We start from the raw sequence: 227,480 nt of genomic DNA, 5'->3' as shown, positions 1-227,480 counted from the left end.
CGGTGGAGCCCGCGATCACTATGAGGGCGGGCGCGGTGTTCGTCCGTACTCTCGGGAGCACGTAGTCCTGGAGCTGGGCCAGCAGGTCGGCGCGGGCCTGTCTGGCCTCGGCCGCGCCCGGCAGGTCCAGGCCGAACCGCAGGTCGGAGACGCTCTCGCGAAGCGCGTTGAGCGCCGCCGTCAGCGCGGCGACCATCTGGGGAGGCAGTGGCTCGACCCGCGGTGCGGGGGGCCTTCCACCGGCGGGCTTCCCCGTGCCGGTGGCCTCTGCGGCCTCACCGCGCGCGGCCTCCGCGGCCTGCGCGTCCAAGTCTCGTTCGGCCTGCGGGTCCGGGAAGTGCCAGGCAGACGGCTCCGGGGCGGCGGCCGCCGATCCCTCAGGTTCGGCCTCGGCAGACTCGTCGGTCTCCGCGGGCTCGACGCGCGCCTGCGGCTCATCGAGTGTCAGGAACCCGGCCGGTTGCTCAGGCTTGTCGGTCTTCGCGAGCTCTGCCCGCGCCTGCTGCTCCGCGAGCTTCGCCCGTGCCTCCGCCTCGTCGAGCTCCCTGAGCCAGGCCGGCTCCGCGGGCTCGTCGGGCTCCGCAGCCTCGGCCGACTCCGCGAGCTCGGCCGACTCAGCAGGCTCGGCCGGCTCAGCGGGCTCCTCGTCAGACGGAGCCTCAGGCTCCTCCAGCTCCGCCCGCACGTCAGGCTCCTCGTCAGCCGGCTCGTCCAACTTGGCCCATGTCTCCGGCTCTTCGGGGTCCGACGCGCCGGCATCGCCCGCATCGCCGACGTCAGACGACGCCTCAGGCCCGTCAGAGGACTCCTCGGACAGCACCTCAGGCTCCGCCGACTCCTCGGACGACACCTCAAGCCCCGCCGACTCACCGGACAACGTCCCAGGCACCGCCGACTCGTCGGACGACGCCTCAGGCTCCGTCGGCTCCTCGGGCGACGTCCCAGGCTCCGCCGACTCGTCGGACGACGCCTCAGGCTCCGCCGACTCACCGGGAGACTCTCCGGCCGAAGCCGGGGCCTCCTCCTCGCCTGCGGCGGCCGGTGGCGACGCCGCGGACTCGTCTTCGGTCGCGGCGGTAGGTGGTGGCGCCGCGGACTCGTCCGTGATGGCGCGGAAGCTCAACGTCTGCTCCCCAGGCGACTCCTGCCGCCCGTCATCCATGGCCGTGCTCACGGCAGACGCCCCGCTCGAACCATCTCGACCTCCTGGCCGACCCTTACGACGTCGCCGACGATGACAATCGCCGGCGGCCGTATACCAGCCGCGGACACGCGGTCGGCCACGGTGGAAAGTGGAGCCACAACCGCCCGCTGGGTCGGAAGAGTACCGTCCTGTACCACCATTACGGGAGTCTCCGGAGGGCGTCCATCTCTCAGGAGTGCCTCGGCCACCTTCGCCAGCCTCTCGACGGCCATCATCAGCACCAGCGTGCCCTGCGAGCGGGCCAGCCCCGGCCAGTCGACGGTCGACTGGGCGTCGTCCGGCGCGACGTGCACGGAGATCACGTGAAAGTCCTGGCTGACCCCCCGATGCGTCACCGGAACCCCGGCCGCGGCGGGCACCGCCACGGCGCTGGTGATGCCGGGAACCACGAGGACCGGGATGCCCGCGCGGGCACAGGCGATCATCTCTTCGCCGCCGCGCCCGAACACGAACGGGTCGCCGCCCTTGAGCCGGACCACGAACTTGCCCTGCCTAGCGCGGTCGATGAGCAACTCGTTGATGGTCTCCTGCGAGAGCGACCTGCCGTAGGGGACCTTGGCCGCGTCGATGAGCTCGACGTCGGGTGCGAGCTCGTCGAGGAGAGCGCGTGGCGCGAGCCGGTCGGCGACCACCACGTCGGCCTGCGCGAGGAGCTGCCGCCCGCGCACGGTGATCAGGCCGGGATCGCCGGGGCCGCCGCCGACCAGGGCCACGCCGACGGGTTTGGTGCGGCTGCGGCGGGCGTCGACCGTGCCGTCGCGCAGCGCGCCCACGACCGCGTCCCTGATGCCGGCCGCCCGGCGCGGGTCGCCGCCGGCGGTCACGGCAACGGTGATCTCGTCGACCCGCCCGGAGGCGGGGGTCCAGGCGGCGGAGGCGTCCTTGTCGTCGGCGCGCACGCACCAGATCCGCTTGGCCTCGGCCTCGGCGGCGACGGCGGTGTTGACGGACCTGTCGTCGGTGCAGGCCTGGACGAGCCAGGCTCCGTCGCAGTCGCCGACCTCGTAGGGCCGGGCGTGCCAGGTGATCCGGCCGGTGGCGATCAGGTCGTCGAGAGCCGGCGTGACGCTCGTGGACACCACGGTGACCTCGGCACCGGCCTCCAACAGTGCCGGAACCCTTCGCTGAGCGACACGCCCGCCGCCCACGACGAGGACCCGGCGCCCGGAAAGCCGCAGGCCAAGGAGGTAGGGGCCCATGCTGGGAAATCTCCCGTTCGCGAAGCTTGGTGTGTTAAGAGGTAAACCTACCGGGTCTTACCGAGAGATTTATCGGCCGTCAAGAAGCGGCTGGTGAGGATCCCAGCGAGGCCCGCCATTATCGTCCTTCCGGCGTCTGGCCATCGCTGACAGCGCCTCAAGAATAACCCGGTTCCCGAGGAACGCGGTGATGTCAGCATGATCGTACGGCGGAGCCACCTCGACCACCTCCATGCCGGCCACCGGAAGTTCGTAACAGATCCGCCGGACCGAGTCGAGGAGTTGCCTGGCCGACAGTCCGCCCGGCTCGGGCGTGCCTGTGCCGGGGGCGTGGCCGGGGTCGCAGACGTCGATGTCGACGGACAGGAAGATCTGGTCGCACTCGTCGAGCGCGATGCCGAACGCCTCGGTCAGGCATTCCTCGAGTCCCCGGGCGACGATCTCGGTCATCTCGTACGAGCGCATGTTCTGCTCGGCCATCCAGCCGAGCGTCTCAGGGCCCGGCCAGTAGCCGCGCAGGCCGATCTGCAGGAACCGGTCGCCGCGAATGGCCCCGGACTCGATGAGCCGGCGCATGGGCTGGCCGTGGCCGTACAGGTGGCCGAAGGCGATGTTGCCCGTGTCGGCGTGCGCGTCGAAGTGGATCATCGAGGTGCGGCCCGGCTCGTGCGCCCTGGCGGTGCCCCTGGCGTCGGGCAGCGCGACCGTGTGGTCGCCGCCCAGGACGAGTGGCATGGCCCCGGAGGCGGCGACGCGGTGGACCGCGTCCTCGATGGCGGCCAGTGAGGAGTCGACGTCGCCGGAGTAGCACTCGACGTCGCCCGCGTCGAGCACGCGCAGGTCCTTGAGCGCGTCCACGCGCAGCGCCAGGCTGGGCCTGGAGCCGTCGTGCGGCAGATAGCACGCCTGCCGCAGGGCCATCGGGCCGAACCTGGCTCCGGGCCGGTTGGAAGTGCCGCCGTCGAACGGAGCCCCGATGATCACTACATCGGCGCCCGCGTAGGTCGCCGGGTCGCCGACGTCGCACCGGTCGACGCCGAGGAAGGTGATATCGGGCCCGTACATGGGGCCGTATCTCGACATGGCCCCATCATCACACGGGTTTTTCCGTCACTCCCGCCGAGTCGAAGGTGGCAACCTCGTGCATGACGCGTACGGCGGCGCACACGATCGGGTAGGCCAGCAGCCCGCCGGTGCCCTCCCCGAGCCGCAGCTCCAGGTCCACCAGGGGGCGCAGGCCGAGGTGTTCGAGGGCGGCGGTGTGGCCGACCTCGGCCGAGCGGTGCCCGGCGACGCAGTGGTCCAGCGCGGCGGGGTCGAGCGCCGCCGCCACGAGGGCGGCCGACCCGGCGATGACCCCGTCGAGGATCAGCGGCACGCGGGCCGCGGCGCCGCCGAGTATGAAGCCCACCAGCGCGGCGTGCTCAAAGCCGCCCACGGCGGCCAGCGCCCGCAGGGCGTCGCTGGGCAGGGACATGACGGAGTTGACGCCGTTCACCCGGAGCGCCTCGCGGATCACTTCCACCTTGCGGGCGTGGGTCTCGTCATCGATCCCGGTGCCCCGGCCCGTGACCTCGACCGGGTCCCGGCCGGTGAAGGCGGAGATCAGCGCGGCGGAGGCGGTGGTGTTGGCGATGCCCATGTCGCCGGTGATCAGGCAGCGGGCGCCGCCCGCCACCAGCTCGCGGGCCACCGAGATGCCGGCTTCCAGAGCTTGTACGGCCTGATCCACGGTCATGGCCGGACCCACGGACAGATCGTCCGTACCGTAGCCGATCTTGCGCTTGACCAGGCCCGGCGCGTCGGGCAGGTCCGCCGCGACGCCGACGTCGACCACGGTCACCGTCGCGCCCACCTGCTTGGCGAAGGCGTTGGCCACCGCGCCGCCCGACAGGAAGTTGGCCACCATCTGGACCGTGACCTCCTGCGGCCACGGGGTGACGTTCTGGGCGTGGACGCCGTGGTCGGCGGCGAAGATGGCCAGGGCCGCCGGGCCCGGCATGGGCGGCGGGGTGGCGCCCGCGGCGCCCGCCAGACGTACCGCGACCTCTTCCAGCGCGCCGAGCGAGCCGCGCGGCTTGGTGAGACGGTCCTGGTAGGCCCGGGCATCGGCGATGGCGTGCGGGTCGGCGGGGCGAATCGCGGCGAGCGTCTCAGCGAGCACGGCTTACCTCCGGGTAGGGATCAGGGGACCAGTTGGAGCGCTTCCTCGTAGCGGTCGATGACGACATCGGCCAGGGTCTCGCAGTCGCCGATCACCTCGGCGCAGCGGATGTCGAGCTCGGGGTGGCCGGCGCCATAGGCCAGCGCCTGCGCCCACACGCGCTCCAGCATCCCGCCCGCGAACAGCAGGTACGGCACGACGATCACCCGCTTGGCACCCAGGCGGCGGCAGCGCTCGAGCCCGCCGGGGACCCCGGGCGGCGTGACCGAGACGAAGGCGGTCTCGACCGTCATGAAGTCGTAGGCGTGCGTCTCCCAGAACAGCCGGGAGACGCGGTGGATCTCGGCGTTGCCCGTCGGGTCGGTGGAACCCTCGCCGACCAGGACGACCGCGGTCTCTCCCGGCTCGATGTGGGCCGGCAGCTCGATGGCCGCCGAGTCGACGGCCCGCAGGCGCGGCCGGCCGCCGACCAGCTCCAGCGGGCGCAGTTTGGGCATCTCGGTGGCGGCGTCGTTGAGCCGCTCGGCCAGCAGCGCGAGCACGCGCGGGTCGGGCCCGAGCGGGCGGCCGTAGTCGCACATCAGCGTCGGGTGCCGTTCCTGCACCCGGGCCATCTCGGCGGGGAACTCCGCGCCCACCCTGTTGAGGCTCAGCGGCAGCGCCACCAGGCGGTGGTGTCCCCGGGCGACCAGGGAGGCGACGGACTCGCTCACCCGTGGCGTGGCGCGCTCGAGATAGCCGCCGAAGACGTCGGCGGCCCGCTGGTCCAGACGGCATCGGAGCCTGTGGACGAACCTGCCGAACTCGGCAGAGTCGGCGTCATCGTTCGAGCCCTGCCCGATGAGCAGGAGCGGGGGCTTCATTGAGGGATTCTCCGGTGCGTAGGCAAGACACGCGAGGATAACCGATGCGTGCCGGTTGGGACAGGTCACGCCACACGCGAGGGGGTCGCGTGCACGACGAAGACTGGGTCGGCCGCGGTCAGGCTATGCGATCCGTCCGGCTGAATGGTGAGCTTTGAGGCGATTATCTGCGTGCCCTCGGCACGATAGCCGTGCTCACGGAGCCGGTCGAGCACCGCGGAGACCCGTTCGACCGACTTGAGCGCGCAGACCAGCGTGCGGGGGCGGCGGGCGGCGCAGGCGACGATGACGTCGGCCCCGCCCCCGCCGACGAACACGGCGTCGGGATCGGGCAGCGGTTCGAGCGCGGGTGGCGCCTGGCCCCTGGCCAGCGCCACCTTGACGCCATGTTCGAGCACGGCGGCGCGCAGCCGGGCGCAGGCCGCGTCGTCACGCTCGACGGCCACGACGGCCGCGCCGAGCCTGGCGCACTCGACGGCGATCTCGCCGGAGCCGGCGCCCACGTCCCACACCAGGTCGCCGAGCCGGGGGCCGAGCTTGGCCAGGATGTACGCCCTGACCTCGGCCGGGATCGCGGTCGCGAACGGCAGCGCCCACTCGGCCGGCCCCGGCTGCGCACCCGCCACCCAGCCGGGCTCTCTGGCCTGGTGAAGGGGGTCGATGACGAGCACCACGTCGGGGTCCTTCCACGGCCGGGTGGTTGCCTCGCCCATGCGGCTGTGGGTGACGCGCTCGTCGGGCCCGCCGATGTCCTCGCAGACGATGAGCTCGCGCGGGGTGGTGGGAGCCAGCTCACGGGCGATGTCACCGGGCCCGACGCCGGGCGCCACCAGCAGGGCCACCTTGGGGTGCGCTCTGCAGGCGTTGACCACACGGTTGAGCTGGTGCGGGCCGGCCGGGGCGACGACGAGGGCGTCCTCCCAGTTGAGCCCGGCGCAGGCGAAGGCGCGGGTGATGAGGGAGGTGGCGGGGAGCACGTCGGGCTTGAGCCCGTGGGCACGCAGCCTGCGTACCACGCCGAAGAAGCCGGGATCGCCCTCGGCGACGACCACGGCGGCGCCCTCGCCCTGCTCGAAGTGGCTGTCGAGGGTCTGGAGCAGCGATCCGTCGGCCACGACCGGCGCGGTCAGCCTGAGCTGCCCGATGATGGCGTCGGGCCCCACCACGAGCGTCGCTCCGCGCAGCCGCTCGACCGCCTTGGCCGACAGCTCTGATCCGTCCCACCCGACCACTGTGATCATGCGCCTCACCGCCTCACCACTAAGGGTGACGGTTGCCGAGGTGTTTCACAAAGGGGTACGAAGGTCAGTCCGGTGTGCCTGTCCGCACGAACCACCCACTCATGGGCGACCTCCCTTAGATCAGATCAGTCGGGATGAGGCTGTAGACGACCAGGTCCTGACCGTGAAGCGCGTTGCGCACCACGCCCTCGCGGACGAAGCCCGCCTTCTCCGCGACGCGCTGCGAGGCCACGTTGGAGACCGCCGCACGCAGTTGCAGCCGCCCGAAACCCTGCGTGACGAACAACCAGCGGGCCACGGCCCGCACCGCCTCCCCCGCGTACCCCTTGCCGCGGGCCCAGGGCGCGGTCATGTAGCCGACCTCCACCGTCCTGTTGGCCCAGTCGGCGTCCCTGAGGTCGACGTTCGCCACGAAACGGCCGCCGGCCAGCTCCGCCACGGCGTAGGCGATCCCGTGTCCCCTGGTCCGCGCCCGCTCGGCGGCGCCGATGAACGCGCGGGCGTCCGCCTCGGTGTAGCCGCGCGGCAGCCCGGTCTCGGCCTGGGTGAGCGGGTCGGCGCCCGTGGCCGCCAGGTCCGCCACGTCCGCCTCGGCCAGCGGCCTGAGCATCAGCCGCTGGGTACGCAGCTCGGTCCGGGGCAGCGTTTCGAAAGGGACGCGGCTGTCGCCGCGCAGCAGGCCGAAGATCACCAGATCGTGCGGCCCGTCGTCCTCCATGGCGGCGTCACGGAGGACGCCTTCCCAGGTGAAGCCCGCTTTCTGCGCGACGCGCAGCGAGGCCAGGTTGTCGAGGTTGGCCGTCAGATCGATCCTGCGCAGCTCGGTGGTGGCGAACACCCAGTCGACCAGCCCGCGTACGGCTTCGGGGCCGAAGCCGCGGCCCCGGTAGAGGGGGTGCACGCCGTAGCCGACCTCGGTCGTGCCCGCGCCCCACGAGGTCTTGAACAGGCTGATGGCGCCGACGACGCGATCGTCGGCGTCGGCCATCGCCAGGTGCACGCCCTGCCCGGAGCGGTGCAGCTCGTGCACGCCGGTCTTGAGCCAGTGCGTGATGCCCGACACCTTGGCGGGCGTGCCGGGCGGCAGGAACTGGACACCGGACTGCACGATCGAACGGATCCGGTCGGCATCCCTGGTGCTGAAAGGCCGGAGCACGAGCCGCGCGGTGGTGATTCTCACGCCGGGATCGAACACCCTCGGCAGGGTACACACTCACGATGTTTGCCCATGAAAGCGGGGGTAGGGCGCAAGGGAGAGGGAGTGACCCCCATGAAACGTGGCAGCATCGCGGAGGCGCTCGGGCTCGGCGTGGCGAAGCGGAGGTGGTGAGCGGTGCGGCTCGACTTCATCCGGCCGCTCTTTGAGCGCCGCGGGCCGTATGCCTCGGTCTATCTGGCCGGGCTCACCCAACGCGACCGCGAGCGACACTGGCAGGGACTGCGCCAACGGCTCCGTGGCGAGGCGGACCCGGCGACGCTCGACGCCCTGGAGGCGGAGGCGGCCGGAGCGGCGGGCGGGCAGGCGATGTTCGCCACCCACGGGGACGTGGTGCTGGCGGAGACGTTCGCCGAGGAGCCGTCCGGGCTGGCCGCGTACTCACCGTTGCCGCTGGTCACGCCCATGCTGATGCTACGCGGGGAGAACGTGCCGCATCTGCGGGTCATCGCCGACCACGCGGGCGCCGAGCTGACCGTCTTCGGCGGCGGCTCGCCACGCCGGTCCACCGCCGAGGCCGCCACGTGGCCGCTGCAGAAGACCGCGCAGGGCGGTTGGTCGCGGAAGCGGTACCAGCCCGCCGTGGAAGAGGCGTGGGAGCAGAACGCGGTGGCCGCCGCGCACGAGATCGACGAGCAGGTCCGGCGGCTCGGCCTCGAACTGATCGTGCTGGCCGGCGAGCCGAAGTCACGCTCGCTGCTCTGCAACCACCTCGGTACGAAGTCCGCGGACCGCGTGATGATGGTCGAGCACGGCAGCCGGGCCGACCACGGGCAGTTCGAACGCGACGCCGAGACCGCGCTCGACGGCTACCTCGAGCGCCGGCGGGCGGAGCTGGTCGACCGGCACCGTGAGACCGGCGGCCCCACCGGACGGGCCGGCGTCGCGCTCGCCCTGCGGGAGGGCAGGGTGCACGCGGTGCTCATGCCGGGCGAGCTGCCGCAGCCCATGTGGATCGGCGGCGGCGGCACGCAACTGGCCCCCGACGCCGGGGAGCTACGCCGCTGGGGGGTCGACGAGCCGGTGCCGGAGCGCGCGGACTCCGCGCTGGCCAGGGCCGCGACCATGACGGACGCCGAACTGTGGTTCACGCCGGAGGTCGCGGACGTGGCGGCGGTCATCAGGTACTTATGATCACTTCCAGCGTCCTGGGGCCGTGCACGCCCTCCACCCGGTTGAGCTCGATGTCGCTGGTGGCCGACGGCCCGCTGATCCAGGTCAGCGGGCGGACCGGGTCGAGCCTGGCCACCGCTTCCGGGACACCGGCCACGATCTGGTCCGCGCGGACCACGCACAGGTGATAGTCGGGCACCAGGGTCTGAGCCCTGCGGCCCTGGCCGGGGCCCGCGTCGAGGACGATCGTGCCGGTCTCGGCGATCGCCACCGCGCAGCCGGTGACCACCCCGTCGGCGCCGTCCAGCTCGGCCACCGTGCCGCCCGCGACGCCGCCGGGCACCTGCCACTCCGGCGGCAGCCCGTCCGGCACGACCATCCGGCGGCCGGCCACCAGCTCGGCTATCTTGCCGGGCACCTCGGCCGAAGGCAGCACGTGCACGACCGCGCGGTAGTCGTCCACCCGTTCGGCGAACAGCCCCACCAGGTCCGCCACCCGCACTGTCGTGCGGTAGCCGCGCGGGATCGCCACCTCGGGCGCGCCTTCCACGGCTCGGCGGACCCTGGCCAGGATCTCGTCACGCGCGCTCATTACGCTCCCACCAGTCTCTGAACGATTCTTCCGGAATCTCCGGCAGGTCCCGGGTGTCGGTCCAGGCCGACAGCGGGCCCGGCAGGCGTTTCGGCACCACCTTGCGGAAGCGGCTGGCCAGGCGTTGCGCCTTCGACAGCCGTACCTCGTCGTTGAGTATCCAGCCCGCCACGCGCATGCCCGCGCGCTCGGCCGGCGCGTGGTGGACCTTGGCGCGCAGGTCCACGAGCACCTCGGGGATGTCGATCGCGACCGGGCACACCTCGTAGCAGGCGCCGCAGAGGCTGGAGGCGTACGGCAGCGAGGCGTCGAGCTCCGACGACATGCCCCTGAGCTGCGGGGTGAGGATCGCACCGATCGGGCCCGGGTAGACCGAGCCGTAGGCGTGGCCGCCCGCGCGTTCGTAGACCGGGCAGACGTTCAGGCAGGCCGAGCAGCGGATGCAGCGCAGCGCCTGGCGGCCCACCTCGTCGGCGAGCACGTTCGTGCGGCCGTTGTCGAGCAGCACCAGATGGAAGTCCTGGCCCTCGGTCGAGCCGGTCCACATGCTGGTGTAGGGGTTCATGCGCTCGCCGGTGGAGCTGCGCGGCAGTAGCTGCATGAAGACCTCCAGGTCGCGCCAGGAGGGCAGCAGCTTCTCGATGCCGACCACGCTGATCAGGGTCTCCGGCAGCGTGAGGCACATCCGGCCGTTGCCCTCGGACTCCAGCACCACCAGTGTGCCGGTCTCGGCGATCATGAAGTTGGCGCCCGAGACGGCGACCTTGCTCTTGAGGAAGCGTTCGCGCAGGTGCAGCCGGGCGGCCTCGGCCAGCGCGCGCGGCTCGTCGGTGAGGTCCGCCGGGACCGGGCGCATCTTGTCGAGGAAGATCTCGCGGATCTCGGCCCGGTTGCGGTGGATCGCGGGGACCAGGATGTGGCTCGGGAAGTCGTCGCCGAGCTGGACGATCAGCTCGGCCAGGTCGGTCTCGTAGGCGGTGATGCCCTGCGCGGCCAGCGCCTCGTTGAGGCCGATCTCCTGGGTGGCCATCGACTTGACCTTGACCACCTCGCTCTCGCCGGTGGCCTGGACGAGCCGGGTGACGATGCGGTTGGCCTCGTCGGCGTCGCGGGCCCAGTGGACGTGGCCGCCCGCCCTGGTCACGGCCTCCTCCATCTGGACGAGGTAGCGGTCGAGGTGGCGCAGGGTGTCGTCCTTGATCGCCTTACCGGCCGCACGGAGCTCCTGCCAGTCGGGGAGCTCGTTGACGACGTTCGCGCGCTTGCCCCGGATGGTGTGCGTGGCCTTGCGGAGGTTGTAGCGAAGCTGAGAGTTCTGTACGGCTTTCGCCGCATTTTGCGGGAAATTTCCTGGCATACCGATGAATGTCGCGCTCATTGGGCGTCGCCACCTTGGCTGGAAGCTTCAGTAGAGGCGAGGATCTCGGCGAGGTGCATGATCCGGACCCCGGTCCGCTGGCGGCTGAGTGTGCCGCCGATGTGCATCAGGCACGAGTTGTCGGCCGCGCACAGCACCTCGGCACCAGTGTCGAGCACGCTGCGTGCCTTGTCGGCGCCCATGGCGGCGGAGACGGCCGGGTTCTTGACGGAGAACGTGCCGCCGAAGCCGCAGCACTCGTCCGCCGCCGGGAGCGGGACCAGCTCCAGGCCCCGGACGTTCTGGAGGAGCCTGGTCGGGCGGTCGCCGAGGTGCAGCCCGCGCAGCGAGTGACACGTCGGGTGATAGGTCACCCGGTGCGGGAAATATGCGCCTACGTCGTCGACCTTCAGGACGTCCAGCAGGAACTCGGATAGCTCGTACACCTTGGGCGTGACCTCGGCGATCGCCGCCGCTCCCCTGCTGCCCGGCCGTACGAGCTTGGGGTACTGCTCGCGCACCATGGCGGCGCACGATCCGGACGGCGCGACGACCGCGTCGTATCCGGCGAACACCTCGGTGAAGCGGCGTGCCAGCCGGACGCCCTCCTGGCGGTAGCCCGTGTTGACGTGCATCTGGCCGCAGCACGTCTGGGCGGTGGGGAAGTCCACCTCGCAGCCGAGCCTGCGCAGGAGCGACACGACGGCCTTGCCGGTGCCGGGGAAGAGCGTGTCGTTCACGCACGTGATGAACAGGGCGACTCGCACAACTCTCCTTCCGATGTATGGTCTGACCACAATATGGTCAGACCATATCGAATCCACACCCAGGGGGACAGTGGTGACCGACTGGCGTCCCGTCCGGCGGACTCGCACCTTCGAGGATGTACTCGCACAGATCGAACGGCGCATCGCCGAGGACGGTCTCACGGCCGGCGACCGGCTGCCCGCCGAGCGCAGCCTGGCCGAGCAACTGGGGGTCAGCCGCTCGTCGGTGCGGGAGGCCATGCGCGTGCTGGAGACGCTCGGCGTGGTGTCCTCGCAGGTGGGGCGGGGGCCGGACGCCGGGGCGGTGCTCACGTCCCGCCCCGACACGGCGCTCACCGACCTGCTCCGGCTGCATCTGGGACTGGCCAGCCTGGAGCTGCGCGAGGTGATCGACACCCGGCTGATGATCGAACGCTGGGCGGCGACACGCGCGGCCACGGCCGGGGCCGACACCTCCGGCCTCGCCGCCGCCCTGGCGGGCATGGACGCGGCGCGGTCGGCGGAGGAGTTCGTCGAGCACGACACCGCCTTCCACTGCGCGCTGGCGGACGCGTCGGGGAACCGGCTGATCTCGGCCATCATGCGGTCGCTGCGCGACACGATGCGGCGCTACTCGGTGGAGGCGGTGACGCGGCTCGGCGACACGTCCGTGCTACGGGCCGACCACGAACGCATTCTCGCGGCCGTACAGGCGGGCGATGCCGAGGAGGCCGCGACCGCGGTCGCCGAGCACCTGGCCCACGCGTACCCGTCTCTTAGCTGAAAGCGGCCCGGTGGTCCTGGACCCAGGACTCGTAGGAGGCGGCCGGGCGGCCCAGCACCGACTTGACGTCGTCCGAGACGTGCGGCCAGCCCACCTCCTTGAGCATGGTCCAGCCGGTGGCCGCGACTTCGACCAGGGTGGGATCGGCGCCCGAGGCGAGCATCCGCTCCTTGGCCGTCTCGATGGGGATCTCGACGGTCTCCAGCGGCCGGCCGAGCACCTTGGCCAGGATCGCCACCTGGGCGGGGACGCTGAGCAGCTCCGGGCCCGTGAGCTCGTAGGTCCGCGAGTCGTGCGCGCTCGTGGTGAGAGCGGCCACCGCCACGGCCGCGATGTCGCGCGGGTCGACGATGGGCTGCGCGCCGTCGCCGGTGAAGTTGGGGAGCGGGCCGCCCGACTTGACGGTTTCCGCCCAGCCCAGCGAGTTGGAGGCGAAGCCGGCCGGGCGGAGCATGGTCCACGACATGCCGCTCGCCTTGATGGCCTCCTCGCCCGGCACGTGCCACGATCTGACGTCGGCGGGGTCGTCGGTGTCGCCCGTGCCGATGGCCGAGAGCTTCACCACCTTCTTGACGCCCGCCGCTCTGGCCGCCTCGATCATGGCCTGGTCGTGCTCCTTCAGCTTCTGGCCGAATCCGGTCAGCAGGAGGGCGGCCGACACGCCCTCGAACGCCTGCCGCAGCGATCGCGGGTCTTCGAAGTCGGCCTGGACGGCTTCGCCGCCGGGCGCGCGGGAGAGGTCCCGGGTCATGGAGCGGACGGCTGCACCGCGCTCGATGAGGAGGCGGACGGTCAGGCTGCCTATGGTGCCGGTGGCACCGGTGATCAGGATCATGCCTTTGAGGCTGGCAGCGCACCTCCCCTTGGTTATAGGAAGAATCGGCACATGAGCACCGCACTTCCGAGAGCCGGACGGATCCACGTCCGGGAGCCCGACACCGCGCCGATGGTGGCCTTCCGCACGGTGGACGGGGGCGGGCGCCTGTTCGTGATGGGGCCGCGTACGCGGGCGTCCTACCTGGCGCCCAAGGACGTGCCGCACTGCGTCACGGTACGGCTGCGCCCGGAGACCGCCCGGCCCCTGCTCGGAGCGCCGATGAGCGAGCTCGTGGACCAGATCATCCCCCTTCGGGACCTTTGGGGGGTACGAGCGGACCGGCTGGCAGACGAGCTGGCGGGCCTGGTGACGGGAGGTGACTGGGCGGAGCGGGTCATGGCGCGGCTGGAGGCGGCGTTCCTCGACCGGCTCGCCGCGCAGTCGCCCGCCGACCTGGACCGGGCCGGCCTGGTGGGCGCGGCGGCGGCGCTGCTGTCGGTCGGAGCGGAGCGACCCCCGGTGACCGAGGTGGCCAGGGAGCTGGGGGTGAGCGAGCGGCACTTGCGCAACCTGTTCACGGGCGGCGTGGGCGTCCCGCCCAAGCGGTTCGCCCGCATCAACCGGGTCCGTGGCGTGCTGGCCAGGGTGTGCCGCGAGGGGGCGGCGTCACTGGCCGCCGACGCGGGCTACTACGACCAGTCGCACATGACGGCGGAGTTCCGAGAGGTGATGGGGGTGCCTCCGAACGCCTACCGGGCGGGCCGGCTGCCCGTCCCCGGCACCTGCTCAGTCGGCTGAGTCGGCTTCCCGGCAATTGGCGCCCGAGCAGGCGTGCATCCTCGACAGCCGTTCCTGGAGCCCCAGCAGGAGCCCCGGATCCGCGAGCCGCGCGAGGTTGTGCAGCTCGTACGGATCTCGGTTGAGGTCGTAGAGCTGGATGTCGCCGGTCGCGTACCTCACATACGTGTACGCCTCTGTCCGCAATGCCTCATAGGAGGGCACCGGCGTCTGCGCCGCCGACGACACGTCGACGGGCCTGCTGAACTCGACCAGTATGTTCCGCCGCCACGGCGACGGCCGCTGCCCCTGCAACAGCGGCACCAGCGACCGCCCTTCGACGAACGGCGGCACCGGGGCCCCGCCGAGCGCGGCGAAGGTGGTGGCCAGGTCCACCGTCGCCGTCAGCTCCTTGATCGTCGAGCCCGGCGCGATGCCCGGCCCGCGCACCACCAGCGGGACGTGGATGGACTCCTCGAACGGAGTGGTCTTGCCCTGCGCGAGGCGATGAGTCCCGAGATGGAAGCCATTGTCGGAGGTGAAGAAGATGTAGGTGTTGTCGAGCTTGCCGGTGGCCCGGAGGGTGGTGATCAACGAGCTGACGAGATCGTCGACGCCGAGCATGGCCCGCAGCCTCCTGCGGTAGCGCTCGTCGATCTCGTTGACGCCCTTCTGCGAGATCGGCGGCCGCGATCGCAGCCACTCCGGCTCCTCCGACACGTCCGGCTGGTTGAACGACGGCGTGCGCGGCGCCTGCGCCCCGGCGAACGCGTCGACGTGCCGGATAGCGGGGTTGGCCGGGTTGTGCGGCGCGATGGGGGCGAGGTAGAGGAAGAACGGCTGCTGGGCGGCGGTGATGAAGTCACGGGCCTTGCCCGCCAGCACGTCCTCCAGGTAGTCCTCCTCGCCCCAGCCGTGGTCCACCAGGTGCCCGTTCTCGTTGAGGCGGTAGCCGTACTCCTGGTACAGGTTGCGTACGGGCACGTCCCACTCGTGCCAGCCGGGCGGCACGTACGTCTCGGCGGCGGTGTTGCCCGGATAGTGGTTGAGGAACTTGCCCATCAGCCCCGTGCGGTAGCCGGCCTGCTGCATCCAGGTCCCGATCGTGGAACGTTCCAACCCCAGGGTGTGGAAGCGGTCGAAGCCGCCTTCCGGCGCGGTGTTGGTCAGCACCCCATGGCTGTGGACGTACTGGGAACGCAGGATCGACGTGCGCGACGGGCAGCACCAGGAGTTCGTCACGAAGAACCGCTCGAACGAGGCGCCCTGCTGCACCAACTGCTGGGTTATCGCGGGAAAGTACGGGAGCGTCCCGTTCTCCAGGTCGTCCGCCACCACGAAGACGATGTTCGGCCGAGTAGCCCCGGAGGCCATCGCCGGCCGGATCATCGGCGCCGCTGCCGCCGATAGCAGCAGCAGAACGCAGGCGAGTCGACACAGCACGTTAACCACGAAGCTAATTTCCCCGAAAGATCATGCATTGACACCCGGCATCTCGACAGCCGTAATAGAACTTAATTCCGGAGGTGTCACATGAAGCTCGGCCTGCAGCTCGGCTACTGGCAGCGCAACGCGGACGACGCGACCGAAACGGTCCTGACGGCCGAACGGCTCGGCTATGACTCGATATGGACCGCCGAGGCGTACGGCAGCGACGTCTTCACCCCCCTGGCCTGGTACGGCGCGCGTACCTCGCGCATCAAGCTCGGCACGTCGATCGCCCAGATGTCGGCCCGGCCGCCGGTCACCACGGCGATGACCGCGATGACGCTCGACCACCTCACGGGCGGGCGGCTGCTGCTCGGCATCGGCGCCTCGGGGCCCCAGGTGGTCGAGGGCTGGTACGGCCAGCCGTTCGCCAAGCCGCTGACCAGGACCCGCGAGTACGTCGACATCATGCGCCAGGTGTGGCGCCGCGAGGAGCCGGTGACCAGCAACGGAGCGCACTATCCACTCCCCCTGCCGGACGGGCTCGGCAAGCCGCTCAAGCTCATCACCCACCCGCTGCGGCCCGACATCCCCCTCTATCTCGGCGCGGAGGGGCCCAAGAACGTGGCCCTGGCCGCCGAGCTCGGCCAGGGCTGGCTCCCGCTGTTCGCCTTCCCGTCCAAGATCGAGGAGATGTACGGCGAGGCGCTGTCGGGCGCCGCGCCCGGCTTCGATGTCGCGGCCATGGTCATGGTGGTGATCTCCGACGACGTACGGGCCGCGCTCGACGGCGTGAAGATGATGCTCACGCTCTACATCGGCGGCATGGGCGCCAAGCAGCGCAACTTCCACGCCGACATCATCGGCCGGATGGGCTTCGCCGAGGCGGCCGAGCGCATCCAGGCGCTCTACCTGGCCGGGAAGAAGGACGAGGCGTTCCAGGCGATCCCGGATGAGCTGGCCGACGGCATCTCGCTCGTCGGGCCGCCCGGGCGGATCAAGGAACGCCTCGAACTCTGGCGTCAGAGCCCGGTCACCAGCCTGCTCGTGATGGGCCCGCGCGACGAGCGTTCGCTGACGATCATCCGCGACCTCGTACTGAACTGACGCTAGTCGGGGCGCGGGGCCGGGTCGGTGGTGACCGATTGGAGCAACGGCCTGCTCAGCGCCCCCGCCGCGATCACCCCGGCGAACCCGAGCCCGACGCAGAGCACCAGCGTGAGCACCCCGGTCGCGTTCACCGCACCGATCATGAACGGCGCCGCGCAGAACGCGCCGACCAGGATCGCGCCGCCACCCATCACGGTGAGCGGGATGAGCGTCTCGGCCCGGCGCGCCTTGTCGAGCACCTCCAGCGGCGTGCCCGCCAGGCGCAGCAGCCCGTACGTCTGGCGGCGGTCGAGGATCGACGAGGCGGCCGTGATCCCGGCACTGGCGATGGCCACCAGGAACGACACCGACAGCACGACCACCGTGCCCGCGCGGACGTCGGCCAGGATCTGGACGCCGAAGTGCTGGTCGTCGGCCTCCGTGGTGGGCGTGTGCCCGGGAACGAGACCGGCGAGGGCCGTACGGGCCCGGTCGACGGTCGCCGCGTCGGCCGAGGTGCCGAGCGCGACGGCGACGAGCTTCTTCGCCGGCTTCACCGTGGCCGTGATCCCCGCCGCCTTCAGCCGGGTGCGCGCCTGCTCGGCCACGGTGGCCGTCTGACCCGCCGGGACGGCCACCTGGAGCTGCCCCGCATCGGCGAAGCCGCTGAGAGCGCCCGGGCTGAGCAGGCAGAGGAACCCGGCGACGAAGCCGGTCATGGCCACACCGCTCACCGTGCGCCACGCGGAACGCGGATCGTCCACCAGCCGCCGGCCCGCCAGCAGCCGCGCGGGCCGCCGCGCCCGCCCGGCCGTGACGCGCCCGATGACGCCGACCACCCACGGGCCGACCAGGTTGACGCAGAGGAACGCCAGGCCGATCACCACCGCGATGGGGCCCACGGCGTTGCCCCGGCTCAGCAACGGAACGACGGCGAGCACCGCGAGCAGGGCGACCACCCTGATGAAGCGCAGGCCGGGCGGCGTCTCCCGCTTGGCCACGCCGAGCGGGCTGACGACGACCCGCCGCAGCCCCACCACCGCCGACAGCCCCACCAGCAGCGGGACCCCGACCAGCAGCCCGCCCAGGACCAGCGGGCTCGGCCACAGGTCGGAGACGAACCACCCCCCGCCGCCGATCTGGATCCCGGCCAGCAGTGGCGCGGCCAGGGCGTAGGCGAGCGTGCCCGTGATCGCCCCCGCGAAGGCCACGATCACCGCCTCGGCCACGGTCATCCCGACCACCTGGCCGGGCGTCGCGCCGACCAGCCTGAGCGTGGCCAGGCGCTGGTCCCTCCTGGCCACGGTGAGCCGGGCCGCCGCGCCGCCGAACACGAGCAGCGGCACGACCATGAGCACGCCGGCGATGAGCGCCAGCACCTGGTAGGCCTCGGCGTCGTCCATCGGCTCACCCGCCAGGCTCGCCACCTTCACCGGGCTGTAGCCGACGATCCAGTCGTCGCTCCTTGGCCTGGTCAGCTCAGGCGCGTCCGGCTTGTGGCCGACGACCGCGACGAGCTCGCCCGGGTAGAGCAGCGCCTCCTCGCCGAGCACGCCCTTGGGGCTCGGGAAGCGGCCGGCGAGCTGGTCGGCGGGCAACTGCCCGGCCAGCTCCTTCAGCGCCGGAGAGAGCCAGACCTCGCCGGGCGCGGGGAAGCGGGCCATGCCGGGCGGCGCGGGCGCGTCCGCGCCGAGCGCCGCCAGGTCGATGACGGTGATCTCCTTATCGCGTACGTAGTCATGCCGGGCCGCCTCGATCGCCACGGCCGCGCCCTTGGTCTCTACCGGGTTGCGCCAGGCGCTCCGGTCGGCCCTGGCCTGGAAGGCGAAGTTGGCGGCCACCGCGAACAGCAGCAGCGCCGTGGACACGGCGACGGCGCCCAGGGTCAGCCACGTGCCCAGCAGGCCCTTGCGGCCACCGCCCCTGAGCAGCCGCCAGGTCAGGTCGAGGTTCACGCGCGCACCCCGCCGACGAGCAGGTGACCGTCGCGGACCTCGACCGTGCGGTCGCACCAGCCGGCCACGTTGGGGTCGTGGGTCACCACGATCAGGCAGGCGCCGTTGTGCTTGGTCGCCTCGACCAGCAGCCGCATCGTCTCCTGGCCGGTCGTCTGGTCGAGCGCGCCGGTCGGCTCGTCGGCGAAGACCACCGCGGGCTTGCTGACCAGTGCCCTGGCGATGGCGACGCGTTGCGCCTGGCCGCCGGACAGCTCGCCGGGCCGCCTGGTCTCCATGCCGTGCAGGCCGAGGGGGCCGAACCAGTCGCGGGCCTGCCGTACGGCCCGGTCCCTCGGCACGTCGCCGAGCATCAGCGGGAGGGCCACGTTCTCCTCGGCGGGCAGCTCGGGCAGGAGCTGGCCGAACTGGAAGACGAAGCCGAAGCGGGTGCGGCGCAGCGCGCTGCGGTCGCGCTCGCGCAGGTTGTCGATGCGCTGGCCGAGCAGGTGCACCTCGCCCGAGTCGGGCTTCATGATGCCGGCCAGGCAGTGCAGCAGGGTTGATTTGCCGGAGCCGCTCGGGCCCATGATCGCCACGGCCTCCCCGGCCCGGACCGCGAGGTCCACTCCGCCCAGGGCGACCGTCTGCCCGAACCGCTTGGCCAGGGCCCGTCCAACAAGCACATCGTTCATGGGGCCGAGCCTCTCGCCGGAGAGGGGTCCGGCGGATCGGCCGGACGTCCCGTCCCCCTCGGCCGAACGGCTGATCCTAGAGTTGTCGCCGTGACTATTCGCGTACTCATCGCCGACGATCAGCAACTTGTCCGTACCGGATTTCAGATGATTTTAGATGCGCAACCGGACATGGAGGTCGTGGCGGCGGTCGCCGACGGCGCGGAGGCGGTGTCCGAGGCCAGGCGGCTCCGGCCGGACGTCTGCCTGCTCGACATCCGCATGCCCAAGCTGGACGGCATCGAGGTGACCCGCGCCCTGGCCGGCCCCGGCGTCGAGAACCCCATGCGCGTCGTCATCGTCACCACCTTCGACCTGGACGAGTACGTCTACGGAGCGCTGCGCGCGGGGGCCCTCGGCTTCCTGCTCAAGGACAGCGGGCCCACGCTGCTGATCGAGGCGGTCAAGGCGGCGGCGGGCGGCGACTCGCTGGTGTCGCCCTCGGTGACGGTGCGGCTGCTGCAGCACCTGGCCCAGCCCAAGGTCCGCGTCGCCGCCCCGCTGAACGACCCGCTGACCGATCGCGAACTGGACGTCGTACGCCTGGTGGCGAGGGGCCGTACGAACCAGGAGGTGGCCGGCGAGCTGTTTGTATCACTCTCGACGGTAAAGACCCATTTGGGGAGCATTCAGGGCAAGCTCCGTGTCCGCAATCGAGTGGAAATCGCAGCTTGGGCGTGGGAATCCGGTGTGGTGAGCTGATTAACAAGTGCCCTGGCGGGATAGAAGTGAAGCAGAACCTCAGCGCATGGCCCGGGGGGAGAACAACGTGCGCTACGCCCAGGCACCGCCCACTAGGGCAGCTTCTGTCGTCTACGTGACACTTGCCGCACAGGTCCTCTCCCTGGGCGCTCTCGTGATCTTCGAACACAGCCGTGGCCGCCGCCTCGCCACCCAGCTCGCGGCGTTCGGCGGCCGTCCCCACGGCGCCGACGCCGACGCGGTGGTCGGGGCCGTGACGGTGTTCGCCGTGCTGATGATGCTGGTCGTGGGCACGACGGTGGCCGCCGCCGCGGCCTACGTCACCTGGCTCGTCCGCGCCAGGCAGGTCAACGACCGCTCGGCCCCGGCGGGCCCGGTGGCCGCCGCCTGGCTGATCCCCGGCGTCAACCTGATCGCGCCGCTCCTCCTGGTGGACGAGGTGTGGCGCGGCGCCGGCCGGCCGCACGACCGGCGCCCCCGCTGGCTCGCCCTCCTGGCCGCCTGGTGGCTGACCTGGCTCGCCACGCTCGCCCTGGTGACGACCCGCCTCCCGCTGGGCTCCTCGGACGGCCTGACCGGCATCGGCCTCCCGGAGCTCACCTGCGCGACGGTGTCCGCCCTGCTGTGCGCGGCCACGGTCCGCGACATCACCGGCATCCAGTGCTCCACTTCCCGGGTGCGGAGCCGCGCCCGCCTCCGCACGGCGGCCACGGTGACCCAGCTCCCCCCGCCGACCCCGGAGCCGACCCCGCTCGAGCAGACGGGCTGAGCGCCGAAACCAAGCCCTATGCCAAGCCACGACCCCGGAGACGGCTGAGAACGCGCCGTAACGGCGGCCGGCCACGTGCCGGTCAGCGGGCGTCTTCCTGGAGGCCCCTGGCCACGGTCGGCGGGTGGCGGTGGGGGCGGCTGTGCCGTAACAAAGAGAAAATCATGCCGCGCTTGGACCCGAGCTCCCCTGGCTGGCGTGCCAGAGGCGGCGAGTAGGGGGCGCGACCACCGGCCCGAGATCCGCGTACGGGGAGAGGCTGTAGCCGTTGGCGTATTCGATGCGCCGGCCGCCGACCCCCGCCGACTCCTCGGGAGTCTGCGCGAGAACCGCTCTGACTGCCTCGATCCCGCTCGATCGCCACAAAGCGTCGAGATCGACCAGGTTCCAGCAGTCCACCGCGCGCATCGAGACCGCCCGGCGCCCCGTGCGCCGGACCACCCCCCTCGCCACCATGAGCCACGACCCGAACACCGTCGCCGCGCACCGCCCCTGCACCGACTCGAAGAACGTCAGGTCGATCGGCCCCGTCGAGTCGTCCAGCGTGGTGAAGATGACGCGCTGCCCCGAGCGTACGGCCGGCGTCTGGGTGGCCACCTTGACCCCCGCGACCAGCACCTCGGCCCCGTTGCGCTGGGACAGCAGCTCCGCCGAGCGCACCACCCCGATCGCGTCGAGCAGCTCGTCGTGGAAGCTGATGACGTGGCGGCTGATGTCGATGCCCAGGATCTCCAGCTCGGCCTCCACCATCTCGGTCTCGGTCATCTCGGGCAGCTCGCCGGGCGCGATGTGCTCGGTGAAACCCAGCGGGAGCTGCACGGCCGCTTCCTCGGGCCGAGCCGCGGGCACAGCGTCCGGACGCGCCGGGGTGTAGCGCCTGGACTTCGTGGTGGCCGGTTTGACGCCCGAGGCGGAGGTCCGGTCGAGGACGCCGACCTGGGCGATCAGGTCGCGGCGGGTCAGCCGCCCCGGACGCCAGCGGGCCCCGCCCGGGTGCAGGTCGTGCAGGTCGTCGAGGCCGCCCACCTGGACGATCCGCTCGATGACGGGCCGCGACGGGCGGGCCCGGTCCCAGAAGTCCGCGAGCGACGTGTACGGCTGGCCCGCCACCATGCGCCCCACCTCCGCCTCGCTCGCCCCCTTGATCGCGGAGAACGGCACACGCAGCGCGTACCCCTTTCCGATCTCCCCTGCCCGAAAGTCCCCGGCCCGAAAGTCCCCGGCCCGGAAGTCGCCGGGCTCGATCCTGAGCCGCACCCGCGGGCCGAGCCGTTCCACGCGCCAGTCCTTGCCCGATCTGTTCACGTCGAGCGGCAGGATCTCCACCCCGCACTGCCGCGCCTCGTCGATGATCACGCGTTGCGGGTACATGCCGGGCTCGTGCGTGAGCACCCCGGCGAAGAACGCGGCCGCGTGGTGCCGCTTGAGCCAGGCCGACTGGTACGTGGGCAGCGCGAACGCCGCCGCGTGCGCCTTGCAGAACCCGAACGCGCCGAACGCGTCGAGCACCTTCCACGCCTTGTCCACGGCCGCGTCGCCGAACCCGTTCGACTTGGCCAGCGGCACGAAGTGCTTCCGCACCCGCTCGCGCCCCTCCGACGAGGCCAGCGTGCGGCGCAGCGTCTCGGCGTGCGACAGGTCGCGGCCCGTCATCACCTCGATGATCTTGAGTACCTGCTCGTGGAAGACCACGACGCCGTGCGTCTCCTTCAGCGCGCCGCGCAGCCGCTCGTGCGGATAGTACGGCTCGCGCCACCCGTGCCTGGCCTCCAGGTAGGGGGTGACCATGTCGGAGTTCACCGGACCCGGCCGGAACAGCGAGATGTCCACGATCAGGTCGTGCATCTTGCGCGGCTCCAGTTTGGCGACCAGTTCGCGCTGACCGGGCGACTCGATCTGGAAGCAGCCGAGCGTCCGGCTGGCGCAGATCATGTCGTAGGTGGCCTGGTCGTCGTGGGGCACGTACTCGACGCCGGGCTCCGATCCGTGCTGCTTGTCGAGCTCGACCACGACGTCGTCCACCCGCTCGATCTCGCTCAGCGTGTAGGCCATCGCCGACTGCATCCGCACGCCCAGCACGTCGAGCTTGAGCAGCCCGGACTCCTCCACGTCGTCCTTGTCGAACTGCGACATCGGGAACTCCAGCAGGCTCCGCTCCACCGGCGTCCTGTCGCGCAGCTCCGCGTTGCCGATGAGGACCCCGCACGGGTGCAGCGCGATGTGCCTGGGCAGCCCGTCGAGCTTCTCCGCCAGCCGGAACACCCGCTCCAGCCCGGCCTCGCCGAGCCGGCTGTCGCGCAGCTCGGGCAGGTCGTTCAGCGACGCGGTGATCTGCTTGGCCCTGATGTGCGGGAACGCCTTGGCGATCGCGTCGATCTCGTGCGGCGGCAGCCCCATCGCCCCCGCCACGTCCCGGATCGCGCTGCGTGCCCGGTAGGTCTCCATCATCGAGACGCAGGCCACCCGAGACTCGCCGTACCTGTCGAAGATGGCCTTGTAGCAGTCGAGCCGGCGCGCGGACTCCACGTCCACGTCGATGTCGGGCAGCCCGACGCGCCCGTCCGACAGGAAGCGCTCCATGAGCAGGCCGTGTTCGAGGGGGTTCACCTCGCCGATGCCGATGAGGTAGTTGACCAGGCTGCCCGCCCCCGAGCCGCGGATCGCGCAGCGGATGCCCATGCCGCGGATCATGTCGGTGATGCCAGCCACGGCTATGAAATATCCGGACAGGCGTTTCCGCTCGATGACGTCCATCTCGGCCCCCAGCCGGCCCCTGGCGTCGCCGGAGCGATCCAGCCCGCGCGAGATCAGCCCGTCCTCGACGCGGTGGCGCAGCAGCGGCACCGGGTCGCGGCCGATCTCGGGCAGGTGCAGGTTCGGTGGGTCGTGCTTCAGCGCGAGCAGCTCGACCGGGTCGATCGCGCACGCCTCGGCCAGCGTGCGGGTGGCGTGCAGGAGGCGGCCGACGCGGTCGGGGTCGGCCCCGCAGATCTTGGCCGCCACCTGCCGCATCTCCTTGGTGCCCTTGAGGTAGGCGTGCGAGGTGGTGCGCTCCAGGTGGCGCGGGTGCAGCGGGACGAGCTGCCGCGCCGCGTCGAGCACGTCGCCGACCTGGTGGTCGGCGGGATCCAGGTATCTGACGGCATTGGTGAGCACGGCCGGCACGCCCCGGGACTCGGCCAGGGCGAGCATCCGGACGGCGGTGGTGGCGTCGCGGAAGCCGTACTGGTCGACCAGCTCGATCACCACGCCGGGCACGGCGGCCAGCCACAGGTCGAGCAGCACCCGGGCATGCTCGTCACGCCGCTCGGCCATCGCGCGCCCCACATCGGAATGGGGCCCGAGCAGCACAGACAGCCCGCCCGCGTCCAGGGAGCCGATCAGCTCGCGCGTCACCTCGGGCGCGCCGCGCTCGCCCGCGTAGTGGGCGGCCGTGACCAGGCGCACCAACTGGGACCAGCCACCCGCCCTGGCCAGCACCGTGACCCGGTCCTGAGCCCCCGGCCCGGTCTTGGCCCGGCCCCGGGCGCCCGGCCCGCTCTGGTCCCGGGCTCCCGGCCCGGTCTTCGGGCGCGCCCCGGGACCCGCGAGCGCGAAGTTGACCCCGAACACCGAGGCGATCCGGGCCTCCGCGCACGCCTGGGCGTGCTTGATCGCGCCGTAGAGCCCGTCGCGGTCGGTCAGCGCGAGGATGTCCATCCCGTCCTCGGCCGCCCGGTGCACCAGCGCCCGCGGGAAGGCGGTGCCGTAGCGCATGGAGTAGGCGGAGCTCACGTTCAGGTGGGGGAACGGCGGGGCCATCAGTCCCACGCCCGCAGGAGCAGCCACCCGCCACTGGCGGTGTCGAACCGCAGCTCGTAGGAACCGACCTCGCGCCCGGGGCTGGCCTCCACCCGCCAGAACTGCCGCTCACCGGGATCGTTCTCGTCGGTCTTCCACCACTCGCGGGCCACCACCCAGTGGTCGAGGACCCGGCGGACGAGATAGAGGCGATCGCGCCAGACGAACTGGGTCGGCTGCCCGTCCCTGGTCCACACCTCTATCGGATCGCCATAGAGTCTGCTCAAGTCGCTTCTCCCCGCGGCTCTCGTGCCTATGCTGAGCCACCCGGGGGAAGGCGGGCGTCTTATGACTCGAACATATGTTCTCAGGCCCCGAAACGCAAGTCGCCCGCCTGCCGCACCAGAGGGTTGGCGTCGATCGAGTTGCGGATGCTGAAGACCACGCTGCCCGCCCGATAGCGGTCGTCCGACCACTCCACCGGCCTGCCCTCGTGCGTGGTGGTGATGCGGCGCTGGCGCAGCAGTGGGCTGCCGCGCCGTACCCCCAGGAGACGGGCGTCCTGGGCGCCCGCGGAGACGGCGTCGATGAGGTGCTCGCCGTAGGCGAAGACCAGCCCGATCGAGTCGTACAGCGCCTCGGTGACCGACTCGCAGCCGGGCGCGAGTTCTTCGACGGCGGCGGCCACCCACTCCGCGTACACCGTGCGCTCCAGCAGGACGGGCTCGCCCTCCAGTGTGCGCAGCCGGAGCACGTCGAGCACCTCGTCGGTGCCGAGTCTGGCGGCCTCGGCGGGGCTCGCCGCCCGGCGACCCTGGGTGATCATCTGGCCGCCGAAGCGGTAGCCGTTGGCGCGCGCCCACTGGGCGAAGCTGTGCAACTCGGCGAAGCTCTGGCTGCGCGCCTTGCCCAGCACGATGCGCCTGGCGCCCTGCCGGGAGCCGACCAACCCCTCGGCGACCAGCACCGCCACCGCCTGGCGTACCGTGCCGCGGGCGGCGAGATAGCGCGCGGCCAGCTCCGCCTCCGTGGGGAGCTGCGAGCCGACCGGATGTAAGCCGGCGAGGATGTCATCACGCAGCGCATCGGCGATCCGTTCATAACGCGCAACCATCCGCGACCCCTCGCATTCATGAAAGAGCAATGTTCATGCGTCCTACTTGTGCTGGCTTGTTTGTACAAGTTCCCTTAAGTTCTATCCACACCCTCGGAGACTGGAGGCGACGTGTTCACACCTCGCGCCCGTGTGGCAGGCGTCATCGCAGCCCTTACCGTAGCCACAGCGGCGTGTGGCGCCGCCCCAGGCACTCAGGAGACCAAGGCGTCAGAAGGCGGGGTGAACGCGAAGACCGCCACCTCCGCCGCAGATGTCGGCGGCCTGGACAAACTCGTCGAGGCGGCGAAGAAGGAGGGCAACCTCCACGTCATCGCGCTGCCGCCCGACTGGGCCAACTACGGCGAGATCATCAAGGGATTCACCGCCAAGTACGGGATCAAGGTCGAGAGCGAGGACCCCGACGCGGCCAGCGCCGACGAGATCACCGCGGTGAAGACCCGCAAGGGCCAGGACCGCGCGCCCGACGTGCTCGACCTCGGCCAGTCGTTCGCGATCAGCGGCGCCAAGGAGGGCCTGTTCGCGCCCTACAAGGTGCAGGCGTTCGACAAGGTTCCCGAGGGCCAGAAGGAGCCGACCGGGCTCTGGACGAACGACTACGGCGGCTACGTGTCGATCGGCTGCGACGCCAAGAAGATCGCCACCTGCCCGACGAGCTTCGCCGATCTGCTCAAGCCCGAGTACAAGGGCAAGGTCGCGATGAACGGCAACCCGACCAAGTCCGGCTCGGCCTTCGCCGGCGTCTACGCCGCGTCGATCGCCACCGGCGGCTCGTTCGACGACATCCAGCCGGGCATCGAGTTCTTCAAGAAGCTGAAGGCCGCGGGCAACTACAACCCGGTCGAGACCACGCCGGCGACGATCGAGAAGGGCGAGACCCAGATCAGCATCGACTGGGACTACAACAACGCCGCCTACGCGCCCGAGATGTCGGCCAAGGGCCTCGACTGGAAGGTGAACGTGCCCACCGACGGCAAGTACTTCCAGATGTACGCCCAGGCCGTCAACAAGGACGCGCCCCACCCGGCCGCCGCCCGCCTCTGGCAGGAGTACCTCTACAGCACCGAGGGCCAGAACCTCTACCTCAAGGGCTTCGCCAGGCCGGTGCTGCTGCCGGTCATGACCACCGACGGCTCGGTCGACAAGGCCGCCGCCGACGCGCTGCCCAAGGTCGAGGGCACGCCCACGTTCCCCACCCCCGAGCAGGTGGACGCGGCCAAGGCCAAGCTGGCCAGCGGCTGGGACGCCGCCATCTCGGGATGACCCGCGCCAAGGGGTGGCTCGGCGCGCTGCCCCTGCTGGTCTTCTTCGCGCTGGTCTTCGGCATCCCCGCCATCGCGCTGGTGGCGGGGGCGTTCACCGCGAACGGTGAGCCGAGCCTGGCCAACCTCGGGCAGAGCCTCCAGGGCGGCTATCTCAACGCGATGGCCGGCAGCGTCAAGCTCTCGGCCGTGGTGGCGCTGCTCGGGGCCGTGCTCGGCACGTTCGTCGCCCAGGCCGTGGTGACCTCCCGGTTCGCCCTGCTGCGCGAGGCGGTGCTGACGGCCTCCGGAGTGCTGGCCAACTTCGGCGGCGTGCCGCTGGCCTTCTTCTGGATCGCCACGCTCGGCAACTCCGGCGTGATCAGCGGCCTGCTCGGGCTGCCGTCCGGCGCGCTGTACACGTTCTGGGGGCTGGTGATCGTCTACCTGTACTTCTCGATCCCGCTGATGGTGCTGGTCATGGCGCCCGCGCTGGACGGGCTGCGGCCGCAGTGGCGGGAGGCGGCGGCCAACAACGGCGCGACGGCCTGGCAGTTCTGGCGCTTCGTCGGGGTGCCGGTGCTCACGCCCGCCATGCTCGGCGGGGTGGTGCTGCTGTTCGGCAGCGCGTTCGCGGCCTTCGCGACGGCCAACGCGATGGTCGGGACCGTGGTGCCGCTGGTGACCCTGAAGATCGCCAGCGCGCTCACGGGTGACGTGCTGATCGGCTACGAGAACATCGCGCTCGCGCTCAGCCTCGACATGATCGTGGTGGCCGGGCTGGTCATGGTGATCTACCTGCCGCTGCAGAAGAGGAGCACCCGATGGCTGCGCTGACCGGGCTGGAGCCGGTGACCGCTCCCGCGCCGGCGCCCACCCGGCCCCGGGTGTGGCGCGGGGTGGTGTTCCTGCTGGCCGCCGCGTACTTCCTGATCCCGCTCGGGGCCTCGCTCTGGTACACGATCTACACGCCCACGGCCGGGGTGTCCTTCGCGGCCTACGGCGAACTCCTGACGGCCGAGGGGTTCGGGTCGTCGTTGCTGCTGTCCATGTCGCTGGCCGTCGCGACGATCGTGCTGGTCCTGCTGCTCACGCTGCCGGCGATGCTGGCCGTACGGCTCAGCGCGCCGCGGCTGCGGCCGGTGATGGAGGTGCTCTGCACGCTGCCGCTGGTGGTGCCGCCGATCACGTTCGTGGCGGGGCTCACCACCTCGTTGCGCACCGGGACCGACGTGCTGGCCCCGACGCCGTTCTGGGCCACGCTGATCGCGGTGCAGAACCCGGCGTTCCCCCTCGTGCTCGTGCTCGCGTACGTGGTGCTGGTGTTGCCGTTCGTCTACCGCTCGCTCGACGCCGGGCTGCGCACCATGGACGTGCGCACGCTCGTCGAGGCGGCCCGCAACCTGGGCGCGTCGTGGCCGCACGTGCTGTTCAGGGTGATCATCCCCAATCTGCGCTCGGCTCTGGCCAGCGCGTCGTTCCTGACGCTCGCGCTGGTGCTGGGCGAGTTCACCGTGGCCAGGCTGCTGGGCTACCAGCCGTTCGCGGTGTGGATCGTGACGATCTCCGGGTCCGAGGGGCAGCTGTCGGTCGCGGTGTCGATCCTCAGCCTGCTGCTCATCTGGCTGCTGCTGCTCGCGGTGTCCACGGCCTTCTCGGGAAGGAAGAGGAAATGACGGCTCAGGTGGAGTTCCGGGGCCTGCGGCGGGTGTTCGGCAAGACGGTGGCGCTGGACGGCTTCGACCTGACGATCGCGCCGGGCGAGTTCGTCGCGCTGCTGGGGCCCTCCGGCTGCGGAAAGACGACGGCGCTGCGGTGCGTGGCCGGGTTCGAACGGCCGGACTCCGGCGCCGTGCTCATCGACGGCTCGGACATCACCGACATGCCCGCCAACAAGCGCGACGCGGGCATGGTCTTCCAGTCCTACTCCCTCTTCCCGAACCTGAACGCCCGCGACAACGTCGCCTTCGGCCTGCGCGTACGCAAGGTCCCCGTGGCCACCAGACGCACCAAGGCGGACGAACTCCTCGAACTCGTCGGCCTCCCCTCCCACGCCGACCGCTTCCCGCACCAGCTCTCCGGGGGCCAGCAGCAGCGCGTCGCCCTGGCCCGCGCGCTCGCGCTGGAGCCCCGCGTGCTGCTGCTCGACGAGCCGCTGTCGGCGCTCGACGCCAAGGTACGGGTGTCGCTGCGCGAGGAGATCCGCCGGCTCCAGCTCGACCTCGGCATCACCACCATCTTCGTCACCCACGACCAGGAGGAGGCGCTGTCGATCGCCGACCGGGTCGCCGTCCTGCGGAACGGCCGCCTGGAACAGTGCGGCCCGCCCGCCGAGGTCTACGACCGTCCGGCCACCCCTTTCGTGGCCGAGTTCGTCGGCACCATGAACCACCTGGCCGGGCACGTCTCGGGCGACCAGGTGACGGTGCTGGGCCAACTACTGCCCGTCGACGGCGAGGCCCCCGGCACCCTGGAGGTGGACGTGCTGATCCGCCCCGAGGCCGTGCAGGTGACCCCGGCTCCGGAGGGCCAGGCGGAAGTGATCGCGGCCTCCTTCCGCGGCGCCTCCGTCCGGCTCCGGGTCGCCCTGTCGGGGGGTGAGGTCATGGCCGACGTACCCGGTCACGAGGCGGTACGGCTGGTACCCGGCACCCGCGTGACGGTCCACCTGGTGGAGCGGCCCGTACTGGTGGCCGAACGGACGGTCACGGTCCCCTCCCCCGCCACGGAACCGGCCGATGCCGTCTGAGCCGTCTGAGCCGTCGTCGTCGGAGCCGTCGTCAGCGGGAACGGCAGTGTCGGGAGCGCCGATGGGGGAGGTGCCGCAGGCCGTCCTGTTCGACATGGACGGCACGCTGGTGGACACCGAGGGGTTCTGGTGGCAGGCCGCGACCTCGGTGGCGCGGACCCTCGGCGTCGAGCTGGGCCCCGCCGACACCCCGGACGTCCTCGGCCGCGCGGCCGAGGACGTGGCGGCCCACCTGCTGTCCGCCGCCAAGCCCCACGCCGCCACCCTCCCCGACACCGCCCGGCAGCTCATCGACGCCTTCGCCGCGCGCATCGCCGAGCAGCCCGGAGGCGTACCGCTGATCCCCGGCGCCCTGGACCTCCTCGGCGAACTGCACGCAGAAGGCATCCCGACCGCCCTGGTCAGCGCCTCACCGCGGAGCATCGTCCGCCTGGTGCTGCCCCTCCTCGACCACCGCTTCGCCCTGATCGTGACGGCCGATGACACCACCCGCGGCAAGCCGTACCCAGACCCGTACCTGAAGGCCACGAACCGCCTCGGCGTGGACCCGAGGCGCTGCGTCGCGATCGAGGACAGCCCCACCGGAATCGCCGCCGCTACCGCCGCCGGCTGCCGCGTCATGCCGATCGACACCGGACGGGGACTACCCAGCTGGCGCTCGCTGCGCGCTTTCAAGCCTTGATACGGGAAATACCTTCGTAACACGCCGGGGTCGAGCGCTTCGCGGGAATTCGCGACTTCTCCCGCTCCCTCCCCGTCGAGACCCGCGCCTTCAAGGTGATCGGGCTCGGCCGCGATCCGGGCCCGCTGGTCGCCTCCCGGGCCGGGAAGGAGCGGGCAGGGTGGTGCGGAAACGCGTGTTCGTTTGCCTCTCTCGGAGTACAATAAGATTGTTGTGTCTGGAGGGCGGATGGCATTTCGACTGGTGTTGACCACTCAGGTACGCGACTAGCTCCACGAGTTGCGTACTGGAGATCCGGTGACGCAGAGGCTGGTAGCCGAGACCATCGACCGGCTCTTGGATGAGGGCCCGGCGCTGGGACGCCCCTTGGTGGATCGGATCAGCGGCTCCGACCTGCACAACCTCAAAGAGTTGCGGCCCGGATCCAGCGGAACCAGCGAAGTACGGATCCTGTTCATCTTCGATCCCCTCCGCAACGCGGTCCTGCTGATCGCGGGAGACAAGTCCGGGCAATGGAACCAGTGGTACCGACAATCCATCCCGCTGGCCGAGCAGTGGTATGAGGCGTATCTGAAGGAGTTGCCATGAGCACCGAGTTTCACTCCTATACCCGTGAGGAGTTCATCGCCGAGTTCGTCCACCCCGACGACCGCCAGGCGGTGGAGGAGGCGCGGGAGCGCCGGGTGGCCCAGGTGCGCGGGGGGTTCCTGGCCGACATGCGTAACAAGGTAGGGCTGACCCAAGCCGAGGTGGCCCAGGCGATGGGGGTCTCCCAGCAACGCGTCTCAGCGATCGAGAACGGGGCCATCGCCGAACTGACCACCCTCAGCCTGTACATCCATGCCCTCGGCGGAGAACTGAAGGTCATCGCCGACTTCGGGGACACCTGGCAACGCGTCGCCTGACCAGATCTGTGAAGGTCTCGAACCGGTCCTGCCGCCACACGCATCGCGGTCATCGCCGAACACCTCTGAGACCTGGATCTGCCCGCCGAGCGCTTGGACGTAGCGGGCAATGGTCTCGATGGTGGACACCTCGCCCCGCTCGATCTGGGAGACGCGGCTCTTGGTCACGCCCATGCGTTCGGCCACGTCGGACTGGGTCAGGCCCTCTGCCTTGCGGTGCTTGGCCAATCGGTAGCCGTCGATGTAGGCCTGATTGTGGCGTCGTGCTTCAGTCACGGCTTCCTCGCCGCCGGAGTTGGCGACGATGTCGGTGCGGAAGTCGTTCCACTTGGGAAAATTCGCCATCGGTCCTTCTCCTCTGACTCGCGTTCTACCAGGTACTTCGCGCAAACGCGAACAAGATCCGGATCTCTCGACCAGGCGCTGATAGCGATGTTCAGCCGAAGGCTGCGGGTCCGCAGCCGATCAGGCTCAAGCGCCGAGGTCATCCGCCAGTCAGGCAGATATAGGTAAGCTTGCCCGCCGTGAGCGGTGAATCCTCCCAGATCGGGCGCTACAGGTTGCTGAGCGTGCTGGGCCGAGGCGGGATGGGGACGGTCCATCTTGCCGAGGATCCCTCTGGGCAGCGGGTCGCCATCAAGGTGATCAACGCCGAGCTCAGCCAGCACGAGCAGTTTCGCATGCGCTTCCGCCGGGAGGCCGACGCCGCTCAGCGGGTACGCAGGTTCTGTACGGCGGCGGTGCTCGAAGCGGCGCTCGAGGGCGATCAGCTCTATGTCGTCACCGAGTACGTGCCGGGGCCCAACCTGGAGGAGGCCGTCCGGCAGTCGGGGCCGCTCAGGGGGTCGAGTCTCGATGCGCTGGCGGTCAGCGTGGCCACCGCGCTCACCGCGATCCATGGGGCGGGGGTCGTGCACCGTGATCTCAAGCCGTCGAACGTGCTGCTGTCCCCCGTCGGGCCGAGGGTGATCGACTTCGGCATCGCTCGGGCGCTCGACACGCTGGGCGGGGTCACCGGGACGGGTGAGCTCATCGGCACGCCCCGGTACATGGCGCCCGAGGTGCTGCGGGGCGATCCGGTCTCGCCCGCGTGCGACGTGTTCTCGTGGGGCTCGCTGATCGTGTACGCCGCGAGCGGGAAGCCCGCGTTCGGCGGCGACACGCTGCCCGCGACCGTCTACCAGGTGCTCAACACCGAACCAGCGCTTGACGCGGTCGAGCCGGGGCTGCGGGAGCTGGTCAGGGCGGCGCTGCGCAAGGATCCGGCCACGCGGCCGACCGCGCAGCAGTTGCTCGACCATCTCGTGGGCCGCTCGGCCGCGCCGGAGCAGGCTCCCCAGGCCGTACACCCGGAGCAGGCCGCCCAGACCGCGCAGGTGGCCTGGCAGCACGCGACCGCGGCGTTCCCTGAGTCGCGACCCCGCAAAAAGGGCCGGATCGTCGCGGGCATCGCCGTGGCGGTGGCGGTGCTGGTCACCGGGAGCATCACGGCCTGGGCGACGCTCAGGGACAGCGGGCCACCCGAGCTCCCGGTCCTGTACCAGGAGGACTTCACGCAGACCAGCGGCGGCTGGAGCGGCACCTACGACCCGACGGACGCGGTCAGCTACGGCTACCGGACCGACGGCACGTACGGGCTCGACGTGGAGGCGGACTACGTGGAGCGCTTGGAGAAGGCCCCGGCGCCGTTCCTCGTCGCCACGCCGACGGCCACGCCCGTCCCGTCGTCGACGCCCACGCCGATGCTGCCCCAGACGGTGGTGGTCGGCGTGACCGCCCAGGTGAAGCGGGCCGTGGGCACCGGCGAGTACGGCGTCTACTGCCACAACACCGACAACGGCACCTATTACGAGTTCGCGCTGGACACCACCGGCATGGCACGCATCCGGCGCATCTTCAACGGCTCGGGCGGCACGCTGGCCCAGCCGGTCCAGGTGGACGGGTTGGGGAGCAAGACCGTCAGGATCGAGGCCTCCTGCGAGCAGGAGGGCAGCACCGTACGGCTGACCATGTGGGTGAACGGTGAGCGGGTCCACCAGGTCGACGACCCGAACGGCATCGGCAACGGCTACGTCGGCCTGTTCGCGCGCACGTCCAAGGCCGAGCGGTCGGTGCTCAAGACCACTTTCGACGACTTCGAGCTACGTGGGAGAAAGGAACCCTGACCACACATGCTGATCGAGATCTCTGACGGAGCTCCGTACGGCATCGCCACCGGCCCCGACGGCGCGCTCTGGTTCACTCTGGTGCACCAGGGGCGGGTCGGCAGGCTGGTGCCCGGTGCGGAGCCCGTGATCCACCAGCTCGACCCGGCGGACGGCGGGCCGACGGTGATCGCGCCCGGGGCTGACGGGGCCATGTGGTTCACCGAGTTCCAGGGTGGCCGGGTGGGGCGGATCACCGAGGCGGGTCAGGTGACCGCGTTCGAGGCGGAGAGCCCGTACGGAATCACCGCCGGGCCGGACGGGGCCATGTGGTTCACGCGGACGCGGGCCGACAAGATCGGGCGCATCGCGGCGGACGGGGCGCGGACGGAGTTCGAGATCCCGGTGATGGGCGGCATGCCCTCGGGCATCACGGCAGGGCCTGACGACGCCCTGTGGTTCACGCTCAACCAGGGCAACGCCATCGGCCGCATCGCGCTGTCGGGCGCGGTGACGATCCATGAGCTGCCGACGGAGGGGGCCGCGCCGGTGGGCATCACCGCGGGCCCGGATGGGGCGCTGTGGTTCGTGGAGATCGGCGCGGGCCAGATCGGCCGTGTGGACGTTTCCGGAAAAATCATTGAATATCCGTTGCCGGATCGGGCCTCCCGGCCGCACGCCATCGTCGCCGGGGCCGACGGCGCCCTCTGGTTCACCGAGTGGGGCGCCAACCGCGTGGGCCGCATCACGACCGAGGGCGCCATCGAGGAGTACGACCTGCCGTCGCTCGGCGTCCCGGCCGAGCCGCACGGCCTCACGGTGGGCCCCGACGGCGCGATCTGGGTCGCCCTGGAGGCCGGCGCGCTCGCCAGGCTCGACCGATGATTGGCCGAAGGTGGAATCGGCGGGTCTCAAAGGGGAGTTGACTAGGGGTATGCGTGCCATAGTCATCACCGCCCATGGCGGCCCAGAGGTCCTCGAGTACACCGAGCATCCCGACCCGGAGCCGGGTGACGGACAAGTCGTGGTCGACGTCGCCGCCAGCGGCGTCAACTTCATCGACATCTACCAGCGCTCGGGGGCGTATCCGCTCGCTCTGCCCAGCCCGCTCGGCTCGGAAGGGGCCGGTGTCGTCTCCGCCGTGGGCCCCGATGTGACCGACGTGTCCGTCGGCGACACCGTGGCGTGGGCCAACGTGCTCGGCAGCTACGCCGAGAAGGTCGCGGTCCCGGCCGCGCGGGTGGTTCCGGTGCCCGCCTCCGTCTCCGCCGAGCTGGCCGCCGCGACGATGCTGCAGGGCATGACCGCCCACTACCTCACGCACTCCACGTACGAGGTGAAGCCGGGCGACAGCGTCCTCGTGCACGCGGGCGCCGGTGGCATGGGCCAGCTGCTGATCCAGCTCGCCAAGCTCAGGGGCGCGACCGTGCACACCACCGTCTCCAGCGAGGAGAAGGAGAAGGTGGCCCGCGCGGCCGGAGCCGACGAGGTGCTGCGCTACGACGACTTCGCCGACGTGCTCCGCGGGCAGGTGGACGTGGTCTACGACGGCGTGGGGGCGGCCACGTTCGACGGCGGGCTGGAGGCGCTGCGGCCGCGCGGGCTCATGGCGCTGTACGGGGCGGCCAGCGGCCCCGTGCCGCCGCTCGATCCGCAGCGACTGAACAAGTCGGGCTCGCTCTTCCTGACCAGGCCGACCCTGGTCCACTACATCGCCGATCGGGAGGAACTGCTGTGGCGGGCCTCCGACCTGTTCGGCTGGATCGCCGCCGGCGAGCTGAAGATCAACGTCTCGCACCGGTATCCGATGGCCGAGGCGGGCCGTGCGCACGAGGACCTCGCCGCTCGCCGTACGACGGGCAAGCTGATCCTGGTTCCCTAGGCCTCCTGCTGGGAGGCGGCGGTGCACGCACGGCCGCCTCCCGCCGCACGAACAGCGTGAACTACGCTCCCGAACATGGACATAGCCCCCTCCATCTGGTCGTTCGCCGCGGTGGTCGCCCTCCTGACCATCACGCCGGGCCTCGACACGGCGCTCATCCTGCGTACGTCCCTGCTGTCCGGCAGGCGGCCGGCCTGGGGCGTCGTCCTGGGCATCCAGCTCGGCACGCTCACCTGGGGCCTGTTGACCGCGGTGGGTCTGTCCACGCTCCTGGCCGCCTCCCATCTGGCCTACGACATCCTGCGCTGGGCCGGCGCCGCTTACCTGGTCTGGATGGGCATCCGCATGCTCGTGACCAGGACGAAGGCGCAGGAGGGCACGGCGGAGACCGGCTTCGGCAGCGGCTTCCGGCGCGGCCTGATCACCAACCTGCTGAACCCCAAGGTAGGCGCCTTCTACGTGGCGATGCTGCCGCAGTTCATCCCGGCGGACGCCCCGCACGCGGCCATGGGCCTGCTCCTGGCGGGGGTCCACGTGGGCGAGGGTCTGCTGTGGAGCGCCGTGCTGGTCGGCTGTGCGGCCCTGATGAGCGGCGCCCTGCGTACCCCGGCCGTCAGGCGGCTGCTGGACCGCGTGACGGGCATCGTGATCGTCGCTTTCGGCATCCGGTTGGCCTTGGACAACTAGGTTCCCGGTAACGTGCTCCTGTGCAGACGGCGTTCGTGCTCGGTGGTGGCGGCGTGCTAGGCGCGCACGAAGTGGGCATGCTCCAGGCGCTCGACGAGGAGGGCATCGTGCCCGACCTCGTGGTGGGCACGTCCATCGGCGCACTGAACGGGGTGCTGCTGGCCGCCGACCCCTCCCGCGCGGTGGAGCAGCTGTCGTCACTGTGGCGTTCCGATGTGGTCCGTACGGCGTTCGCCGGTTCCTGGGTCACCCGGCTGTCCACCTTGGCGAGGACCGGCACCCATCTGCACCCGATCGGGCCGCTTCGAGCGTTGTTGAGCGAGATGCTGCCGGTTTCAGAGATCGAGGAGCTGGCCGTGCCGTTCCAGTGCGTGGCGGCCTCGGTGGAGCGGGCCACCGCCCACTGGTTCGACCAGGGGCCGCTGATCGACGCCGTGCTCGCCTCGTGCGCGGTGCCCGGGCTGCTGCCGCCCGTCTCCATCGGCGGCGAGCACTTCTTCGACGGCGGCCTGGTGCACAGCATCCCCGTCGGCCGGGCCGTGCAACTGGGCGCCAAGCGCGTCTACGTCCTGCACGTCGGGCGGATCGAGCGCCCGCTCAGCGTGCCGCGGCGGCCCTGGGAGGTGGGCATGGTGGCGTTCGAGATCGCGCGCAGGCACCGGTTCGCCGAGGAGATGGCCACGCTGCCGCCCGACGTCGAGGTGCACGTGCTGCCCGCCGGGGCGACGCAGCCGATGTCGAACCTCCGCTATCGCGACCTGTCACAGATCTCCCATTACATCGAACGGGCCTACCACGCATCTTCCAGATATCTCCGGACAAGAGGACGATGAAGATCTGACCACCTGGAGGCCGACGTTGCTGCCACCACGCATTCTGCGGCGCCTCATCCTCGCTCCACTCGTCATCGTCGTGACCGTGTTCGCGCTCGTCACGCTGCCAGTGTGGGTCGTGGTGACGTTCGCCGCGTCGCTGCGGCTCGCGCCGCCACAGCGACGCGGGCTGCGGTTCGCCTGGTTCGGGGTGGCATGGTTGACGCTGGAGTCGGCGGTGCTCGTCGCCTGCCTCGTGCTCTGGGTGGCCGGCGCGTTCGGCCGCGACCGGCAGCAGGAGCGGCACTACGCGCTGATCAAATGGTTCCTGACCAAGGTGTACGCCGCCGCCGTACGGATCTTCCGCCTCACCGTCGACATCCACGAACCGCCGCTCACCGAAGAGGAACAGGCCGCCCGCCTCACCCACCCGGTGATCGTCCTGGCCCGCCACGCGGGTCCCGGCGACTCCTTCCTGCTGATCTATCACCTGCTCTCCCTGTACGACCGGCGGCCCCGGATCGTGATGAAGGCGGCGCTGCAGTTCGACCCGTCGCTGGACGTGATGGTCAACCGGCTGCCGAACGCCTTCGTGCCCCGCCGTACCGCCGAGAGCGGCATCATCGACGAGATCAAGCGGCTGTCCTCGACCATGGACGAGGACGACGCGCTGGTGATCTTCCCGGAGGGCGGCAACTTCACCCCGCGGCGCCGCCGGCTGGCGATCAGGCGGCTGGAGGAGAAGGGGCTGGACGAGGAGGCGTCACGGGCCCGCGGCATGGATCACCTGCTGCCGCCGCGCCCCGGTGGCGCCATCGCGGCCATCGAGTCCTGCCCGTCGGCCGACGTCGTCTTCGTCGCGCACACCGGCCTGGACGACCTCATCACGGTGGGCGACGTGTGGCGCAAACTACCGGTCAGCGCGCACATCACCGCGAAGTGGTGGCGGGTGCCCGCCGCACGCATCCCCAAGGACCGCGAGGCGCGGATCCGCTGGCTGTACGACCAGTGGGAGCTCATCGACGACTGGATCAGCGCCCAGCGGCTCACCCTGCGCTAGCCCCCGGCGGGAGGAGCGGGACGGCGGGCGGGCCGTGCTCGATCAGGTCGAGCAGGGCGTCCGTGTCGAGGTGGTGTTCGACCAGGTCGCCGAGCGCGTCCAGGCGGTTCTCGCGCAGCAGGGCGAAGTCCGTGTCCGGCGCCGGGACGAAGGCACGCCCGGCCCGCTCGGCCACATCGGTGAGGAAGGCGCGGCGGAAGCCGTCGTTCTCCAGCGCGCCGTGCCAGGTGGTGCCCCACACGTCGCCCGCGCGGCAGCCGTCGAGGAACGGCTCGCCACCTTCGACGGTCGCGACGCCGTGGTGGATCTCGTACGCGCTGACCGAATGCCCGTACGCGTGACCGGCCGGGCGGCCGAGCGTCTTGCCCGCCGCGAACCGGACCCGGACCGGAAGCAGGCCCAAACCGTCGACCCGGCCGGCGCCCGACTCGACGTCGTCGTGGATCTCGCGGGCGAGCATCTGGTAGCCGCCGCAGATGCCGAGGACGGGTCCGGTACGCCGCCGGACGGCGGCGGCCAGGCCGGTGTCGCGGAGCCAGGCCAGGTCGCTGACCGTCGCGCGGGAGCCGGGCAGCACCACCAGGTCGGCGTCGTCGAGCTCCGCCGGATCGGTCACGAAGCGGACGAGCACTCCCGGCTCGGCGGCCAGGGCGTCGAGGTCGGTGAAGTTGGAGATCCTCGGCAGCTTGACCACCGCCACGCGGAGCGTCTGGTCGCCGTGGGGCCGCTGCGGGGCGATCGAGCGGCTGCCGAGGGCGAGAGAGTCCTCGACGTCCAGCCAGAGCCCGTCCAGCCAGGGCAGCACACCGTACACGCGGCGGCCGGTGAGGTCCCGGAGCATGTCCAGGCCGGGTTCGAGCAGCTCGGCCGCGCCGCGGAACTTGTTCACCACAAATCCGGAAATAAGCGCTTGATCGGCGGCGTCCAGCAGGCCGACCGTGCCGTAGAACGCGGCGAAGACGCCGCCGCGGTCGATGTCGCCCACCACGATCACCGGCAGGTTCGCCGCCCTGGCCAGGCCCATGTTGGCGATGTCGCCCCGGCGCAGGTTGATCTCCGCGGGGCTGCCGGCGCCCTCGCAGATGACGACGTCGTACGAGCTTCGCAGCCGGTCGAGCGAGGCCAGCGCGCTCTCGCGGAGCAGGTCCTTGAGCCGGCCGTACTCCATCGCGTCGACGTCGGCCACCGGCTGTCCCATCAGGACCACCTGGCTGCGGCGGTCGCTGCCCGGCTTGAGCAGGATCGGGTTCATGTCGGCGACGGGTTCGAGGCCCGCGGCCCGCGCCTGCACGGCTTGGGCACGGCCGATCTCGGCGCCGTCGGCGGTGACGTACGAGTTCAGTGACATGTTCTGGGCCTTGAACGGCGCGACGCGGACCCCCTTGCGGGCCAGCCAGCGGCAGATCCCGGCGGTGACGACGCTCTTGCCCGCGTCTGATGTGGTGCCGGCGACCAGCAGCGCTCCGTTCATGGCTTACATCGTAAGCCGGTGCTCCTTCTCGCCGTGCCACTCGACGCTCAGCACCGTGGCGTCGTCCTGGAGGCGGCCGTGCTGGTGTTCGAGGATGGACTGGATCAGCCGGCGCAGCGTCTCCGGCGCCGACATCCCGTCGGCTTCGCGGCGTACGACGAAGTCGATGAACCGCTCGAGCCCGAACTCCTCCCCTTCCGGGCTCTGCGCCTCGATGATGCCGTCGGTGTAGAAGAGCAGGCGATCACCGCGTTCGAGCTGGTAGTGCTCCAGACCGGCGGACAGGCCCAGGCCGAAGCCCATCGGCGGCGACGGCACGGTCTCCAGGGTGGCGACGCGGCGGCCCCGCCGGATCACCAGCGGCGGGTGGTGCCCGCGGTTGACCCAGGTCAGCTCGCCGGTCTTGAGGTTCAGGTCGGCGAGGATGCCGGTGGCGAACCGGGTGGCGCCGAACTGTTCGGCGATCGCCTCGTCGATGGCCTCGCTGGCCGCCAGCAGGCCGGTGCCCCGTAGCCGGTTGTTGCGGCAGGCGCCGACGGCGATCGTCGCGGTCAGCCCCGCGGAGGTGTCGTGCCCCATGGCGTCGAAGATCGACAGGTGTAGCGTGTCGCCGGCGAGGGCGAAGTCGTACACGTCGCCGCCCACGTCGTAAGCGGGCTCCAGCGCGGCGCCGACCACGACCTTGTCGTTGGCGAAGCTGCCGCTCGGCATCAGGTTCCACAGCACCTCGGCCGACAGGGTCATCGACTCCGTACGCACCAGCGAGGCGTAGGTGTCGCTGAAGTCGCGCTTGCTGATCACCAGCAGCGAGACCAGGCTCGCCAACTGCTTCACCCGCCAGTCGATGTCGTCATCAGCCGCGGGAACGGTCACCGCCAGCATGCCGACCCGTTCGGTGCCGTCGAGCAGCGGCACCCACAGCCGCCGCCGTCCCTCCTCGGCCGGCGGCTCCGGCTCTCCCTCTGCCCCCGCCTCCGCCTCCGCCTCCGTCTCGATGACGTGCCTGGCCTGGACGACCTCCACATTGCGGTAGGCCCGCCCGGCGAGCGTGGAGTCGATGCGGATCGACCGCAGCGGCTCGCCCACCGCGTCGTGCTGGCCGGGCAGCGGGACGAGGTACTGCTGCTGCAGGTCGACCACGTAGATCATGATCTGGTGGAACCCGGCCGGCTTGGCATGCTCGGCGACCAAGTCCGGCAGGTCCTCGATGGAGGCCAGATGGCTCGCGCCCAGCAGGCCGCCCAGCATGCGCTCACCCTCGCTTCGCATGCGCGCGCCTCCTACGTCTCCCAGAGGGTCATACCCCGATAGCAGCCTCTAGACCTGCGGGTTCATCGTTCATGCGGGTGCGTTCCGCCCGGTCTGCCAAGCCGTTGACCACGTCGCGTACTACGCTGCCAGCCATGCCCAGCGACGCCCTCATGGCCTGGCTCACCACGCGCACTCCCGAGCAACTGGCGCTCCTGGCCGATCGCGGCGCGCTACGCGTTCGGGGTCGCGAGCCGTCGCTGGAGGACTACGCCCACCTGCTCAGACAGGACCAGGTGCTCGCCCGGTTGATGGGCTTCTGCACCCTGCCGGAGCTCCAGGCGCTGGGCGCGATCGCCTGGCTGTCCGCCCAGCGGTACGGCCCCATCCCCGACGACTACTGGCGCGTTCCCGACCCGGACGAACGCGCGGTCTCCCGAGCCGAGGTGCTGACCCTCCTCGCCGGTCAGGACCAGGACCTGCGGGCGGAAGCGCAGGCGGCCCTGGCCCGGCTGGCCGACCAGGCCCTGCTCCAGCCACCCCACGGCGAGCAGTGCGTGGTGGCCCCCTATATCCACCGGAACCTGGCGGACGGCATGGGCCTGGGCCGCCCCGCCGCCTACCTCATCGCCCGGTATTTCAACGCGCCGGAGGTCCATCGGCTGGCCGCCGCGCTGGAGCTGGACAAGGCGCCGGGCCGGGAAGCCGCCGAGCGGAGCGTCGTGGCGTTCCTGACGGATCCGGACCGGCTGCACGCCCTGCTCGCGAAGGCGCCCGCCTCGGCCACGGAACTGCTGGGCCGGCTCGCGCACGAAGGGCCCCTGATCGAGATCCTCTGTTTCCACCCGGCGGGCCCGTACGGCAGCAACAAGTACGTCTTCTTCGCCGGCGGCTCGGGGCATCCCGGCGCGGACTGGCTGGCGGCGCGCGGGCTGCTGCTCCCGTCAGGCGTTCCCCAGGTGGCCGAGCTGCCGGTAGAGGTGGCGATCGCGGTCCGCGGCGAGCTACGGGCGACGTTCACCCCGCACCCTCCCCAGCCCCGCGACCTGCCGCGGGCCGAGGACATCGAGCCCGCCGCCGAGGCCGCGGCCGGCACGCTCGCCTGGCAACTCGAACGGCTGCTCGCCGGCTGCGCCGAACAGCCGCTCACCGTCCGCAAATCCGGCGGGGTCGCGATCCGCGACACCAAACGCCTGGCCAAGGGCATCGCCGAGCCGGAGACCGTCCGCTTCCTGCTGGAGCTGTGCTTCCGCGCCGGCCTGCTGGGCCTCCTGGCCGAACCGGCCGAGCCCCCCGCCAACCGCCGCGCCAAGGTGCCGCCGCCCTCCCACATCGTCCTGCCCACCCGGGCCTATGACCGCTGGCTGTCGTACGCGCCCGCCCAGCGGCTGGTCCCGATCCTCGCCGCCTGGGCCGTCTGCCGCGACATCCCGCTGTGGTGGCCCGACCCCGACCAGACGCCCGTCGCCCTGACCGGCCTCGACGACTCCGATGCGGTCAGCCTGCGCTACGCGCTGCTGGAGGCCCTGGCCGCCGCCCCCGCACAACGCGCGGCCGACGCGGCTCCCTACCTGGTGGCCGCCGCGACCTGGCACCGCCCCGCCCGGATACCGCGGGGCCCGGCCGGCGCCCAGCGCATCGAGTCCACCGTGCGCGAGGCCGCGCTCCTCGGCGTCATCGGCCAGGGCGCCCTGACCCGGCTCGGCCACACCGTGCTCGACCTGCTCCGCACCGGCCAGGCATGGAAGACCCCGAACACCGCGCTCTCCCCCGTCCTGACCGGCATGCTCCCCGCGCCCCGCACCACGGCCCGCTTCCAGACCGACCTGACCGCCGTGGTGGCCGGCGCCCCGGAAGCGAAACTGGCCGCCCTCCTGAACACGGTCGGCGTCCGCGAATCGGAAGGGCACGCGGTGGTGTGGCGCATCAGCCACGCCTCGGTACGGCACGCCCTCGACGCCGGCCACGAAACGGCCACCCTGATCACCCGCCTCCGGGCCGTGGCGGAAGGCGACCTCCCGCAGCCACTGGAGTACCTGATCAAGGACGTGGGGCGGACGCATGGCCGGATGCGGGTGGTGCGATCCGGCTGCTGCATCCGCTCCGACGACGAGGCGCTACTGGCCGAACTCGTCCACGCCAAGCCGCTCCGCGCACTCGGCCTGCGCCTGATCGCACCGACTGTGCTGATCAGCGCCAGCCCGGAGCGGGAGACGATGGCCTCGCTGCGCGCCGCGGGCTACGCCCCGGCCCTGGAGGCGGAGACAGGTGCCACGCTGGTGGAACAGCCCTCTTCTAGACGGGCCCCCTGAGAGGCATGGACCTCGCTTGTAGGGGCGCCGTGTTCTGTGGGCGCGGGCGCGTCCTCCCCTTTCGGTAAAGGGGAGGACGCGTTGGTGGGTTATGGGTATTCGGTGAGGTTTGCGACGTTTGTGGAGGAGTTGCTTGGGCCTCCCGTGGAATTGATGACGTGGGCGATGGTTCCGGTGCCGCCCAGGGAGACCGTCACCATGTGGTGGAAGCGGACCCCCGACGTGTTCGGCGCCTCGAAGGCCCGCTCGGCCACCACCGCGGGGTTGGCGCTGAAGTAGCAGTAGCTGCCCAGCCCCCAGGCCTCATGCGAGGTGACCGAACTGGCGACCTTGTAGGCGGCCCAGCCCCGGGTGGAGCCGTTCATCCAGGACGCTTGGTTGGGCGGATCGTAGGGCATCTCGTTCTGGAAGAAGTAGGTCCGCCCGCCGTTGCCGTTCCAGATGACCTGGTACTGGTGGTAGTGCTCGACGAACAGCCCGTAGAACGTCACGTTGTCGCCGTTGACGATGAGCCCGTTGACGGTCGTGTTGGTGTTCCACCCGACGCCGCTGCCGTGGTCGGCCCGCCAGATCCAGGTGTGATCACCGATCACGTCGTCGCTGTTGATCACCAGGCTCTGTGACGCCTTGCCCACCCCGGCGCCGCCGACGCGGAAGAAGACGTCGTGCAGTGAGGTGGGGTTGGCCGCGTGTGAGGCCGTCGAGCCCGCCGGGCCGACCTGCATGAGCGTCGCCGAGTTCACGGTCCCGGCGTCGATCAGCAGCCCGGCGATCTTGACGCCGTCCACGTCGGCGACGGTCATCGCCGTGACGCCGTTGTCGGGTACGAACGTCGCCAACCCAAGACCGAGCACCACGGTGTCGGCCCTGGTGACCCTGATCGTGTCGTTCAGGTGGTAGACGCCCGGCGTGACCAGCAGGTCCTTGCCCGCGGCCAGTGCCGCGTTGATGTCACCAGCGGTGTTGCCCGGCTTGACGACGAAGAACTGACTGATCGGCAGCGACGTGCCCGCGCCCGGCCACGACACCCCGGCGGAGTTCGACTTCAGCGCGGGCACGAACACCTGGTAGGCCCCCGCCGCGTCGATGTAGAGGAACGGCTTCTCCCGTACCACCGGCGTCTGCCCCACCGTCGTGTACGGCGGGCTGGGGAAGGTGTTGCCCGGCGCGCCGGACACCCCGACGAAGACCATGTTCCAGTTCGACCCGCTCCAGGACCCGAAGGCCGAGTTGCGGGAGATCCACTGCTGTTGCGACCCGGACCTGACCTGACCGTCGATCCGCGAGTCGGAGATCCACCCGCCGCTCGACCAGCCGCCGTCGTCCAACTGCAGGTTTCCGCGCACATGCATGCGCCGGTACGGCGCCGCCTGCGAGACCGCCCACCGGTCCGTGCCGCCCGCCGGGGTGACCGAGAGGTTCTCGGCGGAGCGCCAGAAGTTCTGCGTGGCGTTGCCGCCGAACCAGTCGGCCTCGGCGTGCACGGCCCCGTTGATCGTCACCGCGTCCGGCGTCTGTCCCAGGCCAAGGACCTGGGTGTAGAAGCCGACGTTGACGTCCACGCTGTAGGTGCCCGGCTTGAACAGCAGCGCGTACCGGTTGGACCCGAACTGGTTGGACTGCTGCTGGCTGAACACCGAGTTGAGCTGCGACTGGATTGTGGACGCGGGCATCGACGGGTCGAAGACGCGCACGTTCGGCCCCAGGTCGGGATCGGGGCCACCACCGCCGCCGCCCGACAGGGTGAACGACTGCGCCGCCGAGCTGTTGCAGGTGTACTGCTGCAGTTGCACGCTGTCGGCCGTGGAGGCGCCCGACACGTCGAGGCACTTGCCGCTGTTCCTGTTGATCAGGTGGTACGTGCCTCCGGATTCCTCCACCGGCAGCCACTGCTGGTTGTTGCCGCCGCCGTAGGCCCACAGCTGGACCAGCGCGCTGTCGGCGGTCGAGACACCGGTCACGTCCCAGGCCTGCGCGGCGTTGAGCGAGCTGTTGACCCGGTAGTAGCCGCCGCTGGTGGCCTGGAACTGCCAGAGCTGCGCGCCACTGCCGTTGCACGCGTACTGCTGGACGGCGGTGCCGTTGGCGGTGGCGGCGGCGCGGGCGTCGACGCACTTGCCGCTGTGCTTGGCGACCACGGTGGTCAGGCCGGTGGGGACGGCTGCCTGCGCGACCGGCATGAGGACGAACCCGGCCGCGATCAGCACGAGAACGATCAGGGCACGCATCAGAACCCCGCCGTCAGTCGAGTGAAGTCCCAGGCGTTCTGGGAGACGCCGCTGCAGGTTTCGGACAGCCCTCCGGAGCAGGGGCGGTCGCGGTTGACCGACCAGAAGGCGAGCCTGGTCAGGCCATGGGAGTTGGCGTAGTCGCGAATCTGGGTCCAGGTGGCGACCGAGGTGACCTCCGACTGGTCGGACAGGCCGTTCATGCCGGAGATGCCCATGTGCGCGTACGCCGTGGCGTCCGACCAGCCGAACGCCGACTTCAGCGCGTTCTTCAGCCCTTCGGCCGCGTTGACCGTGCTCTGGTACATGTTGGAGCCGCCGCCGAAGTCGAACGGCATGATCGTGTAGTTGTCGATCGGGACGCCGAGCTCCCTCGACCGGTTGATCAGCCGGGTGCCCGCGCCGGCCGGGCCGCTGGTGGAGGTGCCGAAGGTGACGACCACCTTGACGTTCGGGTTGTTCGCCTTGACGATCTTGAGTCCGTTGAGTATGCGGTCCTGGACGGTGTAGTTCTCGTACTCGTCGGTGTTCTCGATGTCGAAGTCGACGGCCGCGGGTCCCAGGGCGTTGATGACCTGCTGCACGGCGCCCGCGTACGCCTCAGGCGTACCGCAGTTGGGGCCGAGCTTGTTGCCCGACCAGCCGCCGAAGGAGATCTGGACGCTGCCGCCCTTGGACTTGATCGTGTTGATCGCCTGCTGGTCGGCGCCGCCCGTCAGCGCACGCGAGCCGTCCCAGCGTGGCACGCAGCCGCCGCCGGACAGGATGAAGGCCATCGTGAAGGACTTCACGCCGGTCGCGTCCATGACCGTGCCCGGGTTGGGCGGGCTCCCCCACCCCATGTAGAGGTAGGGAGCGCCGGGCAGCTTGCCGGGACTGGGAGTGCCGCCGCCGGAGGGCAGCGTCCACTTCTGGTTGGCGCCGGTGCCGCAGCTCCAGATCTGCAGGGGCGTGCCGTCGGCCGAGCTGACGTTGGTGGCGTCCAGGCACTTGCCGAGCGCCCGCAGGGTGCCGTCGGAGGCGGCCGTCCACTGCTGCGCGGCGGTGCCGTTGCAGTCGTAGATCTGCACCTTGGCGCCGTCGGCGCTGCTCGCGCCCGCCACGTCCAGGCACTTGCCGAGTGCGCGGATCGTGCCGTCGGACTGCGTGGTCCACGACTGGGCAGTGGTGCTGTTGCAGGTCCAGAGCTGGACCTGGGTGCCGTTGGCGCTGCTGGCGCCGGCGACGTCGACGCACTTGCCGCCGTAGCCGGTGATCTGGCCGGTGGCGGCCCAGGCCGGGAAAGCGAGGCCCGCCACGGCTAACGCCGTCACGGAGGCAAGGATGATTCCTCGTCTTTTCATGGGGGGTGTCACCTTCTGTGGGGGGTGTACGCCAGTGGCTAGCCGCCGGCGTGGGTGAGCGCCATGGCTAAGAGAAATCCACGGTCGTGACCTTATGGTGACCTTACGGTGACCTTACAAGAGCGTCAATACTTGAATTAAGTGTTGACGGCACCTTCGTACGATCCTTAAATCAGATAGGAAAATAAGCCACGACGCGGGCCCTCAGCCGCCCAGGAACTGATCCACCACCAGGATGGCGGCGCCGAGCTTGACGCCCTCCGCGCGGCCGTAGGAACAGCGCAGCGCGGAGCGCTCCGTGGCCGTCAAGATCGCCGGCAGGTGGTCGCGGGCAACCATGCCGGGGACGCCGACGCCGCTGCGCGCGGCACCGGCACGTCGTTAGTCCGGGCGCTGACCGGGCTGCTGCGGCGGTGGCTCCGGGGGCTGCGGGCTTGGCGACTGCCGGCCCTGCGGGTCGCCTCCGCCGTAGCGGCGCTGCACCTCGTCCACGCCCTTCTCGATGTGCTGGTCGTACTTGTGGCCGGTCCGCTCCTTGGCGAACCGCTCGGCGCGATCCAGCACCTTGTCAGCCTGCTTGGAGTGCCCTCTCGCCAGGTCCTCGGCCTTCTTCAACCATTCAGCGATGCGGCTCATGAGCGTGCCCCCTTCTCGTGCCTTACAGTTGCCCCCTACCCGGAGTCGGCGCGAGGTCACACCTCGCGGCGATCGCCGGCACGACCGCGACCGCCACTGCCGCGCAACCGTCCGCGACGAGCGTGTTCGACTCCCGGCGAACGGAACCGCATCAGGGAGCGCCTCAACCACCTGGCTCTCAGCGCCGCAGTGCGACCAGTTCGCCCTTGCCCACGTTGATCGTGGTGACGGTCAGGCGCGGCTCCCGCTGGAGAAGGTCGTGCAGCGGGGCGATCTCCTCGGGGTGGGACAGGGCGTTGTCTGCCACGAGCACGCCACCCTGCGGCGGGCGTGCGCCTGGGCCTCGGCGTCGGTGTCGAGGCTGAGGACGTGCCCGCCGACCGCCCGCGCGGCGTCGGCCAGCCACAACGTGGACACGCCCCGCGAGGTGCCGATCTCCACGATGATCCGGGCTCCGGCGCTCTGGGCCAGGAACCACAGGAACTCCCCGGCATCGGGCTCCAGCACCCGCCACCGGTCCAGCCGGTCCTCCTGGCCGGCGTCGTGCTGGGCGGCGGCCGCGTTCAGCTCCGCGATGATCTTCCGTAACGTGGCATCCATAGCCGGATTCTGCCCTGCCCGTAACGTGGTCACCGGCCGGTAGTAGTCGGCTTCGCGTCTGGTGCCAAGGTGGAGGGCCTTTACCATACGGCCCATGACCACGCACGGATTCACGCTCACCGCCGAGGGCCCGTTCGACTTCGGCGCCTCGCTGCGCTTCGTCGAGGACTGGCCGGCCACCAGCGCGCTGCCCTCCGACGGGCGGGCGCTGCGCTTCGCCTACTGCGCCGAGTCCGACTGGCGGCCGATCGGCGTGACCGTGACGGCCGCGCCGGGCGGGGTCGCCGTCGCCACGACGCGGGCCGCGGGGCCGGGGATCCGAGGCGAGGTGGCGCGCATCCTCTCCCTCGACGTGGACGGCGCCGGTTTCACCGAGCTCGGCGAGGCCGACCCGGTGCTCGGCGACCTGCAGCGGCTCCGTCCCGGCCTGCGGCCGGTGTGCTTCTGGAGTACGTGGGAGGCGGCGTGCTGGGCGGTGATCGTACAGCGTTCGTCGATGCTCATCGCCTCGCGTATCAAGCAGCGCATCGCGGAGCGGTACGGCGCCGAGGTCACCGTGGACGGGCAGGTGTACGCGGCCTTCCCGCCGCCCGTGACGCTGCTGGAGGCCGGCGGCCTCGGGCTGCCCGCGCAGAAGGAGGAGTGGCTGCGCGGACTGGCCGGTGCGGCGCTGGACGGCGTTCTCACCGCCGAGCACCTGCGCGCGCTCGGCCCGGAGGAGGCCCTGGCCGAGCTGCGCGCGCTGCCCGGCGTGGGGCCGTTCTCCGCCGGGCTGATCCTGATCCGCGGCGCGGGCGCGCCGGACGCGTTCCCGGGTGACGAGCCGCGACTGTTCGGGATCCTGCGTGAGGCGTACGGCCTGCCGGAGGACGCGCCGCCCGCCGGGTACCGGAAGCTGGCCGAGACGTGGCGGCCCTACCGCTCCTGGGCCTCTTTCTTGTTCCGGGCGTCCACCTATGGCGTCATGGACGATCCGGTGAAGGTCTAGAGCGCGAAATCCGGGGCAGTTCGAGGGTCTTTGACGGACACTCGGGAGAATCGCATGAGCGAAGCTGAGGCCGTAGCACGCCGGGCGGCAGATAGCCCGGCCATGGACAAGCTTGCGCGGGTTGGGCTTGTTTGTCGCGGTGTGCTTTATGGGCTGATCGGAGCGCTGGCCGTCCAGATCGCGTTCGGCGACGGCGGGCAGCAGGCCGACAAGAACGGGGCCATCAGTACGGTCGCGGCGCTGCCGTTCGGTGCCGTGATCTTATGGGTCATGGTCGTGGGGTTCGCCGCGCTGGCGCTGTGGCAGGCGTCCGAAGCGATCTTCGGGGCGCACAAGCTCAAGGACCGGATCGAGCCGGGCAGCCGGGTCGTGGTCTACGTGCTGATCTGCGCCGCGCTGCTGACCATGGTGCTGACCGGCAAGACCGGATCCGATGACAAGAGGTCCCAGGACCTGACGGGCAAGCTGCTCGAGCTGCCCGCCGGACAGATCATCGTGGGGCTGATCGGGCTCGGCATCCTCGGGCTCGGCATCTACTGGGTGCGGTACGGGATCAAGAAGGAGTTCCGCAAACAGCTCAGGCCGATGCCGCCGCGGGCCGGCGCGGTGATGAACCGGCTCGGGCTCGCCGGCTACCTCGCGCGCGGAGTGATCGCCGGTCTGGCCGGGGTCTTCGTGATCCAGGCGGCCATCACCTTCGACCCCGACAAGGCCGGGGGCATCGACGCGACCCTCAGGGCGTTCGCCGACACCCCGGCGGGGCCGTGGCTGCTGGCGGTGGTGGCGCTCGGGCTGCTGCTGTTCGCCCTGTACTGCCTGGGGGAGGCTCGCTGGCGGCGGACCTGAGGCTCGGCCGGGTGGCGCGCTGAGCGCGAGCCGATCCTGTGATTGGCTGATCGGCATGGAAGCACCTTCGGTAGTCGCGTCGTCCAGTTCGTCGCATCGCGTCACTCGGCTGCTGCGCGAGCACCCGCTGATCGACGGGCACAATGACCTGCCCTGGGCGGCACGCAAGCTCGCCGGATACGACTTCGACCGGCTCGACATCAGTGGCGACACGTCCGATCGCACCCATACCGATCTGCCCCGGCTGGCGGCCGGGATGGTCGGCGGGCAGTTCTGGTCGGTCTTCGTGCCTTGCCGGCCCGCTGGGGACGCGGTCACCGCGACCCTGGAGCAGATCGACTGCGTGCTGGCCATGGTCCGGCGCTACCCCGACCGGCTGGCCCTGGCGACCACGGCCGACGAGGTGGAGCGCGTCTTCGCCGGGGGCCGGATCGCCTCGTTGATGGGGGCCGAGGGCGGGCATTCGATCGACTGCTCCCTGGGGGCGCTGCGGATGCTGTACGCCCTCGGGGTTCGCTACATGACGCTCACCCACAACGACAACACCCCCTGGGCCGACTCCGCGACCGACGAGCCGGTGAACCACGGGCTGTCCGCGTTCGGGGAGGAGGTCGTGCGCGAGATGAACAGGCTGGGCATGCTGGTCGACCTGTCCCACGTGTCGGCCGACACGATGCGCGACGCCCTCCGGGTGACGCGGGCGCCGGTGATCTTCTCGCATTCGTCGGCGCGGGCGGTCTGTTCCGCGCCGCGCAACGTACCCGATGACGTGCTGAAGACGCTGGCGGCCAACGGCGGGGTCTGCATGGCCACGTTCGTGCCCGACTTCGTGTCGCAGGACGCCCGGGAATGGCGGCTGGCCGCGACCGACTTCGCCCGCTCGGCCGGTGTCGACACCCATGACTACGAGGCGTTCCACGCGTTCCTGAACACCTGGGAGAAGTCGCACCCGAGGCCCGCCGTCACGATCGACCACGTGGTGGCGCACCTGGAGCACATACGCGACGTGTCAGGCATCGACCACCTCGGTATCGGCGGCGACTACGACGGGTGCGACGGGCTGCCCCGTGGGCTGGAGGACGTGACCGGCTATCCCCGGCTGTTCGCGGCCCTGGCCGACCGGGGCTGGTCCGACGCCGACCTGGCGAAGGTGGCCGGCCGCAACGTGCTGCGGGTGCTGCGCGCGGCCGAGGCCACCGCCGATGACCTGCGGCGTCGCGAGGAGCCGAGCACGGTACGGTTCACCGCGGCCGAAAGCGGCTGACCGGTTACCGGTCGTCCGCCGGCAGGCAGATCGTGAGGGCGCCCGGGACGGCCTCGGCCGTGAGCCGGGTGGTGGCCTCGCGTTCTCCGCCGTCGAGCTCGTACGTCAGCGGCGTGGCGAACCGGGCGGACACCTTCCTGGCGCGGGTCATCCGGACGAACGGGGAGTCGTCGGAGCGCCCCGTGGCCATCCGGCCGATCACCCGGGCCCACTGGACCGGCCCCTTGGCGGTGGAGACCCCGACCTCCAGCCAGCCGTCGTCCGGCCGGGCGTCGTCGAACGCCTCGATGCCGCCGGCGATCATGCTCACGTTGCCCAGCAGCAGACAGCTCGCGTCGCCTTCGAACCAGGTCGTCCCATCGACCTTGATCTTCATCGGCACCAGCGGCCCGCCTACGTGCCGGACGGCCGCCTTGACGTAGCTCAGCTTGCCGAGCTGCTTCTTGGCCTGCCCGTCGGCGTCGGCGATCATCTCGGCCTCGAACCCGGCGCCGGCCATCACCGCGAAATGCTCGCCGTTCAGCAGGCCCAGGTCCAGCTTCTCCCGTCGTCCGTGGAAGCCGATCTCCACCGCCTCTTCCAGGTCGATGGGGATGCCGAGGTTGGTGGCGAACAGGTTCCCGGTCCCGGCCGGCAGGACGGCCATCGGCACGCCGGAGCCGGCCATCACGTCGGCGCACCGTTGCACCATGCCGTCGCCGCCCCAGACGAACACCAGCTCGGCACCCTGTTTGAGCGCCTCGCGGACCTTCTTGCGCGCCTTCTTGCTCTTGGGCACCTCGTACCAGAGGAGCTCGCCGACGTCCTGCTCGGTGATGAGCACGCGCAGCCTGTCCAGGCCTGCGCCGAGAGTCTTCTTACGGTGCGCGACAACCGCCACGGTGGGGGACATGCCCTCCGGACTACCCTCGCCGCCGGCTTTCAGGCAGGAATCAATTCCCTCTGCCTGGGTAGCCGAGCGCGAACGCTCATCGAGGAAGGACCGGAATTGTGAGGCGTCAATGGCTCAAGGCACGCGTCGATCGTGACCGCAGTCTGGGACTGCGGCTGACGGTCGCGAGCCTCGCGGTGGCGCTCATCATGATCCCGTTCAGCCTGCTGCTGGTCGTGGCCAAGATGCCCGCCAACGGGCTGGACGCGAGCGTCGCCGAAGATCTGCACGAGTACGCGCTCGCCCATCCCGCCGTGACCAGAGTGCTCATCGTATGGACGGATCTGTTCGGGCCGTGGCCGTGGCGTATCGCGGTCATCGCGTACGCCGGCTGGCTGCTGTACAAGGGCGCGCCGAGGCTGGCCATCTGGGCGGTCACCACCGTGACGGTGGGCGGGCTGCTCGGCCTCGCACTCAAGATCATCACAGCCCGGGCCAGGCCGCATCTGCCCGATCCCGTCGCGCTCGCGCCGGGCGACTCCTTCCCGTCGGGCCACGCGGTCAACGTGACGCTCGGCGCCGGAGTGATCGTTCTTCTCATCCTGCCCAGGTTGCCCCGGTGGGGGCGGCGGGTGGCGTGGGCCGTGGCCTGGTTCCTGGTGCTGTCGGTCGGCTACACCAGGATCGCGCTCGGCGTGCACTGGGTGAGTGACGTGGTCGCCGGGATCGTCCTGGGCACGGCCGTGGTCGCCGCCACCGCGGCGGGATTCGAGACGTGGCGGCGGGAGCAGGGCCGAAGGCCCGCCTCGCCGCTGACCGAAGGAGTGGACCCCGAGTCAGTGAAGGTGACCCATGACCAAAGCTGAGCACGTGAAGTACTACGCGCTGACGATCTTAGTGCCGATGCTCCTGATGGCCGCGGTGACGTTCGGCGTCGGCAAGCTGATCCTCGCCTGGCCCACCGGCGAGGCGGACGTGAGCCGGGCCCTGGCCGCCGATCGCACCCCACTGTGGAACACACTCACCGACTACGGCACCAGCCTGTCGGACACCCCCTACATCGTGGCGCTCACCGTGATCGTCGCGATCGTCTTCAGGCTCGTGTACAAGCGCTGGCGCGAATCGATCTTCCTTGTCGCGGCCGTCTGGAGCCAGTCGCTCATCTTCCTGGCCACCACCACGCCTGTCGGCCGGCAGCGGCCGCCCGTGCAGCACATCGACCCGGCCCCGCCCACCTCCAGCTTCCCGTCGGGACACGTCAGCGCCGCTGTCGGGTTCTACTGCGCGGTCGCGCTCGTCCTGACCATGCACGTCCGCAACAGGGCGCTCCAGGTGGTGATCTGGGTGCTCGGCGTCGCCGCTCCGCTCATCGTCGGCTTCTCCCGCCTGTACCGAGGCATGCACTTCCTCACCGACGTCACCTGGGGCCTGCTGCTGGGCGTCGGCTGCGTCGTGATGGCCGCGCGGGCGATCTTGTACCGGCGCGAGAGGCAGCAGCGTCGGCGGCCGCTCTCCGAACTCGTCCGACCTGCGTGAACAAGCCGATCAGGAATCGAGAAGCGTCCGCCTTCGAGCCGCACCTAGCCTGACCGCCATGGACATCACCATTCACTGGACCTTCCTCCCGCACGACAATCCGGACGCTTCTCTGGCCTTCTACCGCGACGTCCTCGGCTTCGAGGTCCGCGCTGACGTCCGGCACGACGGGCGGCGCTGGATCACGGTCGGCCCCGCCGACCAGCCCGGCACGTCCATCGTCCTGGAGCCGCCGGCCACCGGCCTCGGCATCACCGATGACGAGCGCCGCACCATCGTCGAGATGATGGCCAAGGGCACCTACGCCCGCATCACCCTGGCCACCGCCGACCTCGACGGCACCTTCGCGCGCCTCCAGGCCGGCGGCGCCGACATCGTCCAGGACCCGACCGAGCAGCCGTACGGCGTTCGCGACTGCGCCTTCCGCGACCCCGCGGGCAACCTGATCCGCATCAACGAGCTGCACTGATCCGTCGTACGGCGGTCGCGACCTGAGTCCTTGACGGCCGGAGGTTTGTCAGCCGGTCATAGGGTATCGGGTGAATTTTATGAGCGACCTGGATAGCGGCACCATCACCACCAAGGTGCCCGCGAGACTGGACCGGCTGCCGTGGTCACGCTGGCACTGGATGATCGTCATCGGTCTCGGCACCGTCTGGATCCTGGACGGGCTCGAAGTGACCATCGTGGGCAACCTCTCGGCCCAGCTCGCCAAACCCGGTAGTGGCATCGACATCACGCAGGCGCAGGTCGCCGGCCTCGCCGCCGCGCTGTACGTCGCGGGCGCCTGTACGGGGGCACTGTTCTTCGGCTGGCTGACCGACCGGTTCGGCCGGAAGAAGCTGTTCCTGATCACGCTGGTCGTCTACCTGGTGGCGACGCTGATGACCGCGTTCTCCTTCGACGCGTGGTGGTTCTTCCTGTTCAGGTTCATGACGGGATTCGGCATCGGCGGGGAGTACGCGGCGATCAACTCGGCCATCGACGAGCTGATCCCGAGCGCCCACCGGGGGCGGATCGACATCATCATCAACGGCAGCTACTGGCTCGGGGCGGCGGGCGGCGCGCTGCTGACCGTGCCGCTGCTGAACGACCTGCCGGTCAACATCGGCTGGCGCGTCGCCTTCGGGATGGGCGTGGTGCTCGGCCTGGCCATCCTGCTCGTACGGCGACACGTGCCCGAGAGCCCGCGCTGGCTGTTCATCCACGGCCGTGGCCAGGAGGCCGAGAACATCGTCGACGACATCGAGCGCCAGATCGGCGGCGACCTGCCGGAGCCGGCGCGGTCGATGACGATCCATCAGCGCAAGTCGATTGGATTCGTCCGGATCGCGCACACCATGGTGGCGCTCTATCCCAAGCGGACGGTGCTCGGCCTGTCGCTCTTCATCGGCCAGGCGTTCCTGTACAACGCGATCACCTTCGGGTACGCGCAGATCCTGTCCACGTTCTTCAAGATCGACACGCATACCGGCTACTACTTCGCGGTCATCGCGGTCGGCAACTTCCTGGGCCCGCTGCTGCTCGGGCCGCTCTTCGACACGGTCGGGCGGGTGCCGATGATCTCGGCCACGTACATCGGGTCGGGGCTGTTGCTGCTGGGCACGGCCTGGCTGTTCAACCAGGGAGTGCTCACGGCGGTGACACTGACGGCCTGCTGGTCGGTGGTGCTGTTCGTGGCCTCGGCGGGGGCCAGTTCGGCCTATCTGACGGTCAGCGAGATCTTCCCGATGGAGACCAGGGCGATGGCCATCGCGTTCTTCTTCGCCATCGGCACGGCGGCGGGTGGCATCGCGGGCCCGCTCGTCTTCTCCCATCTGGTCGAGACCGGTGCCCCTGGTGACACGGCGCTGGCCTTCTCGATCGGCGCCATCATCATGATCTTGGGGGGTCTGGTGGAGCTCTTCCTCGGGGTCAAGGCCGAGCGCAAGGGCTTGGAGGAGATCGCCGCTCCGCTGACGGCGGCCAAGGTGGACAAGGCGGCATGACGCTACAGCGGCGCGTGCCGGAGGCTCTCGCGGGTGCGGGACAGCAGGCCGAGTAGGCGCTGTTCGCTCGCGGGGCCTCCGGGGAGCAGGCGGTTGCAGTGCATGTGCACGAAACTGGACATCAGCTGCTTTCTGGGCACCCAGAGCGCACCGCGCGCGTCCAGGTCGTCGAGCCGACGAGTGACCGCCCGGATGCCGGCCGCGCGGTCGCGGAGAAGCTGTTCGAGCTCTGGTCCGGCAGGCTGAGCGGGCAACCAGGCGGGATCGCCCAGCACTGAGCGGAGCTCGGCCTGCCGTCTCCGGTATTCCGTGCCGGTGGCGGGACTGGCGGGGGCTCGGTCGCGGTACCAGGTCGCGCGCCCGGCCTCGTCCAGGCCCATGGCGGCGAGCAGGTCGTCGACCGTACGGGCGGCGGTGAGCGTGCGGTCGAGCCCGGGACCGCGGTGGGCGAGGTCCAGCAGGTCCGCCACGGCCCGGCTGTCCACCGCGAACAGCGTTTCGGCCACGGCGAGCCCGTCCGGCCCGCCGTACCGTTCGATCTCCCGGTCGTAGGTGTCGACGCAGAAGCGGCTGCAGCGTCCGGCGTCGATGAGCGAGGTCGCCCAGCGGAACAGCAGCGGCGTCAGGACGGTGGCCAGCGCGTCGGGATCGCCGCGCAACCGCAGGCGCAGGTGCGGCTCCGGATCGGCGTAGCGCAGGAAGAACCAGTCGTCGGCGAGGCCGTCGGCGCGTACGGTGGCGCCGAACTCCCGCACGCGGCCGGCGATCAGCTCGTCCGCCGATTCCAGCGCGTGGTACAGCTTGACGTAGAGCCAGTCACTGCCGGGCGGACGGAGGCGATCGGTGGCCTGGACCGACCGGGTGACCGGCGCGGCCCGGCGTACGGTGCTGGGCGGCGGCGGTTCCTCATGGTCGAGCACCACGGGGACCAGTAGCTCACTGATGTAGTGGCCGTCGGCTCCGGGAAGCCAGGCGTCCTCGGGCCCGGGCAGCGCCTCCTGGAGGATCAGCGTCCCGTCCCTGGGCAGGCGGTCCAGCTCGTGGTGCACCTCGTCGAGCTGCGCGGGATCGGCGAGGTCGAGCAGGAGCCGGTTATCGCCGAAGGCCAGGTAGACGTATCTCGGCAGCCGCCACCGCTCCCGCCAGGCGGCGAACGAGCCCGGCCGCATGCCCGGCACCCGCCAGGTCGCCGGGGTCAATATCACCCTCCCCACCCGGACCCTGGGCAGGAAGGGGAACTGTGCCGCCGGGCCCCAGCCGAACCCGCCGAGCCGCGGCTGACCGGCGCAGGCGACCTCGTCGAGGAAGCGGACGACCGCGGGCGCCTGCCGGCCGTTGAGCATGTGTCCCGCGCAGCCCATCACGTCCAGATCGAGCGCCGGCCACCGCACCACGAAGCGGCCGTCGCGGACGCCGACGAACAGCTCGTCCACCGGTACGGCCCGGCCGGGCGCCGCGGGAACGGCATCGAGCACGATCGCGTGGTCGCGGACGAGCGGCCGGATCGTGACGTTGCCGCTGCGCGCCCTGCGCGGCTGGTAGTCGACCTCGGCCCAGAGCCGGCCGGGGCGGGCGGCGGCCTCGGCCCGCGCGGCGCGGGCCAGGGCGGCCACGGCGTCGTGGCCGATCAGGTGGGCGAAGCGGCCCAAGGTACGCCCGGCGGCGCCGCCGCCCTGGTTGGGGCCGATGACCAGCGAGAAGTCACCGTCGTCGACGGCGCTCGGGGAGGCCGCCAGCACGAATACCGAAATGTCGAGCGAAGTCGGCGCGGCCGAGGGCGACGGTTCCCAGGTCTCCAGGGCGGTGAGGGCCGCCTCGTCCAGGTCGACGACGCGCCGGCCGTCCCTGATCGCCTCCAGGGCCAGGTCCAGCAGTATCTGGTGCCGGTTCGTGGCGGCCGTTCGTGAGCCGTAGGAGTGCACTGGCGGGCCGAGACCGATCTCGGGGTCGAGCAGTTCCAGAAGGGGAACCTCGGTCCCCGGGCCGTAGCGCGCCTCGAACGCGCGCCGGTAGGAGTCCAGGACCGCCGAACCTCGCGGCATCGGGGACAACCGCAGCATCAGCTCGGCGGCCCTGGCCACCTCGACGGCGACCCTTCGATGAACCGTCCGGCCGCCCAGCGGGAGCGCCATGTCGCTCTGCAGCCGGGCCCGGCCGGGTGCGGCGGGGTGCACGGACTCGGCCTGTTCGACGAGGTCGGCGAAGCGGTCGGCGCCCGCCTCGGGAGGCAGTCGATCCCACCTGCTCATCGCCTCCAGCAAGTGGTCGAGCGACTTGGCCTCCGTGTGGGTCGCGGGGAGCTCCGCGAGCCGCCGGGCCACCTGCCGGGCCGGGTCGCCGCCGGTCAGCGGCGGCCGGAGGTCGGTCAGCAGCACACCGTGCGCCCACAACTGGTCAAGCAGCCGGGCGACCTTGTCCGCGGTCGCCGCCGAGCCGCCGGTGAGCTCGTCGAACAGCCGGTGGTAGGGAATCGGTTCGCGGGCGACCTCCAGCGCGCGCAGGACCGGCGCGGTGGCGCGCAGCGAGACCGCGCCGGTAGCTCCATCACCGGCCGTCGCGCGCTCGCCGAGCCGGACGCGGCCGGCTCGGATGAAGGCCGCCGGGTTGGCGAACCAGCGCAGCCCCGTACGCACCTCCGCGCGGCGTTCCAGCTCGGTGACCATGGACAGCAGCCATTCCATGTCCGGACGGGTGTGAATCCGGGGCTGGTCGGCCGTCAGGGTGAGACCGGTCCGTTCGCCCCAGGCGCCGAGGCCGACCCCGGCGAACAGGCCGTACGGGGTCGGCCGGGTCGACATCCTGGTCAGGTATCGCCGGAGCTTGCGGGCCGATTTACGCCTTGCCCGGTCGTCCTTGAACGACCGGGCAAGGGCACGCGGGAGGTCACCGCCGCCGACCAGCAGCGCACGGCGGACCCGCGCGTCCGCGGGCAACGCGGTCCCGCGGACGCACTCAGGGGGCCCTTCGCCCAGGGCCAGGTAATCCTCGACAGGCAGCAGCGGGGTGCGTACCACGAACCAGTCCAGCGGACGGTAGAGGCTCATGACAGCAGGAACAGCCGGTCCCACGCCGGTGGGACGTCGGTGGCGGCGGCGAACAGGGCGAGCACGACCCCCGGAGCGCCGTCGAGCAGCCCCGGCTGGTCCACGCGGTTGCCGCCGGGCTCCAGGTCGCTGAAGCCGAGTGGAAGATCCGGCTGGTAGAGCCGGAGAATCTGCTCGGTGAGATCGGCGGCGGCCTGGACGAACATCGGGTCCCCGGTGTCGTTGGCGAAGCGCGAGGTGATCTGCAGCAGCCCGGCGACGCCGTGGCAGAAGGTCGGCGAGTCGATGAACCGCCGGTTGCGGGGACGGCGGTAGGTGGCGGTCATCGCCTCGACCGCCAGCGCGCACAACTGGGGCGCCTCCAGCGCCGAACCGGCCAGCCACAACGCCCGCGCCACCCCTGGACTGCCGTAACACCAGGCACTGCGGCCGGGTCTCGGCTGCGCCGCGGGCGAGTCCGGGGAGGGAAGGGCGACGGCGGAGGGCCAGTTGGCGCCCCACTCATCGTCCGCGCGGTGCTCGACCAGCCAGTCAGCCACCCGCTGAACCGCTTCCCGCTGCCCTGGAACGGTGATCCCGGCCCGCATCGCCAGCGACATCAGGGCCAGCGGACCAGGGATGCCATGCGCCAGGCCACAGTTGAGATTGCCGTGCGGGAACTGGCGGGCCATGGGCTCGTCGGCGCCCATGGCACCGATGGGCGTATGCCAGTTGGGCAGACCTCCACGGTCCCCGCACAACGCCACCAACCCGGCGAGCACCGCCTCCAACGCCCGCGCCGCACCCGCGTCCTGCCGGCGGCACAGTAGATAGGCGCCGATCCCGGCCAGTCCCGCGATCACGTCGAACGCCCCGACCGAAACACCGGCCCCGGCCTGCTCCAGCCAGCGAGCCCGCTGGGCCGCCTGCGGAGCCAGCCATCGGTCGAGCTCTCCGAGCAGGCGTCGGTAGCGGCTGCCGTCACGCGACAGCGAGTGCGCGGCGAACGCGACACCGGCGATGCCGCCGAAAAGGCTCGGCCGTACATGCGTCATGTCCTGTGCGTCGCGCGCCGCCAGGCTCAGGCAGTCGTGCGCGCACACGTCCCAGCCGTCGCCCGGCAGGCATGCGTCCAGGTAGCCGAACAGCAGCGCCAGGCCCGCGTCTCCCTGCGCGACATCGGACGGACGCCACCGCCGGTAAGCGGCGAAATCGCTCTGTCGGCTCGCGTTCTCCGCGTAGACCCGAACTTGCCGAGGGTCACGCATGCGACCCGCCACCTCTTGCGCGACGGAGACGGCTCTCGCGCCCATCGCGCTCGGCAACACCGCGGCCCAGACGCTCTTAGTCGTGGCAGACATGACGCGATCCGCAGTCGATGCAGGTGTCGCAGGTGTGGCAGGCGGTATCTCCGCAGGTCGGCCCCCGCACGGTGTGGCAGGCCGGGCAGGTGTCCTGGGTCGGGCAACCATGGCACGTGGCGCAGTTCGTGTGGCAGGTCTCACAGGTGTTCTCGCCGCAGGTGTGGCAGGTGTTCTGGTCGCAATTGGTCTGATGCGTGCACAGTGCGGGGCAGGTGTTGCAGGTGACGCAGGTCTGGCAGCCCGTGATGCACGTGCTCGTCACGTCGGTGTCCAGCGCGTTCGGACCGGGAACCCCGGGGGTGCCGAGCCGGATGTCCAGATCGAAGTCATCATCCGACGGGCACATGACCTGACCACCTTCCTCACAGTGACGATGCGACTCCATAGTGTCACGGCCTGGCAAGGTCAGGACCAGAAATCGGCAACGAGCGCCCGCGCCGCCGTTGCCGTGAGCAGGGCGGAAGACCGCCGTCTCACAGACGGCGTGGAGCGCGGAGTCCGAGGGTGCGCCGGCCGGCCCCGGTGAGGTGCTTGCGCAGCGTGTCGTCATCGAGGCGGACCAGTGCCGGGCCGGCCGCGGCGGCGATGCCCGCCATCACCATGGCGGCGTTGACGCGCCCGGCCGGGCCGGGGGTGACGTCGGCGAGCAGGTTCAGCTGGCGGTTGATCAGGTCGCTGGTCTCGGGCTGGGCGCGCAGCATCTCGATCGCGCCGGCGTCGTTGGCGAAGACGGCGACCACGGCTCGATGCTCCACCGACAGGTCGACATATCCGGTGAGCAGGTGCTCCGCTCGCGCGTGGGGAGTGCGTTTCGTTTCGGCGGTTTCGATGATGGCCCGCAGCCGGCGCAGCACCGGCTCCACCACCGCGGTGAGCAGCTCCTCCCGGGTGCGGAAGTGGTGGTAGACGGCCGCCTTGGTGATCCCCATCTCGTCGGCGATCATCTGGAGCGACGTGCCCGCGAAGCTGCGCTGGGTGAACAGGCGGACCGCGACGTCGATGAGCCGCTCCCGCGTATGGGGCTCACCGGACGCCTTCTGGGCGGCTTTGACGGCCACGGCTGCTCCTCACCGCAGCGTCCCCGCCGCGTTCGACCTCCCGAATTCCTCGATCGTAGCTTGCCGATCGGCAAGCAGCCAACTTGCCGATCGGCAAGTGACTTACCTCACAATGCCTGGCTTATTTGCTTGCCGATCGGCTAGGAATGGGCTAGCCGATCGGCTAGGCGGTTACCTGCCGTTCCGGCCCGAGATCGAAGTGAGGGAGACCCATGACCGACGCATTGACCAGCACCGGCGGATCCGTTCCCGGCTATCCGATGACCCGGGACGCCGGGTGCCCGTTCCACCCGCCGGCCACCGTACGGCGGCTGACCGCCGAAGCGCCCGTCTCGAAGGTGCGGATCTGGGACGGCAGCCTGCCCTGGCTCATCACCCGCCACGCTGACCAGCGGACACTGCTCACCGATCCGCGGATCAGCATCGACGAGAACCTGCCCGGGTTTCCCCACATGACCCGGGGCCGGGCAGAGGTCGCGAAGGTCACCCCGCCACTGATCACCAACACCGACGCGCCCGAGCACACCCGGCTCCGCCGGATGGTCAACGTCCCGTTCACCGTCAAGAAGGTCGAGGCTCTGCGGCCCGCCATTCAGCAGATCACCGACGAGCTGATCGACGCCATGCTGGCCGGGCCGAAGCCGGCCGATCTCGTCACCGCGCTGGGTCTACCGGTGCCGACGCTGGTGATCAGCGAGCTCATGGGCGTGCCGTACGAGGACAACGAGTTCTTCCACCACAACAGCTCTGTCGCGTTGAGCCACGGCTCGTCGGCGCGGCAGGCGCAGGAGGCGAGCACCGCGCTGGTCGGATACCTCGATGGCCTGATCGAGCGGAAGATGAGCGCCCCCGCCGACGACATGCTGTCGGAGCTGGCCGCCCGGATCAAGGCCGGCGAGATGACCCGCGCCGAGGCCGCCACCATGGGGGTGGCCGTGCTGATCGCCGGGCACGAGACCAGCGCGAGCATGATCCCGCTCGGCACGCTCGCCCTGCTGCGGCACCCCGATCAGCTCGCGGTGCTGCGTGACACCGATGATCCGAAGGTCGTCGCCGCCGCGGTCGAGGAGCTCCTGCGCTACCTGACGATCGTGCACACCGGGGTCCGCCGGATCGCCCGGGAGGACATCGAGATCGGTGGGCAGGTCATCCGCGCCGGGGACGGGATCATCTTCGACCTGTCCGCCGCGAACTGGGACGCCGAGATGTTCCCCGAGCCCGAACGGCTCGATCTGGGCCGGTCCGCCCGGCTGCACCAGGCGTTCGGGTACGGCCCCCACCAGTGCCTCGGCCAGTCGCTGGCCCGTGTAGAGCTCCAGGTCGTGTACAGCACGCTCTACCGCCGCGTTCCGACACTCCGCCTGGCCACCTCGGTCGACGAGATCGAGTTCGCGTTCGAAGGAATCGCCTACAGCCTCCGCTCCCTGCCCGTCACCTGGTGACCGGCTCCCAGCAACAGAAGGAAGAAGTCCCATGCGTGTAGAACTTGACGAACCCAAGTGCGTGGCGTCGGGCCAGTGCGTCCTGGCCGCTCCCGAGGTGTTCGACCAGCGAGCGGACGACGGTGTCGCGATCCTGCTGGACGAGACGCCCGCCGCCGAACTCCACGACGGAGTGCGGGAGGCCGCGGCGATCTGCCCAGCGGCGGCCATCCGGCTGGTGGCGACATGAAGAGGATCGTGGTGGTAGGCGCCTCGGCCGCCGGACTCGCGGCGGCCGAGACACTGCGCCGGGAGGGCTTCACGGGGCCACTCACCCTCATCGGCGACGAACCACACCTTCCGTACGACCGGCCGCCGCTGTCCAAGCAACTCCTGGCCGCGCGGTGGGAGCCCGACCGGCTGACCCTGCGCTCGCCGGAGGACCTGGGCGCCCTTGATCTCGACCTTCGCCTGGGCGTCAGCGCGACGGGTCTCGATCGTGACGCTCGTACGGTGCGGCTGTCGGACGGCGGGCACGTGCGCTATGACGGGCTGATCGTGGCCACCGGAGTGCGTCCGCGTCGCCTGCCCGGCCACGGCGCGCATGTGCTGCGCACCCTGGACGACGCCTTGGCGCTGCGCGGCCGGCTGGGCCGCGGGCGGCGGCTGGTCGTGGTCGGCGCCGGTTTCCTCGGCGCCGAGGCCGCGGCCGTGGCCCGGGGCCTCGGCTGCGAGGTCGTCCTGCTCGAACCCGCGCCGGTGCCGCTGGCCCACGCGGTCGGCGCGGCGGTGGGGCGGGTGCTGTCGCGGGCCCACCTTGAGCACGGCGTCGATCTGCGCACCGGGATCACCGTGACCGAGGCGACCGGGAGCGGGGTGCGCCTCGCGGGCGGCGACCTGGTCGAGGCAGACGAGGTCCTGGTCGCCGTCGGCTCGGTGCCGAACACCGAGTGGCTGGCGGGCAGCGGCCTGACGGTGGACGACGGTCTGGTGTGCGACGAGTACAGTGCCGCCGCGCCGGATGTGTACGGCGCCGGAGACGTCGCCCGCTGGCACAACCCGCTGTTCGGGGTGCGGATGCGCATCGAGCACCGCACCAACGCCGCCGAGCAGGGGATGGCCGCCGCTCGCAACCTCCTGCGCCCTGGGGCGCGCAGGGCGTTCGCTCCAGTGCCCTACTTCTGGTCCGATCAGTACGACATGAAGATCCAGGCCCACGGCTACCTGCGCGGCCACGACGCCATCGCGGTGGTGGAGGGGGATCTGGACGAGCGCCGGTTCGTGGCCGCCTACCGTACCGGCGACCGGCTGGCCGGAGCGCTTTCGGTTGGCATGCCACCCAAAGCCCTTCGCCCCTGGCGGCAGGCCATCGCGGCCGGCGCCAAGTGGCACGAGGTCGTCGGCGAAACGACGTTGGCGGCATGAGCCCGCCCGCCCACAGGAAGAGAGTCACCACCATGAGATCTGTACAGACCAGCACATCGGGCACGGTCGAGGTCGTGGACCTCGAACGCCCCGTTCCCGGACCAAATGACGTGCTGCTCCGGGTACGTGCCTGCGGCATCTGCGGCACCGACACGACCTTCATCCACATGGGAGGCATGCCCCAGGGCCCGGAAGGACGGACGAGGCCGGTGGCGCTGGGGCACGAGCCCACCGGCGAGATCGTCGAGGTCGGGTCCGCGGTCACCGGCCTGACGGTCGGCGATCGCGTGGTGGTCAACCCGCAGGCCGCGCCCTCCGGCATCATCGGCTGCGGCGGTGCGCTGGGCGGCATGCGGGACTACCTGATCATCGAGGACGCGGCCGTCGGCAAGAGCGTGGCGGTCATCCCCGACTCCCTCCCCTTCGACGTCGCCGCGCTCAACGAGCCCATGGCGGTCGCCCGGCACTGTGTCAATCGCTCCGAAGCCCGGCCGGAGGACAAGGTCGTGGTGTTCGGAGCCGGGCCGATCGGGCTCGGCGCCGCGATCTGGCTGAAACTCCGCGGTGTCCGGCACGTGGTCGTGGTCGACGTCATCGCCGAACGCCTGAAGACCGCGCTGGCGGTCGGGGCCGACGCCGTCATCGACTCCTCTCATCAGGATGTGACGGCCCGCCTGCTGGAACTCCATGGCGAAGGCGCCAACGCGCTCGGGGCGACCCGCCCGGACACCGACATCTACATCGACGCGGCCGGTGCCGCCGCCGTCATCAACACCGCGACGGCGTCGGCGAAGTGGGGTGCGAAGCTCGTCATGGTCGCCGTGCAGAAGAAGTCGGCCGCCATCGACCTCGGCGCGATGCTCAGGAGCGAGATGACGCTCATCGCGTCCCAGGGCTACCCCACGGAGATCTTCGAGGTCACGGCGGAGATCGCCGAGCACCAGGAGCGCTTCGCCCGGCTGATCAGTCACCGCGTGCCGTTCGCCGAGGCCGAGCGGGCCTTCCAGCTCGCCCTGACGCCGGGCGCGGCGGAAAAGGTGGTCGTGACCTTCGACGATCATCAGTAGTGCTAACCGAGCAGGCTGTCGACGACATCGCGGAGCGGGCCGATCAGATCGTCGGAGGTCGCGTCACCCAAGGGCTGCAGGCCGACGGTGGATCGTACGACGGCGATGCCGACGCCCAGCGCGACCAGGAGTTCCGCCCTCAGCAGGCGTTCGTCGTCGTCCCGTCCCGCGCCCGAGGCTTCGAGCACTCGCCGGCTGAAGTCCTGCAGGGCCTGCCTGCGCAGGCTGTCCACCCGCTCGTCGCCGGAGACGCGCAGCAACAGCAGCACCGGGTGCTCACCGAACTCCGGCCAGGCGCCGGCCGACAACTGGTGGCTGAGGGCCTCGGCGAGGGCGGCGCGGTCTTGCGGGAACTCGCCCCCCAGGAATCGGGGCGTACCGGCCAGCGCCGCCTTGAACAGGCCCTCCTTCGAGTCGAAGTACCGCTTGATCAGGGCGAGGTTGACCCCCGCGTCCGCGGCGACGTCCCGCAGCGTCGTGCGGTCGTACCCCAGACGCATGAACCGGTCGCGCGCGGCCTGGAGGAGCGCCTCACGGGTCGCGGCCGCGTCCCGCCGCCGGCGACCCCCGGCGGGCTGTCCGGCGGCGGCGTCGTCCGGAGACCCGTCGGTCTTTCTCGTCGCCACCGGCGACCTCCTTCGCAACGTCATCAATTCCGACACGTCACCGCAGCATAGCTCTGCGACGTCGCCAAGTAATCACTCGTTGACATGGTTCCGGCACCTGGCTACGCTGCCAAGTAATCAGCTGATGACTTGCCTCCGCGGCATGGAAGGACAACAGTGGCCAAGCAGGCTCTCCTCGTCATGGATGTCCAACGCGTCGTCGTCGACCGTTACCCCGACCCCGCCTACCTGCCGCGTCTACGCGAGGCGATCGGCGCCGCCCGCGCGGGCGGCGTTCCGGTGATCTATGTGGTCGTCGGGTTCCGTCCCGGGTACCCGGAGATCAGCGTCCGCAACAAGATGTTCGGTCGGCTCGCGGGCACCACGCCACTGGTCGGCGGCGACCAGGCCAGCCAGATCCATCCGGACGTGGCACCCGAACCCGGCGACGTCCTGGTCACCAAGCGACGCGTCAGCGCCTTCGCCGGCAGTGACCTCGACATGGTGCTGCGGGCCGGCGACGTCGATCACCTCGTCCTCACCGGCATCGCCACGAGCGGCGTCGTGCTGTCCACCGTGCGCCAAGCGGCCGACCTGGACTTCGGCCTCACCGTCCTGGCCGACGGATGCCTCGACGCCGACCCGGAGGTGCATCGCGTACTGACAGAGAAGGTGTTTCCCCACCAGGCGGATGTCACCACCGTGGCCGGCTGGGCAGCGACGCGCTGACGAAGGCGTTAGATGCGGTGCGTGGTCCAGAACGACGACAGGTCGACCGTCGTGGCGGCCTGGGCGGCGGCCTTGAAGTCGGCCACCGTGGAGATGCCGTACCAGTGGGAGGCGGCGTAGTCGTGCAGGAGCGTCTGCATGGCCGACGTGCCGATCAGGCGGCGCAGGTCGTGCAGGGCGCACTTGCCGTAGGTGTAGACGACGGTGCCGTACCTGCTGGAGTGGGCGTCCCAGTAGGCCATCGAGTTGCTGATCCTCTCGGCCGATGACGCCCAGACGACGCTGTTCCAGCAGTTGGTGCCGGTGATGCCCCGGTACAGGTCGGTGGCGTAGTCGGCGAAGGACTCGTCCAGCCACGGGGTGTTGTACTCGTCGTCGCCGACGATGCCGTACCACCACTGGTGGGCCAGCTCGTGGGCGAGCGCGGTGGAGCTGACCAGGTCGAGTACGAACCCCGGATACTCCATGCCGCCGAACCAGAAGTTGTTGTCCAGGACGATGTCGACCTCGCCATAGGGGTAGGCGCCGAAGCGGCCGGCGTGGGCGACCAGCGAGCCCGTGGCGGTCGTCATCATCGAGGCGGCGCTGGCGGCGCTGATGCCGCTGACGCGGTAGACATTCACGGTGACGCCCGTGCTGGTCGTGCCGGTGGTCTTGGTGAACGCGCCGGCCCCCCAGGCGAACTCACGGACGTGCGTGGCGGTCGCGGTCGTGATCGTCCGGCCGGCGCTGCCGGGCGTGTCCACGGAGGTGCCGGTCGCGGGCACGAGCAGCGAGCTGGGGTGGTCCAGGGTGACGCGGTAGTCGCTGGCGAGCTGGTAGAAGGACTCGCCGTTGTTGGTGTAGGGGTCCAGGTGCCAGCCGGCGCCGTCTCGTACGGCCAGCACGGGCAGGGCGTTGCCGATGAAGTTGTACGCGCCGTCGTGACCGAACCGGTCGGCGCCGCTGGGTACGACGATGCTCAGGTCGAAGCCGACCGAGCCGTTCTGCCCCTGGGCGAGCGGCGCCGGGAGCGTGATCTTCAGCGCCGTGCAGGCGACGCTCAGCGCGCTCGCCGTGCCGCCGCTGACGTTCGTGACCGTGATCGGGGTGGACGGGCAGCTTCCGTGGTAGTTGTCCCACAGGCGCAGGTAGACCTCGTTGAGGGGGTCCGCGGATAAGTTCGTGAAACTGACGCTCTCGTGGCCGGTCCACGTGGTGCCCGAGGCGTTGCTGGTCAGAGTCACGGTGTAGGTGGGCGACCCTGGTGTACGGGTGGCGTCGGCCGCCCGGGCGGCGGTGGGGAGTCCGATGAGTAACGCGGCGATCGCGCAGAACGTCAGCGTTTTTCGGATCATGGGTTGGCTCCTTTGTGACGCTAGGGCCCCCGATCTGCCGACGAAACGTAACTTCCTTCGCCATACCCGTCAATATCCGTGACAGGAAGCGTTATCCGGTGGCATGACCGTAACTGCATGATCCACTAGGGTGCACTCTCATGCGCATTCTCGCCGCCGCCCTGGTCACCTTCTTATCGCTGACCGGCACGGCCCACGCGGCCCCCACCCCCGACCCCTTCACGAAGAACCCGCTCTACAAGACAGGCAAGCTCCCTGCCCAGACGTGCGAAGAGCCTGACGTCAACCAGGATCACGACGCGATCCGCCTGTACGTGGAAGCCATTACCGCATGCCAGGAAAAGGCCTGGTCGACGCAGGTGACGAAGGCCGGCTTCCGGTACCAGAAGGCCAAGGTCGTCGTGAAGTACGGCGATCGGATCAAGACCGCCTGCGGCGTCTACCACCCGGATGACGTCTACAGCCTCTACTGCATCCCCAACAAGACCATCTACCTGATGCTCACCGACTACGGCCTGCGCGACGAGCTCGACAGCCCGGGAATTCTGGAAAGCCTCTCCATCGGCTACGGCTATCACGCGCAGAACATGGTCGGCATCGTCGACCAGGAATATCGAGCCGTCAAGAAACTGCCCAAGGCCAAAGCCCTCGCGCTCACCACCAAGGGCTCGCTCCAGAGCATCTGCTTGGCGGGCGCGTTCATCGGCAGCGTCTGGGATTCGCTGGGGCATTCCCGCGCGCACGGCTCCGAGTTCTTCATCAGCCGGCACGCGGTGGAAGGAAGCTACAAGGGGTTCGGAACGGCGAAGAACCGCGTCTACTGGCAGCGACGCGGCTTCGACGCGGCCTCACCGTCGGCGTGCAACACCTACACCGCTCCCGCCTCCAAGGTCACCTGACCGAGCGGCTCCATCGACGCCCACGCTCCGTGAACGGCGGGTGAATTCTCCGGCGTGGCTCTGGCCGCCGTTCTCTGAGCCGCTACGCCTTCGCCTTCCCCTCCAGCGTCCCGATACAGCGCCTCGGCCGGTAACGCGGCGGGCGGACCGCGAGCGGAGCGCGCACGAGGAGCTGCTGGCCCAGCTCGCCCTCCTCGACGCGCAGCTACGCAAGGTCGCCGACGCCATTCACCGCGGGGACGAGCAGGCGCTGCGTGACCAGGGCCGCTTCCTGCGGGACCGGTTCGGCGGCTCGGACCTGGACCTGGACTAGCGTCAGGCGGTGTGACGGTAGGCGGTGGGCGCCGCCCCCGGGAACAGCCCGTCGAAGACCGCGACCCGGTCGAAGGCCATCGCGCGGGTGCGGGCGCGAAGCTCCAGGTCCTGCCGATCGGCGGCGGACATGTCCAGGACCACCCGGTCCACCGCCTCGGCCAGAGCGGTGATGTCCCCGGGCTCGACGATGACAGCGGTGTCGCCGACCGCCTCCAGGGTCCCGCCCGTGTCGGTGGTGATGATCGGTCCACCGCCGGCCAGCATCTTCTCGGCCAGGGCGATGCCGAACGTCTCGACGAAGTCGGGCTCGGGCTTGGTGGGCAGGGCGTAGGCCGCGCAGCCGCGCATGAGCAGCGACTTCTCGTGGTCGTCGACATCGGTGAGGAAGACCACCCGGTCGTCCTCCTTGGCCATCGCCCGCACCTCCTCCAGCGCGGGCCCGGTGCCGGCGACGACCAGTTTCACGCGCGACCGGCAGCGCATCCGCTCGAAGGCGATCAACAGGTCGTGGATCCCCTTGGCCCGGGTCACCCGGGACAGGAACAGGACGTAGCCGTCACGCTCCAGACCGCGTCGCGCGAGCGCGGCGTCCACTCGCGCCGGATCCCGGTCGAGGAAGGCGGCGGAGTCGATCGGCGGGTAGCTGACGGTTACTCGGCGCCGGCATTGTTCGGCGAACCTGGTGCCGCAGTAGGCGTCCACCTGCTCGGCCGAGGCGACGATCTCGTCTCGGGTGTACTCGGAGACCGCGACGACCTCGTCGTTGGCCAGGAACGTGGTGAACAGCACGGTCGCCGCGCCGAACCGGCCTTCCCGCAAGCACGACCGGATCACGTTGGTCACGTCGGAGCCGACCGCTTTCGCCACGGTGTGCACGTCGGGCGCGAACCCGGCCGCGCGCGCCGCCGCGACCGCGTCTATGACCACCGCGGTGTGCGGAACGAGGTACATGGACAGGCAGGTCGTGGGTACCGGTTCGGCGAGCAGCTCGACGAGGCGGCCGGTGAGGCCGGCCAGGTGACGTCCGTCCGGCACCCGGTAGTCCCCCACCGGATCCGGCCGCTCCACGGTGATCCCGTCGCTGTACGGCAGCAGCCGGTCCAGCGGCTTGAGCGGCAGCCCGGCCGCCCGCAGTGCCGCGATCGGCCAGGTCAACAGCCGTACCTCGTCGAACCCGCGGGTCAGCGCCACCTCGGCGAGGTTACGGGCTTCGCCGGAGTGACCACAGATGACCGGGTCAGCCCGGACCACGATGACGAGACGGCGACGGGAGTGGATCATCGTGCTTCCTCAGGTGTCGCGGGTGGATCTGGCGGGCGGATGTGACAGGGACGGCGGCCGGATCCCCTGCCCCCACGACGACGGCTCCGGGCCCAGCCGCAGGTGCAACCGGCCGCCGCCGTGCACGGTGGCGGCGCTCAGGTGGGTGGCGTGCAGGGGCTTGCCGTTGAGGGTCGCCGACTGGACGTACTGCGCCGGTGGGTCACGATCGAGGCCGTCGACGCCGATCGGCGTCTCGCGGTGCCCACTGGTCTCGATGACGAACTCGTTGCCGCCGGCCCGGAGCACGGCCCGGGGGAAGGCGGGCGCGTTGACCAGGAACAGGTTCTGGCCGGCGATCGGGAACAGCCCCAGCGACGCCCAGACGTACCACGAGCTCAGGCCGCCGGAGTCGTCGTTACCGGGCAGCCCGCCAGGTCCGGTGCCGAACTGCCAGGTCAGCGCCGCGTGCACCACCTGGGCGGTACGGTCGGGACGGCCCGCGTAGTGGTACGCCCACGGCGTCTCCATGTCGGGCTCGTTGTTCAACCCTTCAAACCGGTTCAGGGCGTATCCGGCCCTTATCTCCGCCGCCTGCGGGCGCCGGCCGGGCTGCGTCACCGGCGCGGCCCCGAAACCGAAGAACCTGTCCAGCGTGTCGATGAAGGCCTGGTCGCCACCGGCCAGGGCGATCCTCGCGGCCATGTCGTGCAGCAACCGGAAGGAGTAGTTCCACTTGCCGCCCTCGTAGAACTCCGAGTCGCGCAGCAGTCCCGTGCTCGGGTCGAAGGCGTTGGACCACTGGCGGCTGCGCTCCTCGAGATCGTCGGCCAGGCCCCGGTCGTTCAGCGCCCGGGCGACCTGTGCCGTGCAGTGGTGGGCGTAGGCGAGGTCGAGGGTGTGCGTGATCGGGTGCACCACTCCGTGCTCGAAGAAGTCTTCGCCGTACAGACGGTGCAGGTCGCCGACCATGTGCACGAGCGCCCAGTTCCAGTCCAGGTCGGTCCGGCCGAGAGCGTGGGCGTCCGCCAGCGCGGTGTGGACGAGCGCGCTGGCCTGGCGGAAGAACCGGTCGGCGCCGCGAGCCATCCGGTAGCCGATGGGGAAGTTGCCCTCCTCCTCGCAGACCCGGATCAGCGACTCCAGCAGGTCCGCGGCCCGGTCGGGGGCGATGGCCGCGAGCAGCGGGAGCTGGGTCTTGTAGATGTCCCACATGGTGCACACGTCGAACGCGAACGGTCCGGGGGTCGGCCAGAACGGGCTTTCGTCGTCGGCGAAGCACGGCTTGATCAGCGCATGGTAGAGCGCCGTGGCGAGCACGGTGCGGCGGGCCGGCGTGCCGCCCTCGACCTGGACATGGTCGAGGTGCTCGCGCCAGCGGGATCGGGTCCGGGAACGTACCGCGTCGAACGCCGGCTGGGCGTGGCCGCACTCGCGCTCGAGGTTCTGGCGCGCCTGGTCGCACCCGCGCAGCGAGAACCCGAGCCGTACCTCGATGGTCTGCCCCGGTGCGGCCGGGCCCATGAAGAGCAGGCCGAAGGGCCGCAGCGTGGTGTGCCGGATGCTGTCGAAGTCCAGGCGGGTGCCGCCGTCGATGAGCCGCCGGTCGTACCAGAGCATCTGCCGCCAGCCTGGGCTGTCGACCTCCACGTACACCGACAGCGGGACGCCCTCCATCACCACCGTGCCCTGGGCCCGGCCGTGGCCCATGCTCTCCACCTGTGCCCGCAACGGCACGGTGCGGCCGAGCTCGATGGCCAAGCCACCGCAGGACAGGTCGACCACCACCCGGGCGCTGCTGTGCTGCGGGAACGTGTAGCGATGCACCGCGACCTTGGTGCCCACGGTGAGCTCACAGCGGACCCCGGTGTCCAGGGTGGCCGCGTAGTAGCCCGCCTCCGCCACCTCGTCACGCAGCGGCCACGCCTCCCCCAGCATGTCCAGTGGCTGCACCATCGGGGTGACGCGGACGTAGTTGTAGTACTTGCGGATCGCGCCGGTGCCGGACTGCTGGAAGTGGGTGAACCCGGATGCCTGCAGGTGCTCGAACATCTCCTCAGGCACCCCCTCGGTGTTCTTCGTGTAGCGCCCGTAGCCGGTGGGGTAGGCGCCGGAGTAAGCACAGGCCGACACCATGCCCAGCGGCGACGTAGCACCCGGGTGGGTGTTTCCTACCTGGGGTTTCGGCCACCACCAAGTGGCGGCCAGACCGCGTGCTCTGGGCAGGTCGGTCGCCGCGATGCCGATGAAGGGGTCAACGTTGTCAAGGATGGCGGGACTCTACCTAGCTCGAGCCCGCCTTAGGTTTCGACGAGATGAACTGCTTGGTTCAACGGTATTAAGCCGACGAGTATTGATCGTTTTCGCCTAGAGTGAGGCTCGTGTGGTACGCGCTCATCCTCGTGGCGGTGCTCGTCGCCGTCCTTGCCGCGGCGGTGGTCGTCGCCCGGCGTAGGTTCGTCGTCGTCCAGGTGAGTGGCATGAGCATGTGGCCGACGTACCGGCCGGGTGACCGGGTGCTGGTCCGTCGTGCCGCCGCGCGCCAGGTGCGGCGCGGTGAAGTGGTGGTGTTCGAGTCGGCGGGACGCTCGGGATGGGGCACCGGGCCGCTGCCCGCGCCTCAGGCCGCGACCTGGGTCATCAAGCGGGTGGCCGCGCTGGCGGGCGACCCGGTGCCGGCCGAGGTGGCGGCGGCTGCGAGGGCGGAGCCGGGTGCGGCCGTTCCCGAGGGCGCGCTCGTCGTCGTGGGAGACGGCACGTCGAGTGCCGACTCCCGGATGTGGGGCTACCTGCCGGCCGACCGGGTGCTGGGCGTGGCCGTGCGAAGACTGTCCTCGGGCCCGCCCTCCTCTGACCCGCCGTCCTCGAGCCCGTCATTCCCTGGTCCGGAGATGCCGGCGTCCCCGGGCTCGTAGCCGCTGGCCTGCAGGGTGAACAGGCGGGCGTACTCGCCGCCCGCCGCCATGAGCTCGGCGTGCGTGCCGCGTTCGGCGATCCGCCCGTCGCTGAGCACCACGATGAGATCGGCGTCCCGTACGGTGCCGAGCCGGTGCGAGATGAGCACGCTCGTCCGGTCGCCGCGGTAGCGCCGCAGGCTGCTGTGCACCTCGTGCTCCGCCTCGGCGTCCAGACCCGAGCTGGGCTCGTCCAGGATGAGCAGGTCCTGGCGCCACCGCATGAAGGCGCGGGCCAGGGCCAGACGCTGCCACTGCCCGCCGGACAGGGCGACCCCGGCCTGGTCGTCGCGGTCGCCGAAGATGCGGCTGAGCATGGTGTCGTACCCGCGCGGCAGTGCGGTGATCGCCTCGTGGACGCCCGCCTGGCGGGCCGATTCCTGGACGCGGTCCTGGTCGGCGGCGGCGGTCAGGTCGCCCAGCATGATGTTCTCGGCGGCGGTGAGGTCGTAGTCCATGTAGTCCTGGAACACCGCGCCGATCCGCCCGCGCAGCTCGTCCGGGCTCGCGTCGCGCAGGTCCACCCCGTCCCAGCGAATCTCCCCCCGGACCGGGTCGTACAGCCGGCACAGCAGCTTGACCAGCGTGCTCTTGCCCGCGCCGTTCACCCCGACGAGGGCGACCGTACGCCCGGACGGGATGAACAGGTCCACCCCGCGCAGGATCCAGGGGTGCTCCTCGCTGTAGCGGAACCACACGTCGCGTAGTTCGATCCCGTCGCGCAGGTCGGGCAGCGGGGTGGGATCGGACGGGACGGGCAGGTCGGGCTCGGCCTCGGCCACGGCCGTGTAGTGGCCGAACATCAGCAGGGCGTTGTGGGCGTCCGCCCACTGGCTGACGATCGCCGTCAGCGCCATCTGCACCCCGGCCACGGCCGCGACGAACACCGTCACGTCGCCCACGCTGATGCCTCCGGAGGCGGCGCTGAGGATGGCCCACAGCAACCCTCCGGCCGCCACGACGCTGCCGAGCAGCGCCATCATGCCCTGGCTGCGCAGCGTGCGGCGATCGACGTCCCGTTCGGCGTGGTTGATGCCGCTCACCTCGTCGAGCATCCGCGTGCGCAGGTAGTCGCCCAGGCCGAACAGCCGCACCTCCTTGGCCGCCTCCGGCCTGGTGAGAAGGTCGCCGAAGAACACCTGGCGGCGCATGGCGGGGGTCATCTTCCACATCACCTCGGCCCGCTCCCGGCTGAGCATGAGCTGGATGCGTACCGAGGGCAGCGCGGCGACCACGATGACGGCCACCATGAGCGGGCTGACGGCGAACAGCGTGACGACGAAACCCGACAAGGTGATGAGTGCCTGGCCGATCGCCAGCGCGCCGACGACCAGCCGGTCCGGTGCGTTGTGACTCGACTCGTACGCCAGCCGGAGGGTGTCGTGGAAGGCCGGGTTCTCGAAGCGGCTGAGCCCCGGATGGCGGTTGACGGCCCGGAACAGCCGGTCGTAGATGAGCAGCCGCAGTGATCTACGCAGCTGTGCCTGTACGTACGCCGACACGTGCGGCAGCACGATGACCGCCAGGCCCGCCAGGGCGAGTCCGCCGCCCAGCGGCACCAGGGCGGCGGCACCGTCGCCCGTGGCCAGCGCGTCGAGCACCAGTTTCGTCAGCCAGGCGGTCGCGACCGGCGCCGCGCCGGCGAAGACGCCGAGGACTACCGCGGCGACGGTCGCCGCCGGATGGGCCGTCCAGGCGAGGGCCGCGGCGACCCGGACCCGCCTGAGCGTGGAGTCCGCCATGCCGCTCAGACCTTCACGGGGTCGGGAGCTTCGGTCCGCCGCCCACGACGGCGGCCACCAGGTAGGGCATCGGCGTCCCTTACGGTTCAGCGGAGCGGGGGTGTGTGCGCGCGGGTGGCGCGGGATCCCGCGGGAGAATGTGAGGAGCACGGCGCCGGCCAAGGACCAGTCCGGCCGGCGCCGTGCTCATCTGTCATCAGCGATGCTCAGGGCTCGCTCACCATCACAGGTGGCAGTACTTGACGCCGGCGTAGAGGCAGCACGTCATGCGGAGGACGGAGTCCCACCAGCAGGCTTCGGCCCGGGCGGTGGTGGAGGGCAGGAGCCTGTCGAGCAGACGATCACTCATCCTGTTGAGAGCACGGAACATGGGGATCCTCCTATTGGTGCGGACCGGCGAGGTCAATAGCGTCTGACGATCAACGGGCGTAAGCAGGCATACCGCGGGTCCTCTTCGGTAGGTTCCTGCCGACGTACTCCGGCTTAGATGCCGCAGTACGTCTTGCCGGCGATGATGCAGCACCTGAAGCCGGAGGGGTGCCAGAAGCACACATCGGCTTCGGCGGTTGCTGCGGGCAGGAACCTGCCGAGCAGACGGTCACTCATCCTGTTGAGGGCACGGAACATGGGGATCCTCCTCTTGGGGCGAACCGGCGGCTGGGGTTGCCGGTGACAGCCGACATAGGCGATATGGGTGATCATCTCTGCCGACAGCAGGACAATAACGACTAACGATCAACGGGCGTAAGCATGCGGGACTGGCATCAAACTGCACGGCCGAACAGCTTGATGCCAATCCGCAGGCATACCGCGTCGGCCCCTGTTGCACTGTTCGGAGCCCACATGAGCCTCAGTAGTCTCGGATTGACCACTCTCGACGAGACCGTTTACCGCGCCCTCTTACGCGGCGGCGAAGCGACGGCGGGCGACCCGGACCTGGTCGGCGCGGCGCTGGAGCGGCTGGTGGCGCTGGAACTCGTGCGGCTGGATCCGGACGGCCGGCCCGTGGCCGTCGATCCGGAGATCGGGATCAGCCGCCTGATCAGGCGGCGCCTGCTGGAGACGAGCGCGGAGCAACGCCGCATCGCGGAGGCCTGGAAGACGCTGATCCTGCTGAGCGCGCAACGCGGCGGGCCGGACCGTACGGTCACGATCGAGAGGATCGACGGCATCGACCAGATCAGCGAGCGCATCTGGTCCCTGTCGCTCGACGCGCGAGAGGTGCTGGCCGTGCAGTCCGATCGGTGGCGTCCCCGCCTGGACATGCTGCCCGCCTACCTTCAACGGCTCGGCGAGGGCGTCCGGTGGCGCACCATCATCTCCCGGAAGTGCCTGGTCGACCCGGCACTGATGGAGTACAGCCTCACGCTGCACCGCGCCGGCGACCACCACCGGCTCGTCGACGACGCCGGACAGCCGATGGTGATCGTGGACCGTTCGGTGGCCTTCGTCCCCACCACGCCGGACTGCAGCGCCGAGAGCGCCCTGATGATCTCCCAGACGGGGGCCGTCGCGACGATGGTGGACCTGTTCGAGGGGGTGTGGACGCACGCGGCGGACCTCGAACCCCACCCCGCCCCCAGCCTCACCCCCAGGGAACGGCAGGTGCTGTACCTGCTGTCCAGCGTCGACAAGGATGAGATCGCGGCCAGGGAGATGGGCGTGAGCCTGCGGACGTACCGGCGGCACGTGGCCGAACTGTTCGACCGGCTCGGCGCCGCGAACCGCTTCCAGGCCGCTCTGCTCGCCAAACAGCAGGGCTGGATCTGATCGACGCGGGAGACGCGAGGAAGGGCCGCGAACAGATCTCACTGATCCGCCAAGAAATCACGCTCCCCACTTGTCAAGAGCCGCACCGCGGACGATCATGAACGTCCATGACGAAGAAGATCCTTTCCAGTGTCGCGGGCATCGTTCTCGGCGCCGCCGCCCTCGTCGGCAGCACCGCCTCCCCCGCCGCCGCGGTGGGCGGCTGTTCCAAGACCGCGAGCAGCGACCACTCCGTGAGCGTCAAGTGCACCAGCGGGCTTGAGACCTACTTCCGGGTCTACGGCTACTTCTGCTCCACCTCGTCCTGTTCCTACCTACCGGGCAGCCTGGTCGGCCTGGGCGGCACGAGCAAGGTCACCAACGCCGGCGCCTACTACAGCGGCTCGTGGAAGGTGAAGGGCTGCTACGTGACCGACGGCTGCTGAGTCGCCGGGCCTGGACCTCTTCCCGACGTCCAGGCCCCTTGGACGCCGCGGTCGATCCGCTCCCCTTAGCATTTCGCACGTGACCACCTACGACGATCCTGACGCGTTCGAGTACCTGGACTTCTCGGCCCTGCCGCAGCGCCAGCAGCGGATCCTGGCCACGATCCGAGACTGGGTGGTCAGGTACGGGTATCCTCCGAGCACTCGCGAGATCGGCCGCGCGGTCGGGCTGCGGTCGTCCTCGTCGGTGTCGAAACACCTGAAGAGCCTGGAGGACAAGGGGTTCCTCCGCCGGGGCACGACGATGACCCGGCCGATCGACGTGCGGCTGTTCCTGCGGGCCGCGGCACCGGAACCGGCCGGCGACGTGGTGAGCGTGCCGGTGGTCGGAGACATCGCCGCGGGCAGTCCCATCCCGGCCGACGAGTACGTGGACGGCACGCTGACCCTGCCCCGCGATCTCACCGGCCGGGGCAATCTGTTCGGCCTCCGCGTACGGGGCGATTCGATGATCGACGCCGCGATCTGCGACGGCGACATCGTCGTGGTACGGCAGCAGCCCGAGGCGCACTCGGGCCAGATCGTCGCCGCGATGATCGACGGTGAGGCGACCGTCAAGGTGTACCGCCGACGCGACGGGCACGTCTATCTCGAACCGCGCAATCCCATCTACGACATCATCGACGGCGACGGCGCCGCGGTGCTGGGCATCGTCGTCTCGGTCCTTCGCAGCCTCTGAACACCGCGCCGGCGATGGCACCGCGCCGCGCCGCGCTGCCCCAGAAGCGAGATCAACGCGGCGCGTTCCTACCTCACCCCAGACGCCGCCCTATCGCGACACGTCCTCGCAGCGGACCGTGACCACCGCGAACCACACGTGCGAACGCGCGTCCTGGGAAGCCACCGACTCGAACACGGAGCAGTCGGTGAACCCATTGTTGAGCGCGTTCTGCCTGGCGGCGGCCTCGGCGTTGGCGAGCGCGGTGTCCTCTTCGATGCCCTTGCCGAACCCGTCGAACAGCGCGCCGATCTGGGCGTTGGCGAAGGCGGGCAGCGCGGTGACGGCGGCGCCGGCGACGACGCCGGAACCGGCCAGCGTCGCGGCAGCCAGCCCGACCAGCAGCTTTTTCGTCAGGTGCTTCATGGGATCTCCCCGGTGGTTCGATGGATGGGCCTACATCCGATAGGCGTGCCATCCCGTTCCATCTGTCACCGGACGTCCTCGCGGGCAGCGGCCCGGAGCCGACGATCGTTGATCAGCCCCTAGTGCATGGGGGCGTGGATGACGGTGTCGACGGCGATGGTCAGCAGGAGCCGGACCTGGTCCCTGCCGCCGTACCAGGGGTAGGGGCGGCCGAGGTACTTCTGGGCGAGGCGTTCGATGTTCTCGGCGGCGCCCTCGGTCGTGGCGCGGGTGACCCGTCCCTTTACGGAGAAATAGCGGGAGGTGTCGTCCGGGTCGGCGATGCTGACGGCCACCCGCGGGTCACGCTCGATGTTCTTGGCTTTGCGGTAGCCCTCGACGGTGTTGATGAGGATGTGCTCGCCGTCGGTGTCGACCCAGGTCTGGGTGAGCTGGGGCGAGCCGTCCGGCATGGTGGTGGCGATGAAGCAGAGGCTGGGCCGGTCCAGCAGTTTGAGGAGTTCGTCGGGCAGGGGCGTCATGCGGTGTCGCCTTTCCTGGGTGAGGGGGCACCGGTGCACCGTACCGGAGCGGGCAGGCCGCTCAGCGCATGGGTGGAAGGGATACCCGGGATCGCCCGTTCCGCCCGCGCGACGGCATCATCCTGGTGACGCCCTCATGGGTCGTAGCCACCGTTTCCGAAGGGAGTGCCGGGCTCGACGGCTCCCCCCCAGCGGCTCCTCGCTCTCCCGGACGATCCTGTCGACATAGTGCTCCGCATGCACGAGCAGTAGTTCGTCCCGGGTGACCGGCACCACGGGCAGTCGTTCAAGACGAGCGCCCAAGCCTGACACCTCGATGAGGCCGGCCAGCCGCGTCTTCGGCGGTGAGTCGGAGAAGTCGCACGTCTTCCCGCTCGCACTATGTGAGCGCCAGGCGTCCTTGTCCTCGGCGGTTTGAGCGACTCGCTCCCCCCAAGAGCTCAGGACTTGACCAGCACGTACGCTCGCGCCGGATCGATCCCCACGGTCACGTTGGTGCCCTCGGCCAGCAGGCGCTGGGGGTCGGGTCCCGGTACGGTCACCGCCAGCGTGCCCGCGCCGGTCTCGACCTCGTAGTCCACGCTGTGCCCGTGGAACGTGGCCCGCAGCACGGAGCCGATCCCGCCCTCCGGAGCCGCGGTGAGTGAGAGGGTCTCCGGCCGGACCATGAGGTAGGTGGCGGCGTTCGCCCGCACCTCGGGGTGGGCCGCGACCGTCATGTCCCGCCCCAGCGCGTTGACCGCCGCGCTGCCCGCCTCGACCCGCGCCGGGACGATCTCGATGAAGTTGGCCCGGCCGATGAAGTCCGCCACGAACACGGTCGCCGGCCGGAAATAGATGTCGGCCGGGCTGGCGGCCTGCTCGATCCGGCCCTTGTTCATGACCACGACCCGGTCGGACATGGTCATCGCCTCGTCCTGGTCGTGGGTGACGTACAGGCTGGTGATGCCCAGCCGGCGCTGGATGCGGCGGATCTCGGCGCGCATGGCGCCGCGCAGCTTCGCGTCCAGGTTCGACAGCGGCTCGTCGAACAGCAGCACCTCGGGCTGGACGACGAGCGCGCGGGCGAGCGCCACGCGCTGCTGCTGCCCGCCGGACAGCTCGTGCGGGCTGCGGTGTTCCAGGCCGACGAGGTTCATGCTGGTGAGCGCGATGCGGAGCGCGGAGTCCATCTCGTCCTTGCCGCGGCGCCGGGTCCGCAGGCCGTAGGCGATGTTCTCGCTCACGGTCAGGTGCGGGAAGAGGGCATAGCTCTGGAACACCATGGCCATCGGGCGGCGCTGCGGCGGCAGGTGGTCGATGGCGTCGCCGTCGAGCCGTACGTGTCCGCTCGACGCCTCCTCCAGGCCGGCCACGATCCGCAACGTCGTGGTCTTGCCGCAGCCGGAGGGCCCGAGCAGCGTGATGAACTCGCCGGGCGCAACATCGAGCGAGACCGAGTCGACGGCGACGACCGGCTCCCGCCCTTGGGTGGTGAACGCCTTGGTCAGCCGGTCGAGGCAGAGCCGGCCGCGCCGGGTGTCGTCCGTCATCGTGCGTACCTTCCTGAGACGCGGTGAAGGGTGGTGGTGCGGCCGACGAGCAGCCGGATGATCCCGAAACCGGCCAGGACGAGCGCCGTCAGCACCGTGCAGTAGGCGAAGGCGACGCCGTAGCGGCCGGTGTTCGCGGCGCTGAGGATCTGGGACGTGATGATGTGCGTGCCGGGGGTGACGAGCAGGATGATGGTCGAGAGGGAGGTCATGCAGCGCGCGAAGCCGTAACCGAGCCCGGTCAGCAGGGCCGGCCGGATCAGCGGCAGCGTGATCGTGCGGAACGTCCGCAACGGCCCGGCGCCGAGGCCCTTCGACGCCTCCTCCAGGCTCGGGTGCAGCTGCGACAGCGCCGCCGTGCCCGTACGCAGCCCGGCCGGCACGGAACGGACGACGTACGCGAGCACGATCGCGACCGCTCCGCCGGCCACCGCGCTCCCGCCCACGAGGCCGGGCAGCACCTCCAGGTCCCCGACGTAGCGGCTGGGCCGGTAGGCCAGCAGGTAGCCGATGCCGAGCACGGTCCCCGGCACCGCGACGCCCAGCGTGCCGGCGAAGTCCAGCCAGCCACCGGACCGCGGCAGGTGCCGGACCGCGAGCCAGGCGATGAGCAGGCCGAAGACGCCCGCGATCGGAGTGGCGATCGCGGCCAGCAGGGTCGTGTCCTTCAGCGCCTCCTGACCCACACCGAGCAGCACCTCGCGCAGGTGGGTGAAGGTGAGCGTGTGGTCCACGCCGAACACGCGCGTGACACCGCCCACGATCACCGTCCCATAGAGGGCCACGATGACCAGGGAGACGAGCACGGCCAGCGCCAGCACGGGCCAGCGGGCCCAGCTCGTGATCAGGTGCACGGTGCCGGACGGCCGGCCGGTGACCGTGGTGCGGACCTTGCGGCCCAGCCAGTACCGCTGTGCGACGAACACCCCGATGGAGGGCACCAGCAGGATCAGGCTGTAGACGGCGGCGCTGGTGGTGTCGTACTCGCCGGTGACGGCCAGGTAGGCGCGGCTGGCCAGCACCGTGTAGTCACCGCTCACCACGAGCGGGTTGGCCAGGTCGGCGATGGCCTCCACGAACAGCAGCAGGAACGGGCCCGCGAGCCCCGGCGCCAGCAGCGGCAGCATCACCGTGCGGAAGACCCGCCACCGCGAGGCGCCGAGGGTCATGGCGGCTTCCTCCATGGCCGGATCCAGGCTGTGCATCATGCCGAGCAGGCCCAGGTACGCGACGGGGAACAGCGACAGCGACAGGACGAACACCAGCCCGTCGAGCCCGTAGATGTCGTACTCAAGGCCGAACAGCTCGTGCGTCACCAGCCCGCGCCGCCCGAACAGCACGATGGTGGCCGTGGCCACCGCGAAGGGCGGGCTCACCACCGGCATGAGCGCGATGAGGTGCAGCACCTTCTTGCCCGGCACGTCCAGCCGGGCCTGTACGAAGGCGAACAGGAAGCCGATCGCGGTGCCGGCCAGGCCGACCAGCACGCCCAGGGCCAGCGTGTTCCACAGGATCCGCAGGTCGACCGAGGAGGTGAAGAACTCCACGTAGCGCGGCCAGGCCTGCGGCGACAGCGCGGTCCCCAGCACCGCGCCGATCGGGAAGACGCTGCCGACCAGGACCAGCGCGACGCAGGCGATGATCGCGACCAGCACGCTCGTCTCGCGGCGGCGCCGTCGCGGCGCCCGTGGCGGGTCCTCGGAGGGAGACTGTGTGCGGACGGCCCCTGTGCGTCCGCGCGAACCGGGCATCACGACTTCGGCGCCTTCGCGATCTCGGCGTCGAACCGCCGGGTGAGCTCCAGCTTGCGCTCCCCCGCGGCGGTGCTGTCGTAGTCGATCAGCTTCAGCGCCGCCAGGTCGGCGCTCTTGTCCGACCGCCTGGCTTTCGGGTTGGTCGGCGCCTGGTACGACCGCACACTGGGCCCGATCTCCTGGGCCGCCGGGGTGAGCGCCCAGTCGATGTACTTCTTCGCGCTGACGGGATCGTGCGCCCCCTTGATCAGCGCGACCCCGCCCACCTCATAGCCCGTGCCTTCGGAGGGGAAGGTGACCCGCAGGTCGGGGAATCCCTGCTCCTTGGTCGCCACGCAGTCATGGGAGAAGACGACGCCCACGCCGACTTCGCCCCTGGCGACCTGCTGCGCGGGGGCGGCGCCGGACTTGCTGTACTGCAGGACGTTCGGGTGCAGCCGTTTCATGTACGCCAGCGCCTGGTCGACGTTCCCGCCGTGCAGCGTGACCTGCGTCCACAGCGCCGTGTACGCGGTGCCCGACGTGGCCGGATGCGCGATGCCGACGTCCTGCTTGAGCGCCGGATCCAGCAGGCTCTGCCACGACTCGGGAGCCCTCAACCGCTTCTCCGCGAGCACCTCGGTGTTGGCGCAGAAGCCCAGGACGCCGACGTACACGCCGGTCCAGGCGCCGTCGCCGGCCTTGTACCTGCCGGGGATGGCGGCCGCGTTCGGCGAGAGGTAGCTCTCCAGGAGGCCGTGCCCGGCCGCGGCGGCGTACCCGTCGGCGGGGCCGCCGTGCCAGACGTCGAACTCGGGATCGGACTTGCCGGCCTGGATCCTGGCCAGCGCCTCACCGCTGGACAGGCGGACGAATTCGGACTTGATGCCGGTGGTGGCGGTGAACGCGCTCGTCATCGCCGCGCACCACTCCTCCGTGGCGCCGCAGGCGACCACGACCTTGCCGGCGTCGGCGGTCGCCGTACCGGCCGCGCGGGCACACCCTGACAGCACGAGCGCGCCGGCGATGAGCAGGGAGGGGGAAAGGTACCGAGGAACCATGGTCGACCACCTCTTGTGGGCGGAGGGCTACCGTGCACCGAACGTAAGCCGCGCGGCGGGAGGCCCCGGTAACGCGCCCGTGAGCGTTGGTGACACCGTCGTCACCTACAGATCGGGCATCAGATAACCGGCGTTGCGCACGGTCTGTACGTAATGCGCGGCGTCGAGCGTGGCCAGCCGGGACCGCAATCGGTACACCCCGGTCTTGACCACGTCGCGGCCGCCCCACACGTCGGAGGCGCCCCACACCGTACGGAGGAGCGCCTGCCACGGTTGCGGGGTGCCCCGATGCTCCGCGAGATGGGCGAGCAGCCTGAACTCGGTGAACGGCAGCTCCAGCCGCCGCCCGGAGATCGTGACAGTGTGCCGGTCCAGGTTGACGACCATGTCGCCGACCCGCAGCACCGTCTCTTCGCCGCCCCGACGGCGGCGGACCAGCGCCTTCGCCCGCAACGCGAGCTCACGGGGGTGGAACGGCTTGGTCACGTAGTCGTCCGCGCCCCGCTCCAGCCCGGCGATGATGTCCTCCTGCTGACCGAGCGCGCTGAGCAGCATGATCGGAACATCGGACCTGGCGCGGATCCGCTCACAGAGCGTGAGCCCGTCGAGTGCGGGCATGAGCACGTCGAGCACCACCAGGTCGACCTCGCACGTACGCAGGATGTTCAGGGCGGTCGCGCCGTCGTGCGCGGTGTGGACCGTGAAGCCCTGGGTGGTCAGGGCGAATTCCACGATGATGGTCATCTGCAGTTCGTCGTCCACGACGAGCGCTGTGCTCAACGCGGCTCCTTCCGCGCCGGCAGGGTGAACAGGAACGTGGTGCCGAGCATCGAGGTGGTGTCCACCATGATGGACCCGCCGTGCAGCTCGACGATCGCCTTGGTGATGACCAGCCCCAGCCCGGTCCCGTCGGCCAGCGGCCGGCCCGTGACGAACCGGTGGAACAGCCGCTGCCGCTGGTCCTTGGTCATTCCCGCGCCGTCGTCGGTGACGTACACCGCGATCCCCGTGTCGATGGCCATCACTCGTACGTCGATGCTGCCACCCATGCTGGTGAACCGGCTGGCGTTCGACAGCAAATTGGTCAGCGCCTGAGCGGTCAGCGTCGGATCGGCGGGGATGGGCGGCGTGACCTGAGGAGTGTCCAGGCTGATGCGCTGCCGCCGCTCCGCGCACAGCGGCCGCATGGCGGTGACCACGTCGCGGGCGACCACCGAGACGTCCACCTGCTCCAGGCGCGGGGTGAAGAGGCCCGCCTCGATCTTGGCCTGGGTGAGCAGGCTCTCGCACAGGTTGATGACCTGCGCGCACTGCCGGTCCACGATCGCGATGAACCGCTTCTGCGCCGGCGTGAGCGGCCCCGGGCTCTCCTCGCCGAGCAGGTCCACCGCGCCCTTGATCATGCTGAGCGGGGTACGCAGCTCATGGCTGAGCGCCGTCACCTGCTCGGCCCGCCGCTCGACCAGCTCACCGAGCCGGTCCAGCTCGGCCTGCTGCGTCGCCGCCACACGGCGCAGGCCGGCCACGGCCAGCCCCACACCACCGACCAGCCCGGCCACCGCCGCCACCGCCGTCCAGGCCCCGGCCATCACCGCGCCGACCGCGCCCGAGACACCGAGCAGCCCGCACAGCAAGGGCAGCCGCGGCGACCGCACCACCACCCGGTGCGCCCAACCGGTACGCCCCATCGGGAACCACCCCCAGTCGGCATCAGGATGACCTTCCGACACGCCTGGCGAAAGGGACCTTGTGTGATCGGGTCCGCGCCGGGCTTCGGCCCCCTGCTCTGGCAGGGTGCATGAGCTGCGGTTGTAACCCTTTTGGTCGCTTCTCGCCAAGCAGGGGTGCGAATCGACGAAGGGAGCAGCCGAAGTGTTCGTGGCGGTGCTCGACTCGGCCCACACCTACCGGGCCGAGCTGGGCACCGAGATCGCGTGGCTCTACGGCGTGGCCCGCAAGACGATCTCGGCCGAGCGGCGGCGGAGCAGTTGCTGATGGATCTGCGGAACGAGAATCGTGTACCGCGCCGGACGGCGCCGCCGCATCACCCGCCGACTGTACGTCGGCGGCGCGGTGGCCGTCCTGTCCGCCGCTGAAGGCGGCGGGCGTCAGAGCGGATATCACCTACATGGAGCGCGGCAAGCAATGTGAGCGGAAACGGGGAATGAGCTACGCCTTGGCGGACGGAGCCATCCACATGCGGCAGGGCGGGCTGGACATCGATCCCCGGCTCATCGACAAGAACCAGACGCTGGTGCTGGAGTTCGCCGGGAGCGAGGAGGAGGTCCCCGGAGCGGAGCAGCCGAAGGTGCAGTGGATACTCTCGTCGATGACGATGGTGGTGGTGTGGCTGGATCCGCGCGCCATGCGTCCGGTCAGCGGCGATGGCCCAGCTCGCACCGTGGTCGGCTGGGAGGCGCTGCGGGCGGTGCTCGCAGCAGAAGGTCGACTGCGGCAGTCGTCCTCGTCGCTTCAGTCGTCCTCGTCGTCCCAGTCGTCATCGTCGTCGTCCCACAGGTCGCTGGGCGGCAGCGGGTGCTCGTCGTCGATGAGGGAGTCGTCCACCGAGCGCCGCCAGGCGCTGCTCTCGTCCGGGTCGGCCCACTGTTCCTCGGTGATCCTCGGGATGGGGACGGTGGCCCGCCGGTGGTCGACCATCCAGGAGTTGCGGAAGAAGTCGAACTTGAGGTGGTAGCAGCCGGCGGACTCGGTGTAGATGATGGGTGGGACGAGGAACTGCGCCACGCCGACCTTGGCCGCGACGATCACGTAGTCCTCGGGGATGGATTCGTCGTTCCAGCAGGCGGCGAAGTTCACCGGCGTGAGGGCGTCCTTGCCGAGCACGTGGATGAGGTTGTCCTGGACGACGAACTGGTCCGGGTCGAGGGCCACGTCCTCGCCGAGCATGAGGATCGGCGCGGGCAGGATGTGCGCTTGGGCGAAGGACTGCGCCTCGCTGTACAGCCCGATGATCTCGTCGTGGCGCGTGGGGTCGTAGCCTCTGGAGGAGTGGAACGGGCAGCAGATCTGGCCGTTGGGCCGCTCCGGCTCGGGGAAGAACGCAGACTTGTCCACCCGCGTCATGGCGGACCCGCTGCGCCGGGCCCGCAGGAACTCCGGGATCCAGCGGGCGTTGTCGGCCTCGATCGCCTCTGTCCGGCAGAGCGCCCGGAACGCGGTGTCGCCGAGCTTGCAGTTGAAGTAGTCGAGAAGGGTGAGCGCGGCGCACTCCGCCAGCGACAACGTGTCGGTCTTGGCGAACCAGAAGTCGTAGCCGTTGGCCACGAAGTGCACCCCGCGAAACTCCTTGTGCACGAAGGTCTCGCGGGTGGGGCCCTCCCCCATGCCGTCCCAGTGGGCGGCCGCCACCTGGTTGTAGTACGCGTCGGCGTGCCGGGCCAGCTCCGGCGCGAACACACTCTCACCGGTCAGGTAGCACGCCTTGCTGAACAGCTCACCGATCTCCGGCGCCTCGGTGACCTCGTCGGCGGTGAAGATGAGTTCGGTACGCAGGAACACCTTGCGACCGTCGCGGTAGGGTGCGCCCTCGTGCTCGTACCGCTGATCGAAGATCACACACGTGAAGTCGCCGATCTCGCTGAGCGCGGCACCGCCGACCAGGTCCAGCGCCGGCGACCCCGTACCGCCGGTCAGGTAGAGCAGCACCGTGTACCGGGAGATGTGCCGCCGGGCCGCGTCGAAGTACGGCGTGTCCCGATGCCGGTGGAAGTTCGCGTCACCGGGCTCGAACCGGTTGCACCTGAACACCGGGTTCACATGCGAGAACCCCTCCACCGTCGCCGGGGGCAACGCGTCGGCCACCACCGCGGTCAACGCCTCGGCCAGCAGCGCCGAGTGGAAGATGAACCGTTCACCACCCCGGGACGCGGCGTTCAGCGGTGGTACGTACAGGTTCAACTCGTCCAGTTGTGCCAGCCGGGCCTGGGCCTGCGCCGGCCACCGCAGCGAGAACGAGAACACCCCCTCCGCGTGCTCCACCCGCCCGGCCGGCTCCGCCTCCAGCGGCACGTCCTCGAACAGGCGGTCCAGCGGGACGATGTTCTCGAACGTGCGAAACGACAACTCGTGCGGATCCACGAACACCGCCGCCAGGTACGGCACGTCCGCGCTTGGCCGGGCGAACAGATCCCGCACCCGCTCGTCGATTCGCTCGGCATCGATGAACCGCACCGCCTTGAACCGCGCCGACGGATGCCATGAAATGTCCAATCCGTCCACCGTCGCGGCCGGCTCGGCATCGGTCGCGTCCACCTCCGCCCGATACCGGGCGGCCTCCTCGGTGGGCACATCCCTGGTCGACAGGTCGAAGAACCGATCCCGAAGCTCGATGCTCACATGCACCTCCACAAACTGCGCAGCTCCGACGGAAGATTCGCGGCACGCGCCAGTTTCCGCACACCGTCCTGGCCCACATCGGAGTCGTACAGCCACAGCCGCGCGAGGGATCCGACGAACGGGGCGGCGAGGAGGGCCTCCGCGCCCGCCTCGCCGATGTCGTTGTACCGCAGGTCGAGCTCGGTCAGCTCCGGGAACCGATGCAGGGAGCGCACGCCCTCGGCGGTCACCCTGTTGCGCTGCAGGTGCAGGCGGCGCAGTCCGCCCAGGTAGGGGGACGCCGCGAGGGCCGCCAGACCGGCGTCGCCGATACGGCAGTATCGCAGTTCCAGCGCCCGCAACCGGTCCGTGCGGAGCGAGGCGGCGAGGATCTCGGCGCCGTCGGGGCCGAGATCCAGATAGGAGAGGTCAAGCTCGACGAGTCGCCCGACATCCAGTCCGTCGAGAAACTGCATGTCCAGGCGCCCAGAACCCGCCTCGGCCCCCGGGCCGTCTTCCCACTCGTCGTCGTCCTCGTCCCAGTCGTCATCCTCGTCGGTCGCCGCGTTCGGCGCGATTCTCAGCGTGGTGACGAACCGGCCGCGCAGCACCTGCTCCACGACCTCGCGGACATCGTCCGACCACTGGACGGCCACCTCCGCGGCGAAGCCGTACCGGCGCGCCAGCACCCGCGCCGTCGCCGGCAACCCGTCGCCCCATCCGTCCTCGTGCTCCGCGACGAGGTCGGCGATCTCACGCTCCACGGCTGCGCGATCGGCGGGGCGGGTACGCGCCAGGCGCTGCTCAAGGCGGATCAGCGTGCCTCTGGCGTCGCCCTGCTCCAGCAGCCAGTCGCTGTAGGCACGCCACGAGGCGAGGTCATCGGGATGAGCGCGTAACGCGTCTTCGACGGCGGTCACTTGCATTTGTACGAATGTACGGAGATCGGCAAATGTGTCAAGGCGCCGCACATCATCAGCGAACGGACCCCGAGTGACCTCGCGGGCAGGTATCGTGCTCCGCCAAGTACATGATCGCTGACGTGGACAGCCCCCACGCGGCACGGTGTACATTGCGGCGTCCTCGGGCGGAGTCAAGGGGCCCGCCTCAGTTGGAGGTCTCCACCGTGAATCCACCGGGTCCAGCCCGTTCGACGGCCGACGAGCGGGAGGCGCCGCGCACGCCCCGGGCCGAGCGCGGCCGGGACGACACCCTCGACGAGAGGCGGGCGTGGGAGTCCGCCGCCCGCGCCTGCTACCAGGAGATCGGGGTCCCGTTCCCGGAACGGGTCGTGTGGGTGTCCTCACCCCTCGTCGGCGCGTTCGCCGCACCGATCGCCGCCTGCCTGAGCACCGGCCACCGCAACAACCGCGTCCTGGACTCCGTCTACCGGGTGGTGGGCGAGACCGCCGGCGAGACCGTCGGCCACGTAGTGCGCGCCGCGGTCCAGGCCGCGGCCGACGGCGCGGTGAGCGATCCGGTGCACGGCGCGGCGGCCACCGCCCTGCACACCGAGATCGCCTCGGCGATGGGTTCCGCGATGGCCTCGGCGGTGCGGGACACGGCGCACGTCACGCCCGCCCGCGAGGAGAGCCGACAGGTGTCCACCGGCGCATTGGCCATGGTCGCCAGGGCATCGGACGCGGCCGTGCGGGCGGCGGTGGACGCGGCGGTGGGCGGCCCGCGGCAGGACACGATCCGCGGCGAGGTACGTCGGCTGTGGCGGGCCCATCTGGCGTGCCAGCGGTCCGACACCTGGCTGACCCTGGTCGGCCGCTTCAGGCAGGACACGGTCCAGCCGCTGGACGAGGACCGGTCGTGGCGGACCCTCGCGGAGCAAGCCGCGGCGCAAACCGCGCCCGCCGGCTGGTGGTGGTGGCCCTTCCTCGACTTTGTCATGCTCTGTCCGCGCCCGGCCGAGCTGCACCTCGAGCAAGTCGGCGAGGGCGTCCAGGCCACGCACCGGCCACACCGCGCCGACGGCCCCGCGGTCGGCTGGACCGACGGGTTCGGGCTGTACTTCTGGCATGGCACCCACGTCACCCAAGCAGTCATCGACGACACCCTCACCGCCGACGAGATCCTCCGCGAAACCAACGCCGAGATCCGCCGCTGCGCCATCGAACGCCGCGGCTGGGACCGCTTCATCGCCGAGGCCCGCCTTGCCCAGGTCGGTCCCGCCGTACCCGACCCCGGCAACCCCGGCCAGACCCTCACCCTGCACGACGTCCCCGCGGACATCTACACCACACACGTGCGGGTCCTGCTGTGCACCAACGGCACCGTCGAACGGGACGGCACCCGCCGCCGCTTCGGCCTCACCGTCCCCGCCGAGTGCACCGACCCTCTCGAGGCCGCCGCCTGGACCTACGGCCTCACCTCGGCGCAGTACGCCACGGCACAACGACGATCATGATCACGCCCACCGGCAAGGGAGCCCGAGAAGATGCCCACCATCGAACAGGCCATCGCCACCTTCGGCGTCACCATCGACGACCACCTGGACCGGCAGGCCGAGATCCCCATCCTGTCCGGCCTGCAGTTCCAGGGCGATGTCGCCGTCGTACCGGCCAACCGGGAACCGGCCCGCACCCCCGTCCCCGAGAGCGGCGTTCCGATCGTCCGTGGCCAGGCCGAGGCCAACACCCACCTCCTGCTCGCCACCGGCAAGGCGTTCTTCGCCCCGGAGCGCTCCGGCGGCGGAATGGTACTCGGCGTGCTGACCGTCGCAGAGGGGGCCACCGCCTACCTCGCCCACCCCGAGCACGCCTTCACCGGCATCGCACCGGGCACCTACGAGCTGCGGCGCCAGCGCGAGCAGGCCGACCAAGCCCGGCTCGTCGCCGATTGACGGAGCGTCACAGCGGCCGGGGAAGGCCGGACGCCGGGAACGGGATCCCGTCCGGTCGCACTGCTCATGCGCTGGGGCAGAGGACGAAGAGCGGGAAGGCGCGTCGGCTGGGCTGGTCGCCGATTTCCTTGAGCGCCGTGCGGATCTCGCGCAGGTGGCCGGTGGTCATCTGCAGTGGGGGCTCGTCAGGCTGGTAGACGGTGCGGACCGGATAGTCCACGCCTGGTCGCCGGGTCATCTCGATGTGGCAGCCGAGCACGTGGCTGACCGTCCGGTGGTCGCAGAACTCGATCAGGCGGTCGATCGTGCGGGCGAAGGCCTGCCAGTCCTGGATGTAGAGCCGACCGGGGTAGACCGTGTCGCCGGTGAGCAGGAATCCGGTCCACGGGTCGTAGAACGTGACCGCCGCCTCGTGGTGGCCCGGGGTGGCCAGACACTCCAGAACCCGGCCTCCCAGGTCGACCTGCGCCACAGCATCAGGGTTCTCGCCGAATCCGAAGTACGTCCAGGCGGAGGCCAGGTCCGCACCGACCACCGTCGTGTCGGTGCGGTCGGTGAACTGGCCGTCGCCCGCGATGTGGTCTCCGTGCGGGTGAGTGTGCAGCACCAGCAGGTGGTAGCCCTCCCGAGGGTGATGAGCGAGCCAGCTCGCAATGAGCTCGTCGACCACCTGGCGCAGAGGAAGGAACTCCGCGGATGCGGTGGCGCCTGTGTCGATCAGCACCACCCGAGCGTTTCCGAACAAGAGGAACAGGAACGGCGCCTCATAGTCGATCGCCATGTTCTGCCGCAAAATAAACGTGTGCTCGTCGTACGCGTGGACCTGGATGTCCGGGTCGGTGTTGTGCTTGGCCGACCGCGAGCCATGGATCCACCGAACATCCAACCCATGAGGCTGGGGAACCTGGCCGGCGAAATCAATGAGGGACGTACCTGCGCCCATGGCGTCTCCTGGAATGCGTCGTCTTAGCAGACCGGGTACGGCGCACATCTCGTCCGGGGCAGGCACCCACGAGCCGCCGCCGCGACGTTACCACAGTACCGAGCGGCTGAGCTGTGCCCTGTCGGGTCGGTCGCAGCTGTGAAGCGGCCCATGCCTTCCAGCAGCCGCCGCTCGGCCAGCCGGTATTCATCGATCGACGGCAGACGCCGCTCGCTCTGCTCCCGGAGGGCGGCGAACCCTTCGACGACTCCTGGCATGACTCCAGTGAGACCGATGGCGGTGCACTGGATACCCACGCAAGCGGCCGCCGGAGCCTACAGCAAGGTGCGCACCTGTTGCTCGAAGCCCTCTACGTGGTTCCGGGCGTGCGATGCCGCGCCGTCGGCGTCGCCGGCGACGATGGCGCGCAGCAGGGGTCCGTGCTCCTGGATATGCGAAGCGATCTCTGGGATCTGGTCGAGCAGCAGGCACCAGATGCGGGTGGCGAGATTGTCGTACCGGAGCAGGGTGTCCCGCAGGTGGGGGTTGTGGGTCGAGTCGTAGACCGCGCGGTGGATCCTCAGGTCCGCACGTATGAGCTCCCTGGACGGGATCGCGGCTGTATCCAGCTCGGCCACACCGTTCGCCAGGGCGGTCAGGATCTCGCGCTCGGCCGGGCGGGCTCGTCTCGCGGCGTGAGCCGCGGCGGCCGGCTCCAGGAGAAGCCGGACCTCCGAGAGATGGGCGAGGTCGGTGATGTGCACCTCGGTGGCGAAGGTCCCCCGACGCGGGAACGCGACCACCAGCTTGTCGGTCTCGAGCCGCTTCAGCGCCTCGCGAACCGGCGTTCGGCCAAGGCCGAGCTCGAGGGCGAGGTGCTGCTCATTGATCGGTGCGCCTGGCCGGATGTCCAGCATCACCAGTCGGTCGCGGATCTCCTGGTATGCCTGGTCGGACATCGACGATGAGCTCGCCGGACCCCCTCCCGGGCCGGGAGTCCGTGCCTCGTGGTTGACAGTGAACGACATGGTGTCTAGCGTAACAGACGCTTGATATATCAGATGTATGTCACGGAGGCTGTCCATGAATGTCCACCTCGGTGCCGAACACGTCCTCAGCTCACCGATCGCCGATGTGGACCCTGAGATCGCGAAGGCCATTGACGACGAACTGGTTCGACAGCAGTCGACGCTGGAGATGATCGCCTCGGAGAACTTCGCTCCGGCCGCCGTGATGCAAGCGCAGGGCTCGGTCCTGACCAACAAGTACGCTGAGGGCTATCCGGGCCGGCGCTACTACGGAGGCTGCGAGCACGTAGACGTGATCGAGCAACTCGCGATCGACCGGGTCAAGGCGTTGTTCGGGGCGGAGGCGGCCAACGTGCAGCCTCATTCGGGGGCGCAGGCCAACGCGGCCGCGATGGTCGCTCTGCTCGAGCCCGGCGACACCATCCTCGGCCTCGACCTGGCGCACGGTGGCCACCTCACCCACGGAATGCGGCTCAACTTCTCCGGCAAGCTGTACAACGTCGTGCCCTACCACGTGCGCGAATCCGACCACCAGGTCGACATGGCGGAGGTGGAGCGGTTGGCCGTGGAGCATCGACCGCGCATGATCGTCGCCGGCTGGTCGGCGTACCCCCGCCAGTTGGACTTCGCCGAGTTCCGGCGGATCGCCGACCTCGTGGGCGCCTACCTGATGGTCGACATGGCGCACTTCGCCGGGCTGGTCGCCGCGGGTCTCCACCCGAGCCCTGTGCCGTACGCGGACGTCGTCACGACCACGACCCACAAGACTCTCGGCGGGCCGCGCGGCGGGGTGATCCTCAGCAAGGCCGAGCTGGCCAAGAAGATCAACAGCGCCGTCTTCCCCGGTCAGCAGGGCGGACCGCTCGAGCACGTCATCGCCGCCAAGGCGGTGGCCTTCGGGATCGCCGCGTCCGCCGAGTTCCGTGAGCGGCAGGAGCGTACCCTGGCCGGCGCCCGGATCCTCGCCGAACGGCTGCTCGGCGAGGACGTCGCCGCGGCCGGCGCCACCGTGCTCACCGGTGGCACGGACGTCCACCTCGTGCTCGTCGACCTGCGCCACTCCTCCCTGGACGGCCGGCAGGGTGAGGACCGCCTCCACCGGGTCGGCATCACCGTCAACCGCAACGCCGTCCCCTTCGACCCGCGTCCGCCGATGGTCTCTTCGGGCCTGCGGATCGGCACGCCCGCGCTGGCCACCCGCGGCTTCGACGAGACCGCGTTCGCCGAGGTGGCCGACGTCATCGCCGCGGCGCTGGCCCCCGAGCTGCCGGATGCCGAGGTCGCGGCGCTCCGTGGCCGGGTGGAGAAGCTGGCGGCGGCGTACCCGCTCTACCCGAACCTGGCCCCCCTGGCCGGATCGGCGGCCTGAGATGGCCGACCTGCTCCCGGAGCACCCGGACTTCCTCTGGCGCAACCCCGACCCGAAGCCGTCCTACGACGCCGTCGTGGTCGGTGGCGGCGGGCACGGGCTCGCCACGGCGTACTACCTGGCCAAGAACCACGGCCTCACCAACGTCGCCGTGCTCGAGAAGGGGTGGCTGGCCGGCGGCAACATGGCCCGCAACACCACGATCATCCGCTCCAACTACCTCTGGGACGAGAGCGCGGCGATCTACGAGCGCGCGCTCAAGCTCTGGGAGGGGCTGCCGGAGGAGCTCGACTACGACTTCCTCTTCAGTCAGCGCGGTGTGCTCAACCTCGCCCACACCCTCTCCGACGTCCGCGAGAGCGTGCGCCGGGTCGAGGCCAACAAGCTCAACGGCGTCGACGCGGAGTGGCTCTCCCCCGAGGAAGTCGCCAAGGTCTGCCCGATCGTCAACGTGTTCCCGAACGTGCGCTACCCGGTGCTCGGCGCCACCTACCAGCCGCGCGCCGGCATCGCCAAGCACGACCACGTCGCCTGGGCCTTCGCCCGCGCCTGTGACCGCATGGGCGTCGACCTGATCCAGAACTGCCAGGTCACCGGCTTCGCCAAGGACGGTGACCGCGTGGTCGGCGTCGAGACCACCCGTGGCCGGATCGCCACCGGAACCGTTGGCCTGGCCGCCGCCGGCCACAGCAGCGTGCTCGCCGAACTCGCCGGCTTCCGCCTGCCGATCCAGTCCCACCCGCTGCAGGCGCTGGTCTCCGAACTCTACGAGCCGGTCCATCCCACCGTGGTCATGTCCAACCACGTGCACGTCTACGTCTCGCAGGCGCACAAGGGCGAGCTGGTGATGGGCGCCGGCGTCGACTCCTACAACGGCTATGGCCAGCGCGGCTCGTTCCACGTGATCGAGCACCAGATGGCCGCCGCGGTGGAGCTCTTCCCGATCTTCGCCCGCGCCCACGTGCTCCGCACCTGGGGCGGCATCGTCGATGTCACCATGGACGCCTCGCCCATCATCGGCCGCACCCCGGTCGAGGGCCTCTACGTCAACTGCGGCTGGGGAACCGGCGGCTTCAAGGCCACGCCCGCCGCCGGCTGGGCCCTCGCCCACACCATGGCCACCGGCGAGCCGCACGAGCTCAACCGTCCGTTCGCGCTGGACCGTTTCGTCACCGGCGCCCTCATCGACGAGCACGGCGCCGCCGCCGTCGCCCACTGACCCCTAGCCGCGCAGACCAGGAATCGCCATGCTGCTGATCACGTGCCCGTGGTGCGGGCCCCGCGACGAGACCGAGTTCCAGTACGGCGGACAAGCCCACGTCGCCTACCCCGAGGACCCGTCGGCGCTGTCGGACGAGGAGTGGGCGTCGTACCTCTTCTACCGCGACAATCCCGACGGCCGCTTCCGTGAGCGGTGGGTGCACAGCGTCGGCTGCCGCAAGTGGTTCAACGCCGTCCGCGACACCCGCAGCTACGAGATCATCGAGACCTACACGGGAGCATCCCGATGAGCCGGCCCAACCGCCTCGCCTCCGGCGGCCGGATCGACCGCAGCCAGGTGCTCACCTTCACCGTCGACGGGCAGGACTACACCGGCCACCCCGGCGACACCGTCGCGTCGGCGCTCCTCGCGGCCGGCCGGATCAGGGTCGGCGACTCCATCTACCGAGGCCGCCCACGGGGCATCTTCTCGGCCGGGGTGGAGGAGCCGAACGCGCTGCTGCAGGTCGGCGCCGAAATCTCCGAGCCGATGGTGCCCGCCACCGTCCGGCCGCTCGTCGACGGGCTCTCGGCCCGCACCCTCTCCGGGCTCGGCGTGCTCGACCCGACGCCCGACACCGCGGGCTACGACAAGCGCTTCACCCACACCGACGTGCTCGTCGTCGGCGCCGGCCCGGCGGGCCTGTGCGCCGCGCTGGCCGCCGGCCGCTCCGGGGCCCGGGTGGTGCTCATCGACGACCAGCCCGAGCCGGGCGGCTCGCTGCTCTCCACGAGCGGCGAGACCGTCGACGGGCGACCCGCGCTCGCATGGGTGGCCGAGGTCGCCCAGGAGCTGGCCTCTCTGCCAGAAGTCAGCGTGCTCACGCGCACCAGCGCCTTCGGCTCCTACGACGACAACTACCTGCTCGCCGTCGAGCAGCGCACCGACCACCTCGGGGGTACGGCTCCCGAAGGGGTGTCGCGGCAGCGGCTGCACCACGTACGGGCCCGGCAGGTCGTACTCGCCACCGGCGCTCATGAGCGTCCGATCGTCTTCGCCGGCAACGACCGCCCCGGCGTGATGCTGGCCGGCGCGGTGCGCACCTATCTCAACCGGTACGCCGTCCGCCCGGGGTCGCGCGTCGTGGTGGCGACCACCAACGACTCCACCGCGCCGCTCGTCGAAGACCTCCGCTCCGCCGGGGTCGAGGTCGCCGCCGTGCTCGATGCCCGTACCGGCCCGTTCCTCAGCCACACCGTCGGCGAGGAGCGGCTCACCGCCGTCATCACCGACGCCGGCGAGACCATCGAGTGCGACGTGCTCGCCGTCTCCGGCGGCTGGTCCCCGGTCGTCCACCTCCACAGCCAGCGCCAGGGCACAACACGATGGGACGACACCCTCGCGGCCTTCGTGCCCGCCGCTCTCGTCAAGAATCAGCAGGTCGCCGGTGCGGCCAACGGCACATTCGAGCTGGCCGGAGCCCTGCGCGAGGGCGGCGAGGCCGGTGCGCGCGCGGCCGTCGCTGCCGGTTTCACCGCCTCGCCGGTCACGCCCGCGGGCGTCGAAGGAGCGGCCTACGGCGAGGTGAGGCAGGTCTGGCTGGTGCCCGGCCCCACCGAGTCCTGGGAGGAGCACTTCGTCGACCTGCAGCGCGACCAGACCGTCGCGGACATCATGCGGGCGACCGGAGCCGGGCTGCGCAGCGTCGAGCACATCAAGCGCTACACCTCCGTCGGCACCGCCGCGGACCAGGGCAAGACCTCGGGCGTGAACACTCTCGGCGTCATCGCCGCGGCCCTGGGCGGCCCCGACGGCTCGGGCCCGGGCATCGGCGAGATCGGCACGACCACCTACCGCGCGCCGTACGCTCCCGTCTCCTTCGCCGCCCTCGCCGGGCGCGAGCGGGGCGACCTCTTCGACCCGAAGCGCACCACGCCTGTGCATTCCTGGCATGTCGCCCACGGCGCGGAGTTCGAGATCGTGGGGCAGTGGCTGCGCCCGTGGTACTACCCGCGGGCAGGCGAGAGCATGGACGACGCCGTCGCCCGCGAATGCCGCGCCGCGCGCACCGGCGTCGCCATGATGGACGCCTCCACCCTCGGCAAGATCGAGGTGCGGGGCACGGACGCCGGCGAGTTCCTCAACCGGGTCTACACCAACGCCTTCAAGAAGCTCCCCGTCGGCTCGGCCCGCTACGGGGTCATGTGCAAGCCCGACGGGATGATCTTCGACGACGGCGTCACCGTACGGCTGGCCGACGAGCGCTACTTCATGACCACCACCACCGGCAACGCCGCGGCGGTGCTGGACCACCTGGAGGACTTCCTCCAGACCGAATGGCCTGACCTCGATGTCACCGTGACCTCGGTCACCGAGCAGTGGACCACCGTCGCCGTCGTCGGGCCGAGGTCCCGCGAGGTCATCGGCCGGGTCGCACCTGACCTCGACGCCGCCAACGAGGCGTTCCCGTTCATGACCTTCCGCGAGACCGTGCTGGCCTCGGGTGTCCCGGCCCGCATCTGCCGGATCTCGTTCTCCGGCGAGCTCGCCTTCGAGGTCAACGTGTCCGGATGGTACGGCCAGGCAGTCTGGGAGGAGATCCACGCCGCCGGCGCGGACCTGGGCATCACCCCGTACGGCACCGAGACCATGCACGTGCTCCGCGCCGAGAAGGGCTATCCGATCATCGGCCAGGACACCGACGGCACGGTCACACCGCAGGATGCCGGCATGGAGTGGGTCGTGTCGAAGGTCAAGGACTTCATCGGCAAGCGGTCCTTCCTCCGGGCCGACACGGCCCGAACCGACCGCAAGCACCTGGTGGGCGTGCTGCCCGTCGACCGCGAGACGCGACTGCCCGAGGGCACCCAGTTGGTCGCCCTCGGCACCCCGCTCGAGGACGTGCCCGTGCCGATGCTCGGCCACGTCACCTCGAGCTACCACAGCGAGGCGCTCGGCCGGAGCTTCGGGCTGGCGCTGATCGCCGACGGCCGCAACCGGATCGGCGAGGTGCTCCTCGCTCCGGTCGGTGACCGGACCGTTGAGGTCGAGGTAACCGCTTCCGTTCTTTACGACCCCGAAGGGAGCCGGCGCGATGGTTGACCCCACCCCCCAGCTCGAGGCACTGCGCCGCAGCCCGCTCGCCCATCTGACCGACGCCCTCGCCGCCGGCTCGGGCGACGCGGTGGCGCTGGCCGAGGAGCCGTTCCTCACCATGGTCTCCGTACGGGTCGGGCCCGGATCGGCCGCGGCCGGCCGGATCGGCCGGATCCTGGACCTCGAGCTGCCGCGGCGCTGCGGCGAGGTCGCGGCCATGGGCCGCCACGCCGCGCTGTGGCTGGGCCCCGACGAGTGGCTCGTCGTCTCCACCGCGACCCCCGTGGCACTCGCCGACCAGCTCGAGACGGCGCTCGGCGCCGACCGGGGCCAGGTGGTCGACGTCTCGGCGAACCGCACCACCCTCGCGCTGACGGGCGAGCGGGCCCGGGAGGTGCTGGAGAAGGCCTGCCCTGCCGACCTGCACCCGCGGGCCTTCGGCCCCGGCTCGGCCGTGACGACGACCCTGGCCAGGATCCCGGTGCTGCTGTGGCAGACCGGCCCGGCGGCGTACCGGATACTCCCGCGCTCCTCCTTCGCCGACTACGTCGCACGCTGGCTCCTCGACGCGATGCGTGAGTACGCCGGCGCACAGGCCCGCTGACAGCGGTGACGACAGCCGTCCCTGCCCGGCTTCAAGGGGGGCAGGCCCTACCACCAGGCGCACTGTCATTCCGCGCTGAGTGGCCGGCCGTCGGCAGCGTGGCCGCGCAAGGCGTTCAACACCTGGGAGACGTGGCTTTCTCCCGGAGCTGATGGCGGGTTCCCGGTGCAAGGTCGACGACAGGGTGGCGACAGCGATCGTTGCGATGATTCTCGGTGTGTCGGCGGTCGGCCGAAGAATGAGCCGGCTACAAAGCACTCCGACACGGACGTACAGATGCGCCGGTTGCCCGAACGGGTCAGCCACCTGCGGTGAAGCGGTCACGAACGCGACCTGAAGCCGCCGGCTTGTCGAGTGGCCCACTATCGGCCATCCGGACATGGCGCTCAGCAGGTACACGTGAAAGAGAGGATCACCACAATGGTGCGCGTAGAGTCACGTAATCTCCTGGCCCGGCTGGGGGCGATCCTGGCCGTGGCCGCGGTTGCGGTCTCGCTCGGCCCGGCCAAGGTCGATGCGGCGGTCGCGCAGACGGGGGAAGACCGTTACTGCGCCGTTCTCATCGGTAAGGCGACCGAGGGAAAGCCCTCGCCGGTGCTTGCTCGCGCTTGCGATGACACCTCAGCCGCCAACGCGCGGGAGAAGATGCTCCAAGAGACGTCGGAAGACAGCCCGAAGTCGACGGTGCGGCCGCTCGCCGCCGACCTGTTGATGACCTGGTATTCGGACACCGACTACCACGGGGCGTCGACGAACATCTTCGGCGACGACGGTCCGTGTGACCGCGCGGGTTACCGCCTGGACGTGAACAGCGCCACGTTCGGCATCTGGAGCCGCATCCTCAGCTCGGCCCGAGGGGCAGGTCCTTGCAACACCGCGAGGTTCGCCAACAGAGCGGGCACGTCCTCACAAGAGTTCGGGTTGCCGGTGCCCTACCTCGGGTCACTCCTGAACGACAACGTCGGGACCATCTGGGTCTACAACCGCTGAGCAGTACCCCTGGTGGCCCGGGGCTGAGATGCCCTGGGCCACCGGCTGTTCCGATCGTCAGGTGGGGAGGGTGCCGGTGGTGCGGAGCGCGTCCCCGGTGTTCAGGCCGAGACGGGCCGCCCAGGTCAGGGCCTCGTCGAGGGGGGCGTCATTGTCGACCACCCGCCGCGTGGCCTGCTCGACCATGTCCTGCTCCCGTCCTGTCGGCTTCATCGGTGATCGTGGCAGAAGGCGATGACAGAACCGAACAGACCACACCTTTGCCCCCATGGGAATCGTCAGCTACACCACGATGCGGTGTTGCATGTCGCCCGGATGTTGAACATCCGCCCTGGTCAGGCCAGTGAGGGCCGGTTTGTCACGTCCCGTCACGGGCACTTGCGAAGGGCAAGGAGGAGGTGCGTGTGACGGCTGTCGATGTCAGGGGCCGCGAGGGCGTACGGGAGACGACCGCGGACCGGGGGCTTTGATGAGGCTTCCCGCACCGCGCGGGCCCATCACCGCGACGCTCTTCGAACGCCTGGTCCAGCCGCTGGACGGACGGCCACTGCCACTGGACGTCGCCGGTGCCGAGTTGGCGGACGCCGACTTCCAGCTGGCCTTGTTCGCCTGCTACGAGTTGCACTATCAGAGCTTCGACGACGTGGATGACCGCTGGGAGTGGGAGCCGTCGCTGCTGGCCGCACGCGCGGTCCTGGAGCGGCGTTTCGAGGAGGCGCTGGCGCTGGCCGTGCCCCGGCCGTCCCTCGACGGGCCGAAGAAAGTGCGGCAGGCACTCAACGAGTTGGTCGCCACCGACGATGGTGCCTCCGTGTCCGGCTTCTTGGCACATCGAGCCGACCGCGACCAGTTCCGCGAGTTCGTCGTCCATCGGTCGATCTACCATCTCAAGGAGGCCGATCCGCACACGTGGGCGATCCCCCGGCTGCGGGGCGCACCGAAGGCCGCGTTGGTGGAGATCCAGGCGGACGAGTATGGCGGTGGCCGCTGGGAGCGGATGCACTCCGAGCTGTTCCGGGCCACCATGCGCGGACTCGGCCTGGACGACTCCTACGGCGCCTACCTCGGACGAGTGCCGGGTGTCACGCTGGCGATCTCGAACGTCATGTCGCTGTTCGGCCTGCACCGGCGGCTGCGCGGCGCTCTGATCGGACACCTTGCGGCCCTCGAGATGACCTCCTCCCTGCCCAACCGCCGCTACGCCCAAGGTTTGCGCCGACTCGGCGGTGACGTGGACGCCGTCCGCTTCTACGACGAGCACGTACAAGCCGATGCCGTGCACGAGCAGATCGCCGCGCATGATCTGTGCGGCGGCTTCGCCGCCCGTCACCCGATGCTGGCGGGAGACGTCCTTTACGGCGCCGCCTGCGCCCTGGAGCTGGAGCGCCTGTGGGCCGGGTACGTCCTCGGCCGCTGGGAACAAGGCGCCACGTCACTGGCCGAACCGTTGCTGGAACATCCGCTGGAGCGGAGTGTGCGACCAGCCGATCAGGCGATGGGAACGCGGTAGACCGTGACGTGTGCGCGGCTGTCGTCCCCGAACGGCGTCCGGTTCCAGTCGGACCACCGGAACTCGCGCTCCATCCCCGCCAGGCGGGCCATCAGATCGAGCTCGGCGGGCCAGGCATAGCGGTGGTTGGCGGGTAGCAGGCGCACTCCTTCGGACGTCAGCCGCACCTTGGTGGTCCTCATGAACTGCTCGGCAGGCGATATCCAGGCCGCCTCGGCCAGAACGACATCCTCGGTCAGAGAGAGCAGCCGCAGAGCGGCCTCACGATGGAAGGTCGCCGGGTCAGGAACCCAGGCCTCCACCACGAACCGGCCCCCAGGACGCAGATGCGCCGCGGCGTTGCGGAAGCAGTCGACCTGCGCGTCCTGCGACGGCAGCGCGAAGATCGTGTTCGTGGTGAGCGCCACCAGGCTGAAGAGGCCCTCGACCTTGGTGGTGGCGAAGTCCCCCACGGCCACAGAAATGTGCTCGCCACCCGGCTTGGAGCGCAGGATCTCCACCATGTCGCCGGAGCCGTCGATGCCGGCCACCGTCAGACCCTTCGCGGCCAGAGGCAGCGCCAAGCGCCCCGTGCCGATGCCGAACTCCAGCACAGGCCCATCGTCCGCCAGCACATGCAGCTGTTCCACAGTCGCCTCGGTGGGCAGCTCCTCGACCGTCGCGTCGTAGATGTCGGCGATGCTCCGCCCATAGGCCGACGGATCGAACCCCCCTTCTCCTTCAGCGGAACGGGACGAAGACGATGATCGGCGCACTGTGACTCCTCGTGTTGAGGGCAGGGGCACGGATCACGACATTTCTGCCGTTGTCATCTGTTACCCGGCGCGTGTGGAGTCAATCGGGGCGCATCCTGACTGCTGAGCGGTCATGAGCGTTTCCCCTGTTTCCGCAGGGTAAGAAGGGTGAGATGTCACATGCACGCGATGATGACGTGGTCACGGTGACACCGTGCGAGGACGGCCCTCTGCTGATACGAGGTCCGTTCGAGCTGGTGACTCAGGACGGTGTGCCGATTCACGCCGGCCGGGCGACTGTGGCACTGTGCCGTTGCGGCTTGTCGTCGGCGAAGCCGTTCTGCGACGGCTCGCACAAGGCGGCCGGGTTCAGGGCGACGAGCGAGCCCGACCCCGCACTCTGACGCAGCCACCGGACGGAGTGAGCCGCTCGGCGAAGCCTGCGCCCGGCATACGGTACGCCGCCGCGAAGAGCGGCCCCCAGCGCAAGCCAACTGCACGTCGCCCGCTCCAGAATCCAAACCGGGGCGAACAGCGCTGCCGTGCCGGGAAAGACCCGTCTGCCTCCCGCCCGCCGCCGCCCGATCTCCGCCACCCCAACGGCCAAGCCGACACCGGCCACCACCAAGCCGTACCGGCGGCGCAGCACGCAGGCCGTCAGCGCGGGGAGCACGGACAGGAACAGCGCCATGCGAGCCGGCTGCGCCAGATCGTCGTACGCCTGCCGAATGCGCTGGTTCCAGAAGCGGGCGGCGTCGGGCGGCAGGCGTCGCACGTAGAGGTCGAGAGGCCGGACCTCCCTGCCGCCGTGCGCCCTGACGGTGCGGATGAGCTCGAGATTCTCGAACAGCACGTCGCCGTCGTAGCCGCCCATCGCGGTGAAGAACGAGCGGCTCACGCCGAACGTACCAGGGTAATCAGCGCCGAAACTGCGGTTGAGCAGGGACCGGGCAGTGTCCCAGCGAGCGTGCCAGGGCAACTCCGAGAAGTGGTTCTGGGGCCGGACCAGATCAGCGTCGGCGAGGAGCAGCTCCATCCTGGCGAGGGCACGCTCATCGTAGCGAACGTCGTCATCGGCGATGATCACGTGCTCGCCACGCGCCATACGCAGGCCGGTGATCACACCGTTGACCTTGCCGTTGGCGAATCGGAGGTCCTTCGCGGGACGGACGTGCACCGCCAAGCCGCGCCAGGAGACGGCGTGGGACTCGAACAACGGCGCAGGAGAACCGTCGACGACGATGACCCGTACGTGGCGGGTCACGGCGCGCAAGTAGGCGGTCAACTCCTCCAGGCCGGCATCGTCCTCCCAGCGCAACGGGAGCACGTAGTCCATCATGCGACCGCGCGTTCCTGGACGAAGGATCTCGTGCCGCACGGCCTTTCCTGTTGCCCGACCAACCCGGGTCGCCGGAACACCTTGCGCCACCTGGCATTCACCGGCATCCTCGTGCCGGGCCTCGACCGCCTGAAGACTCGCTGGTCGGCGCACCGCCTGATGCACAGGCGCGGGAAACTAGCACCGTTCATCCCCCTGTCCTGCTCTCACAGCTGCGCCTTCCCGGGGAGTACCCACCCAAACGGTTGGAGGAAGGCGACCGGCCAGACGTTCCATGCCACACCTCTTGGCGATCATGTGCCTGCGTCGGAGGTTGTAGCAGCCGACGATCCACTCGACCCAACTTCCTGGGCGGCATCGGCCATCTGCAGGGCAGCGCCGACGCCCTCTCCCTCACCGAGCGCGGCCTACGGTCGGTCCACGACGACTCGGACGAGATCCTGATGATCCGCCGCAGTGACCACGGCAATTTGGGCTGTCCCCGGTGGAGCCATCGATCTGGGCAAGTCCATCCCGCAGGCCGCCATCCGCGAGACCCTCGAAGAGACCGGGATCGTCAGTGAGATCACCGGCCCGAGAGAGCGTCACGCTCGCGCCTGCCGGCCGAAGCGTGTATCGCGTCAAAGCAGCAACGATGGCTCTGACCTGCGCCTTGACGGGGTTCGTCCCTGCACAAAAGATCATCTCTTGTGCTTGTCCGCCTGCTCTGTCTGATCTCGAATTTTCGAGCGGCACAGCGGGTGGCCGAGATGGCGTTCATGACCGTCCCGATGGTGGCTCTCGCCCCGCTGGCCGTACGGCTGGCGTGGTGGGGAAGGAGCGCGGCGCGGGGGCTCGCGGAGCGGTTGTGAGGATCTCACGGTCCGATCGGTGAGCTCATAACTGGTTGCCGTCCGCCGAAACTCCCAGACTGGACCTTGATCGCAATCCCCGCGCCGAGGAGATGTCATGGTCAGGAGTCCCTAGAGCTCAGTGGCTCGGGCTCCAGGCTGAGCGGACCCAAGGCACTGCGGGTCGGTGAGGCGCATGCCCAGGTGGTCGGCCATGGCCTGGTTGAACAGGGTCCATGCCGCGTAGTGATGCCTGCTTTCGGCAGCGACCTGCTCCAGTTGCTCCGGTTTGTCTTGAACGCAACATCAACTCCGAAAGGAGGAAATCCCGTGACCACCCTCACGACCGCCCCGAAATCCCGCTGGGCCATCCTCGCCGTCATCCTCATCGCCGACGTCCTCGACCTGCTGGACGCCACGATCACCAACATCGCGGCGCCGACCATCGCCAGGGACCTGAACGGCGGTGAGGCACTCATCCAGTGGCTCGGCGCCGGTTACGCCCTCGCCCTCGGCGTTCTACTCGTGGTCGGCGGCAGGCTGGGCGACAAGTACGGCCGCCGCCGCCTGTTCCTCATCGGGCTCACCGGCTTCACCATGGCCTCGGTCGCCTGCGGCCTGGCCGTCAACCCCGAGTCGATCATCGTCGCCCGGTTGCTCCAGGGATCCTTCGGCGCCCTGTTGATCCCCCAAGGCTTCGGCATCCTCGGCTCGGTCTTCCCTCGTGAGGAGATCGGCAAGGCCTTCAGCGCCTTCGCCCCCACGCTCGGGCTGTCCGCCGTCGCAGGGCCCATCCTCGCCGGGTTCCTCATCGACGCCGACCTGTTCGGCCTCGGCTGGCGCCCCATGTTCCTGATCAACATCCTGCTCGGCGGCGGCGCCATCATCGCCGCGCTGCGACTGCTGCCCCGCGACGACGGCGACTCGACCGTCTCAGTCGACGGCGTCGGCTCGGGCCTGCTGGGCGCCGCCATGCTCGGCCTGCTGTACGGTCTGACCGACGGCTCGGCCCACGGCTGGACCGCCGTATCCTTCCTGTGCATGGCCGCCGGGCTTGTGTTCTTCGCCCTGTTCTGCCGCCGCCAAGTCACTGCGGCCAGCCCGCTGATCCAGCCGTCGCTGCTGAAGAACCGCGGTTTCACCTCGGGACTCATCCTGGGGCTTGTGTTCTTCGCCGCCGTCTCAGGGCTGCTGTACGTGCTGTCGCTGTTCATGCAGAACGTTCTGGGTTACACGCCCATGCAGGCGGCCCTGGGCCTGGCGCCGATCGCGGTGGGCATCGTCATCGCCTCCATCGCGGGCTACCAGCTCATCGCCAAGCTCGGCCGCAATCTCATCTTCATCGGCCTGCTCCTCACCCTCGCGGGGGCCGGCTGGCTGCTCACTCTCGATCCCACGACCGGCGGCTGGGTGCTCGCGCTGCCCGTGCTGGTCATCGGCCTGGGCATGGGCGCCTGCTTCGGCACCATCTACGACGTCACCATCGGCGACATCGAGCCCACCGAGGCCGGAAGCGCCAGCGGCTCCCTGGCCGCGGTCCAGCAATTGGCCAACGGCATCGGCGCCGCCGCCGTCACCACCGTCTACTTCCACACTGCCCCCGCGATGACCTCCAGTCTCCTGGTCGTCGTCGCCGTAGTCCTCGTCAGCTGCGCGCTCGTCTGGCTGCTGCCGCGCAATGCCCAGCCCCAGCATCACTAAGGAGTTTCCGAATGACCATCCTCGTCACCGGTGCCCGTGGCGCCGTCGCCCGCGCCCTTGTCCCCCTCCTGCGCGAGCAGGGCCTCCAGGTCCGCACCGGCTCCCAGAAGCCGGACGAGGCAGCGGGCGCCGTCCTGCTCAACCTGAAGGACCCGGCCACCTTCGCCGCCGCGCTGGAGGGTGTCACGTCGGTCTTCCTCTACGCTGAGTCGTCGCACATTGACGCCTTCATCGCCGAGGCGACCAACGCCGGTGTCCGGCACATCGTGCTGCTGTCCTCCAGCTCCACCTTGTCGCCGGACGCCGCCGACAGTCCCCTCGCCAAGGACCACCTGGACGCGGAGAATGCGCTGATCGCCTCGCCCATCACCGCCACGATCCTGCGCCCCGGCACCTTCGCGGGCAACGCGGTCTCGTGGTCCTGGCCCATCAAGTCCGGTGGCCCGGTGAACCTGGTCTACCCCAACTCCCATGTCGACCCGATCCACGAGGCCGACGTCGCCGAGTCCGCGTTCGCGGTCCTGACCAACCCCGAGCTGGCCGGCAAAGCGTACCTGCTGACCGGCCCGCGCTCGGTCACCTTTGCCGAGGAGCTCGACCTCATCGCCGAGGCGATCGGCAAGCCCATCGTGGTCAACACCGTCAGCCGCGACGAGTGGAAGGCCGAGATGTCCGAGTACATGCCGGGCCACTTCGCCGAAGCCCTGCTCGACTGGTGGCAGACCAACGACGATGTCCCCGCCGAGATCACCCATACCGTCGAGGAGCTCACCGGGCACCCGGCCCGCGATTTCGCGATCTGGATCCAGGACCACGCGGCCGAATTCAAGAACTGATCTTGGGATACGGCGAGCCTTCCGGTGTCATGGGAGGCTCGCCGCCGGTTTGCGCAGCGGCACCTCGGCCGAGAGCTCGAACGTCTCACCGGAGAACTCGACGCCGAGACGGCCGCCGACGTCGTGGAGCCGGTCGCCGAGATTGCCCAGCCCGGCGCCCGTGCCTTCGCCGGAGGGTCCCGTCGCCCCGTCGTTGGTGACGCGCAGCCGTACGAGATCGGGCTCTGTGTCCGCCTCGATGCTGCACAGGCTCGGTTTGCTGTGGCGCAGGACGTTGGTGACGGCCTCCCGCACGACCATCGCCAGGGCGTGGTCCAGCTCGGGTGGCAGCCCGGCGGGGGCGGCGGTCACCCGGGACACGACCCCGGCCGAGGTGAGCAGCGTCCGGGCCGAGCTCAGTTCCTCGGTGAGTGAGACCCGGGAGTCGGTCACGCTTAGCGCTTCGACCTCGCGGGCGGTGCGCCTGGCGAGGTCCGCCACCTCGCGCAGTTCTCGTTCGGCTCCCGTCCGGTCGTCGCCGAGCAGTTCCACGGCGAGCTGCGCCTTGATCAGCACGGCCGACAGGCTGGAGCCGATCACGTCGTGCATGTCCCTGGACAGCCGGAGCCGTACCCTGACCTGGGCCATGCGGGCCACCTCGGCGCGGGCATCCCGCAGCTCGACGGCGATGCGGGCGAACCGCGCGTGCCCGTAGACCCCCAGGCCGAACAGGAGTGAGGCAGCCGGGTAGTACGTGAACACCCCGAGACTGGTGTCGCTGGTCATGGCGCCCACCAGCAGCACATCGCCGGCAATGATGACCGCCAAGGACGCCCAGGACCAGGGCGATGGCACCAGGAACAGCATGGAGGCGCCGAGAAACGGCACGATCCCGATCCAGGCGACTCCCTGGATGTAAAGCGCAGCGCAGACGAGCACTCCTTGCAGCGCAAGCGTCCATTTCCAGGCCCTGGGCGGGCCGCCTGTCCCGGTGGGCAGGGAGTGGCGCAGTTGCAGCACGAGGGAGGCGGCGGCGACCGCGAACGCGATCACGATGTTGGCCACCCCCGCCCGGTGGGTGATGGCGTAGTCCACGTCATACCCGATCGTCAGGCAGAGCACGGCCGTGATGATCGCCCTGGCGAGTCGCGGCTCAGCGTCGCCCCGGTCGGCGGCCGTCACCTGGCCGACGGAAGGGGTGCTCCGATAGCGGGCGGCCGCCTCGCGCGCGTTGGCCAGGGTCCTGCCCGCGCCCACGATGATCATGGTTGCCTCGCTTCGCGCCCGGCCCAGGTGCGAGGCGACCAGCGTGGCCGCGTTCTCGCTGCGCCGCACGATCTCCGCCAGCTGCGCGGTCATCCGCTCGTGCAGGTCCTCGATCATCATCAGGCGTTCGCGGGCGACGGCCATCCGTACCAGGTCCCGCCGGGCGCGATGCAAGCGGACGATCGCGTCGGCGAGCCGGGACATGCCGAACACCAGCAGGCCGCCGGTCGTGATCATGAACACGGCGTGCACGGTGATATGCCCGTCGAGGTGCATGCGGGTGATGGCCGCCACCGTTCCCGCGACCGTCAGGCCGTAAGCGAGCCACGACCACGGGGCTCGGAGCAACAGCAGGGTGGAGCCCGCCAGGAAGTCGGGCAGCACGGCTGCCGTGTCGCTGATCAGGAAAGCGGGGGCGAAGGTGAGCAGCGCCTGGACGGACAGGGTCCAGAAGCGGTAACGGGCGGTGAACCGGGCGAACCTGGGCAGCGAGTGGATCACTTGGATCATCAGCAGGACCGGCCGGATCAGGAGGTATTCCACGGAGGAGAGGAAGTAGCTCCACGAAGGGAGCGTCCAGAACATGTCCCGCACGTAGACCAGACCCAGCACGACAAGGAGCAGCAGGAGCGCCCGGCGTTCGGCGCGGTCACCCTCGGCGTCCTGCGTCACCCGGTTACAGCCAGCCGGACTCGGTGGCTATACGGACGGCGTCGATCTGGTTGCGGGCGTTGAGCTTGGACACGATCGCGCTCAGGTAGTTGCGCACCGTACCCGTGGAGAGGAAGAGTTGCCCGGCGATCTGGCTGGCCGAGGTCCCGGCGGCGGCCAGGCGCAGCACGTCGGTCTCGCGGGGGGTCAGCGGGTTACCAGGCAGGTCGAGCGCGGCCACGGCCAACTGCGGATCGATCACCCGTTCACCTCTGGACACCTTGCGGATCGCCTCGCCGAGTGCGGCGGGAGGAGCGTCCTTGCTGATGAATCCGGTCGCACGGGCGGCGAGGGCGCGCCGGAGGTTCCCCGGGCGGCCGAAGGCGGTCACGATCAGCGTCTGACACTCGGGGAGGCGTTCGCGCAGTTCTGCGGCGGCGGTCAGGCCGTCCATGCCGGGCAGTTCGATGTCGATGAGCGCCACATCGGGGCGGTGCTCCAGCGCGGCGGGGACGATCCGGTCGCCGGAGTGGACCTCGGCGACCACCTCGATGTCGGGCTGCCGTTCCAGTAGTGCGACCAGCGCGGCCCTGATCATGTGCATGTCCTCGGCCAGAAGTACCCGGATCACGCTGCCTCCTGCCTGAGATCTCACCCGTGAATATCTCATGGCTGGAGCCGTTATGTCGTACCAGTCCAAATGGTGTTTCATTGCCTAAGACCTGTCGTTTTCACCATGGCGATCAGCAGGAATGACTCGCCCAATGTTGTGATGTCGAGGCGGCCACCGACGGCTTCGAGGCGTTCGGTGAGGTTGCCGAGTCCGGTGCCCTCTCGGCGCGGCGCTGTTACCCCGTCGTTGGTGATGCTCAGCCGTACAAGATCGGGACTGGAGACCATCTTGATCCGGCAGTGCTTGGCTTTGCTGTGGCGAAGGACGTTGGTGACGGCCTCCCTGACGACCATCGCCAGGGCGTGGTCCAGGTCAGGTGGCAGGTAGGCGGCTGTGTCGGTGTCGGTGTCGGTGTCGATGTCGGTGTCGGTCTCGATGCCCGTCGAGGTCAGGATCGCTCCGGCCGAGACCAGTTCTTCGGCTAGGGAGGTCCGAGAGTCGGCGTCGCTCAGCGTCGCAACCTCGCGGGCCGCGCGCCTGGCCAGACCTGCCACCTCGCGCAGTTCCCGCTCGGCCCCCGCCCGGTCGTCGTCGAGCAGTTCCACGGCGAGCTGCGCCTTGATCAGCACAGCCGACAGGCTGGAGCCGATCACGTCGTGCATGTCCCTGGACAGCCGCAGCCGCTCCCCGACCTGGGCCATGCGGGCCACCTCAGCGCGGGCGGCCCGCAGCTCGACGGCCGTGCGGGCGAACCGGGCGGTGCCGTACATGGCCAGGCCGAATCCGGCGATGGTCTGCGGGTAGTAGACGATGTCGATGAGGGAGGAATGGCCGAGAGCGATCTCGACCGCCACAATGCTCGCCGTAACGGCCGCGAAGAGTGCCCAGGACCAAGGGGGCGGCACCAGCAGGAGCAGGGAGGCGCAGAAGAAGGGCACCATCCCGAGCCAGCCGATATCGTCGACGAGGAACGTCGCGTACGTGAGCACGCCCTGAAGGCAGAGCGTCCACACCCAGCCCCTCGGCCGTCCGCCCCCGCTGACAGGCAGAGAGTGGCGGAGCTGGAGCGCGAAGAACGCGACGGCGCCCGCGAGCGCCGTGGCGACGGGAGCGGGGCCTGGGCGGTTGACGAGGATCCAGCTCATGTCGTACGTGATCGAGAGGGCGAGCAGGACCATGATGATCAACATGGCGAACCGCGGTTCCACGTCGCGGGAGTCGCCCGTAGGCGGCGGATCGAGGGAGGGTGACCGGCGGTAGCGGCTCGCCAGCTCGCGCGCGTCGGCCAGCGCGATCCTGGCGTCGGCGATGATCGCCGACGCTGCCGGCCTCGCGCGGCCCAGGTGGGAGGCGGCTAGCGCCGCCGCGGCCTCGCTGCGCCTGGCGAGCTCGGCGAGCCTGGCCGCCGTCCGCCCATGGAGATCGCTGATCATCGTCAGGCGCTCGCGGGCGATGGCCAGTTCCACCAGGGCACGCCGTAGGCGGTGCAGACCGACGATCACGTCGGTGAGGCGCGAGATGCCGAAGACCCACAGGCCGCCGCTCGCGGCGAAGATCACATAGAACGACAGGGGCAGCCCGCCGACGTCGGAGTGGATGCCGATCACGCCGACCCCCGCGACGGCCAGGCCGTACCCGATCCACGACCAGGGAGCCCGGAGCAGCAGGAGGCAGGAGCCTGCCAGGAAGCTCGGCAGATGGCCGGTGTAGGAGCCGAGGAAGAACGGCGGCAGGAACGTGAGAACGGCCTGGACGGGCAGGGTCTTGAAGCGGTGGCGGGCGCTGAAGGCGGCGAGACGCGGCAGTGAGTGGGTGAGTTGGAGCGCCAGCAGGACCGGTCTGACCAGAAGGAGATCCACGGCGAGGGCCGGGCTCCACGAGCCGTAGGACTCGATCTGGCCCGTCATGTCCCTCAGGTAGGCGAGGCCCAGCACGACGAGGAGCAGCAAGACCGCCTCGCGTTCGGCGCGGTCACCCTCGGCGTCACCGGTCAAGCCGCCTCCAGCAGTCACCCGTGAATATCTCACGACTGAAGTCGTTATGTGGCAACTGTCCGAGTGGTGGCTCGTCGCCTCACACTGATCGCGATCGCATTCCCAAGGAGTCGCGATGACCCCAACCATCGCACGCATCGAGGAGACAGACGTGACCGGAGTCAGGACAGCACTTGTCGTCGGGGGCGGCATCGCCGGACCCGTGGCGGCCGTGGCGCTGCGCAAGGCGGGCATCGAGGCGACGGTCTATGAGGCTCATTCGGCCGCCGCCGACGGGGTGGGCGCCGCGCTCATGGTGGCGCCCAACGGGTTGAATGCACTGGAGATCATCGGGGCCGCCCAGGTCGTGCGCGCCGTCGGCCAGCCGGTGCCCGGCATGGTCATGGGCGACGCCCGCGGCAACCGTTTCGTCGAGTCCCCGGGCCTGGACGGCCTGCCCGCCGGCCAGGCCATGGCCCGCTCGGACCTCTTCCGCGTGCTGCATGACCACGCGGTGGCCCAGGGCATTCGGATCGAACACGGCAAGCAGCTCGTGGCCGCGGAGGAGACCTCTGACGGCGTCACCGCGCACTTCGCCGACGGCACCACTGCCACCGCGGACGTCCTGATCGGCGCCGACGGCATCAGGTCCACGGTCCGCACGCTGATCGACCAGGACGCGCCAGGACCCGAATACTGCGGCGTGCTGAGCTTCGGCGGCTACGCCACCGGCAGCGCGGTGCGGCTCGAACCCGGCGTCATGTACTTCACCTTCGGCACCGCCTTCCTCGGTTGCTGGGGCGCGCCCGACGGCCGCATCGTGTGGTTCGGCAGCCTGCCGAGCCGGGAGCCGATGACGACGGACGAGGCCCGCCAGGTGCCGGCCGCCGACTGGCTGAAGCGACTGCGCGACCTCTACGCCGCCGACGCGCCGGCGGAGGCCCTTCTCCAGCACAGCGACCCCGAGACGATGTTCATCACCGGGCCGATGGAGATGATGCCGCCGGTACCGCACTGGTACCGCGGCCGCATGGTGCTGGTCGGCGACTCGGCCCACGCGCCCTCGTCCAGCTCGGGCCAGGGCGCGTCGCTGGCCATCGAGAGTGCGATCGAGCTGGCCCGCTGCCTGCGCGACCTGCCCGACGCGCCGAGCGCCTTCGCCGCCTACGAGAACCTGCGCCGTCCCAGGGTGGAGGCCATCGCCGCCGCCGCGGCCAGGACCAACAAGCAGAAGGCGGGCGAGCAGGAGGCCGCCCCGCCGCCCGCGGCCTTCCCCACGGCGGAGCAGATGTTCGGCGCAGTGCAGCGCCACCTCATCGACTGGGACCAGACCGTCACCCCCTGACAAGCGGCGCGACATCGCCGGGGGAAGGCGACACGATGATGCTCTTCACAGGTGTGATGGGGAAGTCACCAGAGGAACAGCTACCGCCGAAATCTCGGCATGCTCAGGGATCGGCGCTTCGTGCTACTGATCACCGCCAGGACGTTCTGGGAAGCGCGTTCGCGCCTGTGGCACTCGCCTTCGGCGTCCTCAGAGGGCGTGTGGTCTCGTCCGTTGTGCGCTTGGTCAGGTTATTGATCGAAGCGCTGTGGATCATGGCTTGGAAACCGGTCGACAGGGTCTCATAACCGCGAGTTAAACGGCGCGATATAATATGGGCCAGCCTGGGCTTCGTTCGACGGCCAATCGGCGTTTGACGACTTGGAATCCGCGAGTCTCGGCTTTTCTGGAGACGACTTCGACGTCGATGCCCAATGTGGCGCTGTGCTCGATTACGACGTTCTTGAAGCCGGTGTCGACCCAGGTTTTGGATATCGCTGGGTAGGCGTTTTTGGTTTGGTCGAGTAGCCCTTTGCCGATAGCGTTGTCGCACAGGCCCCGCGGCGGCGACGGCCACCGCAAGGATGATGCCGAGCGTGTCGGTGACAATGCCTCGTTCGCAGCCGACGATCTTCTTGGCTGGGTCGGTGCCTTGGCTGGTGAGGGGCACTCTCTGGGTGTCCATCGCGCACGCAGCCGGTTCGGCCTTGCGGGCTTCCTTGACGCGGGCCAGGCCGGTCAGCTCGTCATTGAGCTGTGCGAAGATCCCCTCATGGCGCCAGGCCGCATAGTAGGCATAAACGGTGTTGTACGACGGGAAATCGTGCGGGAGGCATTTCCAGACGATTCCCGTGCGGTTGCCATACAGGATCGCGTTGAAACGTCTCGTAGCTCGACCGAGGCCGGCCGGCCGGTGGGTCTGCGGTCGAGTCGGGCCTGCCGCCAGGCGGTCAAGGTGGGCTCGATTAAGGCCCAGCGGGCATCAGATATGTCACTCGGATACGGCTTCCGCTCATTCACGGCAGAATTTAGACCCTGCGGGTGCCGAATATTCATCCGTGCAAGTCATGGAGGTGATGTGCTCTCATATACTCCCTCCGCGTGCCAGCACGGCATGATGGCGGATCGTGTTGCGGCGCTTGGTCAACCTGACGATGACGACCACCTTCTCGTTCCTAGGACTGCTCCCCAGGGCTCATCGCGACAAGGAGATCGAAATCCTGGTGTTGCGGCACCAGCTGATGGTGCTGCAACGGCAGGCTGCCGCACCCGCGTTCACACGTGCTGATCGGCTCCTCCTCGCCGGGCTGCTTCACCACCTGCCGATGGAGAGACTCCAGCACCTTGTGTTGCTGGTCCGCCCGGACACCATTCTGCGCTGGCACCGCGATCTACTACGGCGCCCTAACGCCGCAGCCAGCACGCCTCGCGGACGTGGACGTGGACGTCCACGTACCGGCCGATCCATCCGCTTGCTGGTGTTACGACTGGCACGGGAGAACGCTTCATGGGGCTACCGGCGCATTCACGGTGAACTGGCCACGCTCGGCGTCAAGATCGCCACCTCCACGGTGTGGGAGATCCTCAAAGCACACGGCATCGACCCGTCTCCCGAGCGGACCGCCACAACCTGGGCCACGTTCCTGCGCAGCCAGGCAGGCGCCCTGCTGGCGTGCGACCTCTTCGAGGTCCTAACCTCACCGGCGCGCGCCTGTACGTTCTGGCAGTCATTGAACACGCCACCAGCCGTATTCGCGTCCTCGGCGTCACTGCCCACCCCACCGGCCAGTGGGTCACCCAACTCGGCCGCAACCTCGCCATGGACCTGCAGGATGTGGATAGCACGGTCAGGTTCCTCATCCGCGACCGAGACGCCAAATTCTCCGCGGCCTTCCCGATCCCAACACCGGCCCCACTGGAACCGCACCGCTCGACATCCACCGACATGATCGACTCGGTGGTGTGCTGAGGATTACCGGCATGCCGCCTGACCTGGCTGGATGATTATTCGGCACCCGCAACGCACGGAGCACACAAACGCCAGAGAAAAATTCTGGAACACATCCGATCCCGCATTGCCGCAGGTCAGGACGTGATCGAAGCGCGCCCTGCAGGATTCGAACCTGCGACCGTCGGATTAGAAGCCCAACCCGGCGACGCTGCATCACGTAATCACATGGTGACCCGTTAAGGATCTTGACCGAACGCTGGATCTCTGGCTTGATCATGACGTTCCCTTCTGCCCTTGTTCCTGCTTGGAGCGGAGTACACGTGCGCTTATCACCCTCGAAACGGCCGAACGTCAGCCGGCCGGCCCGCCGATTAATCACCCTCATGGGTTCCATGACCTTGACGGCCGGGCTCGTCGTCGCCGCGACGCCCACGGCCTCGGCCGCCGACTCGGTGACCGACCTCGGCGTTCGCCTCAGCATCGCCGACCACAGCGAGGTCTCCGCGGGAGGAGACAAGGTCTTCGTGTCCGCCGGCGACCGCGTCCTGGTCACTGACACCGAAGGCGTGCTGCTCGGCGCGGTCACCGGTCTCCCAGGTGTGGAAGAGCTCGTGGCGACACCGGACGGCGCCCACGCCTACGCGGCGCTGTCCGACTCACACGAGGTCGTGGAGATCGACGCCGCCGCCCTGACGGTCACCCGGCGGATCGACTTCACGGCGTACTCGTGCCTGACCGACCTGGCGCTGTCCGGACAGACGCTGTGGACGGCCCATGGGTGCGACCTGTACACCGGTGGTGTCGTCACACGTCTCGACGTGTCGGCCCCGGCCCCGCAACCGGTAACGGTTCTGACCGGACAAGGCAGCGCGCCCAGGATCGCCGTCGCGGGAAACACCCTGCTGCTCAGCCCTCCCGACACCGCTTCCGCCGATGTCGTGGTGTACGACGTGAGCGCCGGTTCCGCCACGTTGCGCGGTGAGATCGACGGGGGTGACCTGGCCACGACCTCCCGGCCTGGTTTCACCATCACCCCGGACGGCTCCACAGCCGTCCTGGCATTCTCGGGCGGGTTCGAGTCCTGGGACCTTGCGAGCCTGACGAAGCTCCGCGACTACGGCCAGAACCCGGCGGTCCGGGGCCAGGCGATCGATTTTGCCGTCAGCCCGGATGGCGATCACCTCGCCGGCGGCTGGTGGCAGGGCGATCGTGGCGTCGAACTGTACGACCTGGCCACGGGAGCCACCACGTACACGCAGAAGATCCCCAGCGGATGGCCGACCCCCAGAATCCTCACCATGACCATCGCTGGCAACGACGTCTTCAGCGTCCTGTACACCTCCGGCACCACTAACCTGCGCCTGTGGCGGCTGGAGGACGCCACCCTCCTGCCCTCGTCCGTGACCCTGTCGGCCCCGACGGAAGGGGCGACAGCGCTGGAACCCGTCAAACTGACTGGCCGGCTCACCCTGCCCGAGGGCATGACCCCGGGCCTGCGGTCACTGCAGGTGACCCGCCGCCTCCCGGAGGGGACCAGCACGCAACTCCGCCACGCCAAGACGAAGCTGGACGGCACCTTCTCCATCACCGACACCCCACCGACGGCCGGAACGGTCAGCTACGACGCGAGCTGGCCCGGCTCCACCACCGTCCGCGGCAGCACAGCGTCAGCGTCCGTCGACGTCGCCCGCCAGTCAGCGTCGCTCACCCTGCACGGCAACACAGACCTGGTCCTCGGGAACCGGCTCTACTTCTGGGGAACCTTGAAGTTCGGCGACCAGGCGCCCACCACCAGCCCGTCGCTGACGGTGATCCGCGCGAACCCCGACGGCACCAGCACGGAACTCGGCACGACGCAGGTCGCCGCGAGCGGGGGCTTCAAGATCGGTGATACTCCCGATCAAGAGGGCGAATACCTCTACAGCGTGGTGTTCCTCGGCGACGACACCGCCGAAGGCACGATTGAGGCCCATTCCGTCACTGTGCGAGCCGGACGCGTCTAGCCGGGTCGAACGAGCACCACATCGTCCCCCGTGGATATGCGCGGACGCTGATCCTGGCAGGTCGTGTGAGGTCAGCCCTGCCAGGCCTCCTCAGCACAAAGCATCTGGGCAACCTCGTCGGGTTCGGCGTCACGGACGGCACAACACCCGTCACCCGTGGCGAGCATCGTCACAATGCGCGAGGCGGGAATTCGGCCGCCGTCGGAGTCACGGAGGGGCAACATCCCAGCTGGTCACCGTGATTCGCCGACCGACGACCTGCGCGAAGGGCTCCGATTCGTCGCCTACGACAACGGTTACCACCGCCGTCCTGGCGGCGCTCGCCCGCCTGACCGACCTGAAACAGAAGCGCGCCCCACCCGCCCCACTGGCCGAGGGGCAAGGCCAACGCCAACGGCAGCCCGCTCCCCGAGCCGATGCGGCAGGTCGTGGCCGTCCTCAACGCAACGTTCGGCACTTACATGGACCTGCAGTTGCGGATGCGCGCCGAAACGCGGCTGCTGTTGGTCCGTGAGCGTGCGTTCATCACGATGATCGTCGGCGCGCCATGCTAAGGGGTACCTAGTACTCCAGCCGCACTTATCGATCTTTGAGTTGTTGCCGCTGGTAGTGGCTTTGTCGGGCGCGGGTTTGGTGGCGGCGTCGCCAGTGTGACCAGTGCAGGATGTGGTTCTCGTCGATGGGTGGCCGGGTCAGCAGGGCGAAGAGGCGGCGAATCTCGTTGGCGGAGATCACGATGAGCTGGCCGGCGCCAGTTCTGACCGACGGGGCGAGTTCGGGGCTGGGGGCGGCACGGGTGACGGCGAGGAAGGCCAGGGCGAGCATGGCCAGGGTGATGTAGCGGTACCAGGCGGGATAGAGCCGGACCTGGTAGTGGTCGAAAGCGGCTTCGTTCTTGCCGGTCTGGAAGCATTCTTCGATCGTCCAGCGAACTCCGGCCACCTCGACCAGGCGCTGTAACGGCACGGGCCGGGGCATGTGGCAGACGTAGAAAGCAAGGTCGGATGGGTTGCTGAGGGAGCGGCGGATCAGCAGGCGGTGCACGGAGCTGTCGGTGGCGATCAAGGCCCAGTCGTAGCGCCGTTCGCCCTTTGCTCCTGGGCCGCAGGACAGGCGCTGCCATCCGGTTCTGGGGACCTTACCGGTCATGGCGTCGGCGCGGGCCTTGCCGGCACCGGTGGTGATCTGGTGGGTGCGAGAGACCGCGAGCACGTAGCCGAGCTGCTCGGTTTCCAGGAAGCGACGTAGCGGTCCGTGTCGCCGTAGGCCTCGTCGGCGGTCACCCAGCCGAACGGCACGCCCGCGGCGATCGCCCGTTCGATCATGGCCTGCAGGAGCTGGGGTTTGGTGGCCAAGCCGGCCTGCCCGGGGATCTGTGCGGCGGTGCAGCGCTCGGGCCGGGCAATCCAGGAGTCCCTGGGCAGGTAGAACTCCCTGTCCAGGACGGCCTGGCCACGGCCAGAGGCGTATGCGAGGAACACCCCGATCTGGCAGTTGGCGATCTTCCCGAGGGTGCCGGTGTACTGCCGTTGCACTCCGGCCGAGCAGGTCCCCTGCTTGGCGAAGCCGGTGTCATCGCCGACCAGTACCCCGTCGGCCTCGCCCAGGTGCTCCATCAGATAGCCGCGAATGTCGTCGCGCACGCCGTCGACGTCCCATTTGGCGGCGTTGAACAGGCGCTGCATGCCATCTGGGGTGGTCTCGCCAGCATACTCGGCCAGCGACCAGCCGTTCTTGCGCTCCAGCCCGGACAACATCGCCTCGATGCAGGCACGGGCCCGCCGCCGGACTTCGGAACGTTTAAATCGCCCTGCCACCAACGCAAACGCGGTATCCAAGCCCGCCCGCAGACGAGCGGCGCTGAGATGTTCTACTCTGGCCAACGCGGCCACCGCACGATCTTCAGATCCATCACACCTTAATGATCACAGCGGTGGCCGTCTCTTCTTCAACCGGGCACAACCCAAGTAATCCCAGGCGGTCCGGGGGTAGTCCCGGGACGTCCTACCGCACCTGGAGTACTAGCCCGTCCCGATCGGTTCAACCAGGACCAGCTGGTTATCGTGGTCCACGCAGGATGGCTATGTACTGGAGTTGCCCCGGTTTGGTGGACACGTCAGGGCTTGCGGCTACGCGGCAGCATAGTCGCCTTCTTGGGTGTTCTTGAGCGCCTGTCGGCGTTCGTATTCGGCGGGGCTGAGTTGGCCGTTGGCGGAGTGACGGCGGCGTGGGTTGTAGAACCCCTCGATGTAGCCAAACACCGCCCGTTCAGCCTCTGACCTGGTCCGGAGCGTGCGCCGGTCGATCAGTTCGCACTCCAGGGACGCGAAGAAGCTCTCGGTGATGGCGTTGTCGAAGCATGTCCCGGTTCTGCCCGTGGAGGGGCGGATGCCGGCTTGTTCGCAGCGCCGGCCGAAGGCGATGGAGGTGTACTGGCTGCCCTTGTCACTGTGATGAATCACTCCGGTGCTGGGGCGGCGCTGATGGATGGCCATCGCCAATGCGTCGGTCACCAGCTCGGTGCGCATGTGGTCGGCCATCGCCCAGCCGACGATGCGGCGGGAGAAGACGTCCAAGACGACCGCGAGGTAGACGAAGCCCTGCCAGGTCGGCACGTAGGTGATGTCGGCGGTCCAGATCCGATTCGGCTCGACCGCGCTGAACTTCCGCTTGACCAGGTCGGACGCGGCCACAGCCTGCCTGTCTGCGATCGTCGTCCGGTTGCCCTTACGCCTGCTCACCCCGGCCAGCCCGGCTCGGCGCATGAGCCGGGCCACACGTTTGCGGCCGACGCGAATGCCGTCGATCTCCCGCAGGTCGGCGTGGATCCGCGGCGCCCCGTAGATCTCCTCGGAGGCCCGATGATGGTCGCGGATCTTGCCGGTCAGCTCGGCGTCGCGACGGGCTCGAGCCGACGGGCCGCGCTCCTGGCGGGCCGCCCAGGCGTAGTAGCCCTGGCGCGACACACCCAGCACCCGGGCCAGCAGGGAGACATCGTGGTGGTCCTTCTCCGCATGAATCAGCCGGAACTTCATCTCGGCAGATCCGTCTCCCGCGCGAAGAAAGCCGCGGCCTTGCGCAAGATCTCCTTCTCCTCGCGGAGAATCTTGTTCTCACGCCGCAACCGGGTCAGCTCCTCCTTCTCGGCACTGGTCAGGCCGTCCTGGCGGCGGCCGTCATCCAGATCGGCCTGGTGCACCCAGGTACGGATCGACTGCGCGGAGGGTTGGAACTCCTTGGCCAGCTCCTCCGGCGTCCGTCCCGCGCGCACCAGCTCCACCATCTGCCGGCGAAACTCCGGCGGATAGTTGTTCGGCACAGTGAACTCCTTCTTCTGGGAACCAGGGTTCCTCAGAGATCAGGTGTCCACCAAACCGGGTCAACTCCAGTACGGCCCTGGATTGCAACTAGGACTGCAACTAGAACGAGGTGCCAGGACCCAGTGATTCGAGGCTGATAAACGAAGCTTGAACCGTCGATCACCTGACACGGTGCACCATCGGATACCCACAGGCATCGTGACTCAGAACGGTACTAATGACGCCCTGCTTAAAAAAGGCCTGATCGCAGCAGGGATGCACACACTCACCTCAGCCATCCACTTGTCTCCATGGAATCGCCTCGCGCAAGTCACCTTCCGGATTTGACCACATCCGGCGTAGATAGCAGGCATGCTAGGCGCCATGGAGTGGTGGAAATTAAGTCTCAACTTTGTAACGAGCATCGCGTGGCCGTTGGTAGTGGCGCTAGCGGTGGTTCTCCTACGCAGATCCCTCTCGAAGCTTCTAGAGGAGGGTGTCGAACTGGATATCCTCGGCGCCAAGATGAAGAGCCTCGGACGAGCAGAGAAAGATGCAGGAGAGGCGCTGGCTGATGCCGAGCAGGCGGTGTCGATGTCACAGGAGAACCAACCTCTGGATCTCAAAAATCCGGAGGATCGACCAGTCGCGACCGACGGGGGTGATCAACTGCATGATCGTGTCGCGATGCTGGAAAGCAAGCTACTTGAAGTGGGCCGACAAGAAGAGAAGCGTCGCGGTGCGCTTGAACGAGTGTTGGAAGAGGGGGCGCGCCTAGGTTGGGAATGGGCGCGTTCAGGGGAGGATGAGCCTCCAACCTTGCAGGTAGACTGGTCGCCGGATGGATCCCCTCGGGTCTCCACCTTCCGCGAACCAAGGCAGCCCTCACGGTTCCGCCAGACTTCCAGCAGCTTCAATGGAGCTGCATACGTCAAACGCTTATCACGCGCTCTTCAGTCGATAATCGATGATAGCGGCACGCGAATAGAAGAGAATGCGCTACTGGCGGATCTTGGCAAAGAGGCGGACGTCGCTATTAATTTGCCTAACGGAAAACGGGTAATCCTCGAAGCGAAGTACTATCGAAACAGCCTCGGGCCTGAAGCGGTGGCTCAGCTTGGAAGGTTGATCTTCTCTCCGGAGGTCGCTGGCGCGATAATTGTCTCCACGACCGCACTTACCCCATCGGCGCTCCGGGCCTTGCGGCTGATGGAGGAGGAGGCGAACATGCCGATAGTGCATGTCCAGTGGAAAGGCCCAGAGGACAACGACAAATTGAGCGTGTCCGTATTCCATGTAATGCGCCTAATTGGCAACGGCGACGGCAGCTGAATGTCTGCATTTGAAAGGATCAATCGACCTGTCAGTGTGGTCAAGAGCTCTTGCGCTTGACTGGTCTGAGGCATCTTCTCTGGTGGAGCCGAGGTCCTGATATGCAACTGCAGGTGTCCAGAGACGGTAGCCAGGAGTCGATGGCGCTCGCCTGCGATGCGGCACCGATACACTCCCCGCCGTATTGGCCGGGCTATCTCGACGAGCAGGCTCCCCTGATCGAGTCCAAGGGCTGGTTCGCAGATGTCCCGATCGAGTGGCACGGGCAGTGCTACCGACCAGTGTGTTCTACGATCCAGTCCGGCTCGGGCAGGAAGTCGCCGACGGACTGCCACATGGCGCTCGATTCTTCAGAGAGCCCAACCTCGTCGTCGTTGACCGAGTCACACACGACTGCATGGAAGCTGCCGCCACAGCGATCATCGACGATGACTTCAACTTGCTCCCGGAACGGGGGCAGTCCGGAGCCACGGGTTAAAAGTGGAAGATCCTTTTAGGGTGCGCCAAGCTCTCGGCGTGGAGATTGCGGCCCGATCCTGGCCACTCCGTCATCCGTAATCTGCGGATGTTCCGGATCTTGTCCTCGTTCGATAGACCTGGGAGATCGTCTGTCCGGCCGTCACCCACATGCCCGATGGGCCAGGGCTGAGGAACGAAGCCCTGACCCATCGATCGCCCCCAGCCGCAAACAACGTCAGCCACAGCCAGGCGATCGTGAGGGCTGTGCCAAATCGCGATGGCTCGGTTGCCTATGCAAAGACTATCCTGATCAGGTATCGGCTCTATTGTTACGTTCATATGCATTCGCCCCAGTTTGCGGTGTTCGAGCCGCGCTGTATTGCGGCTGTAGGGGGCAGAGCGCAAACGGTATGAAGTTGCCGCGTGCGGCAGGTTAGACTTTCGCACGAACGTTCGGCGCCACTGAGAGCGCCGATCTGTCTGTAGGCGGCTTGGGAGAATCTCGGGTCGCCGATTCGATACGGATGCACTTCCAAGCGCAAGTGATCAAGCGAGATGGAGTGGAACGGTGATCGAACCGCCGCAGCTACACGAGGTTCCAGCGGTCCGGAACCTGAGAGTTCCTGCAAGCAGCGCACGTCACACGTTTCTGCTGAACAGTATGGACATGATCTCCTACTACTCCTTGCACCAGATACTCGCTAAGTCAAACCTTCCAGGCGTCAAAAACCATATCTACATACTGAATAAATCCGTTTACGTTCTCGTCGCATCTCTCTGGGAGGCGTACTGCGAGGATGTAGTCGCGGAGTCCGTAGCTCATTTGGTGAAGCACGCACCTCAGTGGGATGCGCTGCCTCGTGCTCTCACCAAAGTGGTCGCCAAGGAGCTCCGGAGTGGGGATACCGAGCTAGCTCCATGGACCCTTGCTGGCGACGGCTGGCGTACCTACATTGAGGACCGTCTCGAGATGCTGGCGAGACGCCGCGAGTTTTATTTCGCGAGCCCGAAAAGCGCCAATGTGGAAAAGCTTTTCAAGGAGGCCCTCGGAATTGAGGACATTACGAGAAAGTGGCGCACTGGTCCAAGGTTTTCGACGATCTGCGAGGCGCTTGACACTCATATAGATAGGCGCAACGTCCTGGTTCATCGGATCAAACCAGGGCCCACGCTCAACAAGCGGGACGTGAAGGACTTTTTCAAGATCGTGCGCTGGCTCGTTCGTAGGACCGATCGCATCGTAGATGAGATTCTCACGTCGTCCACCGGGGAATCACGTTGGAGCGTTCTCGTGCCAGACAATCCTACGGAGCTATTCGAGGACATTGACGGCAAACATTTGCTGAAGGCGGATGCTAGTGACTAGGTCCAGGCACGCGTTCAAACTACGCGGCCCGAGTGGCGGGCGCGCGCGAGAACGGCCCTCAGGCCGCACGCGCAGCGTGCGGCCCGCAAGCTCGGGCCGCGCGGCGGCGCGCCGCGGCGCCGCCTTGATCCTCACAAGAACGATTCAGCACGTATCGCATACGCCTGCCATTGAGCAGAGAACTGGTTTGGGTAGACGTTGGCCAGGGCCGATCGAGCTCCCGTTCATCAGTTCAAAGCCCCCACAGACTGCTTTGTGAGTACGAGGACCGAACGGCACACCGGAGCGACACTGATGCACCCCAAGGCGGGAGGTGAGGACATCGTCGGTCATGAGAGACGGCCCAGCGACGCGTCGCCGAGGTTCTCAAGGACGGCCCTGGCCGAAATCGTGCATGGGGTAGTGGGCAAACATTGGGCGTGTACGCCCGCAAACGATCAGTGAGAACCGTAGACAGCCGGACAAGCGAAGAGAGCCTCTGACCCGCGTTACCGCAGGTCAGAGGCTCTCTTCTGCTGCTTGGGGTGAGCGCGCCCTGCAGGATTCGAACCTGCGACCGTCGGATTAGAAGTCCGATGCTCTATCCAGCTGAGCTAAGGGCGCTCGAATTCGGCGTCTGGCCAGCACGTCCGCCGACCAGGTGAGACGGTAGCATAATCATACACCGATCGAACAGTATCGGATTTGGAGAGGCCCATGGCGCGATCCCGAAGACAGCTGCCCCCGTCGCCTCCCCTGCTCGACATGGTCCCCTCCTGGGAATTGTCCCTTCAGGCGGCTGACAAGTCACCCGGAACGATCCGCAGTTACCTCGACAGCGTACGCGTCCTGGCCCGGTTTCTCTCCGAGCGCGGGCTGCCCGTGGAGGTGGAGGCGGTCGACGCCGCGAACGTGCGTGCGTTTCTCGATGCCAGTACGGCCACGACCAGTCCGGGGAACGCGCACAAGCATTTTCGGAACCTGCGGGTGTTCTTCAACTGGCTGATCGCGGAGGAGGAGCGGACCGCGGGGACGCCCATGGCCGGGATCGATCCGCCCAAGGTGGCCACTCGTACGGCCGAGTTGCTGGCTGATCGGGAGCTTGAGGCGTTGCTGGAGGTGTGTTCCGGGGGGTCTTGGGTGGATCGTCGGGATACCGCGATCGTGCGGGTGCTCATGGACAACGGGATGCGGCTGTCGTGGCTGGCTGGGCTTCGGCACAGTCCCAACGTCAACAACAAGGACGCCGGGGATGTGTGGTTGGATCGGCGGCTGCTGCGGATCGTCCGTAAGGGGGAAGACGCGCATCTGGTGCCGATCGGGCCGAAGACCGCCGCGGCGATCGATCGGTATCTGCGGGCCCGCGCACGGCATCCGCACGCGGCCTCGCCCTGGCTCTGGCTTCCGGTACGCGGCATCACGGCCGAAGGTGGGGAGCGGCGGCTGACCGCCACGGGGATCCAGCAGATGCTGGAACGGCGGGGACGGCAGGCGGGGATCCCGGGGCGGCTGCATCCGCACCGGTTCCGGCAGACGATGGCCGACGACTACCTGGAAAAGGGCGGCGATCCGCTCGACCTGATGCGGATCACCGGGTGGAAGAGCGTGGAGATAGTGCGCCGCTACCTTGAAGCAGGGGCAGACGTACGGGCGCGAACCGACGAGCGGGCCGACGTACGGGCGCGGGCTGAGCATGCCCGTATCGCCCTCGGCGACCGCCTCTAGCCAGACCAGAACCGCCGCGAGCCAAGCGTCAGTCCATCAGCGCGATCACCACCCACATGAACGCCGCCCCCGCCACCGTGGCCAGCAGCGTCGGACCAGCGGCACGGCTCGTGGTGTGGGCCTCAGGCAGGATGTCGGACGTCGCCAGATACAACAGGAACCCGGCGAACATCCCCAGGTACGCCCCCAGTATCCCGGCCGGGATCGCGATCACTGACGTCAAAGTCGCCCCCGTCACCGGTGCGAGCGCGTCCAGACCCAACAGCAGCACGGCCCGGCGGCGCGCGTTCCCGTACAGGGAAGTGATCGTGTACGTGTTGAACCCGTCCGTGAAGTCGTGCGCGATGACGCCGATCGCGACGGCGACGGCGAGCGTGGTGTCGGTCTGGAATGCGGCGCCGATCGCGGCGCCGTCGAGGAAGCTGTGGACGACGAGCCCGGTGCCGGCGACGAGGCCGACGCCCGCGTGCGAGTGGCGGTGTGAGGCGTAGTCGCCTTCGTGGGCGTCGTGCATGCCCATCGAGCGTTCGACGGCGTGGATGCCGAGGAACGCCAGCGCGAACATGAGCATCGGCACCGGCACCCCGCCGAGCTCGGCCGGTTCGCGCGAGAGCGCCTCAGGCAGCAGGTCGAACGCCACCACGCCGAGCATGACGCCGGCGGCGGCGCCGAGGACGAGGTGACGGCGTTCCTTGACCCGATGCGCGACCAGCCCGCCGAGCAGCGTCATCAAGAATGCCGCGAACGACAGCAGGATCGGCATGACGCTCCAGGCTAGGGGGCACGTGTGCGCCGTAGAGTCGCGACACGCTAAAACGCCAGGCGGGAGGGGTATAAAAGGGTCTAAGCTCTCTTGGCATGGTCGCGACGCTCCTGCACGAGATCCCCTTGCAGGGCGGGGATGTGACAGACGGGGTGGTCCGGGTCGGTGACACCGTGCGCAGGCCGGTGAGCCCGTCGACGCCCGCCGTGCACGCCCTGCTCCGCCACCTGGAAGCCGCCGGGTTCGAGGGCGCGCCGCGCGTGGTGGGCATGGACGGGCTCGGGCGGGAGATCCTCACCTATGTTCCGGGTACGACCGGGCTCGGCCTGGTGACGGTCACCGATGAGGCTCTGGTACGCCTGGCCGAGCTGCTGCGCGACTTCCACGACGCGACGCAGGGCTTCCCGCTGACCCGCGGCGGCTGGGAGGGCGGTTCGAACGACGACGCCGCCCCGGAGGTCATAGGTCACTGCGATTTGACCCTCGAAAACGTGATATTTCGTGACGGAAGGCCCCGGGCGTTGATTGACTTCGATCTGGCCCGGCCGACGACCCGGCTGTTCGACGTCGTCACGACGCTCAGGCACTGGGCGCCCATCGCCGACCCCGTCGACCTGGCTCCGCTCCAGCGTGGGCTGGACGTGGGGGCGCGGCTCCGCCTGTTCTGCGACGCGTACGGGGTGCCGCCCCGTGATCGCCGGCGGCTGCTGGAGCTGGCCAGACTCCGGTTCCAGCGCTCGTACACGGTCATGCGTGGCCGGGCGGCGGCGGGCGGGAGCTGGGCCAGGATGTGGGCGGGCGGCGCGGGCGAGCGCATCCGCCGGGCGGCCGTCTGGCTGGACAAGCACGAAGATAAGCTCCATGCGCATTTGGTCAGCTAAGTCCCACCCAACCAGGCCGCTGGGCATCGCGTTGGGGGTCATGCTCGACACCGTCGCTGGCGATCCGCGTACGGCCCATCCCGTCGCGCTGTTCGGCCGCGCCGCCACCAGGCTGGAGCGGTCCCTGTACGGCGACGCCAGGCCGAACGGCGTCGCCCACGTCGTCCTCTGCGCGGGCACGGCCGCCGGCCTCGGCGTGCTGGCCGAGCGCGTGGCGAACCCGGTCGTCCGTACGGCGTTGACGGCCGTCGCCACCTGGGCGGTGCTCGGCGGCACCACGCTGGCCCGCGAGGGCGCCTACCTGGCCGAGGCGCTGGAGGACGACGACCTGACCAGGGCACGCGCCCGGCTGCCCCACCTGTGCGGCCGCGACCCCGCCCGGCTGGAGGCGCCCGAGATCGCCAGGGCCACCGTCGAGTCGCTGGCCGAGAACGCCTCCGACGCCGTCGTGGCCCCTCTCTTCTGGGGGGCCGTGGCGGGCGTCCCCGGGCTGCTGGCCTACCGGGCGATCAACACGCTCGACGCGATGATCGGCCACCACTCGCCGCGCTATGAGCGTTTCGGGTGGGCGGCGGCCAGGCTCGACGACGTGGCCAACTACCTGCCGGCCCGGCTGACGGGTCTGATCACCGTGCTCGTCGCCCCGGACCGGGCGCGGGCGCTGGCCGTACTGCGAAGAGACGGACACCGCCATCCCAGCCCGAACGCCGGCCGGTGCGAGGCCGCGTTCGCCGGGGCGCTCGACCTCACGCTGGGCGGCACGAACGTCTACGGCGGCCGGACCGAGCACCGCCCGACCATGGGCGACGGCCCCAAGCCCGAGGCCGGGGACATCCGGCGCGCGGTACGCCTCACCCGCACGGTGAGCCTGACCGCCGCCGGCATCGCGGTGCTGGCCGCCTGGGGCCTGCGCCGCCGGGGTTGAGGTCCTACGTCAGGTTCTGCAGGTTCGTCACGAACCAGAACGCGATCACCACGATCACGCCCAGCCCGAGCATCACCCTGACCGAGCTGCCCGTGGACTGCCGCCTGATCGGTACGGCCCGCATGGAGTGCCGCCAGGCCTGCCGGGCCGAGACCATCGACTGGAAACGGCGTCCCGCGACGAACAGGGCGAGCGCGACGATGATGAATAAGACGACAATGCGGCTGTCGGACGTGTCCATAGAGCCGCTCCTCCGTAAGTCAAGGAGTTGTGCCCCCGCACAAGCTGAAAATCCCAGAATACTCAGCTGCGCCACTTTGTGAAGTTGTTAATTCCGGGGGGCAGGAGCAGGAGGAAGGCGGGCAGCCCGGCCAGAGCGGCCATGAGGACGGCGGTCAGCGTCAGGTTCCCGCCGGCCAGGAGCGGGGCGACGGCCGCGGCGCCGAGGGGCGGCGTGGCCTGCATGAGCGTACGGAGCACGCTGAACGCGCGGCCGCGCAGGGCGGGCGGGATGAGCTCCATGCGCAGCGACTGGGCCCAGACGGTCATCACCACCCCCGCCGCCCCGATCAGCAGGAAGCCCGCCGCCAGCACCCACCGGTCGGGTACGGCCAGCACCGCCAGGAATCCCGACGCCGCGAGGAGCTGCGCCAGCCCGATGGCCCGCAGCCGGCCGGTGTTCGGCTTCCACGACCCGGCCAGGAAGCCGCCCGCCAGCTCGCCCACCGACAGGGCGCTCAGCAGCAGCGCCAGCGTGGCCGGCCCGCCGGGCAGCCGGTCCTTGGCCAGCCACGGCCCGGCGACCAGCACCAGGGCGCCCTCGGCGATGTTGAACGCCATGAACGCCAGCGTCGTGCGTACCAGCGCCCGATCCCGCAGCAGGTGGGCCAGTCGCGGCCGGCCCGTCTCCGCCGTCACGTGCGGCCGCAGCGGCGTGCGGACCAGCAGCGCGGCCACCGCGAAGCACAGATAGCTGGCCGCGTCGAGCGCGAGCACGTTCACCGCGCCGATGGCGTCGATCAACGTTCCGGCCAGGGCGTAGCCCACGATTCCGGACACGGCGTACGCCAGGGACTCCAGCGCGTTGGCCTTGTCGAGCTCGTCCGGCTCGACGAGGTCCGGGATGGCCGCGGGCACACCGGCCATGGGCACCATCTTGAGCAGGCCGTGCAGGGCCGCCACCACGAACGGCAGCCAGCCCGGCATCCCGCCCAGCACGGCCGTCAGCGGCACGGTGGCCACCGCGACACCCCTGACCAGGCTGTCGGCGGCCAGCACGTGCCGCTTGTCGAAGCGGTCGAGCAGCGGACCCACGGCCAGCCCGCCGGCCAGCACCGGGGCGGTGTAGCAGGCGGCCAGCAGGCTCAGCGCGCCGACGCCGCCGGGGCCGTTGAGCACCAGCCAGGACAGGGCCACCAGCGTCATACCGTCGCCGACCAGCGAGATGGACGAGCCGATCCACAGCCGGCGGAAGTCCCGCGCGGCCAGAACGGTGAGCGTCATGCCGCGGCCCACAGGTGGTGCAGGGCGTAGGAGCGCCAGGGACGCCAGCTCGCGGGCGCCTGCCGTACCTGCCGGGTGGGCAGGAAGACGTCGGGGTCGGCGAGCGCGCGCATGCGGATGTAGGCGGCGGTCCGCTCGTCCACGCCGGGCACGGTACGCAGCTGCCGCTCGGCCGTGTCCCGGTCGGCGCCCGGATCGAGCGTGAGCCGCCCGGTGGCCAGCGCCTCCGCGATCGGGGCGACCTCGGCCAGCGCCGCCACCGGCGGGAACAGCCGGGTGACGCCCCCCGCCGGGCTGCCGAGCGGCTCACCGAACCGCTCGACCAGCTCCACCAGCTCGTCCCCCGGCCCGCACACCGCGCGCACGGCCAGCTCGGCGGGGTCCACGTGGCCGGGCGCGCGCAGCCCCGGACGGGCCGCGACCAGCGGGGCGAGCACCGGGTCCGCGCCGAGCACCTCCTCGATCTCGCGCGGGTCGGCGTCGAGGTCGAGCAGCACCCGGCACCGCCGCACGGCGACCGCCAGATCCCTGACGTCCGCCAGCAGCAGCTCGCACCGCATGTGATCGCCGCCGTCCGTTACATCCACCACGCCTGTCCCGTACGGCAGGCGCAGCGACCTGCGGTAGAACCCGGCCCCACCCTCCTCGACCCCGGGCACGGCCCGCGCGGCCAGGTAGCCGAACAGCGCGTCCACGTCCAACGGCGGCCGATAGGCCAGCCGCACCTGGACCCGCACACCCCGCGAGCTCGGCACGCCCACCGACCCCAGCGCGGCCTTCTCGGCTTTCCCGGCTTTCCCGGCGACGCGGGACCGCAGCTCAGTGGGGGTCAGCCCGTACAGCTGCCTGATCGTCTGGTTGAACTGCCTGATGCTCGCGAACCCAGCCGCGAACGCCACCTCCCCCACCCCCAGCCCCGTCGACTCCAGCAGGATCCGCGCGGTCTGCGCCCGCTGCGCCCTGGCCAGCGTCTGCGGTCCGGCGCCGAGCTCGGCCAGCAGGAGCCGGTGCAACTGCCGTTCGCTGTAGCCGAGCCGGGCGGCCAGCCCCGAGACGCCCTCCCGGTCCACCAGCCCGTCGGCGATCAGCCGCATCGCCCGCCCGGCCACGTCGGCCCGCAGGTTCCACTCGGGCGAGCCGGGCGCCGCGTCGGGACGGCAGCGCTTGCAGGCCCGATGTCCCGCCTGCTGGGCGGCCGCCGCCGAGGGGTAGAGCCGCAGGTTCTCCGGCTTGGGCATGGCCGCCGGGCAGCTCGGCCGGCAGTAGACGCCCGTGGTGGCGACCCCGACGAAGAACCGCCCGTCGAAGCGCCGGTCGCGGCTCCTGAGCACCGCGTACAGGTTGTCAGCATCCATCACCCGACCCACTGTGACGTGCGCCGGGGCGCGGCGGCTAGCCACGATCGGACGCCAACGGCAACGCCCTACAGGAGCCCGGTACGGCGGGCCAGGGACGCCGCCTCGACCCGCGAGCCCACGCCGAGCTTGGCCATGATGTTGGACACGTGGACACCCGAGGTCCTGGCCGAGATGAACAGCCGCTCGGCGATCTGCTTGTTGCTCAGCCCCTCGGCCACCAGCTCCAGCACCTCCAGCTCCCGCGCCGACAGCCCGGGATCGGCCGTCAGACTCACCCTGCCACTGGCCGCCGCGGCCTCGACTTCGCGCCGCAGCGGCTCCGAACCCAGCCGCCCGGCGATGGCGGCGGCCTCACGCAGCAGCTCGCGCGCCGCCTCGGGGCCCTGTTCGGCCGCCCTGACCAGGGCCTGCCCCAGCGTGTACGGCTGACCGACCGCCCGCCACGCGGCCACGGCGGCCGCCCACGAGCCCCCGCACTCGGCCTCGAACATCGCCCGGTACGCCTCCTGGACCCGCCCCATCGTCTCCATCCCCGGAGGCGCCTGCCGTACCCGGCCCGTACGCGCGGCGATCACCAGCAGCGGCCAGGCGTAGCGACGGCTGAGCGTCAGATCGTGCGCGGACAGCACGTGATCGGCCAGCCGCCCGGCCCGCTCCACGTCACCGGCGGCGACGGCCAGCCTGCCTTCGAGCAGGTCAGGCTCCAGACACGAGTCGTACCCGCGCGAACGCCCGCGCATCAGCGGCCTGGCCCGATCCAGAACGGCGGCCGCCTCCTCCAGCGAACCCTCCCAGACCGCCACCGTGCCGAGCACCATCAGCAACCAGGCTCGGTGGATCGGCGGCGGGTCGAGCGCCAAGGCCGCGTCAATGACCTCGCGCGCCTCCTTCCAGCGGCCGAGGGAGGCCAGGGGCTCGGCCAGGTTCGCGGCGATGTGGGCGCCGCGCGAGCGGGCCATGCCCACCCGCCTGGCCTGCGCCATGCCCCGGCGCGCGACCGCCTCCGCCCTGACGTGCTCCCCCGCCGCCTCCAGTACGTCGGCCTCGCCAGCGTACGCGACCAGCACCGTGTCGTCGTCGGGAGCGGCGGCCCGCGCCTCGGCGTGCAGCCTCGACGCGGTCGCCAGGTCGCCGTCGAGCGCGGTGAGCGCGGCCAGGGTGACGAGAGACCTGGCGTCGCCGAGCGCCAGCGCGTCCTCGGCGTGGGCACGGGCCTCGGCGTCCTGGCCGTTCCAGGCGAGGGTGTTGGCGAGGGCGCCGATCAGTCGGGCCTCACGCGGCGCCAGCCGTACCGCTTCACGCAGATCCGCCAGGCCATCCTCGCCGAGCAGGTCACGGATCGCCACCCGCAGCTCCAGCAGATGGGCCGCCCGCAGCGAATCACCGCTCACCTCGTCAAGCGCCAGACTCGCAAGCTCCTCGGCCCGCTCGGCATCGCCCACATGCAGCGCATCCTTGGCCGCCAACTCCAGCACCGCGGCATGATCCATACCGCCGACCAGATCCGCGCCGCCGGCACGGCCTCCGCCACCAACCGAGCCCTCGCCGCCCTGGTGTCCTCCGTCGTCGGAGTAGTCCCACAGTTCCAGTACGCGGTCCCAGCGGCGTGCCTGCCAGGCCGCCTGGAAGGCGCGGCGTCTGTCGCCCGCCGCGTACCAGTGGTCGGCGGCCAGTTCCGGCCGCGCCTCGGCGCAGCGGATGTGCAGGCGGATGCGCTCGCCCGGCAGCAGGTCGTCGTAGACCGCGTCCCGGATCAGCGTGTGCCTGAACACGTAGCCGTCACCATCCACCAGCAGCAACCGAGCCCGGACGACCGGCCGCAGCGCCTCGTCCAGTGCCAGGTCGTCCAGTCCGGCCACGGACCGCAGCACCTCGTGCGGCGTCCTACTCCCCTCGTACAGCGCCGAACGCGACACAGAAGACGACACGGCGGCGATCCGCAGCACGTCCAGGCTGACCTGACCGAGCCGCTCCGCACCGGTGAGCAACAACTCGCGCAGCGAGGCAGGCGTAGTGGGCGTGGTGGGCGTAGTGGGCGTGGTGGCGCCCGCATCGGCCAGCGCCTCAGCGAACAACGGGTTGCCCTCACTACGCGCCACAATCCGATCGATGTCGGTACGGGCAAGCCCAGGCGCCACGCCCAACATGCGCGCCACCTCGTCGCGACCCAGCGGCGGGACCTTGAGAACCTCGGCCACAGGCAGGCGCACCGGCTCACGCGAGGTCGCGATCACCAGCACGCCGGGCCGCGTCAAGTTACGCAACAGGAACACCAGCAGGTCCCGCGTGGCCTGATCGGCCCAGTGCAGATCCTCCAGTACGAGCACGACGGGCCGCCGCTCCGCCACCCGCTCGACCAGCAGCAGCACCTCTTCGAACAGCCTGGCCCGTCCCAGCTCCGGATGTTCCTCCAGTTCGCCGAGCTCGGGCAGCAGCCGCGCCAACCCCATCCGGCCCCCGCCGGGGATGAGCTCGGCGCCGTACTCCCGGACCAGTCGGCGCAACACCGGCACGAACGGCGCATACGGCATCACACCCTGACCGGCCATCGGCTGAAGGGCCGTTCCCGGGTCGGCGCCGCCCTCGGCCACCAGCGCGTCGACGCCGCGCGTGAACTCGCGTACCAGGGACGATTTGCCGATACCCGCCTCACCGACGACGAGCACCGCCCCCGGCGTACGCTCCAGGGCGGCCGCCAGCGCGGCGAGCTGCTTCTCACGTCCGACGAACACATCACCACACTATGAAGAGGGGGCTACGCATCATGCCCGATGTGCCTAAGGCGGTCATCCGGCACAGTCGGCATCATGCTGACTCGCCCGATACCGGCGCCCTCTGGCTCGCTGCTCACCCGCCCGCTGCTCCTGGCCATGGCCGCCGCGGCCAGTGGGCTGCTGGGGTTCTATCTGCTGTTCGCGACCATGCCGCTGTACGCCGCGTCGGGTGGCGCGGGCGAGTCCGGGGTGGGTCTGACGACCGGCGCCATGATGCTGTCCACGGTTCTGCTGGAGCTGGCCGTGCCGTGGCTGCTGTCGAGGTACGGCTACCGTGCCGTGCTGGCGCTCGGGCTGGTGCTGCTCGGTCTGCCCGCCTTGTTGCTGCCCTTGTCCGCGGGGTTGCCGCTGGTCATCACGGTGGCGCTGCTGCGCGGTGGCGGGCTCGGCATCCTGGTCGTCGCGGGCACCGCGCTGGCCGCCGAGCTGGTGCCGGCCGAACGGCGCGGCGAGGGAATGGGGCTGTACGGGGTGGCGGTGGGCGTTCCGTCGGTCATCGGGCTGCCGCTGGGCCTGTGGGCGGCCGGAGTGCTCGGCTTCACCCCGGTGCTCGTCGTGGGCGCCCTGATCCCGCTGGCCGGACTGGTCACGGTGCTCGCGCTGCCCGCCATCAACCCCGCCACAGCACCCGGCACCCACCCCACCACAGAATCCGACACCGAGCCTGACACCGGACCCACCGCCGGGAATGCCGGGAGCACCGGGAAGGGGAACGCTGGGACGTTCGATCTGCGCGTCCAGGTGCGGCCCACGCTGATCTTCGCCGCCGTCACGCTGGCCGTCGGCGTGCTGGTGACGTTCCTGCCGTTGGCCGGGTCGCCGGAGCTGGCCTCGGCGGCGCTGCTCGCCCAGTCGCTCGGCACGCCGCTGGCCCGCTGGTGGGCGGGCAGGATCGGGGACGGGCACGGCTCGGAGCGGCTGCTGGCGCCCGGCATACTCGTCACCGCCGCCGGGGTCGCGCTCCAGGTCTGGGCCGGCGAGCCGGTCGCGGTGGTGGTGGGGATGGCGATGTTCGGGGTCGGGTTCGGGGTGCTGCAGAACGCCACGCTGGCGCTGATGCTCGAACGCGGTCCCTCGGGCCCGGTCAGCGCCCTGTGGAACCTCGCCTACGACGCGGGGATGGGCGTCGGCGCGATGGGGTTCGGCCTGTTCATCGGCCACACCGGCTACCCCGTGGGCTTCGCCGTGACCGCCGCCCTGGTCACCGCCACCCTGCCACTGGCCCGAAAGCGCGCCCTCTCCGCAGGCCCTGCTCGCCGCCACGGCGATGGCGCACCACTCGACGCCCGCTGAACACGGATCAGCCAGCCCGCTCGACGCCCACCGTGATCTCGTTGCCCAGCTTGTAGGCGCCCACGAGGTCGAGAGAGTCGCCGCTCCAGAACCTGCCCGGGTCGTACCAGTTGGGCCGGCGCCCGCCGGGCAGCAGCCCCATCTCCTCGTACGTGACCGCGACGATCTCGGCGCAGTAGGCGCTCTCCAGCGTGCGCTCCCCCATCCGGCGCCGAAGCTGCGGGACCCGTCCCTTGGCCCAGCGGGCCGCCATCCTCGCGGTGGAGGGGAACGGCGTGCCGTCGAGCCGCGCCACCGCGCGCAGGGCGGCGTCCTCCATCTCGGGCGTCGCCTCGGGTTCGAGCTGGCGGAGCCAGGCCCGCTGGCCGTACCTGTTGGCCCAGACGGTGACCGCGTCGCGCAGGTCGTGGAGTTGCACTCCGCGCTGGTGGCTGCCCGACCACAGGTCGGGCAGCGACCTGCCGAGCTCGGCGTGCCACATCATGGGCGGCAGGTCCTCGACCACGATCGCCATACCGACGTGGTTGATCGGGCTGTTGGTCATCGTCTGGATGGCGCGGTCCGGCACCGAGCGCCCGCGGAAGACCCACACATCGCCGGTCCTGGTCAGGCTCACGGCCTCGTCGAGAGTCAGCACACCGCTAGCGTAGGCACATGCGCTGGTGGAAGATACTCGGATTGGCTGGGGTCGCGGGAGTCGCGGCCACCGGGGTGGCGATCGCGCGGGCCGAACGGCGCCGCCGCGCCTACACCCCGCAGGAGATCAAGGAACGGCTGCGCGACCGCGTCGAGGGCAACCGCGAAGTGACGCCATGAAGAAGTGACGCCATGAACACCATCAGCCGGCGGGGCGCAGGTCGTAGACGAAGACCACGTCGGGATAGGCCGGGTTGTCGTCATAGCCCTGGATGCCGCCGAGATAGGCGCGCTGGTAGTTGACCACCCAGGGCAGCGCACCGGCCACCCGCTGGTCCAGCACCCGGCTCGTGGCCTGGGCGAAGCCGCGCTGGGCGGCGGCCTTGTCGGTCACCGTGAGCTTGGGCAGCGTGTCGAGCAGGGCGTCGGTCCGCTTGTCCTTCAGGTAGGCCAGGTTGAAGATCGGCGGCTCGGCGCTGTGGAAGACGTTGCCGAACCACGAGTAGCCGTCGGCGTAGTCGGGCCACCAGTACATGACGAAGATGTCCTGGCCGCGCTTCTTGCCCAGCTCCCATTGGGCGTTCCACGGCATCGCCCGCGCGTCCAGCGTGACGTTGAGCGTCTTGAGCGTGGCCTGCAGCCTGGTGACCAGCAGCCGCTCGTCGTTGTCGCCCTCGGCGTAGGTGAGCCGTAGCCGCAGGGGCTTGCCGCCGGGGCCGTAGCCCGCAAGCTGGAGCTGCCGCGCGGCCTCCACGAGGTCCTGCTTCGGTACGCGCCCAGGGGTGTGGCCGGGCAGCCCCTCCGGCACGATGCCGCTGGCCGGTGAGGCCGCGCCCTTGAGCGCCCGGATGATGCCCTGGTAGTCGACGGCCTTCTGCACCGCGCGCCGCACCCGCACGTCGGCCATCGGGCGCGCGGCCGTGTTGAACAGCAGCATCGCCGTCTGGAACGACGCCCGCGCGGACGTGCGCAGGCCCGGCGTGACCGACGCCCTGGCGAACAGCCGCGGGTTGAGCCGGTCCACGAAGCTCACGTCGCCGTGGAGCAGCATCTTCCAGGCCCGGTCGGTGTCGGGCACGACGCGGTACTCGACCGTGCGGTAGTGAGGCTGGCTCCAGCCGCGCCAGTAGCCGTCGTACGACTTGAGCGTGAGCTCCTTCTCCTTGCCCTTGCGCCAGCTCGCGATCGTGTACGGTCCCGAGCCCGCGTCCCGGCCCGCCTGGAACCACTTGCCGAGGTCGGGAGCGGCCTGGGTGTCGTAGATGTAGGCCGCGTAGCCGGAGGAGGCGACCAGATCCAGCGGGACCGGGTACTTGAGGGTGAACGTCACGGTCTCCAGGTCGTCGGCCCGGATGGCGGACACCGCGTCCCAGATGTACGACGCGCCGGTCCCGGTCTTGATCGTCCGCTCGATCGACGCCTTCACCGCCGCGGCGTCCAGGGCCCTGCCCGTGTGGAAGGTAACGCCGGACCGGAGGGTGAACGTCCACGTCTTGCCGTCGGCCGACGAGCGCCAGGAGGTGGCCAGCCGGGGGCTGGACTTCTTGGTCACCGGGTTCCAGACGGTCAGCGTCTCGTAGATGTTCTGCAGGGCGATGATCTCGTTGGAGTACGAGCGACTGGGATCCCAGTCGGAGATCACGTCCAAATTCTGAACGTAGACGAACGACGACTCGCCGGCCGGTGCCTGCCGTACCACCTCTGACGGGGTCGAACACGCGGCGATGGAGAACACCAGCGCGGCGACCGCTGTGAGACGACGGCGCAACGCATCTCCCTCTGTGACGGATGTACGCCGAAACCTACTGCACGATGCCGGTCAAAAGTCCAAAAGTCCCGAAAAATTAGCCATTCCAGAGATCGAATTGCTATCCTCTGGGCTTGTCCCGTCCGGGGTTGCCAGCAGGGGACCGACCGGAATGAGGTGCCATGGGTCGTAGCCGCACGATCCGCATGAAGATCATCGGTCTACTGCTGGTTCCGCTCGCTTCGATGGTGGTGCTCTGGGGAGTCATCACCGCCGTCACCGCGAGCGAGAGCCTGGAGCTGCGCCAGTACAAGACGCTCTGGACCAACCTGCGACTGCCCGCGTACAAGCTCATCAACCAGATCCAACTCGAGCGCCTCGCCTCGGTGAAGCTGCTGCGTACGGAGAGCCCGGCCGACAGGTCGGCCACCGCCGCGGAGCGCACCAGGACGGACGCGGCCGACGCGGACTTCAAGAAGCTCTCCAGCACGTCCATGAACGCGTCGGAGACGATCCGGACACAGGTGGACGCGGTGCTCACGCAGATGGACCGGCTGGACGCGGTCAGGGCCGAGATCGACGCGGGCCTGTCCGACCGCCTGCGCGCGGTCGAGTCCTACAACGCGATGACCGACGCCCTGTTCGGCCTGCACAGGCGGGTGGCGTTCATTGACGACATCCCGATTTATGAGCAGTCGCGCATCGTCATCGACATGGGCTACGCCAAGGAGCTGCTCACCAGGGAGCAGGCCATCGCGGTCGGGCCGACCACGGACGCCGAGCGCAGGCTGTTCACCCAGTGGGTCGGCAACCGGCGCTTCATCATCGACCAGGCGCTCGGCGAGCTCGACCCGCGCCTGCGCGACACGCAGGTGTCGCTGATCACCTCGCCCGCCTACCAGCGGATGCGGCTCATGGAAGACCAGATCATCGCGGGCGCCGCCCCGAAGTCCTGGCTGACCACGGCCGACACGCTGGCCAAGTCGTTCCAGGAAGCCCAGATGCAGGCGAGCACGATGCTCTCCGAGCGGGCGGAGCCGGTGGCGGACTCGGTGCTCTACCGGGCGTTCCTGCTGGCCGGAACGTGTTTCATCCTGGTGATCGTGTCGATCGCGTTCTCGCTGCGGATGGGCACGCGGCTGTCCAAGGAGCTGGGCGCGCTCCGGCTGGCCGCGCTCGAAGTGGCCCGGGAGCGGCTGCCGCAGGTCGTGGCCAAGCTGCGCAAGGGCGAGGCGGTCGAGGTGCCCGAGCTGTCGGTGGCGAGCACGACCGCCGAGATCGCCGACGTCGGCCAGGCGTTCTCCATCGTCCAGCAGACGGCCGTGGAGGCCGCGGTCGGGCAGTCGCAGCTCCGCGACGGCGTCGGCTACGTCTTCCGCAACCTGGCCAGGCGCAGCCAGACGCTGCTGCACCGCCAGCGGATCCAGCTTGAGGGCATGCAGCACCGTGCGACCGACCCGGACGCCCTCGACGACCTGTTCCGCCTCGACCACCTGACCACGCGCATGCGCCGCCACGCCGAGGGCCTGATCATCCTGTCGGGCGCCACCCCCGGCCGCGGCTGGAGCAAGCCCGTGCCGCTGCTGGACGTGGCGCGCGGCGCGGCGGCCGAGGTCGAGGACTACCAGCGGGTCACCGTCGAGCCGATGCCCGGGCAGCGCCTGGCCGGGCCGGTCGTCGGCGACGTGATCCACCTGATCGCCGAGCTCATCGAGAACGCCACCGTCAATTCCCCGCCGCACACCACGGTCATCGTGCGCGGCGAGGCGGCGGCCCGCGGCTTCGTCTTCGAGGTGGAGGACCGCGGTCTCGGGATGGGTGAAGAGGAGCTGGCCGACTTCAACGAGCGGCTGGCCAGCCCTCCGGAGTTCGACCTGGCCGACAGTGACCGGCTCGGCCTGTTCGTCGTCTCCCGCCTGGCCGCCAGGCATGACATCCGCGTGACATTACGCGGTTCACCATATGGAGGGACCACCGCGATCGTGTTGATCCCGGCAGAACACGTGAGCGACCCGCCGGCCGAGCCGGAGGAGCGCGCCCAGGAGCCCGCCCCACGCCCCATGCGGGTGGTGCCCAGTGAATGACGAGCGGTGGCTGGATGAGGACGCGGGTCCCATCGTCCCCGCCTACTTGCTGACCCGGGGCCGTACCGTCCCCGCGAGCGAGGCCATCGACCTCATCGCGGTGATCATCACGGCCGGTGGCCTGGCGCCGCCCGCCGGGCTCGGCCCCGAGCATCTGATCATCATGCAGAAGTGCACGAAGCCGACCCGGCTCGTGGACGTGGCCGCCGAGCTGAACCTGCCCATCGGCGTGGTCAGGGTCCTCTGCGGCGACCTGCACGCGCAGCAGCTCATCCAGGTCGAGCCGCCGCGCGCCGCGCCGGACGCCACGGTGCTGCTGGAGGTGATCAACGGCCTGAAGGCGCTCTGAGCGCCGCCTTACGGCGTCGCGATGGCGACGCGCCGGTTGAGCAGGCCGAACACGGCCGCGAACACCGCGGCCACCCCGCCCGCCACGGCGGCGACACCGAAGACCCACTGGTAGCCGAGTACGCCCGGCTGGGCGGCCAGGAGCGCGGCGATGACCGCGCCCGCGGTGCTGCCGCCCACGATGCGCACCAGTGCGTTGACCCCGGCGGCCAGCGCCGTCTTGTCCGGGCTGACGTGCTCGACCGCCATGGTGCCGAGAGCCGCGTACCCCACGCCGAGCCCGATGCCCAGCAGTGACGTCGCCACGTAGATGTCGCCGCCGGTCCGGTGGGCGAAGACCAGCCAGAGTGCCGCGAGCCCGACGACCCCGCCACCGGCCGCCACCATCGACGAGGCCGAGAACCGGCGCATGAACCGCCCGGCGAACAACGAGATCACCAGCATGAACAGCGTGCTGGGCAGCAGGTAGAACCCCACCTGCAAGGTCGAGGCCCGCAGTCCTGAGGCCGGTGCCTGGGTGAACCCCGACACACCCGTCATGACGGTGAAGAAGGCGAACCCGAGCAGCATCGAGGCCACGGTCGCGCCGATCGTGCCCCGCTGCACCAGCATCGACATCTGCACCAGCGGCTCGGCCACCCGCCGCTCGACGGCCACCCAGGCCAGCGCGCCCACCACCGTGACCGCGAACAGCCCGAGCACCCCCGGCGAGCCCCAGCCCCACGAGCCGCCCTCACTGATGGCCAGCAGCAGCGCGACGAGCCACACGGTCAGCAGGAACGCCCCGGCCAGGTCGGGACGCCCGCCACCGCCCGGCGCCTGGTCGCGTACCAGGAAGGCGACGATCACCGTGGCGACCACCGTGATCGCGCCGGTGATCCAGAACACCGCGTGGTAGTCACCCGAGGCGAGCCCCGCGAGGATCATCCCGCCACCGCTGCCGAAGCCCATCGTGGCACTGATCACCCCGATGCCCGTGGCCAGCTGCTGCCTGGGCAGCAGGTCGCGGACCACACCGATCGCCAGTGGCACCAACGCCGCCACGGACCCCTGCAGCACCCGGGCCACCAGCAACATCGGCAGGGAGGTGGCGAGCCCGGCCATGACGGAGCCGATCACCAGGAGGCCCAGCGCGCCAAGGATGATCGCCCGTCTGCCGTACATGTCGCCGAACCTCGACAGCAGCGGCGTGGCCACCGCGCCGACCAGCAGGCTGAGCGTGAGCGTCCAGCTCACCGCCGAGAGCGAGGTATGCAGCTCGCGCTGGAGCACGGGAAGCAGGGGAACCACCGCGGTGTTCTGCAATGCGGCGATGGAGGCCGCGAACGCGAGCGCGACCACGGCGGGCCACGGGCTCTTGTTCGAGGTCCCAGGTTTCGGGGAAGCGACCACTGTCGCCATGACAGCTCCTTTAGATAACTTGGGTAAGTAACCGAGAGACGATAATACATACGTAAGTTAGGTAAGCGAAGCGATGGGCGAAGATCTCAACAAGACCGTGGCGGCCTTCAGGCGGTTGGTGACCACCCTCAACCGCGCCAAGACGCACGAGCGGCTTACCGAGGCGGCCGGTGTCCGGCTCGACCGGCCCGACGTGCAGGTCCTCGTCTATCTGCTCGACGCCGGCGAGCCGCGCAGGGTGGGCGCGATCGCCGAGGGCCTGCAGGTGGAGAGCCCGCACGTGACCCGGCACGTCTCGTCGCTGGAGCAGCGCGGGCTGCTTTCCCGGGTCAAGGACCCCGACGACGGCCGGGCCTGGCGGATCGCGCTCACCGATGAGGGCGCCGCGGCGGCCGCCAGTTGCCGCCGCGTCACCACGGAGTGGTTCGACGGCGCGATCTCCGACTGGCCCGATGACGAGCGGGCCGAGTTGGAGCGGCTGCTGTCCAAACTCTCCGACGACCTGTGCACGCACCTCCAGGACCGCTTCGCGGACACCGCCGCCAAGTGACCGGCCCGTCAGGACACCAGCACGTCCTCGGCGCGGTGGCAGGCCACCTGCCGGCCGTCGACGTCCCTGAGCGCGGGCGCCTCCTCGCACTCCGGCACCGCCAGCGGGCAGCGCAGCCGGAACGGGCAGCCCGTCCCGGCGGGCCGCGCCTCGGTCCTGCCCGTGGTCACGGGCGGCGCGCCCCCGAGCTTCGGTACGGCGTCACGCAGCGCCAGCGTGTACGGGTGCGCGGGCCTGGCCAGAATGTCGGCCGTCGGGCCCGACTCCACGACGCGGCCCGCGAACAGCACGTGCGAGGTGCGACAGAGCCGGCCGACCACGGCCAGGTTGTGGGTGATGAGCAGGCGTTCGGTGTCGAGGCCGGTCAGCAGGTCGAGGATCCTGGCCTGGACGGTCACGTCGAGCGCGCTGGTGGGCTCGTCGAGGATGAGCAGCCGCGGGCCGACCGCGAGCGCCCTGGCGATGACCACGCGCTGCCGCTGACCTCCCGAGAGCTGGTGCGGGCGCCTGGTGGCCAGCTCCGGGGAGAGGCCGACCTGTTCCAGGAGTTCGGGGACGCGGTGTCTGGCGTTCCTCGGCAGGGCTTCGGCTATGGAGCCGCCGATGCGCATCCTGGGGTCGAGGGCTTCGGCTTGGAAGACCGGTTGGACGTCCCTGCGAAACGCCCTCATGTCCGCATTTTTCAGGGTCTGCTTGCCGTACCAGATATTTCCGGACGTGGGGGTGAGCAGGCCGAGGAAGGCCCGCGCCAGCGTGGTCTTGCCCGAGCCGCTCTCGCCGATCAGGCCGACGCCGCCGTCGACGAGGTCGAGTGTGACGTCGTGCACGACGGGCGTCCGGCCGTACCCGAGCGTCACCCCCTCCGCCCTGAGCATCGTCACGGCAGCGCCTCCAGCAGCTCGCGGGTGTACGGATGGGACGGCGCGGCGAGCACCTCGGCGGCCGGGCCGCTCTCCACGACCGCGCCGTCCTTCATGACCAGCACCCGGTCGGCGATCGTGGAGACCAGGGCCAGGTCGTGGGAGACGAGCAGCAGGGCCAGGCCGCGTTCCTCGCGCAGCCGCCGCAGCACGCCGACCACCTCGGCCTGCACGGTCACGTCGAGCGCGCTGGTGGGCTCGTCTGCCAGGATCACCTCGGCGCCGAGCGCGATGGCCAGCGCGATCGCGAACCGCTGCGCCTGGCCGCCCGAGATCTCGTGCGGATAACGGCGCAGGATGCCCGGGTCGAGCATGACCGCCTCGACGGCCTCCACCATGACCCGGTCGGCGCCCAGGCCGTGCAGCTTCAGCGCGCGGCGCATCAGGGTGCCCAGGCGGGTCGTGGGGCTGAGCGCGGCCTGGGGCGACTGCATCACGAGCGCCACCCGGGCGCCCCGGATCTCGCGGAGCCGCCGTTCCGGCGCCTGGAGCACATCGACCCCACAGACCCGGATATTTCCAGACACGTGGGCGCCTTCGGTGAGGCCCAGCAGCGAGAGCAGCGTGGTCGACTTGCCCGACCCGCTCTCTCCCACGATCGCCACGCACTCTCCTTCACGCACGTCCAGCTCGGGCACGGCGGCGACCAGCCGCTCGCCGTAGCGCACCTGAAGATCCCTGACCTCGATCACTTCACGACCCTTCGCGGGTCCAGGGCGTTGCGCAGCCCCTCCCCCAACACGTTGAAGGCGAAGGCCGTCACCAGGATCGCCAGCCCGGGGAACGTCACGACCCACCAGTTCGTGGTGAACAGCGTCTGCCCCTGCTCCACCATCAGCCCCCACTCCGCCGTCGGCTCCTGCGCGCCGAGGCCCAGGTACGACAGCGCGGCGGCGGTGAGGATCACCCCGCCCGCGTCGAGGGAGATCTGGACCAGGACGGGGGTGAGCGAGTTCGGCAGGACGTGCCTCAGGATGATCATGGGCGCGGGCACGCCCAGGCAGCGGGCCGCGTCCACGTAACTCCGGGTGGAGATGGAGGCCGCCACGGAGGCGGCCAGCCGGGCGTACCAGGGCCACCAGGTCACCGCGATGGCCACGATCGCGGTCGTCACGCTGGGCTCCAGCACCACGGCCAGTGCCAGCGACAGCAGCAGCGCGGGGAAGGCCAGGAAGACGTCGGTGACGCGCATGATGACGTCCCGCAGCCAGCCGCCCGCGTAGCCGGCCACCACGCCCAGCGTGACGCCCACGGCCGCCGACATCGCCAGCACGGCCACGGCGATGGTCAGGGAGGTCCGGCCGCCGTACAGGACCTGGGTGAGCACGTCGCGCCCGACCTTGTCGGTCCCGAACCAGTGCGCGCCGCTCGGCGGGAGCAGCGTGTGGACGAGATCGAGCCGGTCCACGGGGTACGGCGCGAGCCACGGCGCCAGGATCGTGGCCAGCAGGATGACCACGATGAGCACCGCCCCGGCGGCGGCGAACCGGTCGGTGACCTTCGGCAGCGTACGGCGCAGCCGCACCGGCTCCTCGGCCACCCGCGTCTCCGTCATCGGGCCCTCGCTCTCGGGTCGACCACGCCCTGGAGGAGGTCCACGACCAGGTTGGCCAGCACATAGACCACGGCGACCAGCAGCGTGACGCCCGCGATGGCCGGAGTGTCGCGGTTGGAGATCGACTGGACGGCGTACCGGCCCAGCCCCGGCCAGTTGAACACCGCCTCGACCAGGAACCCGTTCACGATCGCGTACGCGAAGACCAGGGCGATCAGGGACAGCACCGGGTTCAGCGCGGGCCGCAGCGCGAACCTGGTCAGGATCGACGTCTCCCCGAAGCCGAGCGCCCGCTCCAGCCGGGCGTGGTCCTGACCGGACTCCTCGATGAGCGCCGCCCTGGTCATCTGCGCGATCACGCCCGTCGGGTAGGCCGCCACGACCACGGCGGGCAGCACCAGGTGTTCGAGCGTGCTGGTGAAGATCGGCCAGTTGCCGGTGATGAGCGCGTCGACGATGGTGATGTTGGTCCAGAGCGTCAGCGGGCTGGTGGTGTCGAGCGCGGAGTCGTACTCGCCGGCGATCGGGAACCAGCCGAGATTGCTGGCGAACACCGTCTGCAGGGCCAGGGCCAGCCAGAACACCGGCACCGAGACGGCCAGCATGCTGGTGATCCGCACCCCAAAGTCCGGAAATTTCGTCTTATAGCGGGCGGCGAGCACGCCGACCGGAATGCCCACCGCGATCGCGAGGAGCAGCGCCGTACCGACCAGTTCCAGCGAGGCGGGGAAGGCGAGCAGCAGATCGTCGCGGACCGGCTGCCGGGTACGCAGGCTGGTGCCCCAGTCGCCCGTCACCAGGTCTCTGATGTAGTTCCAGAGCTGCACCGGGATCGCGTCGTCCAGCCCGAACCGCAGCCGGGCCGCGGCGAGCTCCTCGGGAGTCGCCTTCGGCCCGGCGAACGCGACCGCCGGATCGCCGGGCACCAGCCGCATGATGGCGAACGTGAGCACGATCACGCCGGCCACGACCAGGACGGCCTGGCCGAGGCGGCGGACCAGATAGCGCGGCATGGGTCAGCTTGCGGGCTTGAGATCGTAGAAGAAGACCACGTTGGGATAGGCCGGGTTGTCGACGTACCCCTGCACGTCCGCCGTCAGCGCGCGCTGGTAGGTCTGCACGTACGGCACCGCCACCGCGGCCTGGTCCTGGATGATCTGCTTCTGCAGGGTCGCGTACGACTGCTCGGCGGCGAACCTGTCGGTGGCCGTGAGCTGCGGCAGCGCGTCGATCTCCTTGTCGATCTCGGCGTTCTTCAGATAGGAGAGGTTGAACTGCGGCTTGTCCGCGCTCCTGAACACGTTGAGGAACCACGAGTACGCGTCGGCGTAGTCGGGATACCAGTACATGACGAAGATGTCCTGGCCCTGCTTCTTGCCCTGGTCCCACTGCGCGTTCCAGGCCATCGGCTTGGCCTCCAGGCTCACGTTGAGCTCCTTCAGCGCCGAGCTGAGCAGCGTGACCAGGAGCTTCTGGTCCTCGTCGCCCTGGGCGTAGGTCATCTTCAGCTTCAGCTCGGGCAGGTCGCGGCCGTAGCCCGCCTCGGCCAGCAGCTCCTGCGCCTTGGCCAGGTCCTGCTTGGGCTCCAGGTTGGCGGTGTAGCCGATGAGGCCCTGCGGCACCAGGCCGGTGCTCTTCCTGCCCGCGCCCTTCAGCGCCGCGATGAGGCCGTCGTAGTCGAGCGCGAGCTGGAGCGCCTGCCGAATCTTGACGTCCTTCATCGGACCCGTGGCGGTGTTGAACAGCAGGAGGAGGTTCTGGAAGGACGGCGTCTGCGAGGTCTGCACGCTCTGGGTCGCGCCGGCCTGCTCGAAGAGCTGTGGGTTGAGGCGCTCGACGAAGTTCACCTCACCCTTCTGCAGCAACTGCCAGGCGGTGGTGATCTCGGGGGTGACCCGGAAGGCGATCTTCTTGTACTGCTCGGGCTTCCAGCCGCCCCAGTAGTCCTCGTACGCCTTCAGCGTGAGCTCGGTCTCCTTGCCCTTCTGCCAGGTGTCGATGGTGTACGGGCCGGTGCCGGCGTCGGTCTTGCCGTCCTTGAGCTTGTCGGCGGCGGCCGTGTCATAGATGTAGGCGGCGTAGCCGGAGGAGGCGATCAGGTCGAGCGGGGCCGCGTACTTGAGGGTGAACTTCAGCGTCGCCGGGTCGGGCGTCTCGATCGTCTTGACCGAGCCCCAGATGTAGGCGGCGCCCGCGTTCATCTTGATCGTGCGCTCGATGGCCTTCTTGGCCGCCTCGGCGTCCACGCTGGCGCCGGTGTGGAACTTCACGCCCTGGCGCAGCTTGAACGTCCACTGCTTGCCGCCCTCGGCCGACGTCCACTCGGTGGCCAGGCGCGGCTCGGGCTTCTGCGACTGGGTGTTGTACCTGGTTAATCCCTCATAGATGTTGGACATCGCGATGATCTCGTTGGAGTACGAGGTCGCCGGGTCCCAGTCCGTCACCACGTCGAGGTTGGGCGCGTAGACGAAGGTGGCGTCGTTGGCCTTGGTGGCGGCGACGGTGGAGTCGCTCGTCGTGGCGCTCGGTTTCGGGGTCCGGTCCGCACCGCGCACCTGGCCGCCCGCGCACGCGGATGCGGTCATGGCCACGGCACCGGCGACCCCGGCGACGAGCAGACGCTTGTGCCAGCGCATGGGTGGGGAGTCCTTTCGATCTGTCACCGGGAGAGAGGTCCGGCGGCTTTGACGTGTACCCGCACCGCGGGCTCGGAGAGGTAGCTCAGCGGCACCTCGAGCAGGTCGACGATCTCCACCCCGGCCGGATCCGCGCCCGCGGCCACGGCACGAGCCGCCGCTTCCTCCTTGGCTCTTTCGATCGCCTTTGACCGGCTTTCGCCCGCCGGCAAGATCGTATCCACTCTGCCGCTCGCCAGGGCGATCGCGGCGCCAACAGCGTTGGCCACCTCGGCGTGCTCTGGGCGGATGACGCGACTCACGCCGGGGATCTCGGCGGGTAGCAGGAACGCGCCGCCACCCACCGCCACCAGCGGGCGGTCGGCCCGGCCGAGCGCCATCCGGTCCACGGCGTCGATCACCATCGCGTCGGCGACGGCCAGCGCCCTTTGCAGAGTGTCTCGGAAAGTTTCCGACATGTCGCCCTTGCCGCGCCAGCCGGCCGCGTCCGCCGGGACGCGGTCGCCCGCCACGGCGGCGTCGGTGAGCGTCATCGTGGAGCCGCCGAACACCAGCGCCTCCTCCGCGATCCGGTACCCCACCGAGTCCGGCCCCACCCGCACGCCCATCGCACCGGCGGCTCTGAGCACGGTGCCGCCGCCCAGCGCGATGGCCAGGATGTCCGGCATCCGGAAGTTCGTCAGCACCCCGCCGATCTCCACCGCCGCCGCCGACTCCCTCGGGAACCCGCCGACGAGCACACCCAGGTCCGTGGAGGTACCGCCCACGTCGGCCACGATCGCGTCGCGCGCCCCCGACAGGAACGCCGCCCCGCGCAGCGAGTTCGCCGGTCCGGAGCCGATCGTGGACACCGGCAGCCGCGCGGCGTGCGCCACCGTCATCAGCGTGCCGTCGTTCTGGGCGAGGTACGGCTGCGCGCCCAGCCCCCGTTCGGCCAGCGCCGTCACCAGGGCGTCGGTCACGTGCGCCGCCACGCCATACAGGGCGGCGTTGAGCACGGTCGCGTTCTCCCGCTCCAGCAGCCCGAGGGAGCCGATCTCGTGGCTCACCGAGACAGGCAGCCCGTACTCGTTCCCGACCAGCTCCTCGACGACCCGCTCCTGGTCGGCGCTGGCCGGGCTGAACACGCCGGTCACCGCCACGGCATCGGCCCGCACGCCGTCCATGAACCGGCGGATCGCGCCGAGGTCGAGCGGGCTGATCTCGCGGCCGTCGACGTAGTGGCCGCCCGGCACGATGGCCTCGCCGGCGGACACGGCCTTACGCAGGTCGTCCGGCCAGTCGGAGAGCGGCGGCACCGAGGTGGTCGCGGGCGCGCCGAGCCGGAGCACGGCCACCCGGCCGAGGTTCCTGCGCTCCAGGATCGCGTTGGTCGCGTGCGTGGTGCCCAGCATGACCCGGGTGATCCGCTCCCACGCGGCCACTTCGGCGAGCACCGCGTCCAGCGCCGCCCGCAGCCCCGCGGTCACGTCCGGCGTCGTCGGCCGCTTGGCCTTCGCGATCACTCGGTCGGACGCGTCCAGCACGACGGCGTCCGTGTTCGTGCCGCCGACGTCGATCCCGATCCGCAACGCGCCCTCAGCCACGCGGCTCCCCCTTCACCAGCTCCTCGATGGGCACGTACTCCAGGTCGTAGCCGAACGCGCGCGGCCCCGCCGTCTCCAGCCCCTTGGGCGTGCGCCAGAGCGGGTCGCACGGCCAGGCGAGCACCGTGACGCGCTGGCCGTACCGCAGGCCCTCGGTCTGGACGGCGGCGGCCGTCTCGGTGTCGACCACGGTGATCAGGTCCGGCACCATGGCTCGGGGCCGGCCGTTCTCGAGGGCGACGAGGTTCTCGTTCTGGAGCTCCAGTGTGAGCGTGCGGCCCCGGTCGTCGCCGGTGCCGTCGATCGTGGCCGTGCCCCTGACGAACCCGCCGGTCGTACGCCGTTCGACGTCCGTCAGCTTGCCGGTGATCAGCCGGGCCGCGCCGAGCCGTTCCTCCAGCGCGCGCAGCGGCTCCGCCGTGCCCTCGGTGGCGCGGCCGATAGCCAGCGCGCGGGTGACCGTACCCTCGATGACCGCGCCGCGCGCCTGTGCGGCGGTGAGCACGTAGTCGGCCATCAGGGCGGTCGAGCCCGCCGCCACGCAGACGGCGCGCGCCAGCCGCTCCGACCAGAGGCCGTCGATGGGGCGGATCGTCACGATGTTCCCCACCACGTCGGACATGACGACGAGGTCGGCGGGCAGCCCCGCCACGTACATCGACACCATCTGCACTTCGGGGAACGCCCGGCCCATGGCGTCGGCGTCCAGCAGCGGCAGGCCGAGCTGGGCGGCCCAGGCGACGGGCGCGACACCGTTCGACCCGCCGATCTCCGACGACATGACCGCGGCCGGCGGGCGGCCGAAGATCCGCTCGATCTCCTCCGCGATCCGCTTGGCCTCGTCCTCGCTGTGGATCATCTCGTGACTGACAGTCGGCGCGCCGATGCCGGACAGCGGTACGACCAGCGCGTCGCCGGGCAGCTCCGCCAGCTCGACCAGCGGCACCGGCCCGTACGTCTGGATCGCCCGGATCGCCGCCAGCGACCCGGTCCGCACGTCTCCTCCGCCTCCGGTGCCCAGCACGGCACATCCCCGGGCGAGGGCGGGAATGTCACTGATGTCGATACTCATATGGCGACACAACCAAGCACATAGCCACCCGTTGCGCCAGTCAGAGCTGTCAGGTCGGCGAACCGATTGCGCCACCCGGTCCGCGCGGCGAGGCTCATGTGGGGGCAAGCTTCGGTGTACCGGCAGATGCGGAAAGGTGAGCGTGAGCATGCGGATTTCGGTGGCGACCGACAGTCTGGACGGCGTGGCCGAGCGCGTCGTACGACTCCTGCGCACGCGCGGCCACGAGGTGGTCACGCACGGCGCGCTCAACGCCGAGGAGCGCGCCGACTGGGCGTGGGCGTCCGAACTCGCCGCGCGCGACGTGAGCGAGGGACGCGCCGACCAGGCCGTCGTGTGCTGCTGGACCGGCACCGGCGCCTCGATCGCGGCGAACAAGGTGCCGGGTGTACGGGCGGCGCTCTGCGTCGACGCCTACACGGCCGGCGGGGCGCGCAAATGGAACGACGCCAACGTCCTGGCACTGAGCCTGCGGCTGACCTCCGAGGTCGTGCTCGACGAGATCCTCGACGCCTGGCTGGCCGGCGCGCCGAGCACGGACGCCGTCGACCAGGCGAACGTCTCCCACCTCGACGCGATCTGACGAATGACCTTCGATGGAAGCTCGGAAACGTCGGTGCCGCCGTTTAGGGTGCTGGGCATGACCGACGTGCTCCTCCGCGGCGGGCAGCTGTGGGGTCTCAAGATGCCTACCGACATCCTCGTCCGGGACGGCCGGATCGAGCGGGTCGCGGCCACGATCGACGCGCCCGCGGCGCGCTCGTTCGACATCACCGGTCAGCTCGTGCTGCCCGGCCTCGTCGAGGCGCACTGCCACCTCGACAAGACCCTCTACGGCGGGCCATGGGTCCCTCACTCCGCCGACGACACGCTGGCCGGTCGCATCGGCAACGACCTGGGCCGCCGCGCCGAGCTCGGCGTGCCCAGCGTCGAACGCGTCACCGCGCTGCTGGCGCGGATGAGCGCCTACGGCACCACTCACGTCCGCACCCACACCGACATCGACCCGCTGGTCGGCCTGCGCGGCGTGGAGGCCGTCCGGGAGGCGGCGGCGGGCTCCCCCATCGACGTGCGCCAGGTCGCCTTCCCCCAGCACGGCGTGCTTACCAACCCCGGGACGGCCGAGCTGCTCGAAGCGGCGCTCAAGAGCGGTGTCGAGGGGGTCGGCGGGCTCGATCCGGCGGGCATCGACCGCGATCCGGTGCGCCACCTCGACCTCATCTTCGGGCTGGCGGAGCGCTACGGCACCCATCTCGACATCCACCTCCACGACGGCGGCTCGCTCGGCGCCTGGGAGCTGGAGCTCATCACCGAGCGCACCAAGGTGCTCGGCCTGGCGGGCAGGGTGGCGGTCAGCCACGCCTACGCGCTCGGCCAGCTCGACGACGCCCACCAGGACCGCATGGTCCAGGGCTTCGCCGAGGCCGGTGTGGCGCTGGTGACGGCCGCCGTCTACAGCTTTCCCGTGCCGCCGATCAAGAAGCTGCGGGCCGCGGGCGTCACGGTCGCGTGCGGCCACGACGGCATCCGCGACCTGTGGGGCCCCTACGGCAGCGGCGACATGCTCGAACGCGCCATGCACGTGGCCTACCGCAGCACATTCCGCAGAGACGAGGACATCGAGCTCGCGCTGGAGGCGGCGACCGTCGGCGGTGCCCGCATGCTCGGCCTCGACGACTACGGCCTGGCTCCGGGCGACCGGGCCGACCTCGTCGTCGTCCCCGCGAGCGGTCCGGCTGAGGCCGTGGTCGTTCACCCAGCGCGCACTCTGGTCATGAAAGACGGCGCAGTCCTGCACAATTGACCGGCGGGACCATCGAAAGGCAGATAAGTGCTCTCTATTCACCAGCGGATCGCGGAAGAGCTCGGCGTACGCGACGGGCAGGTGCTGTCGGCGGTCGAGCTGCTCGACGGCGGCGCGACGGTGCCGTTCATCGCCCGCTACCGCAAGGAGGTCACCGGCGCCCTCGACGACGCCCAGCTACGCACGCTCGAAGAGCGGCTGCGCTACCTGCGCGAGCTGGAGGAGCGCAGGGCGGCGATCCTGGAGTCGATCGAGTCCCAGGGCAAGCTCGACGACGAGCTGCGCGCCCAGATCATGGCGGCCGACACCAAGGCCCGCCTGGAGGACATCTACCTCCCCTTCAAGCCCAAGCGGCGCACCAAGGCGCAGATCGCCCGCGAGCTGGGCCTGGAGCCGCTGGCCGACCAGCTCCTCGCCGATCCCTCGCACAACCCCGCCGCGCTGGCCGAGACGTTCCTCACCGAGGGCGTCGCCGACGCCGCGGCCGCACTGGAGGGCGCGCGGGCGATCCTCATCGAGCGCTTCGCCGAGGACGCCGACCTCATCGGCGGGCTGCGCGAGCAGCTCTGGGGCCGTGGCCGGCTGCTCTCCAAGGTCCGCGAGGGCAAGGAGGAGGCGGGGGCGAAGTTCTCCGACTACTTCGAGTTCGGGGAGCCGTTCACCAAGCTGCCCTCGCACCGGATCCTGGCCATGTTCAGGGGCGAGAAGGAGGAGATCCTCTCCGTCACGCTGGAGCCCGACGACAGCCCCGAGTACGAGATGCGCATCGCCTCCCGCTTCGGCGTCTCCGACCAGGGCCGCCCGGCCGACCGCTGGCTCAACGAGACCGTGCGCTGGGCCTGGCGCACCCGCATCCTCGTGCACCTGGGCATCGACATCCGCATGCGGCTCTGGCAGGCGGCCGAGGACGAGGCCGTGCGGGTGTTCGCCACCAACCTGCGCGACCTGCTGCTGGCCGCGCCCGCCGGCACCCGCACGACCATGGGCCTCGACCCCGGGCTGCGCACCGGCGTAAAGGTGGCCGTGGTCGACGCCACCGGCAAGGTCGTCGACACCGCCACCATCTACCCGCACGAGCCCAAGCGGCAGTGGGACCAGTCGCTGGCCGTCCTGGGCGCGCTCGCGCAGAAGCACGGCGTCGAGCTGATCGCGATCGGCAACGGCACCGCCTCCCGCGAGACCGACAAACTGGCCGGCGAGCTGGTCCAGCACATGCCGTCGGTGACCAAGATCGTGGTGTCGGAGGCAGGCGCGTCCGTCTACTCCGCCTCGGCCTACGCCTCCGCGGAGCTGCCCGACCTCGACGTGTCGATCCGCGGCGCCGTCTCCATCGCCCGCCGCCTCCAGGACCCGCTGGCCGAGCTGGTCAAGATCGACCCCAAGTCGATCGGCGTCGGCCAATATCAGCACGACCTCGCCGAGACCAAGCTGTCCCGCTCTCTCGACGCGGTGGTCGAAGACTGCGTCAACGCCGTGGGCGTCGACGTCAACACCGCCTCCCCGCCGCTGCTCACGCGCGTGTCGGGCATCGGCGCCACGCTGGCCGAGAGCATCGTGCGCCACCGCGACACCAACGGCCCCTTCAAGTCCCGCTCGGCCCTGAAGGACGTGGCCCGCCTCGGGCCCAAGGCGTTCGAACAGTGCGCGGGCTTCCTGCGCATCGCGGGCGGCGACGACCCACTCGACGCCTCCAGCGTGCACCCCGAGGCCTACCCGGTGGTCCGGCGCATCCTCGGCTCGGTCCAGACCGACCTCAAGACGCTGATCGGCAACACGGCGACGCTGCGGGCGATCAAGCCGCAGGAGTTCACGGACGACAAGTTCGGCCTGCCGACGGTCACCGACATCCTGCGCGAACTCGAGAAGCCCGGCCGTGACCCACGGCCCGCGTTCAAGACCGCGACCTTCAAGGAGGGCGTGGAGAAGCTCTCCGACCTGCTGCCCGGCATGATCCTTGAGGGCGTGGTGACGAACGTGGCGGCGTTCGGCGCGTTCGTGGACGTCGGCGTACACCAGGACGGCCTGGTCCACGTCTCCGCCATGTCCCGAAATTACGTGACAAATCCCCGCGACGTCGCCAAGCCCGGCGACATCGTCCGCGTCAAGGTCCTAGAGGTCGACATCCCCCGCAAGCGCATCTCCCTGACCTTGCGCCTGGACGACGAGACCACCCCCGAAGGCCGCGCGTCCCGCGGCGCTGGCGGCACCGGCCGTGGCCCGGCCGACGGCAACCGCGGCCCTGGCGGCGGTCGCGGCCCGGCTGGAGACAGCAACCGCGGACCCAGTGGCGCAGGCCGTGGTCCGGCCGGAGACGGCAACCGCAGCACAGCCGGTGCTGGCGACGGTGGCCGTGGAGCGACCGGTGCTGGAGACGGCGGTCGCGGATCCGGCGGACGCGCCGACGCGAGCCGCGGCGCCCCCGGAAGCGGCGCCTCTGGCGGCGGCACACGTGGTGACGGTCGCGGCGCCGGTGGACGTGGAGACGGCGGTCGTGGAGACGGCGGTCGTGGAGACGGCGGTCGTGGAGACGGCGGTCGTGGCGGTTCCGGCGGCCGCGGAGACGCCGCACGGGGTGGCGGCGGTCGCGGTGATGGCGGTCGCGGTGACAGCGGCCAGCGCGGTAGGGGCGACGGCGCTCAGCGCGGCGACAGTGGTCAGCGGGGTCGCGGTGAAGGCGGCCAGCGCGGCGGCAGCGCCCGCCGCCCAGCCCCCTCGGGCGCCATGGCAGAAGCCCTCCGCAAGGCCGGCCTGACCGGAGACGACCAATAACTCCCGACAGTCGGCCGGTGCGTTGACCAACCAACGCACCGGCCGACAGGCGGCATCACCAGTCGACGCCATGGGCAGCCAACGCACCGGCCGACAATCACCGAGCACCCACGCACCCCCGCCGTCGGGTGGTCCGCTGCAGGCGGAATCCCGGCGAGTCAGCCGTGCCCGCAGGGGCGATACGGTCGGAGAGTGAGCACAACTGCGTTTACCACGGCGATCACCCAGGCCCGCGACCTGCTCAGGTGGCGCTCACCACTGCGCACAGAGCTCTGGGCGGCCCGGCTCACGGCGACACTGCGCCCAACGGAGGTCCGCCCGCTCGTACGACAACTGACCGAAGCCGGCAGCCCAGAGGCACGCCTCACACTCGCCGCCCTGGCCGTCGTGGAAACCGCAGCCCTGGACGACGACGAGGCACACTACGACGACACCAGCGCCGAAGCAGCGGCCACGCCCCCTACCGAGGCGGCAGCCGGCGACCACACTCCGGCAACGGGCGACACCGTAGCCAGCGGCCCCGGCCCGTACTCGGGCACGGATCCGCGAACCGGACACCCGACCTCGCAGGAGCAAGGAAACAAGAGCCTTCAGGAGGTCCTGCGGGAAGCCGGGCAGGAGGCCGTGCGGGGGCTGCCCGAGTGGGTCGGGCGGATGGGGCAGGTGGTGTGTGAGCAGGCGTGGTACGGCAAGGCCGACCGCTACGGCGAGCAGGCCCTGGCCGCTCTGCGGTTCCGCTACCCCGACGGCAAGGAGCCGCATGTCCTGATCGTAGGCATCGACCAGGTCAACGGCGGCCTGGCGGTCGATGCGACGGTCGAGGAGCCGAAGTTCCTCGACGACCTGGACCTGCGGCCGGCGGATCCGGCGGTGGTCGCGGGGCGGGTGCTGGACGCGTTCGAGATGACGGACCTCGTCATGGGGGCGCCGATCGCCGAGAGCCTGCCCGCCGTCCGCCCGCTGGCCCTCGCCCGCGCGCGGACCGTCCCCGATCCGGTACGCCAGGCGCCCGACGACACCGTGTCCCGGTTCCTGGATCTGCCGGATCTACCCGGAGCGCAGGAGGCGTTCGGGAAGCTTGTCGAGTTCGTGGGTGATCGGCCCCTGTGGTGGAGTCCGGCCCGGGTCTCGCGGTTCCTCACCTCATGGTTGCCGCGCGAGGCGATCCTGACCGAGGTGGCCATCTCGGCCATGCCCGACGTGGTCCGCGCCTGGAGCCGCTTCCACGGCGGCGATTCTGAGGTGCTCCGGCAGATCGAGGCCGATGCGCCGCGCCTGCCTGCGCTGATGGCGGACGAGTCGCTCGCGGGCCTCCACAAGCGCATGACCCAGAACGGTCACTGACGCCAGGCCGATGACTCGCCCGCCTGCCGTTCCGCCGCCTGGCGAGCACGCTGACGTGCCGCACGGCACTGTTCAGACCCACCTGGGTCAACGGCCCGAGGTGTCAGTGCGATATCGCGAGACGCAAGCCGTGGCCATCGTGAGACCAGCCTCAGGGCGAGGTGAGCGGTTCGGCCTGGTAGGCCCGGTGAAGCAGCTCCAAGAAGGACTGGGCCTCAGGCAAGGGCGCAGAGCCGATCCGACGTACCGCCACACCCGGCGTCCATGAGTTCATGACCACACCTCCTGCCAGCGCGGGCAGGTCGGCGAGCGTGATCTCCTGGACACGCTGGGGGACGCCAAGGCGGTCCAGTTGGCGGCGGACAATGCCCATCGTGGTTCCACCCAGCATCTCGGCCGCGGGCCACACCACCGCGGCGCCGTCCCAAAAGGCCAGATTCCAGATCGACCCCTCGCTGAGCCGACCCCGGCGGTCAATGAAGGCTGCGTCGTCGAAGCCTTGCCCAACAGCCTGACGGAGGAAATACGTCTTGGCCACCTCGCCGACATGCTTCACGCCCGGCAGAACCCGCTCGTACTCGACCGTCGCCAGCGTCAGCGGGCCCTCCGGACCAGACGCGGCCGGTCCGGTACGGACCAGCACCTCGGGCTCCACATCAGTCCCGGCCACGGTGAACTCGCCCGCCGGCGAGTACACCGTGGCAACCAGCGAGAGGTCAGCCGGACCGGCCTCCAGAGCCGCCCGCAGATAGGACCGCACCCGATTCTCGGGCAACGCTCGACCGAACAACTCCACCGAGGCAGACCGCAGCCGCTCCAGATGGAGATCGAGTCCCCGGACCTGGCCCCCACGCACCTGCATGGCCGTGAAGTGGGCATAACCGGCGAAGGCGAGCGGTGCCAACTCCTCGACGATCGCCGCCCGGCCATTACGTTGAACAACAAAAGATCGCAAGTCTCTCCCCAGATCGTGGTGATGCGCCCCGCCGGCATCTCTGTCGAGGGGCGCGGGACGAGCCTGCCCTGGCGAAGCGCGGTCTTCCAGAGCCCTGTTCTGCTGACGACCAGTGGTCCTACTACTGCCAGGGTCAGTCTCGTCCGCGGTCGATGCGTACGACCAGCGATAATGGGCGACATGGGAGATCGGCACGGTATGGAGGAGGCGGCAGATCCGGGCGGCGAGCGGCCGTTCGATCCGCGCGCTGAGCTCGGCAAGTTCCTGCGCAGCCGCCGGGCCCGGCTGAGGCCGGAGGATGTCGGGTTGCCGGCCTTTGGACGGTACCGGCGAGTGCCGGGACTGCGCCGCGAGGAGCTGGCTCAACTCGCCGGCGTGTCGGTCGCCTACCTCACCCGGCTCGAGCAGGGCAGAGGCTCCAACGTGTCGGCCGAGGTGCTCGACGCGATCGCGCGTGCCCTGCGACTGACGGACGCCGAGCACGAACACCTCACGCATCTGGTCAAGTGCCAGCACCGGAAGAAGCACTCGCCGCCGCGCCAGGAGCAGGTGCGCGCCACACTCCGGGAGATGCTGGCCTCCTTGGAGGGGGTGCCCGCGTACGTGTCGGGACCGCGCTCGGACATCCTGGCCTGGAACCCGATGGCGGCGGCCCTCTTCGGCGACTGGGATCGATTGCCCAACCTGGAGCGCAACTGGGCTCGGCTGGTGTTCCTGCGGCCCGACTATCGCCGGCTGTTCGTGGACTGGGAGTCGAAGGCAGCCGACATCGTCGGCGCCCTGCGCCTGTACGCGGGCTGCTATCCGGACGACCCTCAGCTGTCGGCGCTCGTGGGCGAGCTGTCGGTGAAGAGCGAGGCGTTCCGCCGCCTGTGGGGCAGGCATGACGTAAAGGAGAACAACCACGGCGCCCAGCGCCTGCGTCATCCGCTGGTGGGCGACCTCACCCTCTCCTTCGAGTCGTTCCGGCTGCCCGACGATCCCGAGCAGTCCCTGACCGTCTACAACGCCTCACCGGGCTCCACCGCGGCGGAGAGCCTGCGGCTGCTGGCCGGCTGGGGCGCGGATGCGATCGTCACGCGGTAGGCCGCCGAAGGCCAACGATCAACCGAGTGGCGGGCCCGCGAGCTACCGAAGACGACCGAAGCCGGTCGAAAGCGGCCGACGGAGGAGGGATGAAGTGGGACGGAGTCGTGGGTGCGGGCGGCTATGCTGCGCAATGAACGTTTTACCGCCGCCCCCGCACGGGCGTCTCAAGGGAGATCTGCGTCATGTACAAGGAGTTCGCCGCCGAGGCCGTGGTCTGGCTAGTCCCGGTTGTGGTCCTCATCGGCCTCGCCCTGATGGTCACCTCCTGACGGCCAGGGGCCGGACCGGGCGCGGCCCCTGGCGCCCTGGTCAGCGGTAATACTCGTAGTGGACGACCGTGCTGACGTCACGGTCGAAGCGGATCTCGCCGTCGAGCCACCGGTTCCACATGTTCGAGAGCGTACGGGTCCTGACGGTGCATCCTCCCCAGCGGGAGTGCTTGGCCCGGATGGTGCCGACATAGTCGTAGCACGAGCCGACCTTCTTGCCGTTGACCTTGAGCCGGGCGTTCAGGCTGACGGCATAGAGGGTCGTGCGGGAGATGTTGGTGACCCGCACCTTGACCCGGCAGGTGTCCTTGCACCGGCCCCAGTAGATCTTGTACTTGATCAGATGCGGCTTCGCGGTGCTGGAAAGAGTGGCTGGCGTGTTCGCGGCCACCACCGCGAGAGCGGGAGACGGAGCCGCGGCGTTCGCGGCGGACGGCACCGCGACCACGGCCACCGCCGTGGCGACGGATAAGAGCGTGCCGACGAGACCCTTGACCATGTTGCCCCCATAAGCAACGACGTGCTGCCGCTTCCCCCTGTTGAAAGCGACGTCAGGCTCCCGATTAACCGTCAGGGAAACGGCGGAGTCAATTGGTTGTCCGACCACATCCCTATTACCCAGTTATGCGGTATTAGGAAGCCCAGGAGAGCAAACGACTCCCCTGTCGTAGGCGTTTCAACGCCTGTTTCTCCAGTTGCCTGATGCGCTCTCTGGTGAGCCCGAGGCGCTCCGCGATTTCGGTATAGGTCCACGTTTCCTGGTCGGCCAGGCCGTACCGGAGTCTGAGGATGAAAGCCTCTCGCGGCGGGAGTGAGGTGAGCACCTGGTGCAGATCGGCGTTGAGCGCGCGGCGCTCCATGACCTCCTGTGCCTGGAGACCGTCCTCGTCGGCGATCATGTCACCGATGTTGCCCTCGCCGTTCTCGCCGACGGGCACGTCCAGGCTGACCGTCTCCTGGGCGAGTTGCCGCAGCGCGGCGACGTGGCCGAGCGAGCGTTCCGCGGCCTTGGCGAGTTCGCCGTCACGTGGTTCGCGTCCCAGGTCGACGGCGAGTTGCCGGGCGATCCTGGTCAGCCGCGACAGCTCTTCGGCGACGTGCGTGGGCAGCCGTACGGTGCGGCTCTTGTCGTGGATGCCGCGTTCGATGGCCTGGCGGATCCACCACATCCCGTACGTGGAGAACTTGTAGCCGCGTTTGTAGTCGAACTTCTCCACGGCCCTGATCAACCCGAGATTGCCCTCCTGGATGACGTCGAGGAGCGGAAGCCCACGGAAGGCGTAGCGTCTGGCGGCGGCCACCACCAGCCGGAGATTGGACCTGATGAGCAGGTCCTTGGCGCGCTGCCCCTCGCGGCGGACGCATTCGAGCTCCGGAGTGCCCTGGCCACGGCCGATCAGGTAGCCCGAATAGAGCCCCGCTTCGATCCGTCGTGCCAGGTCCACTTCGTCCGCGGCGGAGAGCAAAGGTGTCTTTCCGATCTGCTCCAGATACATGCCGAGCAGATCGGGCTCTTCGGCCGACATACCACGGCGACTACCCGGTAAACGGCGGCGAACTCCCCGGTTCGTTGAGTTCTGCTATGGCGAGCTCGGCGGTGGTGCGGATATCGAAGAACTTGTCGAGCGCGGTGATGGCGAACAGATGCTTACACCTGCCGTTCAGCCCGGAAAGGAGTAACCGGCCGCCGGACGCGGTCACCGCCTTGTGCAGATAAACGAGCACGGAAAGGCCCGAAGAATCGCAGACGCTGACCGCCTGCATGTCGATGACGAGTAGTGGTGGCTGGGTCAGGTCCAGCGCCTTGGTGACGCGATCACGCACCTCGGCCGCGGAGCCGAAGTCGAAATCCCCCGTTAGCCTGGCGATGACGCACGGTCCCTGGAGCCCGAGGCTGATCGACAAGGCCTGCTCCGAAGCCACCCAGTTCCACCTACCCGCATTGCTTGTCCGATGTCACCACTTTACGAGAAGTAGCGTCTCGGGTTGGACACCAGCATCTGCTCGATCTGATCGCCGGTCACACCCGAGTCCAGGAGTGCGGCCAAGACCTCGTCGTGGATGTGATCGTAGCGCCAGTTGGGCGCCATCGTGCTCAGCGCCTCATCCCAAGCCGCCCCAAAGTAGTCATAAAAGCACCCGGCGTCGTGGCTGAGGACCATGCGATCAGCGTATCCCCGCTGGCAGAGGGCGGCGATGGTGGCCACTCGCTCGGAGGTCGGATTGTAGACATCCAGCCCGAATCTATCCATGCCCAGCGTGGCGCCCGTGTCGGCCAGACGCATCAGGTAGTCGAGATCGTTGCTGTCGCCCGCGTGCCCGACGACGACCTTCGTCAGGTCCACGCCCTCCTTGGCGAAGAAGTCGAGCGCTATCGGCCCGCTCTGCGTGAAGGAGTTCGTGTGGACGGTGATCGGCGCACCGGTGCGTACGTGAGCCTGCGCGACGGCCCGGCAGATGCGCTCGACCCCGGGTGTCAGGCCCTTCTGCTCGACCACGCACTTGAGGAACGCCGCCTTGACCCCGGTGTCGGCGATGCCCTCGGTGATGTCCCGCACGAAGTCGTCGATCATCGGATCGGGCATGTCCAGGAGCAGGCCGGGGCCGCGGTGCTCGTACTGGTGCGGCAGCTCTTCGAAGCTGTACATGCCGGTCGCGGCGATGATGTGCAGGTCCGGCACTTCGGCGGCGATGCGCTGGATGCGGGGGATGTACCGTCCGATCCCCCAGACCGTCGGGTCGACGATCGTCCGCACGCCCTTCGCCGCCGCCGCGTTGAGCTTCGTGATCGCGTCCGCGACCCGGAACTCCTCGTCCCACCAGGCACCTTTGCCGTAGTTGTCCAGGTACTCGGTGGAGAGAACGAAGATGTGTTCGTGCATCAGGGTCTGACCGAGCTCATCGACGTCGACGGGGCCGCGAACGGTGTTGACGGTGGGCATGCGCGCCTCCATACCGGCTGGTCGGTGCCGCCAACCTAGGCCGCCGCATACCCCCCGTCAACCGGCCAGCCGCGGGAACAACGGCTCGGGCCCGGCCAGCCGTTCCCCGCTCACCGCCGCCGCCACGCGCGCCGCTCCCGTGGGCAGAAACGGCGCCAGTTGTCCGGCCAGCGCCCGGCACGCGTACACGAGCGTCGCCAGCGAGGTCTCCCTGTCGCCGGGCTCCTGCCGCCACGGCTTGACCCGTTCGACGTACTTGTTCGCCTCCTCCACAATCGTCCAGACCGCGGCGGCGGCGCGGCGGAAGTCGAAGTCCTCCAGCGCCTCGTGCACCCGTCCCGGCGCGCTCTCACAGGCCTCGACGAGGGTACGTCCGGCGTCCGCGTCAAGGGCGACCACGGGGACCTCGCCGTCCCGGAACCGGTGCACCATGGTGACGACCCGGTTGACCAGGTTGCCGACGCCGTTGGCCAGATCCTCGTCGGCCCTGGCGACCAGCCGTTCCACGGTGAAGTCGGCGTCGCCGACCCGCGGCACCTCACGCAGCAGCCACCACCGCACCGCGTCGGCGCCATAGGCCCGCGCTATCGCCTCGGCGTCCGCGGACGTTCCTGACGACTTGCTGATCTTTCGCCCGCCGACGGTCAGGTAGTCGTGGACGAAGATCTCGGCAGGCAGCGGCAAGCCCGCCGCGAGCAGCATCGCGGGCCAGTAGACCGCGTGGAAGCGGATCACGCCCTTGCCCATCAGGTGGACCTTGCGCGGCTCCGCCACCCACCAGCGGTCGTAGTCGCCGCCGTCCAACGCGGTGACGTAGTTGGCCAGGGCGTCCCACCACACGTACACCACCTGGGAAGGGTCTCCCGGCACCGGTATGCCCCAGCCGCGGGCCCGGTCCGCGGAGCGTGAGACGCTGATGTCGGCCAGCCCGGCCTCGATGAACGCCAGCACCTCGTTCCGCCGCGCGGCCGGCTCGATCCTGAGCCGCGCGCCGCGGATGAGGTCCAGTAACGCGTCCTGGTAACGCGACAGGCGGAAGAACCAGTTCTTCTCCGAGACCCGCTGCAACGGCGCCTCGTGCTCGGGACAGGTCCCCTCGCTGAAGAACTGCTCACAGCCGACGCAGTAAAGCCCCTCGTAGTGCCGCTGGTAGAGGTCGCCGTCGATCGCCCGCCAGATCCGCTCGACTCCCGGGAGATGCCCCGGATGATGACTCGTCCGGATGAACGAGTCGAAGGACAGGTCGTACGACTCGCGCAGCGCTTCGAAGGCGGCCGCGTTCCGATCGACGAGCTCCCGCACCGGGACGCCCGCCGCCTCGGCGGCCAGGACGTTCTTCAGCGAGTTGTCGTCGGTGCCGGTCTGGAAGCGTACGGGCTCGCCGCGCCGCCGGTAGTGCCGGGCCAGCACGTCACCCTGCACGATCTCCAGGGCGTGCCCCAGATGCGGGCGGGCGTTGACGTAAGGGATGGTGGTCGTGATGTACATCGTGTGTCTCCCGAGGGGCCCCGGACACGACGAGAGGCCCCGGTCGCAGGGCCTCGAACAAGACGTCGTCGGTGGAAGCCCCTACGGGGCCATCATCACCAGTCGCGTCGTCATGCGCCCATCGTAGCGTTCCGGCTGAAACCGACGCACTCGTAAATCCCGGCCCCCCGGACGGAGCCCGCGAGCTCGCGGAGCACCCGGCGTCACGGAGACCCGGCGTCACGGAGACCCCAGCAGAACGAAAGCCCCAGCGTCACGGAGGCCCGCGATGGCGGATCTTCCAGATGATCAGGCCGACCGCGAAGACGGCGAGGCCCGCGAGCACGGACGTCAGCGGCAGGGTCGCCGCCAGCAGCAAGCAGAGGGCCAGCCCGAGCACTGGTACGGCCTTGGGCGGGGCGCCCTCGTCCGGCCCGAGGGTGAGTGCGCAGGCGTTGGCGATGGCGTAATAGACCAGGACGCCGAACGACGAGAAGCCGATCGCCCCGCGCAGGTCCGCCACCAGCAGCAACCCGACCACCACCACTCCCACAGCCAGCTCGGCCCGGCGGGGGACCTCGGTCGTGGAATGGACCTCGGCCAGGAGCTCGGGGAGGTCGCGCCGACGGGCCATGGCGAGGACGGTGCGGGAGACGCCGAGAAGGAGGGCCAGCAGCGCCCCCAGCGCCGCCACCGCCGCGCCCGCACTGACCACCGGCCGCAACCAGGCCGCGCCGGACGCGGTGGCCACGTCGGCGAGCGGGGCTCCGGACGCGCCGAGCCACATGGGGCCCAGCACGGACAGCGCGGTGACGGCGACCAGGGCGTAGACCACCAGCGTGACGGCCAGGGCGGCGGTGATGGCGCGGGGGATGGTGCGTGCCGGGTCGCGGACCTCCTCGCCGAGCGTGGCGATCCTGGCATACCCGGCGAAGGCGAAGAACAGCAGGCCCGCGCCCTGGAGAACATCCCACGGGGTGGGGTGGTACGCCTCGGCGACCTGCTCCGCGATCGCGTAGAACCGGGCGACCACGTCGTTCTTGGGGATGAGAGCGGCGACCTCCTCGGAAGAGAGGTCGATCCTCTGGTCCTTGTCGACGATGCGCGCGTTAGACGGCAGACCGTCCGCCGAGCGGGCACCGTCCTCGGAGCCGGTGGCCGAGGAGGCGTCAGGGCCACTCAGCAGCCCGATGGCGACCACCGCGACCAGGACCGCCAGCACGAACGCCACCATCACCCGAGCCGCCATTGCCGAGCGCTGAACGCCGAACAGGTTGAGCGCGGTCAGCGCCACCACGGCGGCGATGGCGAGGGGGCGGGCCAGGCCGGGCGCCACGTACGAGCCGAAGGTCAGCGCCATCGCCGCGCAGGAGGCGGTCTTGCCGACGGTGAAGCCCCAGCCCGCGAGGTAGCCCCAGACCGGGCCGAGCCGCCGCCTGCCGTAGACGTACGTGCCGCCCGACTCGGGATAGAGGGCGGCGAGGCGAGCGGAGGAGGTCGCGTTGCAGTAGGCGACGACGGCGGCGAGGGCGAGGGCGGCGAGCAGCCACGAACCCGCGGCCGCCGCGGCGGGCGCGAAGGCGGCGAACACCCCGGCGCCGATCATCGCGCTCAGCCCCACGACCACCGCGTCGGCGGTGCCGAGACGCCGTGACAGCTCCACCCCGCCCTCCCCGTTCCACCGGCTGGCAGCCACTATGCACCACGCCGCCGACAAAAGAGCCACGAGCAAAGGACCGCCGACAAACGGCGGCCCGGCTAATCCGGCTAGCCCGGCTGATCTGGATGATCCGACTAGCCTGGTTAGCCCGGCTGATCCGGCTAGCCCGGCTAGCCCGGCTGGTCCGGCTGGTCCGGCGCGGGCACCACCAGCACCGGCCGGTGCGCGTGGTGCAGCACCCGGTCGGACGTGCTCCCGAGCAGCAGTGACTTCACCCCGCCCAGCCCCCGCGTCCCGGTGACGATCAACGTGGCCCCGACATCGTTCGCCACCTCCACAATGGTCGACCACACGGCCAGCGCGTCCAGCTCGCAACGCGGCGTCGCGTCGAACCCCGCCTGCCTGGCCAGCTCCGCGCCCTGCCCGGCGAGCTCCCTCATGGCCTCCCCGACGGCCTCATCCGCGGCCGGCGAATCATCGATGGTCATCATCAACCCGGCCGACGCCCGCGCCGAGGCCATCCCCAGGCGTTCCCACACGGTCAGTACGACGGCGCGCCGACCGGCCAGAAGCGTGCCCGCGAAGGCGATCGCCGCCTTGGCGTCGTCCGAGCCGTCGTACGCGATCAGAATGGTCGTTTCAGCTGCTTCCATAGGCGAGGTCTTTCCAGAGCGGGCCGTTTCACGCCCACGAGCTGGGTAGCCAGCGAATATGACAGTCACTCAGTTCAAGGACCTGCCTCTGGCGGACCGTGACCGCGCATGGGACGCGGCGGCGGCCGACAAACGCGTGCGTAAGTGGGCGGGCGCCGAGGACGGGCCCAACGAGAAGTACCGCCAGGCCTTTCTCTGGTACGACGGCGACAACGCCGACGAGTTCGGCAGTTACAAGCTGCCGATCGCCGACGTCGTGGACGGTGAGCTGAAGGTCGTCCCGCGGGCCGTGATCGCCGCCGCCGCGGTCGTCGACGGTGCCAGGGGCGGGGTCGATGTGCCGAAGGGCGACATCGATCGGATCAAGTCGCACCTGGCCAAGTACTACGCCAAGATGGGCGACACGCCGCCCTGGGAGCGCTGAATCGAGGGCTTGAGCAGGGACAACCCGGCCAGGGCGAGCACGCCGACCTCGGTGATGACCACCAGCCGCTGGGTGAGCCCGGCGGGGATCTGGTCGTTGGACAGCGGGATGCCGAACATCCGCACGACATAGGGGACCACGACGAGCAGCAGCGCGCCCAGCGCCACCGCGCTCAGCACCCGCACGGCCTTGGCGTACCGGACCCGCGCGTTGGCCAGCAGCATCCCCGCGGCCGGCATCACCAGGAAGGCGGCGAAGGCGGCATACCGATGGATGCCTCCCGACAGCGAAAGCGGCACTCCCGGGCGGTCCGTGGGAAAGGCACCGATCAGGAACATGCTCCCGCCCCACGCCAGCAGCAGCAGGACGACCCACACGCTCGCACCGGCCCGGCGCAGCGACTCGGCGATCAATGCCGAGCCGAACGCGAAGAGCGTCAGCGACGTCGGCAGCAGCCATCCCAGGGGCTGAAAGGCGTACTCACTGATCACGCTGTGCAGCGGGTCGAGACCCGACTCGGCGTGCAAGGTGAGCATGGTACCGGCCCCGGTGCCGATGGCCGCGAATCCGCTGAGAAGCAATGCCTTCATGCTTCAAAGCTCGTGGAATACGGGCTTCCGGAGTATCGGAGATCGACCCGAACGGGCCCTGAACGACCCCTTAATACCTTGGTCGTAGCACTTCGGTCGGATGCCCGCTGACCTGCGGGAAACCACCCCTGGGTGGGGTGGGCCTCCTCAGGGTAGGTACCGCCAACGGTAGCCGATTTGCCTTAGAGCGCGCTCTAAGGGCCAGTCTGTAGTTCTACCCAGAAAGAAGCCTACAGAGGATGGACATGAACAAGCGCACTCTCGGCACCGGCGGCCCGCAGGTCTCCGCTCTCGGACTCGGCTGCATGGGCATGTCGGAGTTTTACGGCCAAGGCAACGAAAATGAGTCGATAGCCGTCATTCACCGCGCGCTAGAGCTTGGCGTGAATTTTCTTGACACCGCCGATATGTACGGCAGTGGGCACAACGAGGAGCTCGTCGGCCGGGCCATCAAGGACCGCCGCGACCAGGTGGTGCTGGCCACCAAGTTCGGCATCAGGCGCGAGGGCGACGCCCGCTCCATCGACAACACCCCTGAGTACATCAGGGCCGCCTGCAACGCCTCGCTCCAGCGCCTCGGCGTCGACCACATCGACCTCTACTACATGCACCGCCGCAACCCCCAGGTGCCGATCGAGGAGTCGGTCGGCGCGATGGCCGAGCTCGTACGGCAGGGCAAGGTCAGGCACCTGGGCCTGTCGGAGGTAGGCGCGGAGACGCTGCGCAAGGCCGCGGCCACGCACCCGATCGCCGCCCTGCAGAGCGAGTATTCGCTGTTCACCAGGGACATCGAGAACGAGATCCTGCCCGCGGCCCGCGAGCTGGGCATCGCACTGGTGGCGTACTCGCCGATCAGCCGCGGCTTCCTCACCGGCACGCTCGCACCCGCCGACCAGCTTCCCGACGACGACTTCCGCAAGTGGCTGCCCCGCAACTCGGGTGAGAACGCCGAGCACAACGCCCGGCTCACCGCCGAGGTCCTGCGGATCGCCGCGGCGGCCGGGATCACCGGCGCGCAGCTCTCCCTGGCCTGGCTGCTGGCTCAGGGCGACGACATCGTGCCCATCCCGGGCACCAAGCGGTTGAAGTACCTGGAGGAGAACGCCGCGGCCGCCTCGGTCACGCTGACCGCCGAGCAACTGGCCGAGCTGGCGCGGGCCGTACCGGCTGACGCCGTGCGTGGGCCGCGTTATCCGGACATGTCATCGATCGAGTCGTGAGCCGGGCAGGTCGAAGTAGGCCCTGATCACGGTGATGCCGGCGCGCGTGTGGACGCGGACCAGGTCGCTGAGCAGGTTGACGATCAGCAGGCCGCGCGAGCCGGGCGTACGCGGATCGACCGGCATCCGCCCGGCCAGCGGGTCGATGATGTGGCCGGTGTCGCTGATCTCGCACACCAGCCGGTCGGCTTCGGTCCAGATCCTGATCAGCCCGGAGCCGCCGCCGTGATCGAGGCTGTTGGCGCCGAGTTCGGCGACCGTCAGACGGATGTCGTCGAGCTTGGTGCGGCCGAACCCGAGGTCGGCGGCCCGCCTGGCGGCCAGGCCACGCGCGGCGGCCAGGTTGGTGTGGTCGAAGCGGAGCGAGATGAAGTCGGCGGGCTCGCCCAGCGGCTGGTTGTGCCCGTCGACGACCTTATGGGGCGCGTAGTCGCCGCTGTGCCACTCGCCGGAGCCGTCGCGGAGCACGGGATGGGTCTGCTCGGCCTCGCGGATGACCTCGGGGTCGAGCCCGTCGAGGTCGTAGGGGCACAGGATCGTGACGTGGCGGCCGGTGAACGCGTAGTTGATCAGGGCCTCGTGCTGGGCGCAGGCCGGATATTCCGTCACGGTGCGGCCCGGCCAGATGGGCTCGCCGATGATCCGCACATGACCGCCGGGATGGCGGTCGGCGAACTCGCGGAGCACGGCCGGGATGATGCGTCCTGGATTGCGCCCCGCGCTGGTCATGTCGAGCAGGAGCACCTCGTCGGCGTCAGGCCCCAGATCGGCCTGGATCAAGGCCAGATTTTTGGGCGGGACGGCGACGGCGACGGGCTCCCCCGAACTCAGCCCTTCACGGACAAAAGCCGTGGTGGCAGCCACATACTCCCGATCTCCTCGGTAAAAGAGTGCCGGGTGCACGAACGGGTCAGCCGCCATCACACTTCAAGCTACCTCGCGATGAGGTCTTTACGGCAATCCGTTGGGTATCCAGGTGTTATGAAGAAACTCCAGATCGTGCGGCCCACGAAGCCCTCCCCCCGGCCGCTCCCCCTCGATCTGCGTACGCCCTCCGGCCGACGCCTCCCGTTCTGAAGCAGGCGAACCTATGCTCGGGACATGTCGGATTTGCAGATGCGCGTCTCTGACGAGGACCGCGAGCGTGGCGCGCGAAAGCTGCAGGAAGCCTTCATGGAAGGCCGTCTCACCCAGCTGGAGCTGGAGGATCGGCTCGAACTGGCCCTCACCGCGCGAACCTACGGCGACCTGCTCGGCCTGATCGCCGACCTGCCGGCCGACGGGCCGCCGGTCGACGAGGTGGTGGAGCTGGAGTCCAAGAACGGCCACATCAAGCGCTCAGGAGACTGGGCGGTCCCCCGCAGGCTCAGGGTCGCCTCCAAGTACGGCAGCGTCGAGCTCGACCTGTCGGAGGCGGTCATCCCCCATCCGGTCGTCGAGATCGACCTCGACCTCAAGTACGGCTCGGCCAAGATCGTGCTGCCCGACGGCGCCGCCGCCGACATCGACAGGTTCCGCACGGCGTGGGGCAGCACCGTGACGACGGACGTACCGGGCCGGCCCCAACCGGGAGCCCTCTACGTGGTGGTGAGCGGCGAGACCAAGTACGGGAGCCTGGCGGTCCGCTATCCGCGCAAGCGCTGGTTCACCCACTGATGGACCTCATGGGACAGACCTAGTCGCCGGTTGGCCCCGCTTTACAACGACTTGATACACATGGTGCTAGTGAGGTGCAACCACGGATCAAGCGTTGCTCCATAATGTCGCTTCGTCACTAAACGCAACGAAGGGCATTGGAACATGACTCCCCCTCGTCGTCGGATCGCCATCGCGATCGCGACGCTTTCTCTTGCCGGCCTCACCACTGCCTGCGGCGCCATCGGTAACGCGGTCGACTGCAACGCGGTCGCCACGGACGTGAACAAGATCACACAGGAGTTCACCGCCTCCATGAGCAGCGCGGCCACCGATCCCAAGGCGATCGAGAAGGCCAGCCAGGAGACGGCCGGCAAGCTCAAGACCCTCGCCTCCAAGTACGACGGCGACCTGGCCGGAGCCCTCAACGACCTGGCCTCGGTGTTCGAGGGCATCAAGGTCGATGAGAAGAACCCGGCCTCCGCGACCGAGAGCCTGTCGAAGCTGCCGGCCGTTCAGGCCAAGATCACGAGCGCCTGCGGCTGATGACCCGCCGCCGCACCGCCCGCGGGGGGCGGAGCGGCGCGGCGGCCCATACGCGGTCCAGGTGAAATCGGTCTACTCTTGCTGCCCGTGACGGGGGAAGCTCTGGCAGCCGGTGTTGCCCGTTGGACGGCCCGGATCACGCCGAACCGCCTGCGCGTCGGGCTGATCGCCGTGGTCTCGGCCACCGTCTACGCCGTGCTCGGCCTGGTCAAGCTGGCCACCTATCGCGCCAGCACGTTCGATCTGGTGATCGTTGACCAGGCTGTGCGCAACTACGCGCACTTTCGGCCCCCGTACATCCCGATGGTCGGCGCCTTCCACGGCCGGGGGCTCGACTACCTCCAGCTCGCCGACCACTTCTCCCCCATCTACGCGTTGCTGGCGCCGTTCTACTGGATCCATGACGGCCCGGCCTCGCTGATCGTGGCGCAGGCGCTGCTGTTCGCCGCCGCGATCCCGTTCATCTGGCTGTTCACCAGGCGGATGCTGGGGACCGCCCCGGCCTACCTGGTCGCCGTGGCCTACGCGCTGTCGTGGCCCGTCGCGCAGGCGATCGCGTTCGACGCGCACGAGGTGATGTTCGTCCCGCTGCTCACCGCGATCATGATCGAGCGCTACCACGCGGACCGTTTCCTGCCCGCCTTCGCGGCGATGGGCGCGCTCCTCCTGGTCAAGGAGGACATGGGGCTCACGGTGATCGGCTTCGGTCTCTATCTCTTCGTCACCGGCGACAGGTTCCGCGGGCTGTGTTGCGCCGCGATCGGGCTCGGCGGGGTCATGCTGACCCGGGGCGCGCTCATTTCGCTGGTCGGCGGCGAGAGCTCGGACTTCTGGGCCTATGGTCACCTGGGGCCCGACGTGCCCAGCGCGATCCTGACGCTGCTCCGCGACCCGCTGGCCGCCTTATTACTGCCGTTCAGCGAGGAGACCAAGGTCGACACGCTCTTCCTGCTGGCCTGGCCGACGCTGCTGCTCTGCCTGCTGTCGCCGCTGTCGCTGGTCGCACTGCCGCACCTGCTCGAACGCATGCTGTCGGACCGCGAGCTGTGGTGGCGGGCGGACTTCCAGTACAACGCCTTCACGGTGGTGATCCTGCTCTGCGCGGGCGTCGACGGGCTGTCCAGGCTGCTGCGCCGGCTCAAGCGCTCGGACGACCGCTCGCTCAAGCTGGCCTGGTCGGCCGGCGTGTGCGTGGTGGCGCTCACCCTGGTGCCGAGGTTCTCCCTGGACCAGCTCTACCATCCGAGCTTCTACAAGGCTGAGGGGATCGCGACCGCGTCGGCCGCCGAGGCGGTGGCCAAGGTCCCGCGGGGCGTCACCGTCGAGGCGGCCAACTCCCTCGGGCCCGCCCTGACGTCCCGCACCACGGTCCTGCTCTGGACGGGCCAGTCGCGCGGCGCCGACTGGGTGGTGGCCGACACGGCGCGCTGGCAGTACCCGTTCGGCTCCCCCGACGATCAGCGCGCCCAGGTGGACAAGCTGCTGACCGAGGGCTACACGAAGGTGTACGACCGCGATGGATATGTGGTGTTACGACGCACATGATGGCGGCGATCTATCCGATGGCCTCCGCGTACGCCTGGTCGAAGCCCGCCAGGACAGTCGGCCAGGAGCCGGCCGACGGCGGGACGGCGCGGTTGTGGGCGATCATGCGGTGCCGTAGCTCGGGGTCCGTGGCCAGGCGGGCCACGGCGTTGGCCAGATCGCCGAGGCTGCGGCCGAGCAGCCCCTCCGTGCCGTGCCGGACGAAGTCGGCCACCCCGCTCTGGGCCCGCGCCACCACGGGGAGCCCGGCGGCGCGAGCCTCCAGGGCGGCGATCCCGAACGACTCGCGTGGCGCCGGCGCCACGAACACGTCGGCCGACTCCAGCACCTTGGCGATCTGCTCGCGGGTGTAGCGTCCCGGCAACGAGACCCAGCCCGTCATGCCGTGCCGGGCCAGATAGCGCTCCATCTGGGCGCGCGCCGGCCCGTCGCCGATCACCGTGGCGCGCAGCGGGACGCCCGCCGGGACCCGGGAGCGCACCATGTCGAGCAGCTTGAGCAGCCGCACCGGCTGCTTGCGCGGCGCGAGCCGCCCCACCGCCACGATGTGCACCTCATCCCGCACCTCGGGGTCCCGCGCCTCCTCGGTCGGCGACGCGCCGGCCGCGAAGTGGCGCCAGCCCGACAGGTCGAGGCCGTTGGACACCACGTGCACGGGCACCCCCTCCCCCGCGACCGACCGGATCGGCGCCGCCGCCGCGTTGCTGACCGTGGTGGCCACCAACCCCCAGCTCTGCCAGCCGTACGCCAGCCGCAGCAACCGGTAGACGCCACGCGTGACGGGATCCCACATGCTGTGCACGGTCACCACGCACGGAATTCCGGCCCGCCGCGCGGCCCGCACCCCCATCCAGGCGAACGGCGAGACCGCACCCATGTGCACGTGCACCACGTCGGGCCGCGAGGAGGTCAGCCGCCGCGTGAGATGCCCCACTCCGAACGGGTGGACCGGCAGGTCGAAGGGCATCCTGGCGACGATCCTGTGGACCCCGGGCAGCGTCTCGCCCTTGGTCGCGGTCGCCACATCGACGGCGTGGCCAGCCTCGCGCTGCGTACGCACGAGGTCGGCGACCTGAACCTCGATCCCCCCGAGTCGCGGCAGGTAACAGTCACTCACGTGAAAGATCCGCACCCCTCCCAGACTAATCTGGGCCTTGTGCCTCCACGTACCGCTGTGTTCTTCCACGCCCATCCCGACGACGAGGCCCTGCTGACGGCCGGCACGATGGCGATGCTCGCGGCCGAAGGTCACCGGGTGGTCCTCGTGGTGGCGACCGCCGGCGAGCGCGGCCTGGCCGAGATGGGGCCGGGTGAGGAGCTGCGCGCCACCCGGCTGAAAGAGCTGTACGAATCGGCCGCGCTGCTCGGCTGCGCCCGCGTCGAGTGCCTCGGCTACGGCGACTCGGGTCTGAGCCCGCAGGGCGGGAGCGCCGAGGAACGTCCCGACGACGCCTTCATCGACGCCGACTCCGAGAAGGCGGCCGGAGAGCTGGCCGCCATCCTGGAGGAGGAGAAGGCCGACCTGCTGTCGATCTACGACCCGGCGGGCGGCTACGGCCATCCCGACCACGTCAAGGTGCACCGGGTGGGCCGGCGGGCGGCGGAGATCGCGGGCACGCCAGTCGTGCTGGAGGCCACGGTCAACCGCGACCCGCTGGTCAGGCTGCTGAAGCTGGCGGGGAAGTTCTACCGGTTCCCGCCCGAGTTCGACGTACGGACGTTCGAGAGCGCCTACTCGGCGAGCGAGACGATCACCCACCGGGTCAATGTCCGGAAATATGCGAAACAGAAGCGGGCGTCGATGTCCGCGCACGCCTCCCAGGCCACCGGCGGCGACAGCGACCGCACGCTGGCCGTCATGCTCAAGGTGCCCGGCCCGATCTACCGGCTCGTCTTCGGCACCGAATGGTACGTACGGCGCGATCTTCCACCCGGCACCCGCCTGCGTCATCCCCTGGACCAGTGGCCGAAATGAGTCCCCAGTATGATCCGGGCCGCCCCCGCGACCGGCAGACTGTACCCCGATGAAGAACAGATGGCTCCAGATCACGCTGTCCGCGCTGTCCCTCGCGCTGGCCGTGGTTCTCGTCGTTTACCTGCCGCAGATCGTCCACGCGCTGACCGGCAAGCCCGTGTCCTGGCACGAGATCGGCAAGCTCTTCGGCACTCTCAGCGTGGGCACGATCGCGCTGATGAGCGCGCTCTGGCTGCTGAGCCTGCTGGCCTACACGTTCGTGCTCACCAACTCGCTGCCGGGCCTCAACAACGTGCAGGCGCTCGCGCTCAACGCGGCGGGCAGCGCGGTGAGCAACCTGCTGCCGTTCGGCGGCGCGGCCGGGGTGGCGCTGACGTTCGGGATGACCAGGGGGTGGGGGTTCGCCAACCGGCCGATCGTGGTGATGACCCTGGTCAGCGGCATCTGGAACACCCTGTTCAGATTCATCCTGCCCGCCGTCGGCATCATCGCGCTGCTGGCGGCCGGCAAGGCGCCCAACGCGACGGTGGCCAAGGCCGGCTGGGTGGGCGCGGTGTCGATCCTGGTGCTCTGCGCGGTGGTGGCCGCCGCCCTCTACTGGGACCGCGCCGCCGCCCTCCTGGGCAAGGGCCTCGACTTCCTCGTACGGCTGCTCAGACTGAAGTTCCACGCCTCCGACGCGCTCAACCGGCTGCGCAAGGACACCGCCGAGATCGTGAAGTCGCGCTCGATCGCGCTGTCGCTGGCCATGATCTTCTTCCTGGGCTTCCAGTGGGCGATCATGGTCGTCTGCATGCACGCCACCGGCGCCTATCCGGGGCTGGCCCAGTCGATCGCCGTCTTCGCCCTGTCCCGGGTGCTCACCAGCGCGCTGGTGACGCCGAGCGGCGCCGGCATCATGGAGAGCGGCGTGGTGATCCTGATGACCGGCGCCTTCGGTGTGGCAGCCGCTCCGGCGACCGCGACCGCACTGCTCTTCGGCTTCTGGACTTACACTATCGAGATCCCGTTCGGCGGCCTCGCACTAGGCGCGTGGGCGCTTCTGCGCAGGCGCAATGCTAGGAACGCCGACGCGGAGCCCCCGTCCGCGATCTCGAAGGCCCCTCAGTGACAATCCCAAACCGAACCGGCGTTAATCAATCACGGCTCTTGTGCGTGATTCGGAAGCCCGCATAGCGTGGCGGCTGACATGGTGGCGTTCCGAGTTCTGGGGCCAGTCGAGGCGTACGAACACGACGACGAACTCGACCTCGGCGGGTTGCGGCAGCGGGCCGTCCTCGCCCGACTTCTCGTGGCCCGAGGTCAGGTCGTGCCGGTTGACACACTCCTTTACGACTTGTGGGATGACGACACGGCCAAGGGAGCCCAATCGGGGCTCCAGGTTTACATCTCCCGGCTGCGCCGGGTGCTGGAGCCGGGCCGTCCGCGTGGCGGGCCCAACCGCCTGCTGGTGACCGTCGCCTCCGGCTACGCGCTGCGGGTGGCGCCCGACCAGGTCGACGCGCTCAAGTTCGAGCAGTTGGTCAGGGCGGCGGGCGAGCACCTCGAAGAGGGCGATCCGCAGTCGGCCCGCGCTCGCCTGGAGAAGGCGCTCGGCCTGTGGCGGGGCACCCCCTATTCCGACTTCGCCGACCAGCAGTGGGCGGAGGCCGAGGTCAACAGGCTGACCGAGCTGCGGCTGGTGGCGCGCGAGCGGCACGCCGACACCGGGCTGCGCCTCGGCCTGCCCGCCGAGACCGTGCCCGACCTGGAGGCGCTCACCGCCGAGCACCCGCTGCGCGAGGAGGGCTGGCGACTGCTGGGCCTCGGCTTCTATCGCTGCGGCCGGCAGGGCGACGCGCTGGCGGCGCTGCGCCGGGCCAGGAGCATCCTGGCCGACGAGCTCGGCATCGACCCGGGGCCCGCGCTGCGCAAGCTGGAGTCCGACATCCTGGCCCAGTCGCCCGAGCTGGAGCTGAGCGTCGCGCCGCGCCCGTCCAGGCCCGTGCAGCAGCCCACCGACACCTGGCCGCCCAGGCCCGCCGCCCCGGTCGAGCCGCCGCCGCTGGAGCCCGAGCCGTTCGTCGGCCGCGACGCCGAGCTGGCCAGGCTCACCACGGCCGCCGCCCGCACCGGCAGGTTCCAGGTGGCGATCGTCGCGGGCGTCGCGGGCGCGGGCAAGACCACGCTGCTGCGCCAGCTCGACGGCAAGCTCACCGGCGACGGCTGGATCACCGCGTCCGGCGCCTGCCCGGACTCCAGCGCGACACCGCCGGGCTGGGCGTGGGTGGAGATCCTGCGCACCCTGGTGGGGATGACCGGCGCGGGCGAATACGCCCAGTTGCTGGCGCCGCTGCTGGACGACGCCGACCCCGATCCCGACGACGACGAGGTGTCCGGCGGCTTCCGGCTGCACCGGGCGGTCGGCGGCTACCTCGCCGGGGTGGCGCGGCGCGCGCCGGTGCTGCTCACGCTCGAGGACCTCCACTGGGCCGACGACCAGACGCTGGCGCTGCTGCGCGCGCTGCCCAGCCTCCTGGCCACCAGCCGGGTGCTGCTCGTGGTCACGTGCAGGGAGAGCGAGCTCGACGACCGCCAGTCCGACGTGCTGGCCGCGCTCGCCCGGCTCGGCCCGGTCCGGGTCGGGCTGTCCGGCCTCGATCCGAAGGCCGTGGGCGAGCTGGTCAGGGCCACCTGCGTGCGCGAGATCGACGAGGACGCGGTCGAATCCATCGTCGAGCGCACCGGAGGCAACCCGTTCTTCGTGCGCGAGACCGTACGCCTGCTCGACTCCGAGGCGGCGGCCGACCGGGCCAGTGCGGCCGAAGTGCTGTCGCGGGTGCCCACCGGGGTCCGCGACGTGCTGCGGCGGCGCATCTCCCGGCTGCCCGCCGGGGCCCAGCAGATCCTGCTGCAGGCGGCGGTGATCGGCCGTGACGTCGACGTCGACGTGCTGGTCGACGTGGCGGGCGACGAGGACGCCGTGGTGGAGGCGGTCGAGGCGGCGCTGCTGGCCGGGCTGGTGACCGAGCCGGGGCCCGGGCTGCTCAGGTTCGATCACGACCTGGTGCGCGACACGATCTACTCCGACGCGTCGCGGCTGCGCCGCACCCGGCTGCACGCGGCGGTCGCGGCGGTCATCGAGCGGCGCACGCCGTCCGACGTGGCGGCGCTGGCGCACCACTACTTCCTCGCCGACGCCGCGGACAAGGCCGTCCACTACGCCGGGCTGGCCGCCGAGCAGGCCGAGCGCAGGTTCGCGCACCGCGAGGCCGCCACGCTGTGGGAGCAGGCCATCGCGGCCTTCGACCGCACCGGTGGCGACACCAAGGAGCGGCTGCAGCTCATGCTCCGCCAGATCAAGGCCCTGGCGCTGTGCGGCGACATGTCGGCGGCCAGGCTGCTGCGCCGCGAGGCCATGGACGCCGCCCTGCCGCTGGGCGACCTGGAGATCACCGCGCGGGTGGCGGCGTCGCTCGCCGTCCCGCACAAGGGGATGGCCCGCGACTTCACCCGCACCGCGTGGGAGATCGTCGACGTCACCGAGAAGGCGCTGATGGAGCTCCCCGAAGGGGAGCAGACCCTGCGCGCGAGCCTGCTCACCACGCTGGCGCTGGAGCTGGAGGGCTCTTCGTCGCCCGAGCGGGGGCGGCAGGCGTCGCTGGAGGCGCTGGAGCTGGCCAGGCAGAGCGGCGACCCGACGCTGCTCGCGGCGGCCCTCAGCGGGCGGCTGCGCCAGTCCTATGACATCCCGGCGGTCGACACCCGCGAGAACATCGGCCGCGAGCTGCTGGAGGTCGCCCAGCGATCCGGGCAGATGGCCACGCAGGCGCTGGCCCACCTGGTGCTGCTCGAATGCGCGGCGGCGCGCGGCGAGTTCTCCGTCGCCGACGAGCACGCCGCCGCGGCCGAACGGCTGGCCAGACAGTACGACCTGTCGGCCCCGGCGGCCGTCTGCGCCTGGTACGCGGGCCAGCGGTTGATGATCGTCGGCGACTACACCGGTGCCGAGCGGGCCTACCGCGACGCGGCCAGGATGACCAGGCAGGCGGGCATGCTGGAGGGCCGTCAGGACCTGCCGGTGATCACCACGTTCTGCCTGCGCCTGGTCGACGGCCGAGCCGCCGAGACGGTCGAGTTGATCTCCGAGAAGCATCAGGGCGGCGCGAAGTGGACCCTCGACGCCTACGCGCTGGCGCTCGCCTCGGCGGGTCACGTGTCCGACGCCAAGGCCGTGGCCGCCGTACGCCCGCCCGTGCGGCCCGACTTCCTGTACGAGCTGGCGATGACCTGGCGGGCGCTGGCCGGGATGCTGCTCGACGACCGCGAACGGATGATCGACTGCTACGACAAGCTCAAGCCGTTCGCCGACCGCATCGCGGGCGCCGGCACCGGCGTCGTGGCCCTCTGGCCGGTGGCGCTGACGCTCGGCGACCTGGCGGTGCGGCTGGGCCAGCCGGAGGCGTCGCAGGCCCACTACGAGAAGGCGCTGGAGGTGGCCCAGCGGGTGGGCGTGCCGCGCTGGGTGGAGGCGGCGCAGCGGTCGGTCAGCAACTCACCTGGAAGCGGTCGCTCTTGACGGTCTTGGCGCCCTCGACGGTGAGCTCGATGCGATACCAGCCGGGGTTGGCCGAGATGCTGGTCCTCCAGTCCACGGTCTTCTTGTCGCCGACGAAGCCGGCGTAGTTGACGAAGTAGGAGCGCCAGGTGTGGGTGTCGGCGCTCCAGCGAGCCAGCCGCCAGTCGTACATGACGGTCCGGTCGGGGTCGGGGTTGACGACCACGCTGCGGGCCACAAACGTCTTGACGCACCCGGTGTCGCCCGGCAGCGCGCTGACGCTGACCTTGCCCGCCTTGGCGGGCTGCGCCGTCCGGGTGCTGAGCGAGGAGGTGATGGGCAGGTCGCGGGCCGACAGGGTGACGGTCTGCGCGGGCCGTGGCGCGGAGCTGGCAGTGTCGTAGGCCGAGAATCCGACATAGGCTCCGGTGAAGGCGAGAGCCGCCACGAAGAGCTTGGCCGTGTTGGCCGTGCCGGAGACCAGAACCGCACTGCTTCTCGTTGCCATGATCAACACTCCTTCTTACTCACCTACAGGTGTATGCGAAGGTGGTTGAACCCTGGTTGTCGGCGAGTTGCACCCTGGTATGGCGGCCACTTGCCCCTTGAACTAAGGTAAGGCTGACCTAAAGCGCGCGACGGGGGTGTGGGGGTCCTGATGCGACGTCTGGCGATCACCATCGATCCCGTGGGGCCGATCTGGCTCGGAGTTGCGCTGATCATCGCCCTGTTCGGCGCGTTCCAGGCGTACTACTGGATCGGCCGCAAGCTCGGCGAGCGGCTGTACGACTCGCGCATCGGCGTCAAGCTCGGCCGGGATCGGATCGCGAAGGTCGAGGGCGTCGTCGAGAAGTGGGGCGCGTTCGCGGTCTACGGGTGCTTCTGGGTGCCCATGCTCCGGCACACGCTGCCGTGGGTCGCCGGCGCTCTGCGCGTCTCCTACCCCTGGTACGTCGTGGCCAGCGCGCTGGGCTGCCTGACCTGGGCGCCCATCTGGTGGTTCGGCCTGACCACGCTGATCTGGGCCTGGCTCCAGGTCGCCGCCCGGTCACCGATCACGGCGGCGGTCCTGGCCGTGCTGTTCGTCGGCGGGGTGGTCGGGTTCGCCGTGTGGCGCAGGAAGAAGCGGGCCGATAAGGCGCTGGCCGCCTGACACGGGGGAATTCGCGGCTTGAGGGCGAGTTCGGCATATTTAGCGATGATCACCTGCGACCATGGCTGGCATGCATATTGGGGGTTTCATTGGCTCCGCCGTACTCGCCGTGGTCGTCGGGGTCTCGTCGCCCGCGGCCGCCGCGCACGCGGCGGACGCACCCGCGGTGGCGGCCAAGTCCGCTTATGTGATCGATTCGGCGGGGACGATCCACTTCAGCAAGCGCGAGACGCGCCGGGTCCCGGTCGCCAGCCTCGTCAAGGTGATGACGGCCTACGTGGTGCTCCACGAGGCCAAACTGGGCGACACCATCACGATCACCGCGGCCGACGTCAAGCACGCGACCCAGAACGGCGCCACGACCGCGGCGCTGAAGAAGGGCGAGCGGCTCACGGTCAGGGATCTGTTGTACGGGCTCATGCTCCCCTCGGGGGCCGACGCCGCCAGCGCGCTGGCCAGGACGTACGGGCCGGGCAACGCGGCGTTCGTGACCAAGATGAACGCCGCGGCCCAGCGACTGCACCTGGCCGACACCCGCTACACCAACCCCGACGGCTTGCCCACCCCCGGTAAGGGCGGTTACTCCACGGCCGTCGACCAGGTCAAGCTGGCGCAGGTGGCGCTCGGCGACACGACGTTCAGGACGGTCGTCGGGCAGACCGAGCACAAGGTGACCAAGACGGCGGCGCACCGCGCGCACACCTGGCGCAACACCAACAAACTGCTGAAGCAGGCCGACGGTGTGCTGGGCGTCAAGACCGGCTACACGAGCGCGGCGGGATTCTGCCTGCTGTTCGCGGGAGAGCGCGGCGGCCGGCAGGTGGTGGGCGTACTCCTCGGGGACCAGGACGCGCGCCGCTTCAGCACGGCCGAGAAGCTCCTCGACTTCGCGGGCGAGCAGATCGCCGGTAGCTGACCCTGCGGTGACCTGGCGACCTGTCAGGTCACCGCCGACCCGGTGACCGCTTCCGGCCAGGCGACGGGGTCGAGCGCCTCTCAGTCTCGAAGGAATCCCTGGTAGCCGTTGGCCACCACTTCGGCGCATTTAGCCCGATATACGCCTACACCGCCGACGTAAGGCATGAAAACCCGGGGCTTGCCGGGGATGTTCGCCCCCATGTACCAGGAGTTCGCCCGGGGGAACAGCGTCAGCCCAGCGATCTCGTTCACCTGCTCCACCCACGCGTCCTCAGCCAGCGGATCCGCGTCAAGGCTCTGTCCGCCCAGCCGGTCCAGGCACTCCGTGATCCAGTCCACATGCTGCTCGATCGAGACGATCATGTTGCTCAGCACCGACGGGCTGCCCGGCCCGGTGATCGTGAACAGGTTGGGGAAGCCGGCGCTCATCAGCCCGAGATAGCTCCTGGGCCCCGCCCGCCATTTCTCCCTCAGCGACAGCCCGCCCTTGCCACGGATGTCGATGGCAAGCAGCGGCCCGGTCATCGCGTCGAACCCGGTGGCGTACACGATCACGTCCACCGGATGCTCGCGGTCGGCCGTACGCACGCCATCGGGGGTGAGCTCCCTGATGGGTGCGGTCCTGAGGTCGGCGAGCGTGACGTTCGGCCGGTTGTAGGCGGCGTAGTAGCCCGTGTCGACGCACACGCGCTTGCTGCCCAAGGGGTGGTCGCCGGGGAGAAGCAGGTCGGCCACCGCCGGGTCCCGTACGGTGGCGCGGATCTTGCCGCGGACGAAGTCGGCGGCCGTCCCGTTCGCCTCCTCGCTGATCATCAGATCGGAGAACGCGCCGAGGAAGGCCAGACCGCCGCGCTCCCAGCGCGCCTCGAACTCGCGTCCCCGCTCCTCATCCGTCACAGCCAGGGCGGAGTCGGGATTCGGGTTGGTCAGGAGCCCGCTGTGTGAGGTACGGAGCTGGTGACGGAGCTCGTGGTGGTTGGCCTTGAACCACTGGTCGTCCTCCGGCCGCAGCGGCCCGTTGTGCGCGGGGACGCTGAAGTTGGGCGTCCGCTGGAACACCGTCACCTGCTCGGCGCTCTCCGCGATGACCGGAATGGACTGAATGCCCGACGAACCGGTGCCGATGACCGCCACCCGCCGCCCGGCGAGGTCCACGCCCTCGGCCGGCCACCGTCCCGTGTGGTAGCTCGGCCCCCGGAAGGAACCGGGCAGCCGGGGCAGGTTGGCCGCGGACAGGCAGCCGACGGCGGTGACGAGGTAGCGGGCCGACAGCCGTTCGCCGCCGTCGGTCTCGACCACCCACGCCCCGGGCGCGTCCCAGGAGGCGGTCGTGACGCGGGTGTGCAGCTGGATGTCGCGGCGCAGGTCGAAGCGGTCGGCGACGTGGTCGAGGTAGCGGAGGATCTCGGGCTGCGTGGCGTACCGCTCGGTCCAGGTCCATTCGCGCTGGAGGTCGTCGGCGAAGGAGTAGGAGTACTGGAGGCTCTCGACGTCGCAGCGGGCTCCGGGGTAGCGGTTCCAGTACCAGGTGCCGCCGACGCCGCCACCCGCTTCCAGAACGCGAGCCGACATGCCCAGGCCGCGCAGGCGGTGGAGCATGTACAGGCCCGCGAAGCCCGCACCGATGATGATCACGTCGTGGTCGGTCGATCTTGGGGGCATCGCTCCTCCATAGGCGATCGAGGCGGTCCTCCCCTCAAGAAGAACACGACCGTCCGCGTCTGACGATCACCCGTTCCACACCGCGGCGACCTCGATATGATGCGCCCGCCGCCCTGGGTCATCGGCGCCGTCCGTACCCCAGGATCCGGTTGCGATGCGGACGGAGGCCGCGGACGCCGAGCAGGACCGGGGCCATGATCTCGGTTCTTTCGACGAGCGCGGAGTCGGCCCGGCAGCCGGCCCGACCGCCGGTGCCCGTCCTGAAGAGCCGGCCTAGGGGTATCCCTTGGTCGGGCCCTGAGGTGCTCGGCCCGCCACCCGATCTACGCTGGGTCCCACCTGCGGCCCGAGGCGCGCATGGTGACTTCCTCCATCGAAGGCGGGGGGCTCGATGGCTCAAGCACCGTTCGCCCGAGGAACCGATCGGCAGGTAGGCGATTACTGGCTCGGCAGGCGGCTCGGCTCCGGCGGACAGGGGGTCGTCTACGAGGTCTACGACGGGGACGGCACCTGAGCGGCCATCAAGCCGCCCAGGCACGGCCGGATGGAAAGGGCGCAGGCCAGAGCCCGTTTCGCCAAAGAGATAGCCGCCACCCGCCGGGTGGCGGCGTTCCGCTCCCGGGTCTGTCACATTTGGAGCGATTTCGGGGTGGTGCCGGTCGGCGGGCGCAGCTTCAGTCGTCCCGGCGGCCCGATCGGTGGCTTGGGCGGCTCGGCCGGGGGCCGTCCCGTGGGTGCCGGTGGCTTGTCCGCCGCCGCCAGGCAACCCCGGCACGGGGCCCAGAGGAAGCCCGACCACGCCGAGGAGCCGTTCCACGCCGACCCGATCCACTGCCAGGACCACGCGGTCGTCGCGTAGTAGCGGTTCTCGCCACAGGCACCGCCCCAGCCCCATGTCGGCGCGAACGTGAACGAGGACGAACCCGACACCTGCCCGGTGCCGCCGCACTGCACCCAGGTGCTGCCGTCCCAGTAGTAGAGGAGGTTCTCGCTGATGTGGGTGGTGCGCCACCGGCTGCCGTTGCGGTAGGAGAAGTCGTCTCCCCCGGTGTGTACGCCGTCCGGCAGGAACTCCATCCGTGACCGGGTGCCGTGCTCGTAGCTGCCCGTGCTGGAGGTGGCCCAGCCGTAGCTGAAGATCCAGTAGTTGGGCGGTCCCAGTTCCTCGAACTCGGGCTTCCAGATGTAGTCGTCGATGTCCCCGTCGTAGGCGCAGATCCAGGTCTCGCCGCTGACGGTGACGATGTCGTCCTGCGCCGCATCGTCGCACTGGTCGCCGGGGTAGTCGGCGTACGCGGCGCCCTGGCCTATGACCAGGGTCGCCGCCACGAGTAAGAAGGTCGTGAGCATGTGCCGCCAGCCGCGAAACGGCGCTTTCATAACGTACGCTTCCGTGAATTCTTGCTGATCATGCGCACAAAGTAACTTCGGCTCATGACCCCGTCAAGACGCACCTTACTCATCGTTACCAATAAGCTGAAAATTCACCGCGTATTCCCAGAGGGCGATATAAATCCGCGAGTAATCCGGAACTACCCCGGCAGACGCACGCCGACCCATTCGCCGGCGGCCCAGGAGTCGTCGAGTTCCGTTCCCGTGATGGCTTCGGCCAGGTAGAAGGCGGCCCCTCTCGGATGCTCGGTCCACTCGTGGACTTCCACGCCGAGGCCGGTCGCCCATTCGCGGATCTCCCGCACACTCGGGTCGTCAGCCAGGTCGTCCTCGCCGACGTCATCGGCGTCGAAGTCATGGGTGATGCGGCCCTGGACGGCGTACGTGAGGTATGTCCCCCGCTCCCCAGAGAGGATGTTGAGCGCCTGACCGCCCTGAGACAGCGCGGTGAGCACCGCGTCATTGGCACCGCGGCTGCTCCGCACCTCCAACACCGCCACCCACCCCGCGACCTCCCGGATGAGCAGGCGCTCGCCGACGAGATCCGACGCGAAGCCATCTTCGACCTCATCCTGGACGGTCACCGCGCGGGGATGGGCCAAGTCCTCACTCCGGGCGTTGAAGGCCTGGACGACCTCCTCCACCGTGGTGCCGGAAATCCAGGTGGCGCACATGAACTCGTCGAGCTGCGCCCAGGAATCACGGGCAGCGTCCACATATGCTCCTCGATAGCTAGATGCTGGATTTGTGATCTTCTACCTCGATACTGGTCCCGCTCGCAAGACGTGGACAGCCGAGGAGGAACCGGGTGGAGGCCAAAGGCCGTACAGCTGAGATCATGATCGCTGAAGCCCGCAAGGCGTTCTGGGTAATGGTCGGGTTCCTGGCTGTCATCTGGCTGCTGCAGATCGTCAACTGGGCATCGGGCTACGCGCTGAGTGACGACTACGGCGTGCGGGCGTGGGATCCGGCGACGCTGCCGAACATGGTGTCGTCACCATTCCTGCACTGGAGTTGGGAACACATCGAGGCCAACTCGGGGCCGCTGTTCATCTTCGGCTTTCTGTCCGCCTATCGGGGCGTCGCCAAGTTCCTCAGCGTGACGGGGCTCATCATCTTGGTCAGCGAACTCGGCGCCTGGTTCACTTCTGATCCACGGGGGATCGGCGTAGGCGCGAGCGGCGTCGTCTTCGGCTATTTCGGCTACACACTGGTGCGCGGCATATTCGACCGGCATCTGATCGACATCGTGGTGGGCGTGGTCATGGCCCTGTCCTTCGCCTATCAATTCGCCGGGCTGCTGCCCCAGGAGGGCATCGGGTGGCAGGCTCACCTGTTCGGCTTCCTCGCCGGCGTGGTGGGCGGTTGGCTGTTCCGCGACCGCGGCAGCCGTAACCGGCCGGCTCCGGCCTCCCCGCAGCAGAACCCCAGATCCGCGCTGCTCAAGGAACTGGACGATCTCGGACTCTGATGGCCCCGCGTGATCAAGGGCAGCCCGTGCGAACCGGGTAGACCCGTACCGTCTTAGGCTCGCCGCCGCCCTTGGCCGGACAGAGGCGCACGACGCTCGGCGCCGAGTCGTCGCGGTTGCCGTAGTTGTCGAAGGTGATGTTTCCGCTGGCGCCGCCGACCGTCGCGCCGCCCTGGACGAACCCGCCGAGCGCGGCGTTGATCCGGGAGGAGATGACCGGCTCCTTCGCGGTGAGCGTGTTGACGGCGCCCGCGACGACGGCCATGCCGTCGAAGCCGGCGATCGCCCACCCGCTGTCCAGATGCGCGGGATCGAAGCCGAGCGCGGCGAACGACTGCCGCAGCACCCTCATTCCCCCTTCTTTCGGCAGCAGGTCGGGGTCGGCCAACGGCGTGTAGATCAGGCGAACGGTCCCCTCCACGAACATCGGGGTGCTGAGGGCCGCCACACGCTGCTGCTCGAGGTTCGGATCGACCTCCATGGCCCGCATCCGCCCCGCATCCGAGGTGCTGAGCACCGTGATGCTGGTGAACTGGCACTGACCGAGCTCGGACTGGTCCGCGATGCTCTTGAGGAACTGCGGCAAGTGGCCGGCCCGCGCGGCGTAGAAGACGCTCACCGGCCCCGCGCTGGCGCAGACGCGCTGCGCCGACTGCTTCACGGTCGCCGGGTCCCCCGGGTCGAACTTCACCTCCTGCAAAGGACGCGACTTCGGGTCGAACCTCGCATGGACGAGCGGCAGCGTCGTGCACGTATACGGGTCGTCCATGGTGATCGGCGTCATGATGAAGGTGAGCGTCCTCTTGCCCGGCCCCAGATATTTGGCGAGCTGCTCGATCTGAACCGCGTTGCGGTAGGAGACGCGGTAGAAATAGCCCAGACCGATGCCGTTCTTGTAGGTGTGAGATGGGTCGCAGCGCCCATAGTCGGGCCTGTCCTGCTGCGAGCCGTTCCCGTCGAAGCCTTCGGCCGTGATCACGCTGCCGACCATGGGGATCTTGCGCTGTGCCAGCACCGCGGCGGCGTCGGCCGTCTCCTGCCGGCTCAGCCCCATGCCGGTCACGGCGACGACGCCCTCGTCGGCGAGCAGCTCGGCCACCTTGGTCGCCGCCTGTTCTCCGGCGCCCATCTGGGCCACCCGCAGCCTTATCGGATGCACGCACTCGGCCTTGTTCCCGTTGGCGTTCGCCTGCTCCGCGGCAATGCCTTCGAGCTGGTGCACCGCCCGGCCGCCGCTCTCCGCCGACGTCAGGGTCATCAACGCGCCGACCCACACCGCCTCGGCACCCGAAGCGCACGAGCCGTCCTTGGCCGCCTCGTTCTGCCGCGCGATCTTACTCATCACATCCGCCAGCTCGCGACGGTCGAATGCGTACGGCCCCACGGTGAGGCCAACGCATTCACCCTCCTGCTTCCATACGCCGTTCAGCGGCTGCCACCCGCAGGAGAACCTGTCCGACAGCCACGGAAGGCCCCTCACCACACCTGGTACGAGGACACCGAGGGCCATGACGGCGCCGAGCGGGCGCCACCAGTGCCACCACTCTCTCGGGAAGCGCCCCCGATTCGGCCAGATCCGCCATACGTAGGTGCGGGTGCTCATGGTTGTCGGCTCCAGTCAGCGGATCCCGGACGAGTACGGAGTGCCGCGGTCAGGCGAGGGCATCGGCGAGCTTCTGGTAACGCTGGGCGCGTTTGAGGAAGGAGAGCGGGTCCACGTCGGACAGCCGCCTGCACTCCTCGGCGGCGATGATGTAGCGGCCGCGGCGCAACCCCCGGTCACTGAGCAGGGGGTCGGCGAGCTGATGCAGAGCGGTGACGAGCTGGGAGACCGCCGCGCGGCGCGGCTCCGCCGCCCCATGGGCGGAAGCGGGTCCGCCACGTGGCGGTCGGAGATCGGGCGTGGCGACGATCCGATCGAGACAGTCCAGCCACTCGATGCCCGAGACCTTGTCCAGGAGCCCCAGCAGCTCGGCCACGACGGTCTCGCGGTTACCCAAGGCCAGCTCGTGATGGAGTCTGCCGCAGCTGTCCTGATCCGGCGTGTGGTCACGGAGCCGTTCGAAGACTCTCGTCCAGCAGGCCTGGTGGCTGTCCGGGCGCGCGGCCAGTTCGCGCAGCAGCAGAAAGCGGACGAACGGCGCCATCGCCCATGGGCCCTCAACGCGTGCGGCCGAGGAGACGGGCCACAGCGACGGTGAGACGAGCAGGATGGGCTCGCCCTGGACCGTGTTGTCCAGGAGCGGCGTCAGGCACTGCGCCTCGTCGTTGTCCCGCGCCCCGGCCAGCGTGATCAGCGCCCCTCTGAGGTGCTCGTCGAAGCGCCGCCGCGGGCTCAGATCCACCGTGATCTTGTTGATCAGGTAGCCGTCCATCGTCTGTTCCAGGTCCGGCAGGTGCTCGGAGAGGACCCGTCCCAGATCGTCGATGAGTTCTGGATCATCCCGGAGCCGCGCGAGCACGAGGTCCGTGGCCTCGGCGTGCCCGCCGGTGAGCCGCCGGACGGCGCTGGTGATGGTGCCGGTGCCGAGAGAGGAGGGCCACCAGGTGAGATCCGCCTCCACGATGTGCTCGATGGCGTCGGTGGTGATGCCTTCGAGGAGCACGCGTAGCCATGGCCCGGTCTTGTCGAGGTCGTCGGTGGACAGGCGGGTCAGCGCGGACTCCGGCCATTGCGCCGCCCGGCCGTACAGGCCGACCGAATCCGCGAGTGTGTACCCGCCGCTGGCGGTGATCACGGTCAAGGGATCTCGGGGCACCTGATGACGTGCCAGCTTGTTGCGTACTTTGACCAGGGTCTTCACGAACTGGGTGGCCGAGGGAACGTCGCCGTTGTCGAGCAACACGACCGCGCGCGAGGGATGGTTGACCGCGCGGTCGAAGCTGTCACGCAGGTCGGCCAGGAGCGCGGCCATCAGCAGGCTGTCGACGTTTTCCCGCACACCGACGTTCCGCACCGCGGCCTGGAGACTGAGCCGGACCAGCGCGTGTTCGGGGTCGTGGCGGAAGCCCTGGTCCTGGTGCTGGAACCAGGCCAGGGCCTCCCGCCAGAGCAGCCTCGACCGGAGCCCCGACCTGCTCAACCGCCCGGTCATCTCCTCGATGGTCCTGTCCAGGCCCGCGGCGTCGAGGCCGAGAGATCCCCCGGCCAGCGACAGCAGCCGGCGGAGCAGCGTGGCCACCAGGCTCGGGTCCTGGTAGTCGTTGATCCGCTGCCGCATGATGCCGGTGCTCTTCTTCGGATCGGCGTCTTCGATCGGCCCGGACATCGCGATGTGGGCCAGCACGCCCCGGGGGAAGGAGACCTGATAGCCCGGGGCCTCGGCGGTGAGACCGAGCATGACGGCGGTCAGCACGGATCGCATGGAGTCGGAGTCGTCGCCCCTGACCAGCGGGTCGACCTTCACGATCGGGGTCTTCCGCGCCCATCGCCGCCACGTGTCGTCCAGCACCCGAGAGCGGCCGGAGCCACCGACGCCTTCCAGGATCACGGTCGGGCGAGCGGCGTCTCGACTGACCTGTGGGCCGCCATCCACCTGGATGAACTGATCGATCAGCGAAACCAGGCTCGACCGTACGGGGACATCCATGCGCGTCTCCTGCCCGAACCTACGAGAGTGATGGACCTTTAATTCTGCGGCAAACTCCAGAATGGATCTCGTAAATGCAGCAACAAAGAACAGGCGCCCGCTTTGCAGAAGACAGTAGTGACTTATCGGGATATATAGAAAAAGTAGCTCACACCTCTTTTAGTCCTTTTGTTAGCGTACGGTCAGCGCTTCTAGCGGGACACGTCCGCCAGGCGAACAAGATCATCACGGACGCCCGCACGTCCGCTTTGGAACGTTACAAAGTGATATGCGAGGTAAAGCGAGGCTTGACCGAAGATGACTGGTAGTAGATAACGGTATTCGGCACGGGCACCAAACCCGACCCTCGGAGACGCCGATGACGAGTGTCGCCAGCCCCGCGATGGTCGGACGTGAAGCACCATTGCGAGCACTCCTCGACGCGATCACCCGACCGCCCGCTGTGGCCCTGGTGGAGGGCGAGGCGGGGATCGGCAAGACTCGGCTGGTGCGGGCGGCCATCGACGTCCTGCGCGACGGCGGGCGCACCGTGCTGCTCGGCCACTGCCACCAGCTCAGGGAGCCGTTCCCGTACGGCCCGGTGCTCGACGCGCTGCGCCACGTCGCCGCCGCCCTGCCCGGGGCCGAGGCACTGAACCCGGTGACCGGGGCGCTGCGCGGCTACCTCCCCGAGCTGGCCGGGCACCTGCCGCCGGCACCTGCGCCGGTCGACGACCCGCGAGCCGAGCGGCACCGCCTGTTCCGCGCAGTCCACGCGCTGCTGGACGCCGCGGCGCCCGCCGTGCTGGTGGTCGAGGACCTGCACTGGGCCGATGACGGCACCCGGGACCTGCTGCGGTTCCTCACCCACCAACCGCCCGAGGGCCTGGCGCTGGTGGTGACCTTCCGGCGGGAGGACCTGCCCGTGCCCGGGCTGCCGCTGGGCCACGCCTACCGGCATCCGCCGGGCGCCAACAGTCTGGTGATCTCGCTCAAGCCGCTGGACGTCGAGGCGGTCAGAACCCTGACCAGCACGCTGCTCGGCCGCTCCCAGGTGACGGAGGGCTTCGCCTCCAGGCTGCGCGAACGGACCGCCGGCGTCCCGTTCCTCATCGAGGAGGTCGTCCGCTCGCTGCTCGACGGCGACGGCCAGTTCCCCGGCGGGGTGGAGGAGCCGGAGGCGCTCGACCGCATCGCCGTGCCGCTGCTGCTCCGCGAGGCGATGGCGGAGCAGCTCGCCGGCCTGTCGCCGCCCGCGCTGCACGCCGTGCACGCCGCCGCCGTGCTCAAGCTGCCCGCCGACGAACGGCTGATCGCCGCCGTCTCCGGCGCCGCCGCCCCGTCCGGGGCGGGCCTGCTCGAGGTGCTCAAGGCGGGCGTCCTGCTGGAGCACCCCGACGGCCAGTACGGGTTCCGCCACGCGCTCGCCCAGCAGGCCGTCTACGACGCGATCCCCGGCCCCGACAGACAGCTCACCCACCGGCGGGCCATGGCGGCGCTCTCCGCGCTGGACCAGCCGCCACTGGTACAGCTCGCCTACCATGCCAGGTGCGCGGGCGAGTACGAGGCGTGGCGGCGGCACGGCGGCGCCGCCGCGGACCAGGCGGCGGCCCTGGGCGACGTCCCGCTCGCGGTCGAGCTGCTGGAGGGCATGCTGGCCGACCCCAAGCTGCCACGCGACGCCCGCGGCCCACTGGCCCTCCAGCTCAGCCGGCTCGCCGCGATCGGGCTCTCTCATCGGCGCGCGGTGCGGATGCTGGGTCACCTGCTGTCGGACGACTTCCTGTCCAGGGAGGTCCGCGGCGAGGCCCGGCTGAACCTGGGCGTGCTGCTGGCCAACCAGGCGGGCGCCATCGCGGAGGGACGCCAGGAGGTCCTCGCCGCACTCCCCGATCTGGAGGGCAGGCCCGGCATCGCCGCCAGGGGGCTGGCCCTGCTGGCGATGCCGGCCTGGGGCGCCGAGCCGCTCGCCACCCACAAGAAGTGGATGGACCAGGCCGAGAGCCTCCTCGACACCGTCGCCGACGAGGACCGCGAACTGACCGCCACGGTGCACGCCAACAAGGTCACCTTCGCCATGCTCGTGGGCTCGCCCGACGCCTTCGCGCTGGCCGACACGCTGCCCGTGAACGACCCGTCGGCAGCGGTACGCAGGCAGGTCGCGCGCGCCTACTCCAACCTGTGCGACGCGGCGACCGCGCTCGGCCACTACGGCCCGGCCGACCGGTTCGCGGGCGAGGGCAGGCGGATCGCCGAGGAGACCGGCGCGCTGTACCCCGCGTACCTGGTGGAAGTGTCGTCGATCAAGCTCGACTGGCTGACCGGGCGCTGGGACGGCCTTCGGGAGCGGGCGGCCGCGGTGGTCGAGATGACCCCGGAGGCGCCGCTGCTCGCCGTGGACGCCCGGCTGGTCCTCGGCATGCTGGCGCTGGCCAGGGGCGAATGGGAGGAGGCTGAGGAACGCCTGGAGGCGGCCGGCCCGCGCGAGCTGGACTCGGCCTTCCTCCCGGTGGCCGCCGCCGCCTCCGGCGGGCTGGTCGAGCTGCACCTGATCCGCGGCTCCGTGGACGCCGCGCTGGCCGAAGCGGACAGCGCGGTGACCAGGCTCCGGCGCAAGGGCGTGTGGGTGTGGGGTGAGCAGATAGTGCCGGCGGCCGTCACCGCGCTGCTCAGGGCCGGGCGCTCGGACCAGGCCGCCGAGCTGGTGGCCGAGTTCGCCGCGGGCATCGAGGGTACGGACGCGCCGGCGGCCGAGGCGGCGCTGGAGTCGGCACACGGAGCGCTGGCCGGAGCGGGAGGCCGGTTCGAGGAGGCCGCCCGCCGCCACGGCCGGGCCCGCGCCGCTTACGAGGCGATGCGCAGGCCGTACGGGGCGGCACGGGCGGCGGAGGCCGAGGCGGGCGCGCGGCTCGAACTCGACGACACGGAAGCCGCCGCGGAGATCATCGCCCGCGCGGGCGAGCGGTACACCGCGCTCGGCGCCACCCACGACGCCGCCCGCTGCCGCCATCTGCTGCGGGAGATCGGCGCGGGCGGCCGGCCGCACGGGGGCAGGAAGTCCCGCGGTGGCCGGAAGGCCCGCGGGGTGCTGTCGCCGCGGGAGAGCGAGGTGGCCAGGCTGGTCGCGCTCGGCCAGACCAACCGGGAGATCGCCGTGGTGCTGTTCCTGTCGCGCCGCACGGTGGACACACACGTGGCGCGGGTGCTGCAGAAACTCGGCGTCCGCACCCGCTACGAGGTGTGGCCGCCGACATGAGCGAAGCCCCGGCCGGATGACCGGCCGGGGCTGTGCCGCCGTGTGTCAGAGGGTGATGCTCCAGGAGTTCAGGTAACCGGTGTCACCCGCGTAGACGTCGCTGACTTCGAGCACCCAGGTGCCCGCCGCCTGCTGGCTCACCGGGACGGAGTACGTCCTGGTGCCGTACGAGGTGCAGCTGGTGCCGCCGTACCTGTCGACCGCGTACCACGTGCCGTTAGGCCCGCGGAGCCAGATGTCGAGATCCTCCGCGCAGGTGTGGACGATGGTGACCGACAGGCTGACCGGCGAGACCGCCGAGCCCGTCGCGGTGGAGGTGATCGAGCTCTGAATGGTGCTGTAGTCGCTGATGGTGTAGTCGGTGCCGTTGGTGAACGTCCTGCCGCCCGAGGTGCCCTGCACCGTGAGCGCGTAGGTCGTGGTGTGCGTCGCCGTCACGCCGGTGCCGGTCACGGTCACGCTGTACGAGCCGGCGGGCGTGGTCGCCGCGGTCGAGATCGTCAGGGTGGACGAGCCGCCCGAGGTCACCGAGGCCGGGTTGAAGGTGGCCGAGGCGCCCGTGGGGAGGCCGCTCGCGGACAGGTTCACGGCCTGCGCGGTGCCGGCCGTCGTGGTGGTGCCGATCGTGGTGGTGGCCGCGGAGCCGGCCGTCACCGTGCCGGACGCCGGGCTGGCCGAGATCGAGAAGTCACGGGTCGCGGTGCCGACCGTGAGAGTGAAGACCGCGGTGTGCGTGAGCGACCCCGTGCCGGTGACGGTGATCTGGTAGCTGCCCTGCGCCGTCGAGGAACCGACGGCCAAGGTCAGGGTGGAGGAGTTGCCGGAGGTGACCGACGAGGGGCTGAAGCTCGCGGTGACGCCGCTGGGCAGCCCGGACGCGGTCAGGTTGACCGTCTGGGCGCTGCCGGAGGTGGTCTGGGTGTTGACCGTGGCCGTCGTCGACGACCCAGGCTGCGCGCTGCCGGTCGACGGGGTGAGGGAGAGCGCGAAGTCGTTGGTGGCCGTGCCGCAGGCGGGCTCGCCCGTCGCCGCCGCCACGCTCACCGCGCTCCACGCCGCCTTGGTGGTGTTGCACTCGGCGCTGTTGGCGCCGAACAGCTCGATCGCGGCCGCGACGGAGGCGGCGCGGGCGTTGGTGTAGCGCCAGGTCGAGGTCTTGCGGTTCAGGGCGCCCAGGTAGATCTGGCCGGCCTTCTGCACGCCGACGCCGGTCACCGAGGACGGGCCGCCTGAGCAGATGGGGCTGGTCGGCTTGCCGCCGCCGGGGTTGTTGCCCTCGGCCAGCAAGTAGAACCAGTGGTTCAGCGGACCGGCCGCCGCGTGCACCTCGGTGCTGGGGATCGAGGAGGAGTAGCAGTTCGGGTCGCCTAGCGCGCTCGGGTTGTACATGTTGCGGATCGGCCCGTCGCCGACGAGGTCCACCTCTTCGCCGACCAGGTAGTCCGGCGGGTCGTTGGGGTTGTTGGCGTAAGCCTCGGTGAGAGCCCCGAAGATGTCACCGGTGCCCTCGTTGATGCCGCCGTTCTCGTTGCCGGAACCGGCGCCACCGGGCGTGGTCTGGAAGATGGCGTGCCCGAACTCGTGCGCCACCACGTCGATGTTGCTGGCCTGCCGGGTGTTGGCCTGGTTGTGGCCGAAGTTGGTGTAGCTGCCGTTCCAGTAGGCGTTGACGTCGGCCAGGCCGACGCGCGCGGGGAAGCCCCGGCCGCTGCCGTTGATGCCGTTGCGGCCGAGCCAGTCACGCAGCATGTCCCACTCGCGCTGGACGGAGTAGAGCGCGTCGACGCAGGCCGTCTCCAGGTTGGTGCCCGAGGCGTTGCCCCACGCGTCGTCGGTGCCGGTGTAGGCGGTGCCGCCCTGCCCGCCGCACTGGATGCCGGGCCTGGTCGTGTCGGTCATCGAGTACGAGCTGCCGGAGCCGCTCGTGTTGATGGTGACCTGCCCGTAGTAGTAGCCGTTGCCGCTGCCCTCGCGCACCTGGTCGTAGGAGTCGGCGATCTTGCCTGTACGGGCGTCCACGAACACGTGCTGAATGCTCGGCCTGCCCTTGACCAGGCCGCTGACGACGGCCTCCCAGGCCAGCGCGGGCTTCGCTCCCCAGTTGAACACCACCAGGCGCGGGGCGGCGGAGTCGTCGACGCGCGAAAGCCGGGTCTTCGCCACCTCGGTGGCCTTCTCCGCGCTGATCCTGGCCTGGGTCTGCACGTCCGGGGTGTTCGGTCCGGCCGCTGCGACGGTGTCGCGGACGTGCCCCGCCGAGTCGGTGACGACGACCGCGTCCCCGCCGACCACCGGCAGCCCCTTGTAGGTGCGCTCGTAGCCGACGAAGTACATGTCGCTGGTGCCGCGGGTGACCGACACGCGGCTGTACGCCTCGTCAGGCCCCTTGGCCAGCTTGTCGAGCCCGCTGGAGACGGCCTTGTCGGCGACCGCCGCCGCGAGCGAGGCCGGGTCGACCGCCGCTCGTGCCTGCGCGCCGGCGGCGTCCTTGGTGGCTCCGGGTGGGGCGGCGTGCGCGGGAGGAACGAAGACCGACATCGACGCGGCCGTGGCGAGTCCCACGGCCGCGGCTGCTAAGGCAGTGCGTTTCACGCGTCGTGCTCCTTTCGGCATTCCCGGGCGCCGCGGCGTGCGCGCACGCCGACCACCGCGCCGCAGGGATCGCCTGGGCCACGGAGTCGACCGGGAAAGGGGGGTGGCTGAGCATGCCGTTTCACCTTGCTGCCGAGACGCTAGGCGCTGCGCTCGGGCCTGCAAATCCGTATGTGCATCGGTAGGTATACCGATGTTTTCGGATCGGGCGTCGAGGAGGGGGCGACGGCCGTCAGGCTTCGTCGGCGCGCATCAGACTGTGGCAGGCGATCGCGGCGGCGGCCACCACGTTGAGGGAGTCCACTCCGGCGGCCATGGCCGCCGGGCTCATGGGGATGCACACCGACTCGTCGGCCTCGCGCATCCAGCGGGACGACAGACCATCGCCCTCCGAGCCGAGGAGCAAGGCCACCCGCTCCCCCATCTTCACCTTGTCCATGGATGTCACACTCTGGTCGGGCGTCAGCGCCAGCAGGGTGTAACCCGCCGTACGGATCCGCTCCAGGCCGCCGTACCAGTCGTCCATCCGCGCGTACGGGATGGAGAAGACCGCCCCCATCGACACCTTCACCGACCGCCGGTACAGCGGATCGGCGCACCGGGGCGACAGCACGATCCCCTCCACCCCCAGGGCGGCCGCGCATCTGAAGATCGCGCCCACGTTCGAGTGGTCCACGAGGTCCTCCAGGACCACGACGCGTGACGCGCCCGCCAGTACCTCCTCCACCGGTGGCAGCGGCAGGCGCTGCATCGACGCCAGTGCCCCCCGATGCACCTGGAACCCGGCGACGCCCAGCATGGTCTCGTCGCTCACCACGTACACCGTCGCGTCCCCGAGCACGTCCGCCAGCGGGTCCAGCCAGCGGGGAGTCGTCAGGACCGATCTGATCGGGTAACCGGCGGCGATCGCGCGTCTGATCACCTTCTCGCCCTCGGCCACGAACAGGCCGCGCTCCGCCTCCAGGCTCTTGCGCAGGTCCACGTCCCTGAGCCGGGTGTAGTCGGTCAGGCGTGGGTCGGCGGCGTCGGTTACGTAGTCAGGCACCTTCAGATACTGCCACGAGGCGCATGACCTGCCAGACCACCGCATAGCAGGTGAGCACCAGGCAGAGGCCCACTACAGTGCCCGCGCCCACCTTGGTGACGACGCTCGCCAGGCCGAGACGGGGGTTGGGCTCGTCGACCAGGGGCCAGAGGAAGGCGCCCGCGACGGTGCCGGCCGTGCACAGCACGATGACCGCCCGCCGTACCGCCGAGTGGATCCGCAGCCGGGCGGGGACGTTCGCGGCCGACATCCGGGTGAGGCCGCGCCAGGCCCACCACACGACGATGGCCAGGCCGACCACCGAGGAGGTGTACTGGAGCAGGCGGAACAGCCGCACCACCCCGAACACCGACACCGAAAGCCAGGAGCCCCACTCCTCGGGACCGGTGGAGTGGGTGAAGGAGTCCCACAGGACGTGGGAGGCGGCGCCGATCACGGCGCCGGACACGACGGACGGCAGGTCGCGAAGGCGCGGCGGACGCAGGGTCGCGGCCCGGCCCGCGAGGGCGGGCGGGAGCAGGGAGATCAGCGGTTCGCGGAACAGCAGGTGGAACAGGCCCAGCAGGAGGAGGACGGCGGCCAGGTCGATGGTGACGACGCCGTAGTAGGAGTGCCAGTCACTGTAGTCGGGCAGGAACCGCAGGAAGATCGGAAGGTCGGGGACCATCGCCCCGATCGCCAGCGCCCACGGGTTCGCCAACCGGCGGAGCAGGGGCGACGACATCAGCGGGAGCACCGCTGCGATGTGACTGGGCGTGAACGGCACAGGCCCCGACCCCTCCCCCGTGGCTGATCTTCGTAGATTACCTCGCGAACCTTGAACAAGCTTTGCCCGTTTCCCCTAAAGTCACTATTAGTAATGGGTAGCTTACGTATCGCTGTCGACGGCCGGAAGTCGGGATTCGGGGGTTCGAGGTGCCTGAACAGCGAGTTCACGCTTATCCGGCCGCGTCAGCCGACTGGCTGCGCGCTGCGCGCGTGGCTCGCTCGCTCTCGGTGGGCACCCTGGTCTGGCTGGCGGTGGAGAGCTCGCTCGGCCTGGCCGCGGGGCTGTCGGCGCATTCGGTGGCGCTGATCGGCTGGGGGCTGTCGGCTCTCGTGGAGGCGGCGGCGAGCCTGATCGTCGTGTGGCGGTTCACCGGCTCGCGCACGCTGTCGCCGAGCGCGGAGCGCAGGGCGGGACGGGCGGTGGCGGTGAGTTTCTGGCTGCTGGCGCCCTATCTGGTGATCCATGTCGCCCACGATCTCGACGCCGGCCACCGGGCCGTACCGACCGTGCTGGGCATCGTGGTGACGGCGTTCAGTCTGGTCAGCATGCCCATGCTGGGGCTGGCCAAGCGGCGGCTCGGCCGGCGGCTCGGGTCCCCCGCGACCTCCGGAGAGGGGACCCAGAACCTCATCTGCGCCGCGATGGCGGCGGGGGTTCTGACCGGGCTGTGGCTGAACACGCTCGGGTGGTGGTGGGTCGATCCGGTGATGGCGGTGGCGCTGGCGGGAGTCGCCGCGAGAGAGGGAACTCGGGCCTGGCATGGTCACTCATGCTGCCATTGACCGTCACACCAGGTAATCGCCGCACCAAACGGGCTGTTTTGCCACAGTAAGCGCACCGAGTATCGTTCCGGAAGTATTGCGGAGCATCTCCCGCTAGGGTCTCCGAAAGGTCCCGACACACCGAAGAGGACATCGTGGGGCGACACCGCACAGACGAGCTCGATGGCGGCTACCAAGCCCAGGAACCGACTCCCCGAAAGCGTGGGAACGGTGGTGGCCGCGGCAAGGTGTTCGTCCCGCTCGCCGGAGCGGTCGCACTCGCTGTACTCCTGGGCGTCGCGGCATTCGTGATCTTCAACCGCGACCATGACTGCTCGAACGGCAAGCTGGCGCTCCGCGTCGTCGCGACCCCGGACATCCAGCCCGCGCTCAACAAGATCGCCGGCAACTACAACAAGGCCATGCACTCGATCGACAGCCGCTGCGTCGAGGTGACGGTGGCCAAGGAGTCCGCGGCACGGACCGCGAACGCGCTGGCCGCCGGCAAGGTCAACGCCGATCTGTGGGTGGCCGACTCCAGCCTCGTCGTGTCCAGGCTCCGCGGCCAGGCCGCGGGCGCCACGGTGCCGGAGTCCACCGGCTCGGTCGCCACCTCGCCGGTCGTGCTGGTGGCCGCCAAGACCGCGGCGGCCAAGCTGGCCAGTAGCCTCCAGCCGAGCTGGGCGGGCGTCATCGCGGCGGCGAACGTCGCCAATCCGGACGGACCCGGCAAGAAGATCCGCGTGCTGGCCCTCGACCCGCAGAAGAACTCGGCCGGGATGGCCGCGCTGCTGGCCGCCGCGGGCCAGGCCCAGCAGGCCGGTCAGAGCAAGGCGCTGGTGGGCGCGCTCAAGGAGCTGTCAGGCCAGCTCGTCGCCGACCCGACCGCGCTGCTGGCGAGCCTGACCGTGAAGTCCGGGAGCAAGGTCCCGATCGGCGTCACGTCCGAACAGACCATCTACCTCTATAACACGAAAAAGCCGGACAACCAGGTGGTGCCGCTCTACCCGGCCGAAGGCACGCTCAGCCTCGACTACCCGATCGTGATCGTCACCAAGGACGCGGCGATACAGAAGGCCGCCACGGCGTTCCAGCAGGAGCTCGGCACCGAGTCGGCCCACCGGACGCTGCGCGACCAGGGCTTCCGTACGCCTGACGGCAAGGCCGGCGACGCCCTGTCCAAGGACAAGGGCTTCAATCCGGCCAAGCCCGAGGCGCTGCCCGCCCCCGACGACAAGACGGTGGTGAGCATGGCGCAGACCTGGTCCCGGCTGAACCTCGGCACCCGCCTGCTCACCCTGGTAGACGTCTCGGGCACGATGGCGCTGCCGGTCCCCGGCACGAAGATGACCCGTATGCAGGCGATCAGCAAGATCGCCGTCGAGGGGCTCGGGCTGTTCCCCGCCGACGCGGAGATCGGGGTGTGGACGTTCTCCACCCACCTCGACGGGCAGGGCAAGGACTGGCGCGAGCTGGTCTCGGTCGGACCGCTCAGCGAGAGCGTCAACAGCGTGCTCCGCAAGGACGCCATCGCCAGACAGTTCTCGACGGTCCAGGCCAAGGCCACGGGCGATACGGGGCTGAACGACACGCTCAAGGCCGCTTATGCGGAGATGACGAAGTCGTACCAGGAAGACAAGATCAACACGATCGTGGTCCTCACCGACGGCGCCGGCAACGACGACCCGGACGGCGGGCTGTCGAATAAGCAAATCCTGAATTACCTCAAGACAACGTACAACCCCAAGCGCCCGGTCAGCATTCTGCTCATCGCCTTCGGCCCCGACGCCCCGAAGGGCAAGCAGCAAATGGACGCCGTCGCGCAGTCGACCGGCGGCGAGGCATATATCGCCAAGAATGTGCTGCAGGTGCGCGACTTCTTCCTCCAGGGCATGCAGCGCCGCCTCTGCTCGCCCCGCTGCGACGGCTAGCGCATAACTTCGGATAACACCCCACCCATCCTTTACGGCAAGCATGGGCCAGCCCCACCCACCGACCGGGGCTGGCCCCTGTCCAGGGACACGCTCCTGCGGTTTACGTGGCCGGCCGCCGTGACGTGCGCCCTCTTGACCCTTGCCTCTCCTTTCTCACCCCGAGTCACATCTGACCCTGTTTCCCCAGCTCATGCCTGTTGGGCATGGTTTGGCATGCGGTGGTAACCCGGCTTGACCGAGGAGGCGTCCTACCCGCTGTGGGCTTTCGCCTTCGACCGGGGAGGAAACGTGTCTGGATGGCCGGCTGTTGACCGCGGTGACGATCAGCAGGTGGTTGACGCGCTTCGGATGGGTGCTGTCGAAGGCGCTGCCAAGCTCTATGACGCTTATGCGGAGCGGTTGCATGATTACGCGTGTTCTCTTACCGGAGAGCGCGACGCCGCGGCAGATTCCGTGCATGACGCGCTGGTCACCGCGCATGGATGCGTATCCCGGTTGAAGGAGCCCAACCGGCTCAGAGCCTGGTTGTATGCGTTGACCAGGTTCCAGGCCGCCGCCCGGCTGGCCCATAGGACCGGCTCGGCGAAATCCGGCAGCGTGCCGTTGCCGGTTTTCGATGAGCCGGAGGACCCCGAGCTCGCCGAACTCGTGTATGAGGCGCTCGGCGAGCTGAGGAAGAACGAGCGCGAGGTTCTGGAACTGTCGCTGCGGCACGGGCTCACTCCGGCCGAGGCAGGGGCGGTGCTCGGTCTGACCTCTCGCCAGACCGTCAGCCGGCTCGGCCGGGCTCGTGATCATCTGGAGAACGCCGCCGCCGCCGTGATCCTGGCCAGGATCGGGCGGGCGCACTGTCCCGACCTGTCGGCGATGCTGGACTCCTGGGAAGGGCCGCTCACCCCGTTGCTGCGACGGCGGTTGTCAGGTCACATCTCCGGGTGCGAGGTGTGCACCGAGGGACGGCATCGGCAGGTGGCGGCCGCGCGGCTGCTCGACATGGTGCCGGTGGCGTTTCCCCCCATTTCGCTGCGCCGGCGGGTGGTCGACACCTGCGTGAACCCAGAGCGGGACCAGACCCGGACGCTGATCACCGATCGGGGCGACAGCTTCGACCGCACGGGGTTCCCGGTGGCGGCCGAGCGGCGGTCGCGGCGCCGCAAGCCGCACCGCCTCGCGCCGGTGATGCTGGCCGGCGCGGCGGTTCTCGCGGCGACCGGGGCGATGGTCGTGATGAACACCGGGGACCCCGCCAAGACCGCGCTGCGCGTGACCCCCGCCCCCTCGGCCTCCCTCTCCGCCTCCCCTGACGAGCTGACCGGCACCACGCCCGAGCCCGACCTGGAGGACGACACCACGCCGGCCCCCGATCCGTCGCCCACGTCCTCCCCCACCGGTGTGCCGAGCACGCGACCCGCCGCCACCGCCGCGACCACCAGGCCCGCGGCCGCTCCGACGGCCACCCGCCGGCGGACCGTGCGCGGCGCCCGGTTCGCCGCCTCCTGTCCGACGAGCGTCGACGCCGCCGCGAAGATCGGGTTGACCGCGCGCAACGCCACCGTCACCTGGAGCGCGACCGCGTCGGCGGGGCTGGAGGTGCTGCCCGCGAGCGGGTCGATCAAGGCGGGCGGCTCGGTGGCGATCTGGGTCACGGTCGACGATCCGGCCACCGGCGGCAGCGGCTCGGTCTCGTTCAGCTCCAACGGCGGCGGCGCGAAGTGCTCATTGTCGTGGGACGGCGGCACCGAGCAGACGCCGGAACCGCCCACCGACCAGCCGACGACCGTGCCCGACCCGAGCGAGACGCCCAGCGGCCCGACGCAGAGCACGTCCGTGGACAACGTCCAGGCGGACCCGGCCCACGACTCCTGACGCGCCATTCCCCCCACGCGTGACGGGCCACCGATATCCGGTCGATGCCACCATACGGCGTGACATTCCGCCTGTTCGGCCGCAGAAATCCTGACTGCCGGTCGTCGAATCGCCTCCCCCGGATCAGCGCAACCGGTGGGCCATGAGTACACTTACGTTACAAATGGGGAGAAACCGGACCTTAGCTCGAAGATCTTGCGGCATATAGGGCATCCTTGGGGTTTGGGGACCGCAACGGAGGCCGGATTCAGCTGGGCGTGTGTTGAACACCACACGCGGAATATTTGCCTGCCGGTAAACCAGAGCGTGTCGCCAAGCGTCGGCATTGACGTGTCCACGGGTGGATTGGTCCCATGAAATGCGATCAATCGCGCCTTTACCCAGCTAGGTCCCAGGAGAGAGACGGTAGATGCTCAAGCACCGCAGAGCGTTGACGTGGCTCCTCGCGCTCGCCTGCATCGCGGGAGCGGTGATCGCGCTGTTCGACATCCAGACACCGCTGCGCCCGTTCCTCATCTCTCTTTTCCTTCTGGTGGTGCCAGGAGCGGCAGTCGTAGGACTGTTGCGTGATCGTGACCCACTTGCCGCACTATCAGTAGGAGCTGCGGCAAGTCTCGTGCTTAACGTGCTTCTTGCTCAAGCCATGCTGCAGTTCAACGCATGGTCGCCCCGGGCCGGTGTGGCAACGGTCGCCGTGCTCGGAGGCTTCATGTACGTGCTTCGCGTGTTGTACCGGGGGAAGAACATGCAGACCGAACAGGGGGCCAGGGCAAGGTGAAGATCACAGTAGTCCGCCCCGGAGACCTTGGAGAGTCCGAGCGCGCCCGATGGCGCGCGCTCCAGAAGGCGGACCCGAGCCTGGACAATCCCTTCCTCTCCGTCGAGTTCGCCTTGGCGATGGACCGCCTGCGGGATCGGGTGCGGGTCGCGGTCATCCAGGACGAGACCGGCATCGCCGGCTTCTTCCCCTACGAACGGCACAGCTTCGGCATCGGCAAGCCGCTCGGCGGCTTCCTGACCACCTGCCACGGCCTGATCTCCGTCCCCGACCTGAGGTTAGAGGCCAAAGCCCTGTTGAGGGCCTGCAAGCTGAGTGTCTTCGATTTCGACCACCTGGTCGCGGGGCAGCCGACGTTCGCGCCTTATGAGAGCGACGTGCGCCCCGCGCCGGTCATGGACTTCACCCAGGGCTTCGACGCCTGGCTCCAGCAGGTGAAGACCAATTCCCCCAAGAACCTGAAGACCGTGCGCTACAAGGAGCGCAAGTTCGGCAGGGAGCAAGGCGGGCTGCGCTTCGAATGGGCTTCGGCCGATCCGGAGGTGCTGCGCACCCTGCTCGCGTGGAAGTCCGATCAGTACAGGCGGACGGGCCGGGTCGACCGGTTCGCCCAGCCCTGGATCGTCGAGCTGATCGATCTGATGTTCGCCGAGAAGTCAGCCGACTTCTCGGGTGTCCTGACCATGCTGTACGCGGGAGACGTGCCGGTCGCCGGCCATTTCGGACTGCGCACGGCCACCACGCTCGTCGGGTGGTTCCCCGCTTACGACACCGAGTTCGCCCGGTACTCACCGGGCATCGTGCACCATCTGCAGATGGCAGAGGCCGCCGCGGCGGCCGGGTTGCACATGGTGGACATGGGCAAGGGCGGCAAGGAATACAAGGACTGGCTCAAGAGCGGGGTGCTGTACGTCGCCGAGGGCCGCGTCTCCCGACCCTCCGCTTCGGCGGCGGTGCACTGGATGGGCAGAACTCCTTTCAACAAAGCCCGAACAATTGTCATGGACCGGCCGTCTCTTTATAGGGCAGCCGATCGCGTCCTGAAGGGCTTCGGTCGGGTGCGCAGCTCTTTGCACCAGGAGTCATCCAACGCAGTCGTCAAGGAACCAACGGGAGCGCGCTGAGCGCTCCCACCCCTCACAGCACACAGCAAGCCCGCGCAACCCTCGCTCTCAGTGGACCCTTCATGCACCGTTTCGCAGCACCGCCATTCCTCCCGCACCCGGGAGTGGCTGCGTCCGGCCCGCGTGGTGGGGTCACGGAAGGAAAATCCCTCACCATGAGTCCCGACATCAAGCACAACGGCAAAGTGCAGGTCGCGCCCCTGCGATCGATGCCGCCGATTGAGCGTTTCACACCCGTCACCCCTCACCTGGCGATCTCTCCGACGGTGAGCGTGGTGGTTCCGGCCATGAACGAGGCGGACAACCTGCCGCACGTCTTCGCCACGCTGCCACAGTGGATCGATGAGATCATCCTGGTCGACGGCAACTCCGTTGACGACACGGTGGCGGTGGCCAGACGCCTGCGGCCCAATCTGAAGGTGATCACCCAGACCGGCAAGGGCAAGGGTGACGCCTTGGCGGCCGGCTTCGCGGCGGCCAGCGGCGACATCATCGTGATGATCGACGCCGACGGCTCCACCGACGGCCACGAGATCATCACGTTCGTCGGCGCGCTGGTGACCGGCGCCGACTTCGTCAAGGGCTCGCGCTACGCCGCCGGTGGCGGCAGCGACGACCTGACGTTCGGCCGCCGGTTGGGCAACCGAGTCCTCACCGGCATAGTCAATGTGATGTACGGCACCCAGTACACCGACTTGTGCTACGGCTATAACGCCTTCTGGGCGCGCCACCTGGATGCGCTCGACCTCGATTGCGACGGCTTCGAGGTGGAGACTCTGCTGAACGTCCGCGCCGCCAAGGCCGGATTGAAGGTGCACGAGGTGCCGAGCCACGAGCGCAACCGGATCCACGGCGAGAGCAACCTGCGCGTCGTGCGTGACGGCATGCGTGTACTGACGACCATCCTGCGAGAGTGGCGCCGCCAGCCCGCCCCGCCGCAGCCCAAGCCCGCCACTGCTCCGGCCGCGGACCGGGGTGTCGCGTAAGAAGGTCAGTTGTGAAGACGTCTGTTGTCATCTGCGTATACACCGACGAGCGGTGGGAGGACATCAGGCAAGCCGTCGAGTCGGTCGAGCACCAGCGATGCCGGCCACACGAGCTGATCCTGGTCGTCGACTACAACCCGGACCTGCACCTGAAACTCAAGCGTGCCTACCCACAGGCCATTGTGGTGGAGAACACGCACGAGCAGGGGCTGTCCGGCGGCAAGAACACCGGCGTGGCCACGGCCACCGGTGACATCGTCGCGTTCCTGGACGACGACGCGGTCGCCGATCCCGGATGGCTGGAGGCTTTGGAGGAGGGCTTCCAGGATCCGGGCGTCGTCGGCGTCGGCGGTCGCACCGATCCGCTGTGGGCGTCCCAGCGCAGGCCGCGCTGGTTCCCCTACGAGTTCGACTGGACGGTCGGCTGCTCCTACCGCGGCATGCCCGCGGTCAGGGCGCCGATCCGCAACGTGATGGGCGGCAACGCCGCCTTTCTGCGCGAGGTCGTCTCCGAGGTGGGTGGCTTCCACAGCGGCATCGGACGCAGCGTGCAGGGCCGTAAGAGCAGACCGCTGGGCTGCGAGGAGACCGAGTTCTGCATCAGGCTGAGCCAGCGCAAGCCCGGCTCGGTCATGCTGTTCGAGCCGCGCGCGCTGATCGGGCACAAGGTGTCGCGGCAGCGCGAGCGGTTCGCCTACTTCAGGTCCAGGTGCTACGCGGAGGGACTGTCCAAGGCCCTGGTCACCAAGGAAGTAGGCACCCAGGACGGGCTGGCCAGCGAGCGGGCGCACGCGCTGAAGACGCTGCCGCTCGGCGCGCTGCGGGGCGTCGGCGAGGCGTTCCGCGGCGACGTCGGCGGGCTCGGCCGGGCCGCCGCGATCGTGGTCGGCCTGGCCTGGACCACCTGGGGTTACGTGGTCGGTTCCGCACGGCTGAAGGCGGTGCGCGCATGATCCGCGTACCGATCCTGATGTACCACTCGGTCGCCGACAACCCGAACGACGAGACGCGCCCTCACTCGGTACGGCCATCGGACCTGGAGGAGCAGCTCGCCTACCTGTCGGAGAACGGGTTCACCGCGCTCACGCTGGGCGATCTGGTGGCCTCACTGAACAACAACAACGGCAGGTGTGTGCCGGCCAAGCCGATCGTGCTGACGTTCGACGACGGCTACGCCGACTTCCACAGCCACGCGCTGCCGATGCTGGACCGCTACAAGTTCCCGGCCACGGTCTTCCTGACCAGTGGCTGGGTGTCGGACGCCGGCGACGACGCCGCAGGCCGGCCGCTGGACGACATGCTCACCTGGGGCCAAGCCCGCGAGGCCGCCCAGACCGGCATCGAGATCGGCGGCCACAGCCACAGCCACCCGCAGCTCGACCAGCTCCGCACCGATGAGCTGCGCCAGGAGCTGCGCCGGAACAAGGGCCTGCTGGAGGACATGATCGGCACGCCGGTCGCCACCATGGCCTACCCCTACGGCTACTCCAGCGCCCGCGTGCGCCGCGAGGTGCGCAAGGCCGGCTACTTCGCCGCCTGCGCGGTGAACAACTCCATCGCCGCCGACCGCCACGACATGCTGGCCATCCCCCGGCTGACCGTGGCCCGGAACACCTCCATCAGCATGTTCAAGCGCGCCGTCGAGGGCAGCGCCGTCCCCCTCATCTACCTGAAGGAGCGGGTCCTCACCAAGGGCTACGCGATCGTCAGGCGCACGAGGTACGGCCTGCAGAGGGTGCGTGGCCATGTCTAACCTCTGGGGGAGGCTCCTGCACGACCTCCGTAGCCCACTGTTCCGTAACGGCTACGCGCTGATGGCCAACACGGCGATCACCGCGACGCTCGGCATGGGCTACTGGCTGCTGGCCGCCCACTTCTACACGCCCGAGGAGTTCGGCCGCGGCCAGGCGATGATCACCGCGATGCGGCTGTTCGCGTCGCTGACCGCGCTGGGCCTGGTGGGCGCGCTCTCGCGCTTCCTGCCGCTGGCCGGCCGCCGCATCCCCGAGCTCATCCTGCGGGGGTACGGCCTGGCGGCGGCGACCGGCGGCGTGGCGGCACTCGGCTTCCTGCTGACCCTGCCGCTGTGGGGGCAGACCTACTCGGTGCTCGGCGGGTTCGGCCCGGGACTGTTCTTCCTGGCCTCGGTGCTGGTCTGGTCGGTGTTCACGTTGCAGGACGTGGTGCTGACCGGGCTGCGCCAGGCCACCTGGGTGCCGCTCAACAACCTGGTCTTCGGCCTGGCCAAGATGGGGTTGCTGGTCGCGATGGCCGGCGCGCTGCCCGACGGCGGCATCTTCACCTCCTGGATGGTGCCGACGGCGCTCGCGCTGATCCCGGTCAACTGGCTGATCTTCGGCGTCATCGTCCCCCGGCACATGAAGCGGACCGAGACCGTCCAGGAGCCGCCGCGCCTGCGCGAGATCGGCCGGTTCCTGGCCGGCGACTTCCCCGGCACGCTGTCGATCCTGGCGATCGTCTACCTCGTGCCCACCGTCGTCGCGACCCGGGTGGACGAGGCCACGTTCGGCCGTTTCTCCATGGCCCACACGCTGGCCAGCATGATCGAACTGCTGGCCATGAACATGGCCGTGTCGCTGACCGTCGAGGGCTCCTTCGACCGATCACAACTGGCCGCGAACTGCCGCCGGGCGCTGCAGCGAGCCTTTATGATCATCGTACCGATCATCGTGGTGGTGCTCGTGGGCGCGCCGCTCATCCTGAGCATCTTCGGGGACGGCTTCGCGGCGATCGGTACGACGCTGCTGCGGCTCATGGCGCTGGCCGTGCTGCCGCGGGTGCTGATCGAGGTCTATCTGAGCGCGCTGCGGGCACAGAGTGACGCGCGGAGACTGGCCGGCGTACAGATCGGGCTCGCGGTGCTCGTGGTGGTCTCGATCTTGGGGCTGTTCCCGTTCGCCGGAGTCAACGCGGTCGGGTACGGCTTGCTGCTCAGCGAGACCCTGATGGCACTTTTGATCTTCAGATCTCTACGCAAAATACTCATTCTTGGCGATACACGACAGGCTAGCGTCACTCAGGGGTCGTCCGGGGCCGCATGATGGTCAACGTGAGGCAACGTGACGGCGATGGCATGACAACGGGGATCACGGGCTCTTCCGAGCCCATGGGCGACTCCACAGACGACACAGAGGAGGAGACGGGCGTGGCCTTCGATCCGGATGCCACGGGCGTCATCCCGCGTCTGCCGCTCCTGGACGGCCCCGCGCCCGGTTCTTCCGCCGAGGTCACCGATGGTGACGACGAGAAGGAGGAGGCGGGCACCCTGCCCGCGCTACGCCTGCCTGCCACCCTCCACATCGGCACGCCGCCGAAGGCCCCGGAGGGCACAAAAGACACAGCCACAGAAGCCTCGAAGGACTCGAAGGACTCCGCGCCCGAGTCCGCCGCGGATGGCGACGCCGCGGGGACCGTGCCGACGAAAGTGGCCGCCCCGAAGGTGACCCCCTCGGAGGTGGCCGCCCCTAAGGTGGCCGCCTCGAAGGCGCCCGTCCCGGATCCGGCCGCCCCAAAGCCGGCTGTCCCGAAGGCAGCCGCCCCAAAGGCGGCTGTCCCGGAGGCGGCCAGCCCTAAGGCGGCTGTCCCGGAGGCCGCCGCGCCGGTCGCGCGGCTGTCCGTGGAAGCTCCCCCGGCTCCAGCGAAGGCCCCCGTCGGGCCTGCCGCTGAGCCCCCGGCCAAGACCGCGGTCAACACCCCGGCCAAGACCCCGGTCGAGGCCCCCGCCAAGACTCCTGCCAAGGCGCCCGCCAAGGCGCCGGGGCTGGGCGGGCGGGTGAGCCGGTTGGTGCGGAGCGCGCCCACGTGGCTCCCCGCGCTGCTCACGGTCGAGGGCCTGGTCATGTACGTCCTGGCCCTGCGCGTCGCCCCAGGCCCGCTGCGCGGCGTCAACCCGGCCGACATCAACGGCCTCGGCCTGATCGCCGCCCTCCCGGCCAGCGCGTTCGCCGCGATCCTGATCATGCTGGTGTCGTTCTTCGTGACCGTCGCCCAGAGCACGGACCGCAAGTTCCTCCTGCTGTTCCAGATCGCCGTCATCACGTTCGCCCTGCACGGCGCCGGCTCGCTGGTGGCCTCCGAGCCCAGGTTCCCCACGGCGTACATCCACGCGGGTTTCGTCGACTTCATCGGCCGGACCGGCGAGACCGCGATCAACATCGACGCCCGCATGGGCTGGCCGGGCTACTTCGCGCTGTTCGCCTTCGTGACGAAGGCCGCCGGCATCACCGACATGACCACGATCCTCCAGTGGACGCCGCTGCTGACGAACCTGCTCTACCTGCTGCCCTTCGTGCTGATCCTGCGTCAGGTGGTGGCCACCACGCGGGCGCGCTGGTTCGCGGCGCTGCTGTTCGTGCTGGTGCAGTGGATCGGGCAGGACTACTTCTCGCCGCAGGGCTTTACCTTCGCCCTCTATCTGGCCTTTGTCGCGATCCTGTTGCGCTGGTTCGGGCGGGTGGAGCCGCGGACCAAGCCGATCGCGCCGAAGGGGCTGCGTAAGCTGCTCGGCCGCCTCGACGCGATGACGCCCGGCGAGATCGCCAACACCGGCACCTACCGGGCTGACCGGCTGCTGATGCTGATGATGCTGCTCGCGCTGTTCTTCGCGGCGACGGCATCGCACCAGATCACGCCGTTCATGATGCTCGGCGTGGTGACGGCCTTCCTCATCTTCAAGCGGACCAAGCTGACGTGGGCGCTGCCGTTCTTCCTCGGCCTGGGTGTACTGGCCTGGATCAGCTACGAGACCGTGGGGTTCTGGGCGGGCCAGATCGACGCGATCTTCGGCGGCCTGGGCAGGATTCTGACGAACCTGCAGACCAACACCGGAGACCGCATCGCGGGCAGCGACCCGGCGCACGCGATGGTGTTGAAGGCGCGGCTGGGCATCCTGGTCGTGATCCTCATGCTGGCGGCGGCCGGCCTGCTCAGGCGGTTGCGGCGCGGGGTGTTCGACCGGGCGGCGCTGATCCTGCTCTGCGTGCCGGTGCTGGCGCTGGGGCTGCAGAGCTACGGCGGCGAGATCGGGCTGCGCATCTACATGTTCGCGCTGCCCGGCGCCTGCTTGCTGGCCGCGTACGCGTTCTTCCCGAACCTGCCCGCCGACAGCGCGGACGTGCGCGAAGAGACCGTGCCCATCCGCAAGCGGAACGTGCGCTTCAACCCCGAGCTGACCAGGAAGCTGTCGGTCGTGCTCGCGGCCTGCTTCGCGGTGCTGTTCGCGGGGGCGTTCCTGGTCGCCCGCTACGGCAACGAGAAGTTCGAGCGGGTGACGACCGGCGAGGTCGACGCGATGCACTACATCTACGCGCACGACAAGCCGAGCGCCAAGGTCCTCTACCTGACGGCCAAGGAGGGCCCCGAGGTCACCCCGACGCTGCCGTGGGGCGAGAAGGACATCGAACTGGTCAACTTCAACGGCCAGGCACTCGTGTACAAAGATCCGGCGCAGATCGCCAAGGCGGTGGCGACGCTCAAGGCCAGCCCTCGCAACACCTATCTCGCCGTCAGCACCGGCCAGATCAGCTACCTGCAGCTCAACGAAGGGTTCCCGGCAGACTGGGGCGCCAGGTTCCGGGCCGCGCTGGACGCCTCGCCGGACGTGAAGAAGGTCTACTCCAACAGCGACGCCGCCTTGTACACGTGGAAGAAGTTCGTCAAGGGCACCGAGATCCCGGATCCCCAGCCGTACAAGGGGCGCGGCGACCCCACCTCGCCATGGACGCCGGTCGGGCTCGCGGCACTGGCTCTGACCTGGGCGAGCATGTTCGGCTACGAGGTGATCCGGCTCAACGGGCCGAACCGGGCGGTCAAGGCGCGCAGGGTGTTGCTGTGGGTGTCCATACCGGCGTTCGCCGTGGCCGTGGGCGTGATCATCGAGAGATTTATCTATATCGCATCAAATAACTAGATTCACAGGAAACTCACAGGTTTTGCGGAATGATGTTCGCTGATGAGGACACATCCCGCCATATCACCCGAACGATCCGTAGCTGCGCGTATCACTTCCGTTGATGCCCTGCGGGGCTTCTCGCTGCTCGGCATCCTCGTCGTGAACATCGCCTTCCTGGCCTCCGGCTACCGGATGGCCGGGATGGCCGAGCCCGCGTTCGTCTCTCCGCTCGACTGGGCGGTGCGGTGGACCGTGACCCTGCTCATGGAGAACAAGTTCTACTTATTGTTCTCCTTCCTGTTCGGCTACAGCTTCACGCTGCAGGTCGACTCGGCCGTACGGCGGGGCAAGGCGTTCGTGCCGATGTTCCTGCGCCGCCTGGCCGGGTTGTTCCTGCTCGGGCTGGTCCACGCCGTGCTGCTGTTCCCGGGTGACATTCTCACCACCTACGCCGCGGTGGGCCTGGCCCTGCTGCTGTTCCGCAGGATCTCGCCCAGGACCGCGGTCGTGCTCGCGGTCGCCTTGACGTCCCTGCTGGCTCTGGGGTTCGTGCTGCTGGCCGTGCTGGCGATGGTGGGTCTGGACACGGCGGGGACGGTCTCGCACGGGGTCGCGGAGGCGGTGCACTCGGACACGGCGCTGCGCGGCTCCGGCCTTCAGATCATCGGCGAGCACCTGCGCAAGCTCTCCCTCATCGTCGTGCTGCGCGTGCTCTTCCAGGGGCCCGCCGTACTGGCCGCCTGCCTGATCGGGCTCGCGGTCGGCAAGCTCGGCGTGCTGCGCGACCTGTCGGCGCACACGGCCACGCTCCGCCGGCTGCAGTGGCTCGGGTTCACCGTCGGACTGGGCGGCGCGTTCGTCTACACGCTGTCGGCCTGGCACGGCAGCGTGAACAAGTTCCTCGGCGAGGCCGTGGACCTGGTCACGGCTCCCCTGCTCGCCGCCGCCTACGCGGCGACGTTCCTGCGGCTGCTGCCGTACCTGCCGCGCATCGGGCGGGCGCTGGCGGCGCCGGGCCGAATGGCGCTGTCCAACTATCTCGGGCAGTCGCTCATCTGCTCACTGATCTTCACCGGGTACGGCCTGGCGCTCGTGGACCGCGTCAGCCCGCCGCTGGAGGTGCTGATCGCGATGACCGTCTTCGTGGCCCAGGTCCTCCTCAGCCACTGGTGGCTGCGATCGCACCGGTACGGGCCGGTGGAATGGCTGCTGCGCGCCCTGACGTACTGGAGCCGGCCGGGGCGGGGCGCCCATCAGAGGTCAGGGCGCGCCTGAGGCCCCCGATAGGGCAGCGTCCGGCTGTAGACCAGGTTGGTGGTGGTGCTGCCGAACTGGGTGAGGTCGTCGACGACCTGTTCGAGGTGGGACATGGAGGTCGCGGCCACCTTCAGCAGGTAGCAGTCTTCGCCCGTCGTACGCAGGCATTCGAGGATCTCAGAGCGCTCGCCGAGCAGCCGGTGCAGCGGGTCGTGCCGGTTGCCGGGGTACTTGAGCCGCACCACGGCGAGCACGGCGAACCCGACCTTCTCCAGATCCACCTCGGCTCGATAGCCGGTGATGACACCGGCCGCCTCCAGCCGCTTCACCCGCTCGGTCGTCGCGGAGGGGCTGAGATTGACCCGTCGCCCCAGCTCGGTGAGCGCGACGCGCCCGTCTCTCTGGAGCTCGGCGATGATCGACCAATCCGTCATGTCAAGGCTTTCGGCCATCCGCCCAAAATACCGGTAATTCCCCGGCCAATCGTCGCGTACGCAGGGAGGACTCCCTTCCTGCCGCCACGACCGATTGGCTAGCCTTCACGGGTGCGAATAGGCGTGAATGTCCCGAACTTCGGACCAGGCACCAACCCCGACGTGCTGCGCGGCTGGGCACGGACGGTGGAGGGCCTCGGCTTCGACCTGCTGATGATCTCCGACCATGTGGTGGTGACACCCGACGTCGCCAAGCAGTATCCGGCTCCGTTCTACGAGCCCTTCACCACGCTGTCCTGGCTGGCGGGCATCACCGACCGGATCAGGCTCGGGACCACGGTGCTCATCATGCCGTACCGGCATCCGCAGCTCGTCGCCCGGATGGCCGCCAACCTCAACGACCTCAGCGGGGGGCGGCTGGTCCTCGGTGTGGGCGTGGGGTGGGCGCGGCAGGAGTTCGAGGCGCTCGGCGTGCCGTTCCACCGGCGCGGGGCGCTGACCGACGAGTACCTTCACGCGCTGCGCGCCGCCTGGGCGGACGGCGAGGACTACCGAGGCGGGCCGGTGCCGATCTGGATCGGCGGCAACAGCGACGCCGGCCTGCGCCGGGCGGTGCGCCTCGGCGAGCCGTGGCACCCGCTCCGGAACACCCTGCCCTGGCTGCGCGAAGCCGTCAGCCGCCTCGAAACCCTGGCCGGCGAGCAAGGACGCCCGGTGCCCGCGCTGATGCCGCGCATCGTCCTCCGGCTCACCACGAGCCCGATCACCGATCCCGACCGGCTCGCCGGCGCGGGCACGATCGAACAGATCATGGACGACCTCGAACAGCTACGCCTCCTCGGCGCGGACACCGTCGTACTCGACCCCTTCGGCGGCGACCCTCAGGAGACCTGTCACCCTGAGGCGGCCTGGCACGCTCTGGCGGCCGTGGCCGCCTCCTGGGATCTTCACGCGAACGACCTATGAACGGAGCCATCATGACGAACGACGACGAGCAGTTTCTGCGCAGGGCCATCGGGCTGGCCGCCAAGGCGCGGGCGGCGGGCAACCCGCCGTTCGGGTCGCTCCTGGTGGGGCCGGACGGCGAGGTGCTCGCGGAGGACATGAACACCTCCATCAGCGACTCCGACATCACCGCGCACCCCGAGCTGAAGCTGGCCCGCTGGGCGGCCCGCGAGCTCACCCCCGAGGCCGCGGCCACCACCATCATGTACACGAGCTGCCAGCCCTGCGGCATGTGCTCGGCCGCCATCGAGCGGTCGGGGCTCGGGCGGGTGGTGTTCGCGCTGTCCACCGAGCAGCTCAGCGGGCTCAAGCCGGTCGGCGAGAACGCGGGGGCGCGGCTCGACGGACCGGCGCTGTACGACGAGGCGCGGGTGCCGGTCGAGGGCTATTACGTCTAGTCCGACCATGGCTTTTTACCAACAAACTCAGTAAAGCCACGCAAACCGCACTGTCGGCCGCCAGGATGATCGATGGGAACCCATCGATACATCAGGGAGGACCGATAGTGAGGTTACGGTTGTTCACTGCGGCACTGGCCGGTGCCGCACTCGTGTCCCAACTCGCCGGGGTGGCATCCGCCCAGTCAGCCGCTTCAGGCGCTTCGGCCGAGCGGCTGGAGGCGGCGCCCACGGCGATCGGCTGGGCGGAATGCGGCACCACGTACAAGGGTGAGTGCGCGACCATCAAGGTGCCGTTGGACTACGCGAAGCCCGGCGGCCCGACGATCGACCTGGCCATCGGCCGGTTGACGGCGCTCGACCCGGCCAAGCGGCTGGGCGTGCTGTTCGTGCACCCGGGTGGTCCCGGTGGTTCCGGTCTCAACTCGTACATCATGGGCCGCGGCATCCCGGACGACAGCCCGCTGCGCCAGTATTTCGACATCGTCAGCGTGGACCCCCGCGGCGTCGGCCTCAGCACGCCCATCCTGTGCGGCGAGGACGTGGTCAACGAGACGCCGTTGACCTACCCGGCCAACGAGGCGGACTACCAGAACTTGCTGGCCTTCAACGCCAAGCTGTCGAAGGACTGCCGCGAGCGCACCGGCCCGCTGTTCGACCACGTCGACACCACCAGCGTGGCACGCGACGTGGACTCGATCCGGGCGGCGCTCGGCGAGCGCCAGATCAGCTTCTTCGCGATCTCGTACGGCACGCAGGTCGGCCAGCAGTACGCCGAGCTGTTCCCGAAGAACCTGCGCGCGATGGCCATCGACTCCAACATGGACCACAGCATCACCTCGGCCTACCAGTACATGAAGACCACCACCGACGACCTCGAGGGCTCGTTCCTGGCGTTCGCGAAGTGGTGCGGCGAGACCGCCGCCTGCGCGCTGCACGGCCAGAACGTCCCCGCGATCCTGGACGACCTGCTGGCCAAGGCCAGGGCGGGCACCCTGAAGGACCCGGAGACCGGCGCCGTGCTGTCGGACGAAGAGGTCCGGATCGAGGTGTTCGAGCCGATGTACAAGCCGTCGGCGGGCTTCTTCCCACTGGCTGAGCGGCTGAAGGCACTGGCGGCCGGCCAGGCGGCCGAGAAGGCCGCCGACAAGCCGTCGGCGTCCGCTTCGGCGGACGCGAAGACGACCGCCAGGGCCGCCGCCTCGGCTTCGACGTCGGCCGCCGAGGGCGTCAACTACGCCTACCCGGCCATCTGGTGCTCCGACTGGAAGTGGAACGTCAGGAGCTTCGCCGAGCTCGACCGCTACAAGCGTCGCCTCAAGGCCGTCGCCCCGCACACCGAGCTGTCCCCGTTCTGGAGCGACGTCACGACCTGCCTCAACTGGCAGGGCAAGACGTCCAACCCGCAGCACCGCCTCAAGATCAGCGGCACCCCGCCGACCCTGGTCATCAAGGCGCGTGACGACGTGGCCACCCCCGCGGCCTGGAACTACGCCGCCGCCCGGCAGATCCCGCGCTCGGTCGTCCTGGAGTACGACGGCGTCGGCCACGGTCAGTTCCGCAACAGCACCTGTGCGCGCGACTACATCGAGAAGTACCTGATCAACCGTACGATGCCCGCGGCGGGAACGCACTGCCCCACCCAGTTCCCGACGGAACCGCCCGCGACGACACTGTCCACGCAGGACTCCCCGCTGTCCATCACGGGCCGCCCGGTCCACTGACGTCGAACTGACCGGTTGTGCGTCCCCTGAGACATCGGGGACGCACAACCGGCGGTTCTAGCCCAATCCCCTGGCGTAGCCGGGCGAGAACTCGACCGGCAGAGCCGACAGGGCACGCAGCCGGAAGGACGGCCGCCAGACGAGGTCGTCGGCGGGCACCGACAGCCCCAGGTCCGGGAGCCGGTCCAGGAGCACCTCGACGGCCGTGTAGGCGATGACCTCGGCGAGTTCCGGCGCCGGGTGCGGGCAGCCGTGCTCGCCGTGGCCGAAGGACATGTGCGCGTGGTTGCCGGCGGAGCCGCCGTAGGAGTCCGGCCGTACCTGCGGATCGGCGTTCGCGGCGGCGAGACCGATGACGAGCGCGTCGCCGGCCCGGATGCGCTGCCCGCCGAGCTGGGTGTCATGAACCGCCCAGCGGCCCAGGCTGTTCTGGGCGGGCGACTCCTCCCACATGACCTCGTTCAGCGCCTGGCCGGCACTGCGGCGGCCGCCCGACAGGGTCACGGCGAACCGTTCGTCGGTCAGCATCAACCGCAGGGTGTTGGCGATCCAGTTGGCGGTCGGCTCCTGACCGCCGCTCATCAACACGACCAGGTCCTGGATGAGCTCTTCGTCGGTGAGTCCCGCGGGATGGGCCACCAGGCGTGAGGGCAGGTCCGGACCGGGGCGCTCGCGCTTGGTGTCGAGCAGCCGCTGCATCGTGGCCTGGACGCGCTGATGCGCCTCCACGACGCCGGGTCCGGTGTTCAGCAGTTCGGTCACGTCCGCCACCAGGCGTGGCGTCTCGGCGTCCGGCAGGCCGAACAGCGTGGAGATGGAGAGCAGCGGCATCGGCTGGGCGTACTGGGCTATCAGGTCGGCCCGGCCGTGGCCGATGAACGCGTCGATCAGGCCGTCGGCGGCCCTCTCGGTGCGGGATCTCAGCTCGAACTGGTCGACGGAGGCGAGGGCGTCGCTGATGGCTCCGGCCCGCCGCTGATGCTCGGCGCCTTCGGTGAACAGAATGGACGGCTGGTAGCCGACGAACGCCATCAGCGGCCAGTCCGGCGGGATGCGATCCCAGGCGTTCCACCGGCGGGAGTCGCGGCCGAAGAGCTGCGGATTGGTGAGGACGTAGCGGAGCTCGCGGTAGCCGATCACCAGCCAGGCGAAGACGTCGCCTTCGAGCAGGACCGGGACGACCGGCCCGTACTCCTTCCGCATGTCCCGGTACAGCTGATCCGGATCCTGCTGGAACCGGGGGCCGTAGAACGGCACAGGCTCGGGCGTGTAGTGGACGTCGGTCATCGGGTAACCCCTCGGGCGGAGGACAGCGCGTGGAGGTGGTTCACGAGGGCGATCAGCACGGCCTTGCTGGAGTCACGCTGGCGGGCGTCGCAGTCGATCAGCGGAACGTCGTCGGAGAGGTCCAGTGCCTCCCGGATCTTTTCCAGGGGATGCGCCGGCTCGTCGAAGTTGTTGCGCGCGACGATGAACGGCATTCCGTGGTGTTCGAGCCGGTCGATGGCGTACCACGAATCGGCCAGGCGGCGGACGTCCACCAGGACCACCGCCCCCAGCGTCCCCGAGAACAGCCGGTCCCACAGGAACCAGAACCGTTCCTGACCCGGGGCCCCGAACAGGTACAGCACCATCTGGTCGTTCAGGCTGATGCGGCCGAAGTCGAAGGCCACCGTGGTCGTGGACTTGGTCTGTACGCCGCTCGCGTCGTCGATCCCCAAGCCTGCCTGGGTCATCGTCTCTTCGGTGCTCAGCGGCCGGATCTCGCTGACCGAGCGGACCATGGTCGTCTTGCCCACGCCGAACCCGCCGACGACCACGATCTTGAGTCCGGTGGTCATCGTGTTCCGCAGCGGTGTGCGGACGGGTGGGTCAGAGGTTCTGAAGTCCAACTAGCACCTGCTCCAGGATTTCGGGATTGGGCAGTTGCGCCTTGGCGGGAGCCTTGGGCGGGTGGCGGGCGGTGATGCGTCCGGTGTCGAGCAGGTCGCACAGCAGGATCCGGACGACGCTGATCGGCAGTTTCAGCTCCGAGGAGACCTCGACGACCGCCATCGGCTGGCGGCACATCTGGAGGATCTTGACGTGCTCGGACTGCATGCCCGGGGTCGGATCGCATTCGCTCACGATCAGGGTGACCATGTCCATGGAGCTCTCGTCCGTGTGACTGCGTCCCCCGGTGACCGTGTACAGCCGGTCCGGGTTCTCGCTCGCCACTCGCCGCGAGATCATAGTGCCCGGCTGCTCTGCTGGGGTTCGCGCGGCGGGGCGGTCAGATATTCCCCGATCTGCTCGACCAGCTCGTTCATGTTGTGACCGATGATGCCGGGGTCGGCGTCATCGGTCGCCACGACGGCGAGATGGGCGCCCTCACCCGCCTCCACGATGAACAGCAGCCCGCCGTGGAACTCCGTCATGGACTGCCGCAGCCCGCCGGAACCGTCGCCGAACTCCATGGACGCGCCGTGGGCGAGGCTCTGGATACCCGAGGCGATGGCGGCCAGTTGATCGGCCCGGTCCACCGAAAGCGCGTGGGTGTGGGAGAGCTTGAGGCCGTCCTTCGACAGCACCAGGGCGTGCCGGGTCTGCGGCGTCCGCTCCAAGAGGTTCTCCAGCAGCCAGGCGAGGTCGCGATCTGAGGTTCTCATCGAGATTCTGGGACGGTCATCCGGCGTCGACACCGGACGGACAGCCCTCCCTCCAATCTGTTGGTCGGTCACAGGGTGTCGTCCTCTGCGCTGACATCAGGTGTGTCGGCAGGTGTTGCGCCGCCACCGGTTCCCCGGCTGGCCTGGCGGAAAGCGCTGAATCTCGCTCCGGCGTCGGATAGGGACGGCTTGGGCCTGTCCCTCGCCGGAGGCTTGGGCTCGGCCGCGGCCGTCGTGGACGTCGCCGCCGCGAGCGTCTGGCCGCGCCGGCGCCTGGGCAGATCGCCGTCCGCGACGCGCTCGGCGGGCGCCGGGGCGGCCACGGCCGTGGAGGGCGCCCGGCGGGCGGCCGGAACGCTCGGCGGACGCGGCGGGTCCGGCGCCGGGAGCGGCGGAGGCTGTGTGACCAGTTTCTGCGGGATCATGACCACCACTCCGGTGCCCCCGCGTGAGGACGGCCTGAAGGAGACGGTCAAGTCGTGCTTGCGGGCCAGGCAGCCCACCACGGCCAGGCCCAGGCGCGTACCGGACAGCGTCGTCAGGTCCAGCGGCTCGGACGAGACGGCCTGCCGGGCCCGGCTCAGCGCGACGGCGCTCATGACGAGACCGCAGTCCTCGATGGTGATCACGACGCCCGTGCTCACCTCTTCCACGTACACGTGCACCTCCTCGGAAGGAGGCGAGAAGCTGGTGGCGTTGTCCATCAGCTCCGCGAGGGCGTGCATGACGCCTTCGGCGGCGTGCCCGGCGATCGCGACGGTGCTGGCCGAGTGCACCCGGACCCGCTGGTAGGCGCTGATCCGGCCCACCGCGCCGCGCATGATGCTCTCCATCACGATCGGCTTGGTCCAGCGCCGGCCGGACCGCGCGCCGGTCAGCACGGCGATGCTGTCGGCCAGCCGGCCCGCCTGCGCGGTGCTGTGGTCCAGCCTCAGCAGGTCGCCGAGGACCTTCTCGTCATGCCGGTCCTCCATCTCCCGCAGATCGGCCAGCATGCTGGTCGCCAGTGCCTGGACCCGGCCCGCGGCGTTCGCACAGGCCGACATGGCGGCCGCGCGCATGCGGTCACCTCTGCCGACCTCCTGCGCCAGCGTCCACAGGATGCGCTGCTGGGCCAGGTCTGCGGGCCGGTGGACCTCGGCGAGCGCGGTGTCGACCGACGCCCCGTCGCGCAACCGCTTCACCAGCGCGGGCAGCGTCTGGTCGGCGAGCTGGGCGACGTCGGCGTCCATCGCCTGGAGACGGTCGCGGAGCTGCTGTGTCTGCTGGCGGCCGTACAAGCCGAACGTGATCGCGGCGCACAGCAGGACGGCGGCTGTCCCTAAGCTCCAGGCCATGAGGGTCCGCCCCTCGACCGGCGCCTCGGCCACCGCCCACACGCACGCGGTGCCGGCGACGATCGCGACGGCCAGCGGCACGAGCAAGGCCCGACGGTGAACAGGTATGTGAGCTGGCATCAAGCGGTTCCTCGTCGGAGGTCGGAAACGTAGAACCTGAAAGATCTTCGTCGGATTGTAGTGGAATCTTCGCTTTATGTGGGCGGTTGGTCACCAATTGCTGCTGTTCTTGCTGGTAGGTCGGCTAAGAAGCGCGTTCGCCGTGCACTTCGAGGAAAGGACGCCGGAGCCGGATTCGGTCCGAGCGTCGTACCGGTTCCAGGTCGATCCGGCGTACCCCCTCCGGCACGTGCCGCAGGTCGTGGGTGATGAGCAGCGTGGTCCGCCCCTCCATCAGGCGGCGCAGCGGCTCCATCACCCGCTCGGCGGTGGCCACGTCCAGGCCGGTCATCGGCTCGTCCAGCACCAGTACGGGCGCGTCGCGCAGGATCGCGCGGGCGATGGCGAGGCGCTGGCGTTGGCCGCCTGACATGAGGCGGCCTCGCTGGCCGATCGGTGTGTCGTAATTCTGAGGCAATGTCTGGATGAAGTCGTGCACGTCGGCCAGTTTGGCGGCCCGCACCACGGCGTCTTCGTCGGCGTCCGGGGAGCCGTAGGTGATGTTGTCGCGGACCGTGCCGGAGAACAGCAGGTTCTCCTGGTGCAGGAGGGTGATGCTGTCGCGCAACGACGATCGGGTCAGGTCGCGCAGGTCTTCGCCGTCCAGAAGGATGCGGCCGGTGTTCGGGTCGTAGAAGCGCAGGAGCAGCTTGGCCAGCGTGGACTTGCCGGCGCCGCTGGGTCCGGTGCAGACGACGAGCTCCCCCGGTTCGATCACGAACGACAGCTCACGCAGGGTCGCTCTGATCCGCTTGGGGTAGGTGAAGCCGACTCGCGAGAACTCGATCCGGCCCTTGCTGCGCCCCCGCACCGATACGGCGGTGGGGCGGTCGACGACAGATGGGCGTACGGACAGGACCTCCAGCACGCGGTCCGAACCGGCGGCGGCCTGCGAGACGGTGAGGGCGAGTTCGCCCAGGCTCTGGACGGCGGGGTACAGATACGCGAGGTAGGCGGCGAAGGCGAGCAGGCCACCCAGCGTGAGGCGGCCTTGGGCGATCTCCCAGGCGCCGAAGCCCAGGATGACGATCAGGCAGATGGTCTCGAGGACCTGTACGGACGGGCCGTAGAGGCCGGAGAGCCAGGCTTGGGACAGGTTCGCGCGGAGCCAGGTACGGCCTTCGCGGTGCAGATGCCTGGCCTCGGTCTGCTGCTGGTTGAAGGCCTGGACGAGTGATTGGTTGGACAGGCTCTCCTCGATGACGCTGTTCATGGTGCCGTTGCTGGTGCGCTCGCGGGCGGCGGCGTTCCTGAACCGGGACGCGAACAGCTTGGAGACCACCAGGAACGCGGGGATCAGCGCGAACGTGACCAGCGCCAGGTCCCATCTGATGACGAACGCCGCGCCGGCGAAGAAGATCACGCTCGCCACCGTGGTGAACACCTTGACCAGGCCCGAGCCGACCAGTTCCTCGATGGACTCGATGTCGTCGGTGAGTCTGGCCATCAGGTCGCCGAGGCGACGGTTCTCGAAGAAATCGGGTGTGAGGGTCTGAACGTGGCCGAAGACGCGGTCGCGGAGCTTGAGGAGAAAGCGTTCGGCGCCCGCGGCGGTGACGTACGCGCCGGCGAAGGAGACGAGACCGGCCAGAACGGCCAGGCCGAGCCAGGCAGCGGCGGGAGCCCAGAAGGCGCCCAGATCCCGTTCGCTGAGGACCTTGTCGGTGATGTAACCGAACAGGCCGATGGCGGCCACCTCACAAAGAGCGGCCAGGATCGAGAACACGATCCCGGCCGCGAACAGCCGCCTGACGCCGCGTGTGTCCGGCCAGAAGGCCCGGAAGGTGTTCCGGATGGACACCGTCGGCGCCAGGGGCTGAGCGGTGAGTGAGAGCCGTTGGGAGACCCGACGGCTCTCAGGTGGCACCTCTGCTACCACCACCACCGCCTGCGCCAGCCGCCGCCCCAGCCGCCGCCGCCGCATCCGCCGCCGCATCCACCCCAGCGACGACGACCGCAACCGCGCCTACGCCAGCCCCACCAGTCAGTGCGGTGAGCCGGGAAGAGCTTACCGAGAACCATGATTCCCCCCTGTGCACTAGCACCATTTCGGCTTTCAAAATAGGACGCTAGCACCCAAAAGGTGAGAAAACAGGGGTTGGAGGGATATTTGGGGGCAATTTGACGATCATCGCGGGAAAGGCATGGGGGCGGGCCAGATGTAAATTGGCGATAAAGCATCTACATGGAGCGCGATACCTGAGCCCCGCAGGGGCCTGGGCAAACCCAAGCGGACGCATCGATGATCACCGGAGTGGCAATTCACCTCGACGTCTTTCTGAACGGCGCAAGTCGCCTTAGGCAATGGAATTCCGGGCGATGGCAAATATTGGTTCGAAGAATGGCGAAGCGCGGCGCTCCGGCCAAGCATCCGGGCATGCGAACAGGCCCCCGACCGGTATCCGATCGAGGGCCTGCGACAGTCCTGGAGACGCGTCAGGTCCCGCGGCCCGCCCACTGGATCTCGTACGGCTTCAAGGTCACCCGCTTGCCGTCCACGGTGGCGGTGACGCTCGTGTTGGCCGTGTTCACCATGATGACCTGCCGTTCCTGCCCCAGCACCTTGATCCGCTGGTCGGAGGTGGTCACCGGCTCCAGTTGCACCCCGGCGGGGAACCACTTGGTGAACCCGCTCAGCAGCCCCGCCATAGGCATTTCCTGCCCCGTCTCGGACGACCAGAGGCAGCCGGGACACTGCGCCCCGCCCTTCTGCTCCGGGTTCCAGTAGAGCGCCGACGTCACGCCGCTCTTGGCGAACTCCATCAGCGTCGTGGCCTGGACGGCGGTGCGCTTGTCCTCGGTCCAGCCGGAGTTGGCAGGCTCGACGTACCACTCCGCCCACCACACCGGCATGTCGTTGCTCTTCTGCTTGAGCCAGGTGGTGACCGCGCCGAACTTGGCCTGGGCGGCGAAGTCGTCCGGGACGTTGGCCTTGTCGTTGGTCATCGAGGCCCCGTCGACGACGATGAAGTCGGCGCCCTTCTTGTGCTCGATCCAGTACTCGATCGCATCCAGCGCGCGCTGGTCGACCGTGCCCCACGGGCCGCTGAGCTCCGAGGGGGACTTGCCGGAGTTGGTCTCGACCGGGATGTACGGACCGCCGACCTGGATGTCGCCGTTCACCTTCTTCAGCGCCGTGTAGACCTTGTTGTACAGCTCCGTGTAGCCCTCGGCGTCCCAGCGGTTCGTGGCCGGGTTCCAGAAGCCCTTGAACTCGTTCCACACCATGAAGTACTTGACCGTCGGATACTGCTTGGCGATCTTCACGGCGAGCTTGGCGTAGTCGTCGAAGTGCTCGGGCTTGGGGGCGACCGTGTGGTTCTTGGACCAGTCCGTACGGCCGGCCTGCCCGCCCTTCATCCAGTCAGGCGCGCAGCACAGCGTGATGATCGGGACGGCCCGCGATGAGGCCATGAGCTTCAGCCGCCGGTCGAGATCTCGCAAGTTGAACTGTCCGGGGCTCGGCTCCGGATTGCCCACACCCCAGCCCATGATGTGCTGGTTCTGCAGCATGGGGACCCGGCCGAGAATGCCCTTGGCCTGCTCGGTGATCTCGCGAGGCGTGTTGTCGGCGCTGTACTGGGTGTGGGTGACGCCCCAGCGCGGCCAGTCGTCCAAGGTGGGCGGCTGCTGCAGCGTCGGCGGCGGCTCGCTCGGCTGGACCTGGGCGACCTCGCCGCCCTTGTACCCGTCGCGAGGGCCGCTCCGCGTGCCCGCGTACACCATGATCCCCGCGACGAGCGCTATCGCGAGGATTCCTACGCCTAACGCGATCGGCCATGGCGGCCGTCGACGTGCGTGTTTGCCATCGGTGGGTATCACGGAGCCTCCACCCTCGCGCGTGGACAAGGGCCGGGACACCTCTCCCAGCCCTTCTCACGGTATATATCAGTACTTGCAAGGGACTTGCGGTCGATCAAGGCGCTGGTGGGAGCTGACCTCCAGCCGGGCCGGGAACGCCCGCATAACGGTACGCTACCGGCTGCCTTCCTGGTTGCACGATGAGCAGCGTGCCTGGCTCGTCGGCGTAGAAGGCGCTTTCCACGGCCGCGGCGACGTCGGCGGCACTCAGCAACGGGAACCCGGCGTTGACGAACATCTCCCGCGCCCCCGCCACCAGCGGCGTGTCCGTGAACCCCGGGCAGACGGCGCCGATCCTGATCCCCTCCTTGGCCAGCGGACCGGCCAGCGCCCTGACGAGCCCGACCACGGCGTGCTTGGTCATCGTGTAGATCGGGTCGCCGCCGAAGCCGACGAGGCCGGCCAGCGACGAGGTGACCACGATCGCGCCGCCACCCGAGCGCCGGAGCAGCGGCAGGCAGGCGGCGACGCCGAAGACCACGCCGTCCACGTTCACCCCGACGACCCTGCGGTATCGCTCGACGTCGAACGCCGCCAGGTCCACCCCGCCCGAGATCCCCGCGTTGAGGTGCACCAGGTCGAGCCGGCCGTAGGTGTCCTCGGCGAGCGCGACGGCCGCCCGCGAGGCCTCCTCGGTGCTGACGTCACCGGCCAGCCACACGCCGCCGACCTCCTTGGCGATGCGCTCGGCGCCTTCGCCGTCGAGGTCGAGGATGACGCACTTGGCCCCGCCCGCCGACAGCCGCCGTGCCACCGCGGCCCCGATGCCGCTCGCCGCTCCGGTGATCAGTGCCACAGTGCTCATATGCGCTCCCCAAGGGCTCTTACAACGGCTGGTCCAGAATGCGGTGCGCGCGGGCGATGAGGGTGGGTACGGCGGAGCCGATGTTCTCGAAGCCGTCACCCACGGTCTTACCCTGCCGGAAACGGGCGTGGATACCTTCCACTATGACCGCGAGCTTGAAGTTCCCGAACGCCACGTAGAACGGAAGGTCGGAGATGTCGCGGCCGGAGACCTTCGTGTAGTGAGTGGCGAACTCGGCGGCGTTCAGGAACCCGGGGGCGATCGTCACGTCGCCGGCCACCGGGATCCCGGCCCGCTCCTCGTCGCCGGAGTCCTGCCAGTAGGTGAGCGTGAGCCCCAGGTCGGCCAGCGGGTCGCCGAGGGTGGACATCTCCCAGTCGACCACGGCCAGGATTTCGGGCGGGCCGGGCGCCAGCCGTACGAGCGTGTTGTCGAGCCGGTAGTCACCGTGCACGAGCGTGCTGGCGGAGTGGGCCGGCATGCGCTCGCCCAGCCGCGCGACCAGGCGGTCGTACTCAAGCAGGTCGGCGGTCTTCGAGCGCTCCCACTGCTGGCACCACCGGGCGAGCTGCCTGGCCAGGTAGCCGTCCGGGCGGCCGAAGTCGCCGAGCCCGACCTCCCGGTAGTCGACGGCGTGGATGGCGGCCAGCACCTCGGCGAGCCGTTCGGCCAGCCGGCGCGTCTCGGCCGGCGGGGGGTCGCCGAGCTGATCGCGAGTCCTGACGGCCAGGCCCTCCACATAGCCCATCAGGTAGAACGGCGCTCCGATGACCTCCTCGTCGGCGCAGAACGCGACCGGCTCCGGCACCGGAACCGGCGTCGGGGCGAGCGCGGAGATGACCCGCCACTCGCGCCGCATGTCGTGCGCGGTGGGCAGCACGTGGCCGAGCGGCGGACGGCGCAGCACCACGCGGCGCTCACGGGCCTCGATGAGGTACGTCAGGTTAGACTTGCCGCCGGATATCAGCGAGACAGACAGGGGCTCGCCCGCGTCGGGCACGTTGTCGCCCATCCAGCCGGTCAGCCGGGGCCAGTCAATCCCAGGTACGGTCATGGACACACATTAGAACGTCACTCGGTCCTGAAGGCTAGCTGAGAGTTATGTAACGTTCCGGACCTGCGCAGACGACCATCATGTAAGACCGCTTACCCTGGCTGTACAACAGCTACCTCCAAGCTAACTGAAGGTATGCCGACAGTAGGAGCCCATGCGCGTCACACTTGCTCACCCTCGCGAGCTGGGAGCACCTGAGCTGAGTCGATGGCGGGCTCTCCAGGAGGGACACGCGGCCTTCGACAACCCGTTCCTGTCTCCAGAGTTCACGATCACGGTCGGTGAGCTACGAGACATGGTCCGCGTCGCTGTGCTCTACGACGGGCCCGACATCGTGGGCTTCTTCCCGTTCGAACGCCACCCCATGGGCATCGGCAAGCCGGTGGCCGCCGGGCTCACCGACGCGCAGGGGTTAGTCCACGCCAAGGACCTCGAGATCGACCCGCGCCGGTTGATCAAGCAGTGCGGGCTGTCGGTCTTCGAGTTCGACCACCTGGTCGCCGGCCAGCCACTGATCGCCCAGCGGCATGAGCGCCACCCGTCGCCGATCATCGACCTGCGTGAGGGGCACGACCGCTACACCGAGTATCTACGTCTGCACTCCAGCAAGACGTACAAGACGACTCTGGCCAAGTCGCGCAAGCTCCAGCGTGACATCGGGCCGATCCGGCACGAGTACGCGACCACCGACCCGGCGCCGCTGCACACGCTGCTCGGCTGGAAGACCGACCAATACCGGCGTACGGGGCGCACCGACCGGTTCGCGCACCAGTGGATCGTCGAGCTGGTCGAGCGGCTGCTGGCCACGCAGACCGAGGGCTTCGCCGGGGTGCTCGACATGATCTACGTGAACGACCTGCCGATGGCCGGCCACTTCGGTCTCCGCACGCGCACCACGCTCGCCGGTTGGTTCCCGGCGTACGACACGCAATATGCCAAATACTCCCCCGGCCTCATCCACCATCTCGCGATGGCCGAGCAGGCCGCCGGGTCCGGCATCCAGGTGATCGACATGGGCCGGGGCGAGAAGGAGTACAAAGAGAAGTTGAAGAACGGCGAGTTCCAGGTGGCCGAGGGCCGGGTCGCCACGATCGGCGCCGCTTCGGCCGTCCACTGGCTGGTGCGGGTGCCCGTGCGCAAGACCCGGGCCACCGTGCTGGCCAACCCGCTGCTGCACAAGACGGCCGACCGGGCGCTGAAGACGTTCGGACGACTCCGCACGGCCCTCCAGTCGTGACGGAGCCGGCCACGACCGAGCCGGTCGTGAAGAGGATCGCCGAGCGCACCGGCCGCCACTGCCTGCTGCTCCCGTCCAACCGCCTCGGCCTCTACCTCGCGCTGCGTCACTGGTGCACGCCGGGTCAGCGGCTGCTCATGTCACCGATCTCCGCCGACGAGATCCTCTTCCTGGTGCTGGCGGCGGGCCTGCGCCCGGTGATCGCGCCGCTGTCGCGCCGCGACGGCAACATCGACGCCTCCCGCGTGAACCTCGGCCAGGTGGACGCCGTCCTGACCACCAACCTGTACGGCCTGCCGGACGCCGTATCCGCCTTCACCGGAAAAATCCTGATCGAAGATGTCGCCCACGCGATGGAGACCACCGTCGACGGCCGGCCGTTGGGCACGTTCGGCCAGGCCGGGGTGTTCAGCCTCTCCAAGCATCCCGGTGCCGGGTCGGGCGGCGTCCTCGCGGTGGAGCGTGTGGAAGACCTGCGTGCCCTCGCGCAGGCCCGCGACGCGCTGCTGGAGCCGGGCGCCTTCCGCGCCGAGCTGCTGGCCGTGGCCAGCTCGATGGCCCGCCAGGTCGCGCTCCGGCTCGACCTGGTCCGGCCCGCGCTCCGGCTCTCGCGCCTGCTGGGCATGGAGGAGTCGCGCGAGGGCTACCGGATCCCGCTGCGGGCCGACGAGCTCGAAGCGGCCATGAAGCAGGTGCCGTCGCTGCCGCCGTTCGATCCGTGGGTCCGTGCCGACCTGCACGACTACCGCGCCCGGCGAGGGGCGCCGGCCCGCTGGTACCAGTCGAGGCGGCTGGCCAAGGTGCCCGGGGAGCGGGCGCGCCGGCTGGCGGGCGTGCGCCGGCTGGCGGAGCTGCCTTCGGTGGCGCAGGGCGTACGGGATCATGTCGACCAGCCGCTGTTCCGGGTGCCGCTGCTGGTGCGCGACCGTGACGCGGCGATCGCCGCGCTGGAGCGGCGCGGAGTGGTGACGGGCTACCTCTATGACCCGCCGTACGACGACTACGCGGCCGCCTTCACCGACCCCTCCCCCGATCCGGCCCCGGCCCGCTGGTGGGCCCGCCACGCCCTGCCCGTCGACCCGGTGTACGCCGACCGCTCCCTGCCGATCCTGCGCGAGCTCCAGCCCGCCTGAGACGGCTACGCCTCGGCGCGGATCAGGCGGAGGAAGGCCTTGAGGCCGGAGATCACCTCTTGGTTGTCGCCGAGCCCGTCCACCGTCTCGTCGAAGCGGCGGGTCATGCCGGTCATGCGCCGGTTGAGGTCGTGGTCGGCCGTCTCCAGGGCGTACCGCGTGGCGGCCATCTCCTCGCGCAGGCGTTCGAGGTCTTTGCCCAGCTCGTCGGTCCTGATGTGGAGCGCGTCGGCCAGGTCGGCCAGCGAGACGACGTCCCTGCGCGGGTAGCGGACCTCCTCGGCCAGCGTCGTGACCCGCCGGCGAAGGTGCGACAGGTACGCGCCCACCGGGCGGAAACAGGTGGCGAGCAGGTAGAAGGCCGCGAAGTAGTAACCCACCTGCGCGCCGGAGAAGAACGTGATGCCCACCAGCACGGCCGCCGACACGATGTGCCCGGCGATCGCGAGCCTGAGCATCCGCCGAGCGATGTCGCGCGCCTCGTCCTCGCGGCCCTGCGGCACCTCGATGCCGCGCTCGCGCGACTCGGGGATGTCCTGCGCGACCCGGCGGGCGGCGAAGTACAGGTTCCACGGGACGGTGAGGAGGACGACCAGCCAGATGAGGCTGATGGCGCCCAGGCCGAGGGAGAGCAGCGTGGACAGGTGCACCCCCGCGTAGAGGATCAGCCAGGCGGTGATCAGGATGCCGATGACCGAGGCCAGAAGTAACCACCATTTCATGCCTTCCACCCTGGTTCAGGAGGGAGGCTCAGCACCACCGCTTACATACTCATTCAGGGCTGAGCACATCAGATCTGCCACTATCCGGCAGCCGCGCCTGACGTCGGCCAGCGTGGCCGAGCCGTACCCGATCACCAGGCCGTGGAGGCGTTCGGAACCGTAGTGGTGGCGGACGGTGGAGTCGAGCAGCACGCCCTTCTCCCGCGCGGCGGCGACCAGCCCGGGGACGGTGTCGCGGGGCAGCTCCGCCAGCACGTGCAGGCCGGCCGTGTCGCCGCGCAGGCGGCACAGCGGGCCGAGGATCTCGACGATCGCGCCGCGCCTGCGGGCGTACTCCAGGCGCATCCTGCGCAGGTGGCGGTCCAGGTCACCGTGTTCCAGGAGGGTCGCGACAGCCTGCTGGACCGGCCCGCTGGTGCGGTCCGACAGCGTTACGCGGAGGGCGGCGATCCGGTCGAGCAGTTCGGGTGAGCCGACCAGCCAGCCGACGCCGATGTCGGGGGCGAGGGTCTTCGAGAGCGTGCCGAGCAGGACGACGCGCGACGGGTCGAGGCCGTAGAGGGCGGGCAGGGGCGCGACGTCGTAGCGGAACTCGGCGTCGTAGTCGTCCTCCACGATGATCGCGCCGGTGCTCCTGGCCCAGGCGAGCAGCCGTTCCCTGCGCGGGATCGGCAGGCGGCCGCCGAGCGGGTACTGGTGGGCGGGCGTGGTGTAGAGGACGCGGAGGTCGTCGGGGAGCCCCTCGACGATCACGCCGTCCTCGTCCACCGGGCAGGGCACGACCTTCGCGCCCCTGGCCGCGAACACCGTGCGCGCCACGTGATACCCGGGATCCTCGACGCCCGCCCGGCCGCCCTCACCGAGCAGGGCGAGCGCGCACAGGTCGAGGCCGTTGCCGGTGCCCCTGGTGACCAGGACGTTCTCGGGGCCGATGGTCACGGCCCTGGCTCGCCGCAGGTGGTCGGCGAGCAGTTCGCGCAGGTACGGCAGGCCGTACGGGTCCGGGGAGTCACCCGGAGGCAGGTCGGCGGCCTTGCGCCAGGCCCGCTTCCAGGCCGCGCGGTCGTAGTCGCGCACCCAGGGAGTGCCGGGGGTCAGGTCGATCGTCCGCTCGGCCGGTGGGCGAGGCGGCGGCTGGGGGGCGGGCGGCGCCTCGAAGGCGAGGTGCGACGCCTCCAGCGAGGCCACGAACGTGCCGGAGCCGTGCCGCCCCTCCAGCCACCCTTCGGCGTACAACTGCTGGTACGCCTCCGTGACCACGGTCCTGCTCACCTGTAGCTGGCCGGCGAGCCCGCGCGAGGACGGCAGCCGCTCCCCCGGCGCGAGCGTGCCCGCAAGCATGGCCCGGCGCAGCCAGCCGGTGAGCTGTGCCGAGAGCGGGACGGCCGACTCCCTGGACAGGGATATGGGCAGGTCGACGAGGGTACGCACGAAAGTGGTCTCCGGGAAGCGGGCATTAGTGGCCATACAGGCTATGTCCACTTTCTCATTACCGTGGCCACATGCTCTCCACCACACCCCGCACGACGCTCGGCCGCGAGAAGAACCGTGGCAGCAGCGACCGGAACGACCTGTACGAGGTGCTCGACACCGGCCTGTTCTGCCATCTGGGTGTGGTGGTCGACGGCCACCCCATGGTGGTGCCCACCGGATACGGACGCCTGGGCGAGACCCTCTACCTGCACGGCTCCACCGGTGCGCGGTCGCTGCGCGCGGGCAGCGGCGCGGAGGTGTGCGTCACCGTCACCCACGTCGACGGCATCGTGCTGGCCCGGTCGATCTTCCACCACTCCGTCAACTACCGCTCCGCGATCATCTACGGCCACGCCCGGCTGCTGACGGACCCGGAGGAGCGGCTGACCGGGCTCCGCGTCCTGTCCGAGCAGCTCGCGCCCGGCCAGTGGGACTACGTCAGGAAGCCGTCGCCCAAGGAGCTGGCCGCGACCGCCGTGCTGGCCCTGTCGCTCGAAGAGGCGTCGGTGAAGATGCGGCGCGGCGGGCCCATGGACGAGGAGGACGACTACGCGCTGCCCGTCTGGGCGGGGGTGTTGCCGCTGGTGACGTCCTGGGGCGAGCCCGTGCCGGATCCGGCACTCCCAGAAGGTATGGACGTACCTGTTCACATCAGCGGCCGGGAGTAGTTCCATAAATCAGGAACCACCTGGCAAACTTCTCTCCTTGATCACGCGTCTCATCAGGTGGGCCCGACTCCTGATGGGGGATGGCGATGGAGTGGAACGCTCCTGGATACACGGAGATCAAGCAGCTCGGGGCGGGCGGCAGCGGCCGGGTCGTGCTGGCGGTGCACGATGAGACGGGCGTCAAGGTCGCGATCAAATACCTCTCCGAGAGGTTACGACGTGACCCGGTGGCCCTTGCCCGGTTCCAGTCGGAGGCGCGGCTGCTGACCACGCTGCGCGACCAGCACATCGCCACCCTGTGGGAGTACATCCAGGACGGCTACGGCGCGGCCATCGTGATGGAGCTGGTCAACGGCGTGTCCCTGCGGGCGCTGCTGCGCGAGCACGGGACGACGGGACCGGAGGCGGCCCTGGTCGTGCTCAAGGGCTCGCTGCTCGGCCTGGCCAGGGCGCACTCGCACGGCCTGGTGCACAAGGACTACAAGCCCGAGAACGTGATCGTCCGCGAGGACGGGGCCAGCAAGCTGGTCGACTTCGGCATCGCCGTCCACCAGGGGACCGCCTCGCGTCCCGAGGGCACGCCCCCGTACATGGCGCCCGAGCTGTGGGAGAACATGCCCGCCTCGCCCGCCACCGACGTGTACGCGGCGACGGCGGTGTTCTTCGAGTGCCTGACCGGGCACCGGCCGTACCGGTCGACCGAGCCGAGCGTGCTCGGTTACCAGCACATGCACGCGCCGATCCCGGTCCACGACGCCCCCGAGCCGGTACGCGAGCTGATCACCCGCGGGCTGGCCAAGGACCCGGCCGCCCGGCCCGTCAGCGCCGACGCGTTCGTCATCGAGCTGGAGGCGGTGGCGCGGGCCGCGTACGGCGAGGACTGGGAGGAGCGCGGCAGGCGGCGGCTGGCCGGGCTGGTGGCCCTGCTCGCCCTGCTCCTGCCCGTGCCGCAGACGCCTCCCGCCCAGGTCACGACCTCGCTGGCGCAGACCGTCTTCCGCACGACGCTCCGTACGGCCAAGCGGAACTCCGTGCGGCTGGGCACGGGCGTGGGGCTGGTCGCGGTCGCGACCATCGTGGTGATCGTCGCGCTGTCGAGCCGCGACCGGGGGACGACGCCCATAGACGTGGCCCTGGTGGGGCCCACGCAGTCGC

The 227,480-nt window shown here is 69.7% G+C and carries 201 protein-coding genes, 1 tRNA gene, 5 pseudogenes and 1 riboswitch (2 of these 208 only partly in view); of the genes and pseudogenes, 103 read left to right on the top strand and 104 right to left on the bottom strand.

The window, feature by feature from the left end; translation table 11 throughout:
• The 7 genes from KLK06_RS62390 to KLK06_RS21680 form a co-directional block, all read right to left on the bottom strand.
• Positions 1-1,174, bottom strand: the 5' portion of a protein-coding gene (locus KLK06_RS62390) for a dynamin family protein (protein ID WP_308168378.1). The gene continues 1,433 nt to the left of window position 1, outside the view; the window shows 1,174 of its 2,607 coding nt (coding positions 1-1,174); it begins with the start codon at positions 1,172-1,174; its stop codon lies beyond the left edge, outside the window.
• Positions 1,171-2,403 (bottom strand): uroporphyrinogen-III C-methyltransferase, encoded by a 1,233-nt coding sequence (gene cobA / locus KLK06_RS21705; protein WP_214637347.1) that lies wholly within the window; start codon positions 2,401-2,403, stop codon positions 1,171-1,173. The genes KLK06_RS62390 and cobA overlap by 4 nt, the downstream gene beginning before the upstream one ends.
• 69 nt (positions 2,404-2,472) lie before the next feature.
• Positions 2,473-3,486 (bottom strand): agmatinase, encoded by a 1,014-nt coding sequence (speB, locus tag KLK06_RS21700; protein WP_250905748.1) that lies wholly within the window; start codon positions 3,484-3,486, stop codon positions 2,473-2,475.
• A 10-nt stretch (positions 3,487-3,496) separates the two neighbouring features.
• Positions 3,497-4,567: a nicotinate-nucleotide--dimethylbenzimidazole phosphoribosyltransferase gene (gene cobT, locus KLK06_RS21695; RefSeq protein ID WP_214637346.1), complete on the bottom strand. Its 1,071-nt coding sequence runs from the start codon at positions 4,565-4,567 to the stop codon at positions 3,497-3,499.
• A 20-nt stretch (positions 4,568-4,587) separates the two neighbouring features.
• A complete protein-coding gene (locus tag KLK06_RS21690; protein ID WP_214637345.1) occupies positions 4,588-5,430 on the bottom strand; it encodes a sirohydrochlorin chelatase in 843 nt (280 codons plus the stop codon).
• 65 nt (positions 5,431-5,495) lie between these two features.
• Positions 5,496-6,671: a bifunctional cobalt-precorrin-7 (C(5))-methyltransferase CbiE/decarboxylating cobalt-precorrin-6B (C(15))-methyltransferase CbiT gene (locus tag KLK06_RS21685; RefSeq protein WP_214637344.1), complete on the bottom strand. Its 1,176-nt coding sequence runs from the start codon at positions 6,669-6,671 to the stop codon at positions 5,496-5,498.
• A 115-nt stretch (positions 6,672-6,786) separates the two neighbouring features.
• Entirely contained in the window at positions 6,787-7,851 is a 1,065-nt protein-coding gene (locus KLK06_RS21680) for a GNAT family N-acetyltransferase (protein WP_214637343.1), read from the bottom strand.
• A gap of 153 nt (positions 7,852-8,004) precedes the next feature.
• Between KLK06_RS21680 and KLK06_RS21675 the strand changes: the two genes are divergently transcribed.
• Positions 8,005-9,021, top strand: coding sequence for a Vms1/Ankzf1 family peptidyl-tRNA hydrolase (locus KLK06_RS21675; RefSeq protein ID WP_214637342.1), 1,017 nt, complete (start codon positions 8,005-8,007; stop codon positions 9,019-9,021).
• Here the strand turns inward: KLK06_RS21675 and KLK06_RS21670 are convergent.
• The 3 genes from KLK06_RS21670 to KLK06_RS21660 are packed head-to-tail and all read right to left on the bottom strand — an operon-like array spanning position 9,008 to position 11,716.
• Positions 9,008-9,592 (bottom strand): LUD domain-containing protein, encoded by a 585-nt coding sequence (locus KLK06_RS21670; protein ID WP_214637341.1) that lies wholly within the window; start codon positions 9,590-9,592, stop codon positions 9,008-9,010. The two genes, KLK06_RS21675 and KLK06_RS21670, sit on opposite strands and share 14 nt — an antisense overlap.
• Positions 9,579-10,970 (bottom strand): LutB/LldF family L-lactate oxidation iron-sulfur protein, encoded by a 1,392-nt coding sequence (locus tag KLK06_RS21665; protein ID WP_214637340.1) that lies wholly within the window; start codon positions 10,968-10,970, stop codon positions 9,579-9,581. The genes KLK06_RS21670 and KLK06_RS21665 overlap by 14 nt, the downstream gene beginning before the upstream one ends.
• Positions 10,967-11,716: a (Fe-S)-binding protein gene (locus KLK06_RS21660; RefSeq protein ID WP_214637339.1), complete on the bottom strand. Its 750-nt coding sequence runs from the start codon at positions 11,714-11,716 to the stop codon at positions 10,967-10,969. Before KLK06_RS21660 ends, KLK06_RS21665 begins: the two co-directional genes overlap by 4 nt.
• Before the next feature lie 73 nt (positions 11,717-11,789).
• Between KLK06_RS21660 and KLK06_RS61540 the strand changes: the two genes are divergently transcribed.
• Positions 11,790-12,479, top strand: a complete 690-nt coding sequence (locus KLK06_RS61540; protein ID WP_308168377.1) for an FCD domain-containing protein — start codon at positions 11,790-11,792, stop codon at positions 12,477-12,479.
• On the opposite strand, the gene KLK06_RS21650 is transcribed toward KLK06_RS61540, so the two are convergent.
• Positions 12,472-13,314, bottom strand: a complete 843-nt coding sequence (locus KLK06_RS21650) for an NAD(P)H-binding protein (RefSeq protein WP_214637337.1) — start codon at positions 13,312-13,314, stop codon at positions 12,472-12,474. The two genes, KLK06_RS61540 and KLK06_RS21650, sit on opposite strands and share 8 nt — an antisense overlap.
• Positions 13,315-13,365: 51 nt before the next feature.
• Between KLK06_RS21650 and KLK06_RS21645 the strand changes: the two genes are divergently transcribed.
• Complete coding sequence (locus KLK06_RS21645; protein ID WP_214637336.1) at positions 13,366-14,094, top strand: AraC family transcriptional regulator; 729 nt, start codon at positions 13,366-13,368, stop codon at positions 14,092-14,094.
• On the opposite strand, the gene KLK06_RS21640 is transcribed toward KLK06_RS21645, so the two are convergent.
• Positions 14,083-15,516, bottom strand: a complete 1,434-nt coding sequence (locus tag KLK06_RS21640; RefSeq protein WP_308168376.1) for a sulfatase — start codon at positions 15,514-15,516, stop codon at positions 14,083-14,085. The genes KLK06_RS21645 and KLK06_RS21640 overlap by 12 nt on opposite strands.
• A 90-nt stretch (positions 15,517-15,606) precedes the next feature.
• Here KLK06_RS21640 and KLK06_RS21635 point away from each other — a divergent pair, with 90 nt between their 5' ends.
• Entirely contained in the window at positions 15,607-16,608 is a 1,002-nt protein-coding gene (locus KLK06_RS21635) for an LLM class F420-dependent oxidoreductase (protein ID WP_214637335.1), read from the top strand.
• 2 nt (positions 16,609-16,610) lie between these two features.
• Here KLK06_RS21635 and KLK06_RS21630 read toward each other — a convergent pair whose 3' ends face one another.
• Positions 16,611-18,545, bottom strand: a complete 1,935-nt coding sequence (locus KLK06_RS21630; protein ID WP_214637334.1) for an FtsX-like permease family protein — start codon at positions 18,543-18,545, stop codon at positions 16,611-16,613.
• A complete protein-coding gene (locus tag KLK06_RS21625) occupies positions 18,542-19,219 on the bottom strand; it encodes an ABC transporter ATP-binding protein (RefSeq protein WP_214637333.1) in 678 nt (225 codons plus the stop codon). Before KLK06_RS21625 ends, KLK06_RS21630 begins: the two co-directional genes overlap by 4 nt.
• 90 nt (positions 19,220-19,309) lie before the next feature.
• On the opposite strand from KLK06_RS21625, the gene KLK06_RS21620 reads away from it, so the two are divergent.
• Positions 19,310-19,960 (top strand): response regulator transcription factor, encoded by a 651-nt coding sequence (locus tag KLK06_RS21620; RefSeq protein ID WP_214637332.1) that lies wholly within the window; start codon positions 19,310-19,312, stop codon positions 19,958-19,960.
• Positions 19,961-20,006: 46 nt separating this feature from the next.
• On the top strand, positions 20,007-20,729 hold the full coding sequence (locus tag KLK06_RS21615) for a DUF4328 domain-containing protein (protein WP_214637331.1): 723 nt from the start codon (positions 20,007-20,009) through the stop codon (positions 20,727-20,729).
• Positions 20,730-20,891: 162 nt separating this feature from the next.
• Here the strand turns inward: KLK06_RS21615 and KLK06_RS21610 are convergent, their stop codons facing one another.
• The 3 genes from KLK06_RS21610 to KLK06_RS21600 form a co-directional block, all read right to left on the bottom strand.
• Positions 20,892-24,530, bottom strand: a complete 3,639-nt coding sequence (locus tag KLK06_RS21610) for a DNA polymerase III subunit alpha (protein ID WP_214637482.1) — start codon at positions 24,528-24,530, stop codon at positions 20,892-20,894.
• On the bottom strand, positions 24,530-24,796 hold the full coding sequence (locus KLK06_RS21605; RefSeq protein ID WP_214637330.1) for a DUF6504 family protein: 267 nt from the start codon (positions 24,794-24,796) through the stop codon (positions 24,530-24,532). Before KLK06_RS21605 ends, KLK06_RS21610 begins: the two co-directional genes overlap by 1 nt.
• A gap of 80 nt (positions 24,797-24,876) precedes the next feature.
• A complete protein-coding gene (locus tag KLK06_RS21600; protein ID WP_214637329.1) occupies positions 24,877-25,623 on the bottom strand; it encodes a GntR family transcriptional regulator in 747 nt (248 codons plus the stop codon).
• Positions 25,624-25,845: 222 nt separating this feature from the next.
• On the opposite strand from KLK06_RS21600, the gene KLK06_RS21595 reads away from it, so the two are divergent.
• The 7 genes from KLK06_RS21595 (at position 25,846) to KLK06_RS21565 (ending at position 31,200) form a co-directional block, all read left to right on the top strand.
• The gene (locus KLK06_RS21595) at positions 25,846-26,886 is read left to right on the top strand and encodes an ABC transporter substrate-binding protein (RefSeq protein WP_308168375.1); all 1,041 of its coding nucleotides are present in this window, start codon (positions 25,846-25,848) and stop codon (positions 26,884-26,886) included.
• Complete coding sequence (locus KLK06_RS21590; RefSeq protein WP_214637327.1) at positions 26,883-27,701, top strand: ABC transporter permease subunit; 819 nt, start codon at positions 26,883-26,885, stop codon at positions 27,699-27,701. The genes KLK06_RS21595 and KLK06_RS21590 overlap by 4 nt, the downstream gene beginning before the upstream one ends.
• Positions 27,689-28,540 (top strand): ABC transporter permease, encoded by an 852-nt coding sequence (locus KLK06_RS21585; RefSeq protein ID WP_214637326.1) that lies wholly within the window; start codon positions 27,689-27,691, stop codon positions 28,538-28,540. Before KLK06_RS21590 ends, KLK06_RS21585 begins: the two co-directional genes overlap by 13 nt.
• Positions 28,537-29,613: an ABC transporter ATP-binding protein gene (locus KLK06_RS21580; RefSeq protein ID WP_214637325.1), complete on the top strand. Its 1,077-nt coding sequence runs from the start codon at positions 28,537-28,539 to the stop codon at positions 29,611-29,613. The genes KLK06_RS21585 and KLK06_RS21580 overlap by 4 nt, the downstream gene beginning before the upstream one ends.
• Positions 29,614-29,674: 61 nt before the next feature.
• Entirely contained in the window at positions 29,675-30,295 is a 621-nt protein-coding gene (locus tag KLK06_RS21575) for an HAD family phosphatase (protein WP_214637324.1), read from the top strand.
• A 279-nt stretch (positions 30,296-30,574) separates the two neighbouring features.
• Positions 30,575-30,883, top strand: coding sequence for a type II toxin-antitoxin system RelE/ParE family toxin (locus tag KLK06_RS21570; RefSeq protein ID WP_214637323.1), 309 nt, complete (start codon positions 30,575-30,577; stop codon positions 30,881-30,883).
• Positions 30,880-31,200, top strand: a complete 321-nt coding sequence (locus KLK06_RS21565) for a helix-turn-helix transcriptional regulator (protein WP_214637322.1) — start codon at positions 30,880-30,882, stop codon at positions 31,198-31,200. The genes KLK06_RS21570 and KLK06_RS21565 overlap by 4 nt, the downstream gene beginning before the upstream one ends.
• Here KLK06_RS21565 and KLK06_RS21560 read toward each other — a convergent pair.
• Positions 31,081-31,545, bottom strand: a complete 465-nt coding sequence (locus KLK06_RS21560; protein WP_214637321.1) for a helix-turn-helix domain-containing protein — start codon at positions 31,543-31,545, stop codon at positions 31,081-31,083. The genes KLK06_RS21565 and KLK06_RS21560 overlap by 120 nt on opposite strands.
• A 179-nt stretch (positions 31,546-31,724) precedes the next feature.
• Here KLK06_RS21560 and KLK06_RS21555 point away from each other — a divergent pair, with 179 nt between their 5' ends.
• The 6 genes from KLK06_RS21555 (at position 31,725) to KLK06_RS21530 (ending at position 37,785) form a co-directional block, all read left to right on the top strand.
• Positions 31,725-33,365, top strand: coding sequence for a serine/threonine-protein kinase (locus tag KLK06_RS21555; protein ID WP_308168374.1), 1,641 nt, complete (start codon positions 31,725-31,727; stop codon positions 33,363-33,365).
• 6 nt (positions 33,366-33,371) lie between these two features.
• Positions 33,372-34,229 carry a virginiamycin B lyase gene (locus KLK06_RS21550; RefSeq protein ID WP_214637320.1) on the top strand — a complete coding sequence of 286 codons (858 nt, stop codon included), beginning with the start codon at positions 33,372-33,374 and terminating at the stop codon, positions 34,227-34,229.
• A gap of 49 nt (positions 34,230-34,278) precedes the next feature.
• Positions 34,279-35,226, top strand: coding sequence for a quinone oxidoreductase (locus tag KLK06_RS21545; RefSeq protein WP_214637319.1), 948 nt, complete (start codon positions 34,279-34,281; stop codon positions 35,224-35,226).
• A gap of 75 nt (positions 35,227-35,301) precedes the next feature.
• Positions 35,302-35,913, top strand: a complete 612-nt coding sequence (locus KLK06_RS21540) for a LysE family translocator (protein ID WP_214637318.1) — start codon at positions 35,302-35,304, stop codon at positions 35,911-35,913.
• Positions 35,914-35,933: 20 nt separating this feature from the next.
• Complete coding sequence (locus KLK06_RS21535) at positions 35,934-36,746, top strand: patatin-like phospholipase family protein (RefSeq protein ID WP_214637317.1); 813 nt, start codon at positions 35,934-35,936, stop codon at positions 36,744-36,746.
• Positions 36,747-36,771: 25 nt separating this feature from the next.
• Positions 36,772-37,785, top strand: a complete 1,014-nt coding sequence (locus tag KLK06_RS21530; RefSeq protein WP_214637316.1) for a 1-acyl-sn-glycerol-3-phosphate acyltransferase — start codon at positions 36,772-36,774, stop codon at positions 37,783-37,785.
• On the opposite strand, the gene KLK06_RS21525 is transcribed toward KLK06_RS21530, so the two are convergent.
• Positions 37,772-39,256, bottom strand: a complete 1,485-nt coding sequence (locus tag KLK06_RS21525; protein WP_214637315.1) for a cobyric acid synthase — start codon at positions 39,254-39,256, stop codon at positions 37,772-37,774. The two genes, KLK06_RS21530 and KLK06_RS21525, sit on opposite strands and share 14 nt — an antisense overlap.
• A gap of 3 nt (positions 39,257-39,259) precedes the next feature.
• Positions 39,260-40,525 carry a PP2C family protein-serine/threonine phosphatase gene (locus KLK06_RS21520; protein ID WP_214637314.1) on the bottom strand — a complete coding sequence of 422 codons (1,266 nt, stop codon included), beginning with the start codon at positions 40,523-40,525 and terminating at the stop codon, positions 39,260-39,262.
• 134 nt (positions 40,526-40,659) lie between these two features.
• Here KLK06_RS21520 and KLK06_RS21515 point away from each other — a divergent pair, with 134 nt between their 5' ends.
• A complete protein-coding gene (locus KLK06_RS21515; protein WP_214637313.1) occupies positions 40,660-42,816 on the top strand; it encodes a helicase-associated domain-containing protein in 2,157 nt (718 codons plus the stop codon).
• Between the two features lie 89 nt (positions 42,817-42,905).
• Here KLK06_RS21515 and KLK06_RS21510 read toward each other — a convergent pair whose 3' ends face one another.
• From KLK06_RS21510 to KLK06_RS21495, 5 genes are all read right to left on the bottom strand, one after another.
• Positions 42,906-45,044, bottom strand: a complete 2,139-nt coding sequence (locus tag KLK06_RS21510; RefSeq protein WP_214637312.1) for an RICIN domain-containing protein — start codon at positions 45,042-45,044, stop codon at positions 42,906-42,908.
• A complete protein-coding gene (locus KLK06_RS21505; RefSeq protein ID WP_308168373.1) occupies positions 45,044-46,357 on the bottom strand; it encodes a ricin-type beta-trefoil lectin domain protein in 1,314 nt (437 codons plus the stop codon). The genes KLK06_RS21510 and KLK06_RS21505 overlap by 1 nt, the downstream gene beginning before the upstream one ends.
• Positions 46,358-46,591: 234 nt before the next feature.
• Entirely contained in the window at positions 46,592-46,726 is a 135-nt protein-coding gene (locus tag KLK06_RS61535; protein WP_284735064.1) for a hypothetical protein, read from the bottom strand.
• Positions 46,727-46,768: 42 nt separating this feature from the next.
• Positions 46,769-47,023, bottom strand: coding sequence for an antitoxin (locus KLK06_RS21500; RefSeq protein ID WP_214637310.1), 255 nt, complete (start codon positions 47,021-47,023; stop codon positions 46,769-46,771).
• Positions 47,024-47,254: 231 nt separating this feature from the next.
• Complete coding sequence (locus tag KLK06_RS21495; protein WP_214637309.1) at positions 47,255-47,623, bottom strand: O-methyltransferase; 369 nt, start codon at positions 47,621-47,623, stop codon at positions 47,255-47,257.
• A 94-nt stretch (positions 47,624-47,717) separates the two neighbouring features.
• Between KLK06_RS21495 and KLK06_RS21490 the strand changes: the two genes are divergently transcribed.
• From KLK06_RS21490 to KLK06_RS21480, 3 genes are read left to right on the top strand one after another with little or no spacing between them, the layout of a single operon-like run.
• Positions 47,718-48,611, top strand: a complete 894-nt coding sequence (locus KLK06_RS21490; RefSeq protein WP_214637308.1) for a DNA-3-methyladenine glycosylase — start codon at positions 47,718-47,720, stop codon at positions 48,609-48,611.
• A 54-nt stretch (positions 48,612-48,665) separates the two neighbouring features.
• Positions 48,666-49,457, top strand: coding sequence for a DUF1206 domain-containing protein (locus tag KLK06_RS21485; RefSeq protein WP_214637307.1), 792 nt, complete (start codon positions 48,666-48,668; stop codon positions 49,455-49,457).
• A 55-nt stretch (positions 49,458-49,512) separates the two neighbouring features.
• Positions 49,513-50,721 (top strand): dipeptidase, encoded by a 1,209-nt coding sequence (locus KLK06_RS21480; protein ID WP_214637306.1) that lies wholly within the window; start codon positions 49,513-49,515, stop codon positions 50,719-50,721.
• 4 nt (positions 50,722-50,725) lie between these two features.
• Here the strand turns inward: KLK06_RS21480 and KLK06_RS21475 are convergent, their stop codons facing one another.
• Positions 50,726-51,613: a diacylglycerol kinase family protein gene (locus KLK06_RS21475; protein WP_214637305.1), complete on the bottom strand. Its 888-nt coding sequence runs from the start codon at positions 51,611-51,613 to the stop codon at positions 50,726-50,728.
• A gap of 98 nt (positions 51,614-51,711) precedes the next feature.
• Here KLK06_RS21475 and KLK06_RS21470 point away from each other — a divergent pair, with 98 nt between their 5' ends.
• The 4 genes from KLK06_RS21470 to KLK06_RS21455 all read left to right on the top strand — a co-directional run bounded on the left by KLK06_RS21470 (position 51,712) and on the right by KLK06_RS21455 (position 55,116).
• Entirely contained in the window at positions 51,712-52,458 is a 747-nt protein-coding gene (locus KLK06_RS21470; RefSeq protein ID WP_214637304.1) for a phosphatase PAP2 family protein, read from the top strand.
• The gene (locus KLK06_RS21465) at positions 52,445-53,128 is read left to right on the top strand and encodes a phosphatase PAP2 family protein (protein ID WP_214637303.1); all 684 of its coding nucleotides are present in this window, start codon (positions 52,445-52,447) and stop codon (positions 53,126-53,128) included. The genes KLK06_RS21470 and KLK06_RS21465 overlap by 14 nt, the downstream gene beginning before the upstream one ends.
• 58 nt (positions 53,129-53,186) lie before the next feature.
• Positions 53,187-53,597, top strand: coding sequence for a VOC family protein (locus KLK06_RS21460; protein WP_214637302.1), 411 nt, complete (start codon positions 53,187-53,189; stop codon positions 53,595-53,597).
• Positions 53,598-53,676: 79 nt separating this feature from the next.
• Positions 53,677-55,116, top strand: a complete 1,440-nt coding sequence (locus KLK06_RS21455) for an MFS transporter (RefSeq protein ID WP_214637301.1) — start codon at positions 53,677-53,679, stop codon at positions 55,114-55,116.
• 2 nt (positions 55,117-55,118) lie between these two features.
• Here KLK06_RS21455 and KLK06_RS21450 read toward each other — a convergent pair whose 3' ends face one another.
• Entirely contained in the window at positions 55,119-58,160 is a 3,042-nt protein-coding gene (locus KLK06_RS21450) for a lantibiotic dehydratase (RefSeq protein WP_214637300.1), read from the bottom strand.
• Complete coding sequence (locus tag KLK06_RS21445; protein WP_214637299.1) at positions 58,157-59,500, bottom strand: lanthionine synthetase C family protein; 1,344 nt, start codon at positions 59,498-59,500, stop codon at positions 58,157-58,159. Before KLK06_RS21445 ends, KLK06_RS21450 begins: the two co-directional genes overlap by 4 nt.
• 32 nt (positions 59,501-59,532) lie before the next feature.
• Between KLK06_RS21445 and KLK06_RS21440 the strand changes: the two genes are divergently transcribed.
• Positions 59,533-59,694: a hypothetical protein gene (locus KLK06_RS21440; protein ID WP_214637298.1), complete on the top strand. Its 162-nt coding sequence runs from the start codon at positions 59,533-59,535 to the stop codon at positions 59,692-59,694.
• Between the two features lie 282 nt (positions 59,695-59,976).
• Here KLK06_RS21440 and KLK06_RS21435 read toward each other — a convergent pair whose 3' ends face one another.
• Positions 59,977-60,561, bottom strand: a complete 585-nt coding sequence (locus KLK06_RS21435; protein WP_214637297.1) for a TetR/AcrR family transcriptional regulator — start codon at positions 60,559-60,561, stop codon at positions 59,977-59,979.
• Positions 60,562-60,773: 212 nt separating this feature from the next.
• Between KLK06_RS21435 and KLK06_RS21430 the strand changes: the two genes are divergently transcribed.
• From KLK06_RS21430 to KLK06_RS21415, 4 genes are read left to right on the top strand one after another with little or no spacing between them, the layout of a single operon-like run.
• Positions 60,774-62,003 (top strand): cytochrome P450, encoded by a 1,230-nt coding sequence (locus KLK06_RS21430; protein ID WP_214637296.1) that lies wholly within the window; start codon positions 60,774-60,776, stop codon positions 62,001-62,003.
• Between the two features lie 31 nt (positions 62,004-62,034).
• Positions 62,035-62,232: a ferredoxin gene (locus KLK06_RS21425; RefSeq protein WP_214637295.1), complete on the top strand. Its 198-nt coding sequence runs from the start codon at positions 62,035-62,037 to the stop codon at positions 62,230-62,232.
• Positions 62,229-63,407, top strand: a complete 1,179-nt coding sequence (locus KLK06_RS21420; RefSeq protein ID WP_214637294.1) for an NAD(P)/FAD-dependent oxidoreductase — start codon at positions 62,229-62,231, stop codon at positions 63,405-63,407. Before KLK06_RS21425 ends, KLK06_RS21420 begins: the two co-directional genes overlap by 4 nt.
• Before the next feature lie 32 nt (positions 63,408-63,439).
• Positions 63,440-64,474, top strand: coding sequence for a zinc-binding dehydrogenase (locus KLK06_RS21415; RefSeq protein ID WP_214637293.1), 1,035 nt, complete (start codon positions 63,440-63,442; stop codon positions 64,472-64,474).
• Between the two features lie 2 nt (positions 64,475-64,476).
• Here the strand turns inward: KLK06_RS21415 and KLK06_RS21410 are convergent, their stop codons facing one another.
• The gene (locus KLK06_RS21410) at positions 64,477-65,100 is read right to left on the bottom strand and encodes a TetR/AcrR family transcriptional regulator (protein ID WP_214637292.1); all 624 of its coding nucleotides are present in this window, start codon (positions 65,098-65,100) and stop codon (positions 64,477-64,479) included.
• 180 nt (positions 65,101-65,280) lie between these two features.
• Between KLK06_RS21410 and KLK06_RS21405 the strand changes: the two genes are divergently transcribed.
• Positions 65,281-65,808: a cysteine hydrolase family protein gene (locus tag KLK06_RS21405; protein ID WP_214637291.1), complete on the top strand. Its 528-nt coding sequence runs from the start codon at positions 65,281-65,283 to the stop codon at positions 65,806-65,808.
• A gap of 8 nt (positions 65,809-65,816) precedes the next feature.
• Here the strand turns inward: KLK06_RS21405 and KLK06_RS21400 are convergent, their stop codons facing one another.
• A complete protein-coding gene (locus tag KLK06_RS21400; RefSeq protein WP_214637290.1) occupies positions 65,817-67,145 on the bottom strand; it encodes a M1 family metallopeptidase in 1,329 nt (442 codons plus the stop codon).
• Positions 67,146-67,285: 140 nt separating this feature from the next.
• Here KLK06_RS21400 and KLK06_RS21395 point away from each other — a divergent pair, with 140 nt between their 5' ends.
• Positions 67,286-68,044 carry a neutral zinc metallopeptidase gene (locus tag KLK06_RS21395; protein ID WP_214637289.1) on the top strand — a complete coding sequence of 253 codons (759 nt, stop codon included), beginning with the start codon at positions 67,286-67,288 and terminating at the stop codon, positions 68,042-68,044.
• A gap of 40 nt (positions 68,045-68,084) precedes the next feature.
• The gene (locus KLK06_RS21390) at positions 68,085-68,357 is read left to right on the top strand and encodes a hypothetical protein (RefSeq protein WP_214637288.1); all 273 of its coding nucleotides are present in this window, start codon (positions 68,085-68,087) and stop codon (positions 68,355-68,357) included.
• Positions 68,358-68,359: 2 nt separating this feature from the next.
• On the opposite strand, the gene KLK06_RS21385 is transcribed toward KLK06_RS21390, so the two are convergent.
• Together KLK06_RS21385 and KLK06_RS21380 are read right to left on the bottom strand one after the other, a co-directional pair.
• Positions 68,360-69,640: a glycosyltransferase gene (locus KLK06_RS21385; RefSeq protein ID WP_214637287.1), complete on the bottom strand. Its 1,281-nt coding sequence runs from the start codon at positions 69,638-69,640 to the stop codon at positions 68,360-68,362.
• A 9-nt stretch (positions 69,641-69,649) separates the two neighbouring features.
• Complete coding sequence (locus tag KLK06_RS21380; RefSeq protein WP_214637480.1) at positions 69,650-71,866, bottom strand: GH92 family glycosyl hydrolase; 2,217 nt, start codon at positions 71,864-71,866, stop codon at positions 69,650-69,652.
• Positions 71,867-71,991: 125 nt separating this feature from the next.
• On the opposite strand from KLK06_RS21380, the pseudogene KLK06_RS60010 reads away from it, so the two are divergent.
• A pseudogene (locus tag KLK06_RS60010) lies at positions 71,992-72,381 on the top strand (S26 family signal peptidase); the annotation flags it as partial.
• 23 nt (positions 72,382-72,404) lie between these two features.
• Here KLK06_RS60010 and KLK06_RS21375 read toward each other — a convergent pair.
• The 3 genes from KLK06_RS21375 to KLK06_RS61525 form a co-directional block, all read right to left on the bottom strand.
• Complete coding sequence (locus KLK06_RS21375) at positions 72,405-74,315, bottom strand: ABC transporter ATP-binding protein (RefSeq protein WP_214637286.1); 1,911 nt, start codon at positions 74,313-74,315, stop codon at positions 72,405-72,407.
• 223 nt (positions 74,316-74,538) lie between these two features.
• The gene (locus KLK06_RS61530; RefSeq protein WP_284735063.1) at positions 74,539-74,664 is read right to left on the bottom strand and encodes a hypothetical protein; all 126 of its coding nucleotides are present in this window, start codon (positions 74,662-74,664) and stop codon (positions 74,539-74,541) included.
• Positions 74,665-74,798: 134 nt separating this feature from the next.
• The gene (locus KLK06_RS61525) at positions 74,799-74,921 is read right to left on the bottom strand and encodes a hypothetical protein (RefSeq protein WP_284735062.1); all 123 of its coding nucleotides are present in this window, start codon (positions 74,919-74,921) and stop codon (positions 74,799-74,801) included.
• Between the two features lie 237 nt (positions 74,922-75,158).
• Here KLK06_RS61525 and KLK06_RS60005 point away from each other — a divergent pair, with 237 nt between their 5' ends.
• The 3 genes from KLK06_RS60005 to lexA all read left to right on the top strand — a co-directional run bounded on the left by KLK06_RS60005 (position 75,159) and on the right by lexA (position 77,249).
• Positions 75,159-76,085 carry a LuxR family transcriptional regulator gene (locus KLK06_RS60005; protein WP_250905747.1) on the top strand — a complete coding sequence of 309 codons (927 nt, stop codon included), beginning with the start codon at positions 75,159-75,161 and terminating at the stop codon, positions 76,083-76,085.
• Between the two features lie 107 nt (positions 76,086-76,192).
• A complete protein-coding gene (locus KLK06_RS21365) occupies positions 76,193-76,510 on the top strand; it encodes a hypothetical protein (RefSeq protein WP_214637285.1) in 318 nt (105 codons plus the stop codon).
• A 79-nt stretch (positions 76,511-76,589) separates the two neighbouring features.
• The gene (gene lexA, locus KLK06_RS21360) at positions 76,590-77,249 is read left to right on the top strand and encodes a transcriptional repressor LexA (protein WP_308168372.1); all 660 of its coding nucleotides are present in this window, start codon (positions 76,590-76,592) and stop codon (positions 77,247-77,249) included.
• Between the two features lie 90 nt (positions 77,250-77,339).
• On the opposite strand, the gene KLK06_RS21355 is transcribed toward lexA, so the two are convergent.
• From KLK06_RS21355 to KLK06_RS21325, 7 genes are all read right to left on the bottom strand, one after another.
• The gene (locus tag KLK06_RS21355) at positions 77,340-77,654 is read right to left on the bottom strand and encodes a hypothetical protein (protein ID WP_214637284.1); all 315 of its coding nucleotides are present in this window, start codon (positions 77,652-77,654) and stop codon (positions 77,340-77,342) included.
• A gap of 119 nt (positions 77,655-77,773) precedes the next feature.
• Positions 77,774-78,175, bottom strand: coding sequence for a TIGR03618 family F420-dependent PPOX class oxidoreductase (locus KLK06_RS21350; RefSeq protein WP_214637283.1), 402 nt, complete (start codon positions 78,173-78,175; stop codon positions 77,774-77,776).
• A 440-nt stretch (positions 78,176-78,615) separates the two neighbouring features.
• Positions 78,616-79,707 (bottom strand): ABC transporter ATP-binding protein, encoded by a 1,092-nt coding sequence (locus tag KLK06_RS21345; protein WP_214637282.1) that lies wholly within the window; start codon positions 79,705-79,707, stop codon positions 78,616-78,618.
• Positions 79,704-81,362, bottom strand: a complete 1,659-nt coding sequence (locus KLK06_RS21340) for an iron ABC transporter permease (RefSeq protein WP_214637281.1) — start codon at positions 81,360-81,362, stop codon at positions 79,704-79,706. The genes KLK06_RS21345 and KLK06_RS21340 overlap by 4 nt, the downstream gene beginning before the upstream one ends.
• A 95-nt stretch (positions 81,363-81,457) precedes the next feature.
• Positions 81,458-82,501 (bottom strand): ABC transporter substrate-binding protein, encoded by a 1,044-nt coding sequence (locus tag KLK06_RS21335; protein ID WP_214637280.1) that lies wholly within the window; start codon positions 82,499-82,501, stop codon positions 81,458-81,460.
• A 105-nt stretch (positions 82,502-82,606) separates the two neighbouring features.
• Positions 82,607-83,281, bottom strand: coding sequence for a response regulator transcription factor (locus KLK06_RS21330; RefSeq protein WP_214637279.1), 675 nt, complete (start codon positions 83,279-83,281; stop codon positions 82,607-82,609).
• Positions 83,278-84,189, bottom strand: a complete 912-nt coding sequence (locus KLK06_RS21325; RefSeq protein ID WP_214637278.1) for a sensor histidine kinase KdpD — start codon at positions 84,187-84,189, stop codon at positions 83,278-83,280. Before KLK06_RS21325 ends, KLK06_RS21330 begins: the two co-directional genes overlap by 4 nt.
• 184 nt (positions 84,190-84,373) lie before the next feature.
• Here KLK06_RS21325 and KLK06_RS61520 point away from each other — a divergent pair, with 184 nt between their 5' ends.
• A complete protein-coding gene (locus tag KLK06_RS61520) occupies positions 84,374-84,496 on the top strand; it encodes a hypothetical protein (RefSeq protein ID WP_284735061.1) in 123 nt (40 codons plus the stop codon).
• A gap of 477 nt (positions 84,497-84,973) precedes the next feature.
• Here the strand turns inward: KLK06_RS61520 and KLK06_RS21320 are convergent, their stop codons facing one another.
• Positions 84,974-86,857 carry a hypothetical protein gene (locus tag KLK06_RS21320; protein ID WP_214637277.1) on the bottom strand — a complete coding sequence of 628 codons (1,884 nt, stop codon included), beginning with the start codon at positions 86,855-86,857 and terminating at the stop codon, positions 84,974-84,976.
• Positions 86,854-87,762 (bottom strand): TIGR02996 domain-containing protein, encoded by a 909-nt coding sequence (locus tag KLK06_RS21315; RefSeq protein ID WP_214637276.1) that lies wholly within the window; start codon positions 87,760-87,762, stop codon positions 86,854-86,856. Before KLK06_RS21315 ends, KLK06_RS21320 begins: the two co-directional genes overlap by 4 nt.
• Positions 87,763-87,962: 200 nt before the next feature.
• Between KLK06_RS21315 and KLK06_RS21310 the strand changes: the two genes are divergently transcribed.
• Together KLK06_RS21310 and KLK06_RS21305 are read left to right on the top strand one after the other, a co-directional pair.
• Entirely contained in the window at positions 87,963-89,252 is a 1,290-nt protein-coding gene (locus tag KLK06_RS21310; RefSeq protein WP_214637275.1) for a DUF6745 domain-containing protein, read from the top strand.
• A gap of 30 nt (positions 89,253-89,282) precedes the next feature.
• Complete coding sequence (locus KLK06_RS21305; RefSeq protein WP_214637274.1) at positions 89,283-89,687, top strand: hypothetical protein; 405 nt, start codon at positions 89,283-89,285, stop codon at positions 89,685-89,687.
• A gap of 64 nt (positions 89,688-89,751) precedes the next feature.
• Here KLK06_RS21305 and KLK06_RS21300 read toward each other — a convergent pair whose 3' ends face one another.
• On the bottom strand, positions 89,752-90,573 hold the full coding sequence (locus KLK06_RS21300; RefSeq protein ID WP_214637273.1) for an MBL fold metallo-hydrolase: 822 nt from the start codon (positions 90,571-90,573) through the stop codon (positions 89,752-89,754).
• 69 nt (positions 90,574-90,642) lie between these two features.
• Positions 90,643-90,710: riboswitch (guanidine-III (ykkC-III) riboswitch) on the bottom strand.
• A 234-nt stretch (positions 90,711-90,944) separates the two neighbouring features.
• A complete protein-coding gene (locus KLK06_RS21295; RefSeq protein WP_214637272.1) occupies positions 90,945-91,637 on the bottom strand; it encodes a GntR family transcriptional regulator in 693 nt (230 codons plus the stop codon).
• Positions 91,638-91,692: 55 nt separating this feature from the next.
• On the opposite strand from KLK06_RS21295, the gene glyA reads away from it, so the two are divergent.
• The 6 genes from glyA (at position 91,693) to KLK06_RS21265 (ending at position 98,897) form a co-directional block, all read left to right on the top strand.
• The gene (gene glyA / locus KLK06_RS21290) at positions 91,693-93,006 is read left to right on the top strand and encodes a serine hydroxymethyltransferase (RefSeq protein WP_214637271.1); all 1,314 of its coding nucleotides are present in this window, start codon (positions 91,693-91,695) and stop codon (positions 93,004-93,006) included.
• Position 93,007: 1 nt separating this feature from the next.
• On the top strand, positions 93,008-94,225 hold the full coding sequence (locus KLK06_RS21285) for a sarcosine oxidase subunit beta family protein (protein ID WP_214637270.1): 1,218 nt from the start codon (positions 93,008-93,010) through the stop codon (positions 94,223-94,225).
• A gap of 28 nt (positions 94,226-94,253) precedes the next feature.
• The gene (locus tag KLK06_RS21280; RefSeq protein WP_214637269.1) at positions 94,254-94,517 is read left to right on the top strand and encodes a sarcosine oxidase subunit delta; all 264 of its coding nucleotides are present in this window, start codon (positions 94,254-94,256) and stop codon (positions 94,515-94,517) included.
• Positions 94,514-97,309 (top strand): 2Fe-2S iron-sulfur cluster-binding protein, encoded by a 2,796-nt coding sequence (locus KLK06_RS21275; RefSeq protein ID WP_214637268.1) that lies wholly within the window; start codon positions 94,514-94,516, stop codon positions 97,307-97,309. The genes KLK06_RS21280 and KLK06_RS21275 overlap by 4 nt, the downstream gene beginning before the upstream one ends.
• Complete coding sequence (locus tag KLK06_RS21270) at positions 97,302-97,907, top strand: sarcosine oxidase subunit gamma (RefSeq protein WP_214637267.1); 606 nt, start codon at positions 97,302-97,304, stop codon at positions 97,905-97,907. Before KLK06_RS21275 ends, KLK06_RS21270 begins: the two co-directional genes overlap by 8 nt.
• A 420-nt stretch (positions 97,908-98,327) precedes the next feature.
• Positions 98,328-98,897: a hypothetical protein gene (locus KLK06_RS21265; RefSeq protein WP_214637266.1), complete on the top strand. Its 570-nt coding sequence runs from the start codon at positions 98,328-98,330 to the stop codon at positions 98,895-98,897.
• 57 nt (positions 98,898-98,954) lie between these two features.
• On the opposite strand, the gene KLK06_RS21260 is transcribed toward KLK06_RS21265, so the two are convergent.
• A complete protein-coding gene (locus KLK06_RS21260; RefSeq protein WP_214637265.1) occupies positions 98,955-99,110 on the bottom strand; it encodes a hypothetical protein in 156 nt (51 codons plus the stop codon).
• Positions 99,111-99,366: 256 nt separating this feature from the next.
• Here KLK06_RS21260 and KLK06_RS21255 point away from each other — a divergent pair, with 256 nt between their 5' ends.
• Positions 99,367-100,407: an iron-containing redox enzyme family protein gene (locus KLK06_RS21255; protein ID WP_214637264.1), complete on the top strand. Its 1,041-nt coding sequence runs from the start codon at positions 99,367-99,369 to the stop codon at positions 100,405-100,407.
• Here the strand turns inward: KLK06_RS21255 and KLK06_RS21250 are convergent.
• Positions 100,386-101,162 (bottom strand): class I SAM-dependent methyltransferase, encoded by a 777-nt coding sequence (locus tag KLK06_RS21250; RefSeq protein WP_214637263.1) that lies wholly within the window; start codon positions 101,160-101,162, stop codon positions 100,386-100,388. The genes KLK06_RS21255 and KLK06_RS21250 overlap by 22 nt on opposite strands.
• 152 nt (positions 101,163-101,314) lie before the next feature.
• On the opposite strand from KLK06_RS21250, the pseudogene KLK06_RS60000 reads away from it, so the two are divergent.
• Positions 101,315-101,440, top strand: a pseudogene (locus KLK06_RS60000) (hypothetical protein); the annotation flags it as partial.
• On the opposite strand, the gene KLK06_RS21245 reads toward KLK06_RS60000, so the two are convergent.
• Entirely contained in the window at positions 101,422-102,480 is a 1,059-nt protein-coding gene (locus tag KLK06_RS21245) for a glycosyltransferase family 2 protein (protein ID WP_214637262.1), read from the bottom strand. The pseudogene KLK06_RS60000 and the gene KLK06_RS21245 sit on opposite strands and share 19 nt — an antisense overlap.
• A gap of 443 nt (positions 102,481-102,923) precedes the next feature.
• Between KLK06_RS21245 and KLK06_RS59995 the strand changes: the two are divergent.
• The 3 genes and pseudogenes from KLK06_RS59995 to KLK06_RS21230 all read left to right on the top strand — a co-directional run.
• A pseudogene (locus KLK06_RS59995) lies at positions 102,924-103,053 on the top strand (NUDIX domain-containing protein); the annotation flags it as partial.
• A gap of 587 nt (positions 103,054-103,640) precedes the next feature.
• Entirely contained in the window at positions 103,641-105,011 is a 1,371-nt protein-coding gene (locus KLK06_RS21235) for a DHA2 family efflux MFS transporter permease subunit (RefSeq protein ID WP_308168371.1), read from the top strand.
• Positions 105,012-105,022: 11 nt separating this feature from the next.
• Positions 105,023-105,847: an NAD(P)H-binding protein gene (locus KLK06_RS21230; protein WP_214637260.1), complete on the top strand. Its 825-nt coding sequence runs from the start codon at positions 105,023-105,025 to the stop codon at positions 105,845-105,847.
• 27 nt (positions 105,848-105,874) lie between these two features.
• On the opposite strand, the gene KLK06_RS62385 is transcribed toward KLK06_RS21230, so the two are convergent.
• From KLK06_RS62385 to KLK06_RS21215, 3 genes are all read right to left on the bottom strand, one after another.
• A complete protein-coding gene (locus tag KLK06_RS62385) occupies positions 105,875-107,764 on the bottom strand; it encodes a histidine kinase (protein WP_214637259.1) in 1,890 nt (629 codons plus the stop codon).
• A gap of 4 nt (positions 107,765-107,768) precedes the next feature.
• Positions 107,769-108,374 (bottom strand): DNA-binding response regulator, encoded by a 606-nt coding sequence (locus KLK06_RS21220; RefSeq protein WP_214637258.1) that lies wholly within the window; start codon positions 108,372-108,374, stop codon positions 107,769-107,771.
• A 77-nt stretch (positions 108,375-108,451) separates the two neighbouring features.
• Complete coding sequence (locus KLK06_RS21215; RefSeq protein ID WP_214637257.1) at positions 108,452-110,350, bottom strand: histidine kinase; 1,899 nt, start codon at positions 110,348-110,350, stop codon at positions 108,452-108,454.
• A 115-nt stretch (positions 110,351-110,465) separates the two neighbouring features.
• Between KLK06_RS21215 and KLK06_RS21210 the strand changes: the two genes are divergently transcribed.
• Complete coding sequence (locus tag KLK06_RS21210; RefSeq protein ID WP_250905745.1) at positions 110,466-111,674, top strand: FAD-dependent monooxygenase; 1,209 nt, start codon at positions 110,466-110,468, stop codon at positions 111,672-111,674.
• A gap of 130 nt (positions 111,675-111,804) precedes the next feature.
• Here KLK06_RS21210 and KLK06_RS21205 read toward each other — a convergent pair.
• A pseudogene (locus KLK06_RS21205) lies at positions 111,805-112,673 on the bottom strand (IS5 family transposase).
• 652 nt (positions 112,674-113,325) lie between these two features.
• On the opposite strand from KLK06_RS21205, the gene KLK06_RS21200 reads away from it, so the two are divergent.
• The 3 genes from KLK06_RS21200 (at position 113,326) to KLK06_RS21190 (ending at position 116,161) form a co-directional block, all read left to right on the top strand.
• Positions 113,326-113,622: a hypothetical protein gene (locus KLK06_RS21200; protein WP_214637256.1), complete on the top strand. Its 297-nt coding sequence runs from the start codon at positions 113,326-113,328 to the stop codon at positions 113,620-113,622.
• Between the two features lie 374 nt (positions 113,623-113,996).
• Positions 113,997-115,607 (top strand): YncE family protein, encoded by a 1,611-nt coding sequence (locus KLK06_RS21195; RefSeq protein WP_214637255.1) that lies wholly within the window; start codon positions 113,997-113,999, stop codon positions 115,605-115,607.
• 416 nt (positions 115,608-116,023) lie between these two features.
• On the top strand, positions 116,024-116,161 hold the full coding sequence (locus KLK06_RS21190) for a hypothetical protein (RefSeq protein WP_214637254.1): 138 nt from the start codon (positions 116,024-116,026) through the stop codon (positions 116,159-116,161).
• A gap of 25 nt (positions 116,162-116,186) precedes the next feature.
• On the opposite strand, the pseudogene KLK06_RS21185 reads toward KLK06_RS21190, so the two are convergent.
• Together KLK06_RS21185 and KLK06_RS21180 are read right to left on the bottom strand one after the other, a co-directional pair.
• Positions 116,187-117,457: pseudogene (locus KLK06_RS21185) on the bottom strand (IS701 family transposase).
• A gap of 279 nt (positions 117,458-117,736) precedes the next feature.
• A protein-coding gene (locus KLK06_RS21180) for an IS3 family transposase (protein WP_374197139.1) occupies positions 117,737-118,890 on the bottom strand; the annotation gives its coding sequence in 2 pieces (ribosomal slippage) (positions 117,737-118,692 and positions 118,692-118,890; 1,155 coding nt in all).
• A gap of 400 nt (positions 118,891-119,290) precedes the next feature.
• On the opposite strand from KLK06_RS21180, the gene KLK06_RS21175 reads away from it, so the two are divergent.
• Positions 119,291-120,238, top strand: coding sequence for a restriction endonuclease (locus KLK06_RS21175; RefSeq protein WP_214637253.1), 948 nt, complete (start codon positions 119,291-119,293; stop codon positions 120,236-120,238).
• A 1,027-nt stretch (positions 120,239-121,265) separates the two neighbouring features.
• Positions 121,266-122,063 carry a HEPN domain-containing protein gene (locus KLK06_RS21170; protein WP_214637252.1) on the top strand — a complete coding sequence of 266 codons (798 nt, stop codon included), beginning with the start codon at positions 121,266-121,268 and terminating at the stop codon, positions 122,061-122,063.
• 529 nt (positions 122,064-122,592) lie between these two features.
• Here KLK06_RS21170 and KLK06_RS21165 read toward each other — a convergent pair.
• Positions 122,593-122,666: transfer RNA gene (locus KLK06_RS21165), tRNA-Arg, on the bottom strand.
• 93 nt (positions 122,667-122,759) lie between these two features.
• Here KLK06_RS21165 and KLK06_RS21160 point away from each other — a divergent pair.
• Positions 122,760-123,767 carry a tyrosine-type recombinase/integrase gene (locus KLK06_RS21160; protein ID WP_214637251.1) on the top strand — a complete coding sequence of 336 codons (1,008 nt, stop codon included), beginning with the start codon at positions 122,760-122,762 and terminating at the stop codon, positions 123,765-123,767.
• Between the two features lie 28 nt (positions 123,768-123,795).
• On the opposite strand, the gene KLK06_RS21155 is transcribed toward KLK06_RS21160, so the two are convergent.
• A complete protein-coding gene (locus tag KLK06_RS21155; protein ID WP_214637250.1) occupies positions 123,796-124,530 on the bottom strand; it encodes a ZIP family metal transporter in 735 nt (244 codons plus the stop codon).
• Between the two features lie 95 nt (positions 124,531-124,625).
• Between KLK06_RS21155 and KLK06_RS21150 the strand changes: the two genes are divergently transcribed.
• Together KLK06_RS21150 and KLK06_RS21145 are read left to right on the top strand one after the other, a co-directional pair.
• Positions 124,626-125,411, top strand: a complete 786-nt coding sequence (locus KLK06_RS21150) for an aminoglycoside phosphotransferase family protein (protein WP_214637249.1) — start codon at positions 124,626-124,628, stop codon at positions 125,409-125,411.
• A complete protein-coding gene (locus KLK06_RS21145) occupies positions 125,392-126,336 on the top strand; it encodes a cobalamin biosynthesis protein (protein WP_214637248.1) in 945 nt (314 codons plus the stop codon). The genes KLK06_RS21150 and KLK06_RS21145 overlap by 20 nt, the downstream gene beginning before the upstream one ends.
• 4 nt (positions 126,337-126,340) lie before the next feature.
• On the opposite strand, the gene KLK06_RS21140 is transcribed toward KLK06_RS21145, so the two are convergent.
• The 4 genes from KLK06_RS21140 to KLK06_RS62380 form a co-directional block, all read right to left on the bottom strand.
• A complete protein-coding gene (locus tag KLK06_RS21140) occupies positions 126,341-126,577 on the bottom strand; it encodes a hypothetical protein (protein ID WP_214637247.1) in 237 nt (78 codons plus the stop codon).
• Positions 126,578-126,639: 62 nt separating this feature from the next.
• Positions 126,640-127,839, bottom strand: a complete 1,200-nt coding sequence (locus KLK06_RS21135; protein WP_214637246.1) for an MFS transporter — start codon at positions 127,837-127,839, stop codon at positions 126,640-126,642.
• Entirely contained in the window at positions 127,836-129,194 is a 1,359-nt protein-coding gene (locus tag KLK06_RS21130) for a DNA-3-methyladenine glycosylase 2 family protein (RefSeq protein ID WP_214637475.1), read from the bottom strand. The genes KLK06_RS21135 and KLK06_RS21130 overlap by 4 nt, the downstream gene beginning before the upstream one ends.
• Before the next feature lie 68 nt (positions 129,195-129,262).
• Entirely contained in the window at positions 129,263-131,929 is a 2,667-nt protein-coding gene (locus KLK06_RS62380) for an AAA family ATPase (RefSeq protein ID WP_214637245.1), read from the bottom strand.
• Between the two features lie 75 nt (positions 131,930-132,004).
• Here KLK06_RS62380 and KLK06_RS21120 point away from each other — a divergent pair, with 75 nt between their 5' ends.
• The gene (locus KLK06_RS21120) at positions 132,005-133,264 is read left to right on the top strand and encodes an MFS transporter (RefSeq protein ID WP_214637244.1); all 1,260 of its coding nucleotides are present in this window, start codon (positions 132,005-132,007) and stop codon (positions 133,262-133,264) included.
• Positions 133,265-133,271: 7 nt separating this feature from the next.
• Here KLK06_RS21120 and KLK06_RS21115 read toward each other — a convergent pair whose 3' ends face one another.
• Positions 133,272-133,898, bottom strand: a complete 627-nt coding sequence (locus KLK06_RS21115) for a hypothetical protein (protein ID WP_214637474.1) — start codon at positions 133,896-133,898, stop codon at positions 133,272-133,274.
• A gap of 20 nt (positions 133,899-133,918) precedes the next feature.
• Here KLK06_RS21115 and KLK06_RS21110 point away from each other — a divergent pair, with 20 nt between their 5' ends.
• Complete coding sequence (locus KLK06_RS21110; protein ID WP_214637243.1) at positions 133,919-134,080, top strand: hypothetical protein; 162 nt, start codon at positions 133,919-133,921, stop codon at positions 134,078-134,080.
• A gap of 22 nt (positions 134,081-134,102) precedes the next feature.
• On the opposite strand, the gene KLK06_RS21105 is transcribed toward KLK06_RS21110, so the two are convergent.
• Positions 134,103-135,668 carry an ABC transporter substrate-binding protein gene (locus KLK06_RS21105; RefSeq protein ID WP_214637242.1) on the bottom strand — a complete coding sequence of 522 codons (1,566 nt, stop codon included), beginning with the start codon at positions 135,666-135,668 and terminating at the stop codon, positions 134,103-134,105.
• Positions 135,669-135,829: 161 nt separating this feature from the next.
• Between KLK06_RS21105 and KLK06_RS21100 the strand changes: the two genes are divergently transcribed.
• Complete coding sequence (locus tag KLK06_RS21100) at positions 135,830-137,731, top strand: nitrate- and nitrite sensing domain-containing protein (RefSeq protein WP_250905743.1); 1,902 nt, start codon at positions 135,830-135,832, stop codon at positions 137,729-137,731.
• Positions 137,724-138,080 carry a DUF742 domain-containing protein gene (locus tag KLK06_RS21095; RefSeq protein WP_214637241.1) on the top strand — a complete coding sequence of 119 codons (357 nt, stop codon included), beginning with the start codon at positions 137,724-137,726 and terminating at the stop codon, positions 138,078-138,080. Before KLK06_RS21100 ends, KLK06_RS21095 begins: the two co-directional genes overlap by 8 nt.
• Positions 138,081-138,088: 8 nt before the next feature.
• On the opposite strand, the gene KLK06_RS21090 is transcribed toward KLK06_RS21095, so the two are convergent.
• Positions 138,089-139,480 carry an MFS transporter gene (locus KLK06_RS21090; protein WP_214637240.1) on the bottom strand — a complete coding sequence of 464 codons (1,392 nt, stop codon included), beginning with the start codon at positions 139,478-139,480 and terminating at the stop codon, positions 138,089-138,091.
• Between the two features lie 73 nt (positions 139,481-139,553).
• Here KLK06_RS21090 and KLK06_RS21085 point away from each other — a divergent pair, with 73 nt between their 5' ends.
• A complete protein-coding gene (locus tag KLK06_RS21085) occupies positions 139,554-140,030 on the top strand; it encodes a MarR family winged helix-turn-helix transcriptional regulator (protein WP_214637239.1) in 477 nt (158 codons plus the stop codon).
• Positions 140,031-140,038: 8 nt separating this feature from the next.
• Here the strand turns inward: KLK06_RS21085 and KLK06_RS21080 are convergent, their stop codons facing one another.
• From KLK06_RS21080 to KLK06_RS21050, 7 genes are read right to left on the bottom strand one after another with little or no spacing between them, the layout of a single operon-like run.
• On the bottom strand, positions 140,039-140,905 hold the full coding sequence (locus tag KLK06_RS21080) for an ABC transporter ATP-binding protein (protein WP_250905823.1): 867 nt from the start codon (positions 140,903-140,905) through the stop codon (positions 140,039-140,041).
• A gap of 2 nt (positions 140,906-140,907) precedes the next feature.
• Positions 140,908-141,642: an ABC transporter ATP-binding protein gene (locus tag KLK06_RS21075; protein ID WP_214637237.1), complete on the bottom strand. Its 735-nt coding sequence runs from the start codon at positions 141,640-141,642 to the stop codon at positions 140,908-140,910.
• Positions 141,639-142,505: an ABC transporter permease gene (locus tag KLK06_RS21070; RefSeq protein WP_214637236.1), complete on the bottom strand. Its 867-nt coding sequence runs from the start codon at positions 142,503-142,505 to the stop codon at positions 141,639-141,641. Before KLK06_RS21070 ends, KLK06_RS21075 begins: the two co-directional genes overlap by 4 nt.
• Positions 142,502-143,518 (bottom strand): ABC transporter permease, encoded by a 1,017-nt coding sequence (locus KLK06_RS21065; RefSeq protein ID WP_214637235.1) that lies wholly within the window; start codon positions 143,516-143,518, stop codon positions 142,502-142,504. The genes KLK06_RS21070 and KLK06_RS21065 overlap by 4 nt, the downstream gene beginning before the upstream one ends.
• Positions 143,519-143,521: 3 nt before the next feature.
• Complete coding sequence (locus tag KLK06_RS21060) at positions 143,522-145,141, bottom strand: ABC transporter substrate-binding protein (protein ID WP_214637234.1); 1,620 nt, start codon at positions 145,139-145,141, stop codon at positions 143,522-143,524.
• A gap of 23 nt (positions 145,142-145,164) precedes the next feature.
• On the bottom strand, positions 145,165-146,727 hold the full coding sequence (locus KLK06_RS21055) for a hydantoinase/oxoprolinase family protein (protein ID WP_308168370.1): 1,563 nt from the start codon (positions 146,725-146,727) through the stop codon (positions 145,165-145,167).
• On the bottom strand, positions 146,720-147,799 hold the full coding sequence (locus tag KLK06_RS21050; RefSeq protein WP_250905742.1) for a DUF917 domain-containing protein: 1,080 nt from the start codon (positions 147,797-147,799) through the stop codon (positions 146,720-146,722). Before KLK06_RS21050 ends, KLK06_RS21055 begins: the two co-directional genes overlap by 8 nt.
• Before the next feature lie 148 nt (positions 147,800-147,947).
• Between KLK06_RS21050 and KLK06_RS21045 the strand changes: the two genes are divergently transcribed.
• From KLK06_RS21045 to KLK06_RS21030, 4 genes are all read left to right on the top strand, one after another.
• A complete protein-coding gene (locus KLK06_RS21045; protein ID WP_250905741.1) occupies positions 147,948-148,382 on the top strand; it encodes an RpiB/LacA/LacB family sugar-phosphate isomerase in 435 nt (144 codons plus the stop codon).
• Between the two features lie 57 nt (positions 148,383-148,439).
• Positions 148,440-149,603, top strand: coding sequence for an amidohydrolase (locus KLK06_RS21040; protein ID WP_214637233.1), 1,164 nt, complete (start codon positions 148,440-148,442; stop codon positions 149,601-149,603).
• A gap of 27 nt (positions 149,604-149,630) precedes the next feature.
• Positions 149,631-152,372, top strand: a complete 2,742-nt coding sequence (locus KLK06_RS21035; protein WP_308168369.1) for a Tex family protein — start codon at positions 149,631-149,633, stop codon at positions 152,370-152,372.
• 192 nt (positions 152,373-152,564) lie between these two features.
• A complete protein-coding gene (locus tag KLK06_RS21030; RefSeq protein WP_214637232.1) occupies positions 152,565-153,716 on the top strand; it encodes a hypothetical protein in 1,152 nt (383 codons plus the stop codon).
• A gap of 151 nt (positions 153,717-153,867) precedes the next feature.
• Here KLK06_RS21030 and KLK06_RS21025 read toward each other — a convergent pair whose 3' ends face one another.
• Positions 153,868-154,866, bottom strand: a complete 999-nt coding sequence (locus KLK06_RS21025) for an aminotransferase class IV family protein (RefSeq protein WP_308168368.1) — start codon at positions 154,864-154,866, stop codon at positions 153,868-153,870.
• Here KLK06_RS21025 and KLK06_RS21020 point away from each other — a divergent pair.
• A complete protein-coding gene (locus KLK06_RS21020; protein WP_214637231.1) occupies positions 154,852-155,757 on the top strand; it encodes a helix-turn-helix transcriptional regulator in 906 nt (301 codons plus the stop codon). The genes KLK06_RS21025 and KLK06_RS21020 overlap by 15 nt on opposite strands.
• 312 nt (positions 155,758-156,069) lie before the next feature.
• On the opposite strand, the gene KLK06_RS21015 is transcribed toward KLK06_RS21020, so the two are convergent.
• The 7 genes from KLK06_RS21015 to KLK06_RS20985 all read right to left on the bottom strand — a co-directional run bounded on the left by KLK06_RS21015 (position 156,070) and on the right by KLK06_RS20985 (position 162,751).
• Positions 156,070-156,528, bottom strand: a complete 459-nt coding sequence (locus KLK06_RS21015) for a hypothetical protein (RefSeq protein ID WP_214637230.1) — start codon at positions 156,526-156,528, stop codon at positions 156,070-156,072.
• A gap of 133 nt (positions 156,529-156,661) precedes the next feature.
• The gene (locus tag KLK06_RS21010) at positions 156,662-157,555 is read right to left on the bottom strand and encodes an RNA polymerase sigma factor RpoD/SigA (protein ID WP_214637229.1); all 894 of its coding nucleotides are present in this window, start codon (positions 157,553-157,555) and stop codon (positions 156,662-156,664) included.
• 10 nt (positions 157,556-157,565) lie between these two features.
• On the bottom strand, positions 157,566-157,952 hold the full coding sequence (locus KLK06_RS21005; protein ID WP_214637228.1) for an STAS domain-containing protein: 387 nt from the start codon (positions 157,950-157,952) through the stop codon (positions 157,566-157,568).
• A gap of 41 nt (positions 157,953-157,993) precedes the next feature.
• Entirely contained in the window at positions 157,994-158,971 is a 978-nt protein-coding gene (locus KLK06_RS21000; protein ID WP_214637227.1) for a phosphotriesterase, read from the bottom strand.
• Between the two features lie 57 nt (positions 158,972-159,028).
• Positions 159,029-160,459 carry a methionine--tRNA ligase gene (gene metG / locus KLK06_RS20995; RefSeq protein WP_214637226.1) on the bottom strand — a complete coding sequence of 477 codons (1,431 nt, stop codon included), beginning with the start codon at positions 160,457-160,459 and terminating at the stop codon, positions 159,029-159,031.
• 253 nt (positions 160,460-160,712) lie between these two features.
• Complete coding sequence (locus tag KLK06_RS20990; RefSeq protein ID WP_214637225.1) at positions 160,713-162,101, bottom strand: APC family permease; 1,389 nt, start codon at positions 162,099-162,101, stop codon at positions 160,713-160,715.
• Between the two features lie 167 nt (positions 162,102-162,268).
• Positions 162,269-162,751, bottom strand: a complete 483-nt coding sequence (locus KLK06_RS20985) for a universal stress protein (protein ID WP_214637224.1) — start codon at positions 162,749-162,751, stop codon at positions 162,269-162,271.
• Between the two features lie 58 nt (positions 162,752-162,809).
• Between KLK06_RS20985 and KLK06_RS20980 the strand changes: the two genes are divergently transcribed.
• Complete coding sequence (locus KLK06_RS20980; protein WP_214637223.1) at positions 162,810-163,175, top strand: hypothetical protein; 366 nt, start codon at positions 162,810-162,812, stop codon at positions 163,173-163,175.
• Here KLK06_RS20980 and KLK06_RS20975 read toward each other — a convergent pair.
• Positions 163,136-163,765, bottom strand: coding sequence for a DUF998 domain-containing protein (locus KLK06_RS20975; RefSeq protein WP_214637222.1), 630 nt, complete (start codon positions 163,763-163,765; stop codon positions 163,136-163,138). The two genes, KLK06_RS20980 and KLK06_RS20975, sit on opposite strands and share 40 nt — an antisense overlap.
• A 245-nt stretch (positions 163,766-164,010) precedes the next feature.
• Here KLK06_RS20975 and KLK06_RS20970 point away from each other — a divergent pair, with 245 nt between their 5' ends.
• A complete protein-coding gene (locus KLK06_RS20970; protein WP_214637221.1) occupies positions 164,011-164,985 on the top strand; it encodes an aldo/keto reductase in 975 nt (324 codons plus the stop codon).
• Here the strand turns inward: KLK06_RS20970 and KLK06_RS20965 are convergent.
• Positions 164,968-165,906 carry an anti-sigma factor RsbA family regulatory protein gene (locus tag KLK06_RS20965; protein WP_250905740.1) on the bottom strand — a complete coding sequence of 313 codons (939 nt, stop codon included), beginning with the start codon at positions 165,904-165,906 and terminating at the stop codon, positions 164,968-164,970. The two genes, KLK06_RS20970 and KLK06_RS20965, sit on opposite strands and share 18 nt — an antisense overlap.
• A 180-nt stretch (positions 165,907-166,086) precedes the next feature.
• Here KLK06_RS20965 and KLK06_RS20960 point away from each other — a divergent pair, with 180 nt between their 5' ends.
• From KLK06_RS20960 to KLK06_RS20950, 3 genes are all read left to right on the top strand, one after another.
• On the top strand, positions 166,087-166,641 hold the full coding sequence (locus tag KLK06_RS20960) for a DUF1707 domain-containing protein (RefSeq protein WP_250905739.1): 555 nt from the start codon (positions 166,087-166,089) through the stop codon (positions 166,639-166,641).
• Between the two features lie 144 nt (positions 166,642-166,785).
• The gene (locus KLK06_RS20955; RefSeq protein WP_214637219.1) at positions 166,786-167,166 is read left to right on the top strand and encodes a hypothetical protein; all 381 of its coding nucleotides are present in this window, start codon (positions 166,786-166,788) and stop codon (positions 167,164-167,166) included.
• Positions 167,167-167,253: 87 nt separating this feature from the next.
• Positions 167,254-168,711 carry a DUF2079 domain-containing protein gene (locus KLK06_RS20950; RefSeq protein WP_308168367.1) on the top strand — a complete coding sequence of 486 codons (1,458 nt, stop codon included), beginning with the start codon at positions 167,254-167,256 and terminating at the stop codon, positions 168,709-168,711.
• Between the two features lie 10 nt (positions 168,712-168,721).
• Here the strand turns inward: KLK06_RS20950 and KLK06_RS20945 are convergent, their stop codons facing one another.
• Positions 168,722-169,828: a glycosyltransferase family 4 protein gene (locus tag KLK06_RS20945; RefSeq protein WP_308168366.1), complete on the bottom strand. Its 1,107-nt coding sequence runs from the start codon at positions 169,826-169,828 to the stop codon at positions 168,722-168,724.
• A gap of 39 nt (positions 169,829-169,867) precedes the next feature.
• On the opposite strand from KLK06_RS20945, the gene KLK06_RS20940 reads away from it, so the two are divergent.
• The 3 genes from KLK06_RS20940 to KLK06_RS20930 all read left to right on the top strand — a co-directional run bounded on the left by KLK06_RS20940 (position 169,868) and on the right by KLK06_RS20930 (position 175,244).
• Positions 169,868-170,686 (top strand): PIG-L family deacetylase, encoded by an 819-nt coding sequence (locus KLK06_RS20940; RefSeq protein WP_308168365.1) that lies wholly within the window; start codon positions 169,868-169,870, stop codon positions 170,684-170,686.
• Positions 170,687-170,735: 49 nt separating this feature from the next.
• Positions 170,736-171,797 (top strand): lysylphosphatidylglycerol synthase domain-containing protein, encoded by a 1,062-nt coding sequence (locus tag KLK06_RS20935; RefSeq protein WP_214637217.1) that lies wholly within the window; start codon positions 170,736-170,738, stop codon positions 171,795-171,797.
• A 78-nt stretch (positions 171,798-171,875) separates the two neighbouring features.
• Entirely contained in the window at positions 171,876-175,244 is a 3,369-nt protein-coding gene (locus tag KLK06_RS20930) for a BTAD domain-containing putative transcriptional regulator (protein WP_214637216.1), read from the top strand.
• On the opposite strand, the gene KLK06_RS20925 is transcribed toward KLK06_RS20930, so the two are convergent.
• On the bottom strand, positions 175,213-175,731 hold the full coding sequence (locus KLK06_RS20925; protein ID WP_214637215.1) for a hypothetical protein: 519 nt from the start codon (positions 175,729-175,731) through the stop codon (positions 175,213-175,215). The two genes, KLK06_RS20930 and KLK06_RS20925, sit on opposite strands and share 32 nt — an antisense overlap.
• Positions 175,732-175,881: 150 nt before the next feature.
• Between KLK06_RS20925 and KLK06_RS20920 the strand changes: the two genes are divergently transcribed.
• Together KLK06_RS20920 and KLK06_RS20915 are read left to right on the top strand one after the other, a co-directional pair.
• Positions 175,882-176,376 (top strand): DedA family protein, encoded by a 495-nt coding sequence (locus KLK06_RS20920; RefSeq protein ID WP_214637214.1) that lies wholly within the window; start codon positions 175,882-175,884, stop codon positions 176,374-176,376.
• Positions 176,377-176,446: 70 nt separating this feature from the next.
• Entirely contained in the window at positions 176,447-177,292 is an 846-nt protein-coding gene (locus tag KLK06_RS20915; protein WP_250905737.1) for a D-alanyl-D-alanine carboxypeptidase family protein, read from the top strand.
• Positions 177,293-177,372: 80 nt separating this feature from the next.
• On the opposite strand, the gene KLK06_RS20910 is transcribed toward KLK06_RS20915, so the two are convergent.
• Positions 177,373-178,956 (bottom strand): NAD(P)/FAD-dependent oxidoreductase, encoded by a 1,584-nt coding sequence (locus KLK06_RS20910; RefSeq protein WP_214637212.1) that lies wholly within the window; start codon positions 178,954-178,956, stop codon positions 177,373-177,375.
• Between the two features lie 391 nt (positions 178,957-179,347).
• On the opposite strand from KLK06_RS20910, the gene KLK06_RS61505 reads away from it, so the two are divergent.
• Positions 179,348-179,470 (top strand): hypothetical protein, encoded by a 123-nt coding sequence (locus KLK06_RS61505; protein WP_284735060.1) that lies wholly within the window; start codon positions 179,348-179,350, stop codon positions 179,468-179,470.
• A 113-nt stretch (positions 179,471-179,583) separates the two neighbouring features.
• On the opposite strand, the gene KLK06_RS20905 is transcribed toward KLK06_RS61505, so the two are convergent.
• Both KLK06_RS20905 and KLK06_RS20900 read right to left on the bottom strand, forming a co-directional pair.
• Positions 179,584-180,306: a hypothetical protein gene (locus KLK06_RS20905; protein WP_214637211.1), complete on the bottom strand. Its 723-nt coding sequence runs from the start codon at positions 180,304-180,306 to the stop codon at positions 179,584-179,586.
• Positions 180,307-180,488: 182 nt separating this feature from the next.
• Entirely contained in the window at positions 180,489-181,064 is a 576-nt protein-coding gene (locus KLK06_RS20900) for a DUF6461 domain-containing protein (protein WP_214637210.1), read from the bottom strand.
• 92 nt (positions 181,065-181,156) lie between these two features.
• Here KLK06_RS20900 and KLK06_RS20895 point away from each other — a divergent pair, with 92 nt between their 5' ends.
• On the top strand, positions 181,157-181,819 hold the full coding sequence (locus tag KLK06_RS20895; protein ID WP_214637209.1) for a rhomboid family intramembrane serine protease: 663 nt from the start codon (positions 181,157-181,159) through the stop codon (positions 181,817-181,819).
• Positions 181,820-181,832: 13 nt separating this feature from the next.
• Here KLK06_RS20895 and KLK06_RS20890 read toward each other — a convergent pair whose 3' ends face one another.
• Positions 181,833-183,422: an ABC transporter substrate-binding protein gene (locus KLK06_RS20890; protein WP_214637208.1), complete on the bottom strand. Its 1,590-nt coding sequence runs from the start codon at positions 183,420-183,422 to the stop codon at positions 181,833-181,835.
• Between the two features lie 49 nt (positions 183,423-183,471).
• Entirely contained in the window at positions 183,472-185,409 is a 1,938-nt protein-coding gene (locus KLK06_RS20885) for a hypothetical protein (RefSeq protein ID WP_214637207.1), read from the bottom strand.
• Between the two features lie 358 nt (positions 185,410-185,767).
• On the opposite strand from KLK06_RS20885, the gene KLK06_RS20880 reads away from it, so the two are divergent.
• Entirely contained in the window at positions 185,768-188,644 is a 2,877-nt protein-coding gene (locus KLK06_RS20880) for an AAA family ATPase (protein ID WP_214637206.1), read from the top strand.
• Positions 188,645-188,689: 45 nt separating this feature from the next.
• Here KLK06_RS20880 and KLK06_RS20875 read toward each other — a convergent pair whose 3' ends face one another.
• The 3 genes from KLK06_RS20875 to KLK06_RS20865 form a co-directional block, all read right to left on the bottom strand.
• Positions 188,690-191,236 carry a M4 family metallopeptidase gene (locus tag KLK06_RS20875; RefSeq protein ID WP_308168364.1) on the bottom strand — a complete coding sequence of 849 codons (2,547 nt, stop codon included), beginning with the start codon at positions 191,234-191,236 and terminating at the stop codon, positions 188,690-188,692.
• 232 nt (positions 191,237-191,468) lie between these two features.
• Positions 191,469-192,281 carry a TrmH family RNA methyltransferase gene (locus KLK06_RS20870; RefSeq protein ID WP_374197135.1) on the bottom strand — a complete coding sequence of 271 codons (813 nt, stop codon included), beginning with the start codon at positions 192,279-192,281 and terminating at the stop codon, positions 191,469-191,471.
• A complete protein-coding gene (locus KLK06_RS20865; protein WP_214637204.1) occupies positions 192,274-193,047 on the bottom strand; it encodes a DUF4184 family protein in 774 nt (257 codons plus the stop codon). Before KLK06_RS20865 ends, KLK06_RS20870 begins: the two co-directional genes overlap by 8 nt.
• A 212-nt stretch (positions 193,048-193,259) precedes the next feature.
• Between KLK06_RS20865 and KLK06_RS20860 the strand changes: the two genes are divergently transcribed.
• The 11 genes from KLK06_RS20860 to KLK06_RS20810 all read left to right on the top strand — a co-directional run bounded on the left by KLK06_RS20860 (position 193,260) and on the right by KLK06_RS20810 (position 207,685).
• A complete protein-coding gene (locus tag KLK06_RS20860) occupies positions 193,260-193,832 on the top strand; it encodes a cation transporter (protein WP_308168363.1) in 573 nt (190 codons plus the stop codon).
• Between the two features lie 134 nt (positions 193,833-193,966).
• Positions 193,967-195,742: a substrate-binding domain-containing protein gene (locus tag KLK06_RS20855; protein WP_308168362.1), complete on the top strand. Its 1,776-nt coding sequence runs from the start codon at positions 193,967-193,969 to the stop codon at positions 195,740-195,742.
• Positions 195,743-196,093: 351 nt separating this feature from the next.
• Complete coding sequence (locus KLK06_RS20850) at positions 196,094-197,611, top strand: RNA polymerase sigma factor (RefSeq protein WP_250905810.1); 1,518 nt, start codon at positions 196,094-196,096, stop codon at positions 197,609-197,611.
• A 409-nt stretch (positions 197,612-198,020) separates the two neighbouring features.
• Positions 198,021-198,389 carry a hypothetical protein gene (locus KLK06_RS20845; protein WP_214637201.1) on the top strand — a complete coding sequence of 123 codons (369 nt, stop codon included), beginning with the start codon at positions 198,021-198,023 and terminating at the stop codon, positions 198,387-198,389.
• The gene (locus KLK06_RS20840) at positions 198,386-199,513 is read left to right on the top strand and encodes a GNAT family N-acetyltransferase (RefSeq protein WP_214637200.1); all 1,128 of its coding nucleotides are present in this window, start codon (positions 198,386-198,388) and stop codon (positions 199,511-199,513) included. Before KLK06_RS20845 ends, KLK06_RS20840 begins: the two co-directional genes overlap by 4 nt.
• Before the next feature lie 155 nt (positions 199,514-199,668).
• The gene (locus tag KLK06_RS20835) at positions 199,669-200,499 is read left to right on the top strand and encodes a glycosyltransferase family 2 protein (RefSeq protein WP_214637199.1); all 831 of its coding nucleotides are present in this window, start codon (positions 199,669-199,671) and stop codon (positions 200,497-200,499) included.
• Between the two features lie 11 nt (positions 200,500-200,510).
• A complete protein-coding gene (locus KLK06_RS20830; RefSeq protein WP_214637198.1) occupies positions 200,511-201,452 on the top strand; it encodes a glycosyltransferase in 942 nt (313 codons plus the stop codon).
• Positions 201,449-202,252, top strand: a complete 804-nt coding sequence (locus KLK06_RS20825) for a polysaccharide deacetylase family protein (protein ID WP_214637197.1) — start codon at positions 201,449-201,451, stop codon at positions 202,250-202,252. Before KLK06_RS20830 ends, KLK06_RS20825 begins: the two co-directional genes overlap by 4 nt.
• Positions 202,245-203,561: a lipopolysaccharide biosynthesis protein gene (locus tag KLK06_RS20820; RefSeq protein WP_214637196.1), complete on the top strand. Its 1,317-nt coding sequence runs from the start codon at positions 202,245-202,247 to the stop codon at positions 203,559-203,561. The genes KLK06_RS20825 and KLK06_RS20820 overlap by 8 nt, the downstream gene beginning before the upstream one ends.
• Before the next feature lie 8 nt (positions 203,562-203,569).
• Positions 203,570-206,428 carry a hypothetical protein gene (locus KLK06_RS20815; protein ID WP_214637195.1) on the top strand — a complete coding sequence of 953 codons (2,859 nt, stop codon included), beginning with the start codon at positions 203,570-203,572 and terminating at the stop codon, positions 206,426-206,428.
• 42 nt (positions 206,429-206,470) lie between these two features.
• Entirely contained in the window at positions 206,471-207,685 is a 1,215-nt protein-coding gene (locus KLK06_RS20810) for a DUF418 domain-containing protein (protein ID WP_214637194.1), read from the top strand.
• On the opposite strand, the gene KLK06_RS20805 is transcribed toward KLK06_RS20810, so the two are convergent.
• Positions 207,664-208,119 carry an Lrp/AsnC family transcriptional regulator gene (locus tag KLK06_RS20805; protein ID WP_214637193.1) on the bottom strand — a complete coding sequence of 152 codons (456 nt, stop codon included), beginning with the start codon at positions 208,117-208,119 and terminating at the stop codon, positions 207,664-207,666. The genes KLK06_RS20810 and KLK06_RS20805 overlap by 22 nt on opposite strands.
• Positions 208,120-208,212: 93 nt before the next feature.
• On the opposite strand from KLK06_RS20805, the gene KLK06_RS20800 reads away from it, so the two are divergent.
• The 3 genes from KLK06_RS20800 to KLK06_RS20790 all read left to right on the top strand — a co-directional run bounded on the left by KLK06_RS20800 (position 208,213) and on the right by KLK06_RS20790 (position 211,228).
• A complete protein-coding gene (locus KLK06_RS20800) occupies positions 208,213-209,067 on the top strand; it encodes an LLM class flavin-dependent oxidoreductase (protein WP_214637192.1) in 855 nt (284 codons plus the stop codon).
• A gap of 11 nt (positions 209,068-209,078) precedes the next feature.
• Positions 209,079-209,504: a nucleoside deaminase gene (locus KLK06_RS20795; protein WP_214637191.1), complete on the top strand. Its 426-nt coding sequence runs from the start codon at positions 209,079-209,081 to the stop codon at positions 209,502-209,504.
• A 107-nt stretch (positions 209,505-209,611) separates the two neighbouring features.
• Complete coding sequence (locus tag KLK06_RS20790; RefSeq protein ID WP_214637190.1) at positions 209,612-211,228, top strand: alpha/beta hydrolase; 1,617 nt, start codon at positions 209,612-209,614, stop codon at positions 211,226-211,228.
• 57 nt (positions 211,229-211,285) lie between these two features.
• Here the strand turns inward: KLK06_RS20790 and KLK06_RS20785 are convergent, their stop codons facing one another.
• The 9 genes from KLK06_RS20785 to KLK06_RS20745 form a co-directional block, all read right to left on the bottom strand.
• Positions 211,286-212,515, bottom strand: a complete 1,230-nt coding sequence (locus KLK06_RS20785) for a cytochrome P450 (protein WP_214637189.1) — start codon at positions 212,513-212,515, stop codon at positions 211,286-211,288.
• Entirely contained in the window at positions 212,512-213,069 is a 558-nt protein-coding gene (locus KLK06_RS20780; RefSeq protein ID WP_214637188.1) for an ATP/GTP-binding protein, read from the bottom strand. Before KLK06_RS20780 ends, KLK06_RS20785 begins: the two co-directional genes overlap by 4 nt.
• A gap of 31 nt (positions 213,070-213,100) precedes the next feature.
• On the bottom strand, positions 213,101-213,460 hold the full coding sequence (locus KLK06_RS20775; RefSeq protein ID WP_214637187.1) for a DUF742 domain-containing protein: 360 nt from the start codon (positions 213,458-213,460) through the stop codon (positions 213,101-213,103).
• Positions 213,457-213,876, bottom strand: a complete 420-nt coding sequence (locus KLK06_RS20770) for a roadblock/LC7 domain-containing protein (protein ID WP_214637186.1) — start codon at positions 213,874-213,876, stop codon at positions 213,457-213,459. The genes KLK06_RS20775 and KLK06_RS20770 overlap by 4 nt, the downstream gene beginning before the upstream one ends.
• Before the next feature lie 68 nt (positions 213,877-213,944).
• Positions 213,945-215,294, bottom strand: a complete 1,350-nt coding sequence (locus tag KLK06_RS20765) for an ATP-binding protein (protein ID WP_308168390.1) — start codon at positions 215,292-215,294, stop codon at positions 213,945-213,947.
• Positions 215,295-215,457: 163 nt separating this feature from the next.
• Entirely contained in the window at positions 215,458-217,308 is a 1,851-nt protein-coding gene (locus KLK06_RS20760; protein WP_250905735.1) for an ABC transporter ATP-binding protein, read from the bottom strand.
• Between the two features lie 500 nt (positions 217,309-217,808).
• Positions 217,809-219,194: a xylan 1,4-beta-xylosidase gene (locus KLK06_RS20755; protein WP_250905734.1), complete on the bottom strand. Its 1,386-nt coding sequence runs from the start codon at positions 219,192-219,194 to the stop codon at positions 217,809-217,811.
• A 94-nt stretch (positions 219,195-219,288) separates the two neighbouring features.
• Complete coding sequence (locus KLK06_RS20750; protein ID WP_214637184.1) at positions 219,289-220,038, bottom strand: SDR family oxidoreductase; 750 nt, start codon at positions 220,036-220,038, stop codon at positions 219,289-219,291.
• Positions 220,039-220,057: 19 nt separating this feature from the next.
• A complete protein-coding gene (locus KLK06_RS20745) occupies positions 220,058-221,092 on the bottom strand; it encodes a phosphotransferase family protein (RefSeq protein WP_214637183.1) in 1,035 nt (344 codons plus the stop codon).
• Between the two features lie 154 nt (positions 221,093-221,246).
• Between KLK06_RS20745 and KLK06_RS20740 the strand changes: the two genes are divergently transcribed.
• A complete protein-coding gene (locus KLK06_RS20740; RefSeq protein WP_214637182.1) occupies positions 221,247-222,329 on the top strand; it encodes a GNAT family N-acetyltransferase in 1,083 nt (360 codons plus the stop codon).
• The gene (locus tag KLK06_RS20735) at positions 222,326-223,462 is read left to right on the top strand and encodes a DegT/DnrJ/EryC1/StrS family aminotransferase (protein WP_214637181.1); all 1,137 of its coding nucleotides are present in this window, start codon (positions 222,326-222,328) and stop codon (positions 223,460-223,462) included. The genes KLK06_RS20740 and KLK06_RS20735 overlap by 4 nt, the downstream gene beginning before the upstream one ends.
• 5 nt (positions 223,463-223,467) lie before the next feature.
• Here KLK06_RS20735 and KLK06_RS20730 read toward each other — a convergent pair whose 3' ends face one another.
• Positions 223,468-224,184: a hypothetical protein gene (locus KLK06_RS20730; RefSeq protein ID WP_214637180.1), complete on the bottom strand. Its 717-nt coding sequence runs from the start codon at positions 224,182-224,184 to the stop codon at positions 223,468-223,470.
• A gap of 15 nt (positions 224,185-224,199) precedes the next feature.
• Entirely contained in the window at positions 224,200-225,651 is a 1,452-nt protein-coding gene (locus KLK06_RS20725) for a PLP-dependent aminotransferase family protein (RefSeq protein WP_214637179.1), read from the bottom strand.
• 35 nt (positions 225,652-225,686) lie between these two features.
• Between KLK06_RS20725 and KLK06_RS20720 the strand changes: the two genes are divergently transcribed.
• Both KLK06_RS20720 and KLK06_RS20715 read left to right on the top strand, forming a co-directional pair.
• Complete coding sequence (locus tag KLK06_RS20720; RefSeq protein WP_214637178.1) at positions 225,687-226,325, top strand: pyridoxamine 5'-phosphate oxidase family protein; 639 nt, start codon at positions 225,687-225,689, stop codon at positions 226,323-226,325.
• An 86-nt stretch (positions 226,326-226,411) separates the two neighbouring features.
• Positions 226,412-227,480, top strand: the beginning of a protein-coding gene (locus KLK06_RS20715) for a serine/threonine-protein kinase (RefSeq protein ID WP_214637177.1). The gene runs 1,361 nt beyond the window's last position; only the first 1,069 of its 2,430 coding nucleotides appear in the window; the start codon lies at positions 226,412-226,414; the stop codon falls past the right edge of the window.

Origin of the sequence: Nonomuraea sp. NEAU-A123 (assembly GCF_018603905.1) — a bacterium.
Classification (GTDB): Bacteria; Actinomycetota; Actinomycetes; order Streptosporangiales; family Streptosporangiaceae; genus Nonomuraea.
Note: the sequence above shows the minus strand (reverse complement) of the source record. Positions and strands in the feature narration are given on the sequence as shown.

Excerpts from the sequence above, each read along its gene's own strand:
- cobA (WP_214637347.1), bottom strand. The coding sequence starts at position 2,403 with ATGGGCCCCTACCTCCTTGGCCTGCGGCTTTCCGGGCGCCGGGTCCTC.
- speB (WP_250905748.1), bottom strand. The coding sequence starts at position 3,486 with ATGTCGAGATACGGCCCCATGTACGGGCCCGATATCACCTTCCTCGGC.
- KLK06_RS21690 (WP_214637345.1), bottom strand. The coding sequence starts at position 5,430 with ATGAAGCCCCCGCTCCTGCTCATCGGGCAGGGCTCGAACGATGACGCC.
- KLK06_RS21685 (WP_214637344.1), bottom strand. The coding sequence starts at position 6,671 with ATGATCACAGTGGTCGGGTGGGACGGATCAGAGCTGTCGGCCAAGGCG.
- KLK06_RS21670 (WP_214637341.1), bottom strand. The coding sequence starts at position 9,592 with ATGAGCGCGCGTGACGAGATCCTGGCCAGGGTCCGCCGAGCCGTGGAA.
- KLK06_RS21665 (WP_214637340.1), bottom strand. The coding sequence starts at position 10,970 with ATGAGCGCGACATTCATCGGTATGCCAGGAAATTTCCCGCAAAATGCG.
- KLK06_RS21650 (WP_214637337.1), bottom strand. The coding sequence starts at position 13,314 with ATGATCCTGATCACCGGTGCCACCGGCACCATAGGCAGCCTGACCGTC.
- KLK06_RS21645 (WP_214637336.1), top strand. The coding sequence starts at position 13,366 with ATGAGCACCGCACTTCCGAGAGCCGGACGGATCCACGTCCGGGAGCCC.
- KLK06_RS21635 (WP_214637335.1), top strand. The coding sequence starts at position 15,607 with ATGAAGCTCGGCCTGCAGCTCGGCTACTGGCAGCGCAACGCGGACGAC.
- KLK06_RS21625 (WP_214637333.1), bottom strand. The coding sequence starts at position 19,219 with ATGAACGATGTGCTTGTTGGACGGGCCCTGGCCAAGCGGTTCGGGCAG.
- KLK06_RS21615 (WP_214637331.1), top strand. The coding sequence starts at position 20,007 with ATGGCCCGGGGGGAGAACAACGTGCGCTACGCCCAGGCACCGCCCACT.
- KLK06_RS21610 (WP_214637482.1), bottom strand. The coding sequence starts at position 24,530 with ATGGCCCCGCCGTTCCCCCACCTGAACGTGAGCTCCGCCTACTCCATG.
- KLK06_RS21600 (WP_214637329.1), bottom strand. The coding sequence starts at position 25,623 with ATGGTTGCGCGTTATGAACGGATCGCCGATGCGCTGCGTGATGACATC.
- KLK06_RS21590 (WP_214637327.1), top strand. The coding sequence starts at position 26,883 with ATGACCCGCGCCAAGGGGTGGCTCGGCGCGCTGCCCCTGCTGGTCTTC.
- KLK06_RS21585 (WP_214637326.1), top strand. The coding sequence starts at position 27,689 with ATGGCTGCGCTGACCGGGCTGGAGCCGGTGACCGCTCCCGCGCCGGCG.
- KLK06_RS21580 (WP_214637325.1), top strand. The coding sequence starts at position 28,537 with ATGACGGCTCAGGTGGAGTTCCGGGGCCTGCGGCGGGTGTTCGGCAAG.
- KLK06_RS21575 (WP_214637324.1), top strand. The coding sequence starts at position 29,675 with ATGGGGGAGGTGCCGCAGGCCGTCCTGTTCGACATGGACGGCACGCTG.
- KLK06_RS21565 (WP_214637322.1), top strand. The coding sequence starts at position 30,880 with ATGAGCACCGAGTTTCACTCCTATACCCGTGAGGAGTTCATCGCCGAG.
- KLK06_RS21560 (WP_214637321.1), bottom strand. The coding sequence starts at position 31,545 with ATGGCGAATTTTCCCAAGTGGAACGACTTCCGCACCGACATCGTCGCC.
- KLK06_RS21550 (WP_214637320.1), top strand. The coding sequence starts at position 33,372 with ATGCTGATCGAGATCTCTGACGGAGCTCCGTACGGCATCGCCACCGGC.
- KLK06_RS21545 (WP_214637319.1), top strand. The coding sequence starts at position 34,279 with ATGCGTGCCATAGTCATCACCGCCCATGGCGGCCCAGAGGTCCTCGAG.
- KLK06_RS21540 (WP_214637318.1), top strand. The coding sequence starts at position 35,302 with ATGGACATAGCCCCCTCCATCTGGTCGTTCGCCGCGGTGGTCGCCCTC.
- KLK06_RS21525 (WP_214637315.1), bottom strand. The coding sequence starts at position 39,256 with ATGAACGGAGCGCTGCTGGTCGCCGGCACCACATCAGACGCGGGCAAG.
- KLK06_RS21520 (WP_214637314.1), bottom strand. The coding sequence starts at position 40,525 with ATGCGAAGCGAGGGTGAGCGCATGCTGGGCGGCCTGCTGGGCGCGAGC.
- KLK06_RS21515 (WP_214637313.1), top strand. The coding sequence starts at position 40,660 with ATGCCCAGCGACGCCCTCATGGCCTGGCTCACCACGCGCACTCCCGAG.
- KLK06_RS21510 (WP_214637312.1), bottom strand. The coding sequence starts at position 45,044 with ATGCGTGCCCTGATCGTTCTCGTGCTGATCGCGGCCGGGTTCGTCCTC.
- KLK06_RS61535 (WP_284735064.1), bottom strand. The coding sequence starts at position 46,726 with ATGGTTGCCCGCGACCACCTGCCGGCGATCTTGACGGCCACGGAGCGC.
- KLK06_RS21500 (WP_214637310.1), bottom strand. The coding sequence starts at position 47,023 with ATGAGCCGCATCGCTGAATGGTTGAAGAAGGCCGAGGACCTGGCGAGA.
- KLK06_RS21495 (WP_214637309.1), bottom strand. The coding sequence starts at position 47,623 with ATGGATGCCACGTTACGGAAGATCATCGCGGAGCTGAACGCGGCCGCC.
- KLK06_RS21490 (WP_214637308.1), top strand. The coding sequence starts at position 47,718 with ATGACCACGCACGGATTCACGCTCACCGCCGAGGGCCCGTTCGACTTC.
- KLK06_RS21485 (WP_214637307.1), top strand. The coding sequence starts at position 48,666 with ATGAGCGAAGCTGAGGCCGTAGCACGCCGGGCGGCAGATAGCCCGGCC.
- KLK06_RS21480 (WP_214637306.1), top strand. The coding sequence starts at position 49,513 with ATGGAAGCACCTTCGGTAGTCGCGTCGTCCAGTTCGTCGCATCGCGTC.
- KLK06_RS21475 (WP_214637305.1), bottom strand. The coding sequence starts at position 51,613 with ATGTCCCCCACCGTGGCGGTTGTCGCGCACCGTAAGAAGACTCTCGGC.
- KLK06_RS21465 (WP_214637303.1), top strand. The coding sequence starts at position 52,445 with ATGACCAAAGCTGAGCACGTGAAGTACTACGCGCTGACGATCTTAGTG.
- KLK06_RS21460 (WP_214637302.1), top strand. The coding sequence starts at position 53,187 with ATGGACATCACCATTCACTGGACCTTCCTCCCGCACGACAATCCGGAC.
- KLK06_RS21455 (WP_214637301.1), top strand. The coding sequence starts at position 53,677 with ATGAGCGACCTGGATAGCGGCACCATCACCACCAAGGTGCCCGCGAGA.
- KLK06_RS21450 (WP_214637300.1), bottom strand. The coding sequence starts at position 58,160 with ATGAGCCTCTACCGTCCGCTGGACTGGTTCGTGGTACGCACCCCGCTG.
- KLK06_RS21445 (WP_214637299.1), bottom strand. The coding sequence starts at position 59,500 with ATGTCTGCCACGACTAAGAGCGTCTGGGCCGCGGTGTTGCCGAGCGCG.
- KLK06_RS21430 (WP_214637296.1), top strand. The coding sequence starts at position 60,774 with ATGACCGACGCATTGACCAGCACCGGCGGATCCGTTCCCGGCTATCCG.
- KLK06_RS21425 (WP_214637295.1), top strand. The coding sequence starts at position 62,035 with ATGCGTGTAGAACTTGACGAACCCAAGTGCGTGGCGTCGGGCCAGTGC.
- KLK06_RS21420 (WP_214637294.1), top strand. The coding sequence starts at position 62,229 with ATGAAGAGGATCGTGGTGGTAGGCGCCTCGGCCGCCGGACTCGCGGCG.
- KLK06_RS21415 (WP_214637293.1), top strand. The coding sequence starts at position 63,440 with ATGAGATCTGTACAGACCAGCACATCGGGCACGGTCGAGGTCGTGGAC.
- KLK06_RS21405 (WP_214637291.1), top strand. The coding sequence starts at position 65,281 with ATGGATGTCCAACGCGTCGTCGTCGACCGTTACCCCGACCCCGCCTAC.
- KLK06_RS21400 (WP_214637290.1), bottom strand. The coding sequence starts at position 67,145 with ATGATCCGAAAAACGCTGACGTTCTGCGCGATCGCCGCGTTACTCATC.
- KLK06_RS21395 (WP_214637289.1), top strand. The coding sequence starts at position 67,286 with ATGCGCATTCTCGCCGCCGCCCTGGTCACCTTCTTATCGCTGACCGGC.
- KLK06_RS21385 (WP_214637287.1), bottom strand. The coding sequence starts at position 69,640 with ATGATCCACTCCCGTCGCCGTCTCGTCATCGTGGTCCGGGCTGACCCG.
- KLK06_RS21375 (WP_214637286.1), bottom strand. The coding sequence starts at position 74,315 with ATGGCGGACTCCACGCTCAGGCGGGTCCGGGTCGCCGCGGCCCTCGCC.
- KLK06_RS61530 (WP_284735063.1), bottom strand. The coding sequence starts at position 74,664 with ATGAGTGATCGTCTGCTCGACAGGCTCCTGCCCTCCACCACCGCCCGG.
- KLK06_RS61525 (WP_284735062.1), bottom strand. The coding sequence starts at position 74,921 with ATGAGTGACCGTCTGCTCGGCAGGTTCCTGCCCGCAGCAACCGCCGAA.
- KLK06_RS60005 (WP_250905747.1), top strand. The coding sequence starts at position 75,159 with ATGAGCCTCAGTAGTCTCGGATTGACCACTCTCGACGAGACCGTTTAC.
- KLK06_RS21365 (WP_214637285.1), top strand. The coding sequence starts at position 76,193 with ATGACGAAGAAGATCCTTTCCAGTGTCGCGGGCATCGTTCTCGGCGCC.
- KLK06_RS21355 (WP_214637284.1), bottom strand. The coding sequence starts at position 77,654 with ATGAAGCACCTGACGAAAAAGCTGCTGGTCGGGCTGGCTGCCGCGACG.
- KLK06_RS21350 (WP_214637283.1), bottom strand. The coding sequence starts at position 78,175 with ATGACGCCCCTGCCCGACGAACTCCTCAAACTGCTGGACCGGCCCAGC.
- KLK06_RS21345 (WP_214637282.1), bottom strand. The coding sequence starts at position 79,707 with ATGACGGACGACACCCGGCGCGGCCGGCTCTGCCTCGACCGGCTGACC.
- KLK06_RS21335 (WP_214637280.1), bottom strand. The coding sequence starts at position 82,501 with ATGGTTCCTCGGTACCTTTCCCCCTCCCTGCTCATCGCCGGCGCGCTC.
- KLK06_RS21325 (WP_214637278.1), bottom strand. The coding sequence starts at position 84,189 with ATGGGGCGTACCGGTTGGGCGCACCGGGTGGTGGTGCGGTCGCCGCGG.
- KLK06_RS21315 (WP_214637276.1), bottom strand. The coding sequence starts at position 87,762 with ATGCAAGTGACCGCCGTCGAAGACGCGTTACGCGCTCATCCCGATGAC.
- KLK06_RS21305 (WP_214637274.1), top strand. The coding sequence starts at position 89,283 with ATGCCCACCATCGAACAGGCCATCGCCACCTTCGGCGTCACCATCGAC.
- KLK06_RS21295 (WP_214637272.1), bottom strand. The coding sequence starts at position 91,637 with ATGTCGTTCACTGTCAACCACGAGGCACGGACTCCCGGCCCGGGAGGG.
- glyA (WP_214637271.1), top strand. The coding sequence starts at position 91,693 with ATGAATGTCCACCTCGGTGCCGAACACGTCCTCAGCTCACCGATCGCC.
- KLK06_RS21285 (WP_214637270.1), top strand. The coding sequence starts at position 93,008 with ATGGCCGACCTGCTCCCGGAGCACCCGGACTTCCTCTGGCGCAACCCC.
- KLK06_RS21280 (WP_214637269.1), top strand. The coding sequence starts at position 94,254 with ATGCTGCTGATCACGTGCCCGTGGTGCGGGCCCCGCGACGAGACCGAG.
- KLK06_RS21275 (WP_214637268.1), top strand. The coding sequence starts at position 94,514 with ATGAGCCGGCCCAACCGCCTCGCCTCCGGCGGCCGGATCGACCGCAGC.
- KLK06_RS21270 (WP_214637267.1), top strand. The coding sequence starts at position 97,302 with ATGGTTGACCCCACCCCCCAGCTCGAGGCACTGCGCCGCAGCCCGCTC.
- KLK06_RS21265 (WP_214637266.1), top strand. The coding sequence starts at position 98,328 with ATGGTGCGCGTAGAGTCACGTAATCTCCTGGCCCGGCTGGGGGCGATC.
- KLK06_RS21260 (WP_214637265.1), bottom strand. The coding sequence starts at position 99,110 with ATGAAGCCGACAGGACGGGAGCAGGACATGGTCGAGCAGGCCACGCGG.
- KLK06_RS21255 (WP_214637264.1), top strand. The coding sequence starts at position 99,367 with ATGAGGCTTCCCGCACCGCGCGGGCCCATCACCGCGACGCTCTTCGAA.
- KLK06_RS21245 (WP_214637262.1), bottom strand. The coding sequence starts at position 102,480 with ATGATGGACTACGTGCTCCCGTTGCGCTGGGAGGACGATGCCGGCCTG.
- KLK06_RS21230 (WP_214637260.1), top strand. The coding sequence starts at position 105,023 with ATGACCATCCTCGTCACCGGTGCCCGTGGCGCCGTCGCCCGCGCCCTT.
- KLK06_RS21210 (WP_250905745.1), top strand. The coding sequence starts at position 110,466 with ATGACCCCAACCATCGCACGCATCGAGGAGACAGACGTGACCGGAGTC.
- KLK06_RS21195 (WP_214637255.1), top strand. The coding sequence starts at position 113,997 with ATGACCTTGACGGCCGGGCTCGTCGTCGCCGCGACGCCCACGGCCTCG.
- KLK06_RS21190 (WP_214637254.1), top strand. The coding sequence starts at position 116,024 with ATGCGGCAGGTCGTGGCCGTCCTCAACGCAACGTTCGGCACTTACATG.
- KLK06_RS21175 (WP_214637253.1), top strand. The coding sequence starts at position 119,291 with ATGGAGTGGTGGAAATTAAGTCTCAACTTTGTAACGAGCATCGCGTGG.
- KLK06_RS21160 (WP_214637251.1), top strand. The coding sequence starts at position 122,760 with ATGGCGCGATCCCGAAGACAGCTGCCCCCGTCGCCTCCCCTGCTCGAC.
- KLK06_RS21155 (WP_214637250.1), bottom strand. The coding sequence starts at position 124,530 with ATGCCGATCCTGCTGTCGTTCGCGGCATTCTTGATGACGCTGCTCGGC.
- KLK06_RS21150 (WP_214637249.1), top strand. The coding sequence starts at position 124,626 with ATGGTCGCGACGCTCCTGCACGAGATCCCCTTGCAGGGCGGGGATGTG.
- KLK06_RS21145 (WP_214637248.1), top strand. The coding sequence starts at position 125,392 with ATGCGCATTTGGTCAGCTAAGTCCCACCCAACCAGGCCGCTGGGCATC.
- KLK06_RS21140 (WP_214637247.1), bottom strand. The coding sequence starts at position 126,577 with ATGGACACGTCCGACAGCCGCATTGTCGTCTTATTCATCATCGTCGCG.
- KLK06_RS21135 (WP_214637246.1), bottom strand. The coding sequence starts at position 127,839 with ATGACGCTCACCGTTCTGGCCGCGCGGGACTTCCGCCGGCTGTGGATC.
- KLK06_RS21130 (WP_214637475.1), bottom strand. The coding sequence starts at position 129,194 with ATGGATGCTGACAACCTGTACGCGGTGCTCAGGAGCCGCGACCGGCGC.
- KLK06_RS21120 (WP_214637244.1), top strand. The coding sequence starts at position 132,005 with ATGCTGACTCGCCCGATACCGGCGCCCTCTGGCTCGCTGCTCACCCGC.
- KLK06_RS21110 (WP_214637243.1), top strand. The coding sequence starts at position 133,919 with ATGCGCTGGTGGAAGATACTCGGATTGGCTGGGGTCGCGGGAGTCGCG.
- KLK06_RS21100 (WP_250905743.1), top strand. The coding sequence starts at position 135,830 with ATGGGTCGTAGCCGCACGATCCGCATGAAGATCATCGGTCTACTGCTG.
- KLK06_RS21090 (WP_214637240.1), bottom strand. The coding sequence starts at position 139,480 with ATGGCGACAGTGGTCGCTTCCCCGAAACCTGGGACCTCGAACAAGAGC.
- KLK06_RS21085 (WP_214637239.1), top strand. The coding sequence starts at position 139,554 with ATGGGCGAAGATCTCAACAAGACCGTGGCGGCCTTCAGGCGGTTGGTG.
- KLK06_RS21080 (WP_250905823.1), bottom strand. The coding sequence starts at position 140,905 with ATGCTCAGGGCGGAGGGGGTGACGCTCGGGTACGGCCGGACGCCCGTC.
- KLK06_RS21070 (WP_214637236.1), bottom strand. The coding sequence starts at position 142,505 with ATGACGGAGACGCGGGTGGCCGAGGAGCCGGTGCGGCTGCGCCGTACG.
- KLK06_RS21065 (WP_214637235.1), bottom strand. The coding sequence starts at position 143,518 with ATGCCGCGCTATCTGGTCCGCCGCCTCGGCCAGGCCGTCCTGGTCGTG.
- KLK06_RS21060 (WP_214637234.1), bottom strand. The coding sequence starts at position 145,141 with ATGCGCTGGCACAAGCGTCTGCTCGTCGCCGGGGTCGCCGGTGCCGTG.
- KLK06_RS21050 (WP_250905742.1), bottom strand. The coding sequence starts at position 147,799 with ATGAGTATCGACATCAGTGACATTCCCGCCCTCGCCCGGGGATGTGCC.
- KLK06_RS21045 (WP_250905741.1), top strand. The coding sequence starts at position 147,948 with ATGCGGATTTCGGTGGCGACCGACAGTCTGGACGGCGTGGCCGAGCGC.
- KLK06_RS21040 (WP_214637233.1), top strand. The coding sequence starts at position 148,440 with ATGACCGACGTGCTCCTCCGCGGCGGGCAGCTGTGGGGTCTCAAGATG.
- KLK06_RS21020 (WP_214637231.1), top strand. The coding sequence starts at position 154,852 with ATGGGAGATCGGCACGGTATGGAGGAGGCGGCAGATCCGGGCGGCGAG.
- KLK06_RS21015 (WP_214637230.1), bottom strand. The coding sequence starts at position 156,528 with ATGGTCAAGGGTCTCGTCGGCACGCTCTTATCCGTCGCCACGGCGGTG.
- KLK06_RS21010 (WP_214637229.1), bottom strand. The coding sequence starts at position 157,555 with ATGTCGGCCGAAGAGCCCGATCTGCTCGGCATGTATCTGGAGCAGATC.
- KLK06_RS21000 (WP_214637227.1), bottom strand. The coding sequence starts at position 158,971 with ATGCCCACCGTCAACACCGTTCGCGGCCCCGTCGACGTCGATGAGCTC.
- metG (WP_214637226.1), bottom strand. The coding sequence starts at position 160,459 with ATGTACATCACGACCACCATCCCTTACGTCAACGCCCGCCCGCATCTG.
- KLK06_RS20985 (WP_214637224.1), bottom strand. The coding sequence starts at position 162,751 with ATGGAAGCAGCTGAAACGACCATTCTGATCGCGTACGACGGCTCGGAC.
- KLK06_RS20980 (WP_214637223.1), top strand. The coding sequence starts at position 162,810 with ATGACAGTCACTCAGTTCAAGGACCTGCCTCTGGCGGACCGTGACCGC.
- KLK06_RS20975 (WP_214637222.1), bottom strand. The coding sequence starts at position 163,765 with ATGAAGGCATTGCTTCTCAGCGGATTCGCGGCCATCGGCACCGGGGCC.
- KLK06_RS20970 (WP_214637221.1), top strand. The coding sequence starts at position 164,011 with ATGAACAAGCGCACTCTCGGCACCGGCGGCCCGCAGGTCTCCGCTCTC.
- KLK06_RS20965 (WP_250905740.1), bottom strand. The coding sequence starts at position 165,906 with ATGGCGGCTGACCCGTTCGTGCACCCGGCACTCTTTTACCGAGGAGAT.
- KLK06_RS20960 (WP_250905739.1), top strand. The coding sequence starts at position 166,087 with ATGTCGGATTTGCAGATGCGCGTCTCTGACGAGGACCGCGAGCGTGGC.
- KLK06_RS20955 (WP_214637219.1), top strand. The coding sequence starts at position 166,786 with ATGACTCCCCCTCGTCGTCGGATCGCCATCGCGATCGCGACGCTTTCT.
- KLK06_RS20935 (WP_214637217.1), top strand. The coding sequence starts at position 170,736 with ATGAAGAACAGATGGCTCCAGATCACGCTGTCCGCGCTGTCCCTCGCG.
- KLK06_RS20930 (WP_214637216.1), top strand. The coding sequence starts at position 171,876 with ATGGTGGCGTTCCGAGTTCTGGGGCCAGTCGAGGCGTACGAACACGAC.
- KLK06_RS20925 (WP_214637215.1), bottom strand. The coding sequence starts at position 175,731 with ATGGCAACGAGAAGCAGTGCGGTTCTGGTCTCCGGCACGGCCAACACG.
- KLK06_RS20920 (WP_214637214.1), top strand. The coding sequence starts at position 175,882 with ATGCGACGTCTGGCGATCACCATCGATCCCGTGGGGCCGATCTGGCTC.
- KLK06_RS20915 (WP_250905737.1), top strand. The coding sequence starts at position 176,447 with ATGCATATTGGGGGTTTCATTGGCTCCGCCGTACTCGCCGTGGTCGTC.
- KLK06_RS20910 (WP_214637212.1), bottom strand. The coding sequence starts at position 178,956 with ATGCCCCCAAGATCGACCGACCACGACGTGATCATCATCGGTGCGGGC.
- KLK06_RS61505 (WP_284735060.1), top strand. The coding sequence starts at position 179,348 with ATGGCTCAAGCACCGTTCGCCCGAGGAACCGATCGGCAGGTAGGCGAT.
- KLK06_RS20905 (WP_214637211.1), bottom strand. The coding sequence starts at position 180,306 with ATGCTCACGACCTTCTTACTCGTGGCGGCGACCCTGGTCATAGGCCAG.
- KLK06_RS20890 (WP_214637208.1), bottom strand. The coding sequence starts at position 183,422 with ATGAGCACCCGCACCTACGTATGGCGGATCTGGCCGAATCGGGGGCGC.
- KLK06_RS20885 (WP_214637207.1), bottom strand. The coding sequence starts at position 185,409 with ATGGATGTCCCCGTACGGTCGAGCCTGGTTTCGCTGATCGATCAGTTC.
- KLK06_RS20880 (WP_214637206.1), top strand. The coding sequence starts at position 185,768 with ATGACGAGTGTCGCCAGCCCCGCGATGGTCGGACGTGAAGCACCATTG.
- KLK06_RS20850 (WP_250905810.1), top strand. The coding sequence starts at position 196,094 with ATGGGTGCTGTCGAAGGCGCTGCCAAGCTCTATGACGCTTATGCGGAG.
- KLK06_RS20845 (WP_214637201.1), top strand. The coding sequence starts at position 198,021 with ATGCTCAAGCACCGCAGAGCGTTGACGTGGCTCCTCGCGCTCGCCTGC.
- KLK06_RS20835 (WP_214637199.1), top strand. The coding sequence starts at position 199,669 with ATGAGTCCCGACATCAAGCACAACGGCAAAGTGCAGGTCGCGCCCCTG.
- KLK06_RS20825 (WP_214637197.1), top strand. The coding sequence starts at position 201,449 with ATGATCCGCGTACCGATCCTGATGTACCACTCGGTCGCCGACAACCCG.
- KLK06_RS20820 (WP_214637196.1), top strand. The coding sequence starts at position 202,245 with ATGTCTAACCTCTGGGGGAGGCTCCTGCACGACCTCCGTAGCCCACTG.
- KLK06_RS20810 (WP_214637194.1), top strand. The coding sequence starts at position 206,471 with ATGAGGACACATCCCGCCATATCACCCGAACGATCCGTAGCTGCGCGT.
- KLK06_RS20805 (WP_214637193.1), bottom strand. The coding sequence starts at position 208,119 with ATGGCCGAAAGCCTTGACATGACGGATTGGTCGATCATCGCCGAGCTC.
- KLK06_RS20795 (WP_214637191.1), top strand. The coding sequence starts at position 209,079 with ATGACGAACGACGACGAGCAGTTTCTGCGCAGGGCCATCGGGCTGGCC.
- KLK06_RS20785 (WP_214637189.1), bottom strand. The coding sequence starts at position 212,515 with ATGACCGACGTCCACTACACGCCCGAGCCTGTGCCGTTCTACGGCCCC.
- KLK06_RS20780 (WP_214637188.1), bottom strand. The coding sequence starts at position 213,069 with ATGACCACCGGACTCAAGATCGTGGTCGTCGGCGGGTTCGGCGTGGGC.
- KLK06_RS20775 (WP_214637187.1), bottom strand. The coding sequence starts at position 213,460 with ATGATCTCGCGGCGAGTGGCGAGCGAGAACCCGGACCGGCTGTACACG.
- KLK06_RS20770 (WP_214637186.1), bottom strand. The coding sequence starts at position 213,876 with ATGAGAACCTCAGATCGCGACCTCGCCTGGCTGCTGGAGAACCTCTTG.
- KLK06_RS20760 (WP_250905735.1), bottom strand. The coding sequence starts at position 217,308 with ATGCGGCGGCGGATGCGGCGGCGGCGGCTGGGGCGGCGGCTGGCGCAG.
- KLK06_RS20750 (WP_214637184.1), bottom strand. The coding sequence starts at position 220,038 with ATGAGCACTGTGGCACTGATCACCGGAGCGGCGAGCGGCATCGGGGCC.
- KLK06_RS20745 (WP_214637183.1), bottom strand. The coding sequence starts at position 221,092 with ATGACCGTACCTGGGATTGACTGGCCCCGGCTGACCGGCTGGATGGGC.
- KLK06_RS20740 (WP_214637182.1), top strand. The coding sequence starts at position 221,247 with ATGCGCGTCACACTTGCTCACCCTCGCGAGCTGGGAGCACCTGAGCTG.
- KLK06_RS20730 (WP_214637180.1), bottom strand. The coding sequence starts at position 224,184 with ATGAAATGGTGGTTACTTCTGGCCTCGGTCATCGGCATCCTGATCACC.
- KLK06_RS20725 (WP_214637179.1), bottom strand. The coding sequence starts at position 225,651 with ATGGCCACTAATGCCCGCTTCCCGGAGACCACTTTCGTGCGTACCCTC.
- KLK06_RS20720 (WP_214637178.1), top strand. The coding sequence starts at position 225,687 with ATGCTCTCCACCACACCCCGCACGACGCTCGGCCGCGAGAAGAACCGT.